The 227,119-nt window shown below is 70.2% G+C and carries 206 protein-coding genes, 2 tRNA genes and 1 riboswitch (1 of these 209 cut by a window edge); of the genes, 90 read left to right on the top strand and 118 right to left on the bottom strand.

Going from position 1 to position 227,119, the window contains the following annotated elements; translation table 11 throughout:
• Positions 1-2,179: the 5' portion of a preprotein translocase subunit SecA gene (secA, locus tag ACYVGQ_RS15270; protein ID WP_460785525.1), read on the bottom strand. The gene continues 629 nt to the left of window position 1, outside the view; 2,179 of the gene's 2,808 nt are visible here — the first part of the coding sequence; the start codon lies at positions 2,177-2,179; the stop codon falls past the left edge of the window.
• Positions 2,180-2,366: 187 nt separating this feature from the next.
• Between secA and ACYVGQ_RS15275 the strand changes: the two genes are divergently transcribed.
• The 5 genes from ACYVGQ_RS15275 to ACYVGQ_RS15295 all read left to right on the top strand — a co-directional run bounded on the left by ACYVGQ_RS15275 (position 2,367) and on the right by ACYVGQ_RS15295 (position 9,115).
• Positions 2,367-2,990 (top strand): PadR family transcriptional regulator, encoded by a 624-nt coding sequence (locus ACYVGQ_RS15275; protein WP_460785526.1) that lies wholly within the window; start codon positions 2,367-2,369, stop codon positions 2,988-2,990.
• Positions 2,987-3,733 (top strand): ABC transporter ATP-binding protein, encoded by a 747-nt coding sequence (locus ACYVGQ_RS15280; protein WP_460785527.1) that lies wholly within the window; start codon positions 2,987-2,989, stop codon positions 3,731-3,733. Before ACYVGQ_RS15275 ends, ACYVGQ_RS15280 begins: the two co-directional genes overlap by 4 nt.
• On the top strand, positions 3,730-6,546 hold the full coding sequence (locus tag ACYVGQ_RS15285) for an ABC transporter permease (protein ID WP_460785528.1): 2,817 nt from the start codon (positions 3,730-3,732) through the stop codon (positions 6,544-6,546). The genes ACYVGQ_RS15280 and ACYVGQ_RS15285 overlap by 4 nt, the downstream gene beginning before the upstream one ends.
• A complete protein-coding gene (locus ACYVGQ_RS15290) occupies positions 6,543-7,718 on the top strand; it encodes a glycosyltransferase family 4 protein (protein WP_460785529.1) in 1,176 nt (391 codons plus the stop codon). Before ACYVGQ_RS15285 ends, ACYVGQ_RS15290 begins: the two co-directional genes overlap by 4 nt.
• Before the next feature lie 65 nt (positions 7,719-7,783).
• Positions 7,784-9,115, top strand: coding sequence for a coiled-coil domain-containing protein (locus ACYVGQ_RS15295; protein WP_460785530.1), 1,332 nt, complete (start codon positions 7,784-7,786; stop codon positions 9,113-9,115).
• A 27-nt stretch (positions 9,116-9,142) separates the two neighbouring features.
• Here ACYVGQ_RS15295 and hpf read toward each other — a convergent pair whose 3' ends face one another.
• The 5 genes from hpf to mtrA all read right to left on the bottom strand — a co-directional run bounded on the left by hpf (position 9,143) and on the right by mtrA (position 14,754).
• On the bottom strand, positions 9,143-9,799 hold the full coding sequence (gene hpf / locus ACYVGQ_RS15300; RefSeq protein WP_460785531.1) for a ribosome hibernation-promoting factor, HPF/YfiA family: 657 nt from the start codon (positions 9,797-9,799) through the stop codon (positions 9,143-9,145).
• Positions 9,800-9,858: 59 nt separating this feature from the next.
• On the bottom strand, positions 9,859-10,572 hold the full coding sequence (locus ACYVGQ_RS15305) for a ComF family protein (RefSeq protein WP_460785532.1): 714 nt from the start codon (positions 10,570-10,572) through the stop codon (positions 9,859-9,861).
• Between the two features lie 80 nt (positions 10,573-10,652).
• The gene (locus ACYVGQ_RS15310) at positions 10,653-12,362 is read right to left on the bottom strand and encodes an LpqB family beta-propeller domain-containing protein (protein ID WP_460785533.1); all 1,710 of its coding nucleotides are present in this window, start codon (positions 12,360-12,362) and stop codon (positions 10,653-10,655) included.
• Positions 12,359-14,065, bottom strand: coding sequence for an MtrAB system histidine kinase MtrB (gene mtrB, locus ACYVGQ_RS15315; RefSeq protein WP_460785534.1), 1,707 nt, complete (start codon positions 14,063-14,065; stop codon positions 12,359-12,361). Before mtrB ends, ACYVGQ_RS15310 begins: the two co-directional genes overlap by 4 nt.
• Positions 14,066-14,073: 8 nt before the next feature.
• The gene (gene mtrA, locus ACYVGQ_RS15320) at positions 14,074-14,754 is read right to left on the bottom strand and encodes an MtrAB system response regulator MtrA (protein ID WP_460785535.1); all 681 of its coding nucleotides are present in this window, start codon (positions 14,752-14,754) and stop codon (positions 14,074-14,076) included.
• A gap of 167 nt (positions 14,755-14,921) precedes the next feature.
• Here mtrA and ACYVGQ_RS15325 point away from each other — a divergent pair, with 167 nt between their 5' ends.
• From ACYVGQ_RS15325 to ACYVGQ_RS15350, 6 genes are all read left to right on the top strand, one after another.
• A complete protein-coding gene (locus ACYVGQ_RS15325; protein ID WP_460785537.1) occupies positions 14,922-16,376 on the top strand; it encodes a glycerophosphoryl diester phosphodiesterase membrane domain-containing protein in 1,455 nt (484 codons plus the stop codon).
• Positions 16,373-17,011, top strand: a complete 639-nt coding sequence (locus ACYVGQ_RS15330) for a DUF4129 domain-containing protein (protein WP_460785538.1) — start codon at positions 16,373-16,375, stop codon at positions 17,009-17,011. Before ACYVGQ_RS15325 ends, ACYVGQ_RS15330 begins: the two co-directional genes overlap by 4 nt.
• Entirely contained in the window at positions 17,008-18,195 is a 1,188-nt protein-coding gene (locus ACYVGQ_RS15335) for a DUF4350 domain-containing protein (protein WP_460785539.1), read from the top strand. Before ACYVGQ_RS15330 ends, ACYVGQ_RS15335 begins: the two co-directional genes overlap by 4 nt.
• Before the next feature lie 34 nt (positions 18,196-18,229).
• Entirely contained in the window at positions 18,230-19,204 is a 975-nt protein-coding gene (locus ACYVGQ_RS15340) for an AAA family ATPase (protein ID WP_460785540.1), read from the top strand.
• Positions 19,205-20,512, top strand: coding sequence for a DUF58 domain-containing protein (locus ACYVGQ_RS15345; RefSeq protein ID WP_460785541.1), 1,308 nt, complete (start codon positions 19,205-19,207; stop codon positions 20,510-20,512).
• 182 nt (positions 20,513-20,694) lie between these two features.
• The gene (locus ACYVGQ_RS15350) at positions 20,695-21,669 is read left to right on the top strand and encodes a DUF559 domain-containing protein (protein WP_460785542.1); all 975 of its coding nucleotides are present in this window, start codon (positions 20,695-20,697) and stop codon (positions 21,667-21,669) included.
• A 151-nt stretch (positions 21,670-21,820) separates the two neighbouring features.
• Here the strand turns inward: ACYVGQ_RS15350 and katG are convergent, their stop codons facing one another.
• Positions 21,821-24,097, bottom strand: coding sequence for a catalase/peroxidase HPI (katG, locus tag ACYVGQ_RS15355; protein ID WP_460785543.1), 2,277 nt, complete (start codon positions 24,095-24,097; stop codon positions 21,821-21,823).
• A 36-nt stretch (positions 24,098-24,133) separates the two neighbouring features.
• Positions 24,134-24,565, bottom strand: a complete 432-nt coding sequence (locus ACYVGQ_RS15360) for a Fur family transcriptional regulator (RefSeq protein WP_460785544.1) — start codon at positions 24,563-24,565, stop codon at positions 24,134-24,136.
• Between the two features lie 173 nt (positions 24,566-24,738).
• On the opposite strand from ACYVGQ_RS15360, the gene aqpZ reads away from it, so the two are divergent.
• Complete coding sequence (gene aqpZ, locus ACYVGQ_RS15365; protein ID WP_460785545.1) at positions 24,739-25,491, top strand: aquaporin Z; 753 nt, start codon at positions 24,739-24,741, stop codon at positions 25,489-25,491.
• A 19-nt stretch (positions 25,492-25,510) separates the two neighbouring features.
• Here the strand turns inward: aqpZ and ACYVGQ_RS15370 are convergent, their stop codons facing one another.
• Positions 25,511-26,506, bottom strand: a complete 996-nt coding sequence (locus ACYVGQ_RS15370; RefSeq protein WP_460785546.1) for a stage II sporulation protein M — start codon at positions 26,504-26,506, stop codon at positions 25,511-25,513.
• A 16-nt stretch (positions 26,507-26,522) separates the two neighbouring features.
• Here ACYVGQ_RS15370 and ACYVGQ_RS15375 point away from each other — a divergent pair, with 16 nt between their 5' ends.
• Entirely contained in the window at positions 26,523-27,332 is an 810-nt protein-coding gene (locus tag ACYVGQ_RS15375; RefSeq protein ID WP_460785547.1) for an RDD family protein, read from the top strand.
• Between the two features lie 3 nt (positions 27,333-27,335).
• Here the strand turns inward: ACYVGQ_RS15375 and ACYVGQ_RS15380 are convergent, their stop codons facing one another.
• From ACYVGQ_RS15380 to ACYVGQ_RS15395, 4 genes are all read right to left on the bottom strand, one after another.
• A complete protein-coding gene (locus ACYVGQ_RS15380; protein ID WP_460785548.1) occupies positions 27,336-28,550 on the bottom strand; it encodes an ABC transporter permease in 1,215 nt (404 codons plus the stop codon).
• Complete coding sequence (locus ACYVGQ_RS15385; RefSeq protein ID WP_460785549.1) at positions 28,547-29,299, bottom strand: ABC transporter ATP-binding protein; 753 nt, start codon at positions 29,297-29,299, stop codon at positions 28,547-28,549. Before ACYVGQ_RS15385 ends, ACYVGQ_RS15380 begins: the two co-directional genes overlap by 4 nt.
• Positions 29,296-30,258: a biotin/lipoyl-binding protein gene (locus ACYVGQ_RS15390; protein WP_460785550.1), complete on the bottom strand. Its 963-nt coding sequence runs from the start codon at positions 30,256-30,258 to the stop codon at positions 29,296-29,298. Before ACYVGQ_RS15390 ends, ACYVGQ_RS15385 begins: the two co-directional genes overlap by 4 nt.
• A 61-nt stretch (positions 30,259-30,319) precedes the next feature.
• Entirely contained in the window at positions 30,320-30,526 is a 207-nt protein-coding gene (locus ACYVGQ_RS15395) for a DUF3499 family protein (RefSeq protein WP_460785551.1), read from the bottom strand.
• A 61-nt stretch (positions 30,527-30,587) separates the two neighbouring features.
• Here ACYVGQ_RS15395 and ACYVGQ_RS15400 point away from each other — a divergent pair, with 61 nt between their 5' ends.
• Positions 30,588-31,016 (top strand): hypothetical protein, encoded by a 429-nt coding sequence (locus ACYVGQ_RS15400; RefSeq protein WP_460785552.1) that lies wholly within the window; start codon positions 30,588-30,590, stop codon positions 31,014-31,016.
• A 10-nt stretch (positions 31,017-31,026) separates the two neighbouring features.
• Here ACYVGQ_RS15400 and ACYVGQ_RS15405 read toward each other — a convergent pair whose 3' ends face one another.
• From ACYVGQ_RS15405 to manA, 4 genes are all read right to left on the bottom strand, one after another.
• On the bottom strand, positions 31,027-32,400 hold the full coding sequence (locus ACYVGQ_RS15405) for a DUF5719 family protein (protein WP_460785553.1): 1,374 nt from the start codon (positions 32,398-32,400) through the stop codon (positions 31,027-31,029).
• Entirely contained in the window at positions 32,397-35,450 is a 3,054-nt protein-coding gene (locus ACYVGQ_RS15410) for a glycosyltransferase (protein ID WP_460785554.1), read from the bottom strand. The genes ACYVGQ_RS15405 and ACYVGQ_RS15410 overlap by 4 nt, the downstream gene beginning before the upstream one ends.
• A 78-nt stretch (positions 35,451-35,528) precedes the next feature.
• Positions 35,529-35,846, bottom strand: coding sequence for a WhiB family transcriptional regulator (locus tag ACYVGQ_RS15415; RefSeq protein WP_460785555.1), 318 nt, complete (start codon positions 35,844-35,846; stop codon positions 35,529-35,531).
• Positions 35,847-36,017: 171 nt separating this feature from the next.
• Positions 36,018-37,142, bottom strand: a complete 1,125-nt coding sequence (manA, locus tag ACYVGQ_RS15420; protein ID WP_460785556.1) for a mannose-6-phosphate isomerase, class I — start codon at positions 37,140-37,142, stop codon at positions 36,018-36,020.
• 67 nt (positions 37,143-37,209) lie between these two features.
• Here manA and ACYVGQ_RS15425 point away from each other — a divergent pair, with 67 nt between their 5' ends.
• From ACYVGQ_RS15425 to ACYVGQ_RS15440, 4 genes are all read left to right on the top strand, one after another.
• On the top strand, positions 37,210-38,631 hold the full coding sequence (locus ACYVGQ_RS15425; protein WP_460785557.1) for an O-antigen ligase family protein: 1,422 nt from the start codon (positions 37,210-37,212) through the stop codon (positions 38,629-38,631).
• The gene (locus ACYVGQ_RS15430; protein ID WP_460785558.1) at positions 38,628-39,926 is read left to right on the top strand and encodes an O-antigen ligase family protein; all 1,299 of its coding nucleotides are present in this window, start codon (positions 38,628-38,630) and stop codon (positions 39,924-39,926) included. The genes ACYVGQ_RS15425 and ACYVGQ_RS15430 overlap by 4 nt, the downstream gene beginning before the upstream one ends.
• Before the next feature lie 119 nt (positions 39,927-40,045).
• A complete protein-coding gene (locus ACYVGQ_RS15435; protein WP_460785559.1) occupies positions 40,046-41,011 on the top strand; it encodes a glycosyltransferase in 966 nt (321 codons plus the stop codon).
• Positions 41,011-41,595, top strand: a complete 585-nt coding sequence (locus tag ACYVGQ_RS15440; RefSeq protein WP_460785560.1) for a hypothetical protein — start codon at positions 41,011-41,013, stop codon at positions 41,593-41,595. The genes ACYVGQ_RS15435 and ACYVGQ_RS15440 overlap by 1 nt, the downstream gene beginning before the upstream one ends.
• A 43-nt stretch (positions 41,596-41,638) precedes the next feature.
• Here the strand turns inward: ACYVGQ_RS15440 and ACYVGQ_RS15445 are convergent, their stop codons facing one another.
• From ACYVGQ_RS15445 to glf, 4 genes are all read right to left on the bottom strand, one after another.
• Positions 41,639-42,787: a polysaccharide pyruvyl transferase family protein gene (locus tag ACYVGQ_RS15445; RefSeq protein ID WP_460785561.1), complete on the bottom strand. Its 1,149-nt coding sequence runs from the start codon at positions 42,785-42,787 to the stop codon at positions 41,639-41,641.
• A gap of 168 nt (positions 42,788-42,955) precedes the next feature.
• A complete protein-coding gene (locus ACYVGQ_RS15450) occupies positions 42,956-43,699 on the bottom strand; it encodes an ABC transporter ATP-binding protein (protein WP_460785562.1) in 744 nt (247 codons plus the stop codon).
• The gene (locus ACYVGQ_RS15455; RefSeq protein ID WP_460785563.1) at positions 43,699-44,487 is read right to left on the bottom strand and encodes an ABC transporter permease; all 789 of its coding nucleotides are present in this window, start codon (positions 44,485-44,487) and stop codon (positions 43,699-43,701) included. Before ACYVGQ_RS15455 ends, ACYVGQ_RS15450 begins: the two co-directional genes overlap by 1 nt.
• A gap of 7 nt (positions 44,488-44,494) precedes the next feature.
• Positions 44,495-45,637, bottom strand: coding sequence for a UDP-galactopyranose mutase (gene glf, locus ACYVGQ_RS15460; protein WP_460785564.1), 1,143 nt, complete (start codon positions 45,635-45,637; stop codon positions 44,495-44,497).
• 257 nt (positions 45,638-45,894) lie between these two features.
• On the opposite strand from glf, the gene ACYVGQ_RS15465 reads away from it, so the two are divergent.
• A complete protein-coding gene (locus ACYVGQ_RS15465) occupies positions 45,895-48,549 on the top strand; it encodes a polysaccharide pyruvyl transferase family protein (protein ID WP_460785565.1) in 2,655 nt (884 codons plus the stop codon).
• 105 nt (positions 48,550-48,654) lie between these two features.
• Positions 48,655-50,463 carry a glycosyltransferase family protein gene (locus ACYVGQ_RS15470; protein ID WP_460785566.1) on the top strand — a complete coding sequence of 603 codons (1,809 nt, stop codon included), beginning with the start codon at positions 48,655-48,657 and terminating at the stop codon, positions 50,461-50,463.
• Here the strand turns inward: ACYVGQ_RS15470 and ACYVGQ_RS15475 are convergent.
• From ACYVGQ_RS15475 to rfbA, 3 genes are all read right to left on the bottom strand, one after another.
• Positions 50,442-52,469: a DUF6541 family protein gene (locus ACYVGQ_RS15475; protein ID WP_460785567.1), complete on the bottom strand. Its 2,028-nt coding sequence runs from the start codon at positions 52,467-52,469 to the stop codon at positions 50,442-50,444. The genes ACYVGQ_RS15470 and ACYVGQ_RS15475 overlap by 22 nt on opposite strands.
• 68 nt (positions 52,470-52,537) lie before the next feature.
• Entirely contained in the window at positions 52,538-55,357 is a 2,820-nt protein-coding gene (locus tag ACYVGQ_RS15480) for a hypothetical protein (RefSeq protein ID WP_460785568.1), read from the bottom strand.
• A 128-nt stretch (positions 55,358-55,485) separates the two neighbouring features.
• Positions 55,486-56,355, bottom strand: coding sequence for a glucose-1-phosphate thymidylyltransferase RfbA (gene rfbA, locus ACYVGQ_RS15485; RefSeq protein ID WP_460785569.1), 870 nt, complete (start codon positions 56,353-56,355; stop codon positions 55,486-55,488).
• 76 nt (positions 56,356-56,431) lie between these two features.
• On the opposite strand from rfbA, the gene rfbB reads away from it, so the two are divergent.
• Complete coding sequence (rfbB, locus tag ACYVGQ_RS15490) at positions 56,432-57,430, top strand: dTDP-glucose 4,6-dehydratase (RefSeq protein ID WP_460785570.1); 999 nt, start codon at positions 56,432-56,434, stop codon at positions 57,428-57,430.
• The gene (locus ACYVGQ_RS15495) at positions 57,430-58,836 is read left to right on the top strand and encodes a sugar nucleotide-binding protein (RefSeq protein ID WP_460785571.1); all 1,407 of its coding nucleotides are present in this window, start codon (positions 57,430-57,432) and stop codon (positions 58,834-58,836) included. Before rfbB ends, ACYVGQ_RS15495 begins: the two co-directional genes overlap by 1 nt.
• Before the next feature lie 22 nt (positions 58,837-58,858).
• On the opposite strand, the gene ACYVGQ_RS15500 is transcribed toward ACYVGQ_RS15495, so the two are convergent.
• The gene (locus tag ACYVGQ_RS15500; protein WP_460785572.1) at positions 58,859-59,932 is read right to left on the bottom strand and encodes a glycosyltransferase; all 1,074 of its coding nucleotides are present in this window, start codon (positions 59,930-59,932) and stop codon (positions 58,859-58,861) included.
• A 95-nt stretch (positions 59,933-60,027) separates the two neighbouring features.
• Here ACYVGQ_RS15500 and ACYVGQ_RS15505 point away from each other — a divergent pair, with 95 nt between their 5' ends.
• Positions 60,028-61,791, top strand: coding sequence for a DUF4012 domain-containing protein (locus ACYVGQ_RS15505; RefSeq protein ID WP_460785573.1), 1,764 nt, complete (start codon positions 60,028-60,030; stop codon positions 61,789-61,791).
• 150 nt (positions 61,792-61,941) lie between these two features.
• Positions 61,942-62,538, top strand: a complete 597-nt coding sequence (locus ACYVGQ_RS15510; protein WP_460785574.1) for a hypothetical protein — start codon at positions 61,942-61,944, stop codon at positions 62,536-62,538.
• 150 nt (positions 62,539-62,688) lie between these two features.
• Here the strand turns inward: ACYVGQ_RS15510 and ACYVGQ_RS15515 are convergent, their stop codons facing one another.
• The 6 genes from ACYVGQ_RS15515 to ACYVGQ_RS15540 all read right to left on the bottom strand — a co-directional run bounded on the left by ACYVGQ_RS15515 (position 62,689) and on the right by ACYVGQ_RS15540 (position 68,742).
• The gene (locus ACYVGQ_RS15515; RefSeq protein ID WP_460785575.1) at positions 62,689-64,131 is read right to left on the bottom strand and encodes an LCP family protein; all 1,443 of its coding nucleotides are present in this window, start codon (positions 64,129-64,131) and stop codon (positions 62,689-62,691) included.
• A complete protein-coding gene (gene purE, locus ACYVGQ_RS15520; RefSeq protein WP_460785985.1) occupies positions 64,128-64,595 on the bottom strand; it encodes a 5-(carboxyamino)imidazole ribonucleotide mutase in 468 nt (155 codons plus the stop codon). Before purE ends, ACYVGQ_RS15515 begins: the two co-directional genes overlap by 4 nt.
• A 309-nt stretch (positions 64,596-64,904) precedes the next feature.
• Positions 64,905-66,065 carry a 5-(carboxyamino)imidazole ribonucleotide synthase gene (locus ACYVGQ_RS15525; RefSeq protein ID WP_460785576.1) on the bottom strand — a complete coding sequence of 387 codons (1,161 nt, stop codon included), beginning with the start codon at positions 66,063-66,065 and terminating at the stop codon, positions 64,905-64,907.
• Positions 66,066-66,088: 23 nt separating this feature from the next.
• Complete coding sequence (locus ACYVGQ_RS15530) at positions 66,089-66,643, bottom strand: PH domain-containing protein (RefSeq protein ID WP_460785577.1); 555 nt, start codon at positions 66,641-66,643, stop codon at positions 66,089-66,091.
• Positions 66,644-66,706: 63 nt separating this feature from the next.
• Complete coding sequence (locus ACYVGQ_RS15535; protein ID WP_460785578.1) at positions 66,707-67,459, bottom strand: biotin--[acetyl-CoA-carboxylase] ligase; 753 nt, start codon at positions 67,457-67,459, stop codon at positions 66,707-66,709.
• Complete coding sequence (locus ACYVGQ_RS15540) at positions 67,459-68,742, bottom strand: CDP-glycerol glycerophosphotransferase family protein (protein WP_460785579.1); 1,284 nt, start codon at positions 68,740-68,742, stop codon at positions 67,459-67,461. Before ACYVGQ_RS15540 ends, ACYVGQ_RS15535 begins: the two co-directional genes overlap by 1 nt.
• A gap of 98 nt (positions 68,743-68,840) precedes the next feature.
• On the opposite strand from ACYVGQ_RS15540, the gene ACYVGQ_RS15545 reads away from it, so the two are divergent.
• Positions 68,841-69,860 carry a glycosyltransferase family 2 protein gene (locus tag ACYVGQ_RS15545; RefSeq protein WP_460785580.1) on the top strand — a complete coding sequence of 340 codons (1,020 nt, stop codon included), beginning with the start codon at positions 68,841-68,843 and terminating at the stop codon, positions 69,858-69,860.
• Between the two features lie 55 nt (positions 69,861-69,915).
• Here the strand turns inward: ACYVGQ_RS15545 and ACYVGQ_RS15550 are convergent, their stop codons facing one another.
• Positions 69,916-70,635, bottom strand: coding sequence for an SDR family oxidoreductase (locus tag ACYVGQ_RS15550; protein WP_460785581.1), 720 nt, complete (start codon positions 70,633-70,635; stop codon positions 69,916-69,918).
• Positions 70,636-70,726: 91 nt separating this feature from the next.
• On the opposite strand from ACYVGQ_RS15550, the gene ACYVGQ_RS15555 reads away from it, so the two are divergent.
• Positions 70,727-71,194 (top strand): winged helix-turn-helix transcriptional regulator, encoded by a 468-nt coding sequence (locus tag ACYVGQ_RS15555; protein WP_460785582.1) that lies wholly within the window; start codon positions 70,727-70,729, stop codon positions 71,192-71,194.
• 43 nt (positions 71,195-71,237) lie between these two features.
• On the opposite strand, the gene ACYVGQ_RS15560 is transcribed toward ACYVGQ_RS15555, so the two are convergent.
• The 3 genes from ACYVGQ_RS15560 to ACYVGQ_RS15570 all read right to left on the bottom strand — a co-directional run bounded on the left by ACYVGQ_RS15560 (position 71,238) and on the right by ACYVGQ_RS15570 (position 75,594).
• On the bottom strand, positions 71,238-72,674 hold the full coding sequence (locus ACYVGQ_RS15560; protein ID WP_460785583.1) for a CDP-glycerol glycerophosphotransferase family protein: 1,437 nt from the start codon (positions 72,672-72,674) through the stop codon (positions 71,238-71,240).
• Positions 72,671-73,924: a CDP-glycerol glycerophosphotransferase family protein gene (locus tag ACYVGQ_RS15565; RefSeq protein WP_460785584.1), complete on the bottom strand. Its 1,254-nt coding sequence runs from the start codon at positions 73,922-73,924 to the stop codon at positions 72,671-72,673. Before ACYVGQ_RS15565 ends, ACYVGQ_RS15560 begins: the two co-directional genes overlap by 4 nt.
• A 62-nt stretch (positions 73,925-73,986) precedes the next feature.
• The gene (locus ACYVGQ_RS15570; protein WP_460785585.1) at positions 73,987-75,594 is read right to left on the bottom strand and encodes a S1C family serine protease; all 1,608 of its coding nucleotides are present in this window, start codon (positions 75,592-75,594) and stop codon (positions 73,987-73,989) included.
• Between the two features lie 98 nt (positions 75,595-75,692).
• Here ACYVGQ_RS15570 and ACYVGQ_RS15575 point away from each other — a divergent pair, with 98 nt between their 5' ends.
• Positions 75,693-76,949 (top strand): aminotransferase class I/II-fold pyridoxal phosphate-dependent enzyme, encoded by a 1,257-nt coding sequence (locus ACYVGQ_RS15575; RefSeq protein WP_460785586.1) that lies wholly within the window; start codon positions 75,693-75,695, stop codon positions 76,947-76,949.
• 63 nt (positions 76,950-77,012) lie between these two features.
• Here ACYVGQ_RS15575 and ACYVGQ_RS15580 read toward each other — a convergent pair whose 3' ends face one another.
• Both ACYVGQ_RS15580 and ACYVGQ_RS15585 read right to left on the bottom strand, forming a co-directional pair.
• On the bottom strand, positions 77,013-78,344 hold the full coding sequence (locus ACYVGQ_RS15580) for an OmpA family protein (protein WP_460785587.1): 1,332 nt from the start codon (positions 78,342-78,344) through the stop codon (positions 77,013-77,015).
• A gap of 341 nt (positions 78,345-78,685) precedes the next feature.
• Complete coding sequence (locus tag ACYVGQ_RS15585; RefSeq protein WP_460785588.1) at positions 78,686-79,477, bottom strand: carbon-nitrogen hydrolase family protein; 792 nt, start codon at positions 79,475-79,477, stop codon at positions 78,686-78,688.
• Between the two features lie 70 nt (positions 79,478-79,547).
• Here ACYVGQ_RS15585 and ACYVGQ_RS15590 point away from each other — a divergent pair.
• Positions 79,548-79,621: transfer RNA gene (locus tag ACYVGQ_RS15590), tRNA-Met, on the top strand.
• 113 nt (positions 79,622-79,734) lie between these two features.
• Positions 79,735-80,154: a pilus assembly protein CpaE gene (locus tag ACYVGQ_RS15595; RefSeq protein WP_460785589.1), complete on the top strand. Its 420-nt coding sequence runs from the start codon at positions 79,735-79,737 to the stop codon at positions 80,152-80,154.
• A 354-nt stretch (positions 80,155-80,508) separates the two neighbouring features.
• Here the strand turns inward: ACYVGQ_RS15595 and ACYVGQ_RS15600 are convergent, their stop codons facing one another.
• Positions 80,509-83,436, bottom strand: a complete 2,928-nt coding sequence (locus tag ACYVGQ_RS15600) for a UPF0182 family membrane protein (protein ID WP_460785591.1) — start codon at positions 83,434-83,436, stop codon at positions 80,509-80,511.
• Positions 83,437-83,500: 64 nt separating this feature from the next.
• On the bottom strand, positions 83,501-84,607 hold the full coding sequence (locus tag ACYVGQ_RS15605; RefSeq protein ID WP_460785592.1) for a YlbL family protein: 1,107 nt from the start codon (positions 84,605-84,607) through the stop codon (positions 83,501-83,503).
• Positions 84,608-84,727: 120 nt separating this feature from the next.
• Between ACYVGQ_RS15605 and ACYVGQ_RS15610 the strand changes: the two genes are divergently transcribed.
• Complete coding sequence (locus tag ACYVGQ_RS15610; protein ID WP_460785593.1) at positions 84,728-86,104, top strand: zinc-dependent metalloprotease; 1,377 nt, start codon at positions 84,728-84,730, stop codon at positions 86,102-86,104.
• A gap of 790 nt (positions 86,105-86,894) precedes the next feature.
• Here the strand turns inward: ACYVGQ_RS15610 and ACYVGQ_RS15615 are convergent.
• Both ACYVGQ_RS15615 and nudC read right to left on the bottom strand, forming a co-directional pair.
• Positions 86,895-88,616 carry an ATP-dependent helicase gene (locus ACYVGQ_RS15615; protein WP_460785594.1) on the bottom strand — a complete coding sequence of 574 codons (1,722 nt, stop codon included), beginning with the start codon at positions 88,614-88,616 and terminating at the stop codon, positions 86,895-86,897.
• A complete protein-coding gene (gene nudC, locus ACYVGQ_RS15620) occupies positions 88,613-89,533 on the bottom strand; it encodes an NAD(+) diphosphatase (RefSeq protein ID WP_460785595.1) in 921 nt (306 codons plus the stop codon). Before nudC ends, ACYVGQ_RS15615 begins: the two co-directional genes overlap by 4 nt.
• Positions 89,534-89,616: 83 nt before the next feature.
• On the opposite strand from nudC, the gene ACYVGQ_RS15625 reads away from it, so the two are divergent.
• Positions 89,617-90,846 (top strand): phosphotransferase, encoded by a 1,230-nt coding sequence (locus tag ACYVGQ_RS15625; protein WP_460785596.1) that lies wholly within the window; start codon positions 89,617-89,619, stop codon positions 90,844-90,846.
• Here ACYVGQ_RS15625 and ACYVGQ_RS15630 read toward each other — a convergent pair.
• Complete coding sequence (locus ACYVGQ_RS15630; RefSeq protein ID WP_460785598.1) at positions 90,792-94,220, bottom strand: UvrD-helicase domain-containing protein; 3,429 nt, start codon at positions 94,218-94,220, stop codon at positions 90,792-90,794. The genes ACYVGQ_RS15625 and ACYVGQ_RS15630 overlap by 55 nt on opposite strands.
• The gene (locus ACYVGQ_RS15635; protein WP_460785599.1) at positions 94,217-97,471 is read right to left on the bottom strand and encodes an ATP-dependent helicase; all 3,255 of its coding nucleotides are present in this window, start codon (positions 97,469-97,471) and stop codon (positions 94,217-94,219) included. The genes ACYVGQ_RS15630 and ACYVGQ_RS15635 overlap by 4 nt, the downstream gene beginning before the upstream one ends.
• A gap of 142 nt (positions 97,472-97,613) precedes the next feature.
• Between ACYVGQ_RS15635 and ACYVGQ_RS15640 the strand changes: the two genes are divergently transcribed.
• From ACYVGQ_RS15640 to ACYVGQ_RS15650, 3 genes are read left to right on the top strand one after another with little or no spacing between them, the layout of a single operon-like run.
• Positions 97,614-97,838: a DUF3107 domain-containing protein gene (locus tag ACYVGQ_RS15640; protein WP_460785600.1), complete on the top strand. Its 225-nt coding sequence runs from the start codon at positions 97,614-97,616 to the stop codon at positions 97,836-97,838.
• A 1-nt stretch (position 97,839) separates the two neighbouring features.
• Entirely contained in the window at positions 97,840-98,127 is a 288-nt protein-coding gene (locus ACYVGQ_RS15645; RefSeq protein WP_460785601.1) for a hypothetical protein, read from the top strand.
• A 6-nt stretch (positions 98,128-98,133) separates the two neighbouring features.
• Complete coding sequence (locus ACYVGQ_RS15650) at positions 98,134-98,631, top strand: hypothetical protein (RefSeq protein ID WP_460785602.1); 498 nt, start codon at positions 98,134-98,136, stop codon at positions 98,629-98,631.
• A gap of 151 nt (positions 98,632-98,782) precedes the next feature.
• Here ACYVGQ_RS15650 and ACYVGQ_RS15655 read toward each other — a convergent pair whose 3' ends face one another.
• The gene (locus tag ACYVGQ_RS15655; RefSeq protein ID WP_460785604.1) at positions 98,783-99,493 is read right to left on the bottom strand and encodes a ferritin-like fold-containing protein; all 711 of its coding nucleotides are present in this window, start codon (positions 99,491-99,493) and stop codon (positions 98,783-98,785) included.
• Between the two features lie 188 nt (positions 99,494-99,681).
• Between ACYVGQ_RS15655 and ACYVGQ_RS15660 the strand changes: the two genes are divergently transcribed.
• Positions 99,682-101,211: a DEAD/DEAH box helicase gene (locus tag ACYVGQ_RS15660; RefSeq protein ID WP_460785605.1), complete on the top strand. Its 1,530-nt coding sequence runs from the start codon at positions 99,682-99,684 to the stop codon at positions 101,209-101,211.
• Positions 101,212-101,489: 278 nt separating this feature from the next.
• On the opposite strand, the gene ACYVGQ_RS15665 is transcribed toward ACYVGQ_RS15660, so the two are convergent.
• The 7 genes from ACYVGQ_RS15665 to ACYVGQ_RS15695 all read right to left on the bottom strand — a co-directional run bounded on the left by ACYVGQ_RS15665 (position 101,490) and on the right by ACYVGQ_RS15695 (position 109,182).
• A complete protein-coding gene (locus ACYVGQ_RS15665) occupies positions 101,490-102,359 on the bottom strand; it encodes a PHP domain-containing protein (RefSeq protein ID WP_460785606.1) in 870 nt (289 codons plus the stop codon).
• A gap of 21 nt (positions 102,360-102,380) precedes the next feature.
• On the bottom strand, positions 102,381-103,388 hold the full coding sequence (locus ACYVGQ_RS15670; protein WP_460785607.1) for an SIS domain-containing protein: 1,008 nt from the start codon (positions 103,386-103,388) through the stop codon (positions 102,381-102,383).
• Complete coding sequence (locus ACYVGQ_RS15675; protein WP_460785608.1) at positions 103,388-104,674, bottom strand: Gfo/Idh/MocA family protein; 1,287 nt, start codon at positions 104,672-104,674, stop codon at positions 103,388-103,390. The genes ACYVGQ_RS15670 and ACYVGQ_RS15675 overlap by 1 nt, the downstream gene beginning before the upstream one ends.
• Positions 104,675-104,709: 35 nt before the next feature.
• Positions 104,710-105,537, bottom strand: a complete 828-nt coding sequence (locus tag ACYVGQ_RS15680) for a carbohydrate ABC transporter permease (RefSeq protein WP_460785609.1) — start codon at positions 105,535-105,537, stop codon at positions 104,710-104,712.
• Positions 105,534-106,532: a carbohydrate ABC transporter permease gene (locus tag ACYVGQ_RS15685; protein WP_460785610.1), complete on the bottom strand. Its 999-nt coding sequence runs from the start codon at positions 106,530-106,532 to the stop codon at positions 105,534-105,536. The genes ACYVGQ_RS15680 and ACYVGQ_RS15685 overlap by 4 nt, the downstream gene beginning before the upstream one ends.
• An 8-nt stretch (positions 106,533-106,540) precedes the next feature.
• A complete protein-coding gene (locus ACYVGQ_RS15690) occupies positions 106,541-107,866 on the bottom strand; it encodes an extracellular solute-binding protein (RefSeq protein WP_460785611.1) in 1,326 nt (441 codons plus the stop codon).
• Between the two features lie 104 nt (positions 107,867-107,970).
• Complete coding sequence (locus ACYVGQ_RS15695; protein WP_460785612.1) at positions 107,971-109,182, bottom strand: ROK family transcriptional regulator; 1,212 nt, start codon at positions 109,180-109,182, stop codon at positions 107,971-107,973.
• A gap of 186 nt (positions 109,183-109,368) precedes the next feature.
• On the opposite strand from ACYVGQ_RS15695, the gene ACYVGQ_RS15700 reads away from it, so the two are divergent.
• Genes ACYVGQ_RS15700 through ACYVGQ_RS15715 form a run of 4 tightly spaced genes read left to right on the top strand, consistent with a single transcriptional unit; the run spans position 109,369 to position 113,419 of the window.
• A complete protein-coding gene (locus tag ACYVGQ_RS15700; RefSeq protein ID WP_460785613.1) occupies positions 109,369-110,481 on the top strand; it encodes a Gfo/Idh/MocA family protein in 1,113 nt (370 codons plus the stop codon).
• Positions 110,482-110,492: 11 nt separating this feature from the next.
• On the top strand, positions 110,493-111,473 hold the full coding sequence (locus ACYVGQ_RS15705) for a Gfo/Idh/MocA family protein (RefSeq protein WP_460785614.1): 981 nt from the start codon (positions 110,493-110,495) through the stop codon (positions 111,471-111,473).
• Complete coding sequence (locus ACYVGQ_RS15710) at positions 111,470-112,366, top strand: N-acetylglucosamine kinase (RefSeq protein WP_460785615.1); 897 nt, start codon at positions 111,470-111,472, stop codon at positions 112,364-112,366. The genes ACYVGQ_RS15705 and ACYVGQ_RS15710 overlap by 4 nt, the downstream gene beginning before the upstream one ends.
• Positions 112,367-112,390: 24 nt before the next feature.
• Positions 112,391-113,419: an endonuclease/exonuclease/phosphatase family protein gene (locus ACYVGQ_RS15715; protein ID WP_460785616.1), complete on the top strand. Its 1,029-nt coding sequence runs from the start codon at positions 112,391-112,393 to the stop codon at positions 113,417-113,419.
• A gap of 115 nt (positions 113,420-113,534) precedes the next feature.
• Here ACYVGQ_RS15715 and ACYVGQ_RS15720 read toward each other — a convergent pair whose 3' ends face one another.
• Positions 113,535-113,930, bottom strand: a complete 396-nt coding sequence (locus ACYVGQ_RS15720; RefSeq protein WP_460785617.1) for a DUF3054 domain-containing protein — start codon at positions 113,928-113,930, stop codon at positions 113,535-113,537.
• A 56-nt stretch (positions 113,931-113,986) separates the two neighbouring features.
• On the opposite strand from ACYVGQ_RS15720, the gene ACYVGQ_RS15725 reads away from it, so the two are divergent.
• Together ACYVGQ_RS15725 and ACYVGQ_RS15730 are read left to right on the top strand one after the other, a co-directional pair.
• On the top strand, positions 113,987-115,399 hold the full coding sequence (locus ACYVGQ_RS15725; RefSeq protein ID WP_460785618.1) for an aminopeptidase P family protein: 1,413 nt from the start codon (positions 113,987-113,989) through the stop codon (positions 115,397-115,399).
• 106 nt (positions 115,400-115,505) lie between these two features.
• On the top strand, positions 115,506-116,381 hold the full coding sequence (locus ACYVGQ_RS15730) for a phosphotransferase (protein WP_460785619.1): 876 nt from the start codon (positions 115,506-115,508) through the stop codon (positions 116,379-116,381).
• Here the strand turns inward: ACYVGQ_RS15730 and ACYVGQ_RS15735 are convergent.
• The 5 genes from ACYVGQ_RS15735 to ACYVGQ_RS15755 all read right to left on the bottom strand — a co-directional run bounded on the left by ACYVGQ_RS15735 (position 116,375) and on the right by ACYVGQ_RS15755 (position 119,764).
• Entirely contained in the window at positions 116,375-117,040 is a 666-nt protein-coding gene (locus ACYVGQ_RS15735) for an SDR family oxidoreductase (RefSeq protein ID WP_460785620.1), read from the bottom strand. The genes ACYVGQ_RS15730 and ACYVGQ_RS15735 overlap by 7 nt on opposite strands.
• A 47-nt stretch (positions 117,041-117,087) precedes the next feature.
• Complete coding sequence (locus tag ACYVGQ_RS15740) at positions 117,088-117,468, bottom strand: VOC family protein (RefSeq protein WP_460785621.1); 381 nt, start codon at positions 117,466-117,468, stop codon at positions 117,088-117,090.
• On the bottom strand, positions 117,468-118,202 hold the full coding sequence (locus tag ACYVGQ_RS15745) for a metallophosphoesterase family protein (protein ID WP_460785622.1): 735 nt from the start codon (positions 118,200-118,202) through the stop codon (positions 117,468-117,470). Before ACYVGQ_RS15745 ends, ACYVGQ_RS15740 begins: the two co-directional genes overlap by 1 nt.
• Before the next feature lie 147 nt (positions 118,203-118,349).
• Complete coding sequence (locus tag ACYVGQ_RS15750) at positions 118,350-119,003, bottom strand: alpha/beta hydrolase family protein (RefSeq protein ID WP_460785623.1); 654 nt, start codon at positions 119,001-119,003, stop codon at positions 118,350-118,352.
• An 8-nt stretch (positions 119,004-119,011) separates the two neighbouring features.
• Positions 119,012-119,764 carry a YflT domain-containing protein gene (locus tag ACYVGQ_RS15755; RefSeq protein ID WP_460785624.1) on the bottom strand — a complete coding sequence of 251 codons (753 nt, stop codon included), beginning with the start codon at positions 119,762-119,764 and terminating at the stop codon, positions 119,012-119,014.
• A 54-nt stretch (positions 119,765-119,818) separates the two neighbouring features.
• On the opposite strand from ACYVGQ_RS15755, the gene ACYVGQ_RS15760 reads away from it, so the two are divergent.
• Genes ACYVGQ_RS15760 through ACYVGQ_RS15775 form a run of 4 tightly spaced genes read left to right on the top strand, consistent with a single transcriptional unit; the run spans position 119,819 to position 123,305 of the window.
• Positions 119,819-121,090 carry a magnesium transporter MgtE N-terminal domain-containing protein gene (locus ACYVGQ_RS15760; RefSeq protein ID WP_460785625.1) on the top strand — a complete coding sequence of 424 codons (1,272 nt, stop codon included), beginning with the start codon at positions 119,819-119,821 and terminating at the stop codon, positions 121,088-121,090.
• A complete protein-coding gene (locus ACYVGQ_RS15765) occupies positions 121,090-121,644 on the top strand; it encodes a DUF1003 domain-containing protein (RefSeq protein WP_460785986.1) in 555 nt (184 codons plus the stop codon). The genes ACYVGQ_RS15760 and ACYVGQ_RS15765 overlap by 1 nt, the downstream gene beginning before the upstream one ends.
• Positions 121,641-122,777, top strand: a complete 1,137-nt coding sequence (locus tag ACYVGQ_RS15770; RefSeq protein ID WP_460785626.1) for an Mrp/NBP35 family ATP-binding protein — start codon at positions 121,641-121,643, stop codon at positions 122,775-122,777. Before ACYVGQ_RS15765 ends, ACYVGQ_RS15770 begins: the two co-directional genes overlap by 4 nt.
• A 12-nt stretch (positions 122,778-122,789) precedes the next feature.
• A complete protein-coding gene (locus ACYVGQ_RS15775; protein WP_460785627.1) occupies positions 122,790-123,305 on the top strand; it encodes a hypothetical protein in 516 nt (171 codons plus the stop codon).
• Positions 123,306-123,318: 13 nt separating this feature from the next.
• Here ACYVGQ_RS15775 and ACYVGQ_RS15780 read toward each other — a convergent pair whose 3' ends face one another.
• On the bottom strand, positions 123,319-123,726 hold the full coding sequence (locus ACYVGQ_RS15780; RefSeq protein ID WP_460785628.1) for a Sec-independent protein translocase family protein: 408 nt from the start codon (positions 123,724-123,726) through the stop codon (positions 123,319-123,321).
• An 81-nt stretch (positions 123,727-123,807) separates the two neighbouring features.
• Between ACYVGQ_RS15780 and ACYVGQ_RS15785 the strand changes: the two genes are divergently transcribed.
• Positions 123,808-124,446, top strand: coding sequence for an O-methyltransferase (locus tag ACYVGQ_RS15785; protein WP_460785629.1), 639 nt, complete (start codon positions 123,808-123,810; stop codon positions 124,444-124,446).
• Between the two features lie 78 nt (positions 124,447-124,524).
• Here ACYVGQ_RS15785 and ACYVGQ_RS15790 read toward each other — a convergent pair whose 3' ends face one another.
• The 3 genes from ACYVGQ_RS15790 to dapE all read right to left on the bottom strand — a co-directional run bounded on the left by ACYVGQ_RS15790 (position 124,525) and on the right by dapE (position 127,058).
• Positions 124,525-124,698, bottom strand: coding sequence for a DUF3117 domain-containing protein (locus ACYVGQ_RS15790; RefSeq protein WP_460785630.1), 174 nt, complete (start codon positions 124,696-124,698; stop codon positions 124,525-124,527).
• 87 nt (positions 124,699-124,785) lie between these two features.
• The gene (locus ACYVGQ_RS15795) at positions 124,786-126,003 is read right to left on the bottom strand and encodes a hypothetical protein (RefSeq protein WP_460785631.1); all 1,218 of its coding nucleotides are present in this window, start codon (positions 126,001-126,003) and stop codon (positions 124,786-124,788) included.
• Positions 125,985-127,058, bottom strand: a complete 1,074-nt coding sequence (gene dapE / locus ACYVGQ_RS15800) for a succinyl-diaminopimelate desuccinylase (RefSeq protein WP_460785632.1) — start codon at positions 127,056-127,058, stop codon at positions 125,985-125,987. The genes ACYVGQ_RS15795 and dapE overlap by 19 nt, the downstream gene beginning before the upstream one ends.
• Positions 127,059-127,164: 106 nt before the next feature.
• Between dapE and dapD the strand changes: the two genes are divergently transcribed.
• Both dapD and ACYVGQ_RS15810 read left to right on the top strand, forming a co-directional pair.
• Positions 127,165-128,118: a 2,3,4,5-tetrahydropyridine-2,6-dicarboxylate N-succinyltransferase gene (gene dapD, locus ACYVGQ_RS15805; RefSeq protein ID WP_460785633.1), complete on the top strand. Its 954-nt coding sequence runs from the start codon at positions 127,165-127,167 to the stop codon at positions 128,116-128,118.
• A gap of 253 nt (positions 128,119-128,371) precedes the next feature.
• Positions 128,372-129,736 (top strand): DEAD/DEAH box helicase, encoded by a 1,365-nt coding sequence (locus ACYVGQ_RS15810; protein ID WP_460785634.1) that lies wholly within the window; start codon positions 128,372-128,374, stop codon positions 129,734-129,736.
• Positions 129,737-129,839: 103 nt separating this feature from the next.
• Here the strand turns inward: ACYVGQ_RS15810 and ACYVGQ_RS15815 are convergent, their stop codons facing one another.
• From ACYVGQ_RS15815 to ACYVGQ_RS15890, 16 genes are all read right to left on the bottom strand, one after another.
• Positions 129,840-131,135, bottom strand: a complete 1,296-nt coding sequence (locus ACYVGQ_RS15815) for a citrate synthase (RefSeq protein ID WP_460785635.1) — start codon at positions 131,133-131,135, stop codon at positions 129,840-129,842.
• 157 nt (positions 131,136-131,292) lie between these two features.
• Entirely contained in the window at positions 131,293-132,405 is a 1,113-nt protein-coding gene (gene dapC / locus ACYVGQ_RS15820; protein ID WP_460785636.1) for a succinyldiaminopimelate transaminase, read from the bottom strand.
• Positions 132,402-132,725, bottom strand: coding sequence for a ferredoxin (fdxA, locus tag ACYVGQ_RS15825; RefSeq protein ID WP_452330498.1), 324 nt, complete (start codon positions 132,723-132,725; stop codon positions 132,402-132,404). The genes dapC and fdxA overlap by 4 nt, the downstream gene beginning before the upstream one ends.
• Before the next feature lie 9 nt (positions 132,726-132,734).
• Positions 132,735-133,187 (bottom strand): histidinol dehydrogenase, encoded by a 453-nt coding sequence (locus tag ACYVGQ_RS15830; RefSeq protein ID WP_460785637.1) that lies wholly within the window; start codon positions 133,185-133,187, stop codon positions 132,735-132,737.
• Positions 133,188-133,246: 59 nt separating this feature from the next.
• Positions 133,247-133,561, bottom strand: coding sequence for an AzlD domain-containing protein (locus ACYVGQ_RS15835; RefSeq protein ID WP_460785638.1), 315 nt, complete (start codon positions 133,559-133,561; stop codon positions 133,247-133,249).
• On the bottom strand, positions 133,558-134,310 hold the full coding sequence (locus ACYVGQ_RS15840; RefSeq protein WP_460785640.1) for an AzlC family ABC transporter permease: 753 nt from the start codon (positions 134,308-134,310) through the stop codon (positions 133,558-133,560). Before ACYVGQ_RS15840 ends, ACYVGQ_RS15835 begins: the two co-directional genes overlap by 4 nt.
• Before the next feature lie 31 nt (positions 134,311-134,341).
• Positions 134,342-135,781, bottom strand: a complete 1,440-nt coding sequence (locus ACYVGQ_RS15845; RefSeq protein ID WP_460785641.1) for a family 1 glycosylhydrolase — start codon at positions 135,779-135,781, stop codon at positions 134,342-134,344.
• A gap of 1 nt (position 135,782) precedes the next feature.
• On the bottom strand, positions 135,783-136,547 hold the full coding sequence (locus ACYVGQ_RS15850; protein ID WP_460785642.1) for a VOC family protein: 765 nt from the start codon (positions 136,545-136,547) through the stop codon (positions 135,783-135,785).
• A 100-nt stretch (positions 136,548-136,647) separates the two neighbouring features.
• On the bottom strand, positions 136,648-137,886 hold the full coding sequence (locus ACYVGQ_RS15855; RefSeq protein WP_460785643.1) for an ROK family protein: 1,239 nt from the start codon (positions 137,884-137,886) through the stop codon (positions 136,648-136,650).
• The gene (locus ACYVGQ_RS15860) at positions 137,883-138,665 is read right to left on the bottom strand and encodes a substrate-binding domain-containing protein (protein ID WP_460785644.1); all 783 of its coding nucleotides are present in this window, start codon (positions 138,663-138,665) and stop codon (positions 137,883-137,885) included. Before ACYVGQ_RS15860 ends, ACYVGQ_RS15855 begins: the two co-directional genes overlap by 4 nt.
• Before the next feature lie 102 nt (positions 138,666-138,767).
• A complete protein-coding gene (locus tag ACYVGQ_RS15865; protein WP_460785645.1) occupies positions 138,768-139,556 on the bottom strand; it encodes a carbohydrate ABC transporter permease in 789 nt (262 codons plus the stop codon).
• Entirely contained in the window at positions 139,549-140,535 is a 987-nt protein-coding gene (locus tag ACYVGQ_RS15870; RefSeq protein ID WP_460785646.1) for a carbohydrate ABC transporter permease, read from the bottom strand. The genes ACYVGQ_RS15865 and ACYVGQ_RS15870 overlap by 8 nt, the downstream gene beginning before the upstream one ends.
• Before the next feature lie 37 nt (positions 140,536-140,572).
• Positions 140,573-141,946 carry an ABC transporter substrate-binding protein gene (locus ACYVGQ_RS15875; protein WP_460785647.1) on the bottom strand — a complete coding sequence of 458 codons (1,374 nt, stop codon included), beginning with the start codon at positions 141,944-141,946 and terminating at the stop codon, positions 140,573-140,575.
• Positions 141,947-142,133: 187 nt separating this feature from the next.
• Positions 142,134-142,598 carry a heme-binding protein gene (locus ACYVGQ_RS15880; RefSeq protein WP_460785648.1) on the bottom strand — a complete coding sequence of 155 codons (465 nt, stop codon included), beginning with the start codon at positions 142,596-142,598 and terminating at the stop codon, positions 142,134-142,136.
• The gene (locus ACYVGQ_RS15885; protein ID WP_460785649.1) at positions 142,598-143,602 is read right to left on the bottom strand and encodes a Gfo/Idh/MocA family protein; all 1,005 of its coding nucleotides are present in this window, start codon (positions 143,600-143,602) and stop codon (positions 142,598-142,600) included. Before ACYVGQ_RS15885 ends, ACYVGQ_RS15880 begins: the two co-directional genes overlap by 1 nt.
• Complete coding sequence (locus ACYVGQ_RS15890) at positions 143,599-144,492, bottom strand: TolB family protein (RefSeq protein WP_460785650.1); 894 nt, start codon at positions 144,490-144,492, stop codon at positions 143,599-143,601. Before ACYVGQ_RS15890 ends, ACYVGQ_RS15885 begins: the two co-directional genes overlap by 4 nt.
• A 164-nt stretch (positions 144,493-144,656) precedes the next feature.
• Between ACYVGQ_RS15890 and ACYVGQ_RS15895 the strand changes: the two genes are divergently transcribed.
• The 3 genes from ACYVGQ_RS15895 (at position 144,657) to ACYVGQ_RS15905 (ending at position 147,203) form a co-directional block, all read left to right on the top strand.
• Positions 144,657-145,646, top strand: a complete 990-nt coding sequence (locus tag ACYVGQ_RS15895; protein WP_460785651.1) for an aldo/keto reductase — start codon at positions 144,657-144,659, stop codon at positions 145,644-145,646.
• Positions 145,647-145,710: 64 nt separating this feature from the next.
• Positions 145,711-146,082 carry a tautomerase family protein gene (locus tag ACYVGQ_RS15900; RefSeq protein ID WP_460785652.1) on the top strand — a complete coding sequence of 124 codons (372 nt, stop codon included), beginning with the start codon at positions 145,711-145,713 and terminating at the stop codon, positions 146,080-146,082.
• Entirely contained in the window at positions 146,079-147,203 is a 1,125-nt protein-coding gene (locus ACYVGQ_RS15905; protein ID WP_460785653.1) for a Gfo/Idh/MocA family protein, read from the top strand. The genes ACYVGQ_RS15900 and ACYVGQ_RS15905 overlap by 4 nt, the downstream gene beginning before the upstream one ends.
• 3 nt (positions 147,204-147,206) lie before the next feature.
• On the opposite strand, the gene ACYVGQ_RS15910 is transcribed toward ACYVGQ_RS15905, so the two are convergent.
• On the bottom strand, positions 147,207-148,106 hold the full coding sequence (locus tag ACYVGQ_RS15910; protein ID WP_460785654.1) for an aggregation-promoting factor C-terminal-like domain-containing protein: 900 nt from the start codon (positions 148,104-148,106) through the stop codon (positions 147,207-147,209).
• Between the two features lie 291 nt (positions 148,107-148,397).
• Positions 148,398-150,308, bottom strand: a complete 1,911-nt coding sequence (gene typA, locus ACYVGQ_RS15915) for a translational GTPase TypA (protein WP_460785655.1) — start codon at positions 150,306-150,308, stop codon at positions 148,398-148,400.
• A gap of 182 nt (positions 150,309-150,490) precedes the next feature.
• On the opposite strand from typA, the gene ACYVGQ_RS15920 reads away from it, so the two are divergent.
• Both ACYVGQ_RS15920 and ACYVGQ_RS15925 read left to right on the top strand, forming a co-directional pair.
• Positions 150,491-151,255, top strand: a complete 765-nt coding sequence (locus tag ACYVGQ_RS15920; protein WP_460785656.1) for a CPBP family intramembrane glutamic endopeptidase — start codon at positions 150,491-150,493, stop codon at positions 151,253-151,255.
• Positions 151,256-151,507: 252 nt separating this feature from the next.
• On the top strand, positions 151,508-152,395 hold the full coding sequence (locus ACYVGQ_RS15925) for a hypothetical protein (protein ID WP_460785657.1): 888 nt from the start codon (positions 151,508-151,510) through the stop codon (positions 152,393-152,395).
• Between the two features lie 97 nt (positions 152,396-152,492).
• Here ACYVGQ_RS15925 and gcvP read toward each other — a convergent pair whose 3' ends face one another.
• The 8 genes from gcvP to ACYVGQ_RS15965 all read right to left on the bottom strand — a co-directional run bounded on the left by gcvP (position 152,493) and on the right by ACYVGQ_RS15965 (position 162,766).
• Positions 152,493-155,351 carry an aminomethyl-transferring glycine dehydrogenase gene (gene gcvP, locus ACYVGQ_RS15930; RefSeq protein ID WP_460785987.1) on the bottom strand — a complete coding sequence of 953 codons (2,859 nt, stop codon included), beginning with the start codon at positions 155,349-155,351 and terminating at the stop codon, positions 152,493-152,495.
• A 62-nt stretch (positions 155,352-155,413) separates the two neighbouring features.
• Complete coding sequence (gcvH, locus tag ACYVGQ_RS15935; protein WP_460785658.1) at positions 155,414-155,791, bottom strand: glycine cleavage system protein GcvH; 378 nt, start codon at positions 155,789-155,791, stop codon at positions 155,414-155,416.
• Positions 155,788-157,032 carry a glycine cleavage system aminomethyltransferase GcvT gene (locus ACYVGQ_RS15940; protein ID WP_460785659.1) on the bottom strand — a complete coding sequence of 415 codons (1,245 nt, stop codon included), beginning with the start codon at positions 157,030-157,032 and terminating at the stop codon, positions 155,788-155,790. Before ACYVGQ_RS15940 ends, gcvH begins: the two co-directional genes overlap by 4 nt.
• A 234-nt stretch (positions 157,033-157,266) precedes the next feature.
• A riboswitch (glycine riboswitch) is annotated at positions 157,267-157,363 on the bottom strand.
• 28 nt (positions 157,364-157,391) lie between these two features.
• Complete coding sequence (locus ACYVGQ_RS15945; protein ID WP_460785660.1) at positions 157,392-158,225, bottom strand: ABC transporter ATP-binding protein; 834 nt, start codon at positions 158,223-158,225, stop codon at positions 157,392-157,394.
• On the bottom strand, positions 158,222-159,076 hold the full coding sequence (locus tag ACYVGQ_RS15950; protein WP_460785661.1) for an ABC transporter ATP-binding protein: 855 nt from the start codon (positions 159,074-159,076) through the stop codon (positions 158,222-158,224). Before ACYVGQ_RS15950 ends, ACYVGQ_RS15945 begins: the two co-directional genes overlap by 4 nt.
• Complete coding sequence (locus ACYVGQ_RS15955) at positions 159,073-160,038, bottom strand: ABC transporter permease (RefSeq protein WP_460785662.1); 966 nt, start codon at positions 160,036-160,038, stop codon at positions 159,073-159,075. The genes ACYVGQ_RS15950 and ACYVGQ_RS15955 overlap by 4 nt, the downstream gene beginning before the upstream one ends.
• On the bottom strand, positions 160,031-161,026 hold the full coding sequence (locus ACYVGQ_RS15960) for an ABC transporter permease (protein ID WP_460785663.1): 996 nt from the start codon (positions 161,024-161,026) through the stop codon (positions 160,031-160,033). The genes ACYVGQ_RS15955 and ACYVGQ_RS15960 overlap by 8 nt, the downstream gene beginning before the upstream one ends.
• A gap of 39 nt (positions 161,027-161,065) precedes the next feature.
• The gene (locus ACYVGQ_RS15965; RefSeq protein WP_460785664.1) at positions 161,066-162,766 is read right to left on the bottom strand and encodes an ABC transporter substrate-binding protein; all 1,701 of its coding nucleotides are present in this window, start codon (positions 162,764-162,766) and stop codon (positions 161,066-161,068) included.
• A 232-nt stretch (positions 162,767-162,998) separates the two neighbouring features.
• Between ACYVGQ_RS15965 and ACYVGQ_RS15970 the strand changes: the two genes are divergently transcribed.
• The 7 genes from ACYVGQ_RS15970 (at position 162,999) to ACYVGQ_RS16000 (ending at position 170,770) form a co-directional block, all read left to right on the top strand.
• Complete coding sequence (locus tag ACYVGQ_RS15970; RefSeq protein WP_460785665.1) at positions 162,999-163,706, top strand: NUDIX hydrolase; 708 nt, start codon at positions 162,999-163,001, stop codon at positions 163,704-163,706.
• Between the two features lie 33 nt (positions 163,707-163,739).
• Positions 163,740-165,134 carry a quinolinate synthase NadA gene (nadA, locus tag ACYVGQ_RS15975; RefSeq protein ID WP_460785666.1) on the top strand — a complete coding sequence of 465 codons (1,395 nt, stop codon included), beginning with the start codon at positions 163,740-163,742 and terminating at the stop codon, positions 165,132-165,134.
• Positions 165,131-166,900: an L-aspartate oxidase gene (nadB, locus tag ACYVGQ_RS15980; RefSeq protein WP_460785667.1), complete on the top strand. Its 1,770-nt coding sequence runs from the start codon at positions 165,131-165,133 to the stop codon at positions 166,898-166,900. The genes nadA and nadB overlap by 4 nt, the downstream gene beginning before the upstream one ends.
• Positions 166,897-167,751 carry a carboxylating nicotinate-nucleotide diphosphorylase gene (nadC, locus tag ACYVGQ_RS15985; protein ID WP_460785668.1) on the top strand — a complete coding sequence of 285 codons (855 nt, stop codon included), beginning with the start codon at positions 166,897-166,899 and terminating at the stop codon, positions 167,749-167,751. The genes nadB and nadC overlap by 4 nt, the downstream gene beginning before the upstream one ends.
• A gap of 19 nt (positions 167,752-167,770) precedes the next feature.
• Positions 167,771-168,910: a cysteine desulfurase family protein gene (locus tag ACYVGQ_RS15990; protein ID WP_460785669.1), complete on the top strand. Its 1,140-nt coding sequence runs from the start codon at positions 167,771-167,773 to the stop codon at positions 168,908-168,910.
• Between the two features lie 112 nt (positions 168,911-169,022).
• Positions 169,023-169,964 carry a glycosyltransferase family 2 protein gene (locus ACYVGQ_RS15995; protein ID WP_460785670.1) on the top strand — a complete coding sequence of 314 codons (942 nt, stop codon included), beginning with the start codon at positions 169,023-169,025 and terminating at the stop codon, positions 169,962-169,964.
• 32 nt (positions 169,965-169,996) lie between these two features.
• The gene (locus ACYVGQ_RS16000) at positions 169,997-170,770 is read left to right on the top strand and encodes an SDR family NAD(P)-dependent oxidoreductase (RefSeq protein ID WP_460785671.1); all 774 of its coding nucleotides are present in this window, start codon (positions 169,997-169,999) and stop codon (positions 170,768-170,770) included.
• A 113-nt stretch (positions 170,771-170,883) separates the two neighbouring features.
• Here the strand turns inward: ACYVGQ_RS16000 and ACYVGQ_RS16005 are convergent, their stop codons facing one another.
• Positions 170,884-172,941, bottom strand: a complete 2,058-nt coding sequence (locus tag ACYVGQ_RS16005) for an ABC transporter ATP-binding protein (RefSeq protein WP_460785988.1) — start codon at positions 172,939-172,941, stop codon at positions 170,884-170,886.
• Positions 172,942-173,099: 158 nt separating this feature from the next.
• On the opposite strand from ACYVGQ_RS16005, the gene ACYVGQ_RS16010 reads away from it, so the two are divergent.
• Positions 173,100-174,581 (top strand): DHA2 family efflux MFS transporter permease subunit, encoded by a 1,482-nt coding sequence (locus ACYVGQ_RS16010; protein WP_460785672.1) that lies wholly within the window; start codon positions 173,100-173,102, stop codon positions 174,579-174,581.
• Positions 174,582-174,730: 149 nt separating this feature from the next.
• Here ACYVGQ_RS16010 and ACYVGQ_RS16015 read toward each other — a convergent pair whose 3' ends face one another.
• The 3 genes from ACYVGQ_RS16015 to ACYVGQ_RS16025 all read right to left on the bottom strand — a co-directional run bounded on the left by ACYVGQ_RS16015 (position 174,731) and on the right by ACYVGQ_RS16025 (position 177,103).
• Positions 174,731-174,862, bottom strand: a complete 132-nt coding sequence (locus tag ACYVGQ_RS16015; RefSeq protein ID WP_460785673.1) for a hypothetical protein — start codon at positions 174,860-174,862, stop codon at positions 174,731-174,733.
• A gap of 156 nt (positions 174,863-175,018) precedes the next feature.
• Positions 175,019-176,368, bottom strand: coding sequence for an HNH endonuclease (locus ACYVGQ_RS16020; RefSeq protein ID WP_460785674.1), 1,350 nt, complete (start codon positions 176,366-176,368; stop codon positions 175,019-175,021).
• 93 nt (positions 176,369-176,461) lie between these two features.
• Positions 176,462-177,103: a DUF1345 domain-containing protein gene (locus ACYVGQ_RS16025; protein ID WP_460785675.1), complete on the bottom strand. Its 642-nt coding sequence runs from the start codon at positions 177,101-177,103 to the stop codon at positions 176,462-176,464.
• A gap of 135 nt (positions 177,104-177,238) precedes the next feature.
• Between ACYVGQ_RS16025 and ACYVGQ_RS16030 the strand changes: the two genes are divergently transcribed.
• From ACYVGQ_RS16030 to ACYVGQ_RS16055, 6 genes are all read left to right on the top strand, one after another.
• A complete protein-coding gene (locus ACYVGQ_RS16030) occupies positions 177,239-177,736 on the top strand; it encodes a DUF6328 family protein (protein WP_460785676.1) in 498 nt (165 codons plus the stop codon).
• 255 nt (positions 177,737-177,991) lie between these two features.
• Positions 177,992-178,579, top strand: coding sequence for a 1-acyl-sn-glycerol-3-phosphate acyltransferase (locus ACYVGQ_RS16035; RefSeq protein ID WP_460785678.1), 588 nt, complete (start codon positions 177,992-177,994; stop codon positions 178,577-178,579).
• An 84-nt stretch (positions 178,580-178,663) separates the two neighbouring features.
• Positions 178,664-179,995 (top strand): O-acetylhomoserine aminocarboxypropyltransferase/cysteine synthase family protein, encoded by a 1,332-nt coding sequence (locus ACYVGQ_RS16040; RefSeq protein ID WP_460785679.1) that lies wholly within the window; start codon positions 178,664-178,666, stop codon positions 179,993-179,995.
• Positions 179,992-181,317 (top strand): NtaA/DmoA family FMN-dependent monooxygenase, encoded by a 1,326-nt coding sequence (locus ACYVGQ_RS16045; RefSeq protein ID WP_460785680.1) that lies wholly within the window; start codon positions 179,992-179,994, stop codon positions 181,315-181,317. The genes ACYVGQ_RS16040 and ACYVGQ_RS16045 overlap by 4 nt, the downstream gene beginning before the upstream one ends.
• Before the next feature lie 126 nt (positions 181,318-181,443).
• Positions 181,444-181,743 (top strand): Fe-S cluster assembly protein HesB, encoded by a 300-nt coding sequence (locus ACYVGQ_RS16050; RefSeq protein ID WP_460785681.1) that lies wholly within the window; start codon positions 181,444-181,446, stop codon positions 181,741-181,743.
• Between the two features lie 267 nt (positions 181,744-182,010).
• Complete coding sequence (locus tag ACYVGQ_RS16055; protein WP_460785682.1) at positions 182,011-183,393, top strand: aspartate aminotransferase family protein; 1,383 nt, start codon at positions 182,011-182,013, stop codon at positions 183,391-183,393.
• Positions 183,394-183,400: 7 nt separating this feature from the next.
• Here the strand turns inward: ACYVGQ_RS16055 and ACYVGQ_RS16060 are convergent, their stop codons facing one another.
• Positions 183,401-183,964 (bottom strand): TetR/AcrR family transcriptional regulator, encoded by a 564-nt coding sequence (locus ACYVGQ_RS16060; RefSeq protein WP_460785683.1) that lies wholly within the window; start codon positions 183,962-183,964, stop codon positions 183,401-183,403.
• Positions 183,965-184,060: 96 nt separating this feature from the next.
• Between ACYVGQ_RS16060 and ACYVGQ_RS16065 the strand changes: the two genes are divergently transcribed.
• Complete coding sequence (locus ACYVGQ_RS16065; protein ID WP_460785684.1) at positions 184,061-184,999, top strand: SDR family NAD(P)-dependent oxidoreductase; 939 nt, start codon at positions 184,061-184,063, stop codon at positions 184,997-184,999.
• Between the two features lie 114 nt (positions 185,000-185,113).
• Here the strand turns inward: ACYVGQ_RS16065 and ACYVGQ_RS16070 are convergent, their stop codons facing one another.
• The 9 genes from ACYVGQ_RS16070 to ACYVGQ_RS16110 all read right to left on the bottom strand — a co-directional run bounded on the left by ACYVGQ_RS16070 (position 185,114) and on the right by ACYVGQ_RS16110 (position 191,135).
• Entirely contained in the window at positions 185,114-185,977 is an 864-nt protein-coding gene (locus ACYVGQ_RS16070) for an AraC family transcriptional regulator (RefSeq protein ID WP_460785685.1), read from the bottom strand.
• Positions 185,978-186,138: 161 nt separating this feature from the next.
• The gene (locus ACYVGQ_RS16075) at positions 186,139-186,348 is read right to left on the bottom strand and encodes a DUF4287 domain-containing protein (protein ID WP_460785686.1); all 210 of its coding nucleotides are present in this window, start codon (positions 186,346-186,348) and stop codon (positions 186,139-186,141) included.
• An 81-nt stretch (positions 186,349-186,429) separates the two neighbouring features.
• On the bottom strand, positions 186,430-186,996 hold the full coding sequence (locus tag ACYVGQ_RS16080; RefSeq protein ID WP_460785687.1) for an alpha/beta fold hydrolase: 567 nt from the start codon (positions 186,994-186,996) through the stop codon (positions 186,430-186,432).
• Between the two features lie 72 nt (positions 186,997-187,068).
• On the bottom strand, positions 187,069-187,434 hold the full coding sequence (locus tag ACYVGQ_RS16085) for a hypothetical protein (protein ID WP_460785688.1): 366 nt from the start codon (positions 187,432-187,434) through the stop codon (positions 187,069-187,071).
• Positions 187,435-187,505: 71 nt separating this feature from the next.
• Positions 187,506-187,892 carry a VOC family protein gene (locus ACYVGQ_RS16090; RefSeq protein WP_460785689.1) on the bottom strand — a complete coding sequence of 129 codons (387 nt, stop codon included), beginning with the start codon at positions 187,890-187,892 and terminating at the stop codon, positions 187,506-187,508.
• A gap of 227 nt (positions 187,893-188,119) precedes the next feature.
• Positions 188,120-188,554: a DUF4304 domain-containing protein gene (locus ACYVGQ_RS16095; RefSeq protein WP_460785690.1), complete on the bottom strand. Its 435-nt coding sequence runs from the start codon at positions 188,552-188,554 to the stop codon at positions 188,120-188,122.
• A gap of 28 nt (positions 188,555-188,582) precedes the next feature.
• On the bottom strand, positions 188,583-189,653 hold the full coding sequence (gene ychF, locus ACYVGQ_RS16100; RefSeq protein WP_460785692.1) for a redox-regulated ATPase YchF: 1,071 nt from the start codon (positions 189,651-189,653) through the stop codon (positions 188,583-188,585).
• Between the two features lie 11 nt (positions 189,654-189,664).
• Complete coding sequence (locus ACYVGQ_RS16105) at positions 189,665-190,399, bottom strand: HAD family hydrolase (RefSeq protein ID WP_460785693.1); 735 nt, start codon at positions 190,397-190,399, stop codon at positions 189,665-189,667.
• Positions 190,392-191,135, bottom strand: coding sequence for a class I SAM-dependent methyltransferase (locus tag ACYVGQ_RS16110; RefSeq protein WP_460785694.1), 744 nt, complete (start codon positions 191,133-191,135; stop codon positions 190,392-190,394). Before ACYVGQ_RS16110 ends, ACYVGQ_RS16105 begins: the two co-directional genes overlap by 8 nt.
• Positions 191,136-191,194: 59 nt before the next feature.
• On the opposite strand from ACYVGQ_RS16110, the gene ACYVGQ_RS16115 reads away from it, so the two are divergent.
• Both ACYVGQ_RS16115 and ACYVGQ_RS16120 read left to right on the top strand, forming a co-directional pair.
• Positions 191,195-191,788 (top strand): 3'-5' exonuclease, encoded by a 594-nt coding sequence (locus ACYVGQ_RS16115; RefSeq protein WP_460785695.1) that lies wholly within the window; start codon positions 191,195-191,197, stop codon positions 191,786-191,788.
• Positions 191,789-191,839: 51 nt separating this feature from the next.
• Positions 191,840-193,108 carry a DNA recombination protein RmuC gene (locus ACYVGQ_RS16120; RefSeq protein WP_460785696.1) on the top strand — a complete coding sequence of 423 codons (1,269 nt, stop codon included), beginning with the start codon at positions 191,840-191,842 and terminating at the stop codon, positions 193,106-193,108.
• Between the two features lie 4 nt (positions 193,109-193,112).
• Here ACYVGQ_RS16120 and ACYVGQ_RS16125 read toward each other — a convergent pair whose 3' ends face one another.
• On the bottom strand, positions 193,113-193,430 hold the full coding sequence (locus ACYVGQ_RS16125; protein WP_460785697.1) for a hypothetical protein: 318 nt from the start codon (positions 193,428-193,430) through the stop codon (positions 193,113-193,115).
• 131 nt (positions 193,431-193,561) lie between these two features.
• Complete coding sequence (glpX, locus tag ACYVGQ_RS16130) at positions 193,562-194,548, bottom strand: class II fructose-bisphosphatase (RefSeq protein ID WP_460785698.1); 987 nt, start codon at positions 194,546-194,548, stop codon at positions 193,562-193,564.
• Positions 194,549-194,732: 184 nt separating this feature from the next.
• Between glpX and fbaA the strand changes: the two genes are divergently transcribed.
• The gene (gene fbaA / locus ACYVGQ_RS16135) at positions 194,733-195,761 is read left to right on the top strand and encodes a class II fructose-bisphosphate aldolase (RefSeq protein ID WP_460785699.1); all 1,029 of its coding nucleotides are present in this window, start codon (positions 194,733-194,735) and stop codon (positions 195,759-195,761) included.
• Positions 195,762-195,821: 60 nt separating this feature from the next.
• Here fbaA and ACYVGQ_RS16140 read toward each other — a convergent pair whose 3' ends face one another.
• From ACYVGQ_RS16140 to ACYVGQ_RS16155, 4 genes are all read right to left on the bottom strand, one after another.
• On the bottom strand, positions 195,822-197,072 hold the full coding sequence (locus ACYVGQ_RS16140) for a hypothetical protein (RefSeq protein ID WP_460785700.1): 1,251 nt from the start codon (positions 197,070-197,072) through the stop codon (positions 195,822-195,824).
• A gap of 18 nt (positions 197,073-197,090) precedes the next feature.
• Positions 197,091-197,639, bottom strand: coding sequence for a DUF6264 family protein (locus tag ACYVGQ_RS16145; RefSeq protein ID WP_460785701.1), 549 nt, complete (start codon positions 197,637-197,639; stop codon positions 197,091-197,093).
• A 241-nt stretch (positions 197,640-197,880) separates the two neighbouring features.
• Positions 197,881-198,660 (bottom strand): IclR family transcriptional regulator, encoded by a 780-nt coding sequence (locus tag ACYVGQ_RS16150; protein ID WP_460785702.1) that lies wholly within the window; start codon positions 198,658-198,660, stop codon positions 197,881-197,883.
• On the bottom strand, positions 198,657-199,736 hold the full coding sequence (locus tag ACYVGQ_RS16155) for a 4-hydroxy-3-methylbut-2-enyl diphosphate reductase (RefSeq protein WP_460785703.1): 1,080 nt from the start codon (positions 199,734-199,736) through the stop codon (positions 198,657-198,659). Before ACYVGQ_RS16155 ends, ACYVGQ_RS16150 begins: the two co-directional genes overlap by 4 nt.
• Positions 199,737-199,790: 54 nt before the next feature.
• Here ACYVGQ_RS16155 and xseA point away from each other — a divergent pair, with 54 nt between their 5' ends.
• From xseA to ACYVGQ_RS16185, 6 genes are all read left to right on the top strand, one after another.
• Positions 199,791-201,068 (top strand): exodeoxyribonuclease VII large subunit, encoded by a 1,278-nt coding sequence (gene xseA, locus ACYVGQ_RS16160; protein WP_460785704.1) that lies wholly within the window; start codon positions 199,791-199,793, stop codon positions 201,066-201,068.
• A gap of 37 nt (positions 201,069-201,105) precedes the next feature.
• Entirely contained in the window at positions 201,106-201,336 is a 231-nt protein-coding gene (locus ACYVGQ_RS16165; protein WP_460785705.1) for an exodeoxyribonuclease VII small subunit, read from the top strand.
• Positions 201,333-201,983 (top strand): DUF4245 family protein, encoded by a 651-nt coding sequence (locus ACYVGQ_RS16170; protein ID WP_460785706.1) that lies wholly within the window; start codon positions 201,333-201,335, stop codon positions 201,981-201,983. The genes ACYVGQ_RS16165 and ACYVGQ_RS16170 overlap by 4 nt, the downstream gene beginning before the upstream one ends.
• Complete coding sequence (locus tag ACYVGQ_RS16175; protein ID WP_460785707.1) at positions 201,980-202,654, top strand: carbonic anhydrase; 675 nt, start codon at positions 201,980-201,982, stop codon at positions 202,652-202,654. Before ACYVGQ_RS16170 ends, ACYVGQ_RS16175 begins: the two co-directional genes overlap by 4 nt.
• Entirely contained in the window at positions 202,651-204,072 is a 1,422-nt protein-coding gene (locus tag ACYVGQ_RS16180; protein ID WP_460785708.1) for a class II fumarate hydratase, read from the top strand. Before ACYVGQ_RS16175 ends, ACYVGQ_RS16180 begins: the two co-directional genes overlap by 4 nt.
• A gap of 233 nt (positions 204,073-204,305) precedes the next feature.
• On the top strand, positions 204,306-205,142 hold the full coding sequence (locus tag ACYVGQ_RS16185) for an endonuclease domain-containing protein (RefSeq protein WP_460785709.1): 837 nt from the start codon (positions 204,306-204,308) through the stop codon (positions 205,140-205,142).
• Positions 205,143-205,175: 33 nt separating this feature from the next.
• Here ACYVGQ_RS16185 and ACYVGQ_RS16190 read toward each other — a convergent pair whose 3' ends face one another.
• Positions 205,176-206,525 (bottom strand): PhoH family protein, encoded by a 1,350-nt coding sequence (locus ACYVGQ_RS16190; protein ID WP_460785710.1) that lies wholly within the window; start codon positions 206,523-206,525, stop codon positions 205,176-205,178.
• Positions 206,526-206,733: 208 nt separating this feature from the next.
• The gene (locus ACYVGQ_RS16195) at positions 206,734-207,513 is read right to left on the bottom strand and encodes an isoprenyl transferase (protein WP_460785989.1); all 780 of its coding nucleotides are present in this window, start codon (positions 207,511-207,513) and stop codon (positions 206,734-206,736) included.
• A gap of 127 nt (positions 207,514-207,640) precedes the next feature.
• Here ACYVGQ_RS16195 and trhA point away from each other — a divergent pair, with 127 nt between their 5' ends.
• The 8 genes from trhA to ACYVGQ_RS16235 all read left to right on the top strand — a co-directional run bounded on the left by trhA (position 207,641) and on the right by ACYVGQ_RS16235 (position 214,526).
• Positions 207,641-208,345: a PAQR family membrane homeostasis protein TrhA gene (trhA, locus tag ACYVGQ_RS16200; RefSeq protein WP_460785990.1), complete on the top strand. Its 705-nt coding sequence runs from the start codon at positions 207,641-207,643 to the stop codon at positions 208,343-208,345.
• A 119-nt stretch (positions 208,346-208,464) separates the two neighbouring features.
• A complete protein-coding gene (locus ACYVGQ_RS16205; RefSeq protein WP_460785711.1) occupies positions 208,465-209,310 on the top strand; it encodes a MetQ/NlpA family ABC transporter substrate-binding protein in 846 nt (281 codons plus the stop codon).
• On the top strand, positions 209,310-210,326 hold the full coding sequence (locus tag ACYVGQ_RS16210; protein WP_460785712.1) for a methionine ABC transporter ATP-binding protein: 1,017 nt from the start codon (positions 209,310-209,312) through the stop codon (positions 210,324-210,326). The genes ACYVGQ_RS16205 and ACYVGQ_RS16210 overlap by 1 nt, the downstream gene beginning before the upstream one ends.
• Entirely contained in the window at positions 210,323-210,982 is a 660-nt protein-coding gene (locus tag ACYVGQ_RS16215; RefSeq protein WP_460785713.1) for a methionine ABC transporter permease, read from the top strand. Before ACYVGQ_RS16210 ends, ACYVGQ_RS16215 begins: the two co-directional genes overlap by 4 nt.
• The gene (locus ACYVGQ_RS16220) at positions 210,979-212,142 is read left to right on the top strand and encodes a pyridoxal phosphate-dependent aminotransferase (RefSeq protein WP_460785714.1); all 1,164 of its coding nucleotides are present in this window, start codon (positions 210,979-210,981) and stop codon (positions 212,140-212,142) included. Before ACYVGQ_RS16215 ends, ACYVGQ_RS16220 begins: the two co-directional genes overlap by 4 nt.
• Complete coding sequence (locus ACYVGQ_RS16225; RefSeq protein ID WP_460785715.1) at positions 212,139-213,260, top strand: iron-containing alcohol dehydrogenase family protein; 1,122 nt, start codon at positions 212,139-212,141, stop codon at positions 213,258-213,260. The genes ACYVGQ_RS16220 and ACYVGQ_RS16225 overlap by 4 nt, the downstream gene beginning before the upstream one ends.
• A gap of 24 nt (positions 213,261-213,284) precedes the next feature.
• Positions 213,285-213,758, top strand: a complete 474-nt coding sequence (locus tag ACYVGQ_RS16230) for an S-ribosylhomocysteine lyase (RefSeq protein WP_460785716.1) — start codon at positions 213,285-213,287, stop codon at positions 213,756-213,758.
• Positions 213,759-214,526, top strand: coding sequence for an SDR family NAD(P)-dependent oxidoreductase (locus ACYVGQ_RS16235; RefSeq protein ID WP_460785717.1), 768 nt, complete (start codon positions 213,759-213,761; stop codon positions 214,524-214,526).
• Positions 214,527-214,532: 6 nt separating this feature from the next.
• Here ACYVGQ_RS16235 and ACYVGQ_RS16240 read toward each other — a convergent pair whose 3' ends face one another.
• Complete coding sequence (locus ACYVGQ_RS16240; protein ID WP_460785718.1) at positions 214,533-214,787, bottom strand: hypothetical protein; 255 nt, start codon at positions 214,785-214,787, stop codon at positions 214,533-214,535.
• A 68-nt stretch (positions 214,788-214,855) separates the two neighbouring features.
• Between ACYVGQ_RS16240 and ACYVGQ_RS16245 the strand changes: the two genes are divergently transcribed.
• Together ACYVGQ_RS16245 and greA are read left to right on the top strand one after the other, a co-directional pair.
• Positions 214,856-215,242, top strand: coding sequence for a DUF4307 domain-containing protein (locus ACYVGQ_RS16245; protein ID WP_460785719.1), 387 nt, complete (start codon positions 214,856-214,858; stop codon positions 215,240-215,242).
• A gap of 77 nt (positions 215,243-215,319) precedes the next feature.
• Positions 215,320-215,808, top strand: a complete 489-nt coding sequence (gene greA / locus ACYVGQ_RS16250; RefSeq protein WP_460785720.1) for a transcription elongation factor GreA — start codon at positions 215,320-215,322, stop codon at positions 215,806-215,808.
• A 39-nt stretch (positions 215,809-215,847) separates the two neighbouring features.
• Here greA and ilvA read toward each other — a convergent pair whose 3' ends face one another.
• Entirely contained in the window at positions 215,848-217,077 is a 1,230-nt protein-coding gene (ilvA, locus tag ACYVGQ_RS16255) for a threonine ammonia-lyase (protein WP_460785721.1), read from the bottom strand.
• Positions 217,074-218,273, bottom strand: coding sequence for an AI-2E family transporter (locus ACYVGQ_RS16260; protein ID WP_460785722.1), 1,200 nt, complete (start codon positions 218,271-218,273; stop codon positions 217,074-217,076). Before ACYVGQ_RS16260 ends, ilvA begins: the two co-directional genes overlap by 4 nt.
• A 51-nt stretch (positions 218,274-218,324) precedes the next feature.
• On the opposite strand from ACYVGQ_RS16260, the gene ACYVGQ_RS16265 reads away from it, so the two are divergent.
• Complete coding sequence (locus ACYVGQ_RS16265; protein ID WP_460785723.1) at positions 218,325-219,578, top strand: winged helix-turn-helix domain-containing protein; 1,254 nt, start codon at positions 218,325-218,327, stop codon at positions 219,576-219,578.
• Positions 219,579-219,830: 252 nt separating this feature from the next.
• Here the strand turns inward: ACYVGQ_RS16265 and ACYVGQ_RS16270 are convergent, their stop codons facing one another.
• The 3 genes from ACYVGQ_RS16270 to ACYVGQ_RS16280 all read right to left on the bottom strand — a co-directional run bounded on the left by ACYVGQ_RS16270 (position 219,831) and on the right by ACYVGQ_RS16280 (position 223,011).
• Positions 219,831-220,397 (bottom strand): LemA family protein, encoded by a 567-nt coding sequence (locus ACYVGQ_RS16270; protein ID WP_460785724.1) that lies wholly within the window; start codon positions 220,395-220,397, stop codon positions 219,831-219,833.
• A gap of 71 nt (positions 220,398-220,468) precedes the next feature.
• Positions 220,469-221,782 carry a D-arabinono-1,4-lactone oxidase gene (locus tag ACYVGQ_RS16275; protein ID WP_460785725.1) on the bottom strand — a complete coding sequence of 438 codons (1,314 nt, stop codon included), beginning with the start codon at positions 221,780-221,782 and terminating at the stop codon, positions 220,469-220,471.
• Entirely contained in the window at positions 221,779-223,011 is a 1,233-nt protein-coding gene (locus ACYVGQ_RS16280) for an alanine racemase (RefSeq protein WP_460785726.1), read from the bottom strand. Before ACYVGQ_RS16280 ends, ACYVGQ_RS16275 begins: the two co-directional genes overlap by 4 nt.
• A gap of 53 nt (positions 223,012-223,064) precedes the next feature.
• Here ACYVGQ_RS16280 and ACYVGQ_RS16285 point away from each other — a divergent pair.
• Positions 223,065-223,137 (top strand) — tRNA-Leu (locus ACYVGQ_RS16285).
• 129 nt (positions 223,138-223,266) lie between these two features.
• Here ACYVGQ_RS16285 and ACYVGQ_RS16290 read toward each other — a convergent pair.
• On the bottom strand, positions 223,267-224,001 hold the full coding sequence (locus tag ACYVGQ_RS16290; RefSeq protein ID WP_460785727.1) for an SDR family NAD(P)-dependent oxidoreductase: 735 nt from the start codon (positions 223,999-224,001) through the stop codon (positions 223,267-223,269).
• 2 nt (positions 224,002-224,003) lie between these two features.
• Complete coding sequence (locus tag ACYVGQ_RS16295; RefSeq protein ID WP_460785728.1) at positions 224,004-224,627, bottom strand: NADPH-dependent F420 reductase; 624 nt, start codon at positions 224,625-224,627, stop codon at positions 224,004-224,006.
• Positions 224,628-224,853: 226 nt separating this feature from the next.
• On the opposite strand from ACYVGQ_RS16295, the gene ACYVGQ_RS16300 reads away from it, so the two are divergent.
• Positions 224,854-225,516, top strand: coding sequence for a TetR/AcrR family transcriptional regulator (locus ACYVGQ_RS16300; RefSeq protein WP_460785729.1), 663 nt, complete (start codon positions 224,854-224,856; stop codon positions 225,514-225,516).
• A gap of 126 nt (positions 225,517-225,642) precedes the next feature.
• On the opposite strand, the gene ACYVGQ_RS16305 is transcribed toward ACYVGQ_RS16300, so the two are convergent.
• Positions 225,643-227,103 carry an NAD(P)/FAD-dependent oxidoreductase gene (locus ACYVGQ_RS16305; protein WP_460785730.1) on the bottom strand — a complete coding sequence of 487 codons (1,461 nt, stop codon included), beginning with the start codon at positions 227,101-227,103 and terminating at the stop codon, positions 225,643-225,645.
• Positions 227,104-227,119: the final 16 nt, after the last annotated feature.

Genomic DNA, 227,119 nt, shown 5'->3' on the forward strand with positions numbered 1-227,119 from the left:
TGCGGCCCTGCGCCTCGGAGACGACCTCGTCGATCGTCACGCCGACGGGGTAGAGCGTCTTCAGCTCGGTCCACAGCGCGTCGAAGTCCCAGCTCTCGTTGTGCCCCTCCGCCGTGTGATCCTTGACGACGCCCGTGATGGCGTCCTCGATGAAGTGCTGCACGCGGTCGGCGATGTCGTCGCCGTGCAGGATGTGCCGGCGGTCGGTGTAGATCGCCTCGCGCTGACGGTTGAGGACGTCGTCGTACTTGAGCACGTTCTTGCGCATCTCCGCGTTGCGCGCCTCGACCTGCGACTGCGCGCTGCGGATCGCGCGGGAGACGAGACCGGACTCGATCGGCACGTCGTCGGGGAAGTTCGTCCTGGCGAGGATAGCCTCCGCCGCACCGGACTGGAACAGGCGCATGAGATCGTCGGTGAGACTCAGGTAGAACCGGCTCTCGCCGGGATCTCCCTGACGACCGGAACGTCCGCGCAGCTGGTTGTCGATGCGGCGGGACTCGTGACGCTCGGTGCCGAGAACGTAGAGGCCGCCGGCCTCGGCGACCTTGCCCCCCTCTTCGGCGACCTTCGCCTTCATCTCCTCGTACGTCTCGTCCCAGGCCGACTCGTACTCCTCCGGCGTCTCGACGGGATCGAGCCCCTTCGTCTTGAGCTCCTGGACCGCGAGGAACTCCGCGTTTCCGCCGAGCATGATGTCGGTGCCGCGACCAGCCATGTTCGTGGCGACCGTGACGGCGCCGAGGCGTCCGGCGCGTGCGACGATCTCGGCTTCACGAGCATGGTTCTTCGCGTTCAGGACCTCGTGCTTGACGCCCTTCTTCGCGAGCAGCCGGGACAGGTACTCGCTCTTCTCGACGCTGACCGTTCCGACCAGCACCGGCTGGCCCGCGGCGTGCCGCTCGGCGATGTCCTCCACGACCTGGGCGAACTTCGCCGTCTCGTTCTTGTAGACGAGATCCGCCTGGTCCTTGCGGATCATCGGACGGTTGGTCGGGATCGGGACGACGCCGAGCTGATAGGTCGACATGAACTCGGCGGCCTCCGTCTCGGCGGTGCCGGTCATGCCCGCGAGCTTGTCGTAGAGGCGGAAGTAGTTCTGCAGCGTGACGGTGGCGAGCGTCTGGTTCTCCGCCTTGACAGGGACGCCCTCCTTGGCCTCGATGGCCTGGTGGATGCCCTCGTTGTAGCGGCGTCCGACGAGGATGCGCCCGGTGTGCTCGTCGACGATCATGACCTCGTCGTTCATGACGACGTAGTCGGTGTCCTTCTTGAACAGCGCGAGCGCCTTGATCGAGTTGTTCAGGAACGAGATCAGCGGGGTGTTCGCCGACTCGTAGAGGTTGTCGATGCCGAGGTAGTCCTCGACCTTCTCGATGCCGGGCTCGAGCACGCCGACGGTGCGCTTCTTCTCGTCGACCTCGTAGTCGACACCGGCCTCGAGGGTGCGCGCGATCTTCGCGAACTCCGCGAACCAGCGGTTGGCCTCCCCCGATGAGGGCCCCGAGATGATGAGGGGCGTGCGGGCCTCGTCGATGAGGATCGAGTCGACCTCGTCCACGATCGCGAAGAAGTGCTCGCGCTGGACGAGGTCCTCCCTGCGCCACGCCATGTTGTCACGCAGATAGTCGAAGCCGAACTCGTTGTTCGTGCCGTAGGTGATGTCGGCGGCGTACTGCTCGCGACGCACCGCCGGCGTCTGACCGGAGACGATGATGCCGGTGGTCATGCCGAGGGCGCGGTACACGCGGCCCATGAGCTCCGCCTGGTAGGAGGCGAGGAAGTCGTTGACCGTGATGACGTGGACGCCCTTGCCCGCGATCGCATTGAGATAGGTCGGGAAGGTCGCCACCAGCGTCTTGCCCTCACCGGTCTTCATCTCGGCGATGTTGCCGAGATGAAGGGCGGCGCCGCCCATGATCTGCACGTCGTAGGCGCGCATCCCCAGCGTCCGCTTGGCCGCCTCGCGGACCGCCGCGAAGGCCTCGGGCATGAGCTGGTCGAGCGTCTCGCCGTTCTCGAACCGCTCACGCAGCTCGACTGTCTCGTTGGCGAGCTCGTCGTCGGTGAGCTTCTCGAAGTCCTCCTCCAGCGCGCCGACGGCCTTCACGACCTGGTTGAGGCGGCGGAGGATGCGTCCTTCGCCCGCGCGCAGCAGCTTCTCAAGAGGATTCGCCACTTAAGTCATCTCCCTGTTTGGGCCAGATCCCGGCCGCCCCGATGGGCCGGTGCCGGGCATACTGTGCCATGTTACCGGTCTGTGACCTGCGCGTCGCCTGCACACCGGCGCTGCACGGGCAATCCAAATGTTTCCGCGTATGTATATACTCGGTATTGCTTTCATTTCCTCGCCCGAAGGAGTCCGCATGTCCGTTCGCCAGAGCCTGCTCGCGATCCTCGATCAGGGACCCTGCTACGGGTACCAGCTGCGCGCCGAGTTCGATCGGCGTACCGGCTCCACCTGGCCCTTGAACGTCGGACAGATCTACAACACCCTCGAGCGGCTCGAGCGCGACGGCCTGGTGGAACGCGGCGAGGCGGACGAACAGGGGCACGTCTACTGGGAGATCACTGAGGCGGGCTCCGCAGAGGTGGCCTCCTGGCTCTCCTCCCCCGTGCTGCGCGGCCAGGCGACGCGCGACGAGCTGGCGATCAAGCTGGCCGTCGCCGCTACCCTGCCCGGCGTCGATGTCGCGGCCGTCATCCAGACCCAGCGCACGGCCTCTCTGCGCCAGCTGCAGAACCTCAACAGGGCCAAGTACGCCGGCGGGGACGGCGGAGGCCCCGAGGAGCTCGCCTGGTCCCTCGTGATCGACTCGATGATCTTCTCCGCCGAGGCCGAGATCCGATGGCTCGATCACACGGAGCAGCGCCTGGCGATGCATCCGCGGCACGCCATGGCGCTGGAGCTCGCGACGGACCGCCCGAAGCGGGGACGACCGGCGAAGGCGGAGGCGGAGGCGACGCAGGAGAGCACGGTCGGGGCGTGAGCGAGGAGATTCTCCGCCTCGACGGCGTCACGCAGGAGTACGGCGAGGGTGATCTGCTCGTGCGGGCGCTGCAGGACGTGCATCTGAGCGTGCGGCGCCGCGAGCTCGTCGCGATCATGGGTCCATCCGGCTCCGGAAAGTCGACTCTGCTGTCGATCGCCGGCGGGCTGCAGACGCCCGCCGCCGGCGGCGTGTACGTCGAAGGGCGGCGCCTGGGCGGCCTGCGGCCCGCGGAGATGGCACGCATGCGGCGCCGGTCGATGGGCTTCGTCTTCCAGGACTTCAACCTCATCCCCACCCTCACCGCTCTCGAGAACGTCACCCTGCCGCTGGAGCTGGACGGCTTCCGGCAGCGCGTCGCGCGTCGCGCCGGCCGTGAGGCGCTGGAATCGGTCTCCCTCGGCGATCGGCTGGACTCCTACCCCGACGACCTGTCCGGCGGACAGCAGCAGCGCGTCGCCATCGCGCGGGCGGTCGTCGGCGGACGGTCGCTGATCCTCGCCGACGAACCGACCGGCGCCCTGGACTCGACGACCGGGGAGAGCGTGCTGCGGATGCTCCGCGCGAGGGTGGATGCGGGAGCCGCGGCGATCCTCGTCACGCACGAGGCGCGGCACGCCGCCTGGGCCGACCGCATCGTGTTCCTCCGCGACGGGCGGGTGGTCGACGAGTCGCGACGGGACGAGGCGGAGACGCTGCTCGCCGGCGGGCCGGGCCCGGCGACGGGCGGGCAGCGGCGATGAGCACCCTCCTCGAACGCCCTGAGCAGGCGCACGACGATCATCCGCGCGCCGCGGCGAGCGCGCGCGGTCGCCGCGGGAGGTGGGCCAGGAGACGGGTGGAGCTGCGCCTCGCCGCCAGGCAGGCGCGCAGGGCCTGGCCGACCAGCCTGCTGGTGATCGTGCTGGTGGCGCTGCCGATGGTGCTGGTGTCCGGAGCCGCGACGTTCCTCGCGAGCCGCATGCCCGCGCCCGAGCAGACCATCACCGCGGAGCTCGGGGGGACGGCGGCCTGGTTCATGATCGTCGGCGGCGAGGATCCGACCCGCGGTCAGGCTCCGGACGATCCCTACTGGTATGACGTCGAGCGCGACGAGGACGGCGCCCCGGTGCACCCGGAGCTGACGCCGCCGGACGATCTCGACGGCCTCGTGCCGGACCGCGAGCTGCTGGAGGTCTCCCGCGGCGAGGTCATGGCGCGGACGCCCGACGGGGCAGGACGGCTCTCGGCCGTCGTCGGGGACGCCGCGGATCCCCGCCTCGACGGCCGCTACGAGCTCCTCGACGGACGCCGTCCGCAGAAGGACTCGGAGGCGGCGCTCTCCCCCGGTGCGCTCGCGCGCCTGGACGCACGCGTCGGCGACTCGGTGACGCTCATCGACCCCGCGGCGACGCTCACGATCGTGGGAGTGATGAAGGAGGCCGTCCGTCGCGACGACGAGCAGACCGTCTTCCTGAGCTCGTCCGCCGTGCCCGACGACGTCGCGTCCACCGGATCCGAACAGCTGTGGTTCGCACCGGACTGGCAGCCGTCGGCCGACGACCTCCCCGCGCTGAACCGGGCGGGCGTCATCGCCTATGCGCGGGATCTGGTCGCCGCGTCCGGCGCTCCGAGCTACACCGACCCGGCGACCGCATGGAGCATCGCGGGCGTCGCGGCGATCGTCGGCGGATTCACGGCGTATCTCGTCATCCTGCTCGCAGGCGCCGGCTTCGCGGTCAGCGCACGACGCCAGCAGCGCTCCCTCGCCGTCGCCGCGAGCGTCGGAGCGGATCGCGGATCAGTCTTCCGCGTCGTGCTGCTGCAGGGCACGGTGCTCGGACTGATCGGCGGAGTTCTCGGCGCCGCCGTCGGGACGGCCATCGCCTACCCGGCGCTCGTCCTCCTCGACGACGGCGCGGTGTCGAGCTTCTGGGGCTTCCACACGCCATGGTGGGCGATCGTCGGGATCGTCCTGTTCGCAACCGCCGTGGGCACGGCATCCGCCCTGGTCCCGGCGCGTGCGGCGACGCGGGGCGACGTGCTGGCCTCCCTGCGCGGCACGCGCACGCCTCCGCGCGTCCGCACCGACCGGCCGTTCTGGGGAACGCTGATCGGCCTCGTCGGGATCGGCGCGACGGTGGCCGGCGGTCTGGGCCTCGCCGCGCTGAACGCTGCAGACACGATCGACTACGGCGATCCGCTGCGCAACGTCTGCCTGGCCGGGATCGTCGCTGGCCCTCTCCTGTTCCAGATCGGAGCCATCGTCGCGGGACACTGGCTGCTCTCCCTCATCGCCCGCGGCGCGTCCCGGCTGGGGCTCGCCCCGCGCATCGCGGCCAGGGACGCCGCCGCCAACCCCGCGCGCATCGTGCCCGCCTTCGCCGCGATCGCCGCCTGCGTGTTCATCGCCTCCTTCACGATGACGACGATGGGCGTCTTCACCGCTCAGACCGCACGGAGCTGGTGGTATCAGGCGCCGCTCGGCTCTGTGGTGGTCACCATCTGGGGTGAGGACGATCCCGAGACGGTGCGGATGGCGACCGATGCCCTGGAGCAGACCGAGCCGGACGCGATCGGCTTCGTCCGGCAGGAGGTCGGATACTACACCGCGGACTCGGACGCCCCGAGCGAACGGGTGACGGCCGAGATCATGGACTACGTGGACTGCGACGACATCGACCAGGGGCCGTGCATGGATCGCGCCACGGCGCTGTTCGGGAACGGCTCGCCGTATGTCGTCGCCCCGGAGGACCTCGACATCGTGCTGGGCGTCCGGATCGGGGACGCCCAGCACGAGGCCTTCGCCCGCGGCGGCGCCGTGGTGCTGGACCCCTCGTACCTCGAGGACGGAGCGATCCTCCTGCATCGCTGGGATCGGGCGGAGGCGGACTCCTTCTACGAGGACTGGTGGCCGTCGAAGGCTCCGCCAGAGCCGCTGGACACCCTCCGCGTCCCGGCGGAGGTCGTCACCCCTCCGCAGCGCCTTCCGTGGGGAGTGGTGCTCTCGCCCGAGGCGGCGGATCGCTTCGGCTACGAGACGGTCGTGGGATCCGCGATCGGCTCGTACTCCGTGCCGCCCTCCTCGCAGGCGCTGGACCGGCTGGCCCTGGCGGCGGGGCAGCCCTGGGACGCCTCCAGCGGCTTCACCTACTACCCCGAGAACGGACCGCCCTCCGTCGAGTCCTGGCTCTGGCTCGTCCTCGCCGCGGCGGCCGCGCTCGTGCTGGGCGCCGGCGGCGTCGCCCTAGGACTCGCCCGCGTGGAGCGCCGACCGGACGACGCGACCCTCGCCGCGGTCGGCGCGAGCGGAGGCATCCGGCGCCGCATCGCGCTGTGGCAGGCGATCGTCATCGTCGGGATCGGCTCCGTGACGGGGACGGTGGCCGGGATCATCCCGGTGTGGGGCATCGTCATGCAGTCCCGGACCGGCGACGGCTGGGAGCTGAGGATGAGCGACACCCCGTGGCCGTGGCTGGCGATCCTCGCGGTCGGCCTGCCGCTGATCATCGCCGTCGTGTCCTGGCTCGTGCCGTCGCGCCGCCCTGACCTCACCCGTCGCACGGTGATCGCATGAGGGACGGCACGAGGACGATCCTGCTGGTCAGCGACTACTCGCTCGCCTACATGGGCGGGGCGCAGACCGCGATGCGCCGACAGGCGGAGGCGCTCCTGGATGCCGGCCTCCGGTGCGTCGTGCTCGCACCGGGGACGCCTCTCGGCTGGGATCCTCGCGTGACGATCGTCTCGCCGCCCGTGCGCTTCACGCTGCCGGTCGTCGGCCTGCCCGTGCTGGGCCCCGCGGATTCCCTGACGGCGATCGCCGCCGCGGCGATCCGCGAGCACGACGTCACCGGAGTGGTCCTCCATTCCGAGCTCGCACTCGCCGCCGCGGCCCTCAGGGCGGCCCGGGAGTCCGGCATCCGCACGCTGCACATCGTGCACACGTTCTTCTGGCGCGCCTCGGCGGCCCTCTCCCCGCTCGCGCCGCTGGTGACCGCGTTCCACACGGCGACGACCGGACTGCCTCGCGATCACCGCTGCCGCGGAACCACCGCGATGCAGGACGCCCTGCGCAGCATGACCCTCCGCGTCGCGATGGAGGCCGATGCCGTGGTCTCTCCGTCGAGGCATCAGGCCGAGGCCCTGCGCACCGCGGGCGTCGCACGCGTCGAGGTGCTGTCGAACGTGGTGGAGCCCGTCGTCGAGACGGCGCCAGGGTCCCCGGGAGTGCTGACCGTGCTGTGGGCCGCGCGCTTCGCCCCGGAGAAGCGGCTCGGCGTCGCGCTGGAGGCGATGCGGATGCTGCGCGACAGGATCGGCCCAGGACGCGTCCATCTCCACGTCGCCGGGGGCTGGCATCGTCCGGCCCATGACGTCACCTTCCATGCCAAGGTGGACGCGCGGAGGATCGACGAGCTGATCGCCGGCTCGGACGCCGTGGTCCTCACATCCCTCGGATTCGACAACCAGCCGATGATCGCTCTGGAGGCGTTCCGCCGGGGCCGGCCGGTCATCGTGAGCGATCCCGCCCTCGCACGGGAGTTCGGCGCCGCGGCGATCCAGGCGCCCTCCCCGGACGCCGCCGGCCTCGCGTCGGCGCTCCAGCGGGCGTGGGAGGACCGCGAGCTGCTCGCCGTGGCACGGAGCGCCGCGTCGGCGTATGCGCTCGAGCGCGGCGCCGACGCCCATGTCCGCGGGCTCCTCGCGCTGCTGGATTCCCGTGCCGCGCGGGTCGCATCCGCATGAGCGATGCCGTTCGCCCCGGGCGGATGCACAGCCACCGCAGGGGATCCGGAAAGTAGGATCGGCTCATGGCTGGATTTTGGGGCAGGCGCAGGCGAGAGCAGGAGGCCAAGGCGGCGCAGGACGCCGACCTTGCCCGGAGAGCGGAACAGGCGCTGGTCGCCGCGGACGAGCGCATCCGGACCGCCGCCGACGAGCTGGTGTTCGCCGAGGCCGAGCTGGGCGCCTCGCTGACCAAGGACCTCGCCGCCGCGCTGGATGCCGTCCGCACTCACCTGCGCGAGGCGTTCCAGCTCCATCAGCTGAACCACGACGAGATCCCCGACACGGAAGAGGAGCTGCGCACCCGCAACGCCCGCATCGTGCAGCTGTGCGAATGGGCGGAGGACCTGCTCGAGGAGAAGACCACCGCGCTCGCCGCACAGGTCGCCCGCGTCCGCCAGGCACCGCAGATCATCGCCCAGCTGCGCAGGGACGCCGACGCCCTCACGGCCCGCATCCCGCAGGCCAGGGCCACGATCGAGCGGCTGTCCTCCCGCTACGCGGACTCCGCGGTGCACCAGATCGCCGCGTCCGACGACGAGGCGGCCCAGCTCGTCGCCTTCGCCACCCACGGTGCAGACGTGTCCGAGCGCCGCCGCGCCGCGCGGAAGAACGAAGAGGCGAACCTCGCGCTGGAGGCGGCGACCGAGGCGATCCGTCGCGCGGGCGTCGTCCTCGACGCCGTGGAGGATTTCGAGATCGAGGCGCTGCGCGCCGAGTCGACGCTGGCCGAGGTGATCGCCGACTCCCGAGGAGACGTGATCGCGGCCAGGACCGCCCCCCAGGTGCCCGCGGTCGCGGATGCCGTCGCCGAGCTCGAATCCGCTCTCGGATCCCTCAGCCCCGCCGGCGCCCGGAACGACCCCTTCGCCGAGCTCTCCCGGCTGCGCACCGCCAACAGCGCCCTCGACGAGGTGATCGCGAAGGCCCGCCACCGCGCCGAGCACCCTCTCCCCAGCGTCGCGCAGGTGCAGCACGCGCTGGACGACGCCGACCGTCAGCTCGGCGTCGCACGCAGTCTCATCGCGGGCCATCGCGGCTGGATCGGCGCCGACGCGCGCACGCGGCTCGCCGAGGCCGAGCGCCTGCGGATCGACGTCCCGGAGCGGATCGCCGCGGAGGACACCCGCGAGGAGGCGCTGACCGGCGCTCGGCGCGTCGCGCAGCTCGCCGCCGAGGCGCTCCAGCTCGCCCAGCGCGACATCGACTCCGCGCGTCCCCCGCAGCAGCCCTACGACGACTGGGGCGGCGGCGGATGGGGCGGCGGCGGACGCCGGGGCGGCGGCGGGGGCGATCTCGCCTCCGGTATCCTCGGCGGCCTCGTCATCGGCAGCATCCTCGACGGCATCTTCGACTGACGGCCGCGAGGATGCCGCCGGCGGCGCTCAGGACGCCAGCGCCTCCTGGGGCGGCGCCTGGGTGGTCAGGGAGATGACGCCGTAGTCCCAGCCCTTGCGACGGTAGACGACGCTCGGGTGGTCGGTGCGGACGTCGACGAACAGGAAGAAGTCGTGTCCGACCAGCTCCATGCGATCGACCGCCTCCTCGACCGTCATCCACTCCGCGTCGAAGTTCTTCGTGCGGATGACGACCGGGGAGTAGGTCTCCTCCTCGTCGTTCTGGATCGGCACCGAGCCGGTGGCGACGGCATGCAGCACGTCTGCGGACGCCGGCTCGACGTCGATGCCGGTGAGCGCCCCGCTGCCCTTCTCGAAGTGCGGGCCGCGCGGATGCTGACGCCCGTCGACACGCTTCTCCTTGGCACGGCGCAGCTGCTCGCCGAGCTTGTCGAGGGCGAGGTCGAGGGCGACGAACTTGTCGCCGTCCGTGGCCTCGGCACGCACGACCGGTCCCTTGCTGACGAGGGTGAGCTCCACCGTCTCGTCGGGGACTCTGCCGCCTCGATAGGCCCGATGCGTGACCTTGACGTCGAGGCGCTGCGCCCGGGCGGCGAACGCGGAGATCCGGGCGATCTTCTCTTCGACAACGTCTCGGAAGCGATCGCTGATGCTCACTCCCACGCCGACGATGCTCGTTTCCATTCCTGCCTCCTTGTCCCGGTCCGATCCGGTGGGGGCGGACCGTGGTCGCCTTGTGACCCCTAACCGTAGTCCGCGTTCACCCGGATGTCACCCTGCTTTCCCGATGTGTCCGCCGAGAGGTCCCGATGACGGGGGGTCGCTGCGAGGGCGACCGCTCCGATCACCCGGAATCCGGCGCGCCCGAGCACCGCGGAGGCTTCGGAGAGGGTCGCTCCGGTGGTCACGACGTCGTCGAAGACGATCACCTCCGAACCGTCTCCCCGGCGTGTCGCGCGCAGGCTGCCCCGCACGTTCCTGGCGCGATCGCCGCGACCGAGCCCGCGCTGATCGGATGTCCTGCCCGCGGGCGACAGCAGCCGTTCCGCTCTGCGCCCCGCCGCGCGGATGAGCAGATCCGGCACACGGTAGCCGCGTCGGCGGAACGCCGCTCTCGTCGTCGGCACCGGCACCAGCGGCATGTCCGGCGGCACGAGAACGCTCAGCGCATCCGCCAGGGGACGAGCCAGCATCGTCGCGCCGTCCTCCTTCAGCGCACGCACGCAGCGTGCGACGACGCCCTCGAATCGCAGCGCGGCCGTCACGCGTGTGCCGTCGGCGAGCACCCGGGTCGTCGGCGACGGCGAGAGCGCCGCACGGCACGCGTCGCACAGCATCCGGCCCGGTTCGCCGCAGCCCGTGCACGAGACTCCCAGCAGGAGGCTCAATGCCTCCTCCGTCACACGGAGCACGAGGGAGCGCGTATCCCGCCCGGCCGGATCGCTCGTCGTCGCCATGGTCCCAGCATCCGGCATCGGGACCACCGCATCCGCGGCCGGTGGAGAGTCTCGCGGGCTGTGCTCCTGTGCAGGACGGCTCAGAGACCCGCCCTGGTGCCGAGCACGAGGACACCGGAGAAGTACTCCTGCCACACGGATGCCCTGGGTGCGTAGAGCACGCCCTCCGCCCCCAGGAGACGCAGCCCGTTCCGCTCGGCGGCTCCCGCGATCGCCTCGGCTCCCGCCGGCGCCGCCGCCGTCGCCCCCGGTCCGCCGACCGGCTGCGTGATGAGCACGCTGTCGTCGCCGGAGATCAGGACCGCCAGCTCACCGGAGCCCAGCCACGAGAGGTCGACCCCACCGGCGCGGACGTCGGCGAGCTCCTTCACCGGCCCGAGACCGGTGGGGTTGCCGGAGTCGTCACGGACGATGGCGGCGACCACGACGCTCTGGTGCCCGCCGAGCGTCACGACCGCTGCGAGCCGCGTGCCGTCCGCGGCGACCCGCAGCGCGGAGATCGCCGACGCCGCCGGCCACGCGCCCTTCACGTCGAAGCCCTCCACCTCGGCATCGCTGACATCGGTCGCCCAGGCCTTCAACGACAGCGGATCGGATGCCGGGACGGTCCACACGTAGCCCAGCGGATCGACACTCGGACGGATCAGCCCCGCTCTCTCGTCGAGCGGGTCGACGCGGCCGTCGGTGACGGCGAGCACCCCACCGGCGGAGAGCCGGACGGCGGCGAACTCCTGGTCCTCCGCCATGTCGATGGCCGTGATCGGCTGCTCGATCTGCTCGATCTGCTCGCTGATGCCGGACACCGACGACAGCTCGCCGCCGACGAGACCGCCGAATCCGTCCTCGGTGAGGACCAGCGTGCTGTTCTCCGCGCCGGCGCCCGCGATCGGCACCGTCTGCGCATCGACCGTCCGTCCGTTGACGGTGAACCTCACCTCGGCGATGCCCGCCGGTTTCAGGCTCGCCTGCAGCTGCGTCCGCATGCGCGCCAGCGTCACCGTGTCCAGACTCAGCGCGGCCTCGTTGAGCTCGACCTCCGCCACCTGGCCGTCGATCGGCACCGCGGCCCGCGCGAGCGCGACGTCGGCGGGGAAGGCGCTCTGCACCGCCGGCAGCAGCCACTCCGCCGGTCCGTTCTCGAGGATCGTCCTGGTGATGCGCGTGGCGACGTTGGTCTTCGGATACCAGCGCAGATCGGGGACCAGCCTGCTCCAGCTGCGATCGAAGTACTGCAGCGCATAGGACGCGAAAACCTGCTCGAAGGCGGCCTGATCGATGACGACGCCGTCAGGGGCCTCCGTGATGCGCCATTCGCCGTCGTCGTTGCGCCCCAGCGAGAACGGCAGCGTCGTGGAGCCCGTCGCCTCGCTGTAACCGCCGCCGCTGTCGACGCTCGCCACCTGATCGAGATCGACGACGACGGTGCCCTCCTCCGCCTCCTCGACGTCCTCGATGCTCGACTGGTAGCTGCGCGAGGAGACGTTCGCGTCGATCGTCACCCCGGAGCCGGGCACCCACGAATCCGCGAGGTCGGGGCTGAGGAACTGCTGCGCGATGCTCCACCCGTCCGCCGGGGAGATGGAGGCCTCGAGGAATCCCGCGACGATCTGCTCGGGAGACCAGCCGCGCACCGGCCCCGTCGCGACCTGGGTGAACTCGGTGTCGGTCTGCGCCTCGCCGACGGGCAGGCCGTTGGTCACCGGGCCGGAGGTGGGCAGCCCCGCGCAGGCCGTCAGCAGGAGAGCGAGCGCCGCCGCCGAGGTCACGCGCAGCATCCGTCCGGCGTTCATCGACCGCCTCCTTCGTCGTCTGGCCCGCCGAGCTCTTCCATGCCGAGCTCGTAGCGCACCTGCGAGAGCTGGATCGGCTGCGTGGCGTCCGCGATGTCGGCGAGCGTCTCCTGCGGCTCCAGCGGCACGGGAGAAGGGCCCTGCAGCGGGCCGGGATGCCGCGGGATCGTCAGAACGAAGTTCGACCCGACCGCGAGCTCGGACCACACCGAGAGGGTGCCGCCGTGCAGACGGGCATCGCCGAGCGCGATCGACAGGCCGAGTCCCGTGCCGCCGATCGTTCGCTGACGGGAGGGATCGGCGCGCCAGAACCGGTCGAAGACGCGCTCGGCGTCCTCTCCCCTCATCCCGAGCCCGAAATCGCGCACTCCCGCGGCGACGGCATGCTGATTGCTGTCGACCGTGATGACGATCGGACGGCCCTCGCCGTGCTCGATCGCGTTGCCGATGAGATTGCGCAGCACCCTGCGCACCCGCCGCGGGTCCATGTCGACCGGCGAGTAGCCGCCCGGCGCCACCAGCCGCAGCTCGGTTCCGTGCCGCCTCGCGAGCGGGCTCATCTGCTCGATGACGTCCTCCGCCAGGTGTGCGAGGCTCGTCGCCTCGAGCTCGAGCTGCACCGAGCCCGCGTCGTAGCGGCTGATCTCGAGCAGATCGTTGAGCAGCGTCTCGAAACGCTGCACCTGCGTGTGCAGCAGCTCGGTGGTCCGGGAGGTGGTCGCGTCGAAGTCCTCCCGCTGATCGTTGAGCATGTCCGCCGCGAGACGGATGGTCGTCAGCGGGGTGCGCAGCTCGTGCGAGACGTCCGACACGAAGCGCTGCTGCACGAGCGAGAGCTCGCCGAGCGCCTTGATCTGCGCCTCGATGCTGTCCGCCATGGCGTTGAAGGAGCGGCCGAGCGTCGCGAGCTCGTCCTCGCCGTGCACGGGGATGCGCACCTCCAGGTCGCCGGCGGCCAGGCGGGCGCTCGTCTCCGCCGCCTCGACGATGGGCACCGACATCGACCGCAGCACGATCCAGGAGATGCCGGCGATGAGAGCGACGAGGACGCTGCCCGCCAGCCACAGCGTGCGCTGCACGAACAGCAGCGTCTGCTCGGAGTCGGCCAGGCTGTACGCGATGTACACCTCGAACTCCCCCACCTGCGGCACGTCCAGCTGCTGGCCGACGACGATCCCCGGCACCGTGGCATCCCCGTCGACGAGCGCGATCGACTGCCACTGCTGGAGATCGTCGAACTGCGTGACGCGCGTGCGCAGGGCGGCGCTGAGAAGGTCAGGCGCGAGACCGGGCGACTGGAACCCCGGCACGGTGACGTCGCCCGCCTGCACGTCGATCTGGAACGCCGTGATGCGGTCGGAGGAGGAGACGCGGTCCAGCTCCCCCTGGACGTTCAGCCAGAGCGCGCGCAGCGCCGCCCTGTCGTCGCCGACGTCCGCGGAGTCGAGCGTGAGCTGAGCCGCGGCGACGGCCCGCTGCGCGTCGGCGAGCGCCTGGTCCCTGCGCGAGCCGAACAGGTCGTTCTGGATGACGAGCGCCATGATCGCGCAGGTGATGAACACGGCGACCGAGGTGAGCGCGAGAGTGATCGCGATCGTGCGGAAGCGCAGCGAACGCCGCCACAGCACGGCCATGTTCTGCGGCCAGCTGCGCCAGTCGCGCCAGAACGCGACCGTCGTGCCCGTCGCGTTCGTCGCGATCACCGGTGCTCCTAGCCGACGCTCCCGGCGCGGTAGCCCACACCGCGCACCGTCATGACGATCCTCGGGTTGTCGGGGTCGAGCTCGACCTTGGCGCGCAGCCGCTGCACGTGCACGTTCACGAGGCGGGTGTCCGCCTTGTAGTGGTAGCCCCACACCTGCTCGAGCAGCATCTCCCTGGAGAACACCTGCTGAGGCTTGGAGGCCAGCGCCACGAGCAGCTGGAACTCCAGCGGCGTGAGCGCGATGGGGGCGGCGCCTCGGCGGACCTCGTGCGCGTCCACGTCGACGACGAGATCCCCGATCCGCAGCGTCTCGGAGTCGGTCTGCGCGCTGGGGCGGAGCCGCGTGCGGATGCGGGCGACGAGCTCCTTCGGGTTGAACGGCTTGACGATGTAGTCGTCGGCGCCGACCTCGAGACCCCGTACGACGTCGGCGGTGTCGGTGCGGGCGGTGAGCATGATGATGGGGATGCCGGACTCGGCCCTGATGCGGGTGCAGATCTCGATGCCGTCCATGCCGGGCAGCATCAGATCGAGGAGGATGAGGTCGGGGCGCTGCGTCCGCCACTCCTCGACGGCCTTCGCGCCGTCGGCGCAGAACACCGGTTCGAAACCCTCGGTGCGCAGCACGATGCCGATCATCTCGGCGAGCGCGGTGTCGTCGTCGACCACGAGGATGCGTGAGGTCATGTGTGTCCAGCTCCGACTTTCTTCCCAGGGCGCCTGCGGGAACACACCGGACAGACGCGAGTTTTCTCAGCGTACTTCACGACACGCCGCGAATCACGGACCATTCGTCCTGCCACGGCGTCGCGGAGGTGTGACACGATGGAAGGGCTACTGTCGGAGGGAGCGCCGTGAGCGGACAGATGTGGACACCCGCGCCCAGACGCGGGGTCGTTCCCCTGCATCCGCTCACCTTCGGGACGATGCTCGGGCGCGCCTTCTCGATCCTCCGCCACAATCCGAAGGTCGTCTTCGGCTTCGCCGTCCTCGTGCAGCTCGGGCTCGTGCTGGTGATCTCGGCGATCATGGTCACGGTGCTGCTGGTCACCTTCAGCAGGCTGGAGCGCGTCGAGTTCGGCTCGCCGGACTACGAGCCGCTGCTGGTCGGCACGATCGCGATCAACGCCGTCGTCGGATTCGCCCTCGGGCTGCTGTCGATCTGCTTCACCGCGATCCTGCAGGGCGTCGTCGCCGCCGAGGTCCGCTACGCCGCCCTCGGCCGGAAGGCCACCCTGCGGCAGCTGTGGGCGCAGATGAGGCCGGCCTTCTGGCGGCTGTTCGGCTTCGCGATGCTGCAGGTGCTGTTCGTCTTCGGCCTCATCGCCGTCGCGTTCGGCATCATCGCGGCCCTCGTCGCCGGAGCCGTGGGCGGTTCCGGCGATTTCATCGGCCTCGGGATCGGCATCGTCGTGATCGTCATGCTCGGCGCGATCCCGCTGAGCGTATGGCTGGGCACCAAGCTCCTGCTCACCCCCAGCATCCTCGTCTTCGAGCGCGCCGCCCTGCGCGGCGCGCTCGTGCGCTCCTGGCGCCTGACGCGCGGCCGGTTCTGGGTCGCGTTCGGGATCATGTTCCTCACCAGCATCATCATGGGCCTGGCCGCCCAGGTGGTGTCGATCCCCGCTTCCCTGCTGTCCAGCATCCTCATCCCGGTGATCGCACCGACCGGATCGAGCGACCCGACGGCCTACATCCTCGCCATCGCCCTCGGCGTCCTGGTCCCCCAGATCCTCGTGCTCGTCCTCCAGGCCATCGCGATCATCGTGCAGTGCACCGCCGCGGCGTTCATCTACCTGGACTGCCGGTTCCGCTACGAAGGCCTGGACCAGGCGCTGCTGGCGCATCTCGAGCGCCGCGACCTCGGCCTGGTCGTCGACGACTCCGAGGATCCGTTCGCCGTGGATCCGGCACATGCGGTGTCCAGTGCTCCGCCGCCGCGGCAGATGCCGGAGTACGCCGCGCAGCCGGGATGGGCGTCCGCACCCGGATACCCGCCCGCCTATCCGGGACAGACCGGGTACGGGACGCAGCCCGGGTACGGGACGCCCGCCGGATACGGCGCACCGCCGCCCTATGGTGCGCAGCCGGGCTACGCCGTACCGCCGCAGGCCCGCGGATCCGCGCCCGGCACGGCCGCACCGCCGCAGCAGGCGTACCCGCAGACCGGATACGTCCAGGCGCCGCCGCCCACGGCCGTCGCCCCTGCTCCCGCGCCGCCCGCGGCTCCCGCCGCACCTCCCGCACCCCCGGCGCCGATGACCGCACAGCCGCCGACCGACAGCCCGTGGGCTCCGCCGACCGCATGATCCTCGCACTCGAGTCCTTCATCCCCGATGGGGACGAGGCACGGCGCTGGGCGGAGGAGGAGCTCGCCAATCCCCGCTATGACGATGCGAAGCCGACCTGGTTCGATCTGCTCGCCCGCGACGTCCTGCGCTATCTGATCGACCTCTTCAACCCGGAGGGCAGCGCGAACGTCGGCCCCGTCGGCCTCATCGTCGTGTGCGTGGTGATCGTGGCGGCGCTGATCGCCGCTCTCCTGTTCTGGGGACGCCCGCGCGCCACCCGCGCGGTGCGCAGGCGCGGCGGAGACCTGCTCGGGGCGAGGGACGACCGCTCGGCAGCCCAGCTGAGGGCCGACGCCGAGCGCAGCGCCCGGTCCGGCGATTGGAGCACGGCGACGATCCTGCGGTTCCGGGCGATCGCCCGCGCTCTGCTGGAGCGGGACGTCATCGATCCGGCGCCCGGAGCCACCGCCCAGGCGATCGCGCGCGAGGCAGGCGCGGTGTTCGGCGAGGAGAGCCGGGCGCTGCGCGAGGCGGCCATCGGCTTCGACGACGTCCGCTATCTCGAGCACCCTGCGACCGCCGAGGGGTATCAGAGCCTCGTCGCCCTGGACGACCGGCTGTCCGCCAGGCATCCGGGAGCAGTGCCGGCATGACCGTCGCGGTAGAGCGTCCTTCGACCGCCGCGTCGCGGCGCAGGCCCTGGCGGCGCTGGGCGGGCTGGCTCATGGTCGTCGCGCTGGTCATCGGAGGAGCGCTGCTGGCGATGCGGATGACCTCGGCCGTCGCCGAGCCGTTCCGAGGGGCCCTCGACCCCGAGAGCGCCGGCGACAGCGGCGCTCTCGCGTTCGCGGAGATCCTGCGCGACCAGGGGGTGGACGTCCAGATCGCCCGGTCGCGGACCGAGGCGGCCGCCGCCGTCCGCGACGACACGACCCTCGTGATGACCGACCCCTACGCGCTCTCCGACGAGGCCGTGCAGACGCTCATCGCACCGGCGGACGACGTGATCATCCTCTCCGCGAGTTCCCGCATGCTGGATCTCCTCGACCTCGGCGAGGACTCCTGGGCCTCCACCCTCGACGCGGTTCCGGCGTCCTGCGATCTGCCGGAGCTGGCGAGGGTCGGCACGATCCGTCCCGAGCGGCTCTTCACCCCGGCGGACGGCGTGACGGGATGCTTCGCCGACGCGGACGGCAACGCCGCCCTGCTCGTGGCCGATCGCGACGGCGTCCGCACCGCGCTGATCGACGCGCCGCGCCTGCTCAACAACGCCTATCTCGCCGAGAACGGCAACGCCGCGCTCGGTCTCGCCCTGCTCGGGCAGACCGGGCATGTGGTCTGGTATGTGCCTTCCTTCCTGGACAGCGATCTCGAGGCCCAGGGCGAGCCCTCTCTCGGAGATCTGACGCCCGGGTGGGTGACGCCCGCCATCCTCCTGCTCATGCTCGCCCTCATCGCCGCCGGCATCTGGCGGGGCCGCCGCTTCGGGCCGCTCGTGGCGGAGACCCTGCCGGTGACGGTCAGGGCATCCGAGACGATGCACGGCAGGGCGCGTCTGACGGCGAAGACCGCCGATGCCGCGCACGCCGCCGATGCGATCCGCGAGGGCGCGATCCGGCGTCTCGCCCGTCGCCTCGGCCTGCACGACCGCGCGACGCCGATCGAGGTCGCCGACGCGGCGGCCGACCGCCTGCGGGTTCCGCGTCCGGCCGTCGTCGATCTGCTCGCCGGTCCCGTCCCGCAGGACGACGACGCCCTGATCGACGCGGCGCGGCGCCTCTCGGACCTCGAGGCCGCCGTCGAGGCGACGATCCGCAGCGAACGGAGCACCCCATGACCACCGCCATCCCGATGCCCTCCGGAGGGAACAGATGACAACGCCGTACCCCACCGCGACCGACGATGCCGCACTGCGTCAGGCCATGCACCGCGTGCGCCAGGAGGTCGACAAGGCCGTGATCGGCCAGGCGGGCACGGTCACCGGCCTGCTCGTGTCGCTCCTCGCCCGCGGGCACGTGCTGCTGGAGGGGGTGCCAGGCGTCGCGAAGACGCTCGTCGTGCGCTCCTTCTCCAGGGCGCTCGGGCTGGACACCAAGCGCGTGCAGTTCACCCCCGACCTCATGCCGGGCGATGTCACGGGGTCGCTCGTCTACGACGCCCGCGCAGGCGAGTTCGAGTTCCGCGAAGGGCCGGTGTTCACGAACCTGCTGCTCGCCGACGAGATCAACCGCACTCCCCCCAAGACGCAGGCCGCGCTTCTCGAGGCTATGGAGGAGCGGCAGATCTCCGCCGACGGCGTGAGCCGCTCGCTCCCCGATCCGTTCCTCGTCGCCGCGACGCAGAACCCGATCGAGCACGAGGGAACCTATTCGCTCCCCGAGGCGCAGCTGGACCGCTTCCTGATGAAGCTCGTCGTGTCCATGCCGGAGCGCGACGCCGAGGTGTCGGTGCTGCGTCTGCACGCCGGCGGGTTCTCGCCCCGCGCTCTCACGGGCGTCGAGGCCGTCGTGACGGCTGAGGAGATCCGCGCCGCGCAGGCGGCCGCCGCACGCGTCGACGTCACCGACGACGTGCTCGGCTACGTGGTGGATCTGGCCAGGGCCAGCCGCCAGTCGCCGTCCGTCCAGCTCGGCGCGAGCCCCCGCGCTTCCACTGCGCTGCTCGCCGCCGCGAAGGCCTGGGCCTGGCTGAACGGCTCCTCCGCCGTGACGCCCGATCACGTGCAGACCATGCTCGTCCCGGTCTGGCGGCATCGTCTGCAGCTGCGACCGGATGCCGAGATGGAGGGCGTCTCCGCCGACGCCGTGCTCACCTCGGTCGTCCAGCAGACCAGGGTTCCGATCTAGGTGTTCCTCACCGGCCGGTTCCCGATCCTGCTCGCTGCGGGAGCGATCCCCCTCGTCGCGCTGTCGATGACGGGGATCGAGCCGTACGCGGTGATCGGCGGATGGCTTGCGCTGTGCGTGCTGCTCCTCGTGATCGACGTCGTGCTCGCGGCATCCGCTCGCGACGTCGTCGTGACGCGCAGAGTGCCGCGCCGCGCGCGCCTCGGCGAGCCCGTTCCGGTCAGCGTGGCGCTGCACAACACGGGCGCGCGCACGCTGCACGCGATCATCCGGGACGCCTGGCAGCCCACCGCAGGCGCCGGGGACGAACGTCGGCGCCTGACTGTGCCGCCCAGCGAGCGCCGGCGGATCGAGATCCCCCTGCTGCCGCGACGCCGCGGCGAGCTGGTGAGCGAGTTCGTGATGATCCGTTCCACCGGTCCCCTGGGTCTGGGCGGACGCCAGGCGCGTCATGACGTGCGCGGGGCGATCCGCGTGCTGCCGGCGTTCACGTCCCGCAGGCATCTGCCTTCGCGGCTCGCCCGGCTGCGCGAGCTGGACGGGAACACGAGCATCCAGGTCCGCGGGCAGGGCACGGAGTTCGACTCGCTGCGCGAGTACGTGCGCGGCGACGACGTGCGCTCGATCGACTGGCGGGCGACGGCCAGGGCGGGCACCACTATGCTGCGCACCTGGCGGCCCGAGCGCGACAGGCACGTCGTGATCCTCATCGACACCGGTCGCACCGCCGCCGCCCGCGTCGGGGACGGCACGCGCCTCGACGCCGCGCTCGAGGCGGCGCTGCTGCTCGGCGCGCTCGCCGCGCGCGCCGGCGACCACGTGCACCTGCTGATGTTCGACCGGGTGGTGCGCGGTCGCGTCACCGGGGTGGACGGCGCGGCCCTGCTGCCGGCGATGACGGATGCGATGGCACCCGTGCATGCGGGCCTCGTCGACACGGACTGGCCGAGCGCCTTCGCCGCGATCCGGTCCCTGACGACCCGGCCATCCCTGATCGTGGTGCTGACCGCTCAGGATGCGGCGGAATCGGCCAGGGGCTTCCTCGGCGCCTTCCCCGATCCCGGGCGCGCGACGACGGTGCTCGTGGGATCGGTGACCGACACCTCCATCGTGCAGATCGCACGTGGACGGGACTCGCGCGAGGACGTCTACCTCGCCGCCGCGGCGGAGCGGACGCTGCGGGATGCCGAGAACGTCGCGGATGCCGTCCGTCGGGCCGGCGGCGAGGCCCTCGCCGCCGATCCGGAGACTCTCCCCCCTCGGATCGCCGACCGCTACCTCGAGTTGAAGGCCGCCGGGCGGCTCTAGGTCAGGGCGGCTCCAGGTCGCAGATTCGGTCCCTCTCACGGGCACCTTGCCGTCCAGGTCGCGAACTCTGTCGCTCTCAGAACCATGGAGCGACCGTATTCGCGACCTGGACGGCACGCGATTCCGCTCAGCCCTGTGGATAACTCGCGTGGTCTGCCGCGCACGAGTGACAGCGTGGACGGATGCGATCGCCTCAGCCCCTCCCCGACGGCCTCGGCCGCCGGTTCACCGTCCGGCAGGCTCGGGATGCCGGCGTCTCTCCGGGTCGGTTGCGAAGCTCCGATCTCGCCACGCCGTTCCACGGCGTCCGCTCGAAGCCGATCAGGTCGAAGACGGAGAAGATGGACGCCTTCGAGAGACAAGCAGCTGAGCACCGCATCCAGGCGAGACGATACTCCCCACGGCTGAAGCCAGGACAGTTCTTCAGCCATGCCACTGCGGCCGCCATCCTGGGCGGACCCCTCCCCCTGACCTTCGCTGAGGAGGCCGGGGAACCCCTGGATGGTGCGCTGCTCCCCCTGCATGTCAGCACCCTCGGCGACGGCCCTCTGGTGCGGACGCGCGGAGTACACGGTCACCGCGCCGATCCGCGCGTCGCGAAGGTCCTCGATGCCGGCGACTTCCGCGTGGCGGACGCCGCGACCGCGTGGGCCCAGCTCGGCGGGCTGGCCCTGCCGGATCTCGTCGCTCTCGGCGACTTCTTCTGCCGGGTGTGGCGATCGGGCCCCGGCCGTCGCGATGCAGGGAGGACACCGCTCGCGACGCCCGATGACCTCCGCGCGCAGCTGCGATTCGGCCGCCGGCCGGGCATCCACCGGCTCCGGCGCGCCGTGGACCTGATCCGTGAGGACTCCTGGTCGCCACGGGAGTCGAAGCTCAGGTGTCTCATCGTCTCAGCATCCCTCCCCGAGCCTGTGCTCAACCACGATGTCTACGACGACCACGGCCGGTTCCTCGGATGCGTCGACCTGGCCTATCCGCATCTGAAGATCGCCATCGAGTACCACGGCGCCATCCACTCCGACCGGTATGCACGCGACGTGGAGCGGATCGCCGCGCTGCGAGCGGCCGGATGGACGGTCATCGAGGTCACGAGCGAGTTGTTCCATCGTCCCGACGAGCTCCTCCGGCGGATCCAGCACGCGCTCGCCGTCTGATTGCCGAGGTTCCAGGTCGCAAGACCTGTCGTCATCTCGACACTATTGCCGCGGTTGGTGCGACCCAGAGCCAGATCGCCGGCCCAGAGCAGCGGACTTTGCGACGCAGAACGGCCCCGCCCGAAGAGGCGAGGCCGTTCTGCGTCACAGGTCAGCGCAGGTCGAAGCGGTCCAGCTCCGTGACCTTCACCCATGCGGCGACGAAGTCGCGGACGAACTTCTCCTTGGCGTCGTCCGACGCGTACACCTCCGCGACGGCGCGCAGCTCGGAGTTCGATCCGAACAGCAGGTCGACGCGCGTGCCCCGGCCGAGCTTCTCGCCCGAGCCGTCCCTGGTGCCCTCGAAGGCGTGCGAGCCCGGATCCAGCGGCTTCCACGTGGTGCCGAGGTCGAGCAGGTTCACGAAGAAGTCGTTCGTGAGCACGCCGGGCGTCTCGGTGAACACTCCGTACTCCGAGCCGTCCCAGTTCGCGCCGAGCACCCGCAGGCCGCCGACGAGGACGGTGGTCTCGGGAGCGGTCAGCGTGAGCAGGTTCGCCTTGTCGATGAGCAGGTGCTCGGCGGGGATGCGCGCCACGTCCGAGGAGACGTAGTTGCGGAAGCCGTCGGACGCCGGCTCGAGGAACGAGAACGAGTGCACGTCGGTCTGCTCCTGCGAAGCGTCGGTGCGACCGGCGCGGAACGGCACGACCGTCGCGAATCCGGCGTCCGCCGCGGCCTTCTCGACACCCGCATTGCCGGCGAGCACGATGAGGTCGGCGAGCGAGACGCGCACGTCGTCGGTGCGCGATCCGTTGAACTCCGCCTGGATGCCCTCGAGGACGCCCAGCACGCGGGCGAGGCGCTCCGGATTGTTGACCTCCCAGTCCTTCTGCGGGGCGAGGCGGATGCGGGCGCCGTTGACGCCGCCCCGCTTGTCGCTGCCGCGGAAGGTGGATGCCGCGGCCCACGTCACCGAGACGAGGTCGGCGACCGACAGCCCGGAGGCGAGCACGGACGCCTTCAGCGCCGCCGCGTCCGCCTCGGAGACGAGGGCGTGGTCGACGACGGGCACGTTGTCCTGCCAGATGAGCTCCTCGGCCGGAACCTCGGTGCCGACGTAGCGGGCGCGGGGACCCATGTCGCGGTGGGTCAGCTTGAACCACGCGCGGGCGAAGGCATCGGCGAACGCCTCGGGGTCGTCCTTGAAGCGCTGCGAGATCTTGCCGTACTCCGGGTCGAATCGCAGCGCGAGGTCGCTCGTGAGCATGCGCGGCTCGCGGCGCCCGCCGGAGTGCGCCAGCGGCACCATGTCCGCACCGCCGCCGTTGATCGGACGCCACTGGTTCGCACCGGCCGGGCTCTGGAAGAGCTCCCACTCGTACGCGTACAGGATGTGGAAGAACTCGTTGTCCCAGCGCGTCGGGTGGTAGGTCCAGGTGACCTCGAGGCCGGAGGTGATCTGGTCATCGCCCTTGCCGGTGCCGTGGTTGTTCTTCCAGCCGAGTCCCTGACGCTCGAGGCCGGCGGCCTCCGGGTTGTCCTCGACGTTCGAGTCGGGGGCTGCGCCATGCGTCTTGCCGAAGGTGTGGCCGCCGGCGATCAGCGCGACGGTCTCCTCGTCGTCCATCGCCATGCGAGCGAAGGTCTCGCGGATGTCGCGGGCGGACGCCAGCGGATCGGGGTTCCCGTTCGGGCCCTCGGGGTTGACGTAGATGAGGCCCATCTGGACCGCCGCGAGCGGCTTCTCCAGGTCGCGGTCGCCCGAGTAGCGCTCATCTCCGAGCCAGGTGGTCTCCGGGCCCCAGTACACGTCGTCGTCCGGCTCCCAGGCGTCGATGCGCCCGCCGGCGAAGCCGAAGGTGGTGAAGCCCATGGACTCCAGTGCGACGTTGCCGGCGAGGATCATCAGGTCGCCCCAGCTGAGCGACTGCCCGTACTTCTTCTTGACGGGCCACAGGATGCGGCGCGCCTTGTCGAGGCCCACGTTGTCCGGCCAGCTGTTCAACGGGGCGAAGCGCTGCTGCCCGGTGCCACCGCCGCCGCGGCCGTCCGTCACGCGGTAGGTGCCGGCGCTGTGCCAGGCCATGCGGATCATCAGCGGCCCGTAGTGCCCGAAGTCGGCCGGCCACCAGTCCTGGGAGACGGTGATCGTCTCCTCGATGTCCTTCTTGACGGCATCCAGGTCGAGCGCCTCGAAGGCGGCCTTGTAGTCGAAGCCGGCGTCCAGGGGGTTCCGCTCCGCGGTGTTCTTCGCGAGGATCCTGAGGTTCAGCTGCTCCGGCCACCAGGTGCGGTTCGCGGATCCCATCGTGGGGTGCGGCTGCGTGTGGATGACGGGGCAGGCTCCGGCCTCGGATGCTTCGACGGGCGTGTCGATAACGGTCTTCGACTGGTCGACGCCGGAGACGTCGTCTCCGATGCCGGGTACCTGGTCGTTCGCGGTCATGGTGGTCCTTCCGATGTTGGGCAGATGGATTCAGGGTCAGGATGCCTCGGCGGCGCACGAGGCGCACAGGCCCCAGTACGTGACCTCGGCGGACGTCACGCGGAAGCCGCGGTCGTCGGAGGGGGTGAGGCACGGGGCGTGGCCCACCGCGCACGGGACGTCCTCGACGGCGCCGCATCCGGTGCACACGAGATGGTGGTGGTTGTCGTCCACGTGCAGCTCGAAGAGCATCGGGTGGCCTGCGGGCTCGATGCGTCGCACGATGCCGGCATCCGCGAAGTCGCCGAGGGCGTTGTACACCGACTGCAGGCTCGTGGACTCCAGACGGGGCCGGACGACGCCGTGGATCTCCTCCGCGCTGGCATGCGGATGCTCGCGCAGCGCCTCGAACACCGCGCGACGCGAGTCCGTCACGCGCAGCCCGGCGCCGCGGATGGCGTCGTCGGCGAGGGCCGTGGAGGAGGACATGCCCACATCCTATCTTGTTTTGATTGATTCAAGAAAGCTGGACACGCCTCGGAATGTCGCCGCGTGACGCACGCTCCGCGCCCTCGGCGCGCCTGCTGTGAGGATCCTGAGAACAGCGACATCATGTCGCTTGCCGGGCCATCCGGTCCGTCTCCTCTGAAAGGACAGAGATCATGAGCGACACCACGTCCGCTGTGCCCAGTCTCGGAGCGAAGCTCGCCGCCGAGGGATTCGGCACCCTCCTCCTCGTCTTCGGCGGCGTCGGCACCGCGCTGTTCGCCTCCAACCACTTCACCGATCCCGGGGCGAACTCCGCGGTCTACGTCGGCGTCGCGCTCGCCTTCGGCCTCACGGTCGTCGTCGGCGCGTACGCATTCGGACCGATCTCCGGCGGCCACTTCAACCCCGCGGTCACGCTCGGCGCCGCCGCGGCGGGACGGGTTCCCTGGAAGGACGTCGTGCCCTACATCGTGGCGCAGGTGGTCGGCGGCGTTGTCGGCAGCACGCTGCTGTTCCTCATCGGCCAGTTCGGCCCTGACGGATGGCTGGCGGGAGCCCAGGACGCCGGGTTCGCGAGCAACGGCTTCGGCGAGCACTCCCCCGGCGGATTCGGGATCGGCGCGGCGATCATCATCGAGGTCATCCTCACGGCGATCTTCCTGCTCGTCATCCTCGGCACGACGCACGCCCAGCGGGGCACGCCGTTCGCCGGCCTCGCGATCGGTCTCGCCCTCGCCCTGATCCACCTCATCAGCATCCCGGTGGACAACACCTCTGTGAACCCGGCCCGCTCGATCGCCGCGGCGATCTACGGCGGCGTCGGTCCGCTCTCGCAGCTGTGGGTGTTCCTCGTGTTCCCGATCGTCGGCGCGCTGATCGCCGGCTTCGCGTACAAGTCCCTGTTCGACGGGACGAAGAAGGCCTGACAGCGCCCCCGTCTCGTCGTCAGCCCGCGACGAGACGGGGCGTGCCCGCCTCGAACTCGACGAGGTCGCCGGTGTGACCGCGACGGTGCGCGCGTCCGCCGACCACGAGCATGTAGATGAGGAACACCGCCAGCGCGGCGGCTCCGATGCCGATCTTCACCGGCCACGGCAGCGACCACCCGGTGACGAACCCCTCGACCAGGCCGGAGAGGAACAGCGCGAAGATCAGCCCGATCGCGACCGTCGCGAGCGAGCGCCCCTCCGCCGCGAGCGACGCCCCGCGGGTGCGATGTCCTGGCGCGACCCAGGACCAGAACAGATGAAGTCCGGCGGCGCCCGCGACGAAGATGCTCGTCAGCTCCAGCATCCCGTGCGGAAGGATGTACAGCACCATGACGTCCGCCCGGTCGTACGCGGCCATGACCCCGCCGGATATCCCGAGGCCGACGGCGTTCTGCACGAGCAGATAGATCGGCCATACGCCCGTCACGCCGAACAGCACGCACTGGGCGGCCAGCATGGCGTTGTTGGTCCAGACGAGTCCGGCGAACTCCGCGGCCGGGTTCTCCGTGTAGTACTCCGTGAAGCTCTCCTCGGCGTACTGCTCCAGGAAGTCCGGCGGACCCAGCGTGGCGACGAGATTCGGGTCGTTCGAGATCCAGGCGGCCATGCCGACCGCGATAGCGATGAAGACCACCGCGATCGCGAGCGTCGTCCAGCGGAGGCGGTACAGCGCCGCGGGCAGCTGGTCGGCGAAGAACCGGGCGAGCTGGCGGAGGACGTTGTCGGAGGCGCCGGTGAGCGTCAGTCTCGCCCGCGACAGGATGGTCGAGAGATAGGCGCCCTGCGGCGACTCTCCCACCGAGGTCTTCAGCTCGGCGAGGTCGGCGGAGGCGGCGCGATAGCGCACGATGAGCTCGTCGACCTGTGCTCCGTCGGCCAGGCGGGATCGGCTGAGTTTGTCCAGCCGCTCCCACTCGGCGCGGCGTGCGTCACTGAGTGCATCGGCATCCACCTGATTTACTGTACTCATGTCCCTGCCGATCACGCCGGAAGAAGAAGTCCTCTCCGGTGAGGCCGTCGCGATCGACGTCCAGCCGATCGGCTTCTTCCTGCGGGCCCTCGGCGCGCTGATCGACATGGTCTTCGCGTTCGCGCTCTACGTCCTGTTCCTCTTCCTCTCCTTCTGGCTCAGCGACATCGGCGCGATCAGCGAGGCCGTCGTGCGGATCCTGAGCATCGTGGCGCTCGCCGTCTGCTTCGTCGTCGTCCCCGTGGCCATGGAGGTCTCGCTGCGCGGCCGCAGCCTCGGCAAGCTCGCGGTCGGCGGTCGCGTCGTGCGCATCGACGGCGGTGCGATCGGCTTCCGACACGCCTTCATCCGCGGCCTGATCGGTCTGCTGGAGATCTACATGACCTTCGGGTCCGTCGCGCTGCTCGTCGGGGCCTTCACCTCGCGCTCCCAGCGCCTGGGCGATCTCGTCGCCGGAACCTACAGTCAGCGCGTGCGGACGCCGGCCCTCGCGATGCACGCCCCTGCGCTTCCCCCCGAACTGTCGGAGTGGGCGCGGATCGCCGATGTCGCGCGCCTGCCCGACCGCCTCGCCCGCCGGATCTCGCAGTTCCTGGAGACCTCGCACCGGATGACGCCTCCGGCCCGCACCCGCGTGGCCGAGCAGCTGGTCCAGGAGGCCGGCCCCTACGTCTCGCCGCGCCCCGCCGCGCCGCCGGAGCACGTGCTGGCGGCCATCACGGTGATCAGGCGCCAGCGGGAGCTGCGGGGCCTCATGATCGCGGACCAGCGCGCCGAACGGCTGACCGGCCGACGCGTCGGCGTCTGATCCTCAGAACCGGATCGCGTCGATCACCTTCACCCGCAGCGCGACGAGCGCGGGGATGAACCCGGCCACCGCTCCGACGAGCACCGCGGCCACGAGCCCCGTGACGGCGGCGCGCATCGGGAAGGGCGGGATGTCCTGGATCCCGGGGAACATGCTCGTCACGATCCATTCGGATCGCAGCACGGCCACGACGATCGCGATCCCGATGACGCCGGCGACGGTCGTGGCGACGAGGCTTTCCAGGAGCACCGTCACGAAGACGCGGCCCGAGGTCGCGCCGAAGGCGCGGCGCACGCCGATCTCGCGCACGCGCTGCCGCATGGCCACGAGCTGGATGTTCACCAGGCTCAGCGCGCCGAGCGCGAGGATGAGCACGGCGATGCCCCCGGTGATGAGCTCGAAGGTGCGCATAGCCTCCTCCATGCCCATCCCGGCGCCCCAGTCGGTGCGGTTCACGCTGACGTCCTGCCCCTCCGGCATCCCGGATCGCAGATCCATCGCGAGCACGGGGCCGATCTCGGCCGCCTGATCCTCGCCGACCCAGACCTCATAGGTCGGCACGAGCCCGTCCGGCAGCGCGTCCACGCGGGCGCGGTAGGCGTCGTAGAGCATGTCGACGCGCAGCTCCTCGTCCCAGACCCCCTGCCGGGGCGTCACCCCGACGATCTGGTAGGCGCCTCCGGCCGGGCCGTCCACGGTGAGCAGCGGATGCTGTGCCATCGGGACGCGCCCGAGGCGGTCCCACAGCGGCTCGCTGATGACGACGGCCGGGGCGAGGACCTCGATATCCGAATCGCGGAGCCAGCGGCCTTCCAGGAGCGACTCGCGATGGATCTGGGAGAACACGGGGTCGACGAGTCTCGCCGCGACGTCGATCACTCCATCGGGCAGCTGGACGGGGACGGCGAGTCCCTGCACGTTGCGCGCCGTATGCGAGAAGGCGAAGCGCTCGCCGACCTGTGCGAAGAGCGCGTCGAAGGCGTCCGCATCCACAGGCGCCGCGCCGTCGCTGTACGGCACGACGGCGATCGTGGCGACCCTGCCGCCCCACCGGTCGGACTGCTCGGCCTGGAACTGCTGCTGGAACTCGGAGAAGGCGACGACCGCGGTGAGGGCCGCGACGGAAACGGCGATGCCGATCAGGCTCAGCAGCACGCGCAGCCTGTGGACGCGGATCTCCGCCCAGGCGTCGGCGAGCGCGCCGAACAGGCCGGTCATGCGCCGCTCCCTTCGGAAAGCGCGGGGACGGGCGGTGCGAGCGTCGACGCCTCGAAGGCGCGCGCGAGGTCCACGGGATCGAGCCGTCCGGCGTCCAGCCGGTAGTGCCGGCGTGCGCGCGCCGCGACGTGGAGGTCGTGCGTGATCGTGACGAGGGCCGCGTCCGTCTGCGTCGCCACCTCGTCGAGGAGGGACATCACGGTGGCACCGGTGTCGATGTCGAGGGCGCCGGTGGGCTCGTCGGCGAGGATGAGCACGGGCCGGCGCACCAGCGCTCTCGCGATCGCGACCCGCTGCTGCTCGCCGCCGGACAGCCGGTCGGCGATCTGATCGACGCGATGCCCCAGGCCTACACGCTCGAGCATGTCCGCGGCGATCTCCCTCCGCCGCCAGAACAGCCTTCCGCGGGCGTGGCCGAGCGGCATCGCCACGTTCTCCAGCGCCGTGCGCCCGGGGAGGAGGTTGAACTGCTGGAAGACGAACCCGACGTTCGCGCCCCGCAGGCGATCCAGCCTCCCCGCGCGCATCCTGCGCACCGGGGCGCCCTCGAACGCCACGGAACCGGTCGTCGGCGCGTCCAGCATCCCGAGGATGTTCAGCAGCGTGGACTTGCCGGAGCCTGAGCGACCGACGATCGAGACGTGGTCCCCCGCACCGACCTCGAGGCTGATCCCGCGCAGGATCTCGAGCCGCGAGTCGTCGGGCAGCACGACACTCTTGGTGACGTCCTCCAGAGCGACAAGGCTCACCAGCTCGTCCCGCTCTCGCAGACCTCGACCCCGGGCTCCGTCTCGTAGCAGAACTCCTCGACGGGAGCGGCGAAGCCGGGGACGAACTGCCGGATGCTCTCGCCCTCCTCGAGCCCTTCGACGACCTCCACCATCGAGCCGTCGTTGACCCCGAGGGCGACGGTGCGCTCCTCCGGCTCACCGCCGTCGCCGGCATCCACCCACACCACGCCGTCGCCCGAGCCGCCCTGGACGGCCGTCACGGGGATCACGAGCGCGTCGTCCACCTTTCCGATCGCGAGGTCGAGCTGCGCGGGGAGTCCGGCGAACACGGTCTGATCCGCAGGGATCGCACAGCGGACGTTGGCCGTGCCCTCGGCGGACACCTCGACCTTGACCCCTGTGCAGGCGAACGGGGCCGGCCCGCCCGTGATCGTGACGGTGGCCTCGCTGGGGGCGTTCACGAGCCGGTACAGCTGGACGGGCTCGACGGTGGCGAGCAGGTGGTAGCGCGCGGGCGTCAGCGTGGCGATCTCCTCGCCCACGCTCGTCAGCTGCCCGTCGACGAGTGCGATGCCCGTCAGGTCGCCGGCCTCAGGGGCGACGATGTCGATGCTCTTGGCCGGATAGTCCTGCTTCACGGTGAACAGCACCTGCCCCGCCTTGACGCTCGCCCCGTCGGACACGCGCACCTCGGTGACCGTTCCGTTCACCTGCCCGCGGATCGGGAAGGCCTCGTCGCGGGCGATGTTGCCCGGCAGGGAGAGCGCGTTGACCACGGAGCCGCGCTCCACGACGACCACCGGATCGGTGATGCCCGCCTCCGGGGAGACGGCGGCCTGGGTGGTCTCGGGGAAGAACGCGAGCTTGACCAGCGCGGCCGCGCATGCGCCGAAGACGATGAGAAGGAGGAGGGGGAGGACCCAACGACGCCAGACGACCACGGCTGCTGCCTTTCCGGACGCCCCGACCTGGCGCATCCGCGATCAGCTTAGCCAATAAATCATTTCCCGGTATATAAGGCTCCCCGAGAATCTGCTGTCAGGCGCGCAGTGCCTCGTGGCGGATGACGATCCAGCCGCTGGGCGCCGAGAGGCGATCGGCGTGCATGGCGCACAGGTCGTGCGCAGTGGGATGGCCGCCGACGCCGAGCGGCCCGAGCGCCGCCATCTGATCGGCGTAGTCGTAGGTGACGGTCGACACCGCCTCGCGGGCGCAGCCGACCTTGGAGCAGAGTCGTTCTTCCATCCCGCTCAGGCTATCCCCCGCCGGCGAGCGCATCGCGGCGGCGCGCGCATAGACTTTCGTCATGATCCGCCGCCGTCCGTCCCGTTCCGCCCCTCGCCGCGGCGCACGCCACGGCAGGCACGGCCGGCTGGGACGCAGCGAGGTGGTCCGGCCGCCGCTGCCGCCGCTGGACGGCCGGCTGGACCGCTTCGACCTCACCGTCGGCTCCGCGGTGGAGTTCCTGCGCGGGACCTGGCCGGAGCTGGAGGACGTCAGCTTCGAGATCGGCGCGATGCCGCACGACGTGCGCGGGTCGTCCGACGGCGTTCCCCGCTGGTGGGTCGACAGGGACGCCGGACGGATCGTGCTCTACCGCATCCCCATCGAGCGGCTGCTCCCCCCGGGACACGACGATGCGGCGCATCGGCGCGTCTCGGTGGAGAGCGCCGTCTTCCGCGCGGCGGCGGAGTACGTCGGTCGCGACCCCTGGGAGCTCGGCCCCGAGAGCTGAGCGGATGCCGTCACGGCAGCACGGTGACGGAATCCTGCTCCGAGGGCCCGGGCGCGACGGGCCAGCCGGCGAGCTGTCCGGAGGCCGACAGGGTGACGGCGGCCGTGACCGCGGCATCCGACGAGAGCCGGTACACGCCGGGGCCGGGGAGATCCACGAGTGCGGAGGCGCCGGGAGCGACCGCGATCTCGCGCGTCGTCCCGCCCTCGTCGGTGAGGGCGACGGTGGCTTCCTGCTGCGGATCTCCGATCAGGTGCAGCCTCGGCTCCGGCCCGCTCGGCACGGCGAACAGCGTGTCCGCCGTGAGCGGCGCGGCCGGGGTCATCCAGGCGAAGTCCGTTCCCGCTCCCGTGCCGCTCGACTGCCAGACGCCGCCGACGAGCGGCACGTCCGCGGTGACCTCGACGCTGTACGTGCCGAGCGGGAGATCCGACAGAGCGATCTCCAGGGGAACGCCGGCCGAGAGCGGCGCGGTGAAGTCGCTCGCCGAGCCGCCGTCGAGGTCGCGCACGACGACGCGGGCCTGGGTATCGGCGTCGACGGCGAGCAGCCGCAGCGCATCGGTCGCATTGCCCTCGGCGAGGGCCGCCACCTGGATCCCGGCGAAGATCAGCGTCTCCGCGGCCACGGTCGTACTGGGCTGCAGGTCGATGCCGGCCGGATCGAGGGTGCTCATGAGGGCGGACTGCAGGCTGGCGCGCACCGGGGATCCTTCGGCGGTCACCCGCACGATCGGCTCGGTCTGCCCTGCGGCGATCGAGGCGAACGGCAGCGCGGTCTGCGACTGCGCGGGGATGACCACGCTGGACGAGGACTGCTCCTCCCCGAAGACGTTCAGGGTGACGGTGGCCGTCACGCCGCCCGGGTTCGTGAGCACGAGCACGTCGCCGGCCCCGGTCTCGATGGAGCCGCCGATGATCCACGACTCGGTCGTCGCCTGATCGCACGAGCCGGCGGCGAGGCCGGCGAGATCGTCGACGGCGAGCCGCTGGGACTCCGCGGCGGCGATCAGCGGCGCCTCCCGCCCCTCCGCGGCGGCGGTGAAGACCTCTGCGCCCGATCCGCCGACCACGTCGTCATTGTCGATCGATGAGCGCTCGGGATCGGCCGGGTCTCCACCGGCCGTGATCCGGCTGTCGCCGACGCCCTGCAGCTCGGAGGCGTTCTGCACGTCGCGTCCGAGGGCGTTGAACGCACCGGTGCACACCAGCACCGCATCGCCCGGCACGGTCGCGACCGTGGTCTGCGCCGCCGAGCCCGTCACGGTCGGCCACGGCGCCGCCGCCGCGGCCACGACCCCCACGGCGCAGCCGACGGCCACCACGGCCCCCGCGGCGAGCCGGGCACTGGTGGCGGCGATCGTCACAGCGCGCCTCGACGTCATCGCTGCTCCTCCTCTGCGTCTCTCGAGGGCTCGGCGCCCGTGGGCGCCTCCTCCTCCGGCGCCGGGCTCTCTCCCTCTTCGGACTCGGGCACGGCATCCGTCGCCGTCGGAGCATCCGTCGGCGTCTCCTCTGGGAGGTCTTCCGGGCTCTCGTCCACGATAGCCTCGTCGAGATGCGTCTCGTCATCCCCCGCGTACTCGTCCACGGCGCCCGGAGGACGGCGGACCGGAGCCGTCGGCTCCTCCGGCGACTTGCCGACGATCCTCGAGACGGCTCTGGCGGCTCGGCGCGAGGCTCTCGTCGGAACCGCCAGCAGGATCGCGACGACGAAGACGATCAGCTGCACGAGGCCGATGAGACGGGAGACGCCCTCCTGCGAGTCGGAGAGGGAGCGACGATCGGCGCCGCCGGTCTCCTGCAGCCGCCACAGCGCCCCCATGCCGGCGACCTCGCCCGCCTTGACGAAGCCGGTGCGCTCGTCCAGCGCGATGACCGCGTCGAGACGGAAGGCACGCGCGGCATCCGCCTCCGAGCCGGTCGTCTCCCGGATGAGCACGAAGTCGATGCCGAGGCCGGCGAGGTCGCCTGCGGCGTCGAAGTCGCGGCGGGAGATCAGATCGACCGCGAGCGCGCTGGGGTCCGTGCCCTGGATCTCCGTGGCCGTGCTCAGCATCGTGGACTGGGCTCCGAGCGTGTCGCTGGATCCGCGGATCACCCTGGTCGCGATGCGGTCTCCGCTGAGCGGCGTGATCACGAGGGTCGTGAGCTCCTGGTCGCCGCGCGCGTTCGCCGCGACCAGCGCGGGGAGCGTGCTCGCCGACCCCTCGACGATGACGCTGCGATCGGTGTGGAAGGCCGTCAGGGCGGGTACAGCGCAGACGGCGAGGGCGACGCCGGCGACGAGCGCCGAGACCGCCCTCAGACGCGGGATCGTGACGAGGGTGTCGAGAGTCACCCCTGCCGCACCGGCCAGGCCGGCCCAGGCCAGGCTGAGGCCGGCCCCGGGCCACAGCGCCACCGGCTCACCGTTCACGAAGCCGACCGAGATGCCCGCCGCCGCGAAGGCCGTGGCGAGTCCGGCGAGGGCGACGACGAGGAGCACGATCCCGGCGCGCCAGCGCGGTGCGAGCGCCGCGGCGAGCGCCAGGACGGCGAGCGGAGCGAGCAGAAGAGGCGCGAAGGCCGCGACGGTGGGATCGATGAGCCCCACCCACCCTGCGAGGTCCGATGTCGGGAATCCGGACGCCAGGGTCAGACGCCCGGCCGGATCGGAGCCGACCTGCGGCCCCGCCCAGACCAGCGCGGGGTCCGCGAACAGCGCGAGCAGATCGCCGTGGCGCAGTCGCCACAGCAGGAGCGGCAGGAACAGCGCCAGCGTCGGGACGGCCAGCCACAGCACGCGCATCGCGCCGCGGGCGCTGCGCAGCGCGATCACGATGACGAGCGAGAGCGCCCACAGGACGCCGAGCGCCGGCGCCAGCGACGGCGAGCAGGCCGCGAGCGCGGCGATGAGCACGGATGCCGCACCGGCGGCTCCCCAGGAGCGGTGCGCGACCGCCGCGGTGTGGAAGACCCAGGGCAGGAGCAGATGCACGAGCACGGCGGCGGGACGTCCGTCGACGAGCGCCGTGAGGAAGGTCGGCGCGAGCGTCCAGGCGATCGCGATGAAGATGCGCACGCCGGACCGGTCGGAGACCCTCGTGGCGGCGAACCAGCCGCCCAGCGTCGCGAGCGGGAGCGCGAGGATCCACAGCAGCACGAGCGCGAACGACGGCGCGGCCGGCCAGAGGCTGCCGAGCACGGCGAGCACGGCGGCGAACGGATCGGCCGGGCCGACGACGTCGATGCCGAGCCCGCGCAGCCCCCAGGCCGCATCCGCCCACAGCCCCGCCACGGTGTCGCGCAGGGGGAGAAGGCCTCCGCCCGCGATGGCCGGCCACGCCAGCAGCGAGGTGAAGGACGTCACGCTCACGAGCAGCGCCGCGAGGACCACCCAGGCGCCGCCGCCCGAGAAGAACCGCAGCTCGCTCACCGCCCCGCGCTCGCTGCCGTGCCCGTCGTCGAGACGTCGGCGCAGCTGCGCGCCGGTGACGCGCAGCGCGGCGATGCTCGACCAGGACGCCGTGCGGAAGCCGCGGATGCGCCGTCGGGATCGGGCGACGGCGCCGAGGCGCGCCATGGCGGTCGCCGCCGCACCCCACTCGGGGAGGACGGCCGCCGGCCGTTTGCCGATCAGATGCCCGATCGTCCGCCAGAGCGCCAGAGGCAGGTACGTCAGCCAGTGCACGAGCACGAGGGGCGCCGCCGCATAGGCCAGACGCCGGTGGAGCTGCGCCAGCCGGGTGGCGTAGGCGCGCTGAGCAGCGCCGGCGGGCAGCGCCGCCGGCCCGTCCGGCCGCACGGCGATGCGGGCGCCGGACGCGAGCACGACCCTGCCCCCGCCCAGCCGCGCACGCACTCCGAGATCGAGCCCTTCGTCCGCTCCGGCGAGCGCGTCGTCGATCGTCAGCCTCGAACGCACCTCGCCGCGCAGGAGGATGCCGCGGATGTCCGAGCCGAGCGCCTCGTCGTTGCCATCGTGCTGTCCTTGATCGAGCTCGCCGGCGGCGAGGTCGATGGAGCGTCCCAGTGAGGTCATCGTGACGCCGAAGGAGACGATCTCCCGCACATCGTCGGCCTGCACGAGCTTGGGCGCCGCGATGGCCGCGGACGGAGACCGCTCCAGGGCGCCGGCCAGCTGCTCGAGCGCATCGGGGTCCGGCAGGGTGTCGTGCGCGAGCAGCCACAGCGCGCTGCCCTCCGCCACCCTGGGCGTCGCGATGGCGACGGCATCCGCATAGGACGTGCCGGAGCGGGTGACGACGATCCCCTCGACCGCACCGCCGATGGCCGCGCTCTCCTGCGCCGTGACGGCGTCGCCGCAGAGGACGAGCGTCACCGCATCCGGGCGGCGGGTCTGCGCGGAGACGGCTGCGAGCGTGTGGAGGAGCTGCGCTCTGGCTTTCGCGCCGGAGCGCGCGACGATGACGGCGTGAAGTCGGGCTGACATGGCCTGGCCAGCCTAAGCGGGTCTGCGCGCTGGTCCTCTCACCGCGCCCGGCGCGCCTGCGAAGCCGTCCGCGCCGGATCAGCCGGCGCGGCGCTTGAGCTTGCGTCGCTCGCGCTCGCTGAGGCCGCCCCAGATGCCGAAGCGCTCGTCGTTGTTGAGCGCGTACTCGAGGCATTCGCCCCGCACGTCGCACGAGGTGCAGATGCGCTTCGCATCGCGCGTCGAGCCGCCCTTCTCCGGGAAGAACGCCTCGGGGTCGGTCTGCGCGCACAGCGCATCCGTCTGCCAGGAGAGCGCGTTGTCCTCGTCGTTCTCGACTCTGCGGACCCCTGGCACTCCGAGATTGACCGGATCGACGAACCAATTCTCGGGAACGTCCGAACGGTAACCCGTCATGTCGCCCTCCCTTTGCCCTGTGTACTGCCCCCCGCCGGGCCTTGCTCCCCTAATTACACCCGTGTCATTCGCTGTGGTCAAGTCGCAGATCGTAAACCCTCAAGCATCCCTTTAAGGTTCATTGACGTCGCTTCGGCGTGTCGCACTCCGCGGGCGGCCGGCCGGCGTTCCTCAGGACACCGCGCCCGGCTGCGCGATGAAGACCTCGCCCGCGCCGGTGAAAGTCAGCTCGCCCTCATCAGCGGTCGCGAACACGGCCCCGCCGACGGGGACCCTCTGCGCCTCGGCAGCCGCTCCCCCGACGGCCACCTCCCCCGCGGTCACCAGCGCGATGGCGGGGCCGTCCACCGGGATCCGCCGCGTTCCGCCCTCCCACGCGATACGGCGCAGGGAGAAGTCGGGGACGTCGACGGGGTACGCGACGACGCCGTCCTCGGCGCGGGGACGCAGCACCGGCACCTCCCCCGGGGTCGTGTCGAGGACGGAGAGGAGCTCGGCGACGTCGATGTGCTTGGGGGTGAGGCCGCCGCGCAGGACGTTGTCGCTGGCCGCCATGATCTCGACTCCGAGACCGGAGAGGTACGCGTGCAGGAGTCCTGCGCGCAGGAAGACGCCCTCCCCGCGCGCGAGCACGATGTGGTTCATGAGCAGCGCGACGACGACGCCCGGATCGCCGGGGCTGCGCTCGGCGACGGCCCGGATGGCGCGGATCGCCGCGTCGAACTCCGTCGCCGAGGCCTCGGCGAGCGCGCCGATCACATCGTCGACCTCGCTCTTCGCATCGCCGGAGAGCAGCCAGGCGATCGTGCCGCCGAGCACGTCGCCGTCGCCGGTCAGCCGCGAGCGCAGCGCCACGACGCCAGGAGCGTGCGGGAAGGCATCCAGCAGCCGGAGGGTGGCGTCGACGGGACGCAGGCCGCCGAGCGCCTCGAAGCGCTCGCTGAGGGCCACGATGAGCTCGGGCTTGTGATTGTCGTCGCGATAGTTCCGGTTCGGATCGTCGTCCGGGAGAGCCGCCTCCCTGGCCCATCCCTCCTTCGCCTGCGCGAGCGTGGGGTGCACCTGGATGGACAGCGGCTGTGCAGCTGCGAGGATCTTCAGCAGGTACGGCAGCGTGCCGCCGGTGATGGCATCCAGGGTCGTCCCCCCGACGATGTCCGCCGGGTCGCCGGGGTGATCGCCGAACCAGACCTCGGCTTCGGGGGCGCCGGAGGGAGCGCGGCCCTCCAGCTCGGCGATGAGGGTCGGAGAGCCCCAGGCGTAGTCGCGAGGGACGTTGGAAAGGCTCAGCAGCATGCCCCCAGCGTAGAGCGTCCGTCGCGGCGCAGCGGATGCCGGGACGGGTCGCGATAGCCTGAACGCGATGGCGCAGCACACGAAGCATCCGGTGACCGCCCCGCCCGCCGCGCCAGAGCGCGAGTCGACGGGGCACCTCCTGCTGCGCGGATACATCGTGCTCGTGCTGATCGTCGCCTTCGCGCACGCCGCCGTGTACAACCTCGTCGGGGAGCGGGGAGCGGGGATCGCGATGGCGGTGCTGACGCTGGCGACCGCGGGCATCGGCGTCCCGATGCTGGCACGCTCGCATCCTGACGCGTTCCCGTGGCGCAGGCTCCCCTGGGTCGCGCTCGGATACGCGGCGTTCGCGCTGATCTCGATCGCGTGGTCGCACTGGCGCCTTCCGACGCTGCTCACCTGGATCCTGCTCGCCGCGGTGACGGTCAACGCCCTGTTCATCGCGTACGCGTTGAGCTGGCAGGAGATCGTGCGGGCCCTGGCCTCGGCGTTCAAGTGGATCCTCGGCCTGTCGGTGGCCATCGAGCTGTGGGCGGCGCTCGTCGTGCGCGGACCGATCCTGCCGAACTTCGTCACCCTGCCCGAAGGGGACATCGACCCGCAGTGGTACTGGGTGCGCGCCAACCTCTTCGACGGAGGCCGCCTGCAGGGCATCGTCGGCAACGCGAACCTGCTGGCGTTCATCGCCCTCTTCGCGATCATCGCCTTCGGCGTCCGGTTCGCCGCCAGGGCGCGCTGGCGCACGACGCTGGCGCTGTGGATGCTGCTCGCCGCCTACTTCCTGGTCCGCGCCTCCTCGGCGACGGCATATGTGTGCGCCGCAGCGGCCGCCGCCGTCCTCGTCATCGCGCTGCTGGTCCGGCGCTCCACCACGCCTTCGGCCCGCCGCAGGATCTACCTGGTCGGCGGCATCGCCGTGGTCGCGGCCGGAGCGGCAGCCCTGGTGCTGTACCGTCCGATCTTCGAAGCGCTCGGGCGCACGGCCGATCTCACCGGGCGCAGCGACACGATCTGGGCGGCCGTGCTCGCCAGAGCGGCGACGAGTCCCGTGGTCGGTCTCGGGTTCTCCAGCCCGTGGGTCCCGACCGATCCCGCGTTCGCCGGCTGGATCGAGGATCACGGCATCACGGTCTTCCACGCGCACAACATGTGGATCGACGTGCTCTTCCAGCTCGGCGTCGTCGGCGTCGTGCTCATCGGGGTGGCCTATCTGAGCCTGCTCTGGCGCTCGTGGTTCTTCGCCGTCGACCGCCCTCGCTGGGATCTGCGCGCCGACCGCCCCTACTCCCCCCTGACGCTGCTGCCGCTGCTGTTCACGGTCGTGCTGCTCGTGCAGGGGCTCACCGAGTCGACGCCGATCATGCTGTGGGGCTGGCTGCTGCTCGTCCTGCTGTCGTTCAAGGTGAAGTCCGTGCCCCTCGTGGGCGTCGGGCTCAGCGAGCGGGCGCGCGTCACGGAGGTCGGCCGGCGTCCGCGGCGAGTGCCATGACGGCCCGGCGCGCCCTGGCCCGGCTGCTCGGCTCCGTGGAGACCGCCAGGGCGTTCACGGTCACCGCGCTGTGCGCCGTGTTCTCCTCCTTCGCGATCGAGCGGATGAGCTCCTCCGTCACGCTCGCCACCATCATCCTCGTGCTGTGCGGCATCGGCATCGCGATCCTGTTCGTCCGCCGCGCGGAGCTGTCCCTGCTGCGGCTCGCCCCGACGTCGCTGCTGGTGTTCCTCGCCCTGGCGCTGGTCAGCGTGCTGTGGAGCACCGACCACAGCGACAGCCTGATGAGCTGGATCTCGCTCGCCGGCTACGGCGTGCTGGCGATCACGATCGGGCACATCAGGGACACGCTGCAGACCGTGCGAGCGATCGGAGATTCGCTGCGGGTGCTGCTCTCGGTCTCGCTCGGGCTCGAGATCCTCTCCGGCATCCTGCTGGACATGCCCATCGCCTTCCTCGGCATCGCGGGCGACCTCGCCACCGGCGGCCCGATCCAGGGCATCTTCGGCACCCGCAACATGCTGGGCTTCGTCGCCGTCCTCGCGTTGATCACCTTCGTGATCGAGTGGCGCGCGCAGTCGGTCACCGCGCAGATCGCCGTGCCGTCGATCGCGCTGGCCGCGTTCCTGGCGCTGCTGTCCGCGTCGCCGACCGTGCTCGTACTCGCCGCGGGCGTCGGCGTCGTGACTGCCGCGCTGACCATCGTGCGTCATACCCGCCCCGAACGGCGCGGTTTCGTGCAGTGGAGCCTCGCGGCGCTCGTCGCCGTCGCACTGGCCTTCGCCTTCGTCTTCCGGCATCCGATCATCCGCTGGATGGGAGCGGGCTCGGACTTCTCGATGCGCGCGGACCTGTGGAACATGCTGCTCGACTTCGTCGCCGTCAGGCCGATCCAGGGCTGGGGCTGGTTCGGCGGATGGCGGCAGGATCAGAGACCGTTCTCCTCGCTGAACTTCCTGCTCGATCAGCAGCACGCGTCCGCGCTGAACGCCTACTTCGACGTGCTGCTGCAGCTCGGGATCGCCGGGCTCATCCTCTTCCTGCTGCTGGGGGGCGTCGCACTCGTGCGGTCCTGGCTGGTCGCGAGCGCTCGGCGGTCGGTCGTGTACGCGTGGACCCCGTTGATCCTCGTGACGCTCGCGATCGACTCCATGTTCGAGAGCTTCATGCTCGTCGGAGTCGGCTGGTTCATGCTCGTGCTCTGCGCGTTGCGAGCGGGCCAGTCCCGGTCCTGGCGGGAGAACATCGACGCGGCCAGCACCGGCGTCATCCCGACGCTGCCCCCGCAGGGATGAGGCGGACGGCTCCGCCGCTCCTCCAGGGAACGGCAAGGGCGAGAAGGTAGGCTGATCCGTGCGCCGACGCGTCCGCTGAATCGGCTCCGCTCCCCGCACCAGACCCCGGAGATCTCCCCGTGACCACTGCCCCACAGAACGCGTTCGACCCCGCTTCGGCGACGATCGTCATCGTCACCTTCAACCGTTCGCATCTGCTGACAGGGCTGCTCACGAGCATCGCCGCGATGGACCCGAAGCCCGGTCGTGTCGTGATCATCGACAACGCGTCCTCCGACGACACGACCGAGGTCGTGGAGTCGTTCCGGACATCGATCGGCACGGAGATCGTCTATCGCCGGCTCGAGGAGAACACCGGCGGCTCCGGCGGATTCAGCGAGGGGATGCGCACGGCCTACGAACTGGGCTCGGAGTGGATCTGGATGATGGACGACGACGTCGAGGTCATCCAGGACGGCCTCGCCCTGATGGGCAGATGGAGCGCCCGGTTCAAGAGCATCCAGGGCCGCCGCTACGACTACGACGGCAGCGAGTTCTACTGGCAGTACCGGATCGCCGAGCGGATGGGGATCCCGATCCCCTTCGCGCCTGCGGGCTTCGACGCGTCGGGGTTCAAGCGGATGAACAGCGGATGCTTCGAGGGCATGTTCATCCACCGCTCGATCGTCAAGGAGATCGGCCTCCCCGATCCGCGGTTCTTCATCTACTGGGACGACCAGATGTACGGCTGGCTGGCCTCCCGGCGGACGACGTCCGTGATCGTCGACGACTTCGTGCTGCGCCGCACCAGGGAGATCCGGCAGTGGGACTTCGGGCTGCGGCACCTCAACGCGTCCAGCAACGCCTACCGCTTCTACATCATGCGCAACCGCGCCTTCATCAAGCAGTACTACCGCGTGCACGGGGTCTACAATCCCGTGCTGTTCGGCCTGGGCACGACGGCCACGTTCTTCAAGGAGCTCATCCGCCTCGTCTTCGTCGAGCGCACCGTGCGCGGCACGAGCAATCTGTTCCGGGGGCTCCGGGAGGGCGGACGCCTCGGACGCGACCGCACCTGGCAGCCGATGCCCGCACTGGAGGCGTGATGAGCGACGAACGACAGCCCGAGGTCGTCTGGTACTTCCCGCCGGAAAGGAACAGGCGCGGGAAGGTCTGGCTCCTCGTCGGCATCGGCGCGGTCGCCGTCGCGCTGGTGACCGTCTTCCTGCTCGTCGTGCTCCCCGGGAGCTTCAAGCCGGAGCCGACGGCATCGCCCTCGCCGTCGCTCACCCCGTCCGCATCGGCCGCTCCGACCCCGACGCCCACTCCCACGCCCACTCCGACCTCCGAGCCGACTCCGCCTCCGGCGCCCGATCCGGACATCGAGACCTTCCGGGAGCAGGTGCGGCCGCGCCTGGACGACGCGGTGCGCGGCCTGGAGCTCGTGACGCAGAACACGGATATCGGCGCCGAGATCGTCGACTCTCTGCAGAACGACGCGGCCGCTCTTGCGGAGGCGTCCGCGCCGGAGTCCGTCTCCGAGCAGTGGAGCGATGCGCTCCAGAAGTATGCCGCGAGACTGGACGCCCTCCGCCGCGCCTATGACGAGGGTGCGGATCCCCAGGATCGACTCGACGCCGCCCGCTCGGCGTTGAACGAAGTCCGTGCGAACGCAGGACTCGGGAGCTGACGCCCGATCCCCTCGTCGGCCGGCTGATAGCCCGGACGAGCGCCTAGTCGGACGGCTGGTCGACGGGCGGGTAGAGCTGTTCGGCCAGACGTCGTTTGTCGGCTGCATGCTCACGTGCACGTGCCGGGAAGTCGGGATCGACCGTCGGCTCGGCGACGGAGCCTGCGGCGGCCACGCTCCAGCCCGTGCCGAGCTCGAGCAGCGAGGCGTGTCCGCGGTCGTCGCCAGGCGCCCCGACCATCACCGTCCCCGCCGCGCCGGCCGCCGCCGCGAGCAGGTGCCCGTGGAACCGGGTGGTGAGCCACCGCTGCCCCGCGCGGGCGGGCAGGCCGTCGAACCAGATGTTGCCGAAGGAGTACAGTCGGGCGTCGGGGCGCGCGTCGGCGATGTAGCGGGCGTCGTCCGGCGGGACCGCCTCGACGAAGGCCGCCTCGCTGTCCGGCGCATATGCGAGGAAGCCCTCGATCGTCCGGATCGCGTCGCCGTCCGACCAGCTCCGCTCGTCGCCCTGCACGAGCACGACGCTGTCCGCCCCCGGCCGCTCGTCGTAGACGGGCCGTGAGCCGGCGAGCACGAGGAACGCGTCATCGACGCCGAGCTCGCCTCCGATCGCCTCCGCGCTGGCGCGGTCGCGCCCCTCCACGAGATCGAACGCCGAGAGCTGCTCGCTCACCCAGCCGGATCGCTCGGCGCTCAGCGGCTGCACCCCCAGGCCGGTCGCCCATGCGGGGACGCCGAACTCGCGCCTCAGCTCTGCCACGGCGGTGATGACGCCGAGATCGTCCGGCCGGAGGTCGGTGAAGTGTCCGCCTCCGAGCAGGTGGACGCTCGTGACGCCGCGCAGCGCGAACAGGCCGGGGTCGATGCGCGGTGTGCCGAGGTCGCGGATGTGCCGAGCGATGCGCTCCGCGTCCTCGATCGGGTCATGCAGCGTGCGGGAGCGGGCCAGCTCCCAGAGCGTGCTCGTGACGTGCAGGTGCGGATGCGTGCGACGGAAGAGATGCGACGCACGACCGGGATGCGGGCAGTCGAGCCAGACCTCCGCGTCCGGCCGCAGCTCGGTCAGCACGTCCAGCCATGCACGGGTGATCAGCTCGTCGCCGTAGTTCGGGTGTCCCGCAGGGGATACCAGGTAGATGATCGGCGGAGGGGACGCCGGCGCCGGTCGCCCGCGCAGCAGTGATCGTCCCATTTCACGCAGAGATCGCAATCGGTTTCCGCCATTCCGTGAGAGCCGAGGCGGGCGTCCGATCGGGTGCTGCGACGCCCACGCTTCCCACCATAGTGTCAGATGCAGGCCGGCGTCGGCCTCGCTCTGCCCGGCGCGCACGAACGCCCCGGGGAGGATCAGCCGGTCGGCTCAGCGGCCGGCGGCGATGTCCGCGTTGTACATCTCGAGCACCCGATCGATGCCGTCGTCCATCACGAGACGATGCTCGCGGATGTACAGCCCCCGTGTGCAGAATCGCTTCAGGTCGCGCTCGTTGTGGCTGACGAAGAAGAGCGTGCGCCCGTCGGCGAGCATCTCCTCGATGCGTCGATAGCACTTCTCCCGGAAGCTCTTGTCCCCGACGGCCAGGACCTCGTCCACGATGAGGATCGGCTCGTCGAGCTGCGAGACCACGGAGAACGCCAGACGCACCTTCATGCCGTTGGACAGATGCTTGTAGGGGGCGTCCTGGAAGTCCTCGAGCTCCGCGAACGCGATGATCCCGTCGTAGCGCTTCGCGACCTCGGCCTTGCTCATGCCGTGCAGGCCGGCCGTGAGGCGGACGTTCTCCCGCACGGTGAGATCTCCGACGAAGCCACCGGTGATCTCGATGAGCGGGGCGACCCCGCCGTGCACCTTCACGCTCCCCTCGTCGGGCAGCAGCACGCCGGCGACGAGCTTCAGCAGCGTGGACTTCCCCTGACCGTTGCGGCCGACGACGCCGATGGACTCCCCCGGCTTCACGTCGAAGGAGATGTCCCGGAGCGCCCAGAACTCCCCCTTCGGGGTGCGCCGGGACGCACTCGCGAACATGGCCTTGATCGAGCGGCGCCCGCGCCTGTTGCGACGGAAGCGCACTCCGAGACCGTCGACTTCGATCGCTTGCTCGCCCATCACAGCTCCTTCAGCACGGCGCGCTCGAGGCGGCGGAAGACGAACACGCCGATGACGAGCAGCACAAGGCTCCACACGACGCTCGCGACGACGGATGCGGTGTTCCACTGGCTGTCGAAGAACGCCGCCCGGTACATCGAGAAGATGCCGTCGAGCGGATTGACCAGCGGCAGCCAGGCGAAGCCCTCCGGCAGGTTGCTGGCGCTGTAGATGATCGGCGTCGCATAGAAGAGCGCACGGAGCACGAGCTTCGTCGTCCGCTCCAGATCGTCGAAGATCACGCACAGCGGCGCCAGGATGAGCCCGAGGCCGGTGAGCAGGACGGTCTGCACGATGACCGCCACCGGGAACCAGAGGATCCCCCAGGTCACGTGTGCACCGCTGACGACGGCGAAGAGCACGAGCACGGGCAGCGCGAAAAGGAACTCGATGCCTTTGGACAGGATGATCCGCCCGATCCAGATGACGCGCGGGATCGCCGTCGACCGGACGAGCTTCGAGTCGCGCTGGAAGGCGCGCGTGAAGTCGCTCACCGCGGCATTGAACCACACCCACGGCAGCAGCGCGGCGATGAGGAAGACGATGTACGGATCGGCGCCGACGGTGCGGTGGAAGATCTGGGTGAAGACGAACCAGTAGATCAGGCTCATCACGAGCGGATCGAGCACGCTCCACAGGTAGCCCAGCCAACTGGTGGCGTAGCGGACACGCAGATCGCGCGCCGAGAGCACCCACAGCGAATGGAGGTTGCGCCGCGTCGAGCCGGGTGCGCCGATGGTGTCGAACATGCGATCCTCAGCTGAGCTGGTTGTTCCACATCGACAGCGCGGAGCCGATGGCCATGTGCATGTCGAGGTACTGGTACGTGCCCAGGCGTCCTCCGAAGAACACCTGATCCTCATCCTTCTGCAGCTCGCGGTAGGCGAGCAGCCCCGAGCGGTCGTCGGTCGAGTTCACCGGATAGTAGGGCTCGTCGTCCCTGGTCGCGAAGCGCGAATACTCGCGCATGATGACGGTCTTGTCCGTCGGGTAGACGTCCTTGCGCTCCGGGTGGAAGTGCTTGAACTCGTGGATGCGGGTGTAGGGCACGTCCGCGTCCGGATAGTTCATCACCGAGGTCCCCTGGAAGTCTCCGACGTTCAGCACCTCCTGCTCGAAGTCGAGCGTCCGCCAGCTGAGCGCGCCCTCCGCGTAGCCGAAGTAGCGATCGACGGGGCCGGTGTACACCACGGGCAGCTGACCGACGGCCGCCTTCTTGTTGAAGGGCTGCGACTCGTCGAAGAAGTCGACGTCGAGCTTGACCTCGATGTTCGCGTGATCGGCCATCCGCTCGATCCACGCGGTGTAGCCGTCGGTCGGCAGTCCCTCCCACGTGTCGTTGAAGTAGCGGTTGTCGTAGTTGTAGCGCACGGGCAGGCGGCTGATGATGTCGCCGGAGAGCTTCTCGGGCGAGGTCTGCCACTGCTTTGCCGTGTAGTGGGCGAAGAAGGCCTCGAACAGCGGACGCCCCACGAGGGCGATGCCCTTCTCCTCGAAGTTCGCCGCCGTCTTGACGTCGAACTCGCCCGCCTGCTCCTTGACGAGCGCACGCGCCTCGTCGGGCGTGTGGGCGGCGGCGAAGAACTGATTGATGGTGTGCAGGTTCACCGGCAGCGCGTAGACCTGACCCCTGTGCGTCGAGTACACGCGGTGCACGTAGTTCGTGAAGGACGTGAAGCGGTTGACGTACTCCCACACCGTCGGATTGGACGTGTGGAACAGGTGCGCGCCGTAGCGGTGGATCTCGATGCCCGTCTCGGCGTCGTTCTCGCTGTACGCGTTGCCGCCGATGTGCCGGCGACGATCGATGACGGTCACCTTGCGGCCCGCGGCTGCGGCCCGCTCGGCGATCGTCAGACCGAAGAATCCGGAGCCGACGACGAGAAGATCAGTGTCCATATGCACCATTCTGTCATCCCGCGCCGTCGTTTCCTGTGCAGGTGATCCAGGCGTGCGGCGAGTTCTCGCCCTCGATCCGGCGCGAGCGGAGGCCGGTTCGCGGACCGCCGTCCGGCACCCGCGTCGCAGGGCTTTTCCAGCCGTGGCTGGGCTAGACTCGGCTGTCGTACTCCGACCGCGGTCGGCCATCGCCCAGGCGGTTCCGCCGACGCGACAGACTTCTCACAGCCTCCGCCTGCAGACAAGGACACATCTAGATGACCCTTCCGAAGAAGACGTACGATGTCGCCATCCTCGGATGGTGGTACGGGAAGAACTACGGATCGATCCTGACCTACTATGGCCTCAACAGGGCGGTCGACAGCCTCGGGCACTCGATCCTGATGGTGCACGAGCCCCTCGGCTACAACGGCTACCGGGTGGCCTGGCCCGACGACATCCTCTCGATGGAGTTCGCCCGGCGCGTCGGCTACGAGTACACGGAGCAGTTGCACTACTCCGACCTTCCCGGTCTCAACGACGTCGCGCACACCTTCGTCGTCGGCAGCGACCAGCTGTGGAATCCGCTCATCGGCCGCGTGAACGACGACCTCTTCCTCGACTTCGTGAAGCCCGAGAACGACCGGGTCGCCTACGGCACCTCCTTCGGCAACCGCGGCACGGAGAAGTTCAAGCCGCCGTTCATCGAGAAGCACGCCGCGAATCTGCAGCGGTTCAAGGCGATCTCCGTGCGCGAGGGATACGCGATCGACACCGCACGCGACATCTTCGGCGCGAAGGCCTCGCTCGTGGTGGATCCGGCGTTCCTCGTCTCCAAGGAGCAGTACGGCGAACTGGCATCCACGGCCACCATCGCCCCCGAGGGCGAGTACATGGCCGTCTTCTTCCTCGACCCCACCCCGGGGAAGAAGGCCGTCGCACAGGCGATCGCCGACAAGCTGGGCTTCAAGAAGATCCTCGTGATCCCCAACCCGGACAAGGGACGGGAACTGGCCGCCTCGCTGTTCGCGGACGAGCCCCGCGCCGAGATCATGGCCGAGGACTCCCCCGAGAACTTCCTGCGCGGCTACCGCGACTCGAGCTATGTCCTCACCGACAGCTTCCACGGCTCCGCCTTCTCCGTGATCTTCGAGAAGCCCTTCTCCTCGATCTACAACGGGAAGCGCGGCGCCGATCGCTTCAAGAACCTGCTGGCCTCGCTGGGCCTGGGCGAGAGCCGCCGCGTCTTCGAGATCGACACCGCGGAGGCGATCGCCGAGAACCCGAACGTCACGCGCGAGATCGACTTCACCAAGGCCAGGGAGTACATCGAATCCGGCCGCGCCTCCTCCATGGAGTGGCTCGAAGCGGCGCTGGACCCCGCGAAGAAGGCCTCTGCCGCTCTGCCCCCGGAGGAGCGGAAGAGCTCCGCGGCCCCGCGCGGCCCTCAGAGCTTCACGCTCCGCAACCCCGAATTCACGGCCGGCACCGACGCCTGGAGCATCTCGCGGAGCTCGCGCGGCACCCGGCTGAAGGTCACCGGCGGCTGGAAGCTCTCGCGGAAGCCGACCGGCATGCGGGTGACGCTGGGGCGCGGCGGCGCCGTCCTCGGGAATCTCGTCTGGACCGACCTGCCGCAGCCGCTGACCAAGGGTGCGACCTACCAGATGAGGATCGAATGGACGCCGCGGACGAAGGCGTCGTCCGTCAACATCCATTTCCGCGACCCCAAGACCGGCAAGTTCCGCGTCGTCGGCAAGGTGGATCTGCCGAAGAAGGCCAGCGGGGCACGGACCGACACGATCATCTTCCGCGCGCCCGAGTCCGGTCTCAGCCAGTTCATGCTGGGCGCCGTGCATTTCGCCGGGTGGAACGGCGGAGCCGACGTGCGCAGCATCCATCTGGAGGAGTTCGCCGCCGGGGCCGCCGCTCCCGCGGGGTCGGCCGGCGGCGCGCCCGCGGGAGGCTTCGGCGGGGTGGCGAGGACGCTCGCGCTCAAGGACTACGAGCGTCAGTCGCGCTCGCACGCGCACGCTCGCTCGCCGGAGGGCGTCTCCGGCGCCAGGGCGCGCATGATCTTCCACGCCCACGCGATCGAGAAGGGCCTGAGCCGCAGCGACTTCCGCGCCGGATTCGGAAAGATCGCCGTCCCAGGACTCGCCAAGGAGATGAACGCCTGGCTGGCCGCGGGGCGCAGCACCGACGACAGCTTCCTGCAGAGCTCGGCCGCGGTGATGAAGACCTACTTCGAGCGGCACGCGGCCCTGAAGAAGGACGTGTCCGAGTTCCGGAACCTCTTCAGCCCCGTTTCTCAGGGGATCATCGACAACTGCACCCACCACGAGGGCGGCGTGCTGCCCGCCGATCAGCTCCGCGAGATCACCCGCGAGACGGAGGCCGAGCGCAGCTTCATCGACGTGATGTACGGACGGCGCAGCGTGCGCGAGTTCACGCGCGAGCCCGTCAGCGACGAGGATATCGCCCGCGCCGTGCAGATCGCGATGCAGGCGCCCTCGGTGTGCAACCGGCAGGGTGCGCGCGTGCACCAGTTCGACGACCCTCAGATCATCAAGTCCGTGCTCGACATCCAGGGCGGTTTCAGCGGCTACAAGATGCCTCCTCGGCTCCTGCTGGTCACGGCCGATCTGGATGCGTTCCTCTTCGCTCCCGAGCGCAACCAGCCCTTCGTCGACGGCGGCCTCTTCATGATGTCGCTCCTGCTCGGCCTGACGCAGGTGGGACTGGGCTCCTGCTCGCTCAACACCGCGATGGGCACCGAGAAGGAGAACGCGATCCGCAAGATCATCGACATCCCGGACCACGAGGTGTTCATCTCGTTCGTCGCGGTCGGCCACTACGACGAGAAGGTCCTGGTGCCGCGCTCGAAGCGAACCGATATGGACGACGTGCTGATGCGTCATCGCAAGGGCTGACGCCAGGTGACGGAGTCGAGGACGAAGACCACCACTCTGCCCGCGACGGATACGGTCGCGAGCACGGCGGGGCCTAGGGAGGCAAGAGAGATGGAGGATGGCTCGATGCCGTCCACTGCGGTTTCGCCATTGCAGACGGCCATCTGGCCGCAGTCCGGGATCTCCACCGAGGTGGCGCCGCATTTCGACCTGTTCGGACCTGTCGGACTGTCGTTGACGCAGGCGGGGGCCGATTTCGGTCCTGGCGGCCGGATCACCACGAGCACGTACTACAACCTGTTCAACCTCGGCAAGTGGCGCAAGCACTGCGGAGAGCTGCCCCTGCAGCTGCAGCTCAGCGGAAGCGGCCGCTTCGTGCTGTCGATATATGCAGCCGGCCCGGATCAGTCCACCCGTCAGGTCTTCAGCGAGACCGTCGCTCTGGACGGCTCCTTCCGTCAGCCGGTCCGCCCCGAGGATCTCGCGCACACCGATGCCGTGCTGTTCTTCTCCTTGACGGCCCTCGACCACGCACGACTGGATGATTTCGCGTGGGCGACGACGGCGCCGCCGCGGAACACGCCGGATCTGATGCTCTCGATCACGACCTTCCGCCGCGAGGCGGAGGTCGCGGCGACGGTGGAGCGCTTCCGCCGCTTCCGCGCGACCTCCGAGCTGCGCGATCATATCCGCATGGTGATCGTCGACAACGGCGGGACGGTGACGGTCGATGACGGCGACGGCGTCGTCGTCATCCAGAACGAGAACCTCGGCGGTGCGGGCGGATTCACGCGCGGTCTGCTCATGGCCGAGGAGACAGGCGCGTCGCACTGCCTGTTCATGGATGACGACGCCTCCATTCAGATGGAGGCGCTCAGCCGGACATGGTGGTTCCTCGCCTACGCGCTCGATCCGCGCACCGCCGTCGCCGGCGGCATGATCAATGCGGCCTACCGGTGGCAGGTCTGGGAGAACGGCGCGCTGTTCGATCTCGGCTGCAAGCCGTTGTACGGCGGCCTGGATCTGCGCAGGCGCAAACACGTCTTCAAGATGGAGTACGAGACCACGGACTCTGCTCCCGACGACCTCTACGGCGGATGGTGGTTCTTCGCCTTCCCGGTCGCTCAGATGAAGCACCTGCCCTTCCCCTTCTTCGTCCGGGGCGACGATGTCAGCTTCTCGCTGTCCAACGACTTCGCCATCGTCACCCTGCCCGGCGTCGCATCGATCCAGGAGAGCTTCACGGACAAGGCATCGCCCTTGACCTGGTATCTCGACTTCCGCAGTCATCTCGCCCACCATCTGGACGGTTCCGCCAAGGACCGGAGCTGGCGGGAGCTGCAGGCGATGGTGCGCAGCTTCTATCTGCGGAACGTGCTGCGCTTCCATTACGACACGCTGTCCGCGGTCAATCTCGCACTCGAGGACGTCATGAGGGGACCGGCGTTCTTCGACGAGCACGCCGACATGGCCCAGCGTCGGGCCGACCTCAAGGCTCTGACCACGACCGAGGCCTGGCAGCCCATCCCGACAGCGCCGCGACAGAGGCTCGGCAAGTATCCGCGTCCGTTGCGCGCGCTCTGGCTCGCGACCCTGAACGGGCACCTGCTTCCCCTCGGCGGCCGCATCGGCTCGAGACTGACCCTGTCCGCACCCTATCGCGAGGACTACCGCAAGACGTACGGCGCCAAGGAGATCACGTACCTGAACGCCGATGGAACCGCGGCGTACGTCGTCCGCCGCGACGGGCGGCGCTTCCGGGCCGAGAGCATGCGGCTGCTGAGGAACACTCTGCGTCTGCGGCGGCTCTACCCGAAGATGCGCGAGGAATGGCGACAGGGGTACGCGACGATGACATCGAACGAGTACTGGGTCGACAAGCTGCGTCTGAATTCACCCGCCGAGGATCGGGATCAGTCCAACGGCCCGCACTGATCGATGCGATAGAGGGTGGATTCGCCGTCGGTCGCGACCGGTTCGAACAGGCCCGCCTCGACGGCGGCATGCGGAGCCGGGAAGTGGTTCCCTGCCGGATCTCCTCCCGCGAAGGCATGCGGGTTGTAGATCACATACCGCACTCGCAGGTCGTCGAGCGCCTCGCAGACCTCCGGGTCGCTCTCGATCCGCGCGAGATTCCAGGCGAGCACACGTCGGCTGCGATCCCACAGCCCGTTGACGTGCGGGAAGACCGGCTCGCGGTGGGCGTACATCCAGCTCAGGGCCGACCCGTCCCACGGGTCCCCGAGCAGGAGCTGGTCGGCGGGGACGATGTCCGGAACCACGTCCTCGAAGAAGGCGATCTGCTTCGCGGAGACGATCTCCCGATCCGCCGCGCTCGGCGGCTGGCGGAATACGAAGCCCGTCGCCTCGCTCACGCCGGTCACGGCGAGCGAGCTCATCGCCGTGACCGCAGTGCCGATGCCGAGCGCCGCGGCGAGCCCGGCGACGAGGGAGCCGCTGCGGACCCGGAACAGCCATGGGACCGTGACGACGCCGAGCGCGGCGAGCGGAACCGCCAGGACCGGCAGGGTCGCAGCGAGGCGATAGCCGTCCTTGTACCAGATTCCCGTCAGCAGTTTGGTCAGGTCGTCATCGGACCCTGTGGCCAGGACGTACAGAGCGCCGAAGACGAGGTAGGAGACGACCAGCCAGCGCAGATCCGGGCGGCGCAGAGCCACGACGACGCCGACGAGCGTCATGATCGCGAGCAGGGGCGCGATGCCGGTGACGATGCCCTCGGCGCCCATCCTGACCTGCATCGTGAGCACCTGCGCGATCGCATCCCCGAGGGTCTGCCTCGCCCTGGCCTGCGGGCCGTTCAGGCGATCCGAGAGCGGCTCGTCGAAGAGCCCGAGGCCGATCACGGCGTATCCGAGCGCCGCGACCGCGACGACCACGAGCGCACCGCTCGTGCCCCACAGGATGACTCGGGCACGCCGTGCGACAGGACCGCCCTCCCGGCGCGCCGTCCGATACGCGGCGCCCAGCCGCCAGAGCACGTACGGCGCCAGGATGAGCGCCCACGTCGGCAGGACCCGAGGGTGGCTGAACGCGAGCGCGCCGCCGGCCACGAGCACTCCCGCAGCCGCGATGGTCCACCGCCCTCTCCGGGTCGCTCCCCTCCGCGGCAGGAGAGCATCCTTCGGGATGAGCGCCTTCGCGGCAAGGATGCCCAGTCCGGTCGCGGCGGGCAGCAGCGCGTGCGCGAGCGCCGTCGGATAGATGGTGCCCCAGGTGAGCAGGCTGTACGGAAACCATCCGAAGGACACCCCCAGCGGCATCGCCACGAGGGGCGCGATCCGCCCCGGGACCAGGAGCCGCACGAGCCAGGCGATGCCGGGCAGCCAGAGCACCGAGATCACGGCGATCCAGACCGCGTTGAAGGCCACCGGCACCGGAACGCCGACGGTCTGCGCCGTCAGAGCCGCGAACGAGTGCCAGGCCGACGGATAGTACGAGATGACGCCGCCGTCGGTCTCGATGAGCGAACGGAGCGTGAACGGAGAGGCGGAGAAGCCCTCCATGATCGCCGAGGCGGCCGAGAGATGGAAGACGTTGTCGTAGGTCTGCGAGATGCGCTCAGGCGAGGGCACGCGGACGAAGGCCACGACGGCGGACGCGACGGATGACAGGATCCAGAGGATCGCGAGCCACCCCGTTCCTCTGTCGATGCGGCGCTCGATCCGCGGCATGCGACGCCGCAGCAGCATGGAGACTCCGAGCCCGAGGGCGGACGGTACGGCGACCTGCCACAGGCTCAAGGGCATCCCGAGGGCTCCGAACACGGTGGCGGCCAGGCCCGTGAGGCAGACGCCGACGAGGCCCGAGACCGCAGTCCTGGCGAGAGCTCCCAGCGGCAGCGGAGCGGTCGCCACCAGTCCGGGTCCGATGACGACGACGCAGGCGAACAGAATCGCCGGAAGGGCGTCGAACCAGGTCATCGTGCCATTATCTCAGCGACGGGTGCGTGAGACCCTCAGGACCGCTGGAGGTCCCACCGTCCCTCGGGTCATCGCTCGCGCACATCCTCCTTGAGGACCCACCGCGGTCCGGAGGAGGTCTGCACCTCCAACCACTTCCCCGACGAGGACACCCGCGTCGCCTGCACCACCGTCCCCACACCCAACGTGCTCGGAGCGGTGCCGGCCCCCCAATGCGCAGCAGCCGTGCCGCACTCCGCGAGCGGCGACACGAGAGCCTGCGTCGACTCCTGCACCACATACTGCTTGGACGCCTTCTTCGTGCCAGCCGGATCCGCGCACATCGCCACCGAATCCCGCGCAACCCACCCGGTGCCGGCGCTCGTGCGGACCTCCAGCCACTTCCCCGACGACGACAACCGCGTCGCCTGGAGCACCGTCCCCACACCGACGTTCTTCGCGCCCGTGCCACACTTCGCCAACGGCGACACCCACGCCAGGCCACTCGTACGCACCACATACCGGTCCGTCGCCGTCGACGTCCCCGCAGGATCCACGCACGCCGCATCGACATCCGCGGACGTCGCCGCCTCGACACCGCTGCGCGCCACCCACCGGAGCCCGGACTGCGTCTGCACCTCCAGCCAGTCGCCGGAATACGACAACCGCGTCGCCTGAAGCACCGTCCCCACACCCAACTGCTGCCCCGCACCGCACTTCGCCAACGGAGACACCCACGCCATCTGCGACGTGCGCACCACATACTCACCCGAGGCCCCCGACGTCGCCGCCGGATCCACGCACACCGCATCCACATCCGCAGACGTCGCATACCCGACCGCACTGCGCTCCACCCACCGCGGTCCGGAGGAGGTCTGCACCTCCAACCACTTCCCCGACGAGGACACCCGCGTCGCCTGCACCACCGTCCCCACACCCAACGTGCTCGGAGCGGTGCCGGCCCCCCAATGCGCAGCAGCCGTGCCGCACTCCGCGAGCGGCGACACGAGAGCCTGCGTCGACTCCTGCACCACATACTGCTTGGACGCCTTCTTCGTGCCAGCCGGATCCGCGCACATCGCCACCGAATCCCGCGCAACCCACCCGGTGCCGGCGCTCGTGCGGACCTCCAGCCACTTCCCCGACGACGACAACCGCGTCGCCTGGAGCACCGTCCCCACACCGACGTTCTTCGCGCCCGTGCCACACTTCGCCAACGGCGACACCCACGCCAGGCCACTCGTACGCACCACATACCGGTCCGTCGCCGTCGACGTCCCCGCAGGATCCACGCACGCCGCATCGACATCCGCGGACGTCGCCGCCTCGACACCGCTGCGCGCCACCCACCGGAGCCCGGACTGCGTCTGCACCTCCAGCCAGTCGCCGGAATACGACAACCGCGTCGCCTGAAGCACCGTCCCCACACCCAACTGCTGCCCCGCACCGCACTTCGCCAACGGAGACACCCACGCCATCTGCGACGTGCGCACCACATACTCACCCGAGGCCCCCGACGTCGCCGCCGGATCCACGCACACCGCATCCACATCCGCAGACGTCGCATACCCGACCGCACTGCGCTCCACCCACCGCGGTCCGGAGGAGGTCTGCACCTCCAACCACTTCCCCGACGAGGACACCCGCGTCGCCTGCACCACCGTCCCCACACCCAACGTGCTCGAACGCAGATCGCACGCCGCCCACGGTGCGAGCTTCGCCGCCGTGCTGCTGAGAACGACGTACTGGCGCTCGGCACCGGAGGTGCCGGGAGGCAGAGTGCACTCCGCCTCCTCGGCATCGGCGGTGCGGAGGAACTCGCGCGAAACCCAGCGCGGCCCCTCCAGGGTGAGCACTTCGATCCAGTCGCCGTCCGCCGTCACGCGCCGCGCCTGCAGGATGGTTCCCGCCGACAGAGTGAAGACGTCATCGTCGCACGCCGTGGCCGGCGACTTCCGCGCGTTGAGTCCTGTCGTCGTCACGTACTGCAGCTGCGCGGAGCGCACGTCCCCCGGGACACCGCAGATGCTCGCCGGCTTCTGGGTCGATCCGAACCAGTCGGTGAAGTAGTTGTAGAAGTTGCGGTTGCCGTAGGCCGAGCAGCTGTCCCCCTCGCCGTAGCCGGCGCGGAGCGCCGCGGCGTTGGGCTGGTAGGGCGTGTAGTAGTAGAGCGCGGACGTCGCCTTGTTCGCGACATAGACGTTCCCCCGCCCGCACGAGGCCTTCGGGTTGTAGAGGATGCCCCAGGTCTTGCCCGGCGCGTACCAGGTGAAGTGCTTGCCCTCCATGTAGATCTGCATCTGCCGTGCCGCGCCGTAGATCTGGTGGAAGAATCCGACGAAGCTGGGATCGCAGGGGGCTGTGTCGGGGCACCCCTGTCCGAGCGCCGCGTTGTACCGCCATCCACTCGGCCAGGTGTGCGTCACCAGGCCCTGCTCCTTCTGGAGCATGACGATGAGGACCTGCGGATTGATGCCGCAGGCCTGCGCGGTCTTGTAGATGATGCGGGCGGCGCTCTCGTTCGCCGCCCCCTCGTAACCGCTGCAATAGGAATCCGCCGGGCGATCGACCGATGTGATCCTGAAGTCTTTCAGGCAGACGATCGGCTTGCCCTTCTCATCGTTTCCGACGACGCACTTCTTGACCTTCGAATCGAAGAAGGCCTGGATCTGCGCCTCGGTCATCGTGCCCTTGTTCGTGAACACCGCATCGCTGATGATGTTGCCAGGGTTGAAGCCGACGAGGGATGTCTTCAGCAGGCCGGCGGACGTCGCGTCTCCCGCGCTCCGCGCCATCGAGAGCGTGCTCACCCCCGCCTGCGCCGCGGCGGCCGGTGCGGCGGACGCCGGCATCGCCGAGCCGATCGATACCGCGAGAACGGTGGCGAACACGGCGAGGATGCGGGTCATCCGAAGCACGTTTCGAGAGCGTGGGGCACGTCGAGACATGTGACTAGTGTGACGTAAGTGACGAAATGATGCCACTGTGACTGAAAAAACGGCTCAACCGACCGGCGTGTCGCGGATTTCGTGGACTCTCAGCGGCCCTGTGCGAGCGCCTTGAGCAGGTACTCCCCGTACCCGCTCTTGCGCAGCGGCTCCGCCCGCTCGCGCAGCTCGTCGTCGGTGAGGAAGCCCATCCGCCAGGCGACCTCCTCAGGACAGCCGATCGACAGACCCTGCCGCTTCTCGACGGTGCGGATGAAATCGGTCGCCTCCGCGAGCGAGTCGAACGTCCCCGTGTCGAGCCATGCGGTCCCGCGCGTCAGCAGCTGCACCTTCAGCCTGCCCTGCCGGAGATACTCCCGGTTGATGTCCGTGATCTCCAGCTCGCCGCGCGGAGACGGCTCGAGTCCCTTCGCGATCTCGATCACATCGTTGTCATAGAAGTACAGCCCGGGCACCGCGTAGTTGCTCTTCGGCTGCGCGGGCTTCTCCTCGATGGAGACGGCTCTGCCCTCTCCGTCGAACTCCACCACGCCGTAGGCGGTGGCGTCGTCGACCCAGTACCCGAAGACGACCCCGCCCTCCAGCTCGGTGTACCGGCGCAGCTGGGTCCCCATCCCCTGCCCGTAGAAGATGTTGTCGCCGAGGACGAGCGCCACGGAGTCGGATCCGACATGGTCCTCCCCCAGGATGAACGCCTGCGCGAGCCCGTCCGGCGACGGCTGCACCTTATAGGTGATGGACACCCCGAAACGCGATCCATCGCCGAGAAGGCGCTCGAAGGCGTCACGGTCGTGCGGCGTCGTGATCATCAGGATGTCCCTGATCCCGGCGAGGATCAGCGTCGACAGCGGGTAGTAGATCATCGGCTTGTCGTAGACCGGGACCAGCTGTTTGGAGACGCCGAGCGTGATCGGATGGAGCCGGGATCCTGTGCCTCCCGCGAGAATGATGCCGCGCATGGGGTCCATCCTCCCCGATCCCGCGCACCGGGACAAACACCCGGGCTCGTCGGACTCCGCCCGGTACGCTAGCGACATGCAGAAGCTGCTCGTCACCGGCGGCGCCGGATTCATCGGCTCCAACTTCGTGCACCACGTCGTCGAGAACACCGACGCCCATGTCACGGTGCTCGACAAGCTGACCTACGCCGGCAACCGCGCGTCGCTCGCGGGGCTGCCCGCCGATCGCGTCGAGCTCGTCGTCGGCGACATCGCGGACGCCGGGCTGGTGGACGAGCTGTTCGGCGCGGTGGACGCCGTCGTGCACTATGCGGCGGAGTCGCACAACGACAACTCGCTGCACGACCCGCGGCCTTTCCTGGACACGAACATCATCGGGACCTACACGCTGCTGGAGGCGGCGCGACGTCACGACCGCCGGTTCCACCACATCTCCACCGACGAGGTCTATGGAGATCTGGAGCTCGACGACCCGAACCGCTTCACGGAGTCGACGCCCTACAACCCCTCCTCCCCGTACTCGTCGACGAAGGCCGGCAGCGATCTGCTCGTGCGCGCCTGGGTCCGCTCCTTCGGCGTCCGCGCCACGATCTCGAACTGCTCGAACAACTACGGCCCCTACCAGCACGTGGAGAAGTTCATCCCGCGTCAGATCACGAACGTCCTCCGGGGCATCCGCCCGAAGCTCTACGGCGCCGGCCTGAACGTGCGCGACTGGATCCATGCGGACGACCACTCCTCCGCGGTCCTCACGATCCTCGAGAAGGGCGAGATCGGCGAGACGTATCTGATCGGCGCCGACGGGGAGAAGGACAACCGCTCCGTCGTCGAGCTCATCCTCACCCAGATGGGTCACGACGCGGACGCCTACGACCACGTCACGGACCGGGCGGGCCACGACCTGCGCTATGCGATCGACTCGACGAAACTGCGCACGGAACTCGGCTGGCTGCCGCGATACTCGGACTTCGCCTCCGGGCTCGCCTCGACGATCGCCTGGTACCGCGACAACGAGGACTGGTGGGCGCCGTCCAAGGACGCCACCGAGTCCTTCTACGCCTCGAAGGGACAGTGATGACGGAGTTCGGCAAGGCGCTCACCGTCGCCGAGACGCCGATCCCAGGGCTGCTCGTCGTCGAGCTCCCCGTGCACGGCGACTCCCGTGGATGGTTCAAGGAGAACTGGCAGCGGGAGAAGATGACGGCCGCCGGACTGCCGGACTTCGGTCCCGTCCAGAACAACATCTCCTTCAACGACGCCGTGGGCACCACTCGCGGCATCCATGCGGAGCCCTGGGACAAATGGGTCTCGGTGGCGACGGGGCGCATCTTCGGCGCCTGGGTGGATCTCCGTGAGGGCGCGTCCTTCGGCACGGTGTTCACGGCGGAGCTCGATCCGTCCAGGGCGATCTTCGTCCCACGCGGCGTCGGGAACTCCTACCAGACGCTCGAAGCGGACACCGCCTACGCCTACCTCGTGAACGACCACTGGTCCCCCGACGCCGAGTACTCCTTCCTCCATCTCGCGGACGAGACCGCCGCGATCGCATGGCCGATCCCCCTCGGCGAGGCGGAGATCTCCGCGAAGGATCTGGGCCATCCCCGACTCGGCGAGGTCTCGCCGATCGGACCGAGGAAGACGCTCGTCATCGGATCGGCCGGTCAGCTCGGCCGCGCCCTGCAGGCCGAATTCGGCGACGCGCCGGACGTCGAGTACGCCGCGCGCGACGCCTTGGACCTGACCGCGGACGACCTCGCGGCCGCCCGCCGCTGGCGCGACTACGACACGATCATCAACGCGGCGGCGCACACCGGCGTCGATGCCGCGGAGACCCCCGACGGACGCGCAGAGGCCTGGACGGCGAACGTCACCGGTGTCGCGGCGCTCGCACGGATAGCGGCCGAGCACGGCATCACACTGGTGCACGTCTCCAGCGACTACGTCTTCGACGGAGCCAAGGACGGCCCCTACTCCGAGCAGGATGCCGTGCGGCCGCTCGGAGTGTACGGGCAGACCAAGGCGGCCGGCGACGCCATCGTCTCGACCGTGCCGCGGCACTACATCGTCCGCACCTCCTGGGTGATCGGCGAGGGGAACAACTTCGTCCGCACCATGGCCTCGCTCGCCGAACGGGGCGTCGATCCCTCCGTCGTGGACGACCAGATCGGCCGGCTCACGTTCACGGACGATCTCGCCCGCGGCATCCGGCACCTGCTGGACACGCGTGCGCCCTTCGGCGTCTACAACCTCACCGGCGACGGCGAGCCGAGCAGCTGGGCGCAGCTCGCGGCGCGCGTGTTCACGCTCACCGGGCACGACGCGGCACGGGTCAGGGGCGTCACCACCGAGGAGTACTTCGCCTCGGTCGCAGGCCCGGTCGCGCCGCGGCCGAGGAACAGCGTGCTCGATCTGACGAGGATCCGCGCCACCGGCTTCGCCCCGCGCGACGCCGCAGACGCACTGCGCGACTATCTGAGCTGAGCCCGGGGCGGGATCGCGCCGCTCAGAGCTCCGCGTGCAGCGCCCACACCCGCTCGGCGGCGCTCGCCCAGGAGAACGCGCGCGACCGGTCGCCGGCGAGAACGCGCAGCCGGGCAGCGCCCTCACCCGCTGCGTCCGCGACGGCATCGGGCAGCTCGGATGCCGCGACGAGCCGCGCGCCATCGGCGAGCGCGTCCCGGTGCACTCCGCTGTCCGCCGCCACGACGGGAACGCTCAGCGACATGGCCTCCACCGCGCGCCACGGCCATTCTGTGAGCGCGGAGGTCGCGACGAAGACGAGCGCGTCCGCGAGGACCGCCGCCCTGTCGCGCTGCTCCAGTTCTCCCCGCACGTGCACGCGGCGCTCCGGCAGCCCGGCCGCCGAGGCGATCTCCGTGATTTCGGGCTCTGCTCCCTCCGGAGCGTCCAGCACCACCGCATCGGCGTCGGCCGCGACGGCTGCGCGGAACCCGTTCTCCAGCGACTGCGCCGTGCCCGTCAGCACGACGTAGCGATCGGGGAGCGAGAGGGTCCGTCGTCGTCCCACCGCGTCGACGGGTGCGGCGAAGCCGGTCGGCGGGGAGCCGGCGATCACGCGGACCCGATCCCCGAAGCGCGCGATGCCCTCGAGGCGTTCGACGAACGCGTGGGTGGGGACGACGACCGCGTCCGCGTGCTTGACGGCACGGCGGAGCATCCCGCGCTGCCAGGACGCCGCCGGCTTCGGCATCCTCGCCGGCGCCTCCCAGGCGTTCAGATCCCACAACGTCACGACGATCTGGTCGGAATCGTGCAGTCGGTCGTGCCGCACCAGCGGCGCCATCAGGCTCGGCGAGTGGATCAGTCCCCCTCCGATCCCCGGCGCGATGCCGAGCTGCCAGGACGCCGCCAGCTCACGCCGCGCCAGCGACAGGGTCCGCACCTCGCCGAGTCCCGGGATACGAGGGACGGACCCCGCAGGAGCGATCGCCTCGACACCGCATCCGCTCGGCGCGGTCGCGATGAGACCCACCGTCAGATCGAGCGCCGCGGAGGCGGCATCGGCCGCCACGACCTGCGCGAGCTGGTCGAGGACGACACGCAACTGAGCACCCATGAGTGAAGCGTAATCGGCATCCGGTCGCCGACCCTGGATCCTCGCCCCGAGTCGCAGCCGGATGACATCCGCGCGGTTCGTGCTTGAATGCTCTGATGAGCGACGGACGACTTCCGGTACGACGCCGGTGGCTGGGATGGACCATCGGCGTTCTCGTCGTGCTCCTGCTCCTGGCCGTCGGCTGGGTGGCGATCCGCGGGATCGGCGCAGCCAACGCCCTGCAGCAGATCTCGAACACGGCCGGACGCCTCAAGACCGCGATCGCCGACGGCGACATCGACCGCGCCCGGACCGCTGCAGACAGCATCGCCGGCCAGGCGGCGACGGCGCGCGAGCTCACCGCCGACCCGATCTGGCGGGGCTTCGAGTTCGTGCCATGGCTCGGCCCGAACTTCACCGCGGTGCGAGAGGTGGCCGAGATCGCCGACAGCGTCTCCGCCGACGCGCTCGCCCCCGTCCTGACGGCAGCCGAGGACCTCGACCTCGCCGGCCTCGGCTTCACCGGGTCCGCCATCGACCTCGAGCCCTTCGCCGCCGTCCAGGAGCCGCTCGGAGATGCGAGCGCCGTGCTGGAGGACGCCGATGCACGGGCGCGCGCGATCGACGCCGGTGCGACGATCCCCGCCCTGGCGGACGCCGTCCGGGAGATGCGCGAAGTCGTCTCCGAGGCCACCGGCGTCGTCGGAGCGCTGCACGGCGCATCCGTGCTGCTGCCGAGCATGCTCGGAGCCGACGGCCCCCGCAGCTACGTGGTCGCGATGCAGAACAACGCGGAGGTGCGCTCATCCGGGGGCATCGTCGGCGCCCTCGCGCTCGTGACCGCAGACCACGGGAAGATCCGCATCGCGCGTAACGCCTCCACTCAGGATTTCGCCCCGCTGACAGAGCCGCTCGAGCTCAGCGAGTCGACGATCTCGCTGTTCGACGACCAGCCGGGCACCCACATCCAGAACATCACGAACATCGTCGAGTTCCCCGAGGCCGGCCAGGCGCTCGCCACCCGGTGGACGCAGCGCTACGGCGGCACGGTCGACGGTGTGATCGCGGTCGACGCGGTGGTCGCTCAGCATCTCGTGGCCGCGACCGGCGACCTCTCCTTCGGGCCTTTCACGGCGACGGCGGACAGCGTCCTCGGCATCCTGCTCTCCGAGATCTACAGCGCCGTGCTGGATCCCGCTCAGCAGGACGCCGTGTTCGCGCAGGCGTCCAGCGCACTGCTCGCCGTCACCATGCGGGGGGCCGATCCCAAGGCTCTCCTTGGTGCGCTCGTGACCAGCGCGGACGAGGGCCGCATCCGCATCTGGAGCGCCCACGAAGACGAGCAGGACCTCCTCATGGACTCCACGCTCGGAGGCACGCTTCCCCAGGACGACGACACAGCGACCTGGGTGGGCGTGCTCTTCAACGACACCACGGGCGGCAAGATGGACTACTACGCGGAGGCCGAGATCGCCACCGCCGTAGGCGTGTGCCACGGCGAGCCGACCACGCAGGTGCGGGTCACGTGGACCAACGGCGCACCGGCGGACGCCGCAGAGACGCTCCCCTCCTACGTCACCGGCGGCGGCGTGTTCGACGTGCCGCCCGGCTCGACGCGCACCCTGATCGCGGTCTACGGACCGCAGGGCGCGACGCCGTCGCATGTCGACAGGGACGGCACGGAGCAGCGCGTGCAGACCGCGGAGATCGACGGACGCCTCGTCATCCAGCGTTCCGTGCAGCTCGGCCCCGGCGAGTCGACGACGATCACGATCGAGTTCACCGGCACGGGCGCGGGCGAGCGTCTGACCGAGGTCGCGCACACTCCCCTCATCGAGGCGCCCAAGATGACACGGGAAGAACTTCACTGCGCCTCGTGACATTCGCACCGCTTTGCGGTACTGTCGGTGTCACTGGGGAATATGGGCTCTGCCGACCTGCCGTGGGGGCAGGAAGGGTCCGCACGGTATCGAGCGCAGGGGTGTGCTTGGACTGTGATTCCGCGTGTATATCTCTCTGGGGGAGAAATCATGCTGAAGAAGTTGGCTGCCATCAGCCTCGCCGCCGGCGCATTGGTGCTCGCCGCACCTGCTGTCGCCATGGCCGCGCCGAGCGATCTCGCTGCGACGACGGCCACCGATCCGTACGCGGAGGATCCTCGCGTCACTGTCGATCCGACGATCGACATCTGCGAGACCTCGACCATCGTCTTCGGGCCAGGGTACTTCCTGCCCGGCGAACGCCTCGGCGTCTCCGTCTCGGGTGCGAACGCCGGCGACGCGTCCTATTCGGGCGACACCGCGGCCGCCGACGGCGGACTCGTGCTGACGTTCCGCCCGCCGTCCGACGGCAACGGCACCTACGCCATCGCGTTCACCGGCGCCGAGCGCTCGTATACGGCGAGGGTCACGGTCACGGCCGGACATGATGACGCCGTGAGCTGCGATCACGATCCGAGCGTGGCGCCCGCGAGCACCGAGCTTCCGCTGACGGGCTCCGGCTCCGACCTCGAGCTGGCCCTCACCGGCGGCTCCGCGTCGCCGTGGGTCCTCGGCGGCGGGGCTGTCGCTCTCGCCGCAGGCGGAGCGCTCATCGCCACCGCCGCGGTACGCCGCCGGCGGGCCTAAGGTCCGGAAGCCGCACTGCGGCGACCGCGACTGGCCGGACGGCGGCGGTTCCTCCCCCTCCAACCGCCGTCGTCTCGAGCCTGAGCGGGCTCGGAGAGCGTGGGGCTCTCCGAGCCCGCTTTCGCGCGCCGCGGCATCCGCCGGCCCGACCTACGGGGAGGGCGTCGCGGTGGGCGTCGGCGGATGGAGCTTCTCCTGGATCAGCTCTCTGATGTACTCGTAGTTCGGATTCTCGAAGTCCACGCCGCCCTCGGGCGTGAGCTCGACCGTCGTCACGGGCTGATCCTTCGCCTTCAGGATCAGGTCGAAGAACTCCGGCAGCTTGTCCTGCGGCAGATCCGTCGCGACCAGCGCCGTCCCTGCCGAGGCGAGCTCGTTGAAGCGCATCAGCACCGTCTCGGGCGTGAACTGCGCCAGGATCGCGGTCTGGAGCTCCCGCTGACGCTTCATGCGGTCCCAGTCGCTGGTGGTGTACCGCGACCGCGCGTACCACTGCGCCGTGTCGCCGTCCATGTGCTGCGCACCGACCTCGATCCAGCCGATCGCCCAGTCCTCGGCGGGCTGACCGGTATACGAAGGCCCCCAGCCCTCCGGCAGGCGTTCTGTGACGGTGACGTCGATGCCGCCGAGCGCGTCGATCAGGTTCGCGAAGCCGTCCATGTCGATGAACACGTAGTACGGGATCGTGATGCCGAGGATCCCCTCCGCCGCATCCTTCGTCGCCTCGATGCCGGGCTCGGATCCATTGGCCACCGCATCCGGGTAGAGCTCGGCGCCGTCACGGCACACCTCGACCTCGGTGCGGAGCTGGTTGATGCCGCTCCCCCAGCCGCAGGTCTTGTCGCCATGACTGGTGTGCCCGTCAGGGTAGAGATCCTGCATCGGCCCCTCGGCGAAGGGGAAGCCCGGCATGTCGCGGGGGATGCCGGTGATCGTCACCGCGCCGGTGTCGGCGTTGACGGACACCACGGAGATGCTGTCATAGCGCATCGAGTCGCGACCCTCGCCGCTGTCCGCGCCGAGGAGGAGGATGTTGTAGTAGCCGTCGCTGGGAGGCAGGCTCGGTCCGCTCTGACCGAAGATCGCGCCCAGCGCGTCGCGGGCGGAGCCGACCGACGTGGCGGCGTACCCCGCACCCCCGCCGAGGAGTCCGAGGAGGATGAGCGCCACGACCGGCAGCGCCACCCGTGAGATCGGCGGCACCTTCACCAGCCGCATCAGGCGCAGCGTGTCGAACGTCAGCACGATCCACAGCACGACGTACCCGACCAGCAGCAGCTGGATGACCGTGAGCACGACGGCGGAGAACCAGCCGGCGCTGACCGTCAGCCAGAGGAAGGCGGGCCTCGCGAACAGCGCGAGTCCTGCGGCCACGATCACGAGGAACCATCCCAGCAGCGTCGCCCCCAGGCCGAAGCGGCCCAGCCGGCGGTTGCCTGCCAGCACCTGAGCCGAACCGGGAACCAGGACGTTCACGAGGAGCAGCCACCAGCCGCGGCGCCCCATGACCGCTTCATCGGAGGCGTCCGGGTTGCGCATCGGACGCATCTCGACCAGCGGCCCGCTCGCGATCCGCGGCCCGGCGATCGTCACAGGGAGCCCTTCAGGCGCTGGTTCTTCTCGGCCACCTGCCCCTCCATCGTCCGCGCGAGCTCCTCGATCCGATCCGCCAGCGCGGCATCGGATGCTCCGAGGATGCGCGCCGCCAGGAGGCCGGCGTTGCGGGCGCCGCCGATCGAGACGGTCGCGACGGGGATGCCGGCCGGCATCTGCACGATGGAGAGCAGGGAGTCCATGCCGTCGAGGTAGGCGAGCGGAACCGGCACGCCGATGACGGGAAGCGGCGTCATCGACGCCAGCATGCCCGGAAGATGCGCGGCTCCGCCGGCGCCGGCGATGATGACCCGGAGGCCGCGGGCTCGCGCCTCGCGCGCGTAGCTCATCAGTTTGTCCGGTGTGCGGTGGGCGGAGACCACCTCCACCTCATGCGGGACGCCGAAGTCGGTGAGCGCCTGCGAGGCGTCGCTCATCACCCGCCAGTCGGAGTCGGATCCCATCACGACGCCGACGAGGGGCTGGGCGGAGGAATGCAGCGGCTCAGTCACTCACCCAGGGTATGGTCTGGATCTTCGGTTGCGCTGAACGGCACGCGTCTTCGGATGCTTCGAGGTCGGTGCGCTTCGACTCGGTCGCCTCCGGCGTCCTCGCTCAAAGAGCGGAAAGGAAACGGCACCGCTCGCGTGCTCGCTCAACGAGCCGGTAGGAAAGGTATCGCTCGCGTCCTCGCTCAACGAGCGGGAAGGAAAGATCGCCTCCGACGTCGTCGCTCAACGAGCGGGAAGGAAAGGTCGTCGCCGGCGTGATGTTCAGCGGAAGTGATCGGCGGCGGCGCGGGCGATGAACACGACATCGTCGAGCTCCTCCCCCGCGGCGTTCACATGACCGACCTTGCGGCCGGGCCGCGGCGCCTTGCCGTAGGTGTGGACTTTGGCGCCTGGGTGCGCGCCCAGCGCGTCCTCGAGGCGCTCGTCCATGCCGCCTTCGGCGGGGCCGCCGAGGATGTTCACCATCACCGACCAGGGCGCACGAGGCGTCGTCTCCCCCAGCGGCAGATCGGCGACGGCTCGCAGATGCTGCTCGAACTGCGAGGTCACCGCGCCGTCCTGGCTCCAGTGCCCGCTGTTGTGCGGACGCATCGCGAGCTCGTTGACGAGGATCCGCTCGTCGTCGGTCTCGAACAGCTCCACCGCCAGCATCCCGGTGACCTCGAGCCCCTCGGCGATCTGCCGCCCGATGCCCTCGGCGACCTGGGTCAGCCGCACCGTGGCGTTCGGCGCAGGCGCGAGCACCTCCGCGCACACGCCGTCCCGCTGCACGGTCTCCACCACGGGGTAGGCGACCATCTCGCCGCTCGGACGACGGGCGACCTGCTGCGCCAGTTCCCGCACGAAGCTCACGAGCTCCTCGACGAGCAGCGCCTCCCCCGCGGGCAGGGCGTCCAGCCAGTCGGCGGCGTCCGCGGCATCCGCGACGACGCGCACGCCCTTGCCGTCGTAGCCGCCGCGCGGCGTCTTCACCACGGCACGTCCGCCGTGATCGTCCAGGAACGCCTGCAGCTCCTCCTGCGAGGCCGCGGCCGCCCACTCGGGCTGCGGGATGCCGAGATCGGCGAGCCGGGCGCGCATGTCGAGCTTGTCCTGCGCGAACCGGAGCGCATCCGGTCCGGGATGCACCGCCACGCCGTCGTCGACGAGGGCGCGCAGGACGTCCTGCGGGACGTGCTCGTGATCGAAGGTGACGACATCGACGTCCTGAACGAACGATCGCACCGTGTCGAGATCGCGGTAGTCGCCGACCGCCGTGGCGGCGAGTTGCGCGGACATTCCCTCGTCCTCCGCGAGCACCCGCAGCTCGATGCCGAGCTCGACCGCCGGAGCGATCATCATCCTGGCCAGCTGACCACCGCCGATCACACCCACCCGCAACGCCATTCGCGCACTCCGTTCGTCACTGCCATTCTCCCGCATCCAGGGAGCGCCGACGACGACGATCAGCCGAACGCCGCGGGCTCGGCTCCGGTCTGCGCATCGCGGTGCGCGAGGATCTGATTCACCTCGATCTGATCGGCCAGCGTCTCGTGCACGAGCGTCACGCTCGGGACGTTCGTCATCCGCAGGGCGGCACCCGCCCCGTTCGAGAGCGAGATCGTCCCCGTCCCCCACATCCGCTGCAGGATGCCGCGGCGCACCGTGATCGAGTAGCCGCGGACATGCGACATCTCGCGGCTGCGCCGGGATCCCATCCCGTCCTTGACGATGACGCGCCTGGTCGTGATCACATAGGTGCGGGAGAGCCACACCAGGAACGGCACGACGACGCCGATCAGCACCAGGGCGCCGGCGGCGGCGAGCAGCATCCAGTTCTCAAGGCCGTCGGGAAGGTTGTCGTAGAAGTAGGCCGTGGCGCCGAAGACGACGATCAGCAGCAGCGCCGACCAGAACAGCCGGCGCGCGTGCGCGCGGAACCGGGCGATGAGCAGCTCCTCGCTGGGCGCGCCGGGCGGCGGCATCATCGGCCGTCCGCCGAGCGTCACGGGCTGGGTCACCCCTCCATTGTGGCCGAGGTCGCCGACATCCCCGTTCAGGGTTCGGCGTGTCAGGGATGCCGCTCAGACGAGCCCTGCGTGCACCACGTCCCCCGCGGCGACCGCATGCGGCGTCCCGGCCACGTCCACGATCAGCCGCCCGTCGATCTCGAGGCCGGTCGCGCGACCGCGGAGGACGACGCCGTCCGGCAGCGACACGGAGACGTCGCGCCCCAGGGTGAGGCAGCGCTCCTCGACCCGCCCGCGCAGTCCTGACGCGTCCGCGTCCCCGGACGCCGCGAGCCGGCTCACCGCCAGGTCCAGTCCTGTCAGGAAGTCCGCGGCGAGCGCATCGACATCCGCCTCGGCGCCGAGAACCGCGAACGAGGTCGCCGTGGGCACCGGCAGCTGCACCGCCGTCATCGCGGTGTTCACACCGGCGCCGACGACCACGGCCCCATCCGCCGCCTCGGCGAGGATGCCGCAGATCTTGCGTGTGTCCACGAGCACGTCATTGGGCCACTTCACGCCCACCTGGCGCCCCGGGAGCTGAGCGGCCACGGCGTCCGCCATGGCCAGGCCGGCCGCGAGCGGGATCCATCCCAGGACGCCGGGCGCCGGGAGCGTGCGCAGCAGCACCGAGATCGCCAGAGCGGATCCCGCCGGGGCGGTCCAGACGCGATCGAGCCTGCCCCGCCCCGCCGTCTGGTTCTCGGTGATCAGGACGCTCAGGTGCGGAGAGCTGTCCGCTCGCTCTCGCAGCTCGGCGTTCGTCGACGAGGACTGCCCCACGATCGCGAGGTCTGCCGCGACGGAGGCGGTGCGCGGGAGGAGCATCAGTCCTCGCCGTCCTTGGCCTCTTCGTCGTCGTCGTCCTCGCCGACCTGCGCCGCGCCGATCTCCCGAGCACGCCACTCGTCCCACTCCGCCATCAGGCGCTCGATGGCGACGTGGAACCTCGCCGTCGCGACTCCCGGCGTCGTGTCGCCGAAGTAGTGCTGCACCCACATCCGCAGCTTCTTGACGGCATCCTCGTCCGCCCGCACGCGCTCGATCTGGGCGACGATGTCTGCAGCTCCCTCGACGGTCAGCCACTCACAGTCCGACAGGTAGCCCTTGGTGTCGATCGACGCGCGCTCGTCGACGGGGCGCGTGATCATGAGCGGCTTGCCCGCAGCGAGGCGGTCGTACACCATCGCCGAGATGTCGACGACGGCGACGTCCGCCGCGGCGAGCTGCCAGCCGAGCTCCGGACCGTCGTCGTAGACGTGGGATGCTCCCGGATCGGCGGCGTTCGCCGCCTCGATCGCGGCGACGATGCGGCGGTGGGCGGCGCCGTACGCGTCGTCGACGACGCCGCTGCGGGGGTGCGGCCGATAGATCACCCGATGCGTCCCCGTCGCGAGGAGCCTCTTCACCAGCGTCTCGCCGTGACTCGCGATCGAGCCGTAGAAGGCGCTCGGGCGATCGCCCTCCCAGGTGGGGGCGTACAGCACGACCGTGCGCTGATCGGGCGCGTAGGGGAGCGATCCGGAGTAGTGATCGGCCTGAGGGCGCCCGATCTCGATCGTGCGCCGTTCGATGTCGTAGTCCCACAGCGTCCGCGACAGCCTGTCGCGCGCCGCCTGCCCTGCCACCAGCGCGTAGTCGTACGCCTTGTACTGGTTCGTGGTCATGTACATCTTGTCGGACTCGCCATGGTTGATGAAGACGTGCCAGCGGCGTCCGTACCGGAACATCTGGAAGTTGCGGGTGTTCTGGTTCACGTACAGGACGATGCGGATGTCCTGCTTCGCGAGGAAGCGCTCGAGGTCCCTGACCTTGGGCACGAACGCCACCGGCGGCGCGTCCTCGCCGAGGAGCTTCTCCGTGCCCGTGGCGTTGCGGGACAGCACGACCACGGGCCACAGCTTCGCGAGCTCGGCGAGAGGCCGGTACCACTGGCGCATCTGGTACATGTTCACGGCGCCGTCGGCGAAGTAGACCGCCACCCGATAGTGGTGCTCGGGATGCTCCGGCAGCTCGGCGGTGCGTCGGCGCACGCGCTGGACCGCCGATCGCGACGCCAGCGCACGCCGGAGCAGTCGATACGCCTTCTTCCCATCGGACACGACACTCACCCTCCCAGCGTACCCAGGCGGCATGCCCCGCCCCATGACATGATCGGGGGGTGCATGACAACGAATCGACAACGCCTTCCGCCGGCGTCACGTTCGTCATGCCCGTTCTGAACGAGCGCGCCTATCTCGCCCACGCCGTCGACTCGGTGCTCTCGCAGGAGGTGCCGGGCGAATCGGAGATCGTGCTGGCGCTGGGCCCGTCCACCGACGGGACGACCGACCTCGCCCGCGAGCTGGCAGGGCGCGACCCCCGCATCCGCCTCGTCGACAACCCCGCGGCGCACATTCCGGTCGGGCTGAACGCCGCCATCCGCGCCGGCCGCTTCCCCACGATCGTGCGCGTCGACGCGCATTCCGAGCTCTCCCCCGGCTACACCGTGCGCGCCATGGAGACGCTCGAGCGCACGGCATCGGCGAACGTCGGAGGCGTCATGCACGCCGAGGGCCGCTCGCCGTTCCAGAAGGCGGTCGCCTGGGCCTACAACTCCCCCATCGGGCTCGGCGGCGGCGCGTATCACGGCGGCGCCCGCGAGGGAGAGGCGGAATCCGCCTATCTCGGCGTGATGCGCCGGGAGGTGCTGGAGGAGGTCGGGCTCTTCGACGAGTCCATCCGTCGCGGCGAGGACTGGGAGCTGAACCTGCGGATCCGTCAGGCGGGGCATCGGGTGTGGTTCGATCCCACGCTCGCGGTGACCTACTGGCCGCGCGAGAGCTGGCTGCGCCTGGCGCGACAGTTCCGCGCCACCGGCGCATGGCGCGGCGAGCTCGTGCGACGCTACGGCCGCCGCAACGGCCTCCGCTTCTTCGCGCCGCCCGCACTCGTGCTGAACGTCGTCGCCGCCCTCGCGATCGCGGTGCTGCAGCTGACCGGCGTCCTCAGCGGCGCGGGCTCCGCGATCGCCTCCCTCGCGTACGCCCCGCTCGCCGCCTACGTCCTGCTCGTCATCGCGATGGCCCTGACGCCTGGGCGGAGCATCCGGGAACGGCTCTGGACGCTCCTCGTCCTGCCCACCATGCATCTCTCCTGGGGGCTGGGCTTCCTCGGAGGAGTCCTGCGCGGCGCGCGCGACACCGTCGACGCCTCCCGCCTCGGAACGCGGAACACACCGCTGCCCTGAGAGGCGCGAACGGTGCTCGCGACGCCGGCCGCACAGGACGCCCCGGCAGGGGCCCTCAGCGCGGCGCGAGTGCGGGATAGAGGGTTTCCAGGGGCGCCGAGAGCGCGGCCTTCAGATCGCGACTGGTGCGGTCGGCGAGCACTTCGACCTCTCCCGCCTCGAGACCGTCGTAGATCGCGGCGACGATGGCGGCAGGATCCTCCTTGGGAACGTCGAGCCCGGCGGTCATCGGCGTGTCCGTATAGCCGAGGTGGGCTCCGAGGAGATGGGTGTGCTGCCCCAGCAGCTCCACTCGCAGGGCGTTGCTGAGCGACCAGAAGGCCGCCTTGGTCGCTGCGTAGGGACCCGTGCCCAGCCAGCTCAGGGCGGAGTGGATGTTGACTACGGCACCGCCGCCGTTGCCGGCGAGGACGGGGGCGAAGGCCTGGATCACGGCCAGCTGCGCGAACACGTTGGTCTCGAACACCCGCCGGACGTCGTCGAGCGGCACCGTCAGCGCCGGCAGGCCGCTGTCGGAGATTCCCGCGTTGTTGATCAGGATCGTCGTGTCGGACGCCTGGGCGACGATGTCCTCGATCGAGGTGCGGGAGTCGATGTCGAGCGGCAGCCCGACGATCCGCGGGTCCGACCACGTGCGCGGAGAGCGCGCCGTGGCATACACCTTGGCGGCGCCGCGCGCGATGGCCTGATGAGCGAACTCGCGACCGAGTCCGCCGTTCGCACCGGTGACGAGGACGATGGCATCCGCCAGCGAGGTCTTCCGTGGAGTCGTCATGGGACGGGGTTTCCTTTCGTTCTTCTCAGTAGGGATTTCCAACTCAGTTATCTGAATAGTAGATCACAACTCAGAGCGATACGATGACGCCATGTCCGCATCGACCGAACGCAATGCCCGATGCTCCGTCGCGAGGAGCCTCGACGTCCTCGGCGAGAAGTGGACGCTCCTCGTCGTCCGAGAAGCACTGTGGGGCGTCACCCGGTTCCGCGACTTCAGGGAGAGACTCGGCGTCGCACCCGACATCCTGGCCGCACGACTGGACACCCTCGTGCGCGGCGGCGTCCTGGAGCGCCACCCCTACCGGGAGGCCGGACAGCGGCAGCGGGACGAGTACGTCCTGACCGAGGCCGGCGAGCAGCTCAAGACGGTGCTCGCGGCGTTCGTCGCGTGGGGGGACGAGCACCGGCCGTCCGGGCACGGCCCCGCCACCGTCTACGTGGAGGACGCCATGGGAGAACCGGTCCGGCTCGCATTCCTGCGCGAGGACGGCACGGAGCTCGATGCACGGGACGTGACGGCCGTTCCAGGACCGGGGGCGCCTGCCACGGCGGCCTGAGATCCGGAGAGCCGCCCCGGCGGCGCGCCGATCATCCCGCGCGCTATCCGTCGACGAAGCCGAGGTCGAGGATCCTGGAGACCACCCGCTCTGCCGCGCGCCCGTCGTCGCGGCCGTTGAACTGACGTCGCCACGCGTCATAGCGCTGCGCATACCGCTGCGGAAGATACTCGTCCGCGAGCGCCTCCACCAGCTCCTCCTGCGTGGACAGAAGAGGCCCGGGCGCGCGCGCGGAGAGATCGAAGTAGAACCCGCGCAGGCGTCCTCGGTAGTGCTCGAGGTCGGGGACGAGGAAGTACATCGGCTTGCCCGTGACGCTGAAGTCGAACATCACCGAGGAGTAGTCCGTGACGAGAGCGTCCGCGATGAGGAGGAGCTCAGCCGTCTGCGGATACCCGGTCACGTCGATGACCCTCGCACCGCTCTGATCCCGGCCGGGACGGAACGTCCGGGAGTGCCCGCGCACCAGCACGACGGCATCGGCGTCCTCGGCCAGCCGCTCCGGGTCGATGAAGTCGACGATCTCGGTGCGATCGTCGCGCCAGGTGGGCGCGTAGAGCAGCACCCGCTCCTCCGGCCGGATGCCGAGCATCTCCCTCACCTGCGTCCCCTCCCCGGTCACGAGCAGATCGTTGCGGGGATAGCCCTCCAGCCAGATCGGCCGCCCGAAGAACGCGTAGGCCTTGCGGAGGATGCGCTCGGAGTACGGATTCTGCGCGAGCAGCACGTCCCATCGGCGCGACTCCTTCACGACCGCGGCCATGCGCCGAGGATCGAAGCCGGGGCGGTGCAGGGCCAGGCGCTTGAGCGGGGTGCCGTGCCAGGTCTGGAGAACCTTCTGCCCCTCCTTGCGGGCGAATCGCCGCCGCAGCCAGTCGTTCACGACGAGCAGCCGCGATGCGCCTCTCGCGCGCCACCACTCCGGGCTGCCCTCCACGAGCGCGATCGCGCCCTCCGGCACCGCGACGGAGAGATCCGCCACGCTCCAGTACCGGGTGACGCCCGGCGCGCGCACGGCCAGCTCACGATCGATGGCACGGGGGTTGCATCCGGCGCTGTGTCCGTAGAAGCTCTCGAAGAACACGGCGTTCTCCGTGGCTCCCGCGGCCGAGGCATAGCGCTCCTCCAGCGCCCGCTGCCCCTCGGCGGTCCGGTAGACGTCGTCGAGGGGCGGATCGACGACGACGGAATGCCCATCGACCACGATGCCGAGGCCGCCGGCCACCGCACGGTCGGCGCGCAGGCCCGCCAGATCGACATCGCCGATCCGCAGCAGGTACTCCCCGCTCGGGAGCGGGAGCTCCGGCCCTCCGAAACGCGAGAGCCGCAGGGGGAAGGCCGCCTTCCAGGTCTTCCCCCCGCCGGTCGCCTTCGCCGTCACGCGCGCGCGCGGACCCTCCAGGACCGCGAAGGCCGGCCGCGGGCCGTCGCCCGCCACGATGAGCGCTCCGTGCTGCTCATCGATCACGACGGTGGTCATGCTGCTCCCTTCGGCGCGGCGATTCCCCGCGCGCGGATCGCCTCGTACACGCGATGAGCCGCCCGCCCGTCGCGGAAGGCATGCATCTGCGCGCTCAGCGCGGACGATCGCTCCGAGTAGCGTGCGCGCACGGACTCGTCCTCCCACAGCTGCTCCAGCCGGGCGAGCACGCCATCCCAGTCGGCGGTCTCATCCCCGGCGGTCACGGCGTCCAACCGGCCGTAGAACCCTCGTGTGCGAGCGTACTCCACGGCATCCGGGACGAGGTGGATGACCGGCATGGCGAGGAGACCGACGTCGTACGCCAGCGAGGAGTAGTCGGTGACGAGCGCATCCATCGCCGGCAGAGCAGGCGTCACGTCCGTGAGGACGGCGCTCCCCAGCATCCGCACCCGCGTGCTCGGCAGCGCAGGCGCGTACGCGCCCTCGCCGAGCGGGTGCGAGCGGACGTAGAGCACGGCGTTGCAGCGTTCGAGGACGGTGACGATGCGCACCCATTCCGCCGCCGTGGGCACCGCCGGATCCGCAGCCCCGTCGCGCCAGGTCGGCGCGTAGAGCACTCGCCGGGCTTCGCCCGGAACGGGTCCCGCAGCCTGCTCGAGCAGGGCGGATGCATGATCGCGCCGCTCCTCGGCGGTACCGGCGGACAGGACGTCGACGCGCGGCTCACCGGTCACGACGACACGCTCGTCGCCGAGGCCGAAGGCGGACTCCAGTCTCCCCCTGGACCTCTCGGAGGCGGCGGGCAGGACGCGGATGCGCTGCGCGGTGCCGCGGTAGAGCATGCCGATGAGTCGCCGCAGGATCGGCGCTCCCGGGATGGACGGGACCTGCGTGGTGGCCGGCGAGTCCAGCCCGATGCGCTTGAGCGGGATCCCGTGCCAGAGCTGGACGGTGAACCCGCCGCCGCCGGCATAGCGATTGACGTCGCCGAAGCCGTGCGTGACGACGAGCACCCCGGCGCGGGCCGTCGCCCACCAGCCGCGGAGACCGCCCTTGCGGATCGTCCGGATCCCCCGCGCGGCCGCCTCGGCGTCCTCCCGAGGGGACGCGGTGAGCCAGACGGCATCGTGTCCCGCGTCCTGCACGACGCTCCAGAGCGCGAGCGCTCCGTCACCGATGCCCGCTCCGCTGCCGAAGACCCAGCGCCGTCCGCGAGGGATCAGCAGGGTTCCGATGCGCCCGACGGCATACAGCGGGATGCGGAGGAGCTTTGCCGCATTGCCGGTGCCGAAGGAGAAGGACGCCACCCCGCGAGCCTATCGCGAGGGGTGGCGTCCTTCGTGTGCGTCGGCGGGGCGCCGCCGACGGGTCAGAGCGCGAGCTCGCCGAGGGTGACCTCGATCTCGTAGGTCTTGCCGTCGCGGACGTAGGTGAGCGTCGCGGTGCTGCCTGCGGCCGCCGCGCGGACCTGAGCGGTGAGGTCGCTGGCGCTGCTGATGGGCGCGCCGTTGAACTCGGTGACGATGTCGTCCGCCTCGAGCCCGCCGGCCTCGGCCGCACCGCCGCGGGTGACCTCGGCGATGTAGGCGCCGGCGATGTCGGCGTCCGCGTCGCTGGACGCATCCCTGACCGAGGCGCCCAGCAGGCCGTGCGTGGCGGAGCCGTCCGCCATGATCTCGTTCGCGACCCGCTCCGCGACATTCGACGGGATGGCGAAGCCGACGCCGATGGAGCCGGACTCCTCCGCATCGGTCGCCGTGGCGATGGCCACGTTGATCCCGATGAGCCTCCCCTCGGCGTCGACGAGGGCGCCTCCGGAGTTGCCGGGGTTGATCGCGGCATCCGTCTGGATCACGGCGATCGAGATCGACTCGCTGGTCGACTGCTGCGGCGTCTGGCCGGGGATGTCGAACTGGTACGGACCGCCCTCCTGCGAGCCGTCGCCCTGATCGCCCTCGTCCGAGTCCTCCGAGGCCGAGTCGGGCAGCGCCGACGAGGCGATCTGGATCGAGCGGTTCAGCGAGGAGATGATGCCGGTGGTGACCGAGTTCGCGAGACCGAGCGGCGCTCCGACGGCGACCGCGGTCGCTCCGACGTTCAGCGCGGACGAGTCGGCGAACTCGATGGGGGTGAGGCCTTCCGCGTCGGTGAGCTTGATCACCGCGAGGTCGTAGATCGGATCGGTCCCGACGACGGTCGCCGCATAGATGCGCCCTTCCGAGGTCGTGACCCGGATGGTGGGATCGGCGACCGCACCCCCGAGCGTCACGACGTGGGTGTTGGTGAGCACGTAGCCGTCCTCGCTGAGGACGACGCCCGATCCGCTTCCGGACTCGCTCGTGCCCGCGACCTCGATCGTGACGACGGAGGGCAGCACCTTCGTCGCCACCGCCGTGGTGGCGTTGACGTCGTCCGGGTTGTTCACGGTGACCGTGCTCGGCCCCTCCGCCGAGCTCGAGACCGGCTGCGGCCAGAGCGTGGAGCCCAGGTAGCTGCCGCCGAATCCGGCCGCGCCCCCGACGAGGGCTGCGGCGACGATGATGGCCGCGACCTTGCTCGCGCCGAGGTTCCTGCGCTCCTTCGGCTCGTCGCCCGTGACCGGCGCGACCGGTGCGGTGCCGGCGAACGAGAGCGTCGGCTGGGCCGCCGTCGGACCGAAGGAGGCGCCGGCGGCCTGCGGTGCGCCCGTCGGCGCCTGGTGGACGGCCTGCGGGTGCGGGTGGACGGCCTGCGGCGTCTGGTGCGCGAACGGCGGCGCGAGCGGAGCATCCGGCGTCACCGCCTGCGGAGCCGCCGCAGGAGCCGCCGGCGGCGCGAAGGCCTCCGGAGCCGCAGGTGCCTCCGGCGTCGCAGGAGACCCTCCGTTCCGGGGATCCTGGGACGCGAAGGTCCGCGGCACCTCGTGGCCGTTCGGGGACGACGGGGCGGCGGCCGCATCCGACGGCGTGGGCCCGGTGGGGGTGTTGTCTTCGTTCATGGTGTGCTCCTTCAACAACGCCCCTTCAGACTGCCGCGGCTCCCTGTGCGTTTGTTATGGCCGGGATGAGTGTCCGTTATGGCCTTAGCCTGTTCTGCATGAGAGACATCCCCGGCGCATGGCGCCGTACTGCAGCCGGAGCCGGCCTGCTCTCGCCGTCCGGCGAGGTCGCCCCGACCATCTTCGCAGAGATGTCGGCAGCGGCGGTCAGAACCGGATCGATCAACCTCGGCCAGGGCTTCCCCGACGAGGACGGCCCCGCCGAGGTGCTCGAGGCCGCCCGGCGTGCCATCGCGGACGGCGCGAACCAGTATCCGCCTGGACGCGGCCTCCCGGATCTTCTCACCGCGATCAGCGAGCACCAGCATCGCTTCTACGGGCTCGACGTGGATCCCGCGACCGAGGTCATCGCGACCGCCGGCGCGACGGAGGCGCTCACCGCCGTCCTGCTCGCCCTGATCGACTCCCCCGAGGACGAGGTCGTCGTCTTCGAGCCGTATTACGACTCGTACGCCGCGGCCGTCGCCCTGGCCGGTGCGCGACTGCGCACAGTCCCGCTTCGGCTCCCCGACTTCCAGCCGGATCTGGACGCCCTCGCCGCTGCCGTCTCCGATCGCACGCGGCTCATCCTCGTGAACGATCCGCACAACCCTACGGGCGCGGTGTTCTCGCCGGAGGTCAGGGCCGAGGTCGTGCGACTCGCCGAGAAGCACGATGCGATCATCGTCACGGACGAGGTCTATGAGCATCTGGTCTTCACCGGGGAGCACATCCCGATCGCGACGCTGCCCGGGGCGGCCGAGCGCACGCTGACGATCTCCTCGGCGGGAAAGACCTTCTCCGCGACCGGCTGGAAGATCGGCTGGGTGCACGGCCCGGCCGATCTCATCACGGCGGTCCTCACCGTCAAGCAGTACCTCACGTACGTGAACGGCTCGCCGTTCCAGCCCGCCGTGGCGCTCGGACTGCGTCTTCCGGACGCGTTCTTCGAGGATGCGGCCGCCGTCCTCGCCCGCAAGCACGACGTGCTGGGGCGCGGCCTGCGAGCGGCGGGCTTCGAGGTGCACGCCCCGCAGGGCGGCTACTTCACCGTCGCGGACGCACGGGCGGTGGGAGGGGACGACTCCGCCGCCTTCTGCCGGGCGCTGCCCGAACGCGCGGGGGTCGTCGCCATTCCGCTGAGCGCATTCGTGAGCGCCAGGCACGCGGACGACTACGCCGGGCTCGTGCGCTTCGCCGCCTGCAAGCGCTTCGAGGTGATCGAGGAGGCCGCCCGGCGGCTCGCCGCGGCGTTCTCGTGTCAGCACCACAGCCCCGGCCACGACGCCGAACACATCCGACCAAGCGTCCGATGAAAGATCGAAGCAGCGGGAACGCAGTGCGGCTGCAGGGGCTGACCATCGCGTTGTCGCTTTCCGTCACCCGCCTTCGGTGACGGGCACGTCCTCAAGACGCCACGCGCCCGCAGCCTCGATCGTGACCGTGTCAGTGCCGGGATCCGGCCAGATCACGGTGAGCTCGTAGGCGTCGCCGTCCTCGTCGAGGGCGAGCGTCATCGCGTCCGCGAGCAGCTCGCCGCGCTGGTCGGCGCCGTCGTCGTAGGCATACTCGACGGGGAAGGCCCACCCCTCGCCGGTGAGCAGCGTGAGCTGCCGCGCCCCGCGCTTCTCGTCATACAGGCCCGTCCACGACAGCTTCGCGCTCTCCGGCAGCGCTTCCGCATCGCCGAGGATGCCGGAGACGTCGTAGGTCTGATTGACAGCCTCGACTCGCAGCATGCCGACCAGCAGTCTGCCGCGCCGCTCGACAGACACCGCGGAGACATCGTGCACGCCGCCGGTCGTCTCGACCCGGACCGCGTCCGCACCCTCGGCCACGGGGACGTCGGCGTCGGGGATCTTCGACTCCTCCTGCTCTTCTCCGGCGATCGGCGTAGCGCCGTCGAAGACGATCTCGACGCGGCGGTTCGCCCGGCGTGCCTCCTCGGAAGTGCCCTGCGCGATCGGCTCGCGCTCTCCGCGCCCCTCGGTCTCGACGGCAAAGCCGTCGCCGAGCGCATCCCGCAGCACCGACCCGACGGCGTCGGCACGGCGCTCCGAGAGGCTCTGGTTGTACTCCTCGGTGTCGACGTCGTCGGTGTGGCCGATGACGCGCACCGTGCCGCCGGCCGACGATGAGGCGACCTGCTCCGCGATCTCACGGATGCGTGCCTGCGCCTCGCCGCCGAGATCCGCGCTGCCGGTCGCGAACAGCACGTCGGACGTGATCCGGACCGTCGTCACCTCGTCGACCTCCTCGGTGGTGGACGAGTCGTCGTAGGAGACGACCGTCTTCTGCAGCGGGATGGGGTCGGCGATGACGGCGTCGGCCGGCACCTCGAGCCGGTCCGATCCTTCCGAGTCCACCACCTCGATCCCGGGGAACAGTCCGAAGTAGGGCAGCAGCACGTCCGCCGTGTCGGCTTCGGGCGCGGTCGTGGCGAAGGAGAACTCCACAATCTCGCCAGGGCGTGCGACTGGAACCTCGGTGCCGACGACTCCATCACCGGACTCTGAGGCGCGAACCGTGTCATAGACCAGCTCACCGCGCTCGTCGATCAGCCGCCCCGCGGCGGCGGTCGGGCGCGTCGAGGTCTGTCGGTACAAGTAGCGGGCAAGGCCGTAGCTCCCAGCGGCCATCGCGTCGGGAGCCTCCATCGCCACGCTGACGACGGCCGCGTCGCCGACGCGCTCGATCGGCGCGACTCGCACCGTCCACACCTCGCCGTGGAAGACCCTCTCGAACTCGTTCGGGTACTCCTCGAAGAGCTCTTGTTCCTCGGCCGACGTGCTCCCGTACGGTAGCTCTGTCGGTTCAGCCGAAACCCCATCAGAATCCTCAGGCGCACAGCCAGCGAGCAGGGATACGACGATCACGCCGATGACGGCACTACGGATGAGCTTCACGACACCTCCCAGACGATGCGAGGGGGCGCAACTGGCCTTGCGAACTTGTCCGTCCTGTGCAGACCCGGGACGTTCCTTCCCTTCCCACCGTCTGCCTTGCCCCCCGCCCGCGAACAGCGATAGCAACCACTATAGAAGCGAGACGCTCAGCGCGGGACGACCCGGTAGCGCCGCAGTCGCAGGACGGGGTTGACGGCGCGGACGCGTTCGATCTCGGTCGAGTCGAGCTCGGCCACGGCGATCCCCTCACCGCTCGCGAGGCCGGCGAGGACCACGCCCTGGGGGTCGAGGATCTGAGAGCGTCCGACCCCGATCGGCGCCGGGTGATCGGCCGCGACGATGTAGGCGGTGTTCTCGATCGCGCGCGCGGCGAGGAGCGTCGTCCAGTGGTGCTCCTTGAGGGGACCGCGCACCCATTCCGCCGGCACGACGATGGCGCCGGCGCCCGCCTCCGCGAGAGTTCGGGCGACCTCGGGGAAGCGCAGGTCGTAGCAGGTCATGAGACCGAAGCGCAGGCCCTCGAGCTCGAAGGTCTCCACCGCATCGGTCTCCCCCGGCGCGATCCAGTCGGACTCCTTCTGCCCGAAGGCGTCGTAGAGGTGCTGCTTGCGGTACACCGCACGGATGCCGTCGGCGTCCACGGCGACGAGAGTGTTGTGCACCCGCTCCCCCGCAGCCTCCACGAGGCCGGCGACGACCGTGACCTGGTTCGCGGAAGCCGCCGCTCGCAGCTCCTCGACGAAAGCGCCGTCGAGCTGCTCGGAGTTCTCCACGAGCGTGGAATCCAGGGGATCGACGAAGTAGCTGGAGTACTCCGGGAAGACCACGAGGCGAGCACCACGGCCTGCGGCCTGCGCGGTCAGCTCCGAGATGCGGGAGCGGTTGTCCGCGCGGGAGGAGGTCGGGGCGAACTGGCACACGGCGACGGCGATGGACATGCCCCCATCCTCCCGCATCCGGGCACGATGTGACGTCGCTCCGAATCCGTGCTAGGCTAACTTCTTGTGCCGCGGGGTGGAGCAGTTCGGTAGCTCGCCGGGCTCATAACCCGGAGGTCGCAGGTTCAAATCCTGTCCCCGCAACGAAAAACGAGGGAAACCCGGTCCGAAAGGGCCGGGTTTCTCTCGTTTCGGCCGCCACCATGCGGGCGAGGGACTCCGTCCCCCAGGGGCCCCATGATGCGAGAATGGACGGGATGATCTCCACCGCCCTCGCTGCAGCCCTCCGCGACGCCGGGCTGCGCTGGGCGCCGATCTCGGGGGACGCCTTCCAGATCGACGGCCCGGACTTCGAGGGCGATGTCTTCACCGTCAGTGACATGACCATCGAGGCGCATCATCACGTGACGGGAACGGTGCTCGGATTCAACGGCACCACCGAGTGGGCGCTCGACTCCGTCTCGATCGACGATGCCCTGTGGATGCCCCGTGAGCACCAGCTGCGCGACAGGATGGGATCGGCGTTCCGGTCGCTCGATCGGGAAGTCGTCGACGGACGCGCGGTCTACCGCGTGCGCGTCGCACTCGACGGACGCGAGCACGTCGTCGAGGACGAGGACGCGGAAGAGGCGTACGGGACGGCTCTCCTCGCACTGCTGCGCAGCATCTCCGGCTGAGCGGCGGTCGGGAATGGGCCGGGACGGGACTCCGTTTCGACTCCTCGCTGCGCTCGTCGCTCAACGAACGGGATGAGAACAGCGCTCGTCGCTCAACGAACCGGATGAGAACAGCACTCGTCGCTCAACGAACCGGATGAGAACAGCACTCGTCGCTCGACGAACGGGTGCGGACAGCGCTCGTCGCTCGACGAACGGGTGCGGACGGCGCTCGTCGCTCGACGAACCGGATGAGAACAGCGCTCGTCGCTCGACGAACGGGGAAGAGAGCTCAACGAGCCGGGAAGACGCGCCTGTCGCCCGACGAAAGGGAGAGGGCGCCCCGCAGGACGCCCTCTCCTCAGAACCGCACGATCACTCGGCGGCCTGGTCCTCCTCCAGGGCCAGCAGCGCCTCGACCGCGGCCGTGAGCCTGTCGTCGGCCTTGGCGAAGGCCTCGAGGTCGCCCGCCTTCAGCGCGGCGTCGCGATCGAGCATCGCCTGCTGTGCGTCGGCCAGCGCCTCCGCCCTGGCATCCGTCGTCGGGGTCTCCCCGGTGTCAGGGTCTGACGACTCCCCGGTGTCGGGGTCGGACGACTCCCCGCTGTCCGGCTCCGCCGGCACCTCCTCGTCGCCGCCGTCCGCTCCCGCATCTCCGCCGAACAGGGTGTCGAGCGCCTCGGTCAGCGTGTCCTCGAAGGCGACGCTGTCGCCGAAGGCGACGAGCACCTTCCTCAGCAGCGGGAGCTGCGTTCCGCTGGAGGACTGCACGTACACCGGCTGCACGTACAGCAGTCCGCCGCCGACGGGCAGGGTCAGCAGGTTCCCGTACTTCACCTGGGACTCGCCCTGCTGCAGCAGGTTCAGCTCGCGCACCACGTTGGCATCCGAGTTGAAGGTGTTCTGCACCTGGCCCGGACCGGGCACGGTCTCGTCCGTGTCGATCTCGAGGAGCCTGAGCTTGCCGTAGCCCTCGGCCTTCTCCCCCGCCGTCGACCCTGCATCGGAGTCGACGGCGAGGTACCCGGTGAGCACGTTCCGCTCGGTCGTCCCCTGGGACGCGGGGATGAACGTCGAGAACATCGAGTACCCAGCCTCCTCCTGACCCGGCATCTTCATCGTCAGGTAGTACGGCGGCTGGAGCTCGTTGGCGTTGCGCGGGTCGTTCGGCGTCTGCCAGCGGTTGTCCTGCTGGGCGAAGGAGCTCGCATCGTCGACGTGGTACACGCCGAGGATCGAGCGCTGCGCCTTGAACAGGTCGGTCGGATAGCGGACGTGGCTCATGAGCTCGGCCGACATCTCGTCGATCGGCTCCACGGTCGACGGGTAGATCTTCTGCCAGGCCTGCAGGATCGGATCCTCCTCGTCCCAGGCGTACAGCGTCACGGATCCGTCGTAGGCGTCGACCGTGGCCTTGACCGAGTTGCGGATGTAGTTGATGTCGTCGAGGGCGAGGCTGGGCGCCGCGTTGTTCGAGTCGGCGATCGCATCGGCCAGGCTCACGCTCGTCGAGTACGGGTAGCTGTTGCTCGTGGTGTAGCCGTCCACGATCCACACGATGCGGCCGTCTACGACGCTCGGGTACGGGTCGCTGTCGATCGTCAGGTACGGCGCGACCTTCTGCACCCGCTCCTGGGGGCTGCGGTCGTAGAGGATCTGCGAGTCGGAGTTCACCAGATCCGAGAACAGGATCTCGGCGTCCTGGAACTTCAGCGCGTACAGCAGCTTGTTGAACGTGTTGCCGACGCTGGGGCCGCCGTCGCCGTCGAACGTCGTCTTGGTCTCGTTCGCGCCGTCCTCGCCACGCGGGTAGTCGATCTCCACCGGGTCGGACTCCTCCGGAGCGCCGACGATCGAGTACTCGGGCGAGTACTCGCCGAAGTAGACCCTCGGCTGGAAGTTCTCGCTGTCGGTCAGGAAGCCGGAGGACGGGATGCCGCTCTCCAGGAAGACCGGCTCGCCGTCGGCGGTGCGCTGGTTGCCCGCCGCGGCGACGAGGCCGTAGCCGTGCGTGTACACCGCGGTGCGGTTGTTCCAGCTGTTGCCCTCGCCGAGCTGCTGCATGTTCAGCTCGCGCACGGCCACGACGGTGTCCTGGGACTGACCCTCGATCTGATAGCGGTCGACGTCCAGCGTGTCGGTGAACTGGTAGTAGCCGCGGTACTGCTGCAGCTGCTGCACGGTCGGGCTGATGATCGCCGGGTCGACGACGCGGATGGATGCCGTGGTCTCGGCATCCTCGCGCAGCTGACCGGCCTCGGCGTCCGTCTCGGCCTCGAACGGCGTGACCTCTAGATCCGCGACCCCGTAGGCCTCCTTCGTCCCTTCGATGTTGCGCTGGTAGTACTGGGCCTGGAAGCTGTTCTGGTTCGGCCGGACCTGGAAGGTCTCGACGACCCAGGGGTAGCCGACGCCGATGACCAGCGAGGCGACGATCAGCAGGGCGGTCGCGGCCAGCGGGAAGCGCCAGCGTCCGATGATCGCCGTCACGAAGAAGAGGATCGCCACCACGGCGGCGAGGATGGACAGGATCGCGAGACCGGGGATCGTGGCGTTCACGCTCGTGTACGCCGCACCCGTGATGCGATCCTCCTCGGTGATGAGCGTCTTGTAGCGGTCGAGCCACAGGCTCACCGCCTGCACGAGGAGGTAGAGGCCGGCGAGCACGGCGAGCTGGATGCGCGCCGGCTTGGAGATGCGCAGCTCGCGCTGCCCGATCTGCACCGAGCCGTAGAGGTACGAGACGAGCGCCGTGACGAGGAGGCACAGCAGGACCACGGCCGAGACGAACGCGAGCAGGATCGTGTAGAACGGCATCGCGAACAGGTAGAAGCCGGTGTCGAGGCCGAACTCGGGGTCGGTGACGTTGGTCGCGACGCCGTTGATCCACAGCAGCACCGTCTGCCAGCTGCCCGCGGCGGCGAACCCGGCGAACAGGCCGAAGAAGATCGGCATGCCCCACATCGCGAGGCGGCGCAGGGGCTCGATGACCTCCTGATACCGGTCCAGCTGCGAGCTCAGACGCACATAGACCGGGCGAAGCCGGTACGCGAGCTGGATCGTCAGGAACAGGGGAAGAGCCATCCCGAGGAAGCCCACCACGAACATCCCGGCAGCCGCGATCCACTGCGTGGTCAGCACACTCGCGAACGTCAGCTGGTCGAACCAGAGGAACTCGGTGTACAGCGACGAGAAGATGAAGAACGCGGCGACGAGCGCTGCGAGGATCACCAGCGTGATGGTGACGATGCGGCGGGATGTTCGGGGCGTGGCCGGTGTCGGCGCTGAGGTCGTGGTCACCATGCCATCCTAGGCATGATGGCTGGGCGCAGGCTGGGCTGTTCGCTCTGAGCGACGCTCCGGCGGCTCAGCTCGCGACCGCGGCCTCCGCCGTGCAGGTCGGCAGCTCGTCCAGGTCGCCATCTGCCGCGATGGCGTCGAGGATCGTCAGCGACTCCTCCAGCGTCGAGGTGGAGAACACCTGCAGCCCGTCCGGGACGTGTCCGACGACCTCGTCGCAGTTCGACGCCGGCGCCAGGAAGAAGTCCGCTCCGGCGTCCCTCGCGCCGTACAGCTTCTGCCGGATCCCGCCGATCGGCCCGACCGTGCCGTCCGCCTCGATGGTGCCCGTGCCCGCGATGTCCTCGCCGCCGGTGAGGTCGTCGTCGGTCAGCTGGTCGATGATCCCGAGCGCGAACATCATGCCCGCGCTCGGGCCGCCGACGTTGTCGAGCTGGATGGTGACGTCGATCGGGAAGTCGTACTCGGTCGTGAGCGTGATCCCGATGAGCCAGGTCTCGCTGCCGTCGGCCGCGGTCGTGCGCTCCGGGGCGAGCTCGGCCTGCAGCGGCTCACCGCCCCTGGTCACGCCGAGCGCGACCGGCGCTCCCCCGGCATCCTGAATCGCCTGGCGCAGCTGCTTGCCCGACGTCACAGGGGTCCCGTCGATCGATGTGATGACGTCCTCGGGCTCGAGCACCCCGTCGGCCGGGCTGTCCGCGACGGTCTCGACGACCTCGACGCTCGCCCCGGTGTCGTAGCCGATCTCGCCGAGCGCCGCGGCGGTCGCCTCGTGCTGGGAGTCGACCATCAGCACGGCGTTGCGCTCGTCGCGCTCCTCGGTCGTGACGCCCTCGGGGAACACCTGCTCGATCGGCACGACGGCGCGGGAGGGATCGAGCCATGCGAGCGCCAGCTCGAACCAGCTGGGCGTGCGCTGCCTGTTCCCCACGACCTGCACCGTGGTGAGGTTGAGCGATCCCGATGTCTGGAACGTCTCCGCGCCGGAGATCTCGATGAGCGGGACGTCGGCGTCGTCCGCGCTCCTCGCCGTGCCGAGGGTGTCGTAGACCGGTCCCGGCTGCTGGATCACGTAGGGCGTGGGCAGGAACGTGAGCACGACGAGGGCGACGAGGGCGACGAGGAGGGCCCACACGCCCAGTCCCAGCCGAGCGCGGGTCCTGGTCTGGCTCACGGGTTCTCCTTCGTCGTTCGCGAGTGGCGTACAGCGATCTGCTCGCGGTCGCCTCCTGCGCTGGGTGCTGCAACTAGCGTAGAGGGGGACGGTTATCGGCGTGCTGAGAGGGCGGTCGACATGGCAGACAACGATCCCGCACCGGACGACTTCCAGGAGTTCATCCGGCGGATGATGTCCGGCGAGGGCGTGGGGGACTTCGACCTCAGTGCGCTGCAGAACGCCTTCGGCGGGGCGGAGGGCATGCAGCTCGATCCCGCGATGCTGCAGGCGATGATGTCGCAGCTGCAGGGTGCGTTCGGCGGAGATCCCTGGCAGAACGCTCTGCGCCAGGCGCAGCACATCGCGAACCGCGACGGCCAGGGCATCTCGGAATCCGCGCGCTCCTCGCTCACCGAGGCGTTCGGGCTCGCGAACCTGTGGCTCGGCGAGGCCACCTCGATCTCCGAGCTCGCCGAGGCGCCGAGGGCGATGACCCGCGGCGAGTGGGTGGAGCAGACCCTTCCGGTGTGGAAGGAGATCGCGGACCCGGTGTCGACGAGCATCGCCGATGCGCTGACCTCGGCCCTGGACACGCAGGTCCCCGAGGACATGCGCTCCGTCGTGCAGGGCGCGGGCATGCTCATGCGAGGGCTGGGCAGCTCGGTGTTCGCGGCGCAGTTCGGCCAGGTGCTCGGCAACCTGTCGCTGGAGGTCGTCTCCGGCGGGGATGTGGGCATCCCCGTCCTCCCGGCCGGAACCGCGGCCGTGATCCCGCAGAACCTCACCGCCTTCGGCGACGGACTCGAGATCCCGGCCGACCAGATCACGTTGTATCTCGCGACCCGCGAGCTCGCCCACGCGCGTCTCTATCGACACGCCAAGTGGCTGCACCTGCAGGTGATGAGCCAGATCACGGACTTCGCCCGAGGGGTGACGGTCGACGTCGAAGCCCTCGAGGACGTCGCCAGCAGACTGGACCCGTCCGACCCGGAGGAGCTGCGCGCGGCCATCGAGGGCGGCGCCCTGCTGCCCGCCCAGACCGAGGCGCAGCGCGAGTCGCTGGCGCGGCTCGAGCACGTCATCGCGCTCGTGGACGGCTGGGTCGACGTGGTGACCTCCGAGGCGACCTCGCGGCTGCCCGACGGAATGCGCATCGCGGAGGCCGCTCGTCGTCGCCGTGCCGTCGGCGGTCCGGCCGAGGACGCGCTCGGCGCCCTGGTGGGGCTGAAGCTGCGCCCGCGGCGCCTGCGCGAGGCGGCGGCGATGTGGCGTGCGGTGACGGACGCCGTCGGCGTCCCGGCCCGCGACGCGCTGTGGGACTATCCTGACCTGATGCCCGACGCCTCGGACATCGACGACCCGACCGCGCTGATCGCACGTCTGCAGGCGACCGCCCGTGGCGAGGAGCCCGTCGCCGACGAGTTCGACGAGGCGCTCGCACGTCTGCTGGACGGCGACGACTTCGGCGGCGACGCCCCGAAGGACGACGAGCAGGACGGCGAGAAGCCGGTCTGACTCTCCTTCCACACATTCCGCGTTCCCCGGGTTCTCCACCGATCACGGCGATCGTCCCCCGGCGCGCGCGGACACGAGGACAATCGGGGCATGCCCCGCACGCCTCCGCTGCTCACCAGGGTCGACCCCGCCCTGGCTCCGCTGTGGCGTGACGGCGACACCCTCCAGTTCGGCATCCGCGGCACGCTGCGGGTGAACGCCGCCGAGCCCTGGGTCGAACCGCTCGTCGCGCGGCTGCGCGACGGCATCCTGCTGGGCACGTTCGATCTCGTCGCGCACCGCCTCGGCGCGCCCCGCGCCGAGGCGAGGGAGCTCCTGGAGCGCCTGCGCCCCCTGCTGCGGACCGATCGCCCTCCGGCGCGGGCCGCCTGGGTCGAGACGGTCAACATCGGCGACTCCCGGGTCGGCGGCTGGATGCGGGATGCGCTGCAGGACGTCGGGGTGCCGCCCGCCGGACGGATGCGGCAGGGCTCTGTCGGAGTGATCCTCGTCCACGGGGCGGCGGCGGCCGCGCAGATGCGGGACTATCTCCGCTCGGACGCGCCGCATCTTCCCGTCGCCTACGAGGAGGGCAGGATCACCGCCGGTCCTCTCGTCGTCCCCGGCGAGACGCCGTGCCTCGCCTGCCGCGACGGCCACGAGCGGGACCGGGATCCCGGTTGGCCGCTGCTGCACAGTCAGCTGGTCGGGCGCAGCAGCGCCGCGATCACGAGAATCGACGTGGCCGACAGCGCGCGAATGGTCGACCGCCTGCTGCGCGACCCGCATGCCGGCGGGTGCGAGGGGATGCTCAGCGCCGGGGGCCGCCCCGCGTGGCGCGCGGTGCGGTTTCACGCAGAATGCCGGTGCCGCGCGTCGTCGTTCCGATCTCCGCGAGGAAGCGGGATGCCGAGCGCTCACGGCGCCCCGCCGCCCGCGACCAGGACAGGGTGAGCGTGCGGCCGGCGCGAGTGATGCCCACATAGGCCAGCCGGCGCTCCTCGTCGACGGCCTCGAAGTCCGTGGCATAGGAGATCGGCAGCGCGCCCTCCGCCCAGCCCGCGAGATGGACGTGCGGCCATTCCAGGCCCTTCGCGGCGTGCAGCGTCGACAGGGTCACCGTGCGCAGGGTCGGCTCGTGCTGATCCTTCGCCCGGGCCATCAGCGCATCGCTGAAGGAGCGGAGCGTCGCCCCCGGCCCGGCCTCCTCCGCGAGCCGCAGCACGGCGCGCCTCGCCTCCCAGCCGTCGCGCTGCGCTCCGCCCGCCGCCGGAGGCTCCTCGGTGAGCCCCAGCTCCCGCAGCACCTTCTGCACGTTCGGCAGGAAGTCGCGTTCGGTGGGCGCGACCGCCGCACCGCGCAGGGCGAGCACGGCCTGCCGCACCTCCGGCATGTCGAAGAACCGCGTTCCGCCGAGGACGGTCGTCGCGACCCCCTCGGCGGCGAGCGCCTGCTGGATCGCGCCGGACTGCGCGTGCGAGCGGTACAGCACGGCGATGTCGGATGCCGGGACGCCGCCGGCGATGCGCGCGGCGACGTCGTGCGCGATCCCCTGCGCCTCCTCGTTCTCCGTGTCGTACGCCGTGACCGTCGGGGACTCCGCGGTGAAGGCCTCGCGGGCGGGGACGAGCTCGAGCGCTCCAGGCCTGCCGCGCATGAGCGCGTTCGCCGCGGCCAGGATCGGCGCCTGCGAACGATAGTTGGTCTCCAGCCGGACCACGGTGGCATCCGGATGCCGCCGCTCGAACTCCAGCAGATAGCGCTGATCCGCACCGGCGAAGGAGTAGATGGTCTGACTGGCGTCGCCGACGACGCAGAGGTCGCGTCGATCGCCCAGCCACAGCTCGAGCAGCCTGTTCTGCAGCGGCGAGACGTCCTGATACTCGTCCACCGTGAAGTGACGGTACTGCTCGTGGACGGACCTCGCCACGCGCGGCTCGGCCTCCAGCATCCCCGCGCACGCCAGCAGGACGTCCTCGAAATCGAGCTGATGCCGCTCGTCCTTGAGCGCCTCATAGCCGCGCTGCAGCTCGACGAACTGCTCGATGCTCACGCCGCTCACCGCGCGCCCCAGCTGCACGTGCTTCTCGATGCTGAGCATCGAGACCTTCCGCCACTCCATCTCGCTGGCGACGTCGCGCAGCGTCGCGCGGTCGGGCCGCAGCCGGAGCGCGTCCGCCGCCTGGCCCAGCAGCCGCACCTTGTTGTCGACGATGCCAGGAGCGGGGGAGCCGGCCAGGGTGGGCCAGAAGAAGTTCAGCTGGGCGAGCGCTGCGGCGTGGAAGGTCCGCGCGGCCACGCCTTCGATGCCCAGTGCCCGCAGGCGTCCGCGGAGCTCGCCGGCGGCCTTCGCCGTGAAGGTGACGGCCATCACGCGGGACGGCGAGTAGGCGCCGGTGTCCACACCGTGCGCGATGCGGTGCGTGATCACCCTGGTCTTGCCCGTGCCCGCACCGGCGAGGACGGCGACCGGCCCGCGGAGCACGGACGCCGCCTCGCGCTGCCGTTCGTCGAGCGCGTCGAGTGCGCTCACGTCGTCCCGTCGGGCCCGCCCGGCACGGAGGATCCGCGGTCCTCGTACCAGTCCACGATCAGCGCGCGCGCGATCGACGCCGCGCCGGGCAGGCCCACCGGCCCGTCCCCCGCGAGCGCCGTGCCGATCTCCTCGCGCGAGAACCAGCGCACCTCGATGATCTCCTCGCCGTCGGGGCGCACCTGCGTCTCGTCGGAGGCGGTCGCGCGGAAGCCGACCATCAGCGAGCGCGGGTAGGGCCAGGGTTGCGAGGAGATGTAGCGCAGCTCGGAGAGTGTGACACCCGACTCCTCCCGCAGCTCGCGGTGCACGGTGGCCTCCAGCGACTCGCCGGCCTCGACGAAGCCGGCGAAGCAGGAGAACATCCGGCCGCGCCACTGCGCGTTGGCTCCGAGGAGGAGCCGCTCGCCGTCCGGGCTCTGCACGGCGACGATCACGGCGGGATCGGTGCGGGGGAAGTGCTCGCGCCCGCACGCCAGGCAGTGGCGCGACCAGCCGCACTGGTGCAGTTCGGTCCCTCCGCCGCAGGTCGGGCAGAAGCGCGCATCCTGAAGCCAGCCGGCGAGCGCGACCGCTTCGATGAGGATCTCGGTGTGCAGCGCATCCATCGCACCGCTGTCGCGCACCGCCGCCCAGGTCTCGTCCGGAGTGGCGTCGACGGACCCGTCGAGCTCCTCGAGGCTCGGGACGACGGCCAGCAGCAGCGGCGTGCCGTCGGAGAGCCTGCCCAGCAGCGCCCACTCCGCCTCCCCTGCCTCTGAGGGGCGCACGAACACGAGTTCCTCGCCGTGCACCCTCGCCTTGCCGTCGCGCACCACGACGACGGCGACGTCGTCGGAGGCGCGCAGCGCATCGAGGATGCCCGGCTGATCGCGAAGGTGTCCGGCACGATCCAGCAAGGCACGACGAACGGTCATCGGATCCCTCTCTGCGTGGGTGGCGTTGGCTCTCCGGGCGTGGCGTGGGCGAAGCGAAGGCGCCTCCGACCTACCCTGGGGGCATGGCACGCTCTCCTTTCACTCTAGCGGCGGCGGTGACAGCCGCACTGCCCGGGGCGGAGGTCACCGGGGCCCGCGCCCTCAGCGCCGGCGGCGACGGCCGCTTCGACTCGGGCGTCGCGACGCTCGCCGACGGCAGGGAGCTCGCGATCAGGGTCGCCGACGACGAGGAGGCGGCCAGAGAGCTCGCGGCCGAGGCGATCGCCCTCCGTGCGCTGACCGCCGGCGCACGGGCGATGCTGCCCTTCCGCGTTCCCGAGTACATCGGGGAGACGAGGCTCGGGCAGAGCGCCGCGCTGGTCACCGGGCTGCTGGCCGGCTTCCAGATCGAGGCCGCGCACATCCCGGCCGGTCCGGGCGCCGCCGTCTCGGTCGGCCGTGCGATCGCCGCCGTCCACTCCCTTCCGCCGTCCGTCGTGCGCAGCGCGGGCCTCGCCGAGCGCTCCGCCGAGCAGACGCGCGAGGACGTGCGCCGGCTGGTCGATCGGAGCGCGTCGACCGGCCGCGTCCCCGCCCGCCTCACCGTGCGCTGGCGGGAGGCCGTCGACGACGACGAGCTGTGGCGCTTCGAGTCCACCGTCACCCTCGGCGGCGCACAGGCGACGTCGTTCCTGTTCGAGGACGATCCCGAAGCGGGCCCGCAGGTCTCCGGCGCCGTCGGCTGGCACGGGCTGTCGCTGGGGGATCCCGCCGTCGATCTCGCCTGGCTCTCCACCGCTCCTGACTCCGCCGCGGATGTGCAGGCGGCATATGCGGCGGCATCCACACGATCGACGGACGCCGCGATCGTCGTGCGCGCACGGCTGCTGGCCGAGCTGGACTTCGCCCGCTGGCTGGTGCACGGAGACGACCTGCGACGCGCGGACATCGTCGACGATGCCGCCGGCCTCCTCGAAGCCCTCGCCGACGGCCTGCGCAGCGACGACCTCGCCGTGATCGCCACGCGCGCCGACGGCGTGGACTCCGCGCTCGAAGCGCTCGATCGGGTGCCCGCGACGGCTGCGCCGATCGACACCTCGATGCAGACCGACGCCTACAATCCCGAGGAGCTGTGGCTCGACACGGCCGAGCAGACGCCCGCCGGGGATCCGGACGCGACGGCGGATCTGGCCGAGGTCACCGCATCCGGCCTGATCCCCGGCGCGGACGCCGCGCCCGGGGAACAGGAGGACGAGGCTCAGCGCGCGGCGCGCGCCGCGCTCCAGCGCTGGACCAGCTCCTCCTCTGAGTAGACCCGGTCCCCACGGATGACGAGATCGTCGGCCACGTAGTACAGCGCGACGTCGATGTCCTCCAGCGGCACGCCGAACCGACGGTGGTACGCGAGCCGGTACAGGGCGAGCTGCAGCATCCGCTCGTCCTTCTCGGCCTCCGTCCGGGGCGCCTTGCCGGTCTTCCAGTCCACGATCTCGATGCGGCCGCCGCGGTCGGCGCGGCGATAGACGGCGTCGAGCTTGCAGATCACGATGTGCTCCGCGCCGTCGGACGCCTCTCCGAGCGCGAAGTCGATCTCGATCTCGACGGCGATGGGCTGCAGGGGCGCCCATTCGCTGCGCTCGAAGGTCTCCTGCAACCTGGCCATGTCAGCCTGATCGGCGGCCGAGCCTTCCTGTGCGCCCGGCTCCTCCTCGTCCAGCTCCCAGAGACCCGCATCGGGAGCCGTGCCGGCGCCGACCAGTCCCGAGCGGTGCTCGACCCACGCATGGAACAGCGTTCCGAGCCTGGTCTGCCGGTACGGCCGCTCCGGCATGGGCCTCGTGAGCGAGCGGACGGTGCCGGCGTAGTCCGTCACGTAGTCCTTGAAGCGGGACGCAGGCACGCGCGTGGGAGCGGCGGCATCCACGCCCCGCTGCCGCGCGGCACGCTCGGCGAGCAGACGGGACAGCTCCGGCGCCGGCTCGGTGCGCCCTGCATCCGCCATCGCCGCGCGCACCGCGCCGGCGGCCGCCGTGACGACCCCTCGCCGTGCGCCGAGAGGGTCGAGCGGCCATTGACGCGTCTTGCCGGGGCCCGCGTAGGGATTGTCCTCCCCGGCCTCGCCGGTCAGCTCCCTGCCGAGGACGTCGAGAGCCTCGAGCAGATGGTCGGAGGGCTTCCGCGGGCTCTTCTGCCCCGCCCAGTGCGAGCCCGTGAGCAGCAGATCGGCGCGCGCGCGGGTGACGGCCACATAGGCGAGCCTGCGCTCCTCCTGCCGCTGATAGTCGCGATAGGCGTCCTTGAAGACCGTGAGGGCGCCAGGGGCGGTCCTGCTCCTGCTCGTGAGCGACGCGATCCCCGCCTTCGCCCGCTTCGCCGGATCCGGCTCCTCCTCGGTGGGGGGGACCCACTCGAACCTCGGCAGCGCCCCGCCGTCTCCGCGCAGTGCGAACGGCAGCACCCCGAACCCGAACCACCCCGAGGTGTCGGCGGGACGGGAGGGCAGCTCCCCGTCCACCAGACGGACCACGGCGACCGCGTCCCATTCCAGGCCCTTGGACCCGTGGATCGTCAGCAGCTGCACGACACCGGGCTCCGGCGGTTCGGGGCGCGGCATGAGCTCGTCGGTGCTCTCCGCCTTGTCGAGCCAGGCCAGCAGGCTCCCGATCGTGCCGCGCTCGTCGGCGTCCAGGAACGCCCGCACCTCGTCGGCGAACGCCCGCAGCTGGGTCGCGGCGACGCGGGCGGGCCCCCGGGTCTCGTTGGCGGCGAGCTCGATGTCCAGCCGCAGCTCGATCTCGATCATCCGGATCAGCTCGGGAATCGGCTGGGCCGAGGCCCGGCGCAGCCGCTCGAACATGTCGCCGGCCGCGCGGATGCGGACGCGGCCGGCCGGAGTGATGCCCTCGAGCAGGCGATAGTCGTCGCGCAGGCCGCGCAGCACGTCCACCGCATCGACGATCGAGACGGCCTCGTCGGCGCCGCGGGAGGCGCGGATACGCTGGCGGAGCTCGTCCGGCAGCGGCAGAAGACCGCTGTCCCGCCGGGAGAGCTCCGTCGCGAACGCGTGGAGCGCCGCCATGTCGGCGACACCGACGCCGAATCGGGGGCCGACGAGCAGCCGGATGAGCGCCGAGCCGGCGTTCGGGTCGTGCAGCACCCGCAGCACGGAGACCACGTCGACGACCTCCGGCGTCGCCAGGAGCCCACCGAGCCCGAGGATGCGGTGCGGGATGCCGCGCGCGGCGAGGGCGGCGGCGAAGGTCTGCATGTGACGTTTGGAGCGGAAAAGCACCGCGCCGGTATGCGGCCTCGCCGCATCCCCGTGCGCGGATCGACGCGCCGCGAACCACTCCGCGACCTCCGCGGCCTCGTCGTCGACGGTGAGGGGGTAGCGCACCTCGACGGTTCCCTCGCCCGCACCGGGCCTGGCCTCGAGCGGCGGGACGTCGAGGCCGGGCCTCTGCAGCGGCTGGAGCACGCGGTTGGCGATGCCGAGGATGCCCCGATCGTTGCGCCAGCTCGTCATGAGGCTGTAGGCGACGGCATCCTCCTCCTCGGCGAACGTCCGGGAGAAGGCGTAGAGGTTGTCGGCGCTCGCACCCCGCCAGCCGTAGATCGACTGGTGGGGATCGCCCACCGCCATCACCGCCGAATCCCGGAAGACCGCGGCCAGGAAGCGCGTCTGGATGACCGAGGTGTCCTGGTACTCGTCGAGGAGCACGACCCTGTGCTGCTCCCGCAGCTCGTCTCGGACGTCGGCCGAGGACTCCACGATGTCGAAGGCGCCGCCGACCTGGTCGGCGAAGTCCAGCACGCCGCGGCGGCGCTTCTCGGCGTCGTACTCGCGCACGAGCGCGGTCAGCGTGGGAAGTGCGAGCAGATTGGCCGCCGCCGTCTCCACCTCGCCGTTGCCGCGGTACGGCTCGAGATCCTCGGCCATGCGGGTCGCGATCCGATCGGCGCGATCCAGGTCCGCCCGGTGGTCGAGCGCGTCGCCGGCGAGCCTCTGCACGGCGTCGACCACCGTTCCGACGGCCTTGTCGATGTCCTCCAGCTCCGGCAGCTCGGCGCGCAGCACGACCTCGCGCGCCAGCATCCAGGAGGCCGCCTGGCTGAGCATGGCGACGTCGGGATCGCGGCCGATGCGCGCCGCATGCTCGCGGACGATGCCGTCGGCGAAGGCGTTGTAGGTCGACACCCTCGGCCGGATCAGCAGCTCGTCCGCCGTCGGCGGGGACGCCGGGTCCCACCCCGTGCCGAGACGGGCGGCCAGCTCGTCCAGCACGTGGATGCGCACGAGATCCCGCTGGCGCCCCACTGCGGCATCCGCGATCCGCGCGAGCGCGCCGGACGCGACGATCCGCGGAAGGTGCGGGAGGAGTCCCCGTCTGCCGTACTCGTCGATGAGCCCGAGGCGCGCGCCGATCCGCTCGGCGAGCTCGCCGGCCGCCTTGCGCGTGAAGGTGAGGCCGAGGATCTCGTCCCTGCGCACGTGCCCGTTCGCGACGAGCCACACGACCCGGCCGGACATCGTCTCGGTCTTTCCGCTGCCTGCCCCCGCCACCACCAGCGCAGGGGCAGGAGGAGCCTCGATCACGCGCTGCTGCGCGGGTGTGGGGGCCGGAAGGCCGAGGGCGGCGGCGATGTCGAGCGCCGAGATCCCCCTCCCCTCGCCCCAGGCGCTCACGCGCTCACCGCCGCGACCGTGTGGATGCGGCACGGCTGCACGCGCCACTGCGTGTCGGCGCAGTGCGCCTCGACCGGGGCCGTGAAGCTCGACGCGGACATTCCCCGTGCCGCATCGGCGATCCTGGCGAGGAACCGCGCCCGCTCCTCCCCCGCGAGGGTGTGCTGATGGGCGACGCGGTAGTCGCTGCCGGCGAGGGTCTTGGCGACGAGCACGAGCCTGGCCCCGGTGAGCGCCGCGGGGTCGGCTCCGTCGATCAACCCCTGCTGCACGGCGACCTGGTAGGCGGCGAGCTGCGCATGGTCGGCGACCTTCTGCTCGTTCTCCGGCTCGTACTTGCCGGTCTTGAGATCGACGACGACCACGCGCTCGCCTCCCGTCGTGTCGGCCATGCGCTCCCACTTCTGACCTCGCGCCTTGGCGTGCTCTCCGCCGCCGGCCGGATAGGCCTCCACCCTGTCGATGAAGCCGTGCACGATCGCGTGATGCGGGTGCGGTCCCGATTCGGCGCTCACCCCCTCGACCGCCGGGACGGCGTCCTCGGCATCCGGGACCTCGACGGCGAAGCGGAACTCCACCTCACCGGCGAGCACGCGCCCGCCCTCGGCGGCCACATCGGCGAGGTAGCTGTGCAGCCGGTCGATGTACGTCTCGGCCCGGCGGCGCTCCTTCCTGCCGATCCACGCGGTCTCGAAGTCGAGTTCCGGCCAGTGCTCGGCGAGGACGGCACGGAGCCGATCGAGCTCGCCGTCCGGAACCCTCTCCATCGCCTCATGGATGATCGTGCCGATCCCCGCCGACGGGGGCATCACGCTGTCGCCTCCGAGCGCGGACACCGCCCAGTTCAACTCGCACTCCTCGAACGATTCCATCCTCGACGGCGAGACGCGCGCCGCCTCCTCGGCCAGGTCGTGCAGCGGCGCGTCCGTGGACGGATCGGCGACGCCGTACCACTGCTCGGGATCCGCGCCGGGGACGCCCTCGCCGGCCAGGATCGCGAGCTGCGCCGCCGCCTCGCGGCGCGCGCCCTCGGATGCGGACGTCGTCAGCGTGCGACGATGCCGCGCCACGAGGCCGCGCAGCGTCAGCGGATGCTCGGCCGAGGCGTGCGCGGGATCGGGCGCGGGGAGGAAGGCGAAGAAGCCGCTGGGGGTGGCGTCGTCGTCATCGACGGCCGTCACCAGGAGACGGTTCCGCGCCCTCGACGCCGCTCGCACGAACAGGCGCAGCTCGTCGTGCAGTGCCGCCCGTCGCCTGTCGAGCACGCCGGGATCGGCCGTGACGACGCCGGTGCGCCCCGCGATGACCGCATCGGCCAGGCGCCAGGTGCGCAGCATGCCTCCGCGCAGCCGCACGTTCGGCCACACGCCCTCCTGGAGCCCTGCGACCACGACCGCGTCGAACTGGGTCCCGAGGGCGGTCGCAGGGGTGAGCAGGGTCACCAGCCCAGGGCGGTCGGGCGTGGAGAGCGTGTCCTCCGGCACCTCGCTGTCGAGGATGTCGTGGATGAAGACGTGCGGCCGTTCCTGCGGGGACCGCTCCACGAAGCGCTTGGCCGCGTCGAACAGCGCGACCAGGCTGTCCAGCGCCCGCGCCGTCTCCCCTCCCCCCGGCTGCTCCGACGCCGCGCGCCATGCCGTCTCCAGACGCGAGCCGTCCACGGCCCTGGCACGATCCCAGACCCGCCAGAGCAGCTCGTGGACGGTCTCCCCTGCGTCGCCGGCCGCCGCCACCTCGGTGAGCGTCCGCGCGAAACGGTCGGCCCTGCGCGCCTCCGGCGCGTCGATGCGGTCGAAGTGCGCGGGATGCGCCATCGCCTGACGCAGCAGTTCGGCCGCCGGCGTCGCCCCGCCGTCCGCGAGCTCCAGATGACGCAGGCGAGCGCGGAGGCGCCGCAGGCCGACGGCGTCCATCCCCCCGAACGGCGTGCGCAGCGCCTCGGTCAGCGTCTGCGCGTCGCGGTCCTCCGGCGGGGTGAGCGCGAGCCGGACGATGCCGACGATGTCGCGCACAGCCCTCTCGCTGCCGAGCGGCCGCTGGACGCCGGCGGCCCTGGTCGGCACCTCGCGCGCGGCGAGCTCGGTCTCGAGCATCGCGACCTGGCGCGTGTCGTGCGCGATCACCGCCATGTCGCTCCACGCGACGCCCTCGGAGAGATGCCAGTCCCGCAGCGCCCCGGAGATGCGGTCGAACTCCTCGTACGGCGAGGAGGCGAGGAACGTCGTCACGGCGGCGTCCGGCATCGCCGAGGCGGGGCCGGGCGCGCGGCGGTGCTCGACGCGGCCCGCGACGCCGATCGCCTGCGTGAGCGTGCGCGTGAGCGAGGTCAGCGCCGGGCGCTGCCGGTGCGGGACCTCGAGGACGTGCAGCTCGTCCAGCACGGCCGTCAGGTCGTGGAACAGCTGCGGGGACGCGCCGCGGAAGGCGCCGGAGGAGATGTCGGGGTCGCCGAAGGCGAGCACCGCGATGCCGCGGCTGCGCAGCGCTCTGACCAGTTCGATGCCGCCCCGCGTCATCTCCTGCGCGTCGTCGATGAGGACGACGCGCAGAGCTGCCAGCTGTCCGAGATCCGCGGCGTCCGCTTCGCGCAGCAGCGCGGCCGCCTCGCTGACGAGATCGGGGATGTCGCGATGGGCGGCGCGCATGCCGGCCAGGACCTCGCGGTACTCGCCGAGGAAGGCGCCGACCGCCCGCCAGATCTCGTCGCCGGAGCCCTGCAGCTCGACCGCGCCGACGCCGAGCTCCGTGCACTCGGCGAGGAACGTGCGCAGCTCCGACCGGAATCCCCTGGATGCCCTGACCGAGGCGCTCAGCGCCTGAGGCCAGCGGCTCGGAAGGCCTTCGTCCTCGTCCGCCGCGTGGCCGGCGAGCAGGTCGGCGATGATGCGGTCCTGATCGGCTCCGGTGAGCAGGGCGGGCGGCTCGAGTCCGGCCCGCACCATCGCGCCGCGCACGAGCAGGAAGGCGAACGACGCCAGCGAACGGACCAGCGGTCCGGGCGTCGCCTGTCTGATCCGCACGCCGATGACGTCGCGCAGGTGCGTGGCCGCCTGGCGGCTCGGCGTGAGGACGAGGACCTCCTCCGGCGCGAGACCGTGCACGCCGAGGAGGGCGGCGACCCGTGCGACGAGCGTGTGCGTCTTGCCCGTCCCCGGAGCGCCGATCACGACCCCCGAGGCTCCGGGTGCGGCGCCGACGACCCCGGCCTGCCCGGCATCCGCTGCGTGGGTGAGACCAGGATCCGCTGTCATGGGATCCACGCTAGCGGCGGGCGCCGACAGCGCGGGCCGGTCGGCGTGTGCGCCGTGGGCGAAATGCGTCCGGAGCCGGAGCCGGCCTCGATCCCCGCGAGGTAGAGTCATGTTCACGTCCCCGACCTATCAAGGAGCACGCGTGGAAATCCGCATCGGCATCGTCAACACCGGCCGTGAGCTGAACTTCGAGACGTCCGCCAGCGCCGACGAGGTGCGCGCGGACGTGACCGCCGCCCTCGAGCAGAGCACGGCGCACGTGAGCTTCACCGACGTGAAGGGCAACGCCTTCATCGTCCCGACCGCGAACCTCGCCTACATCGAGCTGGGCACCGAGGAGTCGCGTCGCGTCGGATTCGTCGCCTGACATGTACATCCTGCTGGCGCTCATCGGCGCGTGCGTCCTGGGCATCGGCCTGCACTACCTTCTCGCGCACCGCGACCTGCGCGGTGTCGCCGTGACGCCGGGGATCGCCACCGCGGTCACCGGCGTCGTGTACGCGGTGCTGCAGTGGCTCGGCGTGGGCGAGGACAGCGTCTGGCTGTGGCTGGCGAGCGTCGGCGGCGGCCTGGTGATCGCGCTGATCGCGACGCTCGCGATCAGCGCGCTCCGCGGTCGTTCGGATGCCGCGGCGGTGACTGCCCTGGGCATCTGACCCGCCGTGGACCGCGCCCGCACGCTGCTCTGGATCAGGATCTGCCTGGGCGTCCTCATGCTCGGGCTGATCGTGAGCGGTGTCACGGCGTTCCCGTTGCGCGCCGAGCTGGCGTTCGCCTCCGATGCGCTGCATGCCTCCCCCGCGGCGGCCTGGTTCCCCGACGCCGTGGGATGGGTCGATCGCGTGGCCGACGCCCTCGCCGCGACCGACGCGCGGTATCCCTTCATCGCCTACGGCACGGACTGGCTCGCCTTCGCTCATCTGGTCATCGCGGTCGTCTTCATCGGCCCTCTCGTCGATCCGGTGCGCAACATCTGGGTCATCCAGTTCGGGGCGATCGCCTGCGCCGGCGTCGTCCCGCTGGCGTTGATCGCGGGATCGATCCGCGGCATCCCGCCGGCCTGGCAGCTGATCGACATGTCATTCGGCGTGATCGGCGTGATCCCCGTCGTCATCGCCTGGCGCCTGACGCGGAGGCTGGAGCGCATCGGCGCGGCCTGAGCGGTCGCCTCGCCGCCATCGCGTCGCGAGAAACCGCCGCGCCTCCGAGGAACCGTCTCGCCCATGGTCTCCCAGGGCGGATCCGGTTTCTCAGGGCGGACCTGTTCCCGACGCCCTGGCGATGCGGACGGCGGCCAGGCGGACGACCGCGCTAAGCCGCCAGGCCCATCGCGTCCATGCGGCGCGCGTGCGCGCCCATGAGCTCGGTGTAGACCGGCTCGATCCGGTCGTCGTCGATGACGAGACGCTCGGGGCGGAGGGCCTGACGGGCCACGAGCAGGGTGTCGCCGACGAGGCGGCGCGCCCACATCGACAGGAGAGAGCGCCACTCGGCGTCCGACTCGATCGTCTCGGTGAGGATCGCGACGATCTCCTCGGTGTGATCGTCCTCGTTGAGGATCTGGGCCACCCGCGCGCCCGTGCCGTCGTAGCTCGACGCGAGCGCGAGGTAGAAGTCGTCCAGCATCGCGGCCGTGATGTAGACCGCCAGCAGCGTCTCACGCGGCCTGGCGCCGATCGTCTTCCGGCGGAAGGCATCCAGGTGCTCGCGGAACGGCAGCATCAGCTCCGTGGGGTCGTCTCCCCGCTCGGCGATGACCTCCACGATCGCCCGGTGCTTGCCGAGGGCGGCGCCGGCGGCGCGGGAGAGCGCCTCCTTCTCCGCGAGCTCCGGCGTCGCGCGGATGAGGCGCGTCAGCGTCTCGAAGTAGCCCAGCTGCAGGTACGCGGCCTGGCCGAGGAACCGGTTCAGCTCGGGGGCGAGCTCCGCGAAGTCGACGCGAGTGGCGCCGTCGCCCTCTCCCCTGCTGCGCAGCGTCAGGATGCGACGCGGCGAGGTGCGCTGCCAGAACCACTGAACCATGCGGCAAGCCTACCGACCCGGTATCCCTCCCGCGGCACCCGCTGCCGGCCCTCGGAGCGCCCTCGGGTAGGCTGGGGACACGCCCTGCCGTCGGAGCAGGGCCCCGCGCCTGTGGCACATGAGACGGCGTGGATCCGTTTACGTGGCGCACCCGCCATCACGGGGCGCCGGACAGGCAGCATCACATCGTGACAACCTTCGCCGAACTCGGCATCGATCAGGACATCGTCGAGGCCCTCGCGGCCAAGGGCATCGTGGACGCGTTCCCGATCCAGGAGCAGACCATCCCCCTCGGCCTCCCCGGCCAGGACATCATCGGCCAGGCCAAGACCGGCACCGGCAAGACCTTCGGCTTCGGCATCCCCGTGGTGCAGCGGCTCGGTCAGAGCCCGGAGCCCGGCGTCAAGGCCCTCATCGTCGTGCCCACCCGTGAGCTCGCGGTGCAGGTGTACGAGGACATCGACCTGCTCACCGGCAACCGCTCCACGAGCGTCGTCGCGATCTACGGCGGCAAGGCGTACGAGGGTCAGATCGATCAGCTCAGGGCCGGCGCGCAGATCGTCGTCGGAACGCCCGGACGGCTCATCGACCTCGCGGGGCAGCGACTGCTCGACCTCTCGAACGCGACCGAGGTCGTGCTGGACGAGGCCGACAAGATGCTCGACCTCGGCTTCCTCGCCGACATCGAGAAGATCTTCCAGAAGGTCCCCGAGAAGCGTCACACGCAGCTCTTCTCCGCGACCATGCCAGGGCCGATCGTCGCACTCGCCCGGCGATTCATGTCGAACCCGATCCACATCCGCGCCAACGACCCCGACGAAGGGCTGACGCAGGCGAACATCAAGCATCTCGTCTACCGCGCCCACTCCCTCGACAAGGACGAGGTCATCGCCCGCATCCTGCAGGCCGAGGGCCGTGGCAAGACCGTCATCTTCACCCGCACGAAGCGCGCGGCCCAGCGCCTCGTCGACGAGCTGAGCGACCGCGGCTTCAACGTCGGGGGCGTCCACGGCGACATGGGCCAGGAGCAGCGCGAGCGCTCGATGGCGGCGTTCAAGGCGGGCAAGCGCGACGTGCTCGTCGCCACCGACGTCGCCGCGCGCGGCATCGACGTGGACGACGTCACCCACGTGATCAACCACACCATCCCGGACGAGGACAAGACGTACCTGCACCGTGCGGGCCGCACCGGCCGCGCCGGCAAGACGGGCATCGCGGTCACCTTCGTCGACTGGGAGGACTTGCACAAGTGGGCTCTCATCAACCGGGCCCTCGAGTTCGGACAGCCCGAGCCCGTCGAGACGTACTCGTCGAGCCCGCACCTGTACACCGACCTCGACATCCCCGAGGGGACGAAGGGCCGCCTCACGACCGCGCCGAAGACGCCGTCGGTGAAGACGCAGCGCGCCCCGCGTCCGGAGCGGGCGGCCGATGCCGCTGAGCAGGGCGCGGACGACGGCACGACGCGCCGCCGCCGTCGCCGCCGCAACGCCACGGGCGCCGTCGGCTCCACCTTCGCTGAAGGCGCTGGGGAGTCGTCCGACTCGGGCGCGAGCGATTCCGGCGCCGTGGAGCGCGATGCCGAAGGCGCCGGCACGCACGACGGCGCGGGCAAGGAGCATCACGACGGCAGGCCTGCCCCGGCTCGTCGCCGTCGCCGCCGCCGCGGCGGCTCGGGCGGCGGCCCCGCCCCGCAGGCGCCCGCTGCCGGAGCCTGATCGTTCGATCCGGTCGGGGCTCGGATGCCTGCCGGCATCCGCCCCTCCTCCGGTGCCGCGCCGCACTCGCGCAGCGCGTCCCGGTCGCGCGCTGCCTTTTCCCGTTTCGCGCGGCTCATTTCCATCTCGCGCTGCTCAAGCACCCGCGCGCGGTGGAAAAAGACGCAGCGCGAGCAGGAAGGGACAGCGCCCAACGGAGAGCGACAGCGCTAGAACGACAGCGCGAGGGACGAGAACGAGGGCGTGGCGCAGCGGACGGCACCGAACAGCGCACGGCCTCAGGGGTACCGGGGCTGCGAACCCGTCGCGCGGTCGATGATGCGCGCGACCATCTCGTCGCTCGTCGTGTTCTCGCCGGGACGGTTCGGCTTGCCCGCTCCGTGGTAGTCGCTCGATCCCGTCACGATGAGATCGTGCTTCCTCGCCAGCTCGCGCAGCAGCGCCTTGCCCGCCTCGGTGTTCTCGCGATGGTCGATCTCGAGACCGGCGAGACCGGCGGCGATCAGGCGCTCGAGGTACGGCACCGGCATCATCCGGTCACGGCCGGAGGTGACGGGGTGCGCGATGACGGCCACTCCCCCCGCATCCGTGATCAGCCGCACCGCGGTCAACGGATCCGGGGCGTAGTGCGGCTCGTAATACCCCTCGCGCGGATGCAGGATGCCGTCGAAGGCCTCGGCGCGGTCGACGACGATCCCTCGTGAGATGAGCGCGTCGGCGATGTGCGGGCGGCCCACCGTCGCATCCGCCTCGATCTGCGCCAGGACGTCGTCCCAGTGCAGATCGTAGTCGCGGCCGATATTGCGGACGATGCGCTCGGCGCGGCCGAGCCGGTCGCTGCGGATGCGATCCGTCTCGGCCACCAGCGCCGCATGGTCCGGGTCGAAGAGATAGCCGAGGACGTGCACGCTGCGCCACTCGTGCTTGGCCGACAGCTCCATCCCGGGCAGAAAGGCCATGCCCAGCGACACCGCCGCATCGCCGGCATCCGACCACCCCGTCGTCCGGTCGTGATCGGTCAGGGCCAGCGTGCGGACGCCGTGGGCGCCTGCCTGCTCGACCACCGTCCGCGGGCTCTCGGTGCCGTCGGAGTGGTTGGAGTGCAGATGCAGGTCGCTCGGACCGTGGAACAGCTGCGCACCCGTCATCCTCCGAGCGTATCGCCGTCCTCAGGTCCTCGGCGCCAGCTTGGTGTCCTGTCGCACGAAGACGGCGTCATCGACGGGATTGCCGCGCACGGCCGCCGTCTCCGACACGAGCTGCTGCAGGATCGCGACCGAGACGAGCGCCCGCTGCCCCTCGGTGAGCCCGGCAGGGACGGGGACCTCGTAGGGGTGTCCGGCGCGCAGGCTCTCGCGCCCTGCGAGGAACAGCGTCGCCGCGGTGTTCTCCTCGAGCTGGTCCGCGAGCTGCTGCTCGCGGGCGCCACCGACCACGATGTGGGAGGTGCCGTGGCCGGCGACGTCCATCGGCCCGTGCAGATAGGCCCTGGTCCCGTACGCGGATGCCGGCACCAGCGGTCCCTCCCGGAACAGCAGCGCCACCGCCTCCGCGACGGTCAGCTGCGCGGCCGACGCCACGACGTCCACTGCGCCGGCGGTCAGCTGCTCGGCGGCATACGCCTTCAGCGTCGGCGTCGCCTCGGCGACGGCATCCCGGATGATGCGGGGCAGCTCCGCCCAGTCCGTCTCCGCCGTGACGCCCACGGCTCGCTCGGCGAGGATCGCGAGAGCCGAGTAGGTCGTGAAGAAGCCGACGGTCGACACGCGGCTGTCCGCGGCGCCGCCGAGGGTGAGCGCATCGCCGGCGGCGTCTCCGAGCGGGCTGCCCTCGGCGTTCGTGATCGCGAGCGTTCTGGCTCCGGCATCCGTCAGCCGGCGGACGACGTCGTGCGTCTCGACGCTGCGCCCGCCCTGGGAGACGGCCACGACGCGCTCCGGAGCTTCCAGCGGGACGGCCGGGAGGTCGGAGCAGTCCGAGCGCCACGCCTTGACGCCGCCGGAGCGCAGCGTGTGCAACGGGGTCGCGAGCGCCGCGAAGCTGGCGCCGATGCCGATCAGCGCGACCTCGCGGGCGCCCTGAAGCGATGCGCTCGTCCCGGCCAGGCGCTCGACCGTGGCGGCGAGCGCCTCGAGCTGACGGACGCGGCCCTCCTCATAGAAGATCTGGGTGCTCATCACTCGCCCTTCCGCGCTGCGACGATCCCGGCCAGCTGCGCGCGCGGACGCCACTCGCGACGGGCGACGGCGGGCACATAGTCCTCGAGATCCACCGGGAACCGCACCACGGTCTGCGTCTCCGCGGCGTAGTAGGCGGCCATCAGCATCTCGGTGACCGAGACGCCGGAGTCCAGCGACTCCAGCGGCTGCTCGCCCGCGCGGAACATCCGCACGAGCTGGGTGTTCTCCGCGACGTAGCCATAGGACGCCGGCTCGTCGGCGATCACCGGCATGAGGCCCTGCTCTGCCATCTGCTTCTCCAGCATGTCCTCGCCGGCATCCTGATCGAGATCGCGGGAGAGGAACACCTGCCCGTCGCCGGTGAGCGAGTTCGCGGACATCGAGTACTCCGGCCCCAGCAGCTCGAACGACAGCCGCATGCCCGCTCCGACATATCCCCAGGACGTGGTGGCCTCGACGATGACGGGCTCGCCGTCGCCGTTCACGAACGTGAAGGTCGCGCTCGCGTAGTCCTCCGAGGGAGTGTCGCGGTAATCCTGCACGCCGGGGTGGCGTTCCTCCAGCTTGGCGGCGTAGCGGTCCCGTCCCCAGCGCAGCGAGGCGATCGTCGCCGACACCGACACCGGCGTCAGCCACTCGTCGGAGTCGACGCCGGGCGGGGTCAGCAGGAAGCAACCCGCTTCGAGCGAATGGCACATCAGGTCGTTGAGCACGCCGCCGCCCTGCAGCTCGCTGTCCCAGAACCACGCCGAGTGCGGCCCGGAGTGCTCCTCGATGCATCGAGCGAGGTACGGGGAGCCCGATGCCGCCGCCCCGCGCGCCCAGACCAGATCCCTCGTGCGCGTGAGACGCGGCGCGTACACCTGGTTCTCCAGGTACCCGTGCAGCAGCCCGGCCCGCTTCACCGCGGCGGCGACCGCACGGGCCTCCGCGAGATTGCGCCCGAGCGGCTTCTCGACGGCGATGCCGCGCAGACTCCCGCGGCCGGCGACGACCTCCGCGCAGATCGCCTCGATCACCTCGACGCGCGTCTCGTTCGGCGTGAGCACCCAGATGACGTCGACGCGCGGGTCCTGCACGAGGGCGGCGACGTCGCCGTAGGCGGCGACGTCGCCGCCTACGCCGATCTCCTCGGCATACCTGGCCAGCTTCTCGGCCGAGGCGAGCGTGCGCGAGGAGACGCCGACGATGTCGGAGTGGCGGATGCTCTGCCACGATCGCACGTGGAAGCGGGCGATGAAGCCGGCGCCGACGATGCCGACGCCGAGGGTGTCCTGAGACAAGGTGTTCTCCTTCTGATGGATGGCGGATGTGCGCGTCAGCCCTTGACCCCGGTCAGCGTGATCCCTTCGACGAAGGTCCGCTGAGCGAAGAAGAAGATGACGACGACCGGGAGGGTGGCGAGGACCGTGACGGCCATGATGACTCCCCAGTCGGTGGAGTGCGAGCCGTGGAAGCTGGCGAGGCCGTACGCGACCGTCCAGTTGTCGGTGTCCTCGGAGGCGTACAGGAGCGGGCCGTAGTAGTCGTTCCAGCAGGCGAAGAAGGTGAAGATGGATGCCGCGGCGATGCCGGGTCTCGCCATCGGCACGATCACGCGCAGCAGGATCCCCCACTCCCCGTTGCCGTCGATCCTGGCGGCGTCGATGTACTCCGTCGGCAGCGACACGAAGAACTGACGCAGCAGGAAGATCGAGAACGCGCTGCCGAACAGGTGCGGGAGGATCAGCGGCCACAGCGTGCCGGTGAGACCGAGCCCGGACCACATGACGTACAGCGGCACCTGCGTGACCTGCGGCGGGAGCAGCATGGCGATGATCACGAGGAAGAAGAGGATGCTGTCGCCGCGGAACCGATGCTTGGCGAGGACGTAAGCCACGGGAACGGACGAGACGAGCATGAACGCCGTGGACAGCGTCGCGTACAGGAGCGAGTTGCCGAACCAGAGCAGCAGAGGTGCCGAGGTGAAGGCCTTGGCATAGTTGTCGCCCTGCCACGGCTGCGGCCACAGCGCCCCGGTGAGGGTCTGATGCGAGCCCATGAAGGAGGTGAGCGCGACGAACACGATGGGCATCACGAAGACGATCACCAGCGCGACGAGCAGAGCGTGCTCCCCGATCCAGCCGAGGGCCTTGCGGGCGGTCATCGGGTTCCCCTTCCGGTGAAGGCGCCCATGCGGCGCACGAGCAGAGCCATGACGGCGGCCGCGACGATGAACAGCACCACGGCCAGTGCGGCGGAGTAGCCGAGCTGGAAGCTCGAGAAGCCCTGCACGTACATCCACTGCGTGAAGGTGAGCAGGGAGTCGTTCGGGTAGCCGATCAGCGCGTCCACGCCCGATCCGATGCCCGTCTTGCCGTTCGCGACGGAGGATGCGACGGCAGCCTCGGTGAAGTACTGCAGTGCGGCGATGATGCCGGTGACGAGCGAGAACATGAGCACCGGAGCGATGTTGGGGATCGTGATGTAGCGGAAGCGCTGTGCGGCGTTCGCGCCGTCGAGCGAGCTGGCCTCGTACTGATCGCGGGGCACGTCGAGCAGAGCGGCGAGGAAGATGACCATGACGTCGCCCATCATCCAGATGCCCAGCAGCAGCAGGGACGGCTTGGAGAGCGCGGGATCGTTGAACCACAGCGGGCCGGCGATGCCGAGCTGGCGCAGCAGGGTGTTCACCGGTCCGGATCCCGGGTTGAACAGGAACACGAACGCGACGACGCTCGCGACCGGCGGGACGAGCGCCGGGACGTAGAACAGCGTGCGCCAGACGCCGCTGGCGCGCTTGCGGCGGGTCAGCAGCAGGGCGATCCCCAACGCGCACAGGATCCGCACCGGCACGAGGATGACGACGAACCACAGCGTGTTCAGCGCCGCCGTGCCGACGCGGCTGTCCTGCGTGAACATGTACTCGTAGTTGCGCAGGCCGATCCAGATCGGATCGCTCACGAGGTCGAAGCTCGTGAACGAGAAGTAGATGTTCGCGAGGAGCGGGTACACGAAGAAGACGGCGAGCCCGATGGCGGCGGGCACGATCATCGACAGCATCGCCCAGCGCGGAGCGCGACGGCGACGCGGAGCGCCGGGGGCCCGGAGGCGCGGGCGGGCGCCCGCACCCCCGGGGCGGTCAAGGACGGTCTCCGGCACGGGTCCGCTCACTTGGCCCCGCGCAGGCTCAGCGCGTTGTCGATGTCCTCGTCCACCTGCTTCAGCCCCGCCTCGAGCGCAGCCTCGTCCGCCTCGCCGGACTGGTAGTCGGCCCAGAAGGTCGCGAAGCCCTGCGTCAGGGTCGAGCCGATCGCCGTGACGGGAGAGGTGGCCGTGGCAGGATCGCCCGAGACGTCGATGAACGTGCGGTACGGGTCCGGGACCTCGAGGTCCGCCGAATCCGCCGCCGCCTTCAGCGTCGGGATGTTCTTGAACCCGTTGGCGATGTCGACGGCGGCCCCCGTGTCGGCGGCGAGGAACTTCAGCAGCGCCCAGGCCGCCTCCTTGTTCGCGGACTTGCCGCTGATCCCGATGCTCGCGCCCCCGGCGTATCCGCCGCCGAGGGTCTGACCGCTGCCCTCCAGGACGGGGAACGGCGCCGTGTCATAGGTCAGGTCCGGCGCCTGGTCCTGGATGAAGGCGACCCGCCACTCGCCGTCGAGGACCATCGCGACGCGACCGTTCTGGAACGAGTTGTCCGCCGAGAACTCGTCTCCGGAGGAGGCGGCGAAGGTCTTCAGCCTGTCGTAGCCGATCTCGTCGACGAAGTCCTTCTGCCAGGAGATCAGGTCCTTCCACTGATCGTCCTGCGAGATCACCGATTCGCCGTCCTCCATCCAGGCTCCGCCCGCGGCCTGGCCGAAGGTCGCGGGCGTCATCTGCCCGTTGCCGATGAGCGGGTTGAAGCCCAGGGTCTTGATCGAGCCGTCGGCGTTGTAGGTGGTCAGATCGAGCGCGATGTCCTCGAGCTCCTGCAGCGTGGTCGGCGGCGTCGTGTATCCGGCCGCCGCGAGCATCTCCGTGTTGTAGTAGAGGCCGTACACGTCGGAGGTCGTCGGCAGGGCGCACCGCTTGCCGTCGAAGGTCGTCGCATCGGCGAAGACCGGCTGGAAGTCCGCGTCCGACACATCGTCGCGGTCCATGTACGGCTGCAGGTCCACCATCGACTTGCAGAGCGTCCCGAGCGTGTCGTTCAGGTTCGTGATCATGACGTCCACCTTCGAACTGGTCGCGGCGACCTGCGCGATCTTGGTGTCCTCCTGACCGGAGCTCACCTCCACGTCGACGTTCGGATAGGCCTTCTCGAAATCGTCGACGGCGCTCTGGATGACCTCCGCCTCGCGATCCGAGTAGTGGTGCCACAGGGACACGGTCCCGCTGAGCTCATCGGCGGGCGGCGCCGATTCGGCGACCTCCTCGCCGCCGCCCGCCGAGCAGCCCGCGAGGACGATGGCGACGACGGTGCCGAGAGCGGCGAAGGTGGTGCGCTTCATAGTGCGCTTCATGGCATTCCCTTTCGGTGTGTGGGTGTGGGGTGTTTCAGGCACTGCAAGCGCACGTCACCGTGGACGGCGACGTGTGCGGGGATCCGCCGGTGCTACTGCACGGCGCGCAGACTCCGTTCCAGGGCGGCCTCGCGGTCGCTCTCCTCGGATGTCCTGGCGCGCGCGCCGAGGTCCTCGCGGAGGTCGACCCTCAGCACCTCGAGCGCGCCTTGGAGAACCGGATCCCCGTCGACGCGGGTGACCCCGACCGCCGGGTCCCAGCGTGTGCGGTTCCGGATCGCGGTGCGGGTCAGCTCGGCGAGGGTCGCCCCGCCCGCCTTGCCGACCGGTCCGCCGAAGACGACGTGGTCGGGATCCATCACGCCGAGGACGGGGATCACCGCATGGGCGAGCCGGGGCGCTAGGGCCTCGGCGACCCGCACGGGCAGCGGTGCGCCCTCGAGGATGCGATCGAAGGTCAGGTCGGGCTCATCGTGCTCCCGCGCCAGTCGCTCGAGCGCGGCGGCGCCGACGATGTCCTCGATGTCGAGGTTCTCCTCCACCCCGGCTACGAGCGCACGGGAGACGGGGAGATGCCCGATCTCGCCTGCGCCTCCCGAGGCGCCGTGCATGACGCGTCCGCCGATGTCGAGCGCGAGGCCGATGCCGTAGCCGATCCAGATCAGCGCGGTGATGCCGTCCGGGGCGTATCCGCCGGTCTTCCGCTCGGCGACCGCCGCGAGATTGACGTCGTTGTCGATGCGCACGCGGCATCCCAGCGCATCCTCGATCTGGCTGCGCACATGGCTGCGCGACCAGCCGGGCAACGCCTCGACGGAGCTGAGCTCGTCCGACCGGGGATCGACGCTGCTGGGAACCCCGATGCAGACGTGACCGACGCGGGACAGATCCACATCCGCCTCTCGGCAGGCGCGCAGGACCGCGCGGGCGACGTCCTTCGCTGCGCTGCGATCCGACCCGATGCCGTTCGCGGACTCGTGCGCGATCGTGCGCGAACGTCCGAGCACGTCCACGACGCTGGAGCTCACACCCTGCTGGTCGACGTTGACCGCGACGCCGTAGACGAGGTCGTCGCGGACGCCGTAGAGAGCCGCCGAAGGGCCTCTGCTGGCGGCCTCCTCGCCGACGCCGACGATGAGACCGCGTTCCTCGAGCCGCGCCACGATCTGCGCGGCGGTCTGCTTCGAGAGCCCTGTGAGTCCCGCGATGCCGTTGCGGCTGAGCGGGCCGCGATCGATGACCGAGGTCAGCGCGTGCGCGGCGTTCTCGTCGCCCAGCCAAGCGGGGGTGCGTTTGGTCACCATGTCATCGCCTCTCTGCCGAATCCGTGCGAGCAGTATTGCAAGGATCCCTGACAGTTCGCAACCACGCAAGCGGAAATCTCGCAGGAAACATGATGTTTACAAGGAGCTATTCCAGGTTTGCCCTTCTCTCTCCCTCGTTTTATCTGGCAATATTCCTGATAGTTCATTTCGGAAGTCGAGGAGCGCATGTCCACATCATCAGCACCGCTACGCATCGGAGTGCTCGGAAGCGGCGGCATCGCGACCGCCTCCTACGGCGTGCTCCCCAATCTGAGCAGGTACGACGGGCTCATCGACGTCGTCGCCATCGCCGACGTGGTCGTCGATCGCGCGCAGTCCGTGGCCGCCGAGTACGGGATCCCGTACGCGTACGCCGCGCTCGACGAGATGATCGCGGCCGGCGGGATCGATGCGATCGTGAATCTGACGCCGATCCCGCTCCACTACGAGACCTCGAAGACGGTTCTCGACGCAGGGCTGCATCTCGTGACCGAGAAGCCCCTCGCCGCGACGCTCGAGGAGGCGGACGACCTCATCCGCCGGGCCGATGAGCGGAACCTGCTGATCGTCTGCGCACCGCCGGACATGCTGCACGAGCCGTACGCGAAGGCCGCCGAGCTCGTGCGCGACGAGCGGATCGGACGGATCGCCTTCGCCCGAGTGCACAGCAGCCATGCCGGGCCGGGAGGGGGGCCTCGCGGCTGGGAATCCGATCCGACCTGGTTCTACCAGGAAGGTTCAGGTCCCCTGCTGGACATGGGCGTGTACGGCATACACGAGATCACCGGCATCCTCGGCCCCGCGAAGCGCGTCGTCGCGTTCTCCGGCATCACCGACGCCGTGCGGACCGTGCGCGGCGACGGACCGTTCGCCGGTCTCGAGATCCCGGTCGGCATCTCCGACAACAACCTGTTCATGCTGGACTTCGGCGACGCCGTGTTCGCCGTGATCGACGGCACGTACAACCTGCACGTGCACACCGGTCCGAAGATCGAGATCTTCGGACGCGAGGGCGTGATCAACATCCTCCAGCCGGGACGGGACGATCTCGAGATGTACCGGACCGACCTCGAGCCCGGCGTCGACGGATGGGTGCACGGCGATGCGCCGCTCGCGGAGAACACCCGCAGGGCCGTGTACGGACGCGCCCTCATGGTCGGTCATCTCGCGGAGTGCCTCCGCGAGGGGCGTCGGCCGGTGCTGAGCGCCGAGCACGCGCGTCACGCACTCGAGATCATGCTGGCGGTCGAGGTGTCCGCCGGCGAGAGCCGCGTCGTCGAGCTGACGACCACCTTCTGAAAGGACTTCCCATGCCGTTGAAGATCGCCGTGCTCGGCCTCGATCACTGGTACGCCGCCCTCCCCTTCGCCCGCGCCGTCACGGCCCATCCGGCATCCGAGCTGGTCGTGGTGGTCGACGCGGACGCCGATCGCGCCAGAGAGGTCGCCGAAGAGCTCGGCGTCGCCTGGTCGACGGACTTCGACGCCGCGATCGCGGACGCGTCCGTGGATGCGGTCGCCTGCTTCACGAGCGTGGATCGGAGTCCGTCGCTGTGCATCGCCGCCGCACGTGCCGGCAAGCACATCGTCGCCGTGAAGCCGCTCGCCATGACGCTCCGCGAGGCGGATGCCGTGGTCGAGGCCGTGGACGCCGCGGGCGTCGTGTTCGTGCCGAGCGAGGCACGACGCACCTCTCCGCTCGCCCTGGCGCTGTCGGAGATCGTGCACTCCGGGAGCATCGGGGAGCTCGTCAGCGGCACCTTCTCGATGCACAGCGCCGTCCCTGCGCCATGGCCGGGCGCGACAGGGGCCAGCTGGTGGACCGACCCGGAACGGGCGCCGGGCGGAGGATGGATCGACCACGCCGTCTACCAGATCGACCGGATGAACTGGCTCTTCGACAGCCCGATCGCGTCCGTCGGCGGCATCGTCTCGAACAGCCGTCACTCCGATCTCGGCGTCGAGGACTACGGCCACGCCGTCTTCGCGCTCGCGTCGGGTGCGATCGTCACGGTCGAGGACACCTGGCTCGGCAACGGCGGGGACTCGTTCACCAGCATGCATCTGGTCGGCAGAGCCGGTTCGGTGCACGCCGACACCCGCCGCGGGATGCTGGAGGTCTGGCGCGACGGCGAGTGGTCGTCGGCGCCGACCCCGAGCGACACCTTCGACACGCTCGACGTCCTCGTGCGCGCCGTGACCGAGGGAGCACGGCCTCCGGCGGACGTCCGCTCCGCCAGGCAGACCCTCGAGATCTGCCTGCGTTTCTACGAGAACGCGATCCGCCCGTGAGCGCAGACGCCGGTCTGCTCGGGATCGACGCCGGCGGCACGAAGATTCACGTCGCCTACCGTCCGCGGGCCGGTGCGCCCGTCGCAGAGCGCATGATCGAGGGCGCGGAGTGGAACCGGGCGACCTTCCCTGAACGCGCGCGACTCGTCGCGTCGATCACGGAGGCGACCGGGCGTCCGGTCGCCTCCGTGGCCATCGGCGCACACGGATGCGATTCGGATGCCGAGTGCGAGGGCCTTCGCCGGGAGGTCCAGGCGCTCGTCGGCGCACGGGTCGCCGTCGTCAACGACGCCGAGCTGTTCGGCCGCGCGATGGGCGCTCCGGACGCGATCAACGTCGTCCTCGGCACCGGTTCGATCGTCGTGGTGCGGCAGCGGGGCGGAGCCGCGTCCTATCTCGGCGGCTGGGGCTGGCTCGTCGGCGACGACGGCTCGGCGTGGGGCATCGTCCGCAACGCCGTGCGGGCGCTCACGGACGCACGCCGCGCCGAGGCCGATCCGCTCCTCGACGCGCTCCTCTCCCGTACCGGCGCACGCACGCTCCGGGACGTCGTCGACCTCATGCAGCGCTCGGAGGCCTCATCGTGGGCGGGCTGGGCCGACGCCGTCTTCACCGCCGAGGAGCACGGCTCGACGGCCTCGGCGCATGCCGTCCGGAGCGCACTGCAGCACACCGTCGGACTGATCGGCGAGGCCCGCAGGGTCAGCCCCGACGCATCCGTCGTCGTGATGGGCGGTGGAGTGGCGATGCACCAGCCGGGCCATGCGGAACGGATCCGGGAAGAGGTGCGGCTCCGCTCCGGCCTCGACGTGCTGCTGATCGACCGGCCTCCGGCCCACGGCGCTCTGCAGCTCGCGCAGGAGGCTCTCACTGCGTTGCAGGGCGATTCATAGCAGCTGCACATAGGCTCGGAGGCGATGTTCCGACTACTGGGGATCCTGCTGACCGTCCTGTTCGCCATCGCGACGGCGGTCGTGGTGTGGCCGCAGTTCTTCCGCCTCGAGCAGACGTTCCCGTTCGCTCAGCTCGTCGCCGTGCGCGGAACCGTGCTGCTGGCGTTCCTCGTGATCGCGGTCCTCGCACTCCTGCTGCTGCTGGCCAAGCCGTTGCGCGGATTCGCCGCCTCCATCCTCATCGTCGCGCTCCTCGGCGCTGCGGCGACCGCGGCGGTCGGCGCGCTGCGCGGATTCGGCGGCGATGCACTGCCCGCCAAGGGGGCGGACAGCATCCGGGTGCTGACCTGGAACACCGCCGGAGAGGCGATCTCCGCGGAGGACATCGCGAGCTCGATCCTCGCGCAGGACGCCGACGTCGTCGCCCTTCCGGAGACCGCCGAATCGGTGGGATCCCGGATCGCGGTGATGCTGCGGGAGCAGGGGCATCCGATGTGGGTCCACCACGTGCAGTTCAACCCCGACGTGGAGAACGGACCGCAGGCGTGGCAGACCACGATCCTGATCTCCCCCGATCTGGGCGACTACTCCGTGATCGCGTCGTCCAGCGACGGCTCCAGCAACACCGGTTCGGTGCCGAGCGCCGTCGTCATGCCGGTGGACGGCGACGGCCCGACCGTCGTGGCCGTCCACGCCGTCGCGCCGCGGGTCGAGGACATGGCCGCCTGGCAGTCGGATCTCAGCTGGATCGCGGACCAGTGCCCGGAGGGCGACTTCATCCTCGCCGGGGACTTCAACGCGACGATCGACCACATGGCCTCGCTCGGCGTCGGCGGCGGCGACATGGGCTACTGCCGCGATGTCGCCGCGCGAACCGGCAACGGCGCGACGGCGACGTGGCCGGCATCGCTCCCCGAGCTCGTCGGCGCGCCCATCGACCACATCATGGCCTCGCAGAACTGGGAGCCGACGGGCTCGATCGTCCTCGACGCCGGCGGCAGCGACCACCGCGGCCTCGTCGTGCAGCTCGACCCGGCCGGCGCAGAGGGCTGACGCCCGCAGCGGCACACCCGCATGCGCCGAACTCCTGCACTTCTCGTGCGCCCTCGTCCCTGCGGCACGGGACTGCGTCTCCGCGCGGCCGAGATGCAGGAGTTCGGTACGCCGCTCAGACCGCGCGCCGCCGCTGGACCAGGAGATTGATCACGCGCCAGCCGAGCAGGAAGAGCGCGAGTGTGAGCGCAGCCACGACGACGAAGGCCGTCGCCGTCCCCTGACCGGCCAGCGCGCGCAGCCCGATGCCGCCGGCCACGGTCACCAGCCAGACGAGCACGCCGGGGACGATCCGCTGCGCGGGGACCCCCACGGCCAGCGCCACGGCGTGCACCGCGATGAGGGCGGCCAGGAACGGCCAGATCGTCCCGAAGAGGCCGACGACGTCCCCGAAGACCCCCTCGGAGTGCGACAGCCGCCCGATGAGGCAGAAGACGACGACCAGGACGGCGTCGATGAGGATCGTGATCGCGGCCGACGGGCGGGCGGCGGCAGTCGTCTCCGGAGGCATTCGACCAGCCTACGCCGCACTCCCCCGCACGGGCGGAGGGTGAGAGACTGGAAGGCATGAGCACCGGCGACACGATCACCCAGGCCACCGAGGAGGACGCGGCGAAGACCGTCGTGACCAACCGCAGGCAGCCGTTCCCCCGAGGATTCCTCGACACCATCTCCACCGGCTGGGCAGAGCGCCCTGAGACGCTCCCGGCGGCGCGTGCGCAGGCGCCGTTCGCGGCGGCCAGGCGTGCAGCGGTGTCGGCGGCCTTCCCCGGCAAGCGCCTGGTGTTCCCCGCCGGATCGCTCAAGCAGCGCAGCAACGACACGGACTACCCGTTCCGTGCGCATTCGGCGTTCGCGCATCTGACCGGGTGGGCCTCGGACTCCGAGCCGGACTCGGTCCTCGTCTTCGAGCCGACGGAGGCCGGCCACGACGTCACGCTCTACTTCCGCGAGCGCGCCGACCGCACGACGACCGAGTTCTACGCCGACGCGACCGTCGGGGAGTTCTGGATCGGCCCTCGTCCGTCCCTGGCCGGCGTCGCCGCCGACCTCGCGGTCCCCACGGACCACCTCGCCGCCTTCGTCGCCGGTGACGACGACGTGACGATCGAGGATGCCGAGCTCGCCCGCTTCGTCTCGGAGCTGCGGCTCGTGAAGGACGAGTACGAGATCGCCGAGATGCGTCGGGCCGTGGAGGCCACGGCCGCCGGCTTCGACGACATCATCCGCTCCCTGCCCTCGGCGGTGGCGCACGCACGCGGCGAGCGCGTCGTGGAGGGCGTGTTCCACCGCCGCGCCCGCGAGGAGGGCAATGGCGAGGGCTACGACACGATCGCCGCATCCGGACCGCACGCCTGCTACCTGCACTGGACCCGCAACGACGGGACGGTCGTGCCGGGCGACCTCATCCTCGTGGATGCCGGTGTCGAGGCCGACAGCCTGTACACCGCGGACATCACCCGCACGCTGCCGGTGGACGGCGTCTTCTCCGAGGTGCAGCGCCGCGTGTACGAGACGGTGCGCGAGGCCGCGGACGCCGCCTTCGCCGCGGCGAGGCCCGGTGTGCCGTTCCGCGCGGTGCACGAGGCCGCGATGGCCGTGATCGCCGCGCGCACCGCCGCCTGGGGGCTGCTGCCCGTGACGGCCGATGAGGCTCTGGATGCGGATGCCGGCGGCCAGCACCGCCGATACATGGTGCACGGCACCTCGCACCATCTCGGCATCGATGTGCACGACTGCGCTCAAGCCCGCCGCGAGATGTACTACGACGGCATCCTCGAGCCGGGGATGGTGTTCACGATCGAGCCTGGGCTGTACTTCCAGATCGACGATCTCACCGTGCCGGCGGAGTACCGCGGCATCGGCGTGCGCATCGAGGACGACATCCTCATGACGGCCGATGGCCCTGTGAACCTCTCGGCGGGGATCCCCCGCACGGCGGACGAGGTCGAGGCCTGGATCGCCCGCGTCCAGGCCTGAACGAGGTTCCATTGTCGGCAGACCCGGATCGTTTGACGCCTCGATGGCGTGTCTCCGCACGACACGCCGTCCGGACGCCCGACGGTCTGGGCTATCCCTCGCTCGCATGAGCGTCGATGAAGCAACCGCCGCCGGTCTGATCGGCGCGCAGTTCCCCGAGCTGAGCGTCCTGCCCGTCCGCCGGCTCCCCTCCGCGGGCACGATGAACGCGCTGTTCCGCGTCGGCGATGATCTGGTCGCCCGTTTCCCCTTCGCCCCCGTTCCGGTCGAGGAGCTGCGGCAGGAGGCCCGCGCGATGGGCGAGTTCGCGGCGGCGAGCCCGTTCCCGGCGCCGGAGCCGATCGGGGTGGGCGTTCCGACGGGTGAGTGCGCGACGGCGTGGAGCCTGCAGACCTGGGTGGACGGCGCTCCGGCCACGCCGGACGGACTCGAGGAGTCGGACGCACTGGCCGACGACATCGCCCGGCTGGTGGCCGCTCTGCGCAGCATCCCCGTCGGCGATCGCCGGTTCGACGGCCGGGGACGGGGCGGCGATCTGCGCGACCACGACGAGTGGATGGCGGAGTGCTTCCTGCGCAGCGCAGGACTGCTCGACGGGGGAAGGGCGCGCCTTCTCTGGACGCGGCTGCGCGGACTCGGAGCGACGGACGCCGTCGCGATGTCGCACCGCGACCTGACCCCGCCGAACCTGCTCGTGCGGGACGGACGGCTGGCGGGAGTCCTGGACAGCGGATCCTTCGGCCCTGCCGACCGCGCGCTCGACCTCGTCGCCGCCTGGCACCTCTTCGATGCACCCCGTCGCGCCCGCCTGAGACGAGCCCTGGAGGTCGAGGAGACCGAGTGGCTGCGCGGCGCCGCGTGGGCTCTGCAGCAGGCGATGGGCCTGGGGTGGTACTACGCCGATGCGAATCCCACGATGAGCCGGCTCGGTCTCTCGACCATGGACCGGCTGCTGTCGGATCCGGAGCTCGCCGCTCAGTAGCGCGCGGAGAAGCCGCCGTCGGCGTGCAGGAGCTGGCCCGACACCCAGCGCCCCTCGGGCGAGACCAGGAACGAGACGAAGGCGGCGACGTCCGCCGGCGTGCCGATGCGTCCGAGCGGATGCGCGGGGACGAGGGCCTCGGCGAAGCCGGGCTCCATCCAGCCGGTGTCGATCGGGCCCGGATTGAGCACGTTCGCCGAGATCCCGAGCGGGCCGAGTTCTCGTGCGGCGGAGATCACGAGCCGGTCGAGGGCTCCCTTCGATGCGCCATAGGGCAGGTTTCCCGTGGTGTGATCGCTCGTCAGCGCGACCACCGCTCCCCCGGTGTCCGGGATCTGTCGCGCGAACGCGGCGATCAGCAGCAGGCTCGCCCGCGCGTTGACCGCCAGATGCCGGTCGAAGCTCTCGGCGGTGGTGTCGAGGATGCCGGACTCGACGTCGTGGGCATGGGAGAGCACCAGGGCCGTGATCGGACCCCGCGCTCCCACAACGGCGCCGATGAGCTCCTGCGGCCCCTCGCGGGTCGACAGATCGCACGGCACGTCGGCATCCGAGAGATCGCTGGTGACCACCTCCCAGCCGTCGGCGACGAGCCGCGGCACGATGCCGGCGGCGATGCTGTTCGCGCGTGCAGCGCCGGTGACGAGGGCGAGAGGCATGAGGGTCACCCTACCGGCCCCCGGTCTGGGCCTCTGGCAGGCGGGGATCACTGCGCGACGATCTCGACTTTGAATCCGGCCGCGTTCTCCAGCCAGCCGGCGTAATGATCCGGCCCTCCCGCGTGCGGGTAGCGCTCCGCGTAGAGCGGCGCCCAGCCGTGCGCGGGCGCGGCCCGCATGACGGCATCCACCTCGGAGCTCGTGCCTCCGCGGAACGCGAGATGATTCACGCCCGCGCGCCTGCGGTCGTGTCCCGCGGTGAGGTTCGGTGACGTCGTCAGCGTCAGGTAGGCGCCGTCCGCGCCCCAAGAGACCCCCTCCGCCCACTCCTGTACGAGGGTGAAGCCCAGCTCGTCGAGCAGCCAGCGCCAGACGTCCGCCTGCTCACGCTCGGCGATCCACACCTCGACATGATGGAGACCCGGCATCACTGCCGCCCGCGGTAGACCGCGGTGCGCAGCTCCACCGCCCAGACGTCGCGCGTCGGCATCCGGAGATCCTCGGCGACGGCGATCTCCGCCTCGACGTCATACGGCACGCGCACGAACTGGATGCCGAAGGGGTCCTCCGGCGATGAGCCGCCCTCGAGGATCACGTAGGACGGCGTCGGCTCGTCCAGCGGGTTGCCCGTGCTGCCGATGTTGAACAGGGTGCGGCCCTCGAAGGACTCGATGTAGGCGTCGTGGATGTCGGCGTAGCCGACGACCTCCGGCTGCGGCCCGTCGCCCGTCATCTCCGTGTTCTCGAACATGTCCGCGAACTGCTCGGGCGTGTGGTGGAAGTGCACCCGCACGTGCGGGCTCTGCGCCGAAGCGTGGAACAGGCGGATGCGGCGCCCGCTCAGCTCGAGATCGTGGCTGTACGGCAGACCTCCGAGCCACTTCCTGCTCTCCGCGGTCAGCTCGTCGCGCCACCACACCATCTCCGCGGGGCCGTCATCCGGGATGCCCTGCAGGAAGTCGTCCCAGTTGCCGCGCACGTTCACCTCGCAGACCTCGCGGCAGCGCCGTACGGCCGCCTCGCCGCGCGGTCCCTTCCCCGCGGTGTCGCCGAGGTTGAAGATCCGCGTGACACCCCGGTGCGCGATGTCCGCGAGGACCGCCTCGAGAGCGGTGAGATTGCCATGGACGTCCGAGATCAGCGCGATGCGTTCGAGGGTCACCCGACCATCGTCGCATGGGACGGACGGCGCCCGTTCCGGACTCCTGCACCCATCGATCGATCCGTCATGACGGCGCCGATTCCGACGACGGACGGCTGATGTGCAGGAATTCCGCACGAAGGATCCGCCCGACGCGCGGCAGCGGCGTCACCCGGCGAAGCGCGCCACGAGCGGGGCCAGCGACGCCCCGATCTCCTCGGCGGGGCGCCGCCGCCCCTTCACTTCGAAGGAGTGCCCGCCGCCGTCGACCCACTCCACCCTGGCGTCACGGCAGGTCGCGACGACCGCCTCGAACTGCTCCACCGGCTGGATGAACGGATCGTTCGCGCCCTCGATGAACAGCTGCGGCACGGCGATCGCGGGAAGATGGTCCGCCCTGAGCCTCTCCGGCCTGCCGGGGGCGTGCAGCGGATAGCCCAGATAGACGAGGCCGGCGACGTCCATGCCGTCCGCCGCGGCCATGGAGGCCATCCGTCCGCCGTACGACTTGCCCGCCGCCCACACCGGCGCGTCCGTGCGCTGCCGCACCGCATCCACGACGGCGTTCCATGCGGTGATCGCGTGGGCGGCCGGGCCCGGCATCCGACGCCCCTGCGCCCGGTACGGGAAGTCGAACCGCACCGTCGCGAAGCCGGCGTCGACGAGCGCGCCGGCGAGGCCGAGGAGGAAGGGATGCGCCATCCCCGCGCCCGCTCCGTGCGCGATGATCACCGTGCCGCGGCGTTCACCGGGGTCGCTCTCCGCGACCGGGATCGGGACGACGCCCGTCGAGAGCCGGACGTCGATCTGCTCCGCGACCACGAGCCGGCTCAGGATGCGTCGCGGCCGGTGTCCTCGCGCGGAGAACCCTGATCGTCCGAGCCGTCCTCGGCGCGTCCCTCCTCGACACGCGGCCCTGACGAGGTCTCGTCTCCGTCCTCAGACAGGCCAGACGGCTCCGAGGGGATCCGCTCCCCATACCGCGGCGCCGGGTCGGCGGGACGCGGCGGGATCACCGGCTCGGCGGCGGGAGCGACCGCAGGCGCTGATCCGGGCGCCACCCTTTCGCCGTACCGGGGCGGCTCGTCGAGGTTCACCGGCGGCCGCACCGGCGCCTGGCGCTGAGCGCCGAGCACCTCTCTGGCCTTCGCCAGGGATGCCGGCAGGACCGTCACCTCGTAGTGGTCGGCGGCCAGCTGCGTGACGCTGGCGAAATCGCGTCTGCGCCGCACGATCGCGAAGGTGACGAGGCTGAGGAGCATGCCGATCGCGACGCCCACGAGCACGAAGCCGAGGAACAGCTGGATCGGCGCCTCCGGATTGCCCAGGACGAAGATGGCCGAGAGGAACAGGCCGATCAGGATGCCGTTGACGGCGCCGGATCGTGCGGCCGTCGCGTAGCCGAGTCGTCCCGTCACCCGCTCGACCGTGCGCACGCTCTGCCCGACGATCGCGATGTCGCGCGCAGGGACCTCGCCGGCGATGAGCTTGGACACCGTCTTCTGCGCGCTGGGGTAGTCGCGCGTCGAGGCGACGATCTCGCCGACCTCGGCGCTGCTTGCAGGACGGTTCAGCATGCTCATCGTCCCATTCTCCCACGCGCCTCTCCGCAGGGCCCTGCGGACTACGCTGGACGGGTGAGCACACAACGGGTTTTCGTCGCGCGCCTGGCCGGCTGCGCCGTCTTCGACCCCGTGGGCGACCGGCTCGGCAAGGTCCGTGACGTCGTCATCGTGTACCGAAGTACCGGTGCTCCTCGCGTCATCGGCCTCGTGGTCGAGATCCCCGGTCGCCGCCAAGTGTTCCTCTCGATCGGACGCGTGACCTCCATCCGCTCCGGCCAGGTCATCTCGACCGGGCTCATCAACGTGCGGCGCTTCTCGCCGCGCGCCGGCGAGGTGCGGGTCCTCGCCGAGCTCCTCGGCCGTCGCGTCTCCCTCATCGACGGCAGCGGGGCGGCCGTGATCGAGGACGTGGCGATCGAGCCCAACCGTCTCGGCGAATGGGGTGTCAGCCAGCTCTTCCTGCGCAAGCCGAAGACGAGCGCCTCTCCGTTCGCGAAGGGACCGACCGCCTTCGCGACCTGGAGCGAGGTCGCGGAGCAGCGTGCGCCGGGCGAGGCGCAGTCCGCGGAGCAGCTCGTCGCCAGCTACTCCGAGCTGCACGCCGCCGACCTCGCCACGACGCTGCTCGATCTCCCCCAGCAGCGCATGATCGAGGTCGCGGAGGAGCTCTCGGACGACCGCTTGGCGGATGCGCTGGAGGAGATGCCCGAAGACGAGCAGGTGCACATCCTCGACCGGCTCGGCGACGAGCGCGCCGCGGACATCCTCGATCAGATGGAGCCGGACGACGCGGCCGACCTCCTCGCGCAGCTGCCGAAGAAGCGCCTGGAGCAGCTCCTCGGGCTGATGGAGCCGGAGGAGGCCGAGGACGTCCGCACGCTGCTCGCGTACGGACCGGACACCGCCGGCGGGCTGATGACGCCGGAGCCCATCATCCTCTCGGCCGACGCGACGGTCGCGGAGGCGCTCGCCCTCATCCGACGCCACGAGCTGCACCCGGCCCTCGCCGCCGCCGTCTTCGTGACCCTTCCGCCGTTCGAGACGCCGACGGGCCGACTCCTCGGCGTCGTGCACTTCCAGCGGATGCTGCGCTACCCGCCGCACGAGCGGCTCGGCGCCATCGTGGACGACAGCATGGATCCGGTGTCCGTCACCGCATCGGCCGCCGAGGTCGCCCGCATCCTCGCCAGCTACGACCTCGTGTCGCTCCCCGTGGTGGACTCCGCCCGCCGACTGGTCGGCGCGATCAGCGTCGACGACGTCCTCGACTACCTGCTGCCGGACGACTGGCGCACGCACGACATCGATGAACCCGCCGCCGCGCCGGAAGGCCGTGCACGATGATGGCGAAGCCCGCGCGCACCGGGCTGGACTCGCCGCTCGCCCGCACCGCCGCACGCCAGCGTCCCACCTCGCGCGATCGCTTCGGCCGCTTCACGGAGTGGGTGGCGCGTGCCATGGGGACGCCGGCCTTCCTGCTCATCCTCTCGCTGTTCTGCGTGGCGTGGATCGGCTGGAACACGCTGCTGCCCGAGGGCCTGCGCTTCGACGACGCGGCCCTGGGCTTCACCGCGCTGACGCTGATGCTCTCGCTCCAGGCCTCCTACGCCGCGCCGCTCATCCTGCTCGCGCAGAACCGCCAGGACGATCGCGACCGGGTCCAGATCGAGCAGGACCGCCAGCGTGCGGAGCGCAATCTCGCGGACACCGAATACCTGGCCCGTGAGATCGTGGCGCTGCGCATGGCCCTCGAGGAGCGCAACTCCCAGGTCGTGACCCGTGATGTGCTCCGTCAGGAGCTGAAGGCGCTGCTCGCGGACCTCGAGGACGGCGACGACGACGCGCCCTCGCCGCGCACCGGGCCCGTCAAGACCCTTCGACCGCGACCGCGCGCATGACGACGGAGCACGTCCGCGCGGCGGTCGCCGCCGTCACCGATCCGGAGCTCAGGCGCCCGATCGGAGAGCTCGACATGGTGCGCGAGGTCACCGTGGACGGCGCCATCGCTCACGTCGGCATCGTGCTGACGATCGTCGGCTGTCCGGCCGCCGATCGCATCGAGGCCGATGTCCGCCGCGCCGCGGCATCCGTCCCCGGCGTGGACGAGGTGCGGGTGGACGTGGGCGTGATGACGCCGACGGAGCGCAAGGCGCTCACCGAGAAGCTGCGCGAAGGACGCCCTGCACGTCAGATGCCGTTCGGTCCCGATTCGCTCACCAGGGTGATCCTGGTCTCCAGCGGCAAGGGCGGCGTCGGCAAGTCGACCGTGACCGCGAACCTCGCGGTCGCGCTGACCGCGAGGGGGCTCTCGGTCGGGCTGGTCGACGCCGACGTGCACGGCTTCTCCATCCCCGGGCTGCTCGGCATCCCCGCGGGGACCCAGCCGACCCGTATCGACGACCTGATGATCCCGCCGATTGCCCACGAGGTGAAGACCATATCCATCGGGATGTTCCTGCGCGACGGCGAGTCCGTCGTCGCCTGGCGCGGCCCGATGCTGCACCGCACGATCACGCAGTTCCTGACCGACGTGCACTTCGGCGACCTCGACGTGCTCCTCATCGACATGCCACCGGGGACCGGCGACATCGCGATCTCGATCGGGCAGCTGCTGCCTAACGCAGAGGTCGTCGTCGTGACCACGCCCCAGTCCGCCGCGTCCGACGTCGCGATCCGCAGCGGCCTCGTCGCCCGCCAGACCGGTCAGCGGGTGATCGGCGTGGTGGAGAACATGGCCGCCCTCACCCTGCCGGACGGAACCGTCGTCGACCTGTTCGGGTCGGGAGGGGGCGCCGAGGTGGCAACCGCCCTCAGCACCCCGGAGGAGGAGGTCCCGCTGCTCGCGTCGATCCCGCTGAGTCCGGCTCTGCGGGCCGGCGGCGACGCGGGCACGCCCGTCGTCATCGGAGAGCCGGCCGATGCGGCCGCGACGGCCATCCGGGATCTCGCCGACGCTCTCGTGCAGAAGGGCCGAGGCCTGGCCGGCCGGTCGCTGCCGATGTCCCTCCGCACCGCGACCGGCGAGGCGTGACAGAATCCTGTGGTGACCTCCGTACCCCGCACGATCCAGGTGGACGCCGAGCTGCAGCGCGGAATGACCTTCGACGCGACCGTCTACGTGGTGACGCGTCCGCTGGCGATCATCGCCTACGCGGCCCTGCTGGCGGCCTTCGTGGTCAACGCGCTGATCCTGCCGATGATCATCGCGGCCGATCCTGAGCGGGCGACGACGGCGTCGCTCACCCTCCTCGCCCTCGTCGCCCTGATCGTCGGATCGCTGCTGTTCACGAGAGCCTCCGCGCGGCGCGCCATCGTCACCGCGATGCCGTCCGGCTCCGTCGTGCGCGTCAGCGTCGGCGCGGAGAGGATCGAGATCGTCGCGAAGCAGGGAGTGTCGGAGGTCGCCTACGACGCGTTCAGCGGCTTCAAGCTCGGTCGGCATGCGGCTCTGCTGCGCGTGCGGGGCACCACCGTGGTCACCGCCTTTCCTCGCGCGCTCCTCGACGACGCGGACATCGCGCATCTGCGGGCGTCGATCGGCGCCGGCACGTCTTCCTGAGCCGCGTCGCGCCTCAGGTCGCCTCGGGATCGTACGGCGGCGGGCTGCTGCGGGTGAAGACCGGCGGCGTCTTCGACGGGCGGACCGCGGATGCCGCAGAGGTCGCGATCACGGGGTCGACGGGCGAGGCCTCCGCCGGCTGCCTCACCGTCGTCGCGGGGATCGGCTCCTCGAACAGGGCGTCCCGGATGATCCGCCGCGGGTCGTACTGACGAGGGTCGAGGCGCCTCCAGTCGACGTCGTTCGCCTCCGGCCCCATCTCCTCCTGGACGCGCGCCCTCGTATCGCGCAGCATCTCCCCTGCACGTCGCACCAGCTTCGCGAACTGCTCGGCATAACGGGGCAGCCGTTCGGGACCGATCAGCAGCACGGCGATCACACCGATCACCAGCAGCTTCTCGAAATCGAGGCCGAAATTCATGGCTCAAGGCTACCCCGCCGCGCCTGCCCGGCCACGCAGGATCCTGCGCATACGCTGGAGGAAACGAGCACGGGAGCAGTCATGAGCGAGAACGACGCCAACGCGCGATACATCCGCGAGGCCACCGTCGAACCCGATGCCATCGCCCGCGCCCGCGCCAGGGCCGACGAGATCGGCGCGGCCCCGATCAGCGCGCTCGTCGGCGCGCAGATCGCCGTGCTCGCGGCAGCGGTGAACGCTCGCACGGTGGTCGAGATCGGGACCGGTGCGGGGGTCTCGGGCCTGTGGCTGCTGCGGGGGGCGCCGAACGCCGTGCTCACGTCGATCGACAACGAGCCCGAGCACCTCGCCGCCGCCCGTCAGGCGTTCGCCGAGGCGCGCATCCCGACCACCCGCGCGCGTTTCATCACCGGCCGGGCATCCGATGTCCTGCCGCGCATGAACGAGGCCTCCTACGACATCGTCCTCGTCGACGCGGACGCGGAGAACGCGGTGGAGTACGTGGAGCACGGCCTGCGTCTGGTGCGCACCGGCGGAATCGTGCTCGTCCCCCGCATCCTCGCCGGCGGGAAGGTCGCCGACCCCGTGCAGCGCGACGCCGTCACCGCCGGCTTCCGCTCTCTCATCCAGGAGACCCAGCAGTCCCCCGCCGTGCTCGCCTCGATCTCCTCGTCGGGTGAGGGCCTGCTGCAGCTGATCAGCGTCGCCGAGAGCGACTAGCGACGGCCGTCCCGGGAACGAGCGAGGGGGCGGAGGATCCGCAGATCCTCCGCCCCCTCGGCACTTCTCCTGAGCGCGTCAGGCGGCGTTCACGACGCCGGCCAGCACGTCGTGAAGCTCCTTCGCCTCTGCATCGTTCACGGACACGACCAGCCGGCCGCCGCCCTCGAGCGGAACGCGCACGATGATGAGTCGCCCCTCCTTAACGGCCTCCATGGGTCCGTCTCCGGTCCTCGGCTTCATCGCTGCCATCGTGGCTCCTTTTCCTCGGTGGTATGCGACAAGTTTATCGGTAGCCGCCTGACCCTGTGCGATTACTGGGAAGAAACGTCATGAACATCAGGGAACCTGCCAGTAGGCGTTGGCGACGGCGTACACGTTGTAGATCCACAGCCACTGCCCGAGAAGGCATGCGGCGAGCACCGCGAGACGATATGCGCGGCTGCGCGGCACCGCGACGGCGCCCCACAGCGGCGTGATCGGCAGGAGCAGGCGGAACGTGGACGACTGCGGGAAGAAGACCGCCAGCAGGTACAGCAGATAGCTCGCGCTCCACAGCCGGACGTCCGCCCCCAGGCGTCGCACCGCAGGCAGCAGGAGCAGGGCCGCCGCCGCGGCGGCCACCAGCACCACGAGCGCCGCGATGCCCCCCCACCCCGGAAGTCCCCATCGCCCGAACCAGAACTGCGCGGCCTGCACCCAGCCGTCGAACGGGATGAAGCCCGCAGCGTCCACTCCCCAGTTCCGCCGCCAGGCGAGCTCGGTCGCGAGATAGGCATCCGGGTTCCCGGTGACGAGGCCAGCGATGACCTGCCATGCGAAGCCCGTCGCCGTGGCGAGCGCGCCCAGCAGGACGATGTGCACGACGTCGCGGACGGGGAGCGGCTCGGTGCGCCGGCGCACGAGGCGGAGGATGCCGTGCAGCCCGATGTACAGCGCGAAGGCGAGGATGCCCGGCCGCGTGAAGGCCATCAGGAGGATGAGCGGATACGCCACCGCATAGCGATGACGCGCCACGGCATCCAGCGCGAACAGGAGCATCATCAGGAACAGCGATTCGGCGTAGCCCACCTGGAAGAGCGCGGCTAACGGCCCCGCGGCGAAGAAGACCACCGCCCACAGTGCGGCGGAGGCGCCGATCCGATCCCGCAGCAGACGGTGCAGGGCGACGCAGGCGAAGTAGCCGGTGACGAGCGAGATCGCCATGGCGCCGGCGCCCCAGGAGCCGAGGGCGAAGCCGACGATCCGCGCGGCATATGCGAACACGGGCATGAAGGCCCAGGCGTTCTCGGCGACGTCGCCGGACTCGGTCAGCGGGAGATCGCTCGGATACCCCTCGACGGCGACCAGCCAGTACCACTGGGCATCCCAGCCGAGGACGAAGTCCGAGATGCCGGCGTCGGCGCCGTACCGCGAAAGCGGACCGGAGAGGGACGCCGCGAGGCCCAGGAACCCCGTGGTGACCAGACGCGCCGTCAGATAGACGATCGCGATGCGCGCCGCGACGGGGACCTCCGCCCACCGGCGGGCCGCCGTCATCAGGACGCGGTGAGCCACGTCCTGAGCCCGCGCTCGACGGCGACGATCTGCGCCAGCGGCACCCGCTCCTCGTCATGATGCGCGAGGTGAGGGTCGCCCGGACCGTAGTTGACCGCGGGGATGCCCAGCGCGGAGAACCGCGCGACATCGGTCCAGCCGTACTTGGGGCGGGGCTCGGCGCCGACCGCTGCGACGAAGTCCTGCGCGATCGGGGCGTCCAGGCCGGGGCGGGCGCCCTCGGCCGCGTCCGTGATCTCGACCTCGAACCCGGCGAGCACGCCGCGCACGTGCGCCTCGGCATCCGCAGCCGTCTTGCTCGGGGCGAAGCGGTAGTTGACCTCGACCTCGCAGAGATCGGGGATGACGTTGCCCGCGACGCCGCCGGTGATGCGCACCGCGCTGAGGCTCTCCCGGTAGGCGAGGCCCTCGACCGTGACCTCCTTGGCGCGGTACTCGGCGAGACGCGCGAGGATCGGCGCGGCGCGGTGGATCGCGTTCTCCCCCACCCAGGCGCGCGCGCTGTGCGCGCGGACGCCGTGCGTGCGGACGACGGCGCGGAGCGTCCCGTTGCAGCCTCCCTCGACCTCGCCGTTCGACGGCTCGCCCAGGATGGCGAAGTCCGCCTGGAACAGGTCCGGCCGCTCGGCGGAGAGCAGGTTGAGGCCGTTCAGCGACGCCGCGACCTCCTCGTTGTCGTACCACATCCAGGTGATGTCGACGACGGGATCCGTGAGCTCGGCGGCGAGCTTCAGCTGCACGGCCACGCCGGCCTTCATGTCGACCGTGCCCCGCCCCCACAGGTACGGGGTGCCATCGACGTCGACGTCCCGCACCGGCAGGTTCTCATTGATCGGAACGGTGTCGACGTGTCCGGCGATGACCACGCGCTGGGGGCGGCCGAGATGCGTACGGGCGACGATCGTGTTGCCGTGCCTCGTCACCTCGAGGTGCCCCAGCGCCGCCACGGCCTGCTCGATGGCGTCCGCCAGCGTCTCCTCCTCGCCCGAGACGCTCGGGATGTCGCAGATCGCGCGGGTGAGTTCGAGGGAGGACGCGGTCAGATCGAGCACCATGCCCCCAGCCTACGGCGCGCCGCGGTGCACCTCGACAGGCCCCATGAGCGGTCGGGCCTCCCCGCGGTGCCCGTCGCGCCTTTCGAAGGACGATAGCGTTGTCCTCATGAGCAACGCGCGCACGGTATGGGGTGTCGGACTGTCCACGATCGCCGGAGACGGCACGGTCCTCGACGCGTGGTACGCGGAGGTCGGCGCCGGCGAGCCGGACCCGGCGGACGCCGCGGCCGCGGTCGCCGCCTACGAGCCTCTCGCGGAGTCCGACGACCGCAGGAACGCGCGCACCGAGTTCGTGCAGCTGCGGATCGATCTCGACGAGGCGCCGGCTTCGACGGCCGACGCGTATCTCCGCCTGCACGCCCTCTCCCATCTGCTCGTCCGCCCGAACGAGCTGAACCTGGAGGGCGTCTTCGGATATCTGCCGAACGTCGCCTGGACCACGGCCGGCCCGATGCTCCCCGCGGATGCGGCACGTCTCCGCCCTCTCCTGCAGCGCCAGGGGATCCAGGTGCAGGGGCTGGACAAGTTCCCCCGGCTGCTCGACTACGTGCAGCCCGAGGGCGTGCGCATCGCGGATGCCTCGAGGGTGCGCCTCGGCGCCCACCTCAGCCCGGGAACGATCGTCATGCACGAGGGATTCGTGAACTTCAACGCAGGGACGCTGGGCCCGGTGATGGTCGAGGGCCGGATCTCGCAGGGCGTCGTGGTCGGCGCGAACAGCGACATCGGGGGCGGGGCATCGATCATGGGCACGCTCTCCGGCGGCGGCACGGTGCGCGTCTCGATCGGCGAGCGCTCGCTCCTCGGCGCGAACGCAGGCATCGGCATCGCGCTCGGCGACGACTGCGTGGTGGAGGCGGGACTGTACATCACCGCCTCGTCCAAGATCGTCCTCGCTGACGCCCCGAAGACGGCGGACGGCGCACGGCGCACGGTCAAGGCATCCGAGCTCAGCGGCCGCGACGGCATCCTGTTCTGGCGGAACTCGACCACCGGCGCGATCGAGGCAAGACAGCGCACGGGCGCCGGCGTGACGCTGAACGAGGCGCTGCACGCCTGAGACCAGGACGCGCGGATGCCGCCGTATGCGCGGTCGGGCATGCCGATGCTGATAGACTGAGACGGTCGCCCTCGGGCGGCTACGTCGTCGTCACGGGGTCTCTGAGGACCGAAGCGAGCAGATCAGCTCCCACCACCAGCATCCGCTGGCCTTTCGAACGGCGAACAGGTGCGCACCCGACAGAGCATGCGCCCTCGCCCACCTCACACCCAGCTATCGCGCGCCTTCATCCGCGCGCCGACGGAGTATCCCCATGCCTACCTTCCTCGAACTCGGCGTACCCGCGCCTCTCGCAGCCGTCCTCGCCGCCGACGGCAAGACGGAGGCGTTCGCCATCCAGCGCGACACGCTCCCCGACTCCCTCGCCGGCCGCGACCTGCTCGGCCGCGGCCGCACCGGCAGCGGCAAGACGATCGCCTTCGCCCTGCCGCTCGTGGCGCGCCTGACCGATGCCGGACGCAAGAGCCGTCCCGGCCACCCGCGCGGTCTCGTGCTCGCGCCGACGCGCGAGCTCGCCACGCAGATCGCCGCGACCATCAGCCCGCTGGCGAGGGCTGCCGGTCTCAGCGTCACCACGATCTTCGGCGGAGTCAGCCAGCGTCCCCAGGAGCAGGCGCTCCGCAACGGCGTCGACATCGTCGTGGCCTGCCCCGGCCGGCTGGAAGACCTCATGAAGCAGAGGATCGCGCACATGGACGCCGTCGAGGTGGCCGTGCTCGACGAGGCCGATCACATGGCCGACCTCGGCTTCCTCCCCGGCGTCACCCGCATCCTCACGGCCACGCCGGAGCGCGGCCAGCGCCTGCTGTTCAGCGCGACGCTGGACCGCGGCATCGACTCGCTCGCCCGCCGCTTCCTGAAGGATCCGGTCAGCCACGAGGTGGATGAGGAGAGCGTCCCGGTCGGCGAGATGACCCACCGGGTGCTCCTCGTCGAGGACGCCGACCGCAAGAAGGCCCTCGTGAACGACCTCGCGTCCGGCCTCGGCCGCCGCATCCTCTTCACCCGCACTAAGCACCAGGCCAAGAAGCTGGCGAAGGTGCTCACCTCTGCCGGCATCCCGGCCGTCGATCTGCACGGGAACCTGTCCCAGAACGCCAGGGAGCGCAACCTCAGCGCGTTCTCGACCGACCCTGCCGACGGCGGCGTCCGCGTGCTCGTCGCGACCGATGTCGCAGCGCGCGGCGTGCACGTCGACAACGTCGATCTCGTGGTGCACGTCGACCCGCCCGTCGAGCACAAGGCGTACCTGCACCGCTCCGGGCGCACGGCGCGGGCCGGCGCCGCCGGCACCGTCGTCACGGTCGTGCTCCCCGAGCAGCGCCGCGACGTCAAGGATCTGCTGCGCAAAGCGCAGATCTCCGCCGACCTCGAGCCGGTGACCGCTGACGCTGTGACCGGACTCGTCGGCGAGAGGGCCCCGCACGTGAAGCCCGCTCCGGTGCAGCCGCAGCAGCGTCCGCAGCAGAAGTCCCGCCCGGCCTCCGGACAGCGCGTCGCCGCGCCGAGCGAGTCCGGCTCCGCCACGAATCCGCCGGCACGCCGTCGGCGTCGTCGTCGCCCGCAGGGGCAGGGCGGTCAGGGCCAGTGGCAGGGCGGACGCTCGCAGGGGCGCTGATCCGCGCGGCTCGATCCTGCAGCGCGCGCCTGTCTCTCGCACCCGCGGCAGAGATCTCCGCAGCGCGTGAGGGAAACAGCCGCGCGACTCGCGTCTCCGCGGCTCACCGCGTGGGGAACGCGCGCTCCGGCGAGCCGGTGTACAGCTGCTGCGGACGACCGATCTTCGTCTGCGGGTCGAGATTCAGCTCGCGCCACTGCGCCAGCCAGCCGGGGAGGCGGCCGATCGCGAACAGCACCGTGAACATGCGCGTCGGGAAGCCCATGGCCTTGTAGATGACGCCGGTGTAGAAATCGACGTTCGGGTACAGGCGGCGTTCCTTGAAGTAGTCGTCCGCGAGAGCGATCTCCTCGAGCTCCTTCGCCAGATCCAGGAGAGGGTCCGTGACGCCGAGCTCGCGAAGGACCTCGTCGGCCGCCTCCTTGACGAGCTTCGCACGCGGGTCGTAGTTCTTGTAGACCCGGTGGCCGAAGCCCATGAGCTTGACGCCCTCCTCCTTGTTCTTCACCCGCTCGACGAAGCGCTGCACGCTCTGCCCCGAGTCGCGGATCCCGCCGAGCATCGTGAGCACCGCCTCGTTGGCGCCGCCGTGCAGCGGGCCGGAGAGCGCGTGGATGCCGGCGGAGATGGAGGCGAACTGGTTGGCGCCCGTGGAGCCGACCAGACGCACCGTGGACGTCGAGGCGTTCTGCTCGTGGTCCTCGTGCAGGATCAGCAGCAGCTCGAGCGCCTTGGACATGACGGGGTTGATCTCGTACACCTCGGAGTGCACCCCGAAGTTGAGCTTGAGGAAGTTGTCGACGAAGCTGAGCGAGTTGTCCGGGTAGAGGAACGCCTGTCCGACGCTCTTCTTGTGCGCGTACGCCGCGATGACGGGGAGCTTGGCGAGCATGCGCACCATGTTCAGCTCGACGTGCTCCGGGTTGTTCGGATCGGTCTGGCCCTCGTAGTAGGTCGAGAGCGCGGCGACGGCGCTGGAGAGCACCGACATCGGGTGCGCGGTGTGCGGCAGCGCGGAGAAGAAGTGCTTGAGATCCTCGTGCAGCAGCGTGTGCCGGCGGATGCGCTCGTCGAAGTCCGCGAGCTCGGCCGGCGTGGGCAGCTCGCCGTAGATGAGCAGCCAGGCCACCTCGAGGTAGCTGCAGTTCTTCGCGATCTGCTCGATGGGATAGCCGCGGTAGCGGAGGATGCCCTGGTCGCCGTCGATGAAGGTGATGTCCGACTTGGTGGACGCCGTGTTCACGAAGCCGTAGTCGAGACCCGTGTAGCCGGTCTGCCTGGTCAGCGTCGAGAAGTCGATGCTGTCGTTGCCCGCCGTGCCCCGCACCACCGGGAACTCCGCAGTCGTTCCGCCGATCGAAAGGGTCGCCTTCACCTGCTGGTCTCCCGTCGCGCTCACGCGGACCTCCTTGTGCGTCTGTCTCGACCGTGTCGGTCGTCGTCGATAGTGGCGCCGTGCGCCGGGTCGGATCTCGACCGAATCGCCTTTACAGCCTAGTGTGCGCACCGGCCTACTGTGACATCCGCCAAGAGATGGCGACACAGGAGGGTGGAAGCTACAGATTCGCGCTCGTCAGGCGCCGCGCCGCCTCGGCGACGCGCTCGGTCGGGGCCGTCAGTGCCAGCCGGATGTGCTGTGTCGAGCTCTCGCCGTAGAAGGGGCCGGGGCCGGCGAGGATGCCGAGATCGGCGAGACGCGACATGGACGCCCAGGCGTCCTGGCCCTCCGTGACCCAGAGGTAGAGGCCGGCCTCGGAGCCGTCCACGCGGAAGCCGGCCGCCTCGACGGCAGGGCGCAGCAGCTCACGTCGCTCCCGGTAGAGCTCCTTCTGGGCGGCGACGTGCGCGTCGTCGCCCAGGGCGACGGCCATCGCGTGCTGCACGGGAGCCGGAGGCATGAGGCCGAGATGCTTGCGCGCGGTGAGCAGCTCGCCGACGACCCTCGCGCAGCCGGCGACGAAGGCGGCGCGATAGCCGGCGAGGTTCGACTGCTTGCTCAGCGAGTACACGCTGAGCAGATCCGCCGTGCTGCCGCCGGTGACGCGGGGATCGAGCACCGAGGGGATCGACTGCGTGGCCCACGGTCCCTCCCAGCCGAGCTCGGCGTAGCACTCGTCGCTCGCGAGCACCGCGCTGAGCTCACGCGCGCGGACGACCGCCGCGGCCAGCTCGGGCACGGTCCAGGTGCGCCCGTCCGGGTTGCCGGGGGTGTTGATCCAGATGAGCTTCGCGCCCTCCGGCCAGTCGGCCGGGTCGTCGGCGCGGACGACCGAGGCTCCGGCGACCACCGCGCCCACCTCGTAGGTCGGATAGGCGACGGCCGGCTGGACGACGACGTCGCCCTCGCCCAGCCCGAGCAGCGTGGGCAGCAGGGCGACCAGCTCCTTGGAGCCGATCGTGGGCAGGACCTCGTCGACGGTGAGGCCCGTGACCCCGCGCCGGCGCGCGTACCAGGCGACGATCGCCTCGCGCAGCGCCGGGGTGCCGACGGTCTGCGGATAGGCGTGCGCGTCGGTGGCCGTCGCGAGCGCCGCACGGACGATCTCCGGCGTCGGGTCGACGGGGGATCCGACGGAGAGGTCGACGAGCCCCTGGGGATGCCGTGCCGCTCGCTCGCGGAACGGGACGACCGCATCCCACGGATAGTCGGCGAGGTCGCGGACGCTCAATGCTCGCCCTGCGGCGGGAGGGCGGCGATGATCGGATGGTCGTGGTGGATGACGCCGACCTTGGCCGCCCCTCCGGGGGAGCCGACCTCCTCGAAGAACTCGACGTTCGCCTTGTAGTAGTCCTGCCACTCCTCGGGAAGGTCGTCCTCGTAGTAGATGGCCTCCACGGGGCAGACCGGCTCGCAGGCGCCGCAGTCCACGCATTCGTCGGGGTGGATATAGAGCGAGCGCTCGCCCTCGTAGATGCAGTCCACGGGGCACTCGTCGATGCAGGCGCGATCCTTCACATCGACGCAGGGAAGAGCGATCACATACGTCACCGCTTCAGTCTACGACGCGCGGGTGCCGGGCTCCTCACGCTGCGGCACGCCGGTGATGATCGGCGGGGACTCCTCCTGCGCCGACGGGACGGGCGGCCGCTCCCTGCGGGCCTGCGGCAGGCGGGGCCAGGCGATCGCGAGAAGCGCCAGCCCCGCCAGCACGTAGAGCCAGACCTGACCCCAGACGGTGTTCTCCACGACGACCGATCCGCCAGGACCCACGCCTGAGATGACGGTGACCATGCCCAGCATCCCGAGTGCGGCCGCGAGCGTCGCGCCGCGGTCGTGGGTGAGCGCGCGGATCGCGACGAGGATCGCGCCGCACGCGATCGCGCCGACGACGATGCCGACCGGGATGCCGAGCCACACCAGGCTGTGCCCGATCGTGCCCGCGATGCCGAACACGCCGCCGACGAGAGCGGCGGCGATCCAGGAGAGGATGCGGGAGAACCAGGTGCGCACCCCGCGATTCTAGTGGGCGGCGGCTATGGGCCGGCCCCGCTGATCGGACCGCGCCCCGGTCACGCGGCGAGACCCGCCCACCGCAGGAGGGCGGCCACGAGCGCCGCGCCGAGCACCACGACGAGGAACGACTGCCGCAGCCACAGCAGCAGTGCGGCGACGAGCACCGCGGGAAGGCGCGCATCCACCACGACGGCCTGCCCCGCGCCGAACGTCTGCACGGCCACCAGCGCGGCCAGGAGCCCGACCGTGAGCAGATCCGAGATCCGCGCCGGGCGCGGCGCCTCCATCAGCTCCGCGGGGATCAGATAGCCGAAGGCCTTCAGCGCGAGGCAGATGCAGGCGGCGAGCAGCACCGCGCTCCACACGCTCATACGCCCTTCTCCCCCGCGCGATCAGCCCCATGGCCGGGACGCGTCTGCAGCGCATGGCCGTCGGGTGCGGCGCCCTCGCGTCCGAGCCAGTTGAACCAGCCCACCGCGATCGCCACGACGGCGGCGACGAGCACCGGCAGCCCCGGCATCATCGCCGGTGTCAGGGAGGCGGCGACCACCGCCGCCGCGACGCCGACGACGATCGCCTGGCGCTTCTTCAACCGCGGCCACAGCAGCGCGAGGAAGGCGGCAGCGGCGGCGGCGTCCAGTCCCCACGCCTTCGGGTCGCCGAGCACGTCGCCCAGCAGAGCGCCCACCAGCGTCGTCGCGTTCCAGCCCAGGAAGATCCCGATGCCCGTGACCCAGAACCCCAGCCGCCGCAGTCGAGGGTCATCCTGGGAGATCGCGACGGCCGTCGACTCGTCGATCGTGAAATGCGCGGCGGCGGCACGTCGCCAGAGGCCCGTCCCGATGACCGGCGACATGCGCATCCCGTAGGCGAGGTTGCGCACACCGAGCAGCGCGGCCGAGGCGACCGCCGAAGGCAGTGCGGCGACGCCTCCCGACGCGAGGACGCCCACGAACGCGAACTGCGATCCGCCGGTGAACATGAGCAGGCTCAGGACGCACGCCTGCCACACGTCCAGTCCGGCCGCGACCGCGAGCGCCCCGAACGATATGCCGTATGCACTGGTGGCGATGGCGACGCCGAGACCTTCCCGCCAGACCTCGCGGCGCCCGTTCGACATGGGCCTCATCCTATGCGAAGGGTCGCCGCGCTCATCCCGTCGCGGAGTCGCGCACGCCCAGACGCCCGCCGAGGAACTCGGAGAACCAGAGACCGCTGCGCTTCGGCGTCCGCCGCTGCGTCGCGTAGTCGACGTGCACGAGACCGAAACGACGCGTGTAGCCCCACGACCACTCGAAGTTGTCGGTGAGCGTCCAGCCGAAGTATCCGCGCAGCGGAAGTCCGCGCTCCACCGCGATCGCACAGGCGTCGATGTGCGCCTGGAGATAGTCGGTGCGCTCGACATCGTCGATCGTGCCGTCCTCCGCCACGACGTCCTCGTACGCCGAGCCGTTCTCGGTGATGTACAGCGGCAGGTCCGGCGCGAGCGCATGGACCATCTCGAGCACGTCGACCATCCCGTCCGGATGGATCTCCCAGCCCATCTGCGTGCGCGGAGCGTCCGTGCCGGCGAAGACGACATCCGCGCTGCCCGGGTAGGCGCTCGCCTCCGCGGTCGTCGCCTCGACGCCCGCGGCATCCGTGGTTCCGGCGGTGTCGCCCGACGCGGAGGCTGCGACGGTGTGACGGCTGTAGTAGTTGATGCCCAGGAAGTCGACCGGTGCCGAGATCAGGGCGAGGTCGTCGGCACCCGCGTGCCGGGCGAACCACTCCTCCTCGCCCAGGTCGCGCAGGACGTCGGCCGGGTACGCGCCGCGCAGCACGGGGTCCAGGAACAGCCTGTTGCTCAGCCCGTCGATGCGCCGCGCGGCGTCCAGGTCGACGGCGGCATCGCTCGCCGCGCGCACGGAGTAGAGGTTCAGCGTGATCCCTGCGGTGGCATCCGGCACGCGGTGTCGGAGCTCGGCGAGGCCGAGGCCGTGGCCGAGGAGCAGGTGATGGGCCGCGTGCGAGGACGCCGACCCCTCACGGCGCCCCGGTGCGTGGTGACCGCTGGCATAGCCGAGGAACGCCGAGCACCACGGCTCGTTCAGGGTGATCCAGTGCTTGACGACATCGCCGAGGCCGTCGGCGGCGAGCGCCGTGTACTCGGCGAACCGATGCGCTGTGTCGCGCTCGAGCCACCCGCCTCGCTCCTCGAGCTCCTGCGGGAGATCCCAGTGGTAGAGCGTCGCCCAGGGCGTGATGCCCCGCTCGAGCAGCGCCTCGGAGAGACGGCGGTAGAAGTCGATGCCCGCCGGATTCACCGCGCCGCTGCCGTGCGGCTGGATGCGCGGCCACGCCAGCGAGAAGCGATAGGCGCTCACGCCCAGGTCCGCCATCAGCGCGACGTCGTCGAGGAACCGGCGGTAGTGGTCGTCCGCGATCTCCCCCGTGCTCGCGTCGGCGATCGCTCCCGGGCGCTCGGCGAAGACGTCCCAGATGCTGGGCAGGCGCCCGTCGGCGCTGGTCGACCCCTCGATCTGATAGGAGGCCGTCGCCACGCCCCAGACGAAGTCGGCGGGGAGCTCGGAGCGGCTGCGGATCGTCATCTCAGGCTCCCGTCACGGTCTGGACGAGCCCGTCCGGATCGACGAGGAACACGCGTCCTCCCGCCTCGCCGCACGCCGTGGCGCCGACGGGCTCCCCCTCGATCTCGACGGCGAGGAAGCCCAGGGCATCCAGCTGGGGCTCTCTGGCCGTCATCTCCGCGCCGAAGGCGAACACCTCGATCGACGTGTCCCCGTCGCGCAGGAACGTGATCTCGAATCCGCGGTCGTCGTGCGGCTGGTGGATGCCTGCCATGAGGACGTAGCCGCGCCGTGCATAGTGCTCATGCGTCGCGTCGGCGTCCGCGACGCTCTCCGCGACGTGGTCGAATCGGGGCCGGTCGGGGTCTCCGAGCCCCCAGTCGGCGTCGACCGCGGCACGGTCGTACACCTCGTGGTAGCGCAGCGGTCCCTCGACGAGCTCGACGAGTGCGCCGTCGGGATCGTAGAAGAAGGTGATGCGCACGTCGCCCTCCGCATGGATCGGCTCGAGGTGGAACGTCACGCCCTCCTCCCGCAGCGCCGCGACGCGCTCGTCCAGGTCGGCGACCTTGAACCCGATGTGCCGGTACCCGCGCTGCAGGTCGTCGGGGATCCAGGTCGACGCCGCAGGCCGCTCGATCCGGAGGAGGCGGATGGTCGCGGTCACGACGTCGAGCACCGCCTCGTCGGCACCGATCGTCACGGGGCGGGCGCCGAGGAGGCGTGTGTAGAAGTCGACGGAGCGGGGGATGTCCGCGACGTTGAGCAGGATGGAGGTGATGGCCATGGCCGTTCCTTTCCGGTACTTCGTTGCAGGGATGCGGATTTCGTTGCGGGGATGCGGATGCAGACGCGCCCGCACGGACGCGCTCGGGGAGAGCCGGGTTTCAGGCGCGGACGCGCCCGGCGCGCCGGGCGGCGCGCGTGTGCGGTGTCAGCACGTGCTGCAGCGCGAGGCTGGCCGCCCCGACGGCCGCGGCGTCCACCCCCGGGTCGGAGATCTCCACCGTGACAGGATGGACGGCGCGCGTGCGGGCGTACGCCGCCATGGTCTCCCGGATGCGGCTGACGTAGATCGCCCCCGCGTCGGCGAAGCCGGGACCGGCGAGGAACAGCCGGTCGAGGTCGAGGAGGTTCACCGCGGACAGCAGGGCCATCGCGACGTGCTTCGCGGAGCGCTCGATGATCGCGAGGCAGCGGTCCTCCCCCCTGGCGGCCGCGCGCGCGATCGCGTCGAAGTCGCGGCGCAGATGGGCCTCGTCCCCGACGATTCCCATCTCCACCCTGAGGGGTGCGTCCGCGATGGCGGTCGCGATGATCGCCCGCGGAGCGGCGAGCGCCTCGAGGCACCCTCGGGCGCCGCACCAGCACTGCGGTCCGTCGAGGTCGAGGACCATGTGCCCGATCTCGCCGACGTTCGAGGATGCGCCGCGGCTGAGCGTGCCGCCGCTGACCAGGCCGAATCCGAAGCCGCTGGTCATGTAGAGGGTCGCGAAGTCGTCGGTGGCGGGGATCTGCCCCACCCAGTACTGCGCGAGCGCGGCGCACGCCGCGTCGTTCTCGCGCACGGTGGGCAGGCCGGTCGCCGTCTCGAGCACGCTCTGCACGGGATAGGACTCCCACTCCTCCGCCGTGAGCGAGAGTCCCTCGCCGCCGCTGCGCAGGTCGAGACCCGCGCCGGCCACCCCGATGCCGACCACGGCCTCGACGGGGATGCCGAGATGCTCGAAGAGCTGCTCGAGCTCCAGGGCGATGCGCGGCACCGTCTCGCTCGGGGGCTTCTGCGCGATGCCGGGCGTGGCGAGCTGGCCGACCACGCTGCCGCCGAGATCGGCGACCACGTAGGAGAGCCTGGCCTCGTCCAGGGAGACCCCCACCGCGTACCGCGCCGACCTGTTGAGCTCCAGCAGGCTCGGGCGCTTGCCGCCGGTCGAGTCGCCGTATCCGGTCTCCACCACCAGGCCCTCGTCGATGAGCGACTTCACGATGCGGGTGATGGACGTCGCGGTCAGCCCGGACATCTCGGCGAGCTCGATGCGGCTGACCGTGCCGCTGGAGCGGATCATGTCGAGCACCGCGCTGCGGGTGTTCTCCGAGGACGGCCCGAGCCGTCGTGTGCCGGTCATGCGCTGTCCCTGCTCACGATGAAGGGGGCTGGAGCACGGTCGACGACGGGAGCCCCGCCGGCGATCGTCGCCAGCATCCGCCTGCCGAGCATCTCGCCGATCTCGCCGCCGCGGCGATCGACCGCGGTGATGGCCGGAGCGGAGCTGCGGCACAGCGCCGAGTCCGTCCACGACATGACCGAGACGTCCTCCGGGACCCTGCGGCCTGCACGCAGGAGCACCGTGATCACCTCGTGCGCGTGCACGTCGCTGTCGAAGAGGAGCGTGGCCGGACCGCTCTCCGCGACGCTCATCGCCGCGGCGACGGCGTTCCGCGTGCTCCCGCCCGACTGCACGACCTCGACGTCCTCGGCCATCGCCTTCTCACGGGAGCGGGAGGTCACCGTGTCCAGCGAGGCCGTCACGTACACGGTGCGCTCGTGCCGGCGTCCGGTGAGGAACGTGCTGATCACGGCGACGGACTCCGCCACGTCGATGGCGACGGCGGGGAAGTCGCCCGCCTCATCCGAGGGCACCACGGCAGCGAACGGCAGCCTGAGCGCGCGCAGGAGGGCGATCCGCTCTGCATCGTCGTGCCCACCGAGCATGACGACGCCGGCGATCCCCTCGGAGTCCGCCCAGCGGCGGTACATGCCCTTCTCGGCCTCGGCATCCTCCACGACGCGGGTGAAGAGCCCGAAGCCCGCGGCGATCAGGGGTTCGGCGACCGCCTGCCGGAGGGCGGAGACGAAGTGATCGCCCGCCCCGTCGGCGGGGATGACGAGACCGATTCCCGTCATGCGCCCCCCATCATGGTGTCCTCGCCTGTCCTGCTCTGCGGCGCCGGGCCGACTGCCATCGCCCGGCCCGCTGATCGTCGCGAACGCGCTCGTCATCGGATACTACTTGATCGCCCCGGCGGCCATTCCGCGTTCGAACTGCCGTTGCAGCAGGATGTACGCGAGGATGGTCGGGATCGCGGTCACCACGGCGGCCGCGAGCACCTTCGGGATGTCGTCGTTGTACTGGCGCTTGAAGAACTCCGGCAGCAGCGTCACCACGCCCATGTCGTCGTTGACCAGGAAGACCTTCGGCAGCAGGTACGAGTTCCAGGCGTTGATGAGCACGAGCACGACGAGAGAGGCCGCCATCGGACGCGCCATCGGCAGCAGCACCGACCAGAACAGGCGGAAGGTGCCCGCTCCGTCCAGGCGTGCGGCCTCGAACAGCGTGTCGGGGATGTTGTCGATGAACCCGCGGGCGATGAGGATCGTGAACGGGATCTGCAGCGCGGCGATCGGGAGGATGACCGACCAGAACGTTCCCAGCAGCCCGAGCGTGACCGCGGTGGAGTACAGCGGCGCGATGAGGACCACCTCCGGGAGGGTCAGCGCGGCCATGAGGAGCCAGAAGTAGAGCTCCTTGTTGCGGATGCGCAGCTTCGAGAAGCCGAACGCCGCCATCATCGTCGCGATGTAGATGATGACGATGGCGCTGACCGAGACGATCGCCGAGTTCAGGAAGAACCGGAAGAAGTCGGGAACGGCGAGCACCGCGCCGTAGTTGCCCCATCCGGCGCCTTCGAGCGACTTCGCGATCATCGCGTAGAGCGGGATGACGAACGGGATGACCGCGATGGTCAGCACGATCTGCAGGATGATGCGCGCACTGCGCCTTCTGGTGTCAAACATCCGCTTCCGCCTTCCGCCTCTTCCTGTCTGCCGCCTTCGGGATCCGCTCGCGCGAGCGCATCTGCATGACCACGGACACCGCCACCGCGATGACGAGGAGGATCATCGAGAGCGCCGACGCATACCCGAGATCCCGGTCGGTGCTGGCGACCTCGGAGTAGATCATGGTGCCGAGGAACTCGGACGAATGCGCAGGTCCGCCCTGCGTGACCAGCCAGACGTTGTCGAAGAGCTTCAGTGCGCTGATGAAGTTCAGGATCGCCAACGAGACCGTGATCGGCTTGACGCTGGGCAGGACGAGCGAGAACAGCACGCGGAAGTTGCCCGCGCCGTCCATGCGCCCCGCCTCGAGCATCTCGGGATCGATCTGGGTCATCGCGCCGAAGTAGAGGATGAACCCGAATCCGATCGATCCCCAGCATCCGACGAGGATGACGACGAGGAGCGATGTGGTCGACTGGCCGATCCACGACTGCGCGAGCGCTCCGAGGCCGATCGACTCCAGGATCCGGTTGATCGTGCCGTCGCTCTGCCACACCTGCACATGGGCCGGCGCGAAGGTCGCGGGGGCCACGACGACGGGGATGACGATGAGCACCTTGTACACGTTCGCCAGGTACACCCTCGAGTGCAGGGCGGCGGCGAACATGACTCCGCCGAGCACCTGCACCGCGAACACGACGACGAAGTAGACGAGCGTGTTGGTGATCGCGGTCCAGAAGACGGGGTTGCCGAGCGCGTCGAGGTAGTTCTCGAGCCCGACCGGGATCATCCGCGTGCGTCCTCCCCGCCAGGAGAAGAACGAGATGTAGCCGGAGTAGACGATGCTGTAGTAGATCAGTCCGACCGAGACGATCAGCGCGGGGAGGATCCAGCGGAATCCGCCGGGGACGAGGAGGACGGCCCTGCGGGACCGCCCTCCCCTCCCTGCGCTGCTGTGACGCGTTGCGCGGGCATCGCGCGTAGCAGTGGTGTTCATAGTTCCCTCTTGACGCGGGCGGCCGGGCCGCCCGCGGTCACTCTCCTTCTTCGAAGGCCTTCGAGGTCGCCTGCTGGTTCGCCGCGATGTCCTCGATCGACATGTTCACGGTCGGGTCGAGCACCTGCTGGATCGCGACGACGATCGCGGCGATGGTGTCGGTCGTCGTCTCGCTCTGCCGCGTCTGGGTGGACTGCGCGCTCTCCGCGATCAGGTTCTCGATGGCCGGCTGCTGCACCTCGTTGTCGACGAGCTCGATCGAGGCCCAGTCCGGAGCGATCCCCTGCAGGCCGGGGAGCAGGTCGATGGCGTTCGCGACGGTCTGCTGTCCCTTCTCCGTCATCGTCATCCAGCGGACGAAGGTCTTGGAAGCGGCGATGTTCGGCGAGTCGGCGGCGATGGCCAGACCGTAGTCCACCTCGCCGAAGGTCTGCGAGCCGTTGCCCTTGCCCGCGACGTCGGGGAACTCGGCCGGCATCTGCACGAAGCAGGTCGGGTCGCTCACGCCGGCGGACTCCATCGAGATCTTGCACGACTCGGCGCCGGAGTACTGCGTGTACCAGTAGCCCATCTGCACCATCGCCGCGTCACCCCGCATGAAGGCCTCGTTCGCGAGCGGGTACTGGCCGGCGTCCAGCACGTCCGAGGAGATGATGCCGTCCTCCTTCATCTTCTGGATGATGCTGAGGACCTCGATCCCCTGCGGGTCGTCCCAGTTCGCCTCGCCCTTGGCCGCCTTCAGGAAGAAGTCGGGATCGACCGAGTTGGAGATCGCGTGGTAGAGCTCGCTCGGGAAGGTGTCCGCGCCGCCGGCGCCCATGGTGAAGCACTCCTTGCCGATGGCGGTGATCTTCGCGCAGGTGTCCACCCAGGAGTCGTAGTCCGTGGGGACTTCGGCGCCGGCCTGGTCGAAGATGTCCTTGTTGTACCAGAGGAATCCTGCGGACATGCCGCCCAGGGGCAGCGACACCTGCGTGCCGTCGAGCATGCGCAGCTGCTCGGCGTAGCCGCCGGCGAACTTCGACGCCCAGTCGTCGCCGAGGGTCTCCTCGGCGAGCGGTGCGAGATCGAGGGCGTACGGCCCCCAGACCTCGGTGTTGCTGACCGAGCCGCTCAGGTCGAAGACGTCGGGGCCCTGACCGGACTCGAGCGCCGACGTCATGGTGTTGCGGTAGTCGACGTTCTCGAAGTTCTTGTAGGTGACCGTGATGTCGGGGTACTCCTTGTTGAACTCCTCGATGTAGTGCTCGGCCACGGGGGTGTCCGGCGTGTATCCCCACCAGGTGACCTCGCCGGAATCGGCCGGAGCGGCGTCGGCGTCGCCGCCGCCTCCGCTGTTGGAGCAGCCCGACAGGGCGAGTGCTGCGGTCACCGCGACGGCCGCCGCGGTGAGGAGCGTGGACTTCTTCATGGATGACTGCCTTTCACTTCGTTGTGGGTACACCCGGGTGCCGTTATGCGACCGTATCCAGATCCGTGAGGAAAGGGAAGTACTTACACAACTTTTGTTAGTAACTTTTCGATGACAGCGGGAGGGAAGGATCGGCGATCGGGTCGCCGCGGGATGCACCGGCTCCCCGCCGATGCATCCCTGGTCTCTATCCGAGCGACGCGATTCCGCTCATCGCGAGCCGGTGATCGGATTCCTCCGCGTCCACCAGCCCGGACACGGCGACGGTGCCGACGAGCAGGCCGCCGACGCGCAGGGGCACCGCTCCGCTCGCAACGGCGAGCCGGGTGGGATCCAGCCAGTCGGGCGTCCGTCCGGCGAGGCGGGTCGTGAGCGCGACCTCGAAGCTGGACATGTCGAAGCGCAGGACCGTCTGGCGCTTGCGGGCGACCCAGCCGTCGTTCTCCGCGGTGGTCCCGTCGAAGGCCGCGTGGTAGACCAGCTGCTCCCCCAGGTGCACGGCGACCGTGACCGGCAGGCCCTCCCGCTCGCTGCGGCCGGCGATCGCCTCGCCGATCTGGCGAGCGGCGGTGCGGTCCAGTGCGGGGAACTCCAGCTCCGTCGCCTCGGCGCGCACCTCCTCGAGCAGTCGCAGCCGGACGGCCTCCGCCATCACGCGGATCCTCCCGGCTGCGGACGGCTGACGCCTGCGGCCGCGTAGATCGCATCGATGAGCTCCATCGTCGCGACGAGGTCCGCGGACTCCGTCGCCGCGGGCACGCCCGTCTCGATCGCCTGCACGACCGCGTCGAGCTCATGATCGTAGGTCTCCCGCCCGGCGACGGTCCACGTCCGGACGATGCCGTCGACCGTGCTGGTCAGGGAATGCCCCTTGTGCGGCAGCACGACGTTCTCCGCGCGGATCTCGCCCCGATCCCCGGTGATGACGACGGGAGCGTCGAAGGAGACCCCCGGCCCCATGCTCGCGTGCAGCGATGCCGCGGCCCCCGCCAGGGGGCCGGAGGAGAAGACGAGATCGGCCTCGATGGCGATGTCCGCACCGAGCTCGTTCAGCACGGCGGACGCCCGCACGACGGCGGGCTCCGCGCCGCCCAGCGCGCGCAGCCAATGCGCCGGGTAGCACCCGAGATCCATCAGCGCGCCGCCGCCCAGCTCGGGCACGTGGCGGATCGACGTCGGCGAGAAGGGGTTGTCGGCGGTGAAGCCGGCCTTGATCGACGTGATCTCCCCCAGCTCGCCCGACGCGACGACGCGCCGGAGTTCGGCGATGAGCGGGTGGTAATGATCGTGGAACGCCTCGATGAGGTGCAGCCCCGTCCGCTCAGCGACCGCGGCGGCCTGCCTGGCCTCCGCCGCGTTCATCGAGAAGGGCTTCTCGCACAGCACGTGCTTGCCCGCTTCGAGGGCCGCGATCGACCAGCGGGCATGGCCGGAGGGCGGCAGGGCGATGTAGACGAGATCGATGTCCTCGTCGGCGAGCAGTGCCTCGTATCCCTCGTATGCGCGGGGGATGCCGTGCAACGCGGCGAACCGCTCTGCCGACTCCGCCGAGCGGGATGCCACCGCGAGGATCTCCATGTCGTCGCGACGCGCCGCCGGCCGGATGACGCCCTGCGGGGCGATGCCCGCCGCGCCGAGGATGCCGACGCGGATCATGACCGCGCCTCGACGGGATACTCGACGAAGGCGATCCGCGTGCCGTCCGGCGACCAGCTCGGCACGTTGATCGTCCCCTGACCGCCGAGGAGATGCCGGAGGTCGCGGACGTCCGAGCCGTCCGCAGCGCACAGGCGCAGGATGACGTCGCGGTCGGCGGGATGGCCGAGCGTGCCGGTCGGGAAGCTCACGTAGGCGATCCGCCCGCCGTCCGGCGACACGTGCGGAAACCAGTTCACGCGCTCGTCGTGCGTGAGCTGCTCGGCGCCCGACCCGTCCGTGCGCATGCGGAAGAGCTGCGCGTGGCCGGGGACCGTGCGCGCGCGCTCGGAGTTGAAGTAGATCCACTCGCCGTCCGGAGAGTACTCCGAGCCGTCGTCGGGGAACTCGTCGTCGGTGATCTGCACGTCCTCGCCGCCGGCGGCGGGGATCGTGAACACGTTGCCGACGCCCCAGGCGCCGTTCTCCTCTGCGGTGATGCCGATGTAGGCGAGGGTCAGGCCGTCCGGGCTCACACCGTGCAGGAAGTGCATGCGGTCGCCGCCGGTGGCGTTCGTGATGCGGACCGCCTCGCCGCCGGCCAGCGGGGCGCGGTAGATGTGCCAGTCCTGCGCCGAGACGAAGACGTGCTCGCCGTCGGGGTCGAGGACGTGGTCGTTGTTCAGCTCCGGGATGTCGCCGAGGTCGATCCGCTCCGGAGCGCCGTCGCCTTCGAGGGGAAGGCGGAACAGGTGGCCATCGCCGTTGACGTACAGCGTCGTGCCGTCGAGCGACCAGTTCGGCGCCTCGTAGAGGACCTCGTCGGATTCGTGGACCACCTGCACCTCGCCGCTGTCGACGTCCAGGGTGAGAATGCGCGCGCGCTGTCCGGGGGCGAGGGTACGGGGCATGGTGATCTCCATCGGTCGTGATGCATCGGCCGGCTCGGCGGAGCGGCGATGGCGTTCACGCTAGCACGATCCCGCATACTTAGATACAATAAGTGACGAAGTCGGGGCCGGACCTCGATATCGCGACGACAGAGCCGCCGGAGAGAACAGTCGAGGACGACCCCGTGACGACGAACGATCAGACACCCGTGCCCGAGTACGCGCCCAGCGGTTCGCGCTGGCTGCGGCCCGCAGGGGCGACGGGTCTCACCGTGTCCGCGCTCGGCCTCGGCGGCGGACCGCTGTCGAGCATGCCCCAGGTCCTCGGCTACGAGGTGCCGCGGGACCGCGCCATCGATCTCGTCGACGCCGTGCTGGACAGCCCGATCGCCGTCATCGACACGTCCAACGGCTATGGCGACGGCGAGAGCGAGCGGCGGATCGGCGAGGCGCTGCGCCGCGCAGGACACCCGGACGACGTGCTCGTCGTCACGAAGGTCGACGCGAAGGACGGCGACTACTCCGGCGAGCGCGTGCGCCGGTCCGTCGAGGAGAGCCGCGAACGGCTCGGAATCGAGTTCCTGCCGCTCGTGCATCTGCACGACCCGGAGTTCCACGACTTCGACGAGATCACGCGCCCCGGCGGCGCGGTCGATGCGCTCGTCGAGCTGAGGGAGTCCGGCGCCATCGGCGCCATCGGCGTCGCCGGCGGCCACGCGCCGACCATGCAGCGCTACGTCGACCTCGCCGTGTTCGACGCGCTGCTCGTGCACAACCGGCTCACGCTCGTCGATCGCAGCGCGGAGCAGGTCGTGGCGGACGCCAGAGGCCGCGGCATGGCGGTCTTCAACGCGGCCGTCTTCGGCGGCGGCATCCTCGCCGCGCCGCGCGGCGGACGGAACGCCTACGCCTACCGACCAGCCCCCGCCGCGCTTCTGCACGCGATCTCCGCGATGGCGGATCTCTGCGACGAGTACGGCGTCGAACTCGGCGAGGCGGCCGTCCAGGCCTCGCTGCGCGAGCCGCTCGTGGACTGCACGCTCATCGGGATGAGCCGTCCCGAACGCGTGGCATGGACGCTGACCGCTGCGAGCCGGCCGATCCCCGACGAGTTCTGGGACCGCATGGACGCGCTGCGCCCCGCCCCCGAGCACTGGGTCGACGCCCAGGGCTGAGCCCCGCCGACTCCCGCCGGCGCACTCGCGCCGGCGGATCCGCCACCCAAGAAGGAGCATCACCATGCCACACGCCCGCGTCGACCTGCACAGCACCTATCGCGACCGCCTGCCCGAGCTCAGCCACGCCCTCCTCGAGGGCATGGCGAAGGGCTTCGACATGGACCGCAGCGACCTGTTCCAGATCTTCCGCCTGCACGAGAAGGGCGAGCTGGTGTTCAGCACGACCTATCCGGAGCCGGAGCGCGAGGACATCATCTTCATTGAGATCCTGGCGGGCATCGGCTACGCGTCGTCCGCGGTCAAGAAGCGCGCACTCATCGCGATCGCCGACGAGTTCGAAGCCCTCGGCATCCCTCGGAACAACCTCCTCCTGCACGTCATCGAGGTGCCGGCCGGCGACTGGTACTCCCCCGGCCTCCCCGGCGTCGCATGACGACCGCCGGCATCGGCATCGTCGGCGCCGGCGTCGTCAGCGAGACCTATCTCCGGAACCTGAGCGCGTTCCCGGATCTCAGGGTCGTCGCCGTCGGCGACAGGAATCCGGAACGGGCGAGGGACAGGGCCGAGGCGCACGGCGTCCCGGTCTGGGGCGACGTGGACGCCGTGCTCTCGCATCCCGACGTGCGGATCGTCGTCAATCTCACGACGCCGGCCGCCCACGTCGCGATCTCCACGGCGGCGATCAGGGCGGGCAAGCACGTGTGGACCGAGAAGCCGATCGGAATCGATCGCGCGAGCGTCGATGAGCTGCTCGCCCTGGCCGAGGCGGCAGGACTGCGGATCGGATCCGCTCCGGACACCGTGCTCGGTCCCGGCATCCAGAGCGCCAGGCGAGCGATCGAGACGGGGCTCATCGGCACTCCGCTCTTCGCGCGCACGGCGTTCCAGACGCGGGGCCCCGACGTCTGGCACCCCGCACCGCAGTTCCTCTTCGCGCGAGGGGCGGGGCCGCTGCTGGACATCGGCCCGTACTACCTCACCGCGCTGGTGAACGTGCTCGGCCCCGTCACCAGGGTGGGGGCCATGGGGCTGACCGCGCGCACCGAGCGCGAGATCCGCACGGGACCGGATGCGGGGACGCGCTTCCCCGTCGAGGTCCCCACCACGGTGCACGTGCTGACCGCCTTCGAGTCCGGGCTGCAGGCGCAGAGCGTGCTCACCTTCGACTCGGCGCTGGAGCGGCACGGCGTGATCGAGATCCACGGAACGGAGGGCTCGCTCTCGCTCCCCGACCCGAACCGCTTCGAGGGGCGGACCGCCTTCGTCCGCCCCGTCGAGGACCGCCGCGACGGCGAAGAGGTGCACCAGCCCTGGATCGAGGTGCCCCAGGACGGCGTCGTCGTCGGACGAGGCCTCGGCATCCTCGAGATGGCACGGGCGATCGCGGAGGGTCGACCGCACCGTGCGTCCGGCGCGCTCGGCCGGCACGTCCTGGACGTCATGCTCTCGGTCGAGGAGTCCGTCGCCGACGGGCGATTCGTCGCCGTGGAGAGCTCGGTGGAGCCGATCCCCGCGATGCCGGTCGACTTCGACCCCTTCGCGCGGACGCTGTGAGACTCAGTACCAGTTCGTCGCCTGGGAGTGCGACCACGCCGCGCAGGGCGAGCCGTAGGCGCGATCGATGTAGTCGAGACCCCAGATGATCTGGGTCCGGGCGCTGCTTCGCCAGTCGGCTCCTGCGGTCGCCATCTTGCTGCCGGGGAGCGCCTGGGGGATCCCCGTCGCCCCGCTCGGGTTGTAGGCCTGATAGTTCCAGCCGGATTCCTTGTTCCACAGCGACACCAGGCAGGAGAACTGCCCGGATCCCCACCCGTACCGGTCTGCGGCGAGCTCACGGGCGATCGCCTTGGCGCCGTCGACGGTGTTGGCCGCCGCCAGCTCGGCTGCGGCCTTCTCCTCTGCGGCCTTCTTCTCCTTGGCTGCCGTGAGCGCCGTCCTCAGCGTCTCGGTGGCGGAGGCGACGGGGGCGACGTCCTCGGCGGTGTCCCTGGCCTGGAGCACCTGCAGCAGAGGCGGCAGGGTGTCCGCCTCGGCGAGTGCGGCGATGCCCTCTTCGAGCTGCGCCGTGTCGATCGTCGTCGCGTCCGTCTTCAGGGTGAGGCCTGCTGCGGCGACGTCGGCCGTCACCGTCCGTGCGTCGGCGAGCGCGCTCTCCGCGCTCTCAAGGGTCTGCTCGGCGTCCTCGCTGATGGTCGAGAGCGGGACGGCGAGGGAGAGAGCCCCGGAGGCCTGGGCATCCGTGCTCCCGTCGGAGAGCTCGGCGAGGGACGCGACGGCGGCCGAATGATCCTCGACGGCCGCGGCGGCGCTGGAGGCGGAGCTCGTGACGATCGCGACGCTGAGCACGGCGCCGAGGGCGATTCCGAGCATCAGCGGATGACGGGACGTGACGTCGGCGTTCGCACGGGCGAGAGCCGCCGTGCGCGCCTGGGCGCGCGTGGAATGGGCATGGAGCATGACAGGGTTCGACTTTCGGGTCGTCGTAAGGCCCGGACCCTGGCAGCAGGGCGACTCGTCGGGAGCGATCCCGGGCGCAACTCGTCGATTCTGGTCATCCCGTCTGGATGAAACCCCTCACCCGCCTGGGCGCGCGGTGACCGTTCGGTGGGAAACGGCGCTGACGGCTCTCGGGAAGGTGTGTTATGCATTCGTTATCTTCACGAGAGGACCGGCGGCGATCGGACCACGGAAGAGCCCCGCCGCGCATCCGGATGACCGGTGCGCGACGGGGCTCTCGAGAAGGAGGGATCAGGCGTTGGCGTCCTGACGCTTCAGGCGTGCGGTCTCGCGACCGCGGATCGTCTGGTCGAGCGTCACCTTGCGGATGCGGACGACCTCGGGGGTGACCTCGACGCATTCGTCGTCGCGGGCGAACTCGAGGCTCTCCTCCAGCGAGAGGTCGCGCGGCGGCGTCATCGACTCGAAGTTGTCGGCGGTCGCCGAGCGCATGTTGGTGAGCTTCTTCTCCTTGGTGATGTTCACGTCCATGTCGTCGGCGCGGGAGTTCTCGCCGATGACCATGCCCTCGTAGACCTCCTGCGTCGGCTTGACGAAGAACGACATCCGCTCCTGGAGGGCGATCATCGCGAAGGGCGTGACGACGCCGGCGCGATCGGCGACGATCGAGCCGTTCTGGCGCGTGGAGATCTGACCCGCCCAGGGCTCGTAGCCGTGCGAGATGCTGTTGGCGATGCCCGTGCCGCGCGTCGTGGTGAGGAACTCGGTGCGGAAGCCGATCAGGCCGCGCGAGGGGACGATGAACTCCATGCGCACCCAGCCGGTGCCGTGGTTGATCATGTTGTCCATCCGGCCCTTGCGGTTCGCCAGCAGCTGCGTGATCGCGCCGAGGTACTCCTCCGGGGCGTCGATCGTGAGGTGCTCGAAGGGCTCGTAGGTCTTGCCGTCAACCTTCTTCGTGACCACCTGCGGCTTGCCGACGGTCAGCTCGAAGCCCTCGCGGCGCATGTTCTCGACGAGGATCGCCAGCGCCAGCTCGCCGCGGCCCTGCACCTCCCAGGCGTCGGGACGGCCGATGTCGACGACCTTGAGCGAGACGTTGCCGATGAGCTCGCGGTCGAGGCGGTCCTTGACCATGCGAGCGGTGAGCTTGTGCCCCTTGACCTTGCCCATCAGCGGGGAGGTGTTCGTGCCGATGGTCATCGAGATCGCCGGGTCGTCGACGGTGATGGCGGGCAGCGGACGCACGTCCTCCGGGTCGGCGATGGTCTCGCCGATCGTGATGTCCTCGAAGCCCGCGATGGCGACGATGTCGCCGGGGCCGGCGGATTCGGCAGGGTAGCGCTCCAGGGCGCGGGTCATCAGCAGCTCCGTGATGCGTGCGTTGCTGGTCGAGCCGTCCGCGCGCACCCAGGCGACGGTCTGCCCCTTCTTCAGCGTGCCGTTGAAGACGCGCAGCAGCGCGAGGCGTCCGAGGAACGGGCTGGAGTCGAGGTTCGTCACCCATGCCTGCAGCGGGGCCTCGTCGTCGTAGGCCGGGGCCGGGATGTGCTCGAGGATCGCCTCGAACAGCGGCTCGAGGTCGGCGTTGTCCGGCAGCTCGCCGTTCGCGGGACGGTTGCGGGATGCCGCGCCCGCGCGCCCGGAGGCGTAGACGACGGGGACGTCGAGCAGCGCGTCGACGTCGAGGTCGGGCACGTCGTCGACGAGGTCGGATGCGAGGCCGAGCAGCAGGTCCTGTGCCTCTCCTTCGACCTCTTCGATGCGGGCGTCGGGGCGGTCGGTCTTGTTGACGAGGAGGATGACGGGCAGCTTCGCCTCGAGCGCCTTGCGCAGCACGAAGCGCGTCTGCGGCAGCGGGCCCTCGGAGGCGTCGACGAGCAGGACGACGCCGTCGACCATGGACAGGCCGCGCTCGACCTCGCCGCCGAAGTCGGCGTGCCCGGGGGTGTCGATCACGTTGATCGTGACGGGGGACTCCGTGTGGATGCCGTTGTAGGTGATCGCGGTGTTCTTCGCGAGGATCGTGATGCCCTTCTCGCGCTCCAGGTCGTTGGAGTCCATCGCGCGCTCGTCGACGTGGGCGTGCTCGCCGAAGGAGCCCGTCTGGCGGAGCATGGCGTCGACGAGGGTGGTCTTGCCGTGGTCGACGTGCGCGACGATGGCCACGTTGCGGAGGTCTGAGCGGAGGGCGTGCGCCATGAAGGATTCCTCAAAGGAGTGTGAGATGTGGGAGCGCGGACCCTGAACTTGCCGAAAGGGCCGACGTTACAGGATATCGTATGCGCGCTGACCGCTCTCTGAGCGGATGCGTCGGGGCGCTCCGGCCCCATGCGTCAGGACGTTCCGAGCGGATGCATCGGGTGGCGCAATAGCATCGGTGCGTGACCCGTGCCGACGACTTCGCGCCCGCCTCCCGTGCCCGCATCGGCTGGGAGATCGCCATCGTGCTGGCCCTCGGGCTCGGGCAGTCCGCGGTGTACTCGATCGTGCAGCTCGCCTACCGGCTCACGGATTCCACGCCGCTGGCCGATCAGACCACGACGCTGAATCCCTCCCGCAGCGATCGGGAGGTCTTCGACCTCGTCTACCAGGTGCTCTCGCTGGGCTTCGCCCTGGTGCCGGTGCTGCTCGTGTGCTTCCTGCTCTGGCAGCGGTCCCGTCCCCACCTCGGCCCGCTGGGTCTCGACGGCACGAGGATCGGACGCGACGGCGGCCGCGGCGTCCTGCTCGTCCTCGCGATCGGCGTGCCGGGGCTCGCCCTGTACATCGTCGGGCGGATGCTGGGCTGGTTCGTCTCGGTCGAGGCGAGCGGCCTCGACGCGCACTGGTGGACGGTGCCGATCCTGCTGCTGTCGGCGGCGCGCGCCTCCCTGCAGGAGGAGTTCGTCGTGCTCGGCTATCTCTTCTTCCGGCTGAGGCAGCTGGGCTGGGGCCCGTGGCCGATCATCGTCGCCACGAGCGTCCTGCGGGCGAGCTACCACCTTTACCAGGGCCCGGGCGCCTTCATCGGGAACCTCGCGATGGGCCTGCTGTTCGGCTGGCTCTTCACGCGTTCCGGCCGCCTGCTGCCCTTCCTGGTGGCGCACTTCCTCATCGACGCCGCCGCCTTCGTCGGCTATCCCCTGGTGGCGCCCCTCCTCCCCTGACTCCTGCTCCCCTGACTCCTGCTCGCCGTCTCCCTCCCCGCGGGACTGCGACACCACGCCGAGCGGCATGCGTATCGCTGATGACTCGGCGTGGTGTCGCAGTCTCGGGGGTGGGTCCACTCGTCCTGCACTGCGGGGACCTCTGGCAAGGGGGCTGTGGATATGGTCCGCGGGTCGTCGCGCGGCTCCAGGATGAACGGCATGCGGATCCTGCCGACGCCTGTCCCTCTCATTCTGTCGCGCGATGAAGGCGTGAGTCATACCGAGCGCGGCTGGCGTGCCGGACGCCTACGACGCCTCTTCCGCGGCGTGTATGTGCAGACCGACCTCTGGGATGCCGCCCCGCCCTGGGAGAGGCAACTCGTGCGCGTGCATGCCGCGCTGGCGAACAATCCACAGCGAGTCGCCTGCAACGAGTCGGCCGCGACGCTCCTCGGCGTGCTGATCGCGTATCCGAGCCGACCGGTCCACGTCCTCCACGACGGATCCTCCTCGCGCGAATACGGCGGCATCCGCACCCACGTCTCGATCGATGCGCGGGAGATCATCGAAGTGGACGGCATCCGCCTGACCGCTCCCGCAGCCACCGCCGTCGACATCGCGCGCTCCCGCCCGCCGGCGGAGTCGCTCGCCTACGCGGATGCACTGATGCGCCTCTTCCCGACCCTTTCCGCGGACGCGCTCACGGCGTTCAACGAGAGCCTCGTCTCCGGGCGGGGTCGCCGCCAGGCTCGATGGGCTCTGAGCCGAGCGACGGGAGAGCCGGAGAGCGTCCTGGAGTCCGCGAGCGTGGCACTCATCGAGTGGCTCGGATATCCGCCCCCGCTCCTCCAGTACGAGTTCCGCTTCGAAGGCCAGCGGGATCGCGGTGACTTCTACTGGCCCGAATCGAACATCCTCGGCGAGGCGGACGGCGACCAGAAGTACAACGGTTCGTTCGGGGCCCCGGCATCCGCCATCCTCGCGGAGAAGCATCGGGAGAATCGCCTCCGGCGACACCTCAGCGGTCTCGCCCGCTGGGGCTGGACGGAAGCGAACGCGATCGATCCCCTGGACACCGCGCTGCAGAACGCCGGTCTGCGCCGTGTCCGGCCGCGGGACTCCCTGAAGCTCGCCACCTTCCGCCCCCTGGGTCGCTGACCCCCCTTCCCCCTCGAATCAACAACACCACGCCGAAACCGCAGCGATACGCATGCGCCTCGGCGTGGTGTTGTTGACTCGGAAGGAAGTCAGGGAGTCAGGCGAAGGCCTCCACGGGCGGGCAGGAGCACACGAGGTTGCGGTCGCCGTAGGCCTGGTCGATCCGGCGCACAGGAGGCCAGTACTTCCCTGCGACGAGCGCATGCACGGGATACGCGGCCTCCTCGCGCGTGTAGGGATGCGTCCACTCCCCCGCGATGAGCGACACCGCGGTGTGCGGGGCGTTCACCAGCGGGTTGTCCTCAGCCGGCCAGCGCCCCTCCGACACCTGGTCCGCCTCCGCCTTGATCATGATCATCGCCTCGATGAAGCGCTCGATCTCGCCGAGGTCCTCGGACTCCGTGGGCTCGACCATGAGGGTTCCGGCCACCGGGAACGACATGGTCGGCGCGTGGAAGCCGTAGTCGATGAGGCGCTTGGCGACGTCGTCGACGGTGATGCCAGTAGCTTCCTTCAGCGGACGCAGATCCAGGATGCACTCGTGCGCGACCCTGCCGTTCTCACCGGTGTACAGCACCGGGTAGTGCTCCTTGAGCCGCTCGGCGATGTAGTTCGCCGACAGCACGGCCGCCGCCGTCGCCTCGCGCAGGCCCGCGGCGCCCATCATCCGCACGTACGACCACGAGATCGGCAGGATGCCTGCGGAGCCGTACGGGGCGGCGGAGACGGCGCCTCCCGCGAAGACGTGGCCGCCGGCGTGCTCCGCGCGCTGCGCGAGCGGGTGCGAGGGAAGATACGGGGCGAGATGGGCCTTCGCCGCCACGGGGCCGACGCCTGGCCCTCCGCCGCCGTGCGGGATGGCGAAGGTCTTGTGCAGGTTCAGGTGCGAGACGTCGCCGCCCAGGTCGCCGAAGCGCGCGTAGCCGAGCAATGCGTTGAGGTTCGCGCCGTCGACGTACACCTGCCCGCCTGCCGTGTGCACGGCCGCCGTGATCTCGGTGACCTGCCCCTCGTACACGCCGTGGGTGGAGGGATAGGTGATCATCAGGGCCGCGAGCTCGTCGGCGTTCGCCGCGATCTTCGCCCGCAGGTCGCCGAGGTCGACGTTGCCGAGCCCGTCCGTCGCCACGACGACGACCTTCATGCCGGCGAGCACCGCGGACGCCGCGTTCGTGCCATGCGCGGACGAGGGGATGAGGCACACCGTGCGGTGCTCCTCGCCGTTGGCCCGGTGGTAGCCGCGGATGGCGAGGAGGCCGGCGAGCTCGCCCTGCGAGCCGGCGTTCGGCTGCAGGGAGACCGCGTCGTACCCGGTGACCTCGGCGAGCCAGGACTCGAGCTGCTCGATCAGCTCGAGATACCCCCCGACATCGGATGCCGGGGCGAAGGGATGGATCGAGGCGAACTCCGGCCAGGTGATGGCCGCCATCTCCGTGGCCGCGTTGAGCTTCATCGTGCAGGAGCCGAGCGGGATCATGCCGCGGTCCAGCGCGTAGTCGCGATCGGCGAGGCCCTTCAGGTACCGCATCATGGCGGTCTCGGAGCGGTGCACGTGGAAGACCGGGTGGGTGAGATACTCATCCGTGCGCAGGAGCTCTGCGGGAAGCTGCGCTCGCTCACCGGACGGAGCGGACGCCGCCCCTCCCCCGTCCGTCGAGCGCGCGAGGCCGAAGGCCGAGCGAGTCGCGACGGGCTTCCCCGTGAGAACCGTCGCGACCTTCTCCAGATCTGCCGCCGTGGTCGTCTCGTCGACCGAGACGCCGATCGTGTCCTCGCCCGCGAGGTGCAGCAGGATGCCTGCTTCATCATGCGCCCGTGCCACGACGCCCGCGGCATCCGGGACCCGCACCGTCAGTGTGTCGAAGAACGCGTCATGCACCACGTCGACGCCGTCCTCGACGAGCCATTCACGCAGCGAGGCCGCCTTGCCCGCGACCTCTTCCGCGATCGCCCGCAGGCCGTCCGGCCCGTGGTAGACCGCGTACATCGACGCCATGACGGCCAGCAGTACCTGCGCGGTGCAGATGTTGCTGGTCGCCTTCTCCCGGCGGATGTGCTGCTCGCGCGTCTGCAGCGACAGCCGGTAGGCGGGCCTGCCGTCCGCGTCGACCGAGACGCCGACGAGACGGCCGGGGAGCTGGCGCTCCAGTCCCTGCCGCACGGCCATGTAGCCGGCGTGCGGGCCGCCGAAGCCCATCGGGACGCCGAAGCGCTGCGTCGTGCCGACCGCGACATCCGCGCCGAGCGAGCCGGGCGAGGCGAGCAGCGTGAGGGCGAGCAGATCGGCGGCGACGACCGCGAGCCCGCCCGCGAGGTGCGCCGCGTCGATGACCGCGCTCGGGTCCCAGACCAGGCCGGACGCCGCCGGATACTGCACGAACACGCCGAACAGCTCCTCCGGCAGGGCCTCGCCCCCGGCGAGGTCGCGCTCCACGAGCTCGATGCCGACGGCCTGCGCCCGGGTCTCGAGCAGCGCCTTGGTCTGCGGGAACGCCCCCGCATCGACGACGAACACGTTCGAGGCCGCCTTCGAGGCGCGGCGCGCGAGGAGCATCCCCTCGGCGACCGCTGTGGACTCGTCCAGCATCGAGGCGTTCGCGGTGGACAGCCCGGTGAGGTCGGCGACCATGGTCTGGAAGTTGATCAGCGCTTCGAGGCGGCCCTGCGAGATCTCCGGCTGATAGGGCGTGTAGGCCGTGTACCAGGACGGGCTCTCCAGGACGCCCCGCTGGATCACGCTCGGGGTGATCGTGCCGTAGTAGCCCAGTCCGATCATCGGCGTGTTCACGGTGTTGCGCGCGGCGAGCGCCCGCAGCTCGGCGAGCGCCTCGGCCTCCGTGGCCGCCGGCGGGATGACGGTGTCGCCCTGCGCGGAGAAGATGGCCGCAGGGACGGCCTGGCGCATGAGCTGCTCGACGGGAGCGTCGGCGTCGTGCACGCCGAGGGCGCGCAGCATCTGCCGCTGCGCCTCGGCGGTCGTGCCGATGTGACGATCTGCGAAGGAGACCACGGCTCGGATCAGCCCTCCGTGTGCGCGACGTAGGCGTCGCGGTCGAGCAGTCCGTCGAGCGCGTCGCCTGCGACGTCGAGCTTGATCAGCCATGCAGCGTCGAACGGCGAGGAGTTGACCAGCGACGGATCGTCGGCCACGGCGTCGTTGACCGCGACGACGGTGCCGGAGACCGGTGCATAGAGCTCGGAGACGGACTTGGTCGACTCCGCCTCGCCGAAGACGTCACCGCGGGTGAACGCGGTGCCGACGGCAGGCAGCTCGACGAAGACGATGTCGCCGAGCGCATCGGCGGCGAAGTCGGTGATGCCGACGGTCGCGGTGGTGCCGGAGACGGCGACCCACTCGTGCTCTTCGCTGTACTTCAGGGTGGTGAGATCGGTCATTTCTTCCTCCGGTAGAAAGGCAGGTCGGTGACGACGGCGGGGATGCTCGTCCCCCGCACGTCCAGGAACAGATCCTCCGCGTTCGCGGCGGGGTCGACGAAGGCCATCGCGATCGGATGGCCGAGGGTGGGGCTGAGCGCGCCGCTGGTGATCTCGCCGACGACGGCGCCGTCCGCGGTGACGACGGCGTATCCGGCCCGCCCTGCACGCCTGCCCTCGGCCGCGAGGCCGATGAGCACCCTGGCGCCTTCGGCCGGCTCCGCGGCATCCTTCCCGACGAAGTCGTCCTTGTCGGCGGCCACGACCCGGCCGAGACCGGCCTGAGCGGGCTTGGTGTCGAGGGACAGCTCATGTCCGTAGAGCGGCATGCCCGCCTCGAGCCGCAGCGTGTCGCGGGCGGCGAGTCCGGCGGGGATCAGGCCGTGCGCCTCGCCCGCGACGAGCAGGGCGTCCCAGAGCGAGGGCGCGTCGGCGGCATGGACGAGTATCTCGAAGCCGTCCTCGCCGGTGTATCCGGTGCGGGCGATGAGCAGCGGCTCGCCGAGGTAGCGCGCGGACGCCCAGGCGTAGTATCTCTGCTCCGCCCAGGGGATGCTGACCTCGGCGATCCCCTCGGTCGCAGCGACGATCGCCTCCGCGGCGGGGCCCTGGACGGCGAGGAGCGCATAGTCGTCCGAGACGTCGGAGACGCGCACGTCAAAGGGGCGTTTCGACTCGTCGCTGCGCTCCTCGCTCAACGAACGAGAGGGATCGACGCGCTCCTCGCTCAACGAACGAGAGGGGGCGACCCGAGCCAGGAGCGCCTCGGCGACGGCATCCCTGTTGCCCGCATTGGAGATGATCAGATAGCTCTCCTCGCCGAGGCGGTACACGATCACGTCGTCGACGATCCCGCCGGAGGCGGCGAGCACCAGCGAGTACTTGGCCTTTCCGATCGCCATCGTGGAGATCCGCCCGGCGAGCGCGAAGTCGAGATACGCCGCGGCGTCCGCGCCCTCGACCGTGAACTCGGCCATGTGCGAGATGTCGAAGAGGCCCGCCGCCTGCCGCACCGCGTGATGCTCCGCGAGATCGGAGGTGTAGCGCACCGGCATCTGCCAGCCGCCGAAGTCCGTGAAGGATGCGCCGAGCGACTCGTGCCGCTCGCGCAGCGGCGTGAATCTGCTGCTCGGCGGCGTGCTCTCACGCGGCGGGGTGCTGCTCGGCGGCGCACTGTCGTGCGACGCGGTGGTCTCGGCCATGGAGTTCTCCCGGATCGATCGGAAGGATGCCGTACGGGATGCACGGTATCCGAGAACTCCCCCTCTGTCATGGGCCTGAGAGTTTCACCCCCTCGGGGGCTTTCACCGTCGGCGGACCTCGAGGGGCGCAGGGAGACGCGATGCCGTCGTCTCACCAGACTTCGTCTCGGGCGCCTGCGGCGTCCTCGCTCAGCCTGATTTCTCGCTTCGCTCGAAATCACTTTTCAGAGCGGCCCGACCTGCGCGGTACGCGGGACCTGAGAGATTGGCGGGGAGGCTTGCTCCTTCGGTGCCCGGCACGCGTTCACCGGGGCTCTCCCGCACGGGTCGTGGGGCCTGTCTTCAGTTATGCCCTCACTCTATCGTCCGGCGGCCAGTTCCGCGCGAACCTCGTCGCGCAGCCGACCGAGGTTCTCGGGCTCCGGCGCCGCCCCGAGCAGCGTCTTCGTGTACTCGTGCTGCGGGTTGAGGATGACCTCGTCCGAAGGGCCGCGTTCGACGATGTCGCCGTGGTACATCACGAGGATCTCGTCGCTGAAGTGCCGCGCGGTCGCCAGATCGTGGGTGATGTACAGCACGCCGAGGTCCTCCTCGCGCTGCAGGTCGGCGAGGAGGTTCAGGACGCCGAGCCGGATGGAGACGTCGAGCATCGACACCGGCTCGTCCGCGACGATGAACCGCGCACCGGGCGCGAGCGCGCGGGCGATCGCGACGCGCTGCCGCTGACCGCCGGAGAGCTCGTGAGGACGCCGCTCCGCGTAGCTCTCCGCCGGGGACAGCCGGACCCGTTCGAGGAGTTCCAGCGCCTTCTCGCGCACCTGCACGGCGCTCAGCCCCGGATGGTGGATGCGCAGCGGCCGCTCCAGGTGGTGCACGATCGTGTGGAACGGGTTGAGGGAGGCGAAGGGGTCCTGGAACACCATCTGGACGTCCGAGCGATACCGGGCGAGCGCCCTTCCCCCGGTGCCGCTGGGCGCGTCGTCGAGCAGGATCTTGCCCGAGGTCGGGGTCTCCAGCTTCATGAGCATCCGCGCGATCGTGGACTTGCCGCTGCCGGACTCGCCGACCAGGGCGATGGTCCTGCCCGCCTCGAGCGTGAAGGAGACGTCCTTCACCGCGTGCAGGATCGTCGTCCTCAGGCCGGAGCGCAGCCGGAAGTCCTTGACGAGGTGCCGTGCTTCGAGAGTGCTCATCGCGTCTCCTGGATCGATCCGGACCGGACGAAGCCGCCACGCTCGCCGCGCAGGCTCGGGAAGCTGGAGAGCAGCTTCTTGGTGTACTCATGCTGAGGGGTGCGGTAGATCTCCTCCGCCGTCCCCTGCTCGACGATCTCGCCCTGCAGCATGACGGCGATCCGGTCGCTGATCTCGATGAGCATCGGCAGGTCGTGGGTGATGAAGATCACCGCGAAGCCGAGCCTCTCGCGCAGGCGCATGATCTCGCGGATGATGCCGCGCTGCACGACGACGTCGAGGGCGGTGGTCGGCTCGTCCATGATCATGACCTGCGGATCCAGGGCGAGCGCCATGGCGATCATGACGCGCTGGCGCATGCCTCCGGAGAGCTCATGGGGAAAGCTCGTGAGGCGCGAGGGGTCGACCCCGACCAGCCGCAGCAGCTCCCGGGCCCGCGCGGTCTTGGCGGCGCGGGCCATCCCCGGCCGGTGGGTGTCGAAGACGTCGAAGATCTGCGCCCTGACGCTGATGACCGGGTTGAGCGAGTTCATCGCCCCCTGGAACACCATGGAGATCTTGTCCCATCGGAATGCGCGCAGCCCCTCCCGCTCCAGCGCGACGATGTCGATGTCTTCGCCGTCGCGGTCGTGGAAGGTGATCTCGCCGCTCGTCATCAGCGCCGGGGCCTTGAGGAGCCGGTTGAGCCCGTAGGCGAGCGTGGTCTTCCCGCAGCCGGACTCGCCGGCGAGCCCGAGGATCTCGCCCCTGTGCAGCGTGAGCGACACGTTCCGCACCGCCTTCACCGGTGGATCCACCTCGTACTCGATCGACACCTCTCGTGCGGTCAGCACGGGCTCGGAGGCGGTCATGCGCCCACTCCCTTCGTCTTCGCCGCCTTGCGCACCCGCCGGGCCGCCTCCGGCGCGACGCGCAGCTTCGGATTGATGATCTCGTCGATCGAGAAGTTGATGAGGCTCAGCCCGCAGCCCAGCAGCGCGATCAGCACGCCCGGCGGGATGAACCACCACCATGCCCCGGTGCCGAGCGCCTGCCCCGACTGCGCGTCGTTGAGCATCGTGCCCCACGTGATCGAGTCGGTGGCCCCGAGCCCGAGGTAGGACAGGCCAGCCTCGCCGAGGATGGCGAAGATGATCGCGAACAGGAACTGCGCGGCAAGCAGCGGCAGCAGGTTCGGGAGGATCTCGACGAGGATGACGCGGAAGGACTTCTCCCCCGCCACCTTCGCGGCGTAGACGTAGTCGCGGCTGCGCAGCGAGCGCGCCTGGGTGCGCAGCACGACCGCGGAGCCCGCCCAGGAGGTGATGCCGAGGACGAAGGCGACGAGCAGCCAGCTGCGGGACTGGAAGTAGGTCGCGATGACCATCGCGAGCGGGAGGCCGGGAATGACCAGCGCGATGTTGGTGACGAGGTTGAGCGTCTCGTCGCGCCATCCGCCGACGTAGCCGGCCAGCACGCCGAAGAGCAGCGAGAGCACGATCGCGAGGACGCCCGCGACGATCCCCACCAGCAGAGAGCCCTGCGTGCCGTGCGCGAGCTGGGCGAGCACGTCGTAGCCGAGCTTCGTCGTGCCGAGCGGATGCTCGGGATACGGCGGCTGGAGCGCCGGGTTCTTGGAGCTGCGCGGGTTCTGCGCGAGCAGCGGGCCGAGGATGCCGAACAAGACGATGGCGCCCACGAGGACGAGCCCGGTGACGAGCTTCGGCGAGAGCCGGGGGAGCATCGCCCTGACACCGCCTCGGGCGGCCTTCTGCGTCACGATCGCGACGGTCCCGGGTGGGATGGCGGTGGGTTTCGTCGTGGTCTCAGACATTGTGGCGCGCCCTCGGGTCGATGTAGCCGTATACGAGGTCCATGATGAAGTTGGCGGCGAGCACCGTGATCGTGATCACGAGGAACACCCCCTGCATGAGGGCGTAGTCGCTGTTCTGCACGGCCTGGAACATGAGCTTGCCGACCCCGGGGTAGGTGAACACCTGCTCCATCACGATGGAGCCCGCCACGACGAACCCGAGGGTGATCGCGAATCCCGCGATCGAGGGGATCGCCGCGTTGCGCGCCGCGTACATGGTGAGGATACGGCGAGGGCGCAGTCCCTTCGCCTCCGCCGTGGTGACGTAGTCCTCGGACATCGTCGAGACCATCATGTTGCGCATCCCGAACAGCCAGCCGCCCACGGAGCTGACGACGATGGTGGTCGCGGGGAGGATCGCGTGCCAGATCGCACTGCCGGCGAACTCCCCGCTCCATTCCGGTCCGCCGCGGAACTCGAAGACGCTGTAGCCGCCGATGATCGGGAACCAGCCCAGCCCGACGGCGAACACCGAGACGAGCAGCAGCGCCAGCCAGAAGTAGGGGATCGACTGGAGCACCGTCGTGGCGGGGATGAGATGGTCGACCCAGGTGCCCCGCTTCCACCCCGCCCATGCGCCGAGGACGATGCCGAGCACGAAGGAGATCACGGTCGCGGTGCCGACGAGGACGAGCGTCCACGGCAGCGCCTGGCCGATCAGCTCTGCGACCGGAGTCGGGTACTTCGTCACGGAGATGCCGAGATCGCCCTGCAGCATCCTCCCCCAGTAGCCGAGGTACTGCTCCCACAGCGACTGGTCGTCCGAGCCCAGCAGCAGCCGGATGTTGCGGATGGTGGTCTCCGACACCTCGCCGCCGTTGCGCTGCAGCTTCGCGATCATGATGTCGGCGGGATTCCCCGGCATCAGCCGCGGGAGCAGGAAGTTGAGGGAGATCGTGGCCCACAGCGTGAAGATGTAGAATCCGATCCTCCTGGCGTAGAAGGTCATGTCTCTCCCTCGACTTCCTGCTCCTGCATCACTTCGCGATCAGCCCACCGGCTCGAGCTGCGTCAGGATGTAGCCCGCCGAGCCGGACCCCCAGGAGGCCGGGAAGACGTACATGTCGTCGTCCGTCGGCCAGCCGGTGTACGAGCCGGAGTTGTAGAAGGTCTGCGTCGCGTTGATGACGAGTGGGATGTACGGCAGGTCCCGGACGATCTCGTCCTGGATCGTGGCGTACGCGGCCTTCTTGGCGGCCTCGTCGTCGGTCGCCGCGGCGACGGCGATCTGCTCGTCGACGACGGGGTTGTCGTACCGGCTGAAGTTCCAGCGGCCCGCGGGGACCTGCTCGCCGACGGCGGCGGTCGACTGCGCCGCCGTGCCGCCGAACCAGTCGCGGTAGATCTGGAACGGGTCGGCGACGGAGGTGCCGACGACACCGCCCATGATCAGCTCGAACTGACCGGTCTGACGCGAGTCGCTGAACTCCTGCCACTGCACGGTCGAGGCGTTGATCTTGATGCCGGCCTCGGCGGCCTGCTCGGCGATCAGCTTCGCGGCGTCGTTGTAGTCGGTCCAGCCGTCGACGGAGGTCAGCGAGAGCTCGAGCGTGACGCCGTCCTTCGCGTAGAAGCCGTCCGATCCCTTGACGTAGCCGGCCGCCTCGAGGATGGATCCCGCCTCCGCGGCATCGGGCGACTGCGGGCTGACGCTGTTGGCGGGGTCCGCGACCCACTTCTCGTCGCGCGGGAGCAGCGCGAACGTCGGAGAGATGTCGCCGGTGAGCCCGACGAACGCCTTCTCCTTGATCGTGGCGCGGTCGATGGCCGCGTTCAGCGCCTGGCGGACCGCGAGGTCGGTCTGCGGTCCCTCGCAGCCCAGGTCCGCGTTCGAGCAGGTGTAGAGCACGGTCGGGTCCTGCGGGGTGTTGACCATCGAGATGAACCCGTTGCTCGTGACCGAGTCGGGGTTCGGGATGAACATGCTCACCCAGTCGATGTCGCCGGCCGCCAGCATGTCCTGGCCGGACTGGTTGCCGTCGATAGCGAGGTACTGGATCGTGTCGACGGAGACGTCGCCCGCGTCGCGGTAGTTCTCGTTGGCGATCATCGTGTACGACTCGCTCGTGACGGTGTCGACCACGTAGGGGCCGGAGCCGACCGGATCCTCGTCGTTGGCGAACGTGGTGAAGTCGGTCACGTCCGCCCAGACGTGCTCCGGGAGGATCCAGCTGCCGCCCAGCCGCTGCCACTCGTTGGTGAACTGCGGCGTGGAGTAGGTCAGCACCACGGTGGTGTCGTCGGTGGCCTCGGCGGAGACGAGCCCCTGACCCTCCGGGTTGTTCCCCTCGTACTGGAAGGTGAAGGCGACGTCCGCGCTGGTCAGCGGCTCGCCGTCGCTCCAGACGAGGTCGGGCTTGATGGTCACCGTGATCTGCGTGCCGTCCTCGTTGAACTCGTAGGAGTCGCCGATGAGGCCGATCGGCTCGGTGTCTCCCGTCTTGTTGAAGAGGAAAAGAGGCTCGAGGAGCGGGCCGAGCGCGCCGTGCAGGACGGTGGGCGCGAAGGGGTTGAAGTTCGCCTCGATCGGCGTCTGACTGCCGGCGAAGATCACCAGCGGTCGGTCGCTGTCCCCGCCGTCGCCGGTCTGGTCGCCACCACCGCCGGTGCAGGCGGTGAGGCCGAGTGCGAGAGCTGCCGCTCCCGCCATCGCCGCGATCGCTGCGCGGCGCTTTCCACTACGGATCATTGCTTGTCTTCCTCTCGATGCTGCGGTGCCTGAGGGGTGTCACTCATCCTTGAGTACCCGGTGAAGGGTTTTGTTAGGACAGTAACCTAACAAAACCTCGCACACCAGACAAGGTGCGTGGTTACGGCCGCGTAACGTTTACCGCTCAAGGATGTGACGCCGACCCGGCGCGTCATCGTTTTGCACTTCTGGTCACCGCGACACTAAGATCGAACCGGAGGTTAGAGTCATCATGACACGAACTGAGGATGCCGGCATCCGCGTCGCCGTCTCCACGGCGATCCTGACGCTGCGGCGCGCCGATGAAGGCTCCTCCGCGCTCTCCCTCCCCCTCGTGCTGCGCACGCGCGATCCCCACCAGGGGCAGTGGGCCCTTCCCGGCGGCTGGCTGGACGAGCAGGAGGGCCTCGAGGACGCCGCGGCGCGCACCCTCGGCGAGACGACCGGTCTCTCCCCCAGCTATCTCGAGCAGCTCTACGCCTTCGGCGACGTGGACCGCTCCCCCACCCGCGTCGTGTCGATCGTGTACTGGGCGCTGCTGCGCCAGGACGAGGTGGACGCGCAGAGCGCCGCGCACATCACGGCGGGCGACGCCCCCGAGAACGTGCGCTGGTTCGACGCCGCGGTTCTCCCCGAGCTCGCCTTCGATCACAACCGCATCGTCGACTACGCGCTGTGGCGGCTGCGCAACAAGGTCGGCTACAGCAGAGTCGCGCACGGCTTCCTGCCGCCGATGTTCACGCTCGCCGAGCTCCGCGACGCCTACGAGGCGATCCTCGGCCGACGCCTGGATCCGGCGAACTTCCGCCGTCAGGTCGAGTCGACCGGCAACCTCGTCCCCACGGAGCAGTTCCGGACCGGGAGCCATCGTCCCGCCCGGCTGTACCGCTACAACACCGATGTCGAACTGGCCGACCACGGCCCCCTCACGATCCGCTGACCCCGACCCGATCACCGTCGAAACGAGCACCCGATGAGCATCACCTTCGTCCCCGCCCCCGCCGTTCCCGCCGACCCGTCCGTCGATCACGCCATCCAGGCGATCGTCGCCGGCAGCTCGACGGACGCGACCTGCACGACGGACCTCGCCGTGGGTCCATGGGACTTCGACACGCGACCCGGCTACGGCCCCGGCTCCTCGATGGGAGACGTGATCCCCACCGGCGCTCCCCGTCAGGGCGAGCTGCCCGCGGAGTACCGGGAGGCCGGCGAGGATGAGCTCGACGCCCGCATCGTGGCGGCGAAGAAGACGCTCGGCGATCGCGTCGTCGTGCTCGGGCACTTCTATCAGCGCGAGGAGGTCGTCAAGCACGCGGACTACGTGGGCGACTCCTTCCAGCTCGCGAATGCGGCACTCGAACGCCCTGACGCGGAGGCCATCGTGTTCTGCGGCGTGCACTTCATGGCCGAGACCGCCGATCTGCTGTCGCGACCCGAGCAGGCCGTGATCCTGCCGAACCTCGCGGCGGGGTGCTCGATGGCGGACATGGCCGACATCGATCAGGTCGAGGACTGCTGGGAGCAGCTCGCCGAGGTCCTCGGCGACATGGATGCCGCTGACGAGGATGGCCGCGTACCGGTGATCCCGGTGACGTATATGAACTCCTCCGCCGCGATCAAGGGCTTCGTCGGACGGCACGGCGGGATCGTCTGCACCTCGTCGAATGCCAGGACGGTCCTCGAGTGGGCGTTCGAGCGCGGCCGCCGCGTGCTCTTCTTCCCCGACCAGCATCTGGGCCGCAACACCGCGAAGGCGATGGGCGTGCCGCTCGAGAGGATGCCGATGTGGAATCCGCGCAAGGCGCTGGGCGGCTCTGAGGCATCCGAGATCGTCGATTCCCAGGTCATCCTGTGGCACGGCTTCTGCTCCGTGCACCGCCGCTTCACCGTCGCGCAGATCGACCAGGCTCGTGCCGAGCATCCCGGCGTGCGCGTGATCGTGCACCCTGAATGTCCGATGGAGGTCGTCGACGCCGCCGACGAGGCCGGCTCCACCGACTACATCCGCCGTGCGATCGATGCCGCGACGGAGCCCACGACCTTCGCGATCGGCACCGAGATCAACCTGGTTCGACGCCTCGCCGCCCAGTATCCGCAGCACGAGATCTTCTGCCTCGATCCCGTGGTCTGCCCGTGCTCGACGATGTACCGCATCCATCCCGGTTACCTCGCGTGGGTGCTGGAGGAGCTCGTCGCCGGGCGCACGCCGAACCGCATCGCCGTGACGAGCGACGTCGCCGATCCCGCCAGGGCGGCGCTCGAGCGGATGCTGGCCGCGAAGCCCGCCCCGTTCACCGGGCCCTCACCCTCCCCGACCGTCGGGCGGGGGCCCGCGGAGCGCGCCAGGGTCGAGACGCGCCCGCGATGAACGTCATCGTCGTCGGGTCCGGCATCGCGGGCCTCACCGCGGCCCTGCACGCGCACGAGGCCGGCCATCGCGTATCGGTGGTCACGAAGGGCTCCCTCGGAGACGGGAGCACGGGCTTCGCGCAGGGAGGCGTGGCCGGGGTGTACGGGCCGGGGGACTCGGCGGCGCAGCATGCCGAGGACACCCTCGTCGCCGGGGCCGGGCTCTCCGACCCCACGGCCGTCGACGTGCTCGTGGCGGACGGCGCATCCCGGATCGCTGAGCTGATCTCGCGGGGCGTCGCCTTCGATCGCTCCCCCGACGGCGAGCTGCTCCTCGGACGCGAGGCGGCGCACAGCCACGCCCGCATCGTCCATGCGGGCGGCGACGCCACCGGCGCAGCCATCGCCCGCGCGCTGGTCGGCGCCGTCCGCGCCACCTCGATCGAAGTCGTCGAGCACGCCTTCCTCGTCGACCTGGTCACGGACGACGACACCGTGCACGGCATCCGCGTCCTGATCGACGGGGAGGTCTCGGTGCGAGCGGCCGATGCCGTCATCCTCGCCACCGGAGGCGCTGGACATCTGTACGCGCACACCACGAACCCGCTCGGTGCGACAGGCGACGGCATCGCGGCGGCGATCCGCGCCGGCGCGGCCGTCGCCGATCTGGAGTTCGTGCAGTTCCACCCGACGATCCTGGCCGCGGGCCCGGCCTTCCTCGTCTCCGAGGCCGTGCGCGGCGAGGGAGCGACCCTCCTCGACGAGGATGGGCGGCGGTTCTGCTTCGACACCCATCCGGATGGCGAGCTCGCACCGCGCGACGTCGTCTCCCGTGCGATCGCCCGGCAGGCCGCCGCACAGGGTTCCCCGGTGCTGCTGGACGCCACGATGCTCGGCGCAGACCGGCTCGCCGAGCGCTTCCCGACCATCGACAGGGTGACCCGCGAGCGCGGCTTCGACTGGGCGCACGAGCCGATCCCCGTGACGCCGGCGGCTCATTACCTGATGGGCGGCATCGTGACGGATCTCGACGGGCGCACCAGCCTCCCCGGGCTCCTCGCCGTCGGCGAGACGGCGCGCACCGGCGTGCACGGCGCCAACCGGCTCGCCTCGAACTCCCTGCTCGAGGGAGCCGTCTTCGGCGCCCGCGCCGCCGCGGCTCTGGGCTCCGCGGACGCCGCGCGCCGCGAACTCCCCCCCTCGTCGAGCGAGGGCGCCAGGCGCCCCTCCCACCCCCGTTCGTCGAACGCGGACGCCAGGCGCCCCTCCCACCCCCGTTCGTTGAGCGAGGACGCCAGGCGCCCCTCCCACCCCCGTTCGTTGAGCGAGGACGCCGAAGGCGACCGAGTCGAAACGCTCTTGGACCGGACTCCGTTTCGACTCGCTGCGCTCGCTCAACGAACGGATCAGGAGAAGGGAGACCCGCTCGCTCAACGAACGGATCAGAGGAAGGGAGACCCGCCCGCTCAACGAACGGATCGGGAGAAGAAGGGGAACCCACCCGACCGACGAGCGGGAGACGCCGTCGAGGCTTTCTCCCGGACAGCCCTGCAGCAGCTGATGTGGGAGGGCGTCGGGCTCCTGCGCACCGGAGAAGGACTCGCCGCTTCGCTCGCCACGATCCTCGCCTGGCGCAGCGAAGCATCCGCTCCATCCTCCGTCGCCGAGCACGAGGACGCCAATCTGCTGCTGCTCGCCGAGGCGACCGCCACCGCCGCCCTCCTGCGCACCGAGTCGGTCGGCGCGCACCACCTCGACACCCCCATCCTGGAGAGCGTCCGATGATCACCGCAGCCACCCTCACCCGCGTCGTCGCCGCCGCGCTGGAGGAGGACGCCCCATGGGGCGATCTGACCAGCACCGCGCTGCTGCCCGCCGAGGCCGCCGCGACAGCCGACCTCGTCGCGCGAGAGGCCGGCGTGTTCAGCGGAGGCGAGGTGTTCGCCGCCGCGTTCACGCTGACCGATCGGGCCGTCACCGTCGACCTGCACGTCGGCGACGGCGACGCCTTCGCGTCCGGCGATGTGCTCGCCTCCGTTTCCGGACCTGCAAGGAGTCTCCTGACGGCGGAGCGCGTCGGTCTCAACTTCGTCCAGCGGATGAGCGGCATCGCGACGGCGACGGCCGCGTACGTCGCCGTCGTCGCAGGCACCGGCGTGCGCATCGCCGACACCCGCAAGACCACTCCCGGCCTGAGGGCTCTCGAGAGGCACGCCGTCCTCTCCGGCGGCGGCAGCAACCACCGCTATTCGCTCTCCGACGCCGTGATGGCCAAGGACAACCACCTGGCCGTGCTGCAGCGCTCCGGCGCCGATCTCGCCACGGCGCTTCGGGAGGCGCTGTCGCGGCTGCCGCACACGACGCACGTCGTCGTGGAGGTCGACCGACTGGATCAGATCGAGGCCGTGCTGGCCGGCGGGGCGCACACCGTCCTGCTGGACAACTTCTCGCTCGACGACCTCCGCGCCGGCGTCGCCCAGATCGGCGAACGCGCGGTCGTCGAGGCCTCGGGAGGCGTGAACCTCGACACCGTGCGCGGCATCGCGGAGACGGGCGTCGACGTCATCTCGGTCGGCGCTCTCACGCACTCCTCGCGCGCACTGGATCTGGGGCTCGACCTGCGGATCGACGGATGACGCATCGGGACGTCCGCTGATGCTGTACCTCGATCACGCCGCGACGTCGCCGGTGCGCCCCGAGGTGCTGGAGGCGATGCGCCCGTACCTCACGGAGGTCTTCGGCAATCCTTCCAGCCACCACACCGCCGGCGAGGCGGCCGCCGAGGCGCTCGAGGATGCCAGGGCCCGCGTGGCTCGGGTCCTGGGCATGCGCACGGGCGACGTGATCTTCACCGCCGGCGGGACGGAGGCGAACAACCTCGCCGTCAAGGGCATCGCGCTCGCCGGTCTCGAACGGGAACGGCGGCACGTCGTGGTCTCGCCGATCGAGCACGAGTCGATCCTGGAGTCCGCGGCCTACCTGGAGCGCTTCCACGGCGTCTCCGTCTCGGCGCTCGCCGTGGATGCCCAGGGGCGGATCGCGCCCGAGTCGCTCGCCGGCACGATCCGCGACGACACGGCGCTCGTGGCGATCGGCCATGCGAACAACGAGATCGGCACGGTGCAGGACGTCACCTCCCTCGTAGCCGTCACGAAGGAGGCCGGCGTGCCGCTGCACGTCGACGCCGTCCAATCGGCAGGATGGCTGCCTCTGGCGGGCCTCGGGGCGGATGCCGTGTCGATCGCGGGGCACAAGCTCGGCGCGCCGAAGGGCACGGGAGCGCTGGCGGTCCGCGGGCGCATCCCGCTGGAACCCGTGCTGCACGGCGGCGGTCAGGAGCGCGGTCGCCGATCCGGCACGGAGAACGTGGCGGGAGCGGTCGCCCTCGCCGTCGCCCTGGAGCTCGCCGAGGCGGAGCGGGATGCCGTGGCCTCGGCCGTCGGCGAGCGGACGCACGCCTTCATCGACGGCGTCCTCGCCGCGGTGCCGCGGGCGCGCCTCACCGGTGATCCCCTCGATCGCCTCCCTGGGACCGCCAGCTTCACTTTCGCGGGCACGAGCGGCGAGGCCGTGCTGCTCGAGCTGGAGCGTCGAGGGGTGATCTCCTCGAGCGGATCGGCGTGCGCGGCGGGCAGCGACGAGCCCTCGCACGTGCTGCTCGCCTGCGGCATCGCCCCCGAGATCGCGCAGACATCGGTCCGATTCACCTTCGGCCGCTCTCCGCTGCCGCCTGAGGCTCCGCCGCGGCTGGCCCGCCTGGTGGCGGATGCCGTCGCCTCGGTCGTCGGCCCCTGATCCCCGCCGGCGTCCGGGGCGCGTCCAGGTCGTCGCGGGTGCAGCGTCTCCCTGCCCGCATCCGCGGACACGGATCGCAGCCCCCTCACCGCGCCGGTCATAGACTCGACCCGTGCCCGCTCCGATCGTCACGCTCATCGTCCCCGGACGGGACATCGCGTCCTTCGCCCCCGCCGCGCTCGACTCGCTGCGCGCTCAGACCGAGCAGCGCTGGCGGGCGATCCTCATCGACGACGGCTCCGCGGACGACACCGGCGAGATCTTCGCCGCGGCCGCTGCGGACGACCCGCGCTTCACCGCGATCCGCCACCCGGCGTCCGTCGGGCTCGGCGCAGCCCGCAACGTCGGCCTCGCCCTCGTCGACACGGAGTACCTGGGCTTCCTCGACGGCGACGATGAGCTCACCCCGACCGCGCTGGCGCGCCTCACCGGGACGCTCGCCGAGACCGGCAGCGACTTCGTCGCCGGCGCCTACGTCCGTTCGCGTCTCGCCGGCGGCGCCTACGTCGCCGGCCGGGTTCAGCCCTGGGTCGCAGCCGCCACCGACCCCGAGCGCAGGGGCACGACCCTCTTCGAGCATCCGCAGGCCTCGGCGAACATCGTCGCCTGGTCCAAGGCGAGTCGCACCGGCTTCTGGAAAGATCTGCGCTTCCCCGAAGGCGTCGCCTACGAGGATCAGATCGTCGCCCAGCGGATGTACACCACCGCGCGATCCTTCGATGTGATCCCCGACGTCGTGGCGCGCTGGCGGCTGCGCGCGGACGGGACCTCCATCACCCAGGGCAAGGCCAGGCTGACCGTGCTGCACGATTACCTGACCGCGCTGCGCGGCGGCATCCATGTGCTCAGGGATGCCGGAGCGCTCACCGCCGTCACCGCTAGGCTGGAGCTCATCCTCACCATGGATGTGCCGCCGCTCCAGGAGATCGCCGGCACCCATCCCGATCCCGCATACTCTGCGGCGGTCACGGCGTTCATCGCCGAGCTGCGGTCACTTCCCGAGTTCGCCGACGCCCACCCCGATCCCACCCTCGCGGCTGCGCTCAGCTGGTGACCCGCTGGGGCGCTCCGCTGCTACGGAGACCCATGAACACCTACCTCGACTCCCTCTTCTCCCTCGACGGCCGCACGGCGATCGTGACCGGCGGCAGCTCCGGCATCGGCCGAGGCATCGCGACCGCGCTCGCCCGCGCAGGAGCCGCGACCGTCGTCGTCGCACGCGGCCGGGACCGCATCGACGAGACCGTGCGCGCGCTGACGGACGACGGATGCCGCGCCGCCGGCGTCGTCGGAGACCTCAGCACCCGCGACGGCATCCGTGCCGCCGCCGAGGCGGCCGCCCTTCCGTTCGGGGAACCGGACGTCCTCGTGAACTCGGCGGGGATCAACATCCGCCCGGCCTACGCCGAGATCACCGAGGCCGACTGGGACGCCACGATGACGGTCAACGCGCTCGCCCCGTTCCTGCTCGGCCAGCGCTACGCCCGCGGCATGGCCGAGCGCGGCTACGGCCGGCTGATCCACATCAGCTCGCAGCAGGCGCATCGCGCCTTCGTCGGCAGCGGTGTCTACGGCGCGTCCAAGGGCACGCTGGAATCCCTCATGCGCTCGGAGGCCGAGGCCTGGGGCGGGACCGGAGTGACGAGCAACACGCTCGTCCCCGGCTTCGTGCTGACACCGCTGAACGCACGCCTGCAGGAGGACCCGGAGAAGATCTCCGCGCTCGCTGCGCGCACGATGATCGGCCGCAACGGGATGCCGGACGACTTCGCCGGCGCCGCCGTCTTCCTGGCCGGTGCGGGGTCCGGCTATGTCACCGGCCATTCGCTGTTCGTCGACGGCGGGATGTCGGCGCACTGATCCGCGGCGTCGCGGGAGGCCTCGCGTCGGAAAACCCAGATGCACTGCTCCCCCGGCGGCACGTCGACCTCGCGACTCGCCATCAACGGATCGGCTCGTCCGCGTTTTCCCGCTCAGAGATCCGTGTCCGGCGGCGGCTCAGGGACCGTGCGCACATCCAGCAGCGGCACGGGCGTGGTGAGGGCGGCGACGGCATCCTCGCCCGCGGAGTCGTCGGGCGCGCGATCGGCGCGGCGATCGGCGAGGGCCGCCGTCACCGCGCCGCCGAAGTGCCGGGCGACCTGCGCCGCGGCCTCCGCCCCGTCGATGCGGGCCGCGGCCACCTGCTGCGCGGCGAGCTCGGCGTACAGCCCGCCGGCCGCGAGCAGTTCGGCGTGCGTGCCGGACTCGACGATCCGCCCCGCTTCCAGGACGTGGATGACGTCCGCGCCCATGATCGTCGAGAGGCGATGCGCGATCGAGAGGACGGTGCGCCCCTTAGCCGCCTCGTCGAGGGCCTCCTGGACGACCCGCTCCGAGACCGTGTCAAGGGCGGAGGTCGCCTCGTCGAGCAGCAGCACGGGCGGATCCTTCAGCAGCACCCTCGCGATCGCGATGCGCTGCTTCTCACCGCCGGAGAGCCGGTAGCCGCGCTCGCCGACGATCGTGTCGTAGCCCTTCTCGAACCCGGCGATGATGTGGTGGATGTTCGCCGCGGTGCACGCCGCGATCAACTCCTCCTCGCTCGCCCCCGGCTTGGCGTAGAGCAGGTTCTCGCGAATGGTCGCGTGGAACAGGTAGGTCTCCTGGGAGACGATCCCGACGTCGTCGATGATCGACTCCTGCGTGAGGCCGTGCACGTCGGCGCCGGCGAACAGCACTTCGCCCCCCGCGGCGGCGTAGAGCCGGGGGGCGAGGTACAGCACGGTCGTCTTGCCCGCGCCGGACGGTCCGACGAAGGCGACATGCTGTCCCGGCTCGGCGACGAAGGACACGTCCTGCAGCGTCGGCCTGGCATCCGCCGACGCGTCCGGATAGCGGAAGACGACGTCGCGGAACTCGATCCGCCCGCGCGGGCCCGGCGCCTCCGGCACGGTGATCGCGTCCGGCGCGTCCTGGATCTCGGGCACGAGGTCGAGGTACTCGAAGATGCGCGCGAACAGCGCAGCAGAGGTCTGCAGGTCGAGCGCGACCCGCATGAGGCCCATGAGCGGCTGGAGCAGGCGCGCCTGGACGGTCGTGAAGGCGACGACCGTGCCGGCCGTGATCGCTCCGGCGCCGCCGGCGATGAGGTAGCCGGCCACGAGGTAGATCACGGCCGGGACGGAGGCCATCAGCACCTGGACGACGGCGAAGAAGCCCTGTCCGCTCATCGCTCTGCGCACCTGGAGACGCACCTGATTGCGGTTCTCCTCCTGGTAGCGCTCCGACTCGGTGCGCTGCCGGTTGAACGCCTTGGACAGCAGCATCCCCGAGACGCTCAGCGTCTCCTGCGTGATCGATGTGAGCTCGGAGAGCGACTCCTGCGTCTCGCCTGCGATGCGCGCCCTCACCTGGCCCACACGACGCTGCACCACGATGAGGAACGGCATCAGCACGACCGCGATGAGCGTCAGCCGCCAGTCGATGAGGATCATGGCGACCAGTGAGGCGATGACGGTGACGACGTTGCCGAGGATGCTGGTGACGGTGTTCGTCAGCACGCCGGAGACGCCGCCGACGTCGTTCTGCAGGCGGGACTGGATCACTCCCGTCTTCGTCCGGGTGAAGAAGCCGAGCTCCATCGCCTGGAGGTGCTCGAACAGCCGCACCCTGAGGTCGCCCGTGACGCTGTTGCCGACGGTCGAGGTGAACCAGGTCTGCGCGACGCCGAGGACGGCGGAGAGGAGGAACAGCCCCACCATGATGAGCACGAGCCGGATCAGCAGCCCCAGCTGCGGGTCCCCTCCGGCGACGGGGAACAGCGCGTCGTCGAAGATGCGCTGGACGATGAGCGGAGGGATCACGGCGATGCCCGCTCCGGCGACGACGAGGACACCGGTGATGACGATGCGGCCGAGGTACGGCCGGAAGAGCGCCACGACCCGTCGTCCGAGGCCTGCGATCTTCGGGGCCTGGGCGTTCAGCTTCTTCTGCGCCGCCTCGTCCACGCCCCGGAATCCGCCACCGCCGCCACCGCGTCCGCCGCCCATGCTCATGCGGTCAGCCTAGACCCGGCGAAGAAAACCCCTCCGCCCGGGAATGCTGTGTCCCCTCCCCCGGTTATTCTTGAAGCTTGCCCTCGTGCGGATGCCGTTTCCTCGGTTCCGCCGGTGGTCTTTCCGCCCGCCCCACACCCTGAGGAGACGTCATGGCCACCGCGACCGGTTCTGTTCCCACCACGAAGCCCGCAGCGAAGCCCGCGCCCATGGTCTCCCCTTCGGACATGCGGGTGATCTGGCTGCTCCTCGTCGCCGCCTTCGTCGCGATCCTCAACGAGACCACGATGGGCATCGCGATCCCCGATCTGAACGCCGACCTCGGCATCCCGCCGGAGCTCGGTCAGTGGCTGACGAGCGCATTCATGCTGACGATGGCCGTCGTCATCCCGACGACCGGATTCCTGCTGCAGCGCTTCACCACCCGCCAGGTGTTCCTCGCCGCGGCGTCGGCGTTCTCGCTGGGCACCCTGGTCTGCCTCGTCGCGCCCGGCTTCACGGTGCTGCTCGTGGGACGGGTGATCCAGGCGGCCGGCACCGGCATCATGATGCCGCTGCTCATGACGACGATCATGAACGTCGTCCCGCCGCAGTCGCGCGGGCGCATGATGGGTCGCGTCGGCATGGTCATCTCGCTCGCGCCGGCGATCGGTCCCGTCCTGGCGGGCGCGGTCCTCGACGCACTGAACTGGCGCTGGCTGTTCGGCATCGTGCTTCCGATCGCCCTCGTGTCGCTGGCGATGGGGGCGAAGTGGCTGACGAACCTCGGCGAGACGAAGAACGCCCCGCTCGACGTGCTCTCCATCCCGCTGGCCGCGCTCGGCTTCGGCGGGTTCGTGTACGGACTCAGCCAGTTCGGCGGCGAAGGCGGATCCGGTGCGACGGTGGGCGTGATCGCCATGGTGGTCGGCGTCGTGGCCCTCGCCCTGTTCGTCTGGCGTCAGCTCGTCCTGCAGCGGGCCGACGATGCGCTGCTGGATCTGCGGGTCTTCCGTTCTCGGAACTTCACGATGGCCGTCATCATCATGTCGATCGTGGCGCTGTCGATGTTCGGCACGCTGACCCTGCTGCCGCAGTACCTGCAGAAGGTCGTCGGCCTCGACGCCTTCCAAGCGGGTCTCACCCTTCTGCCCGGGTCCGTGCTGATGGGGCTTCTGGGTCCGATCATGGGCAGGATCTATGATGCGCGCGGCACGCGCACGCTGCTGGTGCCCGGCACGATCATGATCATGGCAGCGCTGTTCTTCTACGCGACCGTCACCCAGAACACGCCGTGGTGGCTGCTCATCGCCGTGCAGACGGTCATGTCCGTCGGACTGGCGATGTCCTTCACCCCGCTGTTCTCGGCCTCGCTCGGCTCGCTCCAGCGCTCGCTGTACTCGCACGGATCCGCCGTGCTGAACACCCTGCAGCAGGTGGCCGGTGCGACCGGCGTCGCGGTGCTGACGGTGACGTACTCGTCCATCCTGCACGCCGGCGAGAATGCGGGCCTGAGCACTCCCGTCGCCGGGGCCCCTGGAGCTCGCACGGCGTTCCTCATCGCGGCGATCATCTCGGTCGCGGCGTTCGCGCTGAGCTGGTTCGTGAAGAAGCCGGCAGACGACGCCGGCGAGGGATTCCCCGGCGGTCACTGACCTGCCTTCTCACGGTTATCGACCGAGGGGGCCGGTCGGTCCCGCGGGATACCCGACCGACGGGAGGGTCGGATCAGCCCGGTCGCCGATCCGTGCGGTCACCGATCGACCAGGACACGGCGATGAGCCACCGAGACGCTGCGAGAAGCTCAGGCGCCGGGGAGGGCGCAGGCGCCTCCGCAACAGGAGCCCGCATTCGCATCGCCCAGCAGGTTGAGTCCGGCGGGGGCGACGAGCGGCTGCACGGGAGCCGCGGCATCCGAGATCTGAGGAGTGCTCATGCTCCCAATGCTACGCCCGAGTAGGGGCGCGGGCGCAACCGCGCTCTCGCCGCCCATGACGAACGGCTGGCTGCCGCTCGTCGTGAACGACGCGACCACGCCCAGCGACCGGCGCTGCCGACCCCCGCAAACGATGCGGCCGACTCCGCCCTTTCCTCAGGCGGCGAGGGTGTAGCGGGCGTTGCCGCCCAGTCGTGGCGTGCGTTGCGGATCCACGTGGGGTGGCGGGATGAACCAGACGCGTGCGTTCACGCCCGCGCCGTCGATGCGGATCTCCCATCCGTTGTCGTGGATGCGGTGATGGCAGGTCTCGCAGAGGAGGATGCCGCGATCGAGATCGGTGCGGCCGTCGTCTCGGGTCCACCAGTCGAGATGATGCGCTCGGGTCATGCCGGGCGGGAGGGTGCACATCGCACAGCCTCCGTCTCGTTCGACGAGGGCGAGGCGTTGCGCCCGAGTGAAGAACCGCTTCTCTCTGCCCCAGTCGAGGATCTCGCTGTTCGTTCCGAGCACCGCGGGGATCGTTCCTCCACCGGCTGCCATCCTCCGAACCGCACCGATGCTGACCGGCTGGTCGATGCCATCGACCGTGCCCGATCCAGTGCCTGCGGTCAGGTCGTCGAGGGAGACGCGCACGATCACCGTCACCCCTGCGAGAGCGGGTGCATCGGCGTCACAGCCGATGACGTGCTGGCAGAGCGCGCTCAGCGCATCGGCCTGAAGCTGGGGCACCGTCCGGCGGTCGGCATCCGGAGCATCTGGGTCGAGCGCATGCGCCCGTGACGCGAACGTCGCGTTCACGTATCCCTGGATCGCCGCCTTGATCGGTGCGCCGTCTTCGACAGGGAAATCACCGTCCAGATGGAGCATCCCCTTCCTCTCGAACACACGCAGGGCGCGACGAGACCGCCGCTCCTCCTCGGCCGGCGCGATGCCATCCGGGTCGAGGTGCGCCTCGGTGCGGACGATGAGCTTACGCACCTCGTCCAGCGACAGCCCGATCGCCCTCGTCGCCAGCAGCTCCTCCGCCTCCGAGACCCGCTCCGGCCCCGCGACGAGACGCACTCGATCGAGCAGAGCGATGATCAGACTCGCAGCCGGGGCGCCCAGGACGCCGCAGGAGAGCGCACGCCGCACCGCCGGATACTTTGCCGGCAGAGGCGCGCCCCGCAGATCCGCCCGCGGTGCGACCGCCTCGCCGACGCGCACGAGCCGAGCCGCCTCGCCCGCCGATGCCCCGCTGGTCGCGGAGATCATCAGACTCGGGCTGCGGAACCCCTGCTGCTTCGCCAGCGACTCCGAGCCGAGTTCCGCACGCGACTCGTGCGCGATGACGGCGGCGACCTCCGCCTGCAGACCGTCGACGAGACGATGCAGAGCGCCTAACGCGTCGTTCGCGGCCAGGAGACGGAGCCTGCCGAGTTCGCCTGCGCCTTCGGCATCCGCCCATGCCGCATCGAGGCGGTTGACCGCCTCATGCAGAACGTCCAGATGCTTCGATGCCATGCCCTCTACGGTACGCCGATCGCGCGCCGGAGTCAAATATATGTTCGAATAGGACAGCCACGCATCGGGGAGACATTCGCTCTTTCGGACGACTCATCCGAGCCCGACCACGAGGTTGATCGTGGTCGCCAGGATCACCGTCGCGAACAGATAGGCCAGCAGGGTGTGCGCCACGACGATGCGGCGGATCGCGTTCGTCGTGACATCGGTGTCCGCGACCTGATACGTCATGCCCAATCCGAGGCCGAAGTACACGAAATCGGTGTACTCCGGAGGCTCGTCCTGGTTGAAGTCGATGCCGCCCTCGGGGTCGCCGTAGTACAGACGCGCATAGCGCAGCACGTAGTCGACCTGGATAAGCGCCCAGGAGGCTGCGACGCTCAGCACGGCGATGCCGGCCAGCACGTACTCCTGAGGAGCCGCGGTCTCCTGCCCCTGAGCCAGCACCACGCCGACGGCGACGAGGCTCACGAGGCTCCCCAGCACGGAGAACACCCGCGCCGTCCTCCTCCCCGGCGCTTCGGCGGTGGCGTGTCCCCTGGTCGCGGCGGCGTCCATCGGCCAGATCAGCACGAGCACCCAGACCACGTTGACCAGGGCGAAGACGCCCCAGGCGGCGACCACTCCGGCCGCCGCCCCCAGAGTGGCGGTGACGAGGATCCCCGTCGCGAGGCCGGCGAGGATCGCGAGGATCAGGCGCAGGCGGACGAGCGTCCGCAACGGGAGCCGGCTCATCCCCGAAGTCTAGGGCGTGCTGCTCCCTCACCGTCGCGCTTCGCGCCTCCCGCCCGCCGTCGTGCAGCGGCAGGCGGGGACGAGGGGCCCGGGAGGGCTGGACATCCGCTCCCGCCGGGCGCGAGACTTCTCGGCATGGAAGTGGATGATCGGGCAGACGGCCGGGACGAGACGCCGAACGAGCGCGCCGACCGCAACTGGGACGAGCTGATGCAGGAGCTGCGCGTCATGCAGACCGGCACGCAGGTCCTCTCCGGCTTCCTTCTGGCGGTCGCGTTCCAGCCGCGGTTCACCGACCTCGACGACCTGCAGCGCGGTCTCTACCTCGTTCTGGTGGGCCTCGCGGCTCTGGCGACGATCCTCGCCCTGACACCGGTCGGACTGCACCGCGCCCTGTTCGGGCGCCGTCGCAAACCGCAGCTCGTCCGCTTCGCCTCCTTCATCGTGCGCGCCGATCTCATCGTGATCGGCGCCCTCACGATCGGCGTGACGACCCTGATCGTCGACTTCGCTCTCGATCGCGCGACCGCGATCGTCGTGCTGATCGTCGTCACCGTCGTCGTCCTCGCCCTGTGGGCGATCCTGCCCCGATGGGCCGGTCGCGACGACGACGACATCAGCGCGGATCGCTGACGAGCCGCTTGCGCAGGATGAGCTGAGCGGTGCCGTCCCACCTCACCGGCGTCGGCCGGCGATATCCGCGACAGCGCGATGTCCGGGGACGGGCACGTCCACGTCGATGGTCTCGATGATCCGCTGCATGATGATCCTCCTGAAGGGTGGGCGGCATCCCATTCAGCAGGCGGACACGCCTCGCGCCATAGGGCCTTGACATGGAGCGACCCCGCCATGCCGATAGCCGCATACGGCCTCGCGTACCGTGGACGGATGCTCGCACGCCCCCTCTCCCGCCTCTTCTGGGCGTTCAGCCGCTGGACGCTCGCCGGCGAGCGAGCGCCGTCCCGTCCGACGATCCTGCTCGGAGCCCCGCACACCTCCAACTGGGACTTCGTTCTCATGCTCGCGATCGCCTGGCGCCTGGGCATCGACGTGCACTGGCTGGGCAAGAGCAGTCTCTTCCACGGCTGGCGCGGCCCGATCATGCGCCGTCTCGGCGGCATCCCCGTCGATCGAGACAGCCCCGGCCGCGTCGTATCGGACGTGGTCGACCGGGTGCGGGCCGGTGGCGTCTTCGGCCTCGTGATCACACCGGACGGCACCCGGGGCGGCAACGCGCATTGGAAGAGCGGCTTCTACCGGATCGCCCGCGAGACCGGGATGCCCGTGACCCTCGGCTACGTCGACCGGACCACGATGACGACGGGCCTGGGTCCCACGATCGAGCTCACCGGAGATGTGGTCTCCGACATGGACCGCATCCGCGCCTTCTACGCCGACAAGGCGGGCGTCCGCCCTGAACACCGCACCGAGCCGCGGCTGCGGGAGGAGGACCAGCGCCCAGATCACGCCGTGTGACACGGCCGCTTCGTCCTGGCGCACGGCCCGTCTAGCATCGGACGATCCGCGGCGTCCTGGGGGCGGCGGATCGAAGGGATCACCATGACCGACACCGGACGACTCGGATTCTCCACCCGGCAGCTGCATGCGGGCGCCGTGCCGCATGGCCCGCACGCTCCGCGCGCGACGCCGATCTACCTCACGGCGGGGTTCGAGTTCGACGACCTCGACGACGGCCGCGCCAGGTTCGCCGGGACCAGCGACGGCTACAGCTATACGCGCGTCGGCAATCCGACCAACGCCGCCGTCGAGCGGCGGATCGCCGATCTCGAGTCCGGGGCTGACGCGGTCCTGGTGAGCACCGGGCAGGCCGCGGTCGCGACCACGCTGCTCGCGCTCGTGGGCAGCGGCGATCACGTGCTCGCGTCCGCCAGCCTCTACGAGGGCACCAGAGAGCTCCTGCGGGACGATCTCGGCCGGCTCGGGGTGGAGGTCACGTTCGTCGGATCCCCGTCCGATCCCGAGGCCTGGCGCGAAGGCATCCGACCCCGGACCCGACTGCTGCTCGGAGAGTCGATCCCGAACCCGAAGAACGACATCCTCGACATCCGCGCGGTCGCCGGCATCGCGCATGCCGCAGGCCTCCCCCTCGTCATCGACAACACGCTCGCCACCCCCTATCTGCTGCGTCCGATCGAGCACGGCGCGGACATCGTCGTGCACTCCGCGAGCAAGTTCCTCGCCGGGCACGGGACGGTGCTGGGCGGTGCGATCGTGGATGCGGGCACGTTCGACTGGGCGTCCCGCCCCGACGCCTACCCGCAGCTCGCCGCCGACCGCGGACCGGACGGGCTCACCTTCGCCGAGCGCGGCGGCCGCACGGCCTTCGCGGGCTTCGCGCGGAAGGTGGCGATGCGCTACGGCCCCTCTCCTTCGCCGCTGAACGCCTTCCTGCTGCTGCAGGGCATCGAGACGCTCTCACTGCGGGTGCAAAGGCAGTCCGAGACGGCTCTGCGGATCGCCACCTGGCTCGAGGCTCAGCCCGAGGTCGAGTCCGTGGACTACAGCGGCCTCCCCTCGAGCCCCCACCGGGCGCTCGCCGACCGCTACCTCCCCCGCGGGCAGGGCTCGGTGTTCGCCGTCACGCTGCGAGGCGGGCTGGAGGCCGCCAGGGCGGCCATCTCGGAGCTGTCGATCTTCACCCACATGACGCACCTCGGCGATGTGCGCTCGCTCGTCCTGCATCCGGCCTCCACCACGCACATCTTCCGAGATGCCGCGGACCGGGAGGCCGCCGGCATCGGCGCCGGGCTCCTGAGGCTCTCCATCGGCCTCGAGGATCCCGAGGACCTCCTCGCCGATCTGCGCAGCGCTCTGGACGCCGCGGGATCCGTCGCCGATGTCCTCGCCGTGGACGTGGAGGCGGTCGCGTGACGCGCCCGCAGCATTTCGGATGGTTCCTGTCCCGCGGGTTCGGGCCGCACGGCTGGGCACGTCCGTACTTCGAGTGGGACTACGACTGGCAGCGCCCCGATCTCTACCAGCAGTCCGCCAGGGAGCTGGAGCAGGCCGGATTCGACTTCGTCCTCATCGAGGACGCCCTCTCGATCGGCATCACCCCGGAGACCCTCGGCCTCCGGGTCCGGAAGGCGTACGGCGGGCCGAAGCACGACCCGTGGACGCTCGCCCCCTATCTCTTCGCGGCGACGCAGCACCTCGGTGTCATCCCGACCGCGAACGCCGGCGCCTATCCGCCCTACCTCGCGGCCCGGCAGTTCGCCTCGCTGCAGCATCTCAGCGCGCATCGGCTCGGCATCAACGTCGTCACCGATGTCGGCAGTGCGCATCATTTCGGCCAGGAGAGGCTGCCGCACGACGCCGCCTACGATCGTGCGCAGGAATGGCTGGATGCGCTGCGGCTGCTCTGGCACAGCTGGGACGACGACGCGCTGATCGCGGATCCGGTCAGCCAGGTGTACGCCGACGGCGCCAAGATCCACGCGGTGCGGCACCGTGGCGAGTACTTCTCCTTCGACGGACCGCTCAACGCCGCTCCCTTCCCCGCCGGAGATCCTGTCATCGCGTCGCCGGGCGGGTCGCCTCGCGGCGTCGACTTCGCCGGATCCAACTCGCAGATCCAGCTGGCCCTGGCGAACCTCGACGTCGAGAGCATCCGCGCCTATCGCGCCAAAGTCCGCGCGGCGGCGCTCGCGCACGGACGGGATGCCTCGGACATCCGCACGCTCTTCGTCTTCAAGCCCGTCGTCGCCGCGAGTCCCGAGGAGGCGGATCGCATCGTCGCGCACTCGGCGGCCCCGGACGAGGCCACGCTGCGAGAGGTCGCCGAGGCGTGGTCGAGCGATCTGGAGACCGACCTCACCGTGCTCGACCTCGACGAGCCGCTGGACACGGCGATCTTCGGCGATCATGTCTCGAAGGGCACGATCCGCGGGCTCCAAGGCGAATTCGACTCCTTCGAGGGAGTGCCGCTGCGCGACATCCTGACGGGGAAGGCGCGCCTTCGCCGTGTCGGCGATCCACGCGGCGGAACGGTGGGCACGGCCGACGAGATCGCGGACCTCATCGAGAGCCTCGGAGACGACGCCGACAACGACGGACTGATCTTCTCCGGCGATCTTCATCCGGTGACGATCCACCGAGCGCTCGACGAGCTCGTGCCGATCCTGCGTCGCCGCGGCATCCTGCGCTCGGAGTTCACGGGAGCGGGCCTGCGGGCGGATCTCTCCGCGTTCTGAGCCCGGACTCGCATTGTCGGTCCGCACGCGGGTCGCGTCAAGGGGGTTCGAAATGGTCCCCCCGTCGGGAATCGTGGCCGGGACACGCCTCGACCGGGGTGTGTCCGCGAACGGAAGGAGAGCCTCGTGCTCACCCTCACCGACAATGCAAACGCCGTCGTGACCTCGATCGTCACGGGGCAGAACCAGGGCGAGGATGCGGGCCTGCGCATCGAGACGGCGCAGGGCAGCGGCCCTGCGGGCGAACCGCGTTTCGCGGTGCGCGTGGTGTCCGCCCCCGAGCCGGCCGATCAGGTCATCGAAGCGGCGGGCACCCAGGTGTTCCTGGAGACCGAGGCCGCCGAAGCGCTGAACGACAAGGTGCTGGACGCCGGCGTCGATGGCGAAGGATCGGTCAGCTTCACGATCCTGCCGCAGCCCGTCTGATCCGGACGCCCTGACCATCGGAGGAGCGGTCCCCGCCCCCGGTCGACGCATCGCCGGCCGGGGGCGGGGCCGTGCCAGGGCTGCAGACCGCTCCACCCGTCGGGCTTCGCCCGGCGGTCCCCTCGCCCGCATGGTCGACGGCGCGCATCCGCCCGGTGATCGAAGACATCCGTTGCAGCCGCGCATCCGGGCGTATTGAATGGGCCACACGCGCCCCTGCAGCAGCGGCGGCGGCGGACCGAAGCACGCGCGAGAGGGAGAACGGCGATGGCCTATGACGACGCTCGACTGCAGGAGATGGCACGCGACCACCTGTGGATGCACTTCGCACGGCAGTCGGTGATGACCGAGGGCCCGGGCGTCCCGATCATCGTGAAGGGCGAGGGGCACCACATCTGGGACTCCCAGGGCGGGAAGTACATCGACGGCCTCTCCGGACTGTTCGTCGTGAACGCCGGGCACGGACGCCGCCGGCTCGCCCAGGCGGCCGCGAAGCAGGCCGAGGAGCTGGCGTTCTTCCCGATCTGGTCGTATGCGCACCCCGCGGCGATCGAGCTCGCCGATCGCATCGCGGATCTCGCGCCGGGAGACCTGAACCACGTGTTCTTCTCCACCGGCGGCGGTGAGGCCGTGGAGACCGCGTTCAAACTCGCCAAGCACTACTTCACGCTCCGCGGCAAGCCCGCGAAGCACAAGGTGATCTCCCGGTTCGTCGCCTATCACGGCACCCCGCAGGGCGCTCTCGCGATCACCGGTCTGCCGGGGATGAAGTCGATGTTCGAGCCGGTCACGCCCGGCGGATTCCGGGTGCCGAACACGAACTGGTACCGGGCGGGCGAACTGGGCTTCGCGGGCTCCACAGAGGAGGAGTTCGGCATCTGGGCGGCCGACCGGATCGAGGAGATGATCCAGTTCGAGGGCCCCGACACCGTCGCCGCCGTGTTCCTCGAGCCGGTGCAGAACTCCGGCGGATGCTTCGTGCCGCCGCCCGGCTACTTCCGGCGCGTGCGGGAGATCTGCGATCGTCACGACGTGCTGCTCGTCTCCGACGAGGTCATCTGCGCCTTCGGCCGGCTGGGCGAGTACTTCGGCGCCACGCACTACGGCTACCAGCCCGACATGATCACCTTCGCCAAGGCGGTCACGAGCGGCTACTCGCCGCTGGGCGGGACGATCGTGAGCGACCGCGTATACGAGCCGTTCGCGACGGGGAACGTCTCGTTCCCGCACGGCTACACCTTCGGCGGCCATCCGGTGTCTGCGGCGGTGGCTATGGAGAATCTCGACATCTTCGAGGAGGAGCGGCTGCTGCAGAACGTGCGCGAGAACTCATCGGCGTTCCGCGCGACGCTCGAGAGACTGCTCGATCTCCCGATCGTCGGGGATGTGCGCGGCGACGGCTTCTTCTTCGGGATCGAACTGGTGAAGGACAAGAACACGAAGGCGACCTTCGATGAAGACGAGTCCGAGCGGCTGCTGCGCGGGTTCCTCTCCAGGGCGCTCTTCGATGCCGGGCTGTACTGCCGGGCCGACGACCGCGGCGATCCGGTCATCCAGCTCGCTCCTCCGCTGACGATCGGTCAGAGGGAGTTCGACGAGATCGAGCAGATCCTGCGCGGGGTGCTGACCGAGGCGTGGACCCGGATCTGAGCAGGCGTCAGCGCGCTCGGAAGGCGTCGAGGAGAAGGTCGAGCAGCCGCCCGGAGCGAGCGCGCTCGTCCGGGGAGGAAGACGGCCGCGCGACGCCGGACATGGCCACGAGCGCATCGTACGGGTCGACGTCGGCACGCAGCGTGCCGTCCTGCGCACCCGCCGCGAGCAGATCGCTCAGCGCCTGCGTGAGACGTGCCCGGCTCTCCCGGAAGGGATCGCCGCCGGAGGCGATGACGGCGTCGAGCGCTGCCCGCATGTCCTGCTTGGTCGTGGCGTAGTCGAGGAAGCGGTCCATCCAGATCCGCAGCGCCTCGGCTCCCGAGCGCCCGAGGAGCAGTGCGGGCACGGAATCGCACAGCTGGATGAGCTCGTTGCGGTAGACCGCGTCGATGAGCACCTCCCTGGTCGGGAAGTTGCGGTAGAGCGTGCCGATGCCGACACCCGCTTCCCCGGCGATCTGCTCGAGCGGGACATCCGGAGACTGCTGCAGGCGATCCGCGGCCACCTCGAGGAGACGTTCGCGATTGCGCCTCGCGTCGGCGCGCATCGGCCGCTCTGCGTCGTTCATCGATCTCCTCGGGAATAAGCGGAGGTGCCTCCGGTTAAACTCTTCGAAGCGGAGGATCCTCCGTTTCATTCTACGACCCTCATTCGGGAGGAATCCATGTCAGAACGCATCGTGACGCCGTTCGGTCCGACGACGACGGCCGCCGAGGTCGTCTCGGGAATCGACCTCACCGGCGGGCGCACGATCGTCACCGGCGGCGCCTCGGGCATCGGCGTCGAGACGGCTCGTGCGCTCGCCTCGGCCGGCGCGGAGGTGACGCTCGCGGTCAGAGACGCGGATGCCGGCGCGCGGATCGCCGAGGACATCGCGCGATCCACCGGCAATGATCGGATCCTGGTCGGACGGCTCGATCTCGCCGATCTGGACTCGGTGGCGGCGTTCGTCTCGGAGTGGGACGGGCCGCTGAACATCCTCGTCAACAACGCCGGCGTCATGGCGTCGCCGTTCGGCCGCACGGCGCAGGGATGGGAGCTGCAGTTCGGCACCAACCACCTCGGCCACTTCGCGCTGGCCGCGGGGCTGCACGATCGGCTCGCCGCCGCGGGCTCCGCACGCGTCGTGTCGGTGAGCTCGAGCGCGCATCACCGCTCCCCCGTCGTCTTCGACGACATCAACTTCGAGCGGCGCGAGTACGAGCCCTGGTCCGCGTACGGCCAGTCGAAGACCGCGAACGTGCTCTTCGCGGTCGAGGCGTCACGGCGGTGGGCCGCGGACGGCATCACCGTGAACGCGCTGATGCCCGGCGGCATCCGCACGAATCTGCAGCGCCACGTGTCGATGGCCGAGCTGGAGGAGCGTCGCGCCGCCGCGGGCGGTGCCGCACTGCCCTGGAAGACGACGGAGCAGGGAGCGGCGACCTCGGTCTTCGTCGCGACCTCGCCGCTGCTCGACGGCGTCGGCGGTCGATACTTCGAAGATGTCAACGAAGCGGTCGTCGGGGAGCTCAGCGCACGCAACGGCGTCGCCGAGTACGCTCTCGACCCGGAGGCCGCCCGTCGCCTCTGGGACCTCTCGGCCGCGGCCGTCGGTCGCTGACGCCACGATCCGCCGCCGAGGGCGCTGCCCCGACCGAGGGGATCGGTCGTGATGCAACGCCCTCGGCAGCCGGTCACGCGTCGAGACGGGGCATCCTGCGACGGACGCCGAGCCTCACCCCTTCTCGACGGGAAGCCACAGCTCCGCATCGACGAAGTCGGCGGTCAGCTCGCGATAGCGGACGATCGACGGGCCGGGGCGCAGCCGCCACGGGTTCGACGGGAACCACTCGGTGGCCGTCGCCGCCCAGAGGTTCTGCAGGGTCTCGGGGAAGGGACCGCGGACGGCGAAGACCGCCCACGTCCCGGCTTCCGCTGCGATCGTGTCGAGATCGGCAGGCACGGCGGTCCGCGAGGTCATCGCGACACCGTGCAGATAGGTGACCGGAGACCCTTCCGGCGCATCCGGCTCCGCATCGGCGGTCACGGCGAGGATGCCGGCGGGCTCCGTGTCCGCCAGGGCCTTGAGCCTCGCATGCTCCCCGGGATCGAGGGAGGCGATGTGCGCCTGGATGTGCGGATTGACCCCCGCATGGATCAGCGGGATGCGAGTGGCATGGCCGGCGAGCGTGAACGCCGGGCGATCGGTGATGGTGACGTGCATGGGGGTGCTCCCTTCGACGCTCAGGCGGAACCGGAGCGTGGGTTGTGTGCTGAGCGGACCGCCCGATCGACGCGCCTCGGCCGGAGCCGTCCCGTGCACGGCACGGAAGGCGCGGCCGAACGCCTCCGCCGATCCATAGCCGTAGCGCACGGCCACGGCGAGCAGGTCAGGGGCGCCGTCGACGAGGTCGGCCGCCGCCATCGTCATCCGGCGGCGGCGCGTGTACTCCGACAGGGGCATCCCCGCGAGCGCCGAGAACATCCGGCGCAGGTGGTACTCGGTGGTGCCGCGGCTGCGCGCGAAGGCGGCGACGTCGATCTCGTCCTGCAGATTCTGCTCGACGAGATCGACCAGGGCGTTGAGCGTGCCGATCATGGATCCTCCTTTCACGCTCCAGCATCCGCCGAAGGACACCGGGGCCGCCCGATCGTTCCGGACCGATTCCGTCAGCACCGCCCGACATCCTCGCCCTCGGGAATCCTCACCGGTCGAGCGCCGCGGGATGCCGCGCGAGAGTCGCGCTTCCCGCCGAGAAGTCAGGCGCCGTCGTGCTCCGCGCGGAACACGTACACGAGGGCGTTGGCATGGCCGTGCCCCATGCCCCGCTCCTTGAGGAACGCCACCTGCTCGCCGTGCTTCTTCCCCGCGTGCGGACGCAGCTCGGCGATCCATTCATCGATGGCTCTGCCGTACTTCGCCTCGATCGAGGGGAAGTACGACTTCGGGCCCTTCACCTGCTCTGACATGGGCTCCTCCGAAGGCTGCTCAGCACCGAGGATACGCGGCCGCCGTCGCCGACGGAACGCCTCGTGACCGACCGCTGTCCGTCAATCCCAGTCGAGGTACTCCTCGACGATGACGGCGGTCTCGATCGGGTGCGTCGCGGGGAAGAGATGGTCTGCGCCGTCGAGGGTGCGGATGCTGGCGCGCTCCGGCGCCGTCGCATACAGGCGTTCGCCGGTCTCGGCGAGGGTGACCGCGTCGTCCGCGCCCTGGACGATCAGGACCGGGATGGCGGGGGCGAGGGGGATGTCGACGTCCTCCGCGCCGAGCAGGAGCAGGCCGTTCACGCGGTCGGTGTGCGACGCCGCGAGCACCCGCGCCACGGTTCCGCCGAAGCCGTGCCCGCCGATCCAGGTGTCCTCGATGGCGAGGTGGTCGAGGACCGCGACGGTGTCGGCGACGCGCTCTTCGAGCGTCGCCGCTCCTTCGGAGCCGGTCGCGATCTTCACGACGCGGAAGCCCGCCTCCTCGGCGAGGTAGTGCGAGATGACTCCGAGGACGTCCTCGTCGAGTCCGCGGCCGGGAACGAGCACCAGCGTGACGGGTCCCTCGCCCTCGTCGGCATAGGCCACGGCACGACCCGCCGGGTCGAAGATGCTGCTCTCGGTCACGGGGGGGGTCCTCTCGCGTTCAGGGGTTAGCTCCACCTTACCTGCGGCGTCGACACGCCGGGAAAACGGGGCTCAGCCGCAGAAGGCGTCGACGGAGGACTTCACCTGTTCGACGACCTCGATCGCCTCCGGGGACTGCAGATCGGTCGCACCGGCGAGCTGCTCGGCGCCGGCGCCGATCGCATCACCGATCCGTCCTCCCACATCGTCGGCCACCCCGTCGAGCGTCGTCACGAGATCGTCTCGCGCCGCCTCGACCTGCTCCTCGGTCGCTTCGCCCGTCTCGAGCAGCGCCTCATACCGCGCGTAGGCGTCGTCGAAGGTCGCGCAGATCTCCTCCATCGGGATGCCGACCGCATCACCCGCGATCTGGGCGACCTGAGAGCATCCGGCGAGGAGGCCGACGGCGAGCAGGGGCACGAGGGCGAGGCGGCGCATGAGGTCGAGCGTAGCCGGGCGGGCTGGGCTGCTCCAGCGTAGCGGTGACCGGACGGGCCCGTCTCACCGCGTCAGGTCGCAGGAGTCATCACTTCAATTCTGTTCCCGAAGCCGTCACGGGCGTGAAAACGGACATACCCCTCGAACGTGTCACGCTCTGCCCAGGAGAGTTCGTACCCACCGCGTTCGATCCGCACAGCCGTCGCCTCGAGTGCCTCCAGCGAAGCACAGACGAGACCCGGATGCGCCTTCTGCGCGGGACGGAACGGATCATCGACTCCGAGGTGGATCTCGGCGGCGACGGCTTCTCCGTCGTAGGCACGGAACCAACAGCCCCCGCGACCCGCCAGAGACGGCGGTTTCGGGACCTCCGTCAGTCCGAGCGCATCGCCATAGAAGCGACGCGCCTCTTCCTCCTGGCCCCGGGGCATGGAGATCTGCACGTGATGAAGCCTCATCGCTCCTCCGATTTATCTTGATGTCAAGATGAAATCATCAACTCTGCGCGTGAGCAAGGTTCGCGCCGTCTAAAGGGCGATCAGGCCCTCGCCACACGGTGAAGCGGAGCTCCAGATGCGTTCGGCGTCCTTGTCACCGAACGATCCGATCACGAGATCGGCGCATGACGCATCGCGTCGATAACTCTAGACGTTGAAGCGGAACTCCACGACGTCGCCGACTCTCATCACGCCATCCGCGCGCGCATCGCGAGCAGTCCGTGATTCACGATCGCATTCACGACCTCACGAGCAACCTCATCACGGCCCGCGCCATCCGCATCCAGGGTCCACCACTTGTCGCGACCATCGATCAGCGTGCCGATTCGGCTGGACCAGTCGTGGATCCCTGCCGCATACATTACGTTCGGGCTAGGCTTTGCAGGAAGCCACCCATGCTCCTCGCGGGCCGCCGACCACTTTGCCTTGGCGATGACCTGCAGGTTCACCGTGAACTTCACGATTTCTCGGGTGCTGGACGTTGAGGATTGCACGCCCACCTGCGCGAAGAACCGCGGACTCGGCACGGCGAATATCCGCTCTGTCCCTCTCAGCCCTTGCGCTCGCAATCGAGGCGCGATCTCTTCACGCAGCACGAGCTTCAGCTGATCTTGCGATGACATCGCGATCCTCCACTCGGTATCGAGATGCCTAACTGTGACGGAACTCCACCACGTCGCCGTCCTGCATGACGTAGTCCTTGCCCTCGAGGCGAGCCTTGCCCTTGGCGCGCGCCTCGACGACCGAGCCGGTGGCGACGAGGTCCTCGAACGAGACGATCTCGGCCTTGATGAAGCCCTTCTCGAAGTCGGTGTGGATGACTCCGGCCGCCTGCGGCGCCTTCCATCCCTTGCCGATCGTCCAGGCTCGGGCCTCTTTGGGGCCCGCGGTGAGGTACGTCTGCAGCCCGAGGGTGTCGAAGCCGATGCGGGCGAGCTGGTCGAGGCCCGATTCCTCTTGCCCCGTGGAGGCCAGCAGCTCCGCCGCGTCCTCCGGGTCCAGGTCGATGAGCTCGGACTCGATCTTCGCATCCAGGAAGATGGCCTTCGCCGGCGCGACGAGCGCTTCGAGCTCGGCCTTGCGCGCAGCATCCGTCAGCACGCCCTCGTCGACGTTGAAGACGAAGATGACCGGCTTCGAGGTCAGCAGCCCCAGCTCCTTGATCGGCGCCAGATCGATGCCGCTCGTGGACAGCAGGATGCCGCGCTCGAGGGCGTCCTTCGCAGCGTTCGCCGCCTCCAGCACGGAGGGGTCGAGCTTCTTGCCCCTGACCTCCTTCTCGTACCGGGTGATCGCCTTCTCCAGCGTCTGCAGGTCGGCGAGCATGAGCTCGGCGTTGATCGTCTCCATGTCGGACGCCGGGTTGACCTCGCCGTCGACGTGCACCACGTCGCCGTCGGAGAAGCCGCGGACGACCTGGGCGATCGCGTCGGCCTCGCGGATGTTCGCGAGGAACTGGTTGCCCAGCCCCTCCCCCTCGCTCGCGCCGCGCACGATGCCCGCGATGTCGACGAACGACACGGTCGCAGGAAGGATGCGCTCGCTGCCGAAGATCTCGGCGAGCTTGGCGAGCCGCTCGTCCGGCAGGCTGACCACGCCGACGTTCGGCTCGATCGTCGCGAAGGGATAGTTCGCCGCGAGCACGTCGTTCTTGGTCAGAGCATTGAAGAGGGTGGACTTGCCGACGTTGGGCAGGCCGACGATGCCGATAGTGAGAGCCACGGATGACGAGTCTACCCGCGCGGGATGCCGCTCCCCTGCGGGATCAGTGCGATGACGTCCCGGAGCGATCGGCCGTCATGATGCGGCACGTCCGACCGGGGCGCCGCAGCGGCGTCCCGGTTGATCCAGACGGCGCGGATGCCGGCGTCCGCAGCTCCGACGACGTCGGCTGCGAAGTTGTCGCCGACGTGCAGGGCCTGCCCGGCGCGGATGCCGAGCCCCGCCAGCGCTCTCTCGAAGATCTCCGCGTCGGGCTTGAGGACTCCGATGTCGCCGGAGGCGACCACGAGATCGAAGTAGCCGCCGATGCCGACCTCTGCGAGCTTGGCGCGCTGGAACGCGGCGGGGCCGTTCGTGATGAGGCCGATCGACATTCCGTCGCGCCGCAGCGTGCCGAGCACGTCGAGAGTCTCGTCGAAGAGGGTGAAGGTGCTGCGCTCCGCCTGCACGTGCAGCACGACCGCCTCTTCGACGAGCGCGGGGTCATCGCGACCGAAGCGCTCCAGCGTCAGCCGCCAGATCTCCCTGGGGAGCGCGTCCTCGCCGAGCTCTCCGCGCATCCACCGCTCACCCTGCTCCGACCAGCAGTCCCGCCAGGCCGCGGTGTTCGCGGCGAGGATGTCGTCCGATGGCAGTCCGTGCCGCAGCTCCAGGGTCCGAGCGGTCTGCCGGACCGCCTCGCCCGCCCCGTCGCGCACGAGAGTGCCGTCGAGGTCGAAGAACACGGCCGCGATGGGGTCAGTCACCGCGTACCGCCCGGAACGCCCTCGTCACGTAGGGAAGATCGAGCGTACCGCCGTCCGCCAGCCCGAGATCGTCGAGGAGCGCGTCCAGCTCGCGCCGGATGCGCACCCTCTCCTCCGTCGGCGCGGTGATGACGTAGCTGCGCGACTCCGCCATGAGATGCAGCTGCTCGCGCGTCATCGGGCGCGACCATTCCCATTCCGCCGCCTCGAGCGCTCCGAACGGAGCCGCGACCTGCGGACCGTCGCCCTCGAACATCCCGGATGCCGGGGAGGTGCGCATGATCTCCGTCAGCCGCTGCACCCATTCCGAGCGATCGTCCCTCAGATTCCAGACGAGGCCGAGGACGCCCCCGGGACGCACGACGCGCCCGACCTCGGCGGAACCGGCCACCGGCTCCACCCAGTGCCATGCCTGCCCCAGCACGACGGCGTCGACGCTCGAATCGGGCAGCGGCAGCGCTTCTGCGGCCCCCACGTACGTCGGCACGCCCGGCACGTTCTCCCGCAGGGTCTGCAGCATCGCCGGGTCGGGATCGATCGCGACGACCTCGGCGTCAGGCGCCTTCGCGAGCACGCGCGTCAGCTTGCCGGTTCCCGCGCCGACGTCGGCGACGCGGTGCGCGCCGTGCGACAGCGGCTCCAGCATCCACGCCACCGCGTCGAACGGATAGTCGGGGCGCCCCGCCTCATAGCTCGCCGCCTCCGTGCCGAAGGATGTCGCCCGCGCATCGCTCATGTGGCCAGCCTACGGCGAGTCTGCGACATCGGCCCGCGCCTGCGGAGGAGAGTGAGGACGTGCCCCTGGACTTCACCGCGATCGACTTCGAGACGGCGAACTCCAGCCCCGCGTCCGCGTGCTCCGTCGGGCTCGTACGGGTGCGAGGCGGGGAGGTCGTCCAGGCTGCAGGATGGCTGATCCGCCCGCCGTCGGGCCATGACGACTTCCAGGAGTGGAACGTGAGGATCCACGGCATCCGCCCGCAGGACGTCGTGGACGCCGCCACCTGGCCGGCGCAGTTCGACCGGCTGTGCGACTTCGCCGGCGCGGACGTGCTCGTCGCTCACAACGCCGGGTTCGATCTGAACGTGCTCCGCAAGGCATCCGCCGCCACCGGCCTCGACTGCCCTCCGTACCGTTCGCTGTGCAGCCTGCAGGTGGCCCGCAAGACCTACGAGCTGGACTCCTACCGCCTGCCCAAGGCGGCGGCCGCCGCCGGTTTCGCCGAGTTCGCCCACCACGACGCCCTCGCGGATGCGCGCGCCTGCGCGCAGATCGTCATCGATGCGGCGCGCCGGGTGGGCGCGTCCGACGTCGAATCCCTCGCCGCAGCGCTCGGGCTGCGCGTCACGAACGCTCCGGTCGCCGCGCCGGAGCGCGCCGTCGCCTGACGCGCGGCCCTCCTTCCGGACGATGTCGGAGGCCAGGAGCACACTGGCTTCATGGATGCTCCGCTGATCGTTCTCCTCGTCGCCCTGGCCCTCGCGGCGGGCGCCGGCGCCGGCTGGTTCGCCCGCGCCTCCCGCGACGCGACGGCGCTCGCACGCGCCGAGGCTGAGCTCGCCGCCGCCCGCGACGATCGCGACAGGCAGTACGACCTCTACCGGGACGCCGTCGAGCACGCCCGCCTCCAGCAGAGCGCGGAGGCACAGCGCGTGCAGGAGCAGCACGCGGTGCTGACCGCATTGGCGCCGGTGCGCGAGAGCCTGCAGCAGATGCAGCGCACCGTGACCTCGCTCGAGCAGGAGCGGCATGCGCAGTTCGGCTCCCTCGCCGAGCAGCTGCGACGCGCTCAGGAGTCGGACGAGGCGCTGCGGGCCACGACCGAGTCGCTCGCCGGAGCGTTGCGCTCGACCGCCACGCGCGGCGTCTGGGGCGAGACTCAGCTGCGACGCGTCGTGGAGGCCGCCGGGCTCACCAGGCACGTCGACTTCGATCTGCAGTCCACGATCTTCTCGGATCATGGTCAGGGCCGGCCCGACATGGTCATCCGCCTCGCCGGCGGCGCCTCGATCGCGGTCGACGCGAAGGTGCCGTTGGACGCCTACCTCGAAGCCAGCGCCCTCGGCATCGGCGAGAAGGACGAGACCGCTCGCCGTCAGCTCATGCAGAAGCACGTCAAGGCGGTGCGCGCACACGTCGACGCCCTGGCCAAGAAGGCATACTGGTCCGGCCTCGACTCCAGCCCCGAATTCGTGATCTGCTTCCTGCCGAACGAGGCGCTCCTCGCGACCGCGATCGACGAGGACCCCACCCTGCTGGACCATGCCTTCGGCAAGCGCGTGGCGCTCGCCTCGCCTGTGAACCTCTGGGCGGTGCTGAAGACCGTCGCCTACACCTGGACCCAGCAGGAGGTCTCCGCCGAGGCGCGCACCCTTCTCACCCTCGGGACGCAGCTCTACGAACGCCTGGGAACGCTCGCGGGTCACGCCGACGATCTGCGCCGGGCACTCGAGCGAACGGTCGACAGCTACAACCGCTTCGCCGGGTCCCTCGAGAGCCGCGTCCTGGTGACGGCACGGCAGTTCCCCGGAATCGATGCAGGCGGTCTGGACGCGACGCCGCAGACCATCACATCGCCGGTGCGGCGCTTCACTGCCGCCGAGCTGATCGACGAGACACCCGATCCGACGGGGTTGCGGGCCGATGTCGGCGATGTCCGCGCTCGGTTGACGGCGGACGCCCCGGAATCGACTGTCCCGGAAGACTGACCGATCAGGCGCTTCCCGGCACCCAGCTGAGCAGCGCGATGACCAGGCCGGAGGTCACGATGAACGCGCCGATCATCCACCAGGCGCTGAGCTCATGACCCTCGTCGCGGCGGACCCGGAACAGGACGTCCGCACGGCGCGAAGGATCCTGCGCGATCCCCGAGCGCGCGGCGGCGGCGGTCTGCGCCGAGGCGGCAGCACCGTCGGGGCGGCTGGTCGAACCGAGCGATCCGTCCTCGTTGACCCGGAGGATGCGACCCGTCGCCGTGGTGACCACCTTGGCCGGTGCGGCCTTCTCGCTGCGCTCCTGCTGCGTGCTCATCGTTCCGTCCTCCTCCGGCCGCGCGAAGGCGCGCGACGAGATCCGGCCCCATTCTGCCAGCCCCGGCTGGGAAAGTCGGGATCCGGCCCGCTCCGCACGGGTACCGGCTCGGTAACGATGCGCTCAGCGCCTCACAGCCACTTGGACACGAGGTGCTCCGACGCGATGCGACGCAGCGTTCCCGACGCGCCGCGCAGCACGACGGACTCGGTGTACACGTAGCCGCCGTCGCGGCGGACGCCCGCGACCAACTGACCGTCGGTGACGCCGGTGGCGACGAAGATCGTGTTGTTGCCCTGCACGAGGTCGTCCGCCTCGTGGACCTTGTCGATGTCGAGTCCCGCGTCGATGCCGCGCTGCCGCTCCTCATCGTCGCGCGGCCAGAGCCTGCCCTGGATGTGACCGCCCAGGGCCTTGATGGCACAGGCGGTCACGATGCCCTCAGGGCTGCCGCCGACGCCGACGCACATATCGGTGCGCGCACCGTGCCTGGCCGCGTTGATGCCGCCGGCGACATCGCCGTCGCTCATGAGGCGGGTCCCCGCCCCGGCGTCGCGGATCTCCTGGATGAGCTTCTCGTGCCGCGGACGATTCAGCACCGAGACCACGATCTCGTCCACGGGCTTGCCCAGCGCCTTCGCCAGCAGCCGGATGTTCTCCCCGATCGGCAGACGGATGTCCACGACGCCGACGCCGGCGGGACCGGTGACGAGCTTGTCCATGTAGAAGACGCTCGACGCGTCCAGCATGGTGCCGCGGTCGGACACGGCGATCACCGACAGCGCGTTCTGGCGTCCGGCCGCGGTCAGCGAGGTCCCGTCGATCGGATCGACCGCGATGTCGCACGCCGGCCCACGGCCGGTTCCGACCTCCTCGCCGTTGAACAGCATCGGAGCGTTGTCCTTCTCGCCCTCGCCGATGACGACCCTGCCCTGGAAATCGACGGTGCCCAAGAAGGCGCGCATCGCGTCCACGGCCGCACCGTCCGCGGCCTCCTTGGCCCCTCGCCCGATGAAAGGCACGGCGCGGATCGCCGCCGCCTCGGTCGCGCGCACCAGCTCCAGTGCGAGATTGCGGTCGGGACGCAGGGGGCTCAGATCGGCCGTCAGACTCACCATGCGGTCAGCCTAACCAGCATGCAGGACGGAACATGCGGGATTATGCGTCGATATGGATGAAGGAATCGCCATTCTTAACAGGAGCGAAGCAGAGGCCCGCGCTGATCATCCTCGGCACAGGCATCCACCGCCCGCGGCGATAGAGTGACTGCTGTCCCGGCTTCATCTATCGCAGGAGTTCCTCATGCCCGTCGCCACTCCGGATCAGTACGCAGAAATGCTCGACCGCGCGAAGTCCGGTGGCTTCGCCTACCCGGCCTTCAACGTCTCCAGCTCCCAGACCATCAACGCCGTCCTCCAGGGCCTGACCGAGGCCGGCTCCGACGGCATCATCCAGGTGACCACGGGCGGCGCCGACTACTTCGCCGGGCACACCGTCAAGGCGCGCGCGACCGGCGCACTGGCCTTCGCCCGCTACGCCACCGAAGTCGCCAAGAACTATCCCGTCACGGTCGCCCTGCACACCGACCACTGCCCGAAGGACGCCCTCGCCGGATTCGTCGAGCCGCTCATCGCCGCCAGCGAGGAGGAGGTCAAGGCCGGCCGCAACCCGATCTTCCAGTCCCACATGTGGGACGGCTCCGCGGTCCCGCTCGCGGAGAACATCGAGATCGCCAAGGATCTGCTCCCCCGCATCAAGAACATCAACGCCATCCTCGAGGTCGAGATCGGCGTCGTCGGCGGCGAGGAGGACGGCGTCGCGCACGAGGGCTCCAACGAGGCGCTCTACACGACGTTCTCCGATGTCGACCAGGCCGTCCAGGCGCTGGGCCTCGGCGAGCAGGGACGCTACATCGCCGCCCTCACCTTCGGCAACGTGCACGGCGTGTACAAGCCGGGCGGCGTGAAGCTGCGGCCGGAGCTCCTCGGCGAGATCCAGGAACAGGTCGCCGCGAAGTACGGCACCGGCCCCAAGCCGCTCGACCTCGTCTTCCACGGCGGCTCCGGCTCCACCGCCGAGGAGATCGCGCTCGCGGTCGCCAACGGCGTCGTCAAGATGAACATCGACACCGACACGCAGTACGCGTTCACCCGGGCGATCGCCGGGTACATGCTCCAGAACTACGACGGCGTCCTGAAGATCGACGGCGAGGTCGGCAACAAGAAGCAGTACGACCCGCGGGCCTGGGGCAAGGTCGCCGAGTCGGCGATGGCCGCCCGCGTCGTCGAGTCCACCCGTCAGCTGGGCTCCTACGGTCAGTCCCAGAGCTGACGCGTCCCTTGCGACCTACGAACGCCCCCGCCTCCGAGCGGGGGCGTTCGTGCGTTCTGGTCAGCGCACGCGCCGGAGGCGGACGGCCCAGATCAGGAGGTCGACCACGGCATCCACGACGAGAAGGATGCCGAGGACACGGCCGACGCCCCGGAGGCGCGACAGGGCGAGCCCCGCTGTCAGCTCAGCCGTGCTCAGCGCGACGCCCCGCAGAGGCCGCTCCCGCAGCATTCGTCCGAACCGCGCCGTCGGACATCCTCGACGCGTCAGGGGCGTGAGGCCGCCGGCGCCCTCGATGAGGAGCTCGCGCACGAGCGCCCACCAGCCCGTCGGGACAAAGCGCCGGACCTCCAAAGCCCCCGGCTCCCCGAAGGCGGCGTCGATGAGCTCCGCAGGAACCCCGAACGCCGCCAGGAACGCCCGCTGACGCGCCTCGGCGCCCACGACCCCGCCGAGCGCCTCGGGGATGAGCGCCGCATGCGCCGCATCGACGTCCAGGGGCGTGCGCGACGCGACCTCCAGGAGGTCGTCACGCGACCCGTCCCCCTCGGTGAGAAGGCGATGGACGATCGCGGCGGTCTCGGGAACCGTGATCGCGTCGATGTCCAGGACCGGCTGCGCATCCCGCTCGGCATCCGTCCAGAACGGCACGACCCCGGAGGGGAGCCGGACATCGAACCAGCCGTCTCCGATCTCCGTCCTGCTGAGCTCGATCACCGGGAGGTCGGCGCCCGAGGCCGACCCGGCGCCGCTCGGCTCCGCCGTCGAGAAGCGCTGGAGGGACCACACCCCGCTCTCGACGTGCTCCACCTCGCTCTGCTGGAGCTGTGCGGCGACCCTGGCCATCCCCGGGCCCCGGTGCGAGAAGGATGCGACCTGCACGACGGCCGGCGCGAAGAGGGCGGGATCGATCTCGGCATCCGCTCCCGCCGGCGTCTCGGCATCGGCGCCGAACTCGTCGGAGGCATCCGCGAGCTCCGCCTCGTCGTCACCGACGTCGTCACCGACGTCGTCCCCGGCATCCAGCCAGAGCGTCAGGCCGGCCTCCCGGAAGGCAGCGAGGAGCGCACGGACGGTGAGGGTCATGGCGATCGCGTCGTCGGCATCGAGAGTGAGCACCCGGCCGTCATCGGTCACCGGGATCGCGACGACCGCCTCCTGGCCGTTCGACCAGGCCGCCGTCGCGTCGCGGACGGCCGCCGGCACTCTCAGCCCCCGCAGCACGACGCGGGCATCCTCTCGGGGGTCCATCCCGTCACGACGATCGACGGATGCGGAGAAGAGCCGGGCGGCGACATCGTTCGGAAGCACCGTTCGACAGTACCGGTGTCAGCTGCCGGCGCCCTGGAGGATGCTCGCGAACGCCGGGTCGCCGAGCATCGGGACCATGAGGCACAGCGACACCGCGAACGAGGTGACCACGGCGCCGACGATCGGCACCCACCAGCTCGGCTTCGGCGCGCGCAGACGCCGGACGGACAGCCAGACGGTCAGCGCATAGCCCGCGACGAGCACCGCGGCCGCGATGCCGCCCCAGAGACGCCCCTGATCGAGATTCGTGAACTCGCCCTCGATGCCGAAGATCTCCAGGTACCGGTTCATGACGCCAGGAAGATCGAGGTAGGCGATCGCCGACATCACGACGTTCACCAGCCCATAGGCGAGCAGCGCGATCGTGACGATCCGGTCGACTCCCCGCGGTCGCGGGGCCGGCGTCGACGACGGACTCGCCTCGGCCGCGCGTCCCGGGACGTGCACGGGTCCGAACCCGGCGGGAGGCAGATCCGCCGTCGCAGGATCCAGCGGCGGGAGGCCGGCCCGCCTGCGCTGCTCCTCCGGCGAGGCGTACTCCCCGTACTGCGGACGATCGTCGCTCATGACGCCCATGCTAGCCATCCGGGATCGGCGCGGCTCACAGAAATCGGAACCGGCACTGGAGAGGACGACGGCCCCGGAGGTGTGGGGACACCTCGGGGGCCGCGAGCGTGAGCGCTGGGGACGCTCTCCGCCGAAGGCACCGATGCGCTGGGGACGCTCTCCGGTGCCTGTAGCGCCGTTACGACAGACGTCTACTGTTCCCATGCTAGGAACAGCGGCGTCCGACTTCCACCCGTTTTGTTCAGATAGTGAAGTCGTCGGCCCCGAATGAGTCCGCCCCGAGCTGCAGGGACAGCTTCCGCGCGGCGCGCTGGAGAGTCGTCACCAGTCCGCGATCGACGATCGCACGGTCCGCGGGCAGGGAGATGGCGAGGGATGCCGTGACGTCTGGCGCGATCACCGGGACCGCGACGCACGTGCTGCCGATCGCGTACTCCTCGTCGTCGACGGTCCACGCCGGGGAGTGCTCGAGCTGCGTCAGCAGCGTCCGCCGGTCGCTGATCGTCTTCGGCGTGAGCTCCTCGAGACGATGCCGGCCGATGTAGTCCAGCCGGTCTTCCTCGGACAGGTCGGCGAGGATGCGTTTGCCCAGGGCCGTGGCGTGCGCGCTGGAGTGCAGTCCCACCCACAGCTCCACCCGCGGGTTGTGCGTGGCGTCGACGATGTCGACGAGATGCACCTCGCCGTCGTCGAACCGGGACAGATAGGCGGTCGCTCCAACCTCGTCCGTGACGTCCTTCAGCGCCTGGCGCACCCTGGCGAGGAACACCCCGCGGGCATCGCCCTCCGCCTGCATCGCGGGGAAGCGCCCGCCCAGGACGAGGCCGTCCGGCTCCGAGGCCAGATACCCCTCATGGATCAGAGTGCGCACGAGGTTGTACGTCGTGCCGATGGTGAGGCCCGTGGCAGCGGCGAGCATCTTCGCCGGCAGCGGCCGGGGAGCGTTCGCGACGATGTCCACGAGCCGGAGAGCACGTTGCACCGACCCGATGAGGGTGGGCTCCGGCTCCCGGGTGTTCACCGTGAGGATCCTGGATCCGCCGAGCGTCCGCCGAGGGCGCGCGCGTCTCGCTGCCCCGAGGCGTCCTGCCTCAGCTCCTTGGGAAGGGAGAACATCAGATCCTCCTCGGCCGTGCGCACTTCCTGGACGTCGCCGTATCCGGCTCCGTCGAGCACCTCGAGGACTTCCTGCACGAGGACTTCGGGGACGGAGGCACCGCTGGTGACCCCGACCGTCGCCACTCCGTCGAGCCACTCCTGCTTGACCTCGTCGGCGTAGTCCACACGGTACGCCGCCTTCGCGCCGTACTCCAGGGCGACTTCGACCAGGCGCACGCTGTTGGAGGAGTTCGCCGACCCGACGACGATGACCAGATCGGCCTCCGCGGCCACCTTCTTGATGGCGACCTGGCGGTTCTGCGTCGCGTAGCAGATGTCGTCGGAAGGCGGGTTCTGCAGCTCGGGGAAGCGCGTGCGCAGCCGGTTCACCGTCTCCATCGTCTCGTCCACGGAGAGCGTCGTCTGCGACAGCCACACGACCTTCGAGGGGTCGCGCACCTCGACGGTGCCGGCCTCCTCCGGATTGTTCACGATGGTGACGTGGTCGGGCGCCTCTCCGGCGGTGCCCTCGACCTCCTCATGACCTGTATGTCCGATGAGAAGGATCTCGTAGTCGTTCTTCGCGAAGCGCACCGCCTCGCGATGCACCTTCGTCACCAGCGGGCAGGTCGCGTCGATGGCGTGCAGCCCCCGATCGGATGCCGCGTTCACCACCGCCGGCGATACGCCGTGCGCGCTGAAGACGATGTGGGCGCCCTCCGGAACCTCGTCGACCTCGTCGACGAAGATCGCGCCCTTGGCCTCGAGCTCCGTGACGACGTGGATGTTGTGCACGATCTGCTTGCGCACGTACACCGGCGCGCCGTAGCGCTCGAGCGCCTTCTCGACCGCGACGACGGCACGGTCGACGCCGGCGCAGTAGCCACGCGGCGCGGCCAGCAGCACCCGCTTGTGTCCGTCGACCGGGTTATCCTGAAGCGCGACAGGCCGCGCCCTCGGAACACGGGGAGCGGCGAGGTGCACGACTGTCTGACTCACCCCTCGATTCTACCGGCGGGCAGCCTGGACGGACCTGGAAACGAGAGGCAGGGCATGACCGTCTTCGAAGCGGCCGCGGTCCCCGGTGCGGCTCCCCCGCCCGATTCCGTCGCCCCGCGCGATTCGACGGCCGAGGCACCGACATCCGTCGCCCGGCTCAACGCCACCATCCGCGACTTCGTCGCCCGCTGGAACACGGTGTGGGTGGAGGGTGAGATCACGTCATGGAACGTGCGCGCCGGCAACGTCTTCGCTCGTCTCAAGGACGCCGGATCAGACGCTCAGATCTCCCTGCGGATCTGGTCGAGCGTGCGGGCCAGGATACCCGCCGACCTCGCCGTGGGCGATCACGTCGTCGCCGCCGTCAAGGCGGACTACTTCGTCCGCTCCGGCGATTTCAGCTTCGCGGTCTCCGCGATGAAGCACGTCGGGCTCGGAGACCAGCTCGAGAAGCTGGAGAGGCTGCGCGCCCAGCTGCGCGAGGAAGGGCTGTTCGACGCCTCTCGCAAGAAGCCGCTGCCGTTCCTGCCGCACGTGATCGGCCTCATCACCGGAGAGCGATCGGATGCCGAGAAGGACGTCCACCGCAACGCGGAGCTGCGCTGGCCCGCCGTGTCGTTCCGCACCGAATACGCAGCGGTGCAGGGCGATCGCTGCGTTCCCGAGACCCTGGCGGCCCTGGCGAAGCTGGACGCCGACCCCGATGTCGACGTCATCGTCATCGCACGCGGCGGCGGCGATCCGCAGACCCTGCTCGGGTTCAGCGACGAGCGCCTGGTGCGCGCGGTGGCCGCGGCATCCACTCCCGTCGTCTCGGCGATCGGGCACGAGAACGACCATCCGCTGCTCGACGACGTCGCGGACCTCCGCGCCTCCACCCCGACGGATGCCGCCAAGCGCGTGGTCCCGGACGTGGGCGAGCAGCGAGCGCTGATCGCGCAGCTGCGCTCCAGGGCGACGAGCTGGCTCACCCAGCGGGTCTCGCACGACATCCTGCAGCTGGAGCAGCTGCGCTCCCGTCCCGTGCTGCGCTCCCCCGATCCGATCATCGACGCACGCGCGCAGGAGCTCCTGCTGCTGTCGGCGCGCGGTCGTGACGAGATCACCCGGCGCCTGGACCGCGCGACGAGGACCACGAGCGAGCTGCGAGCGTCGCTGCGCGCCCTCTCCCCCGCGGCGACGCTCGCGCGCGGCTATGCGATCGCCCACCTCGACGGCGGGATCGTCCTGCGCGACGCCGCCGACGCTCCGGCCGGCACGGCCCTGACCCTGACCGTCGACCGCGGCTCGGTGGCGGTGCGCTCGGAGGGCGAGATCGCGGAGGACGGCTGATCGAGGCGGTGTCGAGCGAAGACGTAGGATGGAGCATGTGACTCTGCCTCCCGCCGATCCCGTGGAAACGCTGTCGTTCGAGGCCGCACGCGACGAGCTGGTGAAGGTCGTCGCCGAACTCGAACAGGGCGCACCGACCCTCGAGCAGTCCCTTGCCCTCTGGGAGCGCGGCGAGGCGCTGGCGGCACGCTGCGAGGAGTGGCTGCTGGGCGCGAAGCGCCGCCTGGACGCGGCGCGCGAGGCGGCATCCGGCGAGGCCGAATCGTGAGCCGCGGGAACGAAGCGCCGATCGTCGCGGAGCTCGGACGCCCGGAGACCGCGGACGAGACCGCCGCGCGCAAGGCGGAGTCCAGCAGGGTCTATCGCGCCAGCCAGAACGTGCGCAATCTGGTCGCCGCCCTCCTGGTGACGCTCGCGATCGTCGCCGTGATCGTCTTCGCCGTGCCGCGGGGCGAGCCGGCGTCTGCGCCGAGCATCGACCTCGAGGGCATCGCCTCCGATGTCGAGTCCACCATGCAGCGCGACGTCATCGTCCCCGAGCTCGACAGCTTCTGGCGCGTGAACGCGGCCGAGCTCGAGGGCGGATCGACCACGGTCTGGAACATCACGCTCGCTCCGGCGGACGAGGACGAGCGCGGCTTCATCAAGGTCGCCCAGGCCTTCGACGCGGACGCGTCCTGGGCGCCTCAGATGCTCGGCGGCACCGCGCCGGAGGCCGAGACCACGCGCGTGGGCGGACTCGACTGGGACGTCTTCGACATCGGCTCCGGCGGAGACGCGAACATCCGCTACGCGCTGGGCACGCCGGTCGGCGACGACTACCTGCTGCTCTACGGATCGCGCACTGCGGCGCAGACCGCCGACCTCGCGCAGACCATCGCGCCCCAGATCGTCGAGCTGCAGGAGGCAGGATGACCACGCTGACCCCGACCGCCGCCTGGCAGGAGATGGCCGCAGGCAATCGTCGGTTCGTGAGCGGTGAGCCGCAGCATCCGAATCAGGATGTCGGCCGGCGCCACGACCTCGCGCACGCGCAGAATCCGATGGCGACGCTGTTCGGCTGCTCCGACTCGCGCCTCGCGGCCGAGATCATCTTCGACAAGGGACTCGGCGACCTGTTCGTGGTGCGCAACGCCGGTCAGGTCATCGGCGAGTCCATCGTCGGGAGCCTGGAGTACGCGGTCGAGATCCTGCGGGTCCCGCTCATCGTCGTGCTCGCGCATGACGAGTGCGGGGCCGTGCGCGCGGCCATCGACGGCACGGCGATCGACGCCGCCCCGCTCCCCCCGCACATCTGGAAGCTGATCGCCCCCATCATCCCCGCCGCCCGCCGCGTGCTCGCGCAGAACGGCGGATCCTCTCCTGCGGACATCGACGCCGAGCTCGTCGGCCGCGAGCATCTGCGCAACACGGTGGCGAACCTGCTGCAGTCCTCCGAGCTCATCAGCGACGCCGTCGCCGAGGGGCGGCTGGGCATCGTCGGCGCGAACTATCGTCTCGCCGAAGGCACCGCCGTGCCCGTCATCACCGTGGGAATCGACCAGGGGGCCGACGACGTCCCCGCAATCCAGGAGGGATCGAAGTGACCGAGACACACCAGCACAGCGACGAGGACTCGCAGGGCTACCGCATCGAGCACGACACGATGGGCGAGGTCCGCGTGCCGGTGAGCGCGCTGTACGGGGCGCAGACGCAGCGCGCCGTGGAGAACTTCCCGATCTCGGGCAAGGGGCTCGAGCCCGCCCAGATCGCCGCGCTCGCGCGGATCAAGAAGGCCGCGGCGCTCGCGAACAAGGAGCTCGGCACCCTCGACGGCGCCATCGCGGAGGCCATCGCGCAGGCCGCGGACGAGGTGGCAGCGGGCTCGCACGACGAGCAGTTCCCCGTCGACACCTATCAGACCGGTTCCGGCACCTCGTCGAACATGAACATGAACGAGGTCCTCGCGACGCTCGCGACCGGCATCCTCGGCTCGCCCGTGCACCCGAACGACCACGTGAACGCCTCGCAGTCGTCGAACGACGTCTTCCCGACCTCCGTGCACATCGCCGTCACCCAGGCGCTCATCGACACGCTCATCCCCTCGCTCGACCACCTCGCGGTCGCGCTGGAGGCGAAGGCGGAGCTGTGGAAAGATGCCGTCAAGTCCGGCCGGACGCATCTCATGGACGCGACGCCCGTGACCCTGGGCCAGGAGTTCGGCGGCTACGCCCGCCAGATCCGCCTCGGCATCGAGCGCGTGCAGTCGGCGCTGCCCCGCGTCGCGGAGGTCCCCCTCGGAGGCACGGCGGTCGGCACCGGCATCAACACGCCGCTCGGCTTCCCGCAGAAGGTCATCGCCCTGCTCGCCGCGGAGACCGAGCTGCCGATCACCGAGGCGAAGGACCACTTCGAGGCGCAGGCCAACCGGGACGGCCTCGTCGAGGCGTCCGGCGCCCTGCGCACGATCGCCGTCTCGCTGACGAAGATCAACAACGACCTGCGCTGGATGGGCTCCGGCCCGAACACCGGACTCGGCGAGCTGCACATCCCCGATCTGCAGCCCGGCTCCTCGATCATGCCCGGCAAGGTCAACCCCGTCATCCCCGAAGCGGTGCTCATGGTGTGCGCCAGGGTCATCGGCAACGATGCGACGGTCGCTTGGGCCGGAGCATCCGGCGCCTTCGAGCTGAACGTCGCCATCCCCGTGATGGGCACGGCGCTGCTGGAGTCGATCCGCCTGCTGGCGAACGCCTCCCGCGCTCTCGCGGACAAGACGGTCGACGGCCTGCAGGCGAACACCGAGCGTGCCGCCGCCTTCGCGGGCATGAGCCCGTCGATCGTCACGCCGCTGAACAAGCTCATCGGCTACGAGGCCGCCGCGAAGATCGCCAAGCACGCGGTCGCCAAGGGCATCACGGTGCGCGATGCGGTCATCGGCCTCGGCTATGTGGAGCGCGGCGAGCTCACCGAGCAGCAGCTGGACGAGAAGCTCGACCTGCTCTCCATGACGCACCCGGGCTGAGCTGCCCCGGCTCCCTGCCACACTTCGGGGGCCGACACGCCACGTGCAGGACGGGACGACGGTTCCGGTCCGATATCTGGCGTGTCGGCCCCCATTCTGTGACCGTCCCGACGATGCCGGGCGCGGGGCGTCCCGCCCTGCACCACCGTGCTTCGCGATGGGTTATCCATCGTTGCCGAGGATTCCGTGCCACAGGAGCGTCGGCGATCCGGCGCGGTTGACATCCTGGTGCGATGCTCGATCCGCACACCACCGTCATACGCCTCGGCGGACTCGCCCACGGCACCGCACTGCAGCGCTACGGCCTCAGCCGGGCCGAGCTCGCCAAGGCCGTGGGCCGACGCGAGCTCGAGCGCCTTCGTCCTGGGCTCTTCGCCACGAGCACCCTGGACCCGAACGTGCGCGTCGCCGCGCTGCACGGAGGTGCGCTGACCTGCGCGAGCGCGCTTCGCGTGCACGGCATCTGGGTTCTGGACGACGACACGCGGCCGCATGTCTGGGTCGGTCGCCGCGGGCGCGTTCACGAACACGGCGGATGCCGGTGCACCAGCCATTTCTTCCGCGGAGTCGTGCCGCTCGGCATCGTCGACGTCGAGACGGCGCTGATCCAGCTGTTCCACTGCGAAGGCGACGAATCGTTCTTCGCATCCCTGGAATCGGCGCTGCACCTGCGCAGGCTCTCGCGCGCGGCCAAGCTCCGGGTGCGCGCAGCGCTTCCGGCATCCGCCCGCTGGCTCGTCGACCTCGCGGGCGCCGAGGCCGAAAGCGGTCTCGAGTCGCTTCTGCGGCTGCGGCTCCACGTGCTCGGCCTCATCCTGGCCGCTCAGGTCGTCATCCACGGGGTGGGCCGCGTCGACTTCGTCGTCGGCGGGCGGCTCATCATCGAGGTGGACGGCAAGGAGAACCACACCGGCGCCGCGAAGCGGCACAGGGACCTGATGCGGGATGCCGCGGCATCCGCTCTCGGGTACGAGACGCTGCGCTTCAGCTACGGGCAGATCGTGCACGACTGGCCGACCGTGCAGGCGGCGATCCTCGGCGCGATGGCGCGCCTGCAGGACCACGCCTGATGCCGCGCCTGACACAGGCAGGGGGCCGACGTGCTAGCTGAGCTCGCCGCCCTCCAGCAGCTCCGTGACCAGCGCCGCGATCGCGGAGCGCTCGGAGCGCATCAGCGTCACGTGCCCGAACAGGTCGTGCCCCTTGAGGGTCTCGATCACGCTGGCGATCCCATCGTGGCGTCCGACGCGCAGGTTGTCGCGCTGGCCGACGTCGTGCGTGAGCACGACCCGCGAGTTCTGGCCCATCCGGCTGAGCACGGTCAGCAGGACATTGCGCTCCAGAGACTGCGCCTCGTCCACGATCACGAAGGCGTCATGCAGCGACCGCCCGCGGATATGGGTCAGCGGCAGCACCTCGAGGATGCCGCGCTCCACGACCTCGTCCATCACATTGCCCGAGACCACGGAGCCCAGGGTGTCGAAGACCGCCTGCCCCCACGGGCCCATCTTCTCGCCCTGGTCGCCGGGAAGGTATCCGAGCTCCTGCCCGCCGACGGCGAACAGGGGCCGGAACACGATGATCTTCTTCTGCTGCTGGCGCTCCAGCACCGCCTCCAGGCCCGCGCACAGGGCCAGCGCCGACTTGCCGGTGCCGGCCCGTCCGCCGAGGGACACGATCCCGACCTCCGGGTCGAGCAGGAGATCGATCGCGATGCGCTGCTCCGCCGAGCGGCCGTGCATGCCGAAGACCTCGCGGTCGCCGCGGACCAGCTTGTACTCGCCGTCGCTCGTGACGCGCCCCAGGGCGGAGCCGCGCTCCGAGTGGATGATCAGCCCCGTGTTCACCGGGAGCCCGATCGCCTCCTCGCTGGTGCCGACCTCGCTCTCGTAGAGGTCGCTCATCTCGTCGCCGGAGAGCGCGAGCGTGGAGATCCCCGTCCAGCCGGAGTCCACCGCCTGCTCGGCGAGGTACTCCTCCGCCCGCAGGCCGAGCGACGCCGCCTTCACGCGCATCGGGAGGTCCTTGGAGACGATGGTGACGTCCTGCCCGTCCTGGGCGAGGTGCATGGCCACCGCGAGGATCCGGCTGTCGTTGTCGCCGAGGCGGATGCCGCTGGGGAGGACATCGCCGTTCGTGTTGTTCAGCTCCACCCGCAGCGTGCCGCCTGCGCCGACCGGGACCGGGAAGTCGAGCCGGCCGTGCTCGACCCGCAGCTCGTCGAGATGACGCAGCGCCTGGCGGGCGAAGTACCCGATCTCCGGGTCGTGACGTTTGCCCTCCAGCTCCGTGATGACGACCACGGGAAGGACGATGGAATGCTCCGCGAAGCGGAAGAACGCCTGCGGATCGCTGAGCAGGACCGAGGTGTCGAGCACATAGGTCCGCAGGTCCGTCTCCGGTTCCTGCGGCGTGCTCGTGCGGGACTGCTGCTGCGCTGTACGTGTGGTCACGACCCACTCCCGACCCGGGTGGAACCCGGCTATCTCGAGTCGACCGCTGGCCACGAGTCGTGTTCCTTTACGGCCGACTCGACCGGGCACCGTGCCCGATGCCTAGAAGGTACGACCTGGCGAGGGCGACACGCCATCCCGACACGCTGGAAGAGGTGTTACGCGTTGGTGAACTTTCCCTGGCCGTCCCTCGAGCATCGCCGGCCGCTCAGCGGCCGAAGCGACGATCCCTGTCCGCGTAGTCGCGGATCGCGCGGAGGAAGTCCACCTCGCGGAGGTCCGGTCCGAGCGCCTCCACGAAGTAGAACTCGCTGTGCGCGCTCTGCCAGAGGAGGAAGTCGCTGAGCCGCTGCTCCCCGCTCGTGCGGATGACAAGGTCGGGGTCGGGCTGACCGGTCGTGTAGAGGTGCTCGCCGATCATCTCGGGTGTGAGCTGCTCGGCGAGATCCTCGAGAGTGCCGCCGGAGGCATTGTGGTGCGACAGGATGCTGCGCACGGCGTCGACGATCTCATTGCGGCCGCCGTAGCCGACGGCGAGATTGACGTGGAGCCCTGTGTGCCCGCTGGTGCGCCCCTCCGCGTCGGCCAGCACCCGCGCGAGCTCCGCGGGAAGGATGTCGGCGCGGCCGACGTGCTTGACCCGCCATTCCGGCTCGTGCGAGAGCGCGTCGGCGAGCTCGGCGATGATCTCGATGAGATCGGCGATCTCCTGGGAGTCGCGCTTGAGCAGATTGTCGCTGGAGAGGAGGTAGAGCGAGACGACCTTCACGCCGAGCGCATCGCACCAGCCGAGGAACTCGCGCATCTTCGCCGCTCCGGCCCTGTGACCGTCCGCGGCCGACCCGAGGCCGAGCTGACGCGCCCACCGTCGGTTGCCGTCGATCATCATCGCGACATGGTGCGGGACGGATGCCGTGTCGAGCCGCCGGCGCAGCCGATTGCCGTACAGCCGGTACAGCGGCCCCCGGCCTTCGCTCGCGCGTGCAATCACGCCTCCCACGCTACCGTGCCGCCCTCACGCCGCGCTGGGCGAATGCACAGGACATGTGCCGCGGAGGGAATGCAGACCCCCATAGAGTGAGCACGTGACCCCTCGCTCCCGAAAGCCGACGGACCTGCCCCAGCTGCCGCTGCTGGAAGCGGCAGCAGCCGACGCCGCCGTCGAGATCAAGCCGACCTGGCGCGGCTGGATCCACGCGGGCGCCTTCCCCGTGGCGATCGCGGCGGGTGTGGTGCTGATCGTGCTCGCGCAGGGAGCGCCGGGCAAGTGGGCGGCCGCGGTGTTCATGGCGACCTCGCTGCTGCTCTTCGGGAACTCGGCCGTCTATCACCGGTTCGACTGGGGCCCGAGGACCAAGATCGTCCTCAAGCGCATCGATCACGCCAACATCCTGCTGCTGATCGCCGGCACGTACACGCCGATCGCGACGCTCGCGCTGCCCCCGGAGAAGGGGATGCTGCTGCTGATCCTGGTCTGGAGCGGCACGATCCTCGGCATCCTGTTCCGCGTCTTCTGGATCGACGCCCCGCGCTGGCTCTACGTCGCGCTCTACCTGCTGCTCGGGTGGGCGGCGGTGATGTACCTCGTCGACCTCCTCAACGCGAATCTCGCCATGATGATCCTCGTGATCGTCGGCGGCCTGCTCTACACCGGCGGCGCGATCGTCTACGCCCTGAAGAGGCCGAACCCGTGGCCGGGGCATTTCGGATTCCACGAGATCTTCCACGTCTGCACGGTGCTCGCGTTCCTCTGCCACTGGACGGCCTGCCTGCTGATCGCGCTCGAACCGCTGGCCCCGTCGCTGGGGCTGCCCGGCTGATCCACACCGTCTCGTCAAGCGGGAAGCAATGATTCGTAACACGATGCAATGACGCGTCGCCGCCGCCGATACCGTCGAGGGGTACCCCTCTCCCTTTTCCTTCACCGGAGGTCTCCGTGATGCGCCGTTCCGCCCGACTTCTCTCCGCCGCCGCGGTGACCGCCGCCGTCGTCCTCATCGCCGGCTGCTCGTCCACGCCCGCAGACGACGACGCCGCGCCCGAGGAGAAGACCACCATCTCGGTCGGCTTCAACCCCGGCCCGTACCTGGAGATGTTCCAGGACGGGATCCAGCCCATCCTGGAGGCCGAGGGATACACGGTCGAGACGAGCGACTTCACCGACGGCGTGATCGTCAACGTCGCGCTGAGCAACGGCGAGATCGACGCGAACATCATGCAGCACCCCGTCTACATGGACTCGATCAACGCCCAGGAGGGGCTGTCCAACGCCGCGCTGGTGCAGGTGCCCGGTCCGCCGATGGCGCTGTTCGGCGGCAAGAAGAGCTCGCTGGACGATCTGGGCACCGGTTCGACGATCGCCGTGCCGAACCAGCCGTCGAACCAGTACCGTGCGCTGAAGGTCCTCGAGGGCCTCGATCTCCTCACGCTCTCCGACACGATCGATCCCGCCACCGCCTCTCTCCAGGACGTCGTCGAGAACCCGAACGACATCCAGTTCGTCGAGATGGAGAACGCGCAGCAGGTCCCCTCCCTGCAGGACGTCGACTACAGCGTCATCCAGGGCAACTTCGTCGTCTCCGGCGGCCTCGCGCTCACCGACGCGCTCGCGCTCGAGGACCTGACGGACGAGTTCTCCGTGGTCGTGGCCGTCGATGAGGCGAACCTCGACGCCGACTGGGCGCAGGCGATCAAGGCTGCCTACGAGTCCGACGAGTTCGCCGAGTACATCGCGGCGAACGAGCAGTACGACGGCTACAACCTGCCCGCCGCGCTGGAGGACTGATGGATGCCGTCCGCTTCGACGGCGTGAGCCGTCGATTCGGGCGCGGTGAGCGCACCCTCACGGCGCTGGACGCCGTCGACCTCACGGTCCCGCAGGGAGAGATCTTCGGCGTGATCGGGCACAGCGGCGCCGGCAAGAGCACGCTGATCAGGATGGTCAACGCCCTCGAGACGCCGTCCGAGGGCACGGTCCTCGTCGACGGCGTGGATCTGACGACCCTGTCCACGGCCGAGCTGCGCACCGCGCGCAAGCGCACAGCGATGATCTTCCAGCAGTTCCAGCTGCTGGAGACCGTGACCGTGCTCGACAACGTCGCGATGCCTCTGCGGCTGGACGGCGTCGGCCGGCGCGAGGCGCACGCGCGAGCTGCGGAGGCACTCGCGTTCGTCGGCCTCGGCGAGCGCGTCTCCGCCTACCCCGGCCAGCTCTCCGGGGGTCAGAAGCAGCGGGTGGGGATCGCGCGGGCGATCGTGCGCAATCCCGCCGTCCTGCTCTGCGACGAGGCGACGAGCGCGCTCGACCCGACCACGACGCAGCAGATCATCGAGCTGCTGCGTCGTGTGAACCGCGAGTACGGCACGACCATCCTCGTCGTCACCCACGAGATGGACGTCATCAAGGACCTCTGCCACTCGGTCGCGGTGATGGAGGACGGCCGCGTGGTCGAGCAGGGCTCGGTCATGGACGTCTTCGTGCATCCGCGCACGGCCATCGCCCAGGCCTTCGTCGGCACCGTGATCCCCCACGAGCTCCCGGACCGCGTCCGCCGCGCCATCGGCGGGAATCCGCTGTGGCGGCTGCGCTTCCTGGATGACGAGGTGACCACGCCGATCGTCGGAGCCCTCATCTCGGACTTCGGTCTCGAGGTGAACATCCTGCACGCCGACATGACCGATCTCCAGGAGCGCACGGTCGGGAACATGATCATCCAGGTCGCAGGCCCGGCGGCGCAGCAGTCGGCGGCGTTCGAGCATCTCGCGCAGCGCATCGTGAGCATCGAGGAGGTCACCGCATGATCGACACCCTGCTCACACCCGAGCTGTTCCTCGAGGCCCTCGGCGAGACGCTGTACATGCTCGGCGTCGCCCTGTTCGCCGGATCGGTGCTCGGCATCCTGCTCGGTATCGCGGTCGTGGTGACCCGGCCGGGCGGGGTCCTGCCGAACGCGGTCGTCTCCTTCATCCTGAACGCCTTCATCAACATCGTCCGCTCGCTGCCGTTCATCATCCTGCTCGTCGCGATCCTGCCGTTCACCCGCCTGGTGGTCGGCACGTCGATCGGCGTGAACGGCGCGCTCGTGCCCCTCATCATCATGGTCGCGCCGTACATCGCCCGCCTGGTGGAGAACTCGCTGCTCGAGGTTCCGGAGGGCATCGTCGAGGCGGCGAAGTCGATGGGCGCGACGCCTGTGCAGATCTTCACCCGGTTCCTGCTGCCGGAGGCGCGGGGGTCTCTCGTGCTCGCGCTCACGACGGCGACGATCGGCCTGCTGGATGCCACGGCGATGGCGGGCACCGTCGGCGCCGGCGGCATCGGGGACCTGGCGATCAGCTACGGCTACCAGCGGTTCGACGGCGTCATCATGCTCGTCACCGTGATCACCCTGGTGGTCATCGTCCAGCTCATCCAGCTGATCGGGACACGGCTGGCGCGGAAGCTGCGGCGGCGGTGAGCGCCGGCATCCGTCCGGCAGCGCGCGTGCGCGCGCTGCCGCAGAACTTCTTCGGTGCGCTGGACCGCGCGGTGGCCGACGCGCGCGCCGCCGGCGTCGACGTCATCGACGTCTCCAAGGGCAATCCCGACCTGCCCACGCCGGACCACATCGTCGCGGTCATGCAGCAGGCGGTCGCGGAGCCCGGAAACCACGGCTATCCGAGCTACGGCGTGCGTCCTGCCCTCGCAGACGCCATCGTCGCCCGCTACCGTGCCGACCATGGGGTCGATCTCGACCCCGTCACGCAGATCGCGGCGTTCCACGGTTCGCACGAAGGTCTCATGGCCGCCGTGCTCGGTCTGGTCGACCCCGGTGAGACCCTGGTCGTCCCCGACCCCGGGTATCCCGCGTACGCGAGCGCCGCGCGTTTCGCCGGTGCGACGCTGCGCCCCCTCCCCCTGGAGCGCTCCCGCAGCCACCAGCCGGACTTCGGTGCTCTGGAAGACCTCGACGAGGCCGCGGCGCTGCTGCTGAACTATCCGCACAATCCGACCGGGGCCACCGCGACGGCGGAGACATTCGAGCGCGCCGTCGCGGAGAGCGCGCGGCTCGGGGCCGTGCTCATCAACGACTTCGCCTACTCCTCGCTCGGCTTCGACGCCCGTCCGCTGTCCGCTCTGACGGTGGACGCGACCCGCACGGTCGAGGTGTCGACGCTGTCCAAGACCTACAACATGGCCGGATGGCGGATCGGCTTCGCGGTCGGCGCGCCCGACGCCATCACCGCCATGCGGAGGTATCAGGCGCACGCCTTCAGCACGATCTTCGGGGCGACGCAGGATGCCGCCGCCGCAGCGCTCGGCGGCGATCAGTCGGCCGCCGACGCCCTCGTCGGCGTCTACCGGTCACGCCGCGACCTGGTGGCGGCGGGACTGCGCGCACAGGGCTGGGATGTCGTCCCGGCCGAGGGCACGTTCTTCCTCTGGGTCGGGATCGACGACGCGGACGACGTCGCCGTGGCACGTCGCCTGCTCGAGGAGCACGGGATAGCGGTCGCGCCGGGCAGCGGGTTCGGCGAGCGCGGTCGCGGGTACATCCGGCTCTCGCTCGTCCACCCGCAGGAGCGGCTGGACGAGCTCGTGGAGCGCCTCGGCACGGCACGGGAGGGCCTGCGATGACCGCGATCCCCGTACGCCCTGGGCCCGCCGTCGTGCACGCCGGCGCCGGAGCCCTCGACCGGCTCCCCGAGCTCCTCATCGGCGACGAGGTGCAGCGTGTGCTGTTCGTGCACGGCATCCGGTCGCTGCGCGCGGCCCAGCCCTTCCTGCCGGATATGCCCGAGGTCGAGCTGACCGAGGCGCAGTTCCGGGGAGAGTGCAGCCCGAACGAGATCGAGCGCCTGGCCGTTCTCGCGTCCGAGGCGCGCGTGCAGGGCGTGCTGGGGCTCGGCGGCGGGAAGGCGCTGGACACCGCCAAGGCGGTCGCGCGTCGGCTCGATCTGCCTGTCTATCTCGTGCCGACGCTCGCGAGCACCTGCTCCGGCTGGTCGGCGGTCACCGTCTACTACGACGACGCGCACCGTCATCTCGGGCACGAGGTGTGGGATGTGCCGACGCGGGGACTGTTCGTCGACGCCGAGGTGCTGTTCGACTCGCCGGTCGATCTGTTCGTCTCCGGCGTGGCCGACACGCTCGCCAAGCACGTGGAGACGCGGGCCGCGTTCCGCCGACGCCCGACCGCCGACGCGCTGGCGTCGTTCGGCGCGGAGGCGGCGGAGCGCTGCGGCGAGCTGGTGCGCACCCTCGGAGCGACCGCCGTGGCAGATATGCGCAGAGGAGTGCGCTCCGACGCCTGGACCAGGCTCGCCGAGGCCGCGATCATCACCTCCGGGCTGGTGGGGGGACTCGGCGCCGCCTTCGGCCGCGCGACGGCCGCGCATCCGGTCGGCGACGGACTGAGCGCGATCGACGCCACACGCGATCTCCTGCATGGCGTGAAGGTCGCCTACGGCATCCTCGTCCAGCTGGCCTTCGAGGAGCGCTGGGACGAGATCGACGACCTCGCGGATGTCTACGCGGCGCTGGGGCTCCCCCGCCGTCTCGCGGACCTCGGCGTCGACGCCGACGCCGATCCCGTGCTGCATGCCATCGCCGAGGCCGCACTTGGCCCGGAGTCCAGCTTCCATCTGCTCGAGGACGCGCCCGACCCGGCCCGCCTGGTCGAACTCCTGCGTACGCTCGAAGTGCACCAGTCGACCCTCGCGCGCGTACCGCTCGCGGGCGTCGCCCTCCCCTGACCCCGAGAACCAAGGAGAAACACCATGGCCGAAGTCGAGAGCTTCACCCTCGATCACACCGCCGTCCACGCGCCCTACGTCCGTCTCATCGCGGTGGAGAAGGGCCCGAGGGGGGACGCGATCTCCAACTTCGACGTGCGCTTCGTCCAGCCCAACGAGGGCGAGATCCCCACCGCGGGCCTGCACACGATCGAGCACCTGCTGGCGAGCGTCCTGCGCGACCACCTCGACGGCGTGATCGACATCTCGCCGTTCGGATGCCGCACCGGCTTCCACCTCATCACCTGGGGGGAGCCGGCGATCGCGGACGTGGTCTCCGCCGTCAGGAACGGCCTCGAGTTCATCGCCGGCGAGGCGGAGTGGAGCGATGTCCCCGGCGTCTCCGCCGTGGAGTGCGGCAACTACCGCGACCACAGCCTGCACAGCGCGCGCGAGTGGTCCCGGCGCATCCTCGAACAGGGCATCAGCCTGGACGCCTTCGAGCGCGTAGGGGTCTGAGTGTTCGACGAGCTCGCCCATCGCGTCGTCCTCGTCACGGGAGGAGCCAGCGGCATCGGCGCCGGCATCGTCCGGGCGTTCCTGGCCGAGGGATCGACGGTCGTCGCGGCCGATCTGTCGCTGCCCGCCGGTCTCGAGCAGGCCGGGGACCGGTCGTGGACCGCACGCCTGAACGTGACGGACGAGGATGCCGTCGCCGCCCTCGTCGCCGAGGTCGCCGAGCGGATCGGCCTGATCGACGTCGTCGTGACGGCGGCGGGCACTTCCACCCTGGGCTTCGCCACGGAGACGACCGAGGCCGACTGGGACCGCAATCTCGACGTCAACGCCAAGGGCTCCTTCCTCGTCGCGAAGCACGTCGCGAAGGGACTGGTGGATGCAGGGCGCACCGGACGGATCGTCTTCATCTCCTCCCAGGCCGGCAAGAACGGCTACCGGGGGATGACCGCCTACGTCGCGTCCAAGCACGCGGTGCTCGGCGTCACGAAGACGATGGCGACGGAGCTCGCCCCGCGCGGGATCACGGCCAACGCGATCTGCCCCGGCATCATCGAGACCCCGATGAAGCACCGCGAGCGCATCGAGGGCGGAGCGATCCGCGGCATGACCGCCGAGGAGGTCGCCGCGGAGGACCGTTCGCAGGTGCCGCTCGGACGCACGGGGACGCCGGAGGACGTCGCGGGGGTGGCGCTGTTCCTGGCGAGCGACCTGGCGGGCTACATGACCGGCCAGGGGCTCAACGTCACCGGCGGGATGACGATGCACTGAGACCGCTCAGGAGCGGTCGGCGGCGTCTCCGCCCTCGCCCCGCTCCTGAGCTGCGGCCTCCTCGGCGTCCAGCTCCTCGCGGACCTCCTCGCGGTAGCGCACGCGACGGATGCGGCGGTTCATGTCCCAGATCAGCAGGACGACCGCGATCACGATGACGATCATGATCGCGAACCCGGCAGGACCCGGCGTGACCAGGTCGGGGTCGACCGTCATCGTCGGGGTCGGCATCGGCGTCTCGGACCCGAACAGAACCAGCATGTGGCCGCCTTTCGTGCGCAGGTCGCATAACCTGTATGTACCAGCCTAACGATCGAGAGACCCGACCCGTGACGACCGCCCAGGAGCTCGACGCCCGCTATGGGCGCACCCGGCACCGAAGGCTCCCCTGGATCATCGGCATCGCCGTCGTGGTGCTGCTCGTCGGCGCGTACGGCTGGATGACGGTCGTGCAGGCGATGAACTCCGTGGACGCCGACGATCTGGGCTTCGAGGTGGTGGACGCCTACACCGTCCAGGTGACTTTCCAGGTCTCCGGTGCGCAGGGCAAGGACGTCGCCTGCGCCGTCGAGGCGCTGGACGAGGAGTTCGGCGTGGTGGGCTGGAAGATCGTCGAACTGCCGGCGATCGACGCCCACACCCAGTCGTTCACGGAGCGGATCGCCACGGTCGCCGAGGCGACGACGGGTTTGGTCAACTCCTGCTGGGTCGCATAGACTCGCCTCAGACAACCGACGCCCCGGCCAGAGCCGGGGCGTCTTGGCATATCCCCGTCAGACAGAAGGAGCACGCTGTGTCCGCAGACGCTCAGGTACCGTTCCTCACGCAGGACGCCTACGACCGGCTCGTCGCCGAGCTCGAGCACCTCTCGACCACCGGACGCGAGGAGATCGCGAAGCGCATCGAGGCCGCTCGCGAGGAAGGCGACCTCAAGGAGAACGGCGGCTATCACGCCGCGAAGGACGAGCAGGGCAAGCAGGAGGCGCGCATCCGCACGCTGGAGCAGCTGCTGAAGACGGCGAAGGTCGGCGAGGCCCCGGCCAGCCGCGGCATCGTCGAGCCGGGGACCGTGGTGACGGCCGTCGTCGCCGGCGGCGAGGAGGTCTTCCTGCTCGGCAGCCGCGAGATCGCGGTCGGCAGCGACCTCGACGTGTACAGCGAGGCGAGCCCGCTCGGACAGGCCATCCTCGGCCTCAAGGTCGGCGAGAAGTCCTCCTACGAGGCGCCGAACGGCCGCACGATCTCGGTCGAGATCGTGAACGTGGAGACGTACACGGGCTGAGCCGACCGAAGCGCCCCTCTCGTGCCGGAGCGCGGGGCGCTAGTCCGGGACGACGATCGGATCGTACCCGGCGGCCCGGAGCGTGTCGAGGGTCAGCTCGGTGTGCTCCGCGCCGCGGGTCTCGATGCTCAGCTGCAGGATGACGTCGCTGATCTGCAGTCCCTGCCCGTGCCGGGTGTGCAGGACCTCCATGACGTTCGCGCCGGCCTGCGAGACCAGCTCGGACACCCGCGCCAGCTGGCCGGGACGGTCGGGCAGCGGGATGCGGATCGTGAGGTAGCGGCCGGAGGCCGCGAGGCCGTGCGCGACGACGCGCTGAAGCAGCAGAGGATCGATGTTGCCGCCGGAGAGCACGGCCATGGTCGTCCCGGTGGGCTCGATCTTGCCGGCCAGAAGGGCTGCGACGCCGACTGCTCCCGCCGGCTCGACGACGACCTTGGCCTGCTCGAGAAGGACCAGCAGGGCCCGCGCGATGTCGTCGTCCGACACCGTCACGACCTCGTCGACGAGATCCTGGATGATCTCGAAGGGCACGCCGCCCGGCTCCGCGACCAGGATGCCGTCGGCGATGGTCGGACGCGTCTCGATCGCGACGGGATGACCCGCCTGCAGCGAGGCGACCGTGGACGCCGCGTTCTCCGCCTGCACGCCGATGACGCGGATCGTCCGGCCGTTCTGCGCCGCCTTCGCCTTCGCCGCCGAGGCGACGCCGGCGATCAGCCCGCCGCCGCCGATCCCGACGAGGATGGTGTCGACGTCCGGTGCGTCGTCGAGCAGCTCGAGCCCGAGCGTGCCCTGGCCGATCACCACGTCGCGGTGGTCGAAGGGGTGGATGAGGACGGCACCGGTGCGCTCGGCGAACTCCGCCGCGAGCCGCAGGGAGGTGGCGACCGTCTCCCCCTCGAGCACGACCTCCGCCCCGTATCCGCGCGTGGCCAGGAGCTTGGGCACCGGAACGCCCAGCGGCATGAAGATCGTCGCGGGGATGCCGAGGGCCTGGGCCGCGAGCGCGACGCCCTGCGCATGGTTGCCCGCGGACGCCGCGACCACGCCGCGCGCCCGCTCCTCGGCGGTCAGCTTGGACAGCCGGTGGGCGGCGCCGCGGATCTTGAAGGATCCGGTGCGCTGGAGGTTCTCCATCTTCAGCAGCACCGAGGCGCCGAAGGCGTCCGAGATCGCCCTGGACGGCAGGGTCGGCGTGTGGGAGATCACTCCCGCCAACCCCCGCGCGGCCTCCTCGAACTCGGCCAGGCTCGGGGCTGCGTTCATGAAATCCTCCGTCTCCGCTCCCGCGGCACTGTACTCCAGATGAGATCGGCGCTCGGGGTGGCCCCCGCGCGCCGGGAACCCGTGCTCAGGCTCACCGCCACCACGTTCACGAACGCCGCGAGCGGCACGGCGAACAGGGCTCCGGGGATGCCGGCGATCATGGTCCCGCCGGCGACGACGAGCACCACGGCGAGCGGATGCACCTTGACGGCCGACCCCATGAGGATCGGCTGCAGGACGTGCCCCTCGAGCTGCTGCACGGCGAGCACGACCACGAGCATCCACAGCGCGATCCACGGGCCGTTGTACACGAGAGCCAGGAAGACGGCGAAGGCTCCGGTGACCACGGCGCCGACGATCGGCACGAACGCCCCGAGGAACACGAGGACAGCGACAGGGATCGCGAGCGGCACTCCGAGGAAGAAGGCGCCGACGCCGATGCCGATCGCGTCGATCGTCGCGACGAGGAGCTGGGTCTTCGCGTAGTTGACGACCGTGTTCCAGCCGTTGCGCGCGGCGCCGTCGACCGCGGGGCGCGCCGGGGTGGGGAAGAGCTTGAGCGTCCATCGCCAGATGCCGCCGCCGTCGGCGAGCAGGCAGATGAGGATGATGAAGGCGGAGAGGACCGCGCCCGTGGCGACGTGTCCGAGCGTGGTGCCCACGGCCAGCGCACCGTTCAGCAGCGTCTGGGTCTGCTCCTGGATCATCGCCAGCGCGCCGTCGAGATACTCCTGGATCTGCGCGGCGGAGAGATGCAGCGGGCCGTCGATGAGGTACTGGCGCAGCTGCTCGCCGGCGGCCACCGTGCTGTCGCGCACCTCCGCCCATTCCCTGGCGACCTGCCAGGACACCAGCCAGAGCAGGCCCCCCACGATCGCGAGCGTGCCGAGCAGCGAGACGACGATCGCCAGCCAGCGCGGCACACCGTGCCGGAGCATCGCCTCGAAGGCGGGCCAGAGGAGCGCGGTGACGAGGATGCCGACGAGCAGCGGGATCACGAGGAGCTTGAGCTGGATGACCAGCCAGATGATCACCCCCACCGCCGCCGCGATCAGAAGCAGGCGCCACGCGTACCCGGCGGTCACGCGGAGGGCGTAGGGAACGGCGTGATCGCTCTCCGTCGCCACGATCCGCTCGGGGGAGGTGAGCCGATCCCACAGCGATTCGCGCTTGCGCGGAGGCTGCGGATCGCTCATCCGCTCAGTCTACGCAACGACGATGTCGGATGCTGTCGATACGCTGACCACGTGACAGAGACTCTCAGCGCCGCCCAGGCCCGACGCATGACCCTGGCGGCGCAGGGTTTCACGCGCCGGCATCCGGCCGCCGTGACGTCGCGGCACATCCACCGCGCGATGGAGCGCATGGGCGTGCTGCAGATCGACTCCGTGAACGTGTTCGCGCGCTCCCATCACATGCCGCTCTTCTCGCGCCTCGGCGCATACGACCCGGCGCTCTTCGAGCGGATCTTCCACTCCTCCGCCACGCACTACGTCGAATACCTCGCGCACGAGGCGACGTTCGTCCCGGCATCCGACTGGGCGCTGTGGGGGTTCAGGATGGAGGACTTCCGCCGACGCTGGGCCGCTGCGGACTCCTGGCCGAGCAGCAACCGGCGCACTCTGTCCTGGGTTCAGGATGAATTGCGCGCCCGGGGTCCGCTGCGTCCGGCGGACCTGCGCGAGGACGCTCCGCGCGAGCGCGGCACGTGGTGGGACTGGGACGACGTCAAGCTCGCGCTCGAGCACCTGTGGCGCACGGGCGACGTCGCCATCAGCGGCCGGCGGGGCTTCGAGCGGCGCTATGCGCTGGCCGAGCAGGTGATCCCGGCTGAGATCCTCGCACGCAGCGTCTCCCGCGAGGAGGCCTTCCGCGAGCTCGTGCGGCGCGCGGCGAGGGCCACCGGCGTCGCCACCGCCTCCGACCTGGCCGACTATCACCGGCTGCGCGACCGCGCGGGCGTCCAGCGGGCGATCGGCGAGCTCGTGGACGCCGGCGAGCTCGCGCCGGTCGACGTGCGCGGCTGGGAGCGCGGCGGGCGCCCTGTTCCGGCGTGGCGGCACAGCGAAGCGGCTCTGCCGCGCCGGGTGGATGCTGCAGCGCTGCTGACGCCGTTCGATCCCGTGGTCTGGTTCCGGGAGCGGGCGCTGCGCGCCTTCGACCTCGACTACCGGATCGAGATCTACGTCCCCGCGGAGAAGCGCCGCTACGGCTACTACTCGCTGCCGGTGCTCGTCGGAGACCGCATCGTCGCACGCGTCGACCTCAAGGCCGATCGCGCCGAGTCGACGCTGCGCGTGCAGTCGGCGTGGTGGGAGCCGCAGTCGCGGCCGGAGGAGGATGCCCCGCGCATCGCCGCGGAGCTGGCGCGCGCAGCGGCCTGGCAGGGCCTGGAACGCATCACGGTGTCCCTGTGGGGAGACGCGACCGATGCGATCGCCGCCGTCCTGCGGGCCGAGCGGCACGTGCACGCCTCAGCGCCCGCCGCCCCCGCTTCCTAAGACAACCGCCCGTGTCACCCCTGCCCGTTGAACGAGCCACCTCCTCACCCGTTCATTGAACGAGCCACCTCCTCACCCGCTCATTGAACGAGCCGGCTCCTCACCCGTTCGTTGAGCGAGCCGAAGGCGAGTCGAAACGCCCCCCACACGAACCCCGTTTCGACTCGGTCGGCTGCGCCGTCCTCGCTCAACGAACGAAGAAGGGAGACGACCCGCACGTCCCCGCTCGACGAACGGAAACGGAGACGACCGTCAGAACTGCACGCGAGGCGGCTCGGAGATGGTGGTGCTGTCCGCCACCTCGAAGAACTCGCGCTCGGAGAAGCCCAGTCCACGGGCGAACAGGTTGTTCGGGAACACCTTGATCTTCGTGTTCAGCTCACGGACGCCGCCGTTGTAGAAGCGCCGCGCAGCCTGGATCTTGTCCTCGGTGTCGACGAGCGCGTGCTGCACCTGGAGGAAGTTCTGGCTGGCCTGCAGCTGCGGGTACGCCTCCGCCACCGCGAACAGGCTCTTCAGCGCCTGCTGGAGATGTCCCTCTGCGATACCCGCCTCCCCCGGCGAGCTCGCCGAGATCGTCTCGGCGCGCGCACGGGTGACGTTCTCGAAGACGGCCTTCTCATGCGAGGCGTACCCCTTGACCGCCTCGATCAGATTGGGGATGAGGTCGGCTCGGCGCTTGAGCTGCACCGTGATTCCGCTCCACGCCTCGTCGACGCGGACGTTCAGCTGGACGAGGGAGTTGTACGTCGCCCACAGATAGATGCCGACGATGACGATCACGCCGACGACGATCAGAACTGGAATGAGCCATTCCATGGAAGGCAACCCCCTCGAGCCGTGTTTGGTCTCATCCTAGCCGCGCAGTCTGCACGTGGACTGGGTGCGACTCACGACCCCAGCACGCGCTCGAGGTACCGGTTGCCGAAGAGCCGTTCCGGGTCGAGACGGTCGCGCAGCGCGACGAAGTCGTCGAAGCGCGGGTACCGTTCGCGGAGCTGCTCCGCGTCGAGCGTGTGCAGCTTCCCCCAGTGCGGACGTCCGCCGTGCTCGAGCATGATCTGCTCCGCGGCATTGAAGTACTCGGTCGGATCCGCACGCCAGTAGCGGTGCACGGCGATGTAGCCGCTCGCCCGGCCGTGCGCGGTGGACAGCCACAGATCGTCCTGGGCGGCGAAGCGCACCTCGACGGGGAACTCGATCCGCCAGCCGCGCTTCTCGATGAGCGCCCGCAGGGCGCGGAAGGCCGGTACGACGTTCTCCGCGGGGAGCGCGTATTCCATCTCCCGGAAACGGACGGTGCGGCGCTGCGTGAACACGCGGTGCGAGAGCTCGGTGTACTCCCGGTCTCCGGTCAGCCGCACGGCCAGGCGGTTGAACGGCGGGGTGATCCCCGGCACGAACCGGCCGGCAGCGCACACCGCACGATAGACGCCGTTCGAGAGCAGCGTCTCATCGATCCATCGTCCGACGACCGGCAGCGGCTCGCGCCTGGTCGACTCCGGCAGGCGCTCCTGCCGCTTGGTGAGCGCGACATCGGTGTGCGGGAACCAGTAGAACTCGAAGTGGTCCGAGGCCTCGGAGCGGTCGGACAGCGTGGCGAGCATGTCCTCCAGCGGGGCCGGTTCGTCGATCGCGTGCATGACGAAGGCCGGAACGCACTGGAGCGTGACCTCGACGAGGATCCCGAGCGCGCCGAGGCCCAGCGCGACGGCCGGCAGCAGTTCGGGGTTCTCCTTCTCGTTCACGCGCAGGAACTCGCCGGATGCGGTGATCAGGACGGCGCCGACGACCTGGGCGGATATGCCGCCGAAGCGTGCGCCGGTGCCGTGCGTGCCCGTCGACATCGCGCCCGCGATCGACTGGCGGTCGATGTCGCCGAGGTTCTCCATCGCCAGCCCGTACGGAGCCAGGAGCGCGGGGATGCGGTGCAACCGCGTGCCGGCCAGGAGCGTGACCCGCCCCGTCTCGGTATCCGCCGACACCAGTCCCTGCATGTCGTCGAGCTCGAGCAGCACGCCCGGCGCGACCGCGATGCCCGTGAAGCTGTGGCCCGCCCCGATCGCTTTGATCGCCAGCTTCTGCGCCGCCGCGGCCTGCACAGCGCGCTGGACGCCCTCAGGGGTCCGCGGGCGCTCGACGCGCGCCGGACGGATCGAAGCCGACCGTCCCCAGTTCTGCCAGACTCCGCCGGATCGTGTCACAGGAACGCCTTCCCCTCGCCGCGGTAGGTGGGCAGCTCGTCGACGACGGCGTCGCCGTCCACCAGCTGGTACGCCAGGACGCGCTCGGCGGGCTCCCCGCTCTTGGCGTGACGGAACCAGACGCGATCGCCGAGATTCAGCCCGGATGCGGCCCGACCCTGCAGAGGCGTCTGGACCTCGCCCGCAGCTTCCCGCGGCAGGGTGCGCAGGCCGGCCGGCCACACCGGACGCGGCTGGCGGGAGGCGACCGCCGGTCCGGACGCGATCCACCCTCCGCCGAGCACGGTGGCGATGTCGGCAGCGGGTCTGCGCACCACGTCGAAAGCGAACGCGGAGGCCGGAGCGGGCCGGAACGAGCGGTAGCCGTCGAACAGGTGCCCGCCGAGGAGACCGCTGCCCGCCGTCGCCTCGGTCACGGACTCGTCGCTGCCGGTGAACTCCAGGGAGCCAGTGCCGCCCCCGTTGAGGAACTCCACGGGGGCGACGTCGCTGAGGGCGGTCGCGATCTCGGCACGGCGCCGCAGGAGATCCTCCCTCGAGCGCGCCTGCGCGAACCGGATGACCGGCGCGTCCGGGCCGGCGTTGTCGCCTTGACCGGCGATCTGCGCCTCGTACATCTGCAGACCTACCAGGCGGAAGCCGGCGCGACCGGCGATGTGGCGCGCGAAGCGGGCGACATCCGCCGCCGTGTACAGGGGCGAACGGCGCACGCCGATGTGACCGAGGGCGCTCGAACGCCACGAGGCGTCGGCGTCGACGGCGACGCGGATCTCGGCACGGGAGCCGGGGGCGGCGATGCTGTCGACGAGGTCGAGGTGGCTCGGATCGTCGACCATGAGGGTCACCCGAGCGGCCGCGATCTCGTCGTGGACCAGCCGCTCGAGGCTCGCCCTGTCGACGGTGGGGTAGCCGACGACGACGTCGTCGTGCTCCTCGGCGAGCCAGAGCGCCTCGGCGAGCGTGAACGCGAGGATGCCGTGATAACCGGGGATCCGCAGCACGGCGTCCACCACCGCGCGCACTCTCACGGACTTGGAGGCGACCCGGATCGGGATGCCTCCCGCGCGCACGAGCATGTCCATCGCGTTGTGACGCAGGGCCGCGAGATCGATCACGGCGACGGGAGCCGGCAGATGGGCGGTGGCCTCGGTCAATCGCGGCCACCAGCGCGCCGGATCCTCCCATCCTCGGGCGGAGGGTGTCGTCGGGCCTGCGATCAGATCGAGCACTCCCCCACCCTACGGCTTCCGCCGCGGCATCCGCGGATAGGCTGTGAGTGCGCGCCCCCGTAGCCCAACGGCAGAGGCAGGCGACTTAAACTCGCCGCAGTGTCGGTTCGAATCCGACCGGGGGCACGAGGAGTCCGAGCCCTGTGCGCAGCCTCCATCTAGCGGGTCGGTCCTCAAACCTCCCCGAAGGGTCTTGCCAGTCGTCTTCGCGACGAATGTCGGAGGCGATCTCGTTCATCACCGGTGCCGCCGCGCTCAGATCACGGTGGTGCCGCCGTCGGCGACCAGCTCCATGCCGTTGACGTAGCTCGAGTCGTCGGAGGCGAGGAACAACGCGATCGATGCGATCTCTTCGGGGCGGCCCATCTCTCGCCGGGGGATCACGGATTCGAACGTCGTCCTCAACTCTGGGCTGAGTACGTCGCCCATCATCGGTGTGGCGACCGAACCGGGGGTCAGCACGTTCACGCGGATCTTCCGGTCTCGCAGCTCGGCCACCCACACTCGTGCGTATGCGGCGAGCACGGCTTTGCTTCCGGCGTATACGCTCCAGGCGGGGTAGCCCCGGAGCGAGGCGTTCGAGCCGGTCATGAGAATCGAGCCTCCGTCGTTGAACAGCGGCAGTGCTTTCTGGACCGTGAACAGCGTGCCCTTCGCGTTGAGGTCGAAGGCGGCGTCGAACTGCTGCTCGGTGATCTCGCCGAGCCCGCTCTGCTCCCCGCCCCCGGCGCTCGCCCAGAGGACGTCGATCGTGCCCCTCTCCTGCCTGACCGTGTCGAAGAGCCGGTCGAGGTCATCGAGGTCGGCCGCGTCGGCTTGCACGCCGGTCACGTTCCGGCCGATCGACTTCACGGCTTCGTCCAGTGCGTCCTGTCGTCGACCGGTGATGAAGACGTGAGCTCCTTCGTCGACGAACAGCTTCGCGCCGGCCAGTGCCATTCCGCTCGTCGCGCCGGTGATGACCGCGACTTTTCCATCAAGCTTTCCCATGACTACTTCACCCCTTCGAGGTCGACGCCGAGGGAGAGGTTGAATCCCAAGCCGTGCTGGGCGAGCCCCATCTCCAGCAGGCTCGCTCCCTCCAGCCAGTGCGCCATGCTCAGGTCGCCGACGTCCCGCGGGCGATGGCCGAGGCTCGTGATGAACGCGGACACACTCGCCTTGGCCTGCGTGTCGTCGCCGGCCACGAACACGTCCCGCGGGCCGCCAGTGGCCAGGACGTCACGGAAGAGGGTGTTGAGCGCTTTGACGACGTGAGCGCTCGCAGGGACCGCCTCGGCGACCAGCTCGGCGATGGAGGTGTCGTGAGGGACGGCCAGGCCGTTGCCGGCGGGGCTGAAGGGGTTCGTGATGTCGACGACGATCTTGCCGGCCAGTGCGTCCCCGTACTCGCTGACGACCTCCACGGCGCTCTCGAACAGCACAGCGAGGATGACGATGTCCCCGGCGGGGGTGGCGCCCCAGGTGCCGACCGTGGCGCCGCCGAGGGCACGGGCGAGGGCTGCCGTCTTCGCCGGATCCCGGCCGATGACCTCGGTGGTGTTGCCGCCTTCGAGGGCCAGGGCGCCGATGGCGCTGGCCATGTTCCCCGCTCCGATGATGCTGATGCTGCTCATACCGTGCTCCTTCGTGTCTCTATCGATCGGCCGGGGGCTCTCGTCGTGCGCTCGGGTGGAGGCACAAGGTGAGGTATCCCTCCGGTTATTGACATGAACCGGAGGGGTACCTCATGTATTCCCGCGATGATGCAGAATCGCGGCAGGCCTCTGGTTCCTGACACCGTGCCGGGACCCCCTGCCCGAGACGGAGGATGCCCTCAGCTTGCGCAGTAGAATCGGCCGGGTGAGCATCAGCGACGTCGAGCGGACGCGAGGGCCTTGGCGCCGCGATGCGCAAGAGCGCCATGACCGGCTCATCGCCGCGGCGCGACGAGAGTTCGCCGCCAGAGGTGTGGACGCTTCCTTGGAGGGGATCGCACGCGACGCGGGCGTCGCCATCGGAACCCTGTACCGCCATTTTCCGACTCGACTGGACCTGCTCCTGGCTGCCCTGGAGCCTCGGCTTCGAGAGTTCGCCGACGGATCGAACGAGGCCCTGGAGATCGATGATCCGTGGGATGGATTCGTCTCCTACCTGGAGAACCTGTTCCGCGTGCAAGCCGGAGACCGAGGTTTCAACGACTTCCTTTCCCGCCGATTCCCCGGCAGCGCCGACACCGAGCGCATCCACGACCAGATGTGCCGACAGATCGAGGATGTGCTCACCCGCGCCCAAGACGCCGGTCGGGTGCGCCCCGACATCGCGTTGGCCGACATCGTCAACCTCATCTGGTCCAACGGCCGGATGATCGATGCCACCACCGCCACGGCGCCGGGTGCGTGGCGGCGCAGCCTCTACCTCATGCTCGACGCCTACCGAGCCGAGCGAGCGCGTCCGCTCCCCGAGCCGCCGATGACGGAAAGACAGCTCTACGACGCGATGGTCCGTCTCAGCACGGCGGAATAGATCACGGGCGCCGCGCTCCTCCGGGGGCGTCCGCTATCCGCCATCGCATCCGCGAATCGTCGCAGAGCACCGCGCAGACGACGAATGCCCCGTCCGCTCGAGCGGACGGGGCATTCGCAGCAAGACCTACTTCGCGGCGACCTCAGCGGTCTCGGCGGCCTTCTCGGCCACCTTCTTCGCCGCGGGCTTGCGGGCCGGAGCCTTCTTCGCCGGAGCCTTCTCCGCCTTCTCCTCGGCAGGCGCGGCCGCCGGAGCGTCCGCAGCCGGACGCGGACGCGAGGCGAACTCCTCGAAGAACGCGCGCGGCTGCTGGACCTTCTCGAGGTTCACGATGTCGCGGTCGAGCCACAGGTTGTTCCACCAGCCCCACAGGACACGGAACTTACGCTCCCAGGACGGCATCGCGAGGCCGTGGTAGCCACGGTGCGCGACCCAGGCGAAGAAGCCCTTGATCGCGATCTTGCCGGACTGGAAGACTCCGGTGCCCAGGCCGAGGCCCGCGACCGCGCCGAGGTTCTTGTGGATGTAGTCGACCGGCTCCTCGCCGCGGAGCACGGCGACGAGGTTCTTCGCGAGCCGCTTGGCCTGGCGGACCGCGTGCTGTGCGTTCGGCACGCAGAAGCCGCCGACGCCGCCGCCGGTCAGGTCGGGGACGGCCGAGACGTCGCCGGCGGTCCAGGCGCCTTCGACGACGTTGCCATCGGCGTCCACGACGCGCAGGGAGGCCTGGGCGCGGATGCGGCCGCGCTCCTCGACCGGGAGATCCCCGGCGCGGACCACGCCGGGGTTCGCCATGACGCCGGCGGTCCAGACGATGATGTCGGTCGGGATGACCTCACCCGTGGAGAGCTCGACGTTGCCGTCGACGGCACCGGTGACCTGGGTGTCCAGGTGCACGTTCGCGCCGCGCTTGGCGAGATCCTTCAGGACCCATTCGCTGGTCTTCAGCGAGACCTCGGGCATGATGCGGCCCATCGCCTCGACGAGGTGGAAGTGCGTCTCGTCGAACGAGAGCTGCGGATAGCGCTTCAGCAGCGCCGAGGCGAAGGAGCGCAGCTCGGCGAAGGTCTCGATGCCGGCGAAGCCGCCGCCGACGACGACGACGGTCAGCAGACGCTCGCGCTCGGGCCCCGCGGGTAGGGCGGCGGCCTTGTCGAAGTTCGACAGCAGCTTGTCACGGACCCAGACGGCCTCCTCGATCGACTTCATGCCGATCGCGTTGTCGGCGATGCCTGGGATCGGGAAGGTGCGCGAGACGGAGCCGGCGGTGACGACGATCTGGTCGTAGGCGAACTCGTAGGGCTCGCCCTGGGTCGGCGTGATCGTCGCGACCTTGTTCGCGTGATCGATCTTGGTGACCTTCGCCGAGACGACGTTCGTCCGCTTCAGGTGCCGGCGGGTCGCGACCACCGCGTGGCGCGGCTCGATGGAGCCGGCGGCGACCTCCGGGAGGAAGGGCAGGTACGTCATGTACGGCAGCGGGTCGACCATGGTGACCTCCGCCTCGCCCTTGCGGAGGTGCTTCTCGAGCTTCCACGCCGTGTAGAAACCCGCGTAGCCACCACCGACGATCAGAATCTTGGGCACAGTGCTGTTCTCAGGC

Source organism: Microbacterium tumbae, assembly GCF_054780175.1.

What these genes read in the sequence shown, in the direction of transcription:
- ACYVGQ_RS15845 (WP_460785641.1), bottom strand. Translation starts at nt 135,781, where the DNA reads ATGACGATCCGCAGCCGCTCCGAGCTCCCCGCCGACTTCGTCTGGGGC.
- typA (WP_460785655.1), bottom strand. Translation starts at nt 150,308, where the DNA reads ATGGCGCACGCCCTCCGCTCAGACCTCCGCAACGTGGCCATCGTCGCG.
- rfbB (WP_460785570.1), top strand. Translation starts at nt 56,432, where the DNA reads ATGCAGAAGCTGCTCGTCACCGGCGGCGCCGGATTCATCGGCTCCAAC.
- ACYVGQ_RS15970 (WP_460785665.1), top strand. Translation starts at nt 162,999, where the DNA reads ATGACACGAACTGAGGATGCCGGCATCCGCGTCGCCGTCTCCACGGCG.
- gcvP (WP_460785987.1), bottom strand. Translation starts at nt 155,351, where the DNA reads ATGCTGCGCGCCCTCGGCGTGCACGACGCCGACGCTCCCGTCGAGCAG.
- ACYVGQ_RS15500 (WP_460785572.1), bottom strand. Translation starts at nt 59,932, where the DNA reads ATGGGTGCTCAGTTGCGTGTCGTCCTCGACCAGCTCGCGCAGGTCGTG.
- ACYVGQ_RS15445 (WP_460785561.1), bottom strand. Translation starts at nt 42,787, where the DNA reads ATGGGACGATCACTGCTGCGCGGGCGACCGGCGCCGGCGTCCCCTCCG.
- ACYVGQ_RS16295 (WP_460785728.1), bottom strand. Translation starts at nt 224,627, where the DNA reads ATGAGCAGCATCAGCATCATCGGAGCGGGGAACATGGCCAGCGCCATC.
- ACYVGQ_RS15860 (WP_460785644.1), bottom strand. Translation starts at nt 138,665, where the DNA reads ATGACGGGAATCGGTCTCGTCATCCCCGCCGACGGGGCGGGCGATCAC.
- ACYVGQ_RS15655 (WP_460785604.1), bottom strand. Translation starts at nt 99,493, where the DNA reads ATGGTTCAGTGGTTCTGGCAGCGCACCTCGCCGCGTCGCATCCTGACG.
- ACYVGQ_RS15715 (WP_460785616.1), top strand. Translation starts at nt 112,391, where the DNA reads ATGTTCCGACTACTGGGGATCCTGCTGACCGTCCTGTTCGCCATCGCG.
- ACYVGQ_RS15310 (WP_460785533.1), bottom strand. Translation starts at nt 12,362, where the DNA reads ATGAACGCCGGACGGATGCTGCGCGTGACCTCGGCGGCGGCGCTCGCT.
- ACYVGQ_RS15450 (WP_460785562.1), bottom strand. Translation starts at nt 43,699, where the DNA reads ATGGGCGAGCAAGCGATCGAAGTCGACGGTCTCGGAGTGCGCTTCCGT.
- ACYVGQ_RS15880 (WP_460785648.1), bottom strand. Translation starts at nt 142,598, where the DNA reads ATGGCGGAGGCCGTCCGGCTGCGACTGCTCGAGGAGGTGCGCGCCGAG.
- ACYVGQ_RS15570 (WP_460785585.1), bottom strand. Translation starts at nt 75,594, where the DNA reads ATGAACGAAGACAACACCCCCACCGGGCCCACGCCGTCGGATGCGGCC.
- ACYVGQ_RS15360 (WP_460785544.1), bottom strand. Translation starts at nt 24,565, where the DNA reads ATGTCCTCCTCCACGGCCCTCGCCGACGACGCCATCCGCGGCGCCGGG.
- ACYVGQ_RS16270 (WP_460785724.1), bottom strand. Translation starts at nt 220,397, where the DNA reads ATGGAATGGCTCATTCCAGTTCTGATCGTCGTCGGCGTGATCGTCATC.
- ACYVGQ_RS16065 (WP_460785684.1), top strand. Translation starts at nt 184,061, where the DNA reads ATGTCAGAACGCATCGTGACGCCGTTCGGTCCGACGACGACGGCCGCC.
- ACYVGQ_RS16025 (WP_460785675.1), bottom strand. Translation starts at nt 177,103, where the DNA reads ATGAGCCGGCTCCCGTTGCGGACGCTCGTCCGCCTGCGCCTGATCCTC.
- ACYVGQ_RS16060 (WP_460785683.1), bottom strand. Translation starts at nt 183,964, where the DNA reads ATGAACGACGCAGAGCGGCCGATGCGCGCCGACGCGAGGCGCAATCGC.
- ACYVGQ_RS15670 (WP_460785607.1), bottom strand. Translation starts at nt 103,388, where the DNA reads ATGAGCACCCAGATCTTCTATGAGGAGGGCCGCGTCCGTCAGCTCGAG.
- ACYVGQ_RS15550 (WP_460785581.1), bottom strand. Translation starts at nt 70,635, where the DNA reads ATGACGACTCCACGGAAGACCTCGCTGGCGGATGCCATCGTCCTCGTC.
- ACYVGQ_RS15425 (WP_460785557.1), top strand. Translation starts at nt 37,210, where the DNA reads ATGGCGCAGCACACGAAGCATCCGGTGACCGCCCCGCCCGCCGCGCCA.
- ACYVGQ_RS15600 (WP_460785591.1), bottom strand. Translation starts at nt 83,436, where the DNA reads ATGGTGACCACGACCTCAGCGCCGACACCGGCCACGCCCCGAACATCC.
- ACYVGQ_RS15700 (WP_460785613.1), top strand. Translation starts at nt 109,369, where the DNA reads ATGTCCACATCATCAGCACCGCTACGCATCGGAGTGCTCGGAAGCGGC.
- ACYVGQ_RS15555 (WP_460785582.1), top strand. Translation starts at nt 70,727, where the DNA reads ATGTCCGCATCGACCGAACGCAATGCCCGATGCTCCGTCGCGAGGAGC.
- ACYVGQ_RS16000 (WP_460785671.1), top strand. Translation starts at nt 169,997, where the DNA reads ATGAACACCTACCTCGACTCCCTCTTCTCCCTCGACGGCCGCACGGCG.
- ACYVGQ_RS16260 (WP_460785722.1), bottom strand. Translation starts at nt 218,273, where the DNA reads ATGAGCGATCCGCAGCCTCCGCGCAAGCGCGAATCGCTGTGGGATCGG.
- ACYVGQ_RS16055 (WP_460785682.1), top strand. Translation starts at nt 182,011, where the DNA reads ATGGCCTATGACGACGCTCGACTGCAGGAGATGGCACGCGACCACCTG.
- ACYVGQ_RS15545 (WP_460785580.1), top strand. Translation starts at nt 68,841, where the DNA reads ATGCCCGTTCTGAACGAGCGCGCCTATCTCGCCCACGCCGTCGACTCG.
- ACYVGQ_RS16125 (WP_460785697.1), bottom strand. Translation starts at nt 193,430, where the DNA reads ATGAGCACGCAGCAGGAGCGCAGCGAGAAGGCCGCACCGGCCAAGGTG.
- ACYVGQ_RS15560 (WP_460785583.1), bottom strand. Translation starts at nt 72,674, where the DNA reads ATGACCACCGTCGTGATCGATGAGCAGCACGGAGCGCTCATCGTGGCG.
- ACYVGQ_RS15470 (WP_460785566.1), top strand. Translation starts at nt 48,655, where the DNA reads ATGCCGTCCACTGCGGTTTCGCCATTGCAGACGGCCATCTGGCCGCAG.
- ACYVGQ_RS15475 (WP_460785567.1), bottom strand. Translation starts at nt 52,469, where the DNA reads ATGACCTGGTTCGACGCCCTTCCGGCGATTCTGTTCGCCTGCGTCGTC.
- ACYVGQ_RS16210 (WP_460785712.1), top strand. Translation starts at nt 209,310, where the DNA reads ATGGATGCCGTCCGCTTCGACGGCGTGAGCCGTCGATTCGGGCGCGGT.
- ACYVGQ_RS15405 (WP_460785553.1), bottom strand. Translation starts at nt 32,400, where the DNA reads ATGACGTCGAGGCGCGCTGTGACGATCGCCGCCACCAGTGCCCGGCTC.
- mtrA (WP_460785535.1), bottom strand. Translation starts at nt 14,754, where the DNA reads ATGACCTCACGCATCCTCGTGGTCGACGACGACACCGCGCTCGCCGAG.
- glf (WP_460785564.1), bottom strand. Translation starts at nt 45,637, where the DNA reads ATGGACACTGATCTTCTCGTCGTCGGCTCCGGATTCTTCGGTCTGACG.
- ACYVGQ_RS15945 (WP_460785660.1), bottom strand. Translation starts at nt 158,225, where the DNA reads ATGAGCACTCTCGAAGCACGGCACCTCGTCAAGGACTTCCGGCTGCGC.
- manA (WP_460785556.1), bottom strand. Translation starts at nt 37,142, where the DNA reads ATGCTGCTGAGCCTTTCCAACGTCCCTCGCGACTACGCCTGGGGCTCT.
- ACYVGQ_RS16185 (WP_460785709.1), top strand. Translation starts at nt 204,306, where the DNA reads ATGCTCGATCCGCACACCACCGTCATACGCCTCGGCGGACTCGCCCAC.
- fbaA (WP_460785699.1), top strand. Translation starts at nt 194,733, where the DNA reads ATGCCCGTCGCCACTCCGGATCAGTACGCAGAAATGCTCGACCGCGCG.
- ACYVGQ_RS16225 (WP_460785715.1), top strand. Translation starts at nt 212,139, where the DNA reads ATGACCGCGATCCCCGTACGCCCTGGGCCCGCCGTCGTGCACGCCGGC.
- purE (WP_460785985.1), bottom strand. Translation starts at nt 64,595, where the DNA reads ATGGGATCCGACTCCGACTGGCGGGTGATGAGCGACGCCTCGCAGGCG.
- ACYVGQ_RS15305 (WP_460785532.1), bottom strand. Translation starts at nt 10,572, where the DNA reads ATGGCGACGACGAGCGATCCGGCCGGGCGGGATACGCGCTCCCTCGTG.
- ACYVGQ_RS15495 (WP_460785571.1), top strand. Translation starts at nt 57,430, where the DNA reads ATGACGGAGTTCGGCAAGGCGCTCACCGTCGCCGAGACGCCGATCCCA.
- ACYVGQ_RS15720 (WP_460785617.1), bottom strand. Translation starts at nt 113,930, where the DNA reads ATGCCTCCGGAGACGACTGCCGCCGCCCGCCCGTCGGCCGCGATCACG.
- ACYVGQ_RS15415 (WP_460785555.1), bottom strand. Translation starts at nt 35,846, where the DNA reads ATGACGGGTTACCGTTCGGACGTTCCCGAGAATTGGTTCGTCGATCCG.
- ACYVGQ_RS15810 (WP_460785634.1), top strand. Translation starts at nt 128,372, where the DNA reads ATGCCTACCTTCCTCGAACTCGGCGTACCCGCGCCTCTCGCAGCCGTC.
- ACYVGQ_RS15585 (WP_460785588.1), bottom strand. Translation starts at nt 79,477, where the DNA reads ATGTCCATCGCCGTCGCCGTGTGCCAGTTCGCCCCGACCTCCTCCCGC.
- ACYVGQ_RS15690 (WP_460785611.1), bottom strand. Translation starts at nt 107,866, where the DNA reads ATGAAGCGCACCACCTTCGCCGCTCTCGGCACCGTCGTCGCCATCGTC.
- ACYVGQ_RS15410 (WP_460785554.1), bottom strand. Translation starts at nt 35,450, where the DNA reads ATGTCAGCCCGACTTCACGCCGTCATCGTCGCGCGCTCCGGCGCGAAA.
- ACYVGQ_RS15465 (WP_460785565.1), top strand. Translation starts at nt 45,895, where the DNA reads ATGACCCTTCCGAAGAAGACGTACGATGTCGCCATCCTCGGATGGTGG.
- ACYVGQ_RS15390 (WP_460785550.1), bottom strand. Translation starts at nt 30,258, where the DNA reads ATGCGCCAGGTCGGGGCGTCCGGAAAGGCAGCAGCCGTGGTCGTCTGG.
- ACYVGQ_RS15730 (WP_460785619.1), top strand. Translation starts at nt 115,506, where the DNA reads ATGAGCGTCGATGAAGCAACCGCCGCCGGTCTGATCGGCGCGCAGTTC.
- ACYVGQ_RS15910 (WP_460785654.1), bottom strand. Translation starts at nt 148,106, where the DNA reads ATGCTCCATGCCCATTCCACGCGCGCCCAGGCGCGCACGGCGGCTCTC.
- ACYVGQ_RS15290 (WP_460785529.1), top strand. Translation starts at nt 6,543, where the DNA reads ATGAGGGACGGCACGAGGACGATCCTGCTGGTCAGCGACTACTCGCTC.
- ACYVGQ_RS15765 (WP_460785986.1), top strand. Translation starts at nt 121,090, where the DNA reads ATGGCGAAGCCCGCGCGCACCGGGCTGGACTCGCCGCTCGCCCGCACC.
- ACYVGQ_RS16090 (WP_460785689.1), bottom strand. Translation starts at nt 187,892, where the DNA reads ATGAGGCTTCATCACGTGCAGATCTCCATGCCCCGGGGCCAGGAGGAA.
- ACYVGQ_RS16040 (WP_460785679.1), top strand. Translation starts at nt 178,664, where the DNA reads ATGACCGACACCGGACGACTCGGATTCTCCACCCGGCAGCTGCATGCG.
- ACYVGQ_RS16085 (WP_460785688.1), bottom strand. Translation starts at nt 187,434, where the DNA reads ATGCGCCGCCTCGCCCTCGTGCCCCTGCTCGCCGTCGGCCTCCTCGCC.
- ACYVGQ_RS15955 (WP_460785662.1), bottom strand. Translation starts at nt 160,038, where the DNA reads ATGTCTGAGACCACGACGAAACCCACCGCCATCCCACCCGGGACCGTC.
- ACYVGQ_RS16230 (WP_460785716.1), top strand. Translation starts at nt 213,285, where the DNA reads ATGGCCGAAGTCGAGAGCTTCACCCTCGATCACACCGCCGTCCACGCG.
- ACYVGQ_RS15755 (WP_460785624.1), bottom strand. Translation starts at nt 119,764, where the DNA reads ATGAGCATGCTGAACCGTCCTGCAAGCAGCGCCGAGGTCGGCGAGATC.
- ACYVGQ_RS15855 (WP_460785643.1), bottom strand. Translation starts at nt 137,886, where the DNA reads ATGACCGGCACACGACGGCTCGGGCCGTCCTCGGAGAACACCCGCAGC.
- ACYVGQ_RS16020 (WP_460785674.1), bottom strand. Translation starts at nt 176,368, where the DNA reads ATGGCATCGAAGCATCTGGACGTTCTGCATGAGGCGGTCAACCGCCTC.
- ACYVGQ_RS16030 (WP_460785676.1), top strand. Translation starts at nt 177,239, where the DNA reads ATGGAAGTGGATGATCGGGCAGACGGCCGGGACGAGACGCCGAACGAG.
- ACYVGQ_RS16075 (WP_460785686.1), bottom strand. Translation starts at nt 186,348, where the DNA reads ATGTCAGAGCAGGTGAAGGGCCCGAAGTCGTACTTCCCCTCGATCGAG.
- ACYVGQ_RS15525 (WP_460785576.1), bottom strand. Translation starts at nt 66,065, where the DNA reads ATGCGGGAGAATGGCAGTGACGAACGGAGTGCGCGAATGGCGTTGCGG.
- dapD (WP_460785633.1), top strand. Translation starts at nt 127,165, where the DNA reads ATGAGCAACGCGCGCACGGTATGGGGTGTCGGACTGTCCACGATCGCC.
- ilvA (WP_460785721.1), bottom strand. Translation starts at nt 217,077, where the DNA reads ATGAACGCAGCCCCGAGCCTGGCCGAGTTCGAGGAGGCCGCGCGGGGG.
- ACYVGQ_RS15350 (WP_460785542.1), top strand. Translation starts at nt 20,695, where the DNA reads ATGCGATCGCCTCAGCCCCTCCCCGACGGCCTCGGCCGCCGGTTCACC.
- ACYVGQ_RS15595 (WP_460785589.1), top strand. Translation starts at nt 79,735, where the DNA reads ATGATCTCCACCGCCCTCGCTGCAGCCCTCCGCGACGCCGGGCTGCGC.
- ACYVGQ_RS16010 (WP_460785672.1), top strand. Translation starts at nt 173,100, where the DNA reads ATGGCCACCGCGACCGGTTCTGTTCCCACCACGAAGCCCGCAGCGAAG.
- ACYVGQ_RS16095 (WP_460785690.1), bottom strand. Translation starts at nt 188,554, where the DNA reads ATGTCATCGCAAGATCAGCTGAAGCTCGTGCTGCGTGAAGAGATCGCG.
- gcvH (WP_460785658.1), bottom strand. Translation starts at nt 155,791, where the DNA reads ATGACCGATCTCACCACCCTGAAGTACAGCGAAGAGCACGAGTGGGTC.
- ACYVGQ_RS15725 (WP_460785618.1), top strand. Translation starts at nt 113,987, where the DNA reads ATGAGCACCGGCGACACGATCACCCAGGCCACCGAGGAGGACGCGGCG.
- ACYVGQ_RS15705 (WP_460785614.1), top strand. Translation starts at nt 110,493, where the DNA reads ATGCCGTTGAAGATCGCCGTGCTCGGCCTCGATCACTGGTACGCCGCC.
- ACYVGQ_RS15575 (WP_460785586.1), top strand. Translation starts at nt 75,693, where the DNA reads ATGAGAGACATCCCCGGCGCATGGCGCCGTACTGCAGCCGGAGCCGGC.
- ACYVGQ_RS15380 (WP_460785548.1), bottom strand. Translation starts at nt 28,550, where the DNA reads ATGACCGGCCTGTTCGGCGCGCTCGCCGACGCCTGGGCGGAGATCCGC.
- ACYVGQ_RS15695 (WP_460785612.1), bottom strand. Translation starts at nt 109,182, where the DNA reads ATGGTGACCAAACGCACCCCCGCTTGGCTGGGCGACGAGAACGCCGCG.
- ACYVGQ_RS15275 (WP_460785526.1), top strand. Translation starts at nt 2,367, where the DNA reads ATGTCCGTTCGCCAGAGCCTGCTCGCGATCCTCGATCAGGGACCCTGC.
- ACYVGQ_RS15510 (WP_460785574.1), top strand. Translation starts at nt 61,942, where the DNA reads ATGCTGAAGAAGTTGGCTGCCATCAGCCTCGCCGCCGGCGCATTGGTG.
- ACYVGQ_RS15455 (WP_460785563.1), bottom strand. Translation starts at nt 44,487, where the DNA reads ATGTTCGACACCATCGGCGCACCCGGCTCGACGCGGCGCAACCTCCAT.
- ACYVGQ_RS15785 (WP_460785629.1), top strand. Translation starts at nt 123,808, where the DNA reads ATGAGCGAGAACGACGCCAACGCGCGATACATCCGCGAGGCCACCGTC.
- glpX (WP_460785698.1), bottom strand. Translation starts at nt 194,548, where the DNA reads ATGGTGAGTCTGACGGCCGATCTGAGCCCCCTGCGTCCCGACCGCAAT.
- nadA (WP_460785666.1), top strand. Translation starts at nt 163,740, where the DNA reads ATGAGCATCACCTTCGTCCCCGCCCCCGCCGTTCCCGCCGACCCGTCC.
- ACYVGQ_RS15430 (WP_460785558.1), top strand. Translation starts at nt 38,628, where the DNA reads ATGACGGCCCGGCGCGCCCTGGCCCGGCTGCTCGGCTCCGTGGAGACC.
- ACYVGQ_RS16005 (WP_460785988.1), bottom strand. Translation starts at nt 172,941, where the DNA reads ATGGGCGGCGGACGCGGTGGCGGCGGTGGCGGATTCCGGGGCGTGGAC.
- ACYVGQ_RS15735 (WP_460785620.1), bottom strand. Translation starts at nt 117,040, where the DNA reads ATGCCTCTCGCCCTCGTCACCGGCGCTGCACGCGCGAACAGCATCGCC.
- ACYVGQ_RS15865 (WP_460785645.1), bottom strand. Translation starts at nt 139,556, where the DNA reads ATGTTTGACACCAGAAGGCGCAGTGCGCGCATCATCCTGCAGATCGTG.
- ACYVGQ_RS15740 (WP_460785621.1), bottom strand. Translation starts at nt 117,468, where the DNA reads ATGCCGGGTCTCCATCATGTCGAGGTGTGGATCGCCGAGCGTGAGCAG.
- ACYVGQ_RS15375 (WP_460785547.1), top strand. Translation starts at nt 26,523, where the DNA reads ATGTCCCTGCCGATCACGCCGGAAGAAGAAGTCCTCTCCGGTGAGGCC.
- ACYVGQ_RS15285 (WP_460785528.1), top strand. Translation starts at nt 3,730, where the DNA reads ATGAGCACCCTCCTCGAACGCCCTGAGCAGGCGCACGACGATCATCCG.
- hpf (WP_460785531.1), bottom strand. Translation starts at nt 9,799, where the DNA reads ATGGAAACGAGCATCGTCGGCGTGGGAGTGAGCATCAGCGATCGCTTC.
- ACYVGQ_RS16205 (WP_460785711.1), top strand. Translation starts at nt 208,465, where the DNA reads ATGCGCCGTTCCGCCCGACTTCTCTCCGCCGCCGCGGTGACCGCCGCC.
- ACYVGQ_RS16145 (WP_460785701.1), bottom strand. Translation starts at nt 197,639, where the DNA reads ATGAGCGACGATCGTCCGCAGTACGGGGAGTACGCCTCGCCGGAGGAG.
- ACYVGQ_RS16070 (WP_460785685.1), bottom strand. Translation starts at nt 185,977, where the DNA reads ATGATCGGCACGCTCAACGCCCTGGTCGATCTCGTCGAGCAGAATCTG.
- ACYVGQ_RS15610 (WP_460785593.1), top strand. Translation starts at nt 84,728, where the DNA reads ATGGCAGACAACGATCCCGCACCGGACGACTTCCAGGAGTTCATCCGG.
- ACYVGQ_RS15940 (WP_460785659.1), bottom strand. Translation starts at nt 157,032, where the DNA reads ATGGCCGAGACCACCGCGTCGCACGACAGTGCGCCGCCGAGCAGCACC.
- ACYVGQ_RS15330 (WP_460785538.1), top strand. Translation starts at nt 16,373, where the DNA reads ATGATCCTCGCACTCGAGTCCTTCATCCCCGATGGGGACGAGGCACGG.
- ACYVGQ_RS15395 (WP_460785551.1), bottom strand. Translation starts at nt 30,526, where the DNA reads ATGGAAGAACGACTCTGCTCCAAGGTCGGCTGCGCCCGCGAGGCGGTG.
- ACYVGQ_RS15665 (WP_460785606.1), bottom strand. Translation starts at nt 102,359, where the DNA reads ATGACGGGTGCGCAGCTGTTCCACGGTCCGAGCGACCTGCATCTGCAC.
- ACYVGQ_RS15780 (WP_460785628.1), bottom strand. Translation starts at nt 123,726, where the DNA reads ATGAATTTCGGCCTCGATTTCGAGAAGCTGCTGGTGATCGGTGTGATC.
- katG (WP_460785543.1), bottom strand. Translation starts at nt 24,097, where the DNA reads ATGACCGCGAACGACCAGGTACCCGGCATCGGAGACGACGTCTCCGGC.
- ACYVGQ_RS15900 (WP_460785652.1), top strand. Translation starts at nt 145,711, where the DNA reads ATGCCACACGCCCGCGTCGACCTGCACAGCACCTATCGCGACCGCCTG.
- ACYVGQ_RS15960 (WP_460785663.1), bottom strand. Translation starts at nt 161,026, where the DNA reads ATGACCTTCTACGCCAGGAGGATCGGATTCTACATCTTCACGCTGTGG.
- ACYVGQ_RS15835 (WP_460785638.1), bottom strand. Translation starts at nt 133,561, where the DNA reads ATGAGCGTGTGGAGCGCGGTGCTGCTCGCCGCCTGCATCTGCCTCGCG.
- rfbA (WP_460785569.1), bottom strand. Translation starts at nt 56,355, where the DNA reads ATGCGCGGCATCATTCTCGCGGGAGGCACAGGATCCCGGCTCCATCCG.
- ACYVGQ_RS15875 (WP_460785647.1), bottom strand. Translation starts at nt 141,946, where the DNA reads ATGAAGAAGTCCACGCTCCTCACCGCGGCGGCCGTCGCGGTGACCGCA.
- ACYVGQ_RS15505 (WP_460785573.1), top strand. Translation starts at nt 60,028, where the DNA reads ATGAGCGACGGACGACTTCCGGTACGACGCCGGTGGCTGGGATGGACC.
- nadC (WP_460785668.1), top strand. Translation starts at nt 166,897, where the DNA reads ATGATCACCGCAGCCACCCTCACCCGCGTCGTCGCCGCCGCGCTGGAG.
- ACYVGQ_RS16240 (WP_460785718.1), bottom strand. Translation starts at nt 214,787, where the DNA reads ATGCTGGTTCTGTTCGGGTCCGAGACGCCGATGCCGACCCCGACGATG.
- ACYVGQ_RS15335 (WP_460785539.1), top strand. Translation starts at nt 17,008, where the DNA reads ATGACCGTCGCGGTAGAGCGTCCTTCGACCGCCGCGTCGCGGCGCAGG.
- ACYVGQ_RS15770 (WP_460785626.1), top strand. Translation starts at nt 121,641, where the DNA reads ATGACGACGGAGCACGTCCGCGCGGCGGTCGCCGCCGTCACCGATCCG.
- ACYVGQ_RS15400 (WP_460785552.1), top strand. Translation starts at nt 30,588, where the DNA reads ATGATCCGCCGCCGTCCGTCCCGTTCCGCCCCTCGCCGCGGCGCACGC.
- xseA (WP_460785704.1), top strand. Translation starts at nt 199,791, where the DNA reads ATGACCGTCTTCGAAGCGGCCGCGGTCCCCGGTGCGGCTCCCCCGCCC.
- ACYVGQ_RS15840 (WP_460785640.1), bottom strand. Translation starts at nt 134,310, where the DNA reads ATGTCGAACGGGCGCCGCGAGGTCTGGCGGGAAGGTCTCGGCGTCGCC.
- ACYVGQ_RS15680 (WP_460785609.1), bottom strand. Translation starts at nt 105,537, where the DNA reads ATGACCGCCCGCAAGGCCCTCGGCTGGATCGGGGAGCACGCTCTGCTC.
- ACYVGQ_RS15790 (WP_460785630.1), bottom strand. Translation starts at nt 124,698, where the DNA reads ATGGCAGCGATGAAGCCGAGGACCGGAGACGGACCCATGGAGGCCGTT.
- ACYVGQ_RS15885 (WP_460785649.1), bottom strand. Translation starts at nt 143,602, where the DNA reads ATGATCCGCGTCGGCATCCTCGGCGCGGCGGGCATCGCCCCGCAGGGC.
- ACYVGQ_RS15850 (WP_460785642.1), bottom strand. Translation starts at nt 136,547, where the DNA reads ATGGCCATCACCTCCATCCTGCTCAACGTCGCGGACATCCCCCGCTCC.
- ACYVGQ_RS15625 (WP_460785596.1), top strand. Translation starts at nt 89,617, where the DNA reads ATGGCACGCTCTCCTTTCACTCTAGCGGCGGCGGTGACAGCCGCACTG.
- nadB (WP_460785667.1), top strand. Translation starts at nt 165,131, where the DNA reads ATGAACGTCATCGTCGTCGGGTCCGGCATCGCGGGCCTCACCGCGGCC.
- ACYVGQ_RS15440 (WP_460785560.1), top strand. Translation starts at nt 41,011, where the DNA reads ATGAGCGACGAACGACAGCCCGAGGTCGTCTGGTACTTCCCGCCGGAA.
- ACYVGQ_RS16015 (WP_460785673.1), bottom strand. Translation starts at nt 174,862, where the DNA reads ATGAGCACTCCTCAGATCTCGGATGCCGCGGCTCCCGTGCAGCCGCTC.
- ACYVGQ_RS15295 (WP_460785530.1), top strand. Translation starts at nt 7,784, where the DNA reads ATGGCTGGATTTTGGGGCAGGCGCAGGCGAGAGCAGGAGGCCAAGGCG.
- ACYVGQ_RS16110 (WP_460785694.1), bottom strand. Translation starts at nt 191,135, where the DNA reads ATGAGCGATGCGCGGGCGACATCCTTCGGCACGGAGGCGGCGAGCTAT.
- nudC (WP_460785595.1), bottom strand. Translation starts at nt 89,533, where the DNA reads ATGACCGTTCGTCGTGCCTTGCTGGATCGTGCCGGACACCTTCGCGAT.
- ACYVGQ_RS16290 (WP_460785727.1), bottom strand. Translation starts at nt 224,001, where the DNA reads ATGGGAAAGCTTGATGGAAAAGTCGCGGTCATCACCGGCGCGACGAGC.
- ACYVGQ_RS16175 (WP_460785707.1), top strand. Translation starts at nt 201,980, where the DNA reads ATGACCACGCTGACCCCGACCGCCGCCTGGCAGGAGATGGCCGCAGGC.
- ACYVGQ_RS15905 (WP_460785653.1), top strand. Translation starts at nt 146,079, where the DNA reads ATGACGACCGCCGGCATCGGCATCGTCGGCGCCGGCGTCGTCAGCGAG.
- ACYVGQ_RS15990 (WP_460785669.1), top strand. Translation starts at nt 167,771, where the DNA reads ATGCTGTACCTCGATCACGCCGCGACGTCGCCGGTGCGCCCCGAGGTG.
- ACYVGQ_RS16035 (WP_460785678.1), top strand. Translation starts at nt 177,992, where the DNA reads ATGCTCGCACGCCCCCTCTCCCGCCTCTTCTGGGCGTTCAGCCGCTGG.
- ACYVGQ_RS15870 (WP_460785646.1), bottom strand. Translation starts at nt 140,535, where the DNA reads ATGAACACCACTGCTACGCGCGATGCCCGCGCAACGCGTCACAGCAGC.
- ACYVGQ_RS15480 (WP_460785568.1), bottom strand. Translation starts at nt 55,357, where the DNA reads ATGACCCGCATCCTCGCCGTGTTCGCCACCGTTCTCGCGGTATCGATC.
- ACYVGQ_RS15635 (WP_460785599.1), bottom strand. Translation starts at nt 97,471, where the DNA reads ATGACAGCGGATCCTGGTCTCACCCACGCAGCGGATGCCGGGCAGGCC.
- ACYVGQ_RS15535 (WP_460785578.1), bottom strand. Translation starts at nt 67,459, where the DNA reads ATGCTCCTCCCGCGCACCGCCTCCGTCGCGGCAGACCTCGCGATCGTG.
- ACYVGQ_RS15645 (WP_460785601.1), top strand. Translation starts at nt 97,840, where the DNA reads ATGTACATCCTGCTGGCGCTCATCGGCGCGTGCGTCCTGGGCATCGGC.
- ACYVGQ_RS16215 (WP_460785713.1), top strand. Translation starts at nt 210,323, where the DNA reads ATGATCGACACCCTGCTCACACCCGAGCTGTTCCTCGAGGCCCTCGGC.
- ACYVGQ_RS15950 (WP_460785661.1), bottom strand. Translation starts at nt 159,076, where the DNA reads ATGACCGCCTCCGAGCCCGTGCTGACCGCACGAGAGGTGTCGATCGAG.
- dapE (WP_460785632.1), bottom strand. Translation starts at nt 127,058, where the DNA reads ATGGTGCTCGATCTGACCGCGTCCTCCCTCGAACTCACCCGCGCGATC.
- ACYVGQ_RS15965 (WP_460785664.1), bottom strand. Translation starts at nt 162,766, where the DNA reads ATGATCCGTAGTGGAAAGCGCCGCGCAGCGATCGCGGCGATGGCGGGA.
- ACYVGQ_RS15340 (WP_460785540.1), top strand. Translation starts at nt 18,230, where the DNA reads ATGACAACGCCGTACCCCACCGCGACCGACGATGCCGCACTGCGTCAG.
- ACYVGQ_RS15890 (WP_460785650.1), bottom strand. Translation starts at nt 144,492, where the DNA reads ATGCCCCGTACCCTCGCCCCCGGACAGCGCGCGCGCATTCTCACCCTG.
- aqpZ (WP_460785545.1), top strand. Translation starts at nt 24,739, where the DNA reads ATGAGCGACACCACGTCCGCTGTGCCCAGTCTCGGAGCGAAGCTCGCC.
- ACYVGQ_RS16120 (WP_460785696.1), top strand. Translation starts at nt 191,840, where the DNA reads ATGGATGCTCCGCTGATCGTTCTCCTCGTCGCCCTGGCCCTCGCGGCG.